Source organism: Deferribacter desulfuricans SSM1, assembly GCF_000010985.1.
Classification (GTDB): Bacteria; Chrysiogenota; Deferribacteres; order Deferribacterales; family Deferribacteraceae; genus Deferribacter; species Deferribacter desulfuricans.
In genome coordinates this window covers 173,015-403,700 of sequence record NC_013939.1, presented here as the reverse complement: position 1 = coordinate 403,700, position 230,686 = coordinate 173,015, and the positions used below count along the sequence as shown (strand labels likewise).

The following is a 230,686-nucleotide window of genomic DNA, read 5'->3' as shown; positions in this document are numbered from 1 at the left end:
AAATGTATCTATGGTAATCAAAGCAACCTTTTTTTGTAACTTTAAACTAAGAGTTGCAGCAATTTTAGCTATCGTTGTTGTTTTTCCAACACCTGTTGGGCCAATCATAGCCACCACTTTCTGCTTTAATGAAGAAAAATAATCTTTTTCAATAGGAATAAGCTCACTTAATAATTGAACTAACAACTTATTAAGCTGAGCTCTATTAAAATCAGTGGATACTCTCTTTTCTACCTTCTTTAAGAATTTATAAGCTATTAAATCGTCAACCCCATTTTTTACCAAAACATTAAAATAGGGAACCATATTTTCTGGCAAATCAGCTGTCTGGATATCATCCTTTGATTTGTTTTTTAACTCACTGAGCTGCTTTTTAATATCACTAATCTCTTTTAAAACTATTTCGAGTTTTTCAAGACCAAGTTTACTAGCAATCTCCTCCAAATTAAAATCATCCTTTTCAACTTTACTTATATTTTCTTCATATTCTTTCTTTTTTTTCTTTGGTGGCTCGTAATCTATTGCAGCAGTAACTTCTAATATGGGTCTTGAAAATAGTCCAAAGCTGTTATTTTTTACAATCTTTTTCGTAGATAAAATAACGGCATCAGGGCCAAGATCCTTTTTTATCAATTCGATAGCTTCTCTCATATCATAGACTTCATACTTTTTAATTTTCATCTGTTATCTCCACAGTTCCTAAAGATTCTATCTGAACATTTTCAGCAATTTCATTATGCGAAATCACATAAAGATTTGGAACAAATTTTTCTACAAATCGTCTAAATGGGTACCGAATAGGTGGTGAAATAACAAGAACTGAATTTAAACCATTTTCCGTAATCTCTTTAGTCTTATCTATTAGTTTTTGTAAAAGCTTTTGAGCTGTTGTTGGCTCCATCACCACTTCTCTACCATCATCCCCCTGCTGTATATTTTTAGCTATCATCTGCTCAATCTGGGGAGCTAACGTAAAAACATAAAGACGGTTGTCAGCAGCAAGCAAACTTTCTGTAATCTGCCTTTTTAAAGCTACTCTAACCTTTTCCGTAAGATATTCGATATCCTTACTTTGTGTACCATAGGCAGCCAATGTCTCTAAAATTGTTGGTAAGTTTCTAATAGAAACACGTTCTTTTAACAAATTTTGTAAAACTCTTTGAACAATCCCTATATCAAGTATGTTTGGAATTAAATCTTCTACAAGCTTTGGATATTTTTCTTTAAGTCTATCAATAAGTTCTTGGGTCTCCTGTCTACCAAGTAATTCATAAGCATATGTTTTAATAATCTCTGTTAAGTGTGTAGAAATAACAGTGGAAGGATCAACCACCGTCATCCCTTCGATTTCTGCTTTCTCTTTCTCTATTTCATCCACCCACTTTGCGTCTAAACCAAAAGCTGGCTCTTTAGTGGGGATCCCATCTATAGAGTCCAAATCTCCATCAGGATTCATTACCAAGTATTTATCTGGATAAACTGAACCAGTGGCAACCTTTACCCCTTTAATAAAAACCACATAGCTATTTGGATCTATCTGTAAATTATCCCTAATTCTAATAGGAGGAACTATAAACCCCATCTCTAAAGCTATCTGTCTTCTTAATGATTTTATTCTGTTTAATAATGTACCACCTCTGTTGGTATCCACTAATGGGATGAGATTAAACCCTATTTCTAACTCCATTAAATCAATATCCAAAAGGTCTTTAACCATCTCCTCTTCAGGAGTTTCCTCTTCAGATTCTTCTTCAGTTTCAATATCCTCTTTTTCTACCTTTTCTTTCGCATTTCTCATCAAATAGCCAACACCAATCATCAACAATGAAAGAAAGATAAAAGAAACCTTTGGCATACCAGGCACAAGTGCAAAAAAGAAAAGTATACCACCAGCTACAAACATTATTTTTGAGCTTTTGAACAGTTGATAAACAAGTTGACTTCCCAAATCCTCTTCATCACCAGTCCTTGTAACCACAATACCTGCAGCAGTTGAAACAATTAGAGCAGGAATTTGACTCACAAGGCCATCACCAACAGTTAAAATAGTAAAAATTTTAGCAGCTTCTGAAACCGATAATCCGTGTTGAGCAACACCTATAATCAAACCACCAATAATATTGATTGCTGTAATAATTAATCCTGCAACAGCATCACCTCTTACGAATTTACTGGCACCATCCATAGCACCATAAAAGTCAGCCTGTTTCTGAATCTCTTCCCTTCTTTTTCTTGCAGTTTGCTCATCAATCAAGCCTGCATTTAAATCAGCATCAATACTCATCTGCTTACCAGGCATCGCATCTAACGTAAATCTTGCTGCTACCTCTGCAACTCTTCCAGAACCTTTGGTAATAACAACGAAATTAATAATAACAAGAACGAGAAATATTATAATACCAACAACGTAATTACCACCAACCACAAATTGGCCAAATGCCTTAATTACAGCACCAGCAGCATCTTCACCTTCTGCGCCATGCAGTAAAATCCTTCTTGTAGTAGCCACATTTAAAGATAACCTGAAAAGTGTGGCAATTAGTAACACAGTTGGAAATGTAGAAAACTCCAAAGGGTCTTTTATATAAACTGATACAAGCAGTATAATCACAGCAAACGTAATACTCATAGTCAGCAAGATATCCAAAAGCAAGGATGGCATAGGCAAAATCATCACAATCAAAATACCAACAATTGCTATTGCAACTAAAATCTCTGTCTGTTTTAAATATTTCATCACATTACTTTGAGCCACAATTAACAAACCTCTTTATTTATAAACTTTAAACTCAACATCTCCCACTAAATGGCGGGGTCGCAATGACAACATTATTCCGTCATTGCGAGCGTTTGTGAAGCAATCTCAAAATATTATTTTTTTATTGTGCAACATCCTCAACTCTTTTATTCTTCATTTTATACACAATAGCCAATATTTCAGCAATAGCTTTATAAAGATTTTCAGGTATTTCATCCCCTATTTCCACTTGTGAATACAAGGTTCTAGCAAGTGGAGGGTCTTCATGGATAAATACACCATTTTCTTTTGCTATCTCTTTTATTTTCTGTGCCATCAATCTCTGCCCTTTAGCAACAACTACAGGTGCCCTATCTTTGTTTATGTCGTATTTTATGGCAACAGCATAATGAGTAGGGTTGGTAATAACCACATCTGCTTTGGGTACTTCTTCCATCATACGTTTTCGAGCCATCTCCCTTTGCATACTTCTAATTCGTTGCCTAATCAGGGGATCCCCCTCCATCTGCTTAAACTCCTCTTTTACCTCTTGCTTTGTCATCTTAAGATCTTGTTCATACTGCCATTTTTGATAGAAAAAGTCTAATATGGACATCAACAAAATCAAAAGCCCAATTTTAAAACAGAGCTCAAAAACAAGTTTACCAAAAAATACCATACTTGAAAAAGGGTCGGCATCAGCAAGATTTAAAATAACTCCTATTTTGCCTCTCACAATAATATAAGCCACAAATCCCACTACAAATATCTTAAAAATAGATTTTATAAGCTCCACAAGACTTCTTTTTGAAAATAAGTTTTGTAAGCCATTTATAGGGTTTAATCTATCCCATTTAGGCTCCAGTGCCTTTGGAGATATCAAAAACCCAAATTGGGCAACATTTACCAATAACCCAGCCACAACCAACAGAGCAAATAGTGGAAATAACACTTTTAAATAAAATTGAAAAACGAAATTAAATAGCTCAACTGTAGCGCTTTTACTTAGAGTATACCCTACCTTTGAAAGAGTATGACTAATTAATTTAGAAAAGTTATCTATCAATATTGGCGTGTAAAAATACAGAAAAATCACACTAATTAAAAAGATAATAGCAGTAGATAGCTCCCTACTTTTAGGGACGTTCCCTTCTTCCCTAGCTTTTTGCCTTCGTCTCGGCGTAGCCTCTTCCGTTCTTTCGGCATCATTTTTTTCTGGCATTATCCACCCAAGATTTTAAAAAGCTGATCTATATTAACTAAATATTGATAAAGTATTTTCTCAAATATCTTGTAAAAATAAGATAAACTCAACAACAAAACAAGAAGACCAAAAGCAATTTGAACAGGAAATCCCACAATCAATACATTCATCTGCGGCACAAGCCTAGCCATAATACCCATTACAACATGTAGTAATAGAAGTGTAACAAAAACCGGTGCTATGATTTTTATTGCCGTCAAAAAAATACTTCCAAATTTTTCAACTAAAAAAATATACCCTTCACTACTAAAAGTAAACTTTGCCAAAGGAACATTTGTAAAAGAATAGCTTATCGCTTTAATAACAAAAAGGTGACCACCAATTGCCAAAAAGATCAATATCATCAAAATATTTTGAAACTGTGCGATAATAGAAACTTGAGTATTTGTTTGTGGATCAAGGATATTTACAACACCAAACCCCATTTGAAAGCCAATCAATTGTCCTCCAAACTGGACACCGGCAAAAATAAATCTTGCAAGCACACCGGTTGCAATACCAATAAGCAACTCTTTAATCACTAGTAAAATTAAAAGTAAGGTAGAAACATTTTGAAACGATATTATAGAAACATTATTTATAATAAGTATTGAAACTATTATGGAAAAAAATAAACGTAGCCTAACATCAACAACACCACTTCCAAAAACTGGTGCAGTAAACAAAATACCACTTACTCTTATTACAATCAAAAAAAACGTCAATAAATAATCAGTATTTAATAAATCATAAAAAGAATTCATCTCACTCCTATACAGCTACCTCCAAGATAAAACTCTAAGAAAAACTTTACCCTTCTGATGCTTTATTTAAATATTCCATATACTGAACACGCTCTAAAGCTTTAATCTCTTCAAAACTGTCAACAGCTTTACCCTTAATATCCTTTATAGAGCTGCAGTTTTGTTTTTCTAAAATTTCATTAACCTCTTTCAAAAGCTCCTTTGCATAGACCAAACCTTTCTTATAAAAAATAGTAGCCAACTGCACAGACGATGCTCCCATATATAAAGCTTCTACTATCTGTTTAGCAGTATGAAAACCTGTTGTGGCAGCTATATCAATATCCAATTGACTGCTCACAATCCCTACCCACCTTAAAACATTATAGCACTCTTTATCCCCACTAAAATAATTTATTGGGACATATTTATCCTCGATAAAATCATAATTCATCTGATAATATCTATTTAATAAAACAACAGCATCTGCACCAACATCTTTCAACCTTTTTACCATATTCGGAATAGATGTAAAATATGGTCCTAATTTTACAGATATAGGTATATTCAATTTATTTTTAACCTTCTCTACAATTTCAACATATTTATCTTCAATATCTCTAGGATTATCATCTACTTGAAATGATATATAAGATATATTAAGCTCCAATCCATCAGCACCAGCATCTTCTATCGACCTGGCAAAATCTATCCATACTTCACTATCTATACAGTTAACACTAGCAAAAACTGGTATATTTAATCGTTTCTTTGCCTCTTTAACCAAATCTATATATTTTGTAGCTCCATAAGAAAGCATAGAAGAATCTACACCATATTCATACGCTTCAGGATGAAATGTGTCAGAAACCACCCCAAGCTCATTTTTTATCACTTCTTCAAACAAAGATGCTAATACTATTGCTGCAATCCCGCTATCCTCAGCCTGACATAAATTATCGATATTTTTTGAAAGTGAACAACTTGATAAAATAATTGGATTTTTTAGTTCATACCCCATATAAAATGTTTTTAAATCAGCCATTACCTTTACCTCTCTGATCTTTTATTAAAACCTCTCTTGGTTTTGATGTCCCATCACTTGGTGCTATAATACCTTGTTTTTCCATAATTTCAACAATCCTTGCAGCTCTATTGTACCCAATACGCAAATATCTCTGTATCATCGATATAGAAGCAAACCCTTTCTCTTTTACAAGTTCCAACGCTTCATAATATTTTTCATCTAAATCTTCTTCATCCACTGTTTCATCTCTATCATTTTCATCTTTTACAAGCTCCATATTGTAAACAGGCTCAGCCAACCCTTTTAAATAATCAACCACCCTATTTATCTCATTCTCACTTACAAAACATCCATGAATCCTTATTGGCTCGCTGCTACCTGGAGGGATAAAAAGAGAATCCCCTTTACCAAGTAAAACCTCAGCACCATTTTGATCTAAAATTGTTCTTGAATCTGTTTTTGAAGAAACCCTAAAAGAAAGTCTTGCTGGCATATTCGCCTTTATAATACCTGTAATCACATTCACAGAAGGTCTTTGAGTAGCTAACACAAGGTGTATCCCAACAGCTCTTGCCATCTGGGCAATTCTGATAATTGTCTCTTCAACATCTTTTCCTGCCACAATCATCAAATCTGCAAATTCATCAACCACAACTACTAAATATGGGAGCTTTTCCCCGCCCTCTTTCTCTATTATCTGATTATAAGAAATAATGTTTCTAACCTTTCTATCAGCTAAAAGGGCATATCTATGCTCCATCTCTTCCACCACATTTTTGAGCACATTAGCAGCTTTTCTTGGGTTAACAACAACTGGCGCTGCCAAATGCGGTATCCCCTCATAAACACTTAACTCTACCATTTTAGGGTCAATCATTACAAATTTCACATCTTCATAAGAAGATTTAAAAAGGATAGAAGTAATTATCCCATTTATCGCCACACTTTTACCGCTACCTGTTGTCCCGGCAATCAATAGATGAGGCATTTTAGTAAGATCTGTAATATAAGGTTTCCCAGCTATATCTTTACCCAAAACAACTGTTAATGGTGATTTGCTTTTTGCAAACTCTTCTGAAGACAATAGTTCTTTCAGATACACAGTTGCCCTTTTCGTATTTGGAAGCTCAATACCCACTACAGATTTGCCAGGTATTGGAGCAATAATTCTAACACTAATAGCACTCATAGCCAAAGCTAGGTCATTTTCAAGGTTAGCAATTTTACTAATCTTTATACCTGGAGCTGGCTCAAATTCATAAAGTGTCACAACAGGCCCAGGCTGAATCTCTTTTACTTTCCCCTCTACACCAAAATCCCTAAGCTTTTCTTCTAAAATTTGAGCATTTTTCTTTAACTCACTTTCAGAAACCATCATTACCTTTCCATTAAAATCATCAAGTAAATCGATTGGGATATAATATTTTGCTTTACTGGCCTTCTTAACACAATTTAGCTCAGAAATATTTAATTGCTTATCTTCTAAAGCTTCTTCAATATTATCATTTTCTATTTCCAAATCTTCCTCAATAACCTCATCTTTAACTTTACTTTTTCGAGTTTTAGAGCCCTTTTTCTCTTTATTTTTTCTGCTTTTATCCCTTTTCAAATTTGGCAAAAAGATTTTCACATTAAAATTCAAATTTTTGTCTATAATATCTCTAAAAATAAAAAATAAAGAGATCGCAATCCCAAACAGTGTAAAAATAACAGTTCCAACTTTACCTAAGAAATTTACCATCAAAAATCTACTAAAAATACCCATTATTCCGCCAGCAGGCTTAGAAACAAAGTATGGGTCATCAGTCAAAATAGCTCCAAACAAGAATGATAGAAATAACATTAATGATAAAAAAGAGAAAAACCTTATTAAAATAAAATTAATAGTTCTGTTTTTTAAAATATCTAAAAAAACAAATATGAGAGCAATAACAAAAATAATTATTGGAGCACCAAAAACAGTCCCCAACAGATCAGATACATAGGCTCCAATCTTTCCAAAGCCGTTGTTTACCTGAAGTTTTAAATCTGTAAAAACAATATTACTGTATGATGGATCATTGTGAGAATGGGTAAATATGGAAACAGAGAAAAATATTATTAAAAAGAGCAAAATTAAAGCTGTTAATACCTTTTTCTGCTTCTCTTCTAAAGCCATATTACAGTTATAAACCCCACTAACAAACAGTATATAGCAAAAATAGTTAGTCTCCCCTTTTTAACAAGCGGTATTAAAATAGCTAATGCTATTAATCCACTCACAAAAGCAGCAATCATACCAAAGAGATACGCGTTTAAATCAGAAATCATTGAAATATCAACATCTCTTAACTGCAAAACAGTTGCACCTAAAATAGCAGGGATCGATATTAAAAAAGAAAATTCTGCAGCCTCTTCCCTTTTTACCCCCATAAATAGTGCTGCAGCAATAGTTGATCCAGACCTTGAAATCCCAGGAATTACAGCTAGACCCTGAACTATCCCAAGGATAAATGATTTATTTCCATCAACAGGTTGACTCCCTTTAGCTTTATCAGATAAATATAAAATAATCGAAGTTAAAATAAGAGCATATCCAACATAAACAGTGGTGCTAAATAGCTTTTCTGCATATTTTTCAAGTGACAACCCTATAATACCTGTTGGGATTGTGGCAATTATTATCCCCCATAAAAATCTTTTATTTTCAAAATAATCCACCCTATACTTTCTCATAAACAAACCAAAAAAAGCTCTGATAATTTTTTTTATTCTCTTACGAAAATAGATAAAAACTGCAAGCAGTGTAGCAAAATGTAATAGGGTATCAAACAAAATACCTGGCTGATTAAAGTTTTTAATCATAGATTGAACAATCACTAGGTGCCCACTTGAACTAACAGGTAAAAACTCAGTCAACCCCTGAATCAAACCTAAAATTAAAGCATCGGTAGTCTGCACAAATCACCCCTTTCATTATATTAAATACTTAACAACTGGTCTTTTATCAAATCTTTTCTTAAAAAATCTTCTCACAATATTAACCAACAACTCATCTCTACTTAAATCTACCACACCCATATTTTCATCAATAAAATAACGCAATCTATTTTCATCCTCCTTATTCAACGTAAAACCCACCGTTTCTAAACTAAATTCTTTTCCAAAGTCCTGAATTATTACAATACCATCTCTTGCAAGATTTTTTTTAAGTTTCAAATCCTCTTCTGTTAAAACAAACTCACCTCTTGCATCTATATATTTCCTTTTACTTTCAAAATTGTCTTGTCCAACAAGTTTTTCACCTTCAAAAACCAATATTTCTCCATCTTCAGCAAAAATACCTTCCGTTTCAACATCATAATTTACTTCTTTTAAAAGCTCAATATGTGTTTTCAAATGTCGATACTCCCCATGAATAGGGATTAAATACTTAGGCCTGATAAAATTAAGCATCAATTTAGCTTCCTCTTTTGATGCATGACCTGACACATGAATCTTCTTTTCCTCTATATCAACAACTTTAGCCCCATAGTAATAAAGTTTATTTATAGTATTATTCAAATTGAGTTCATTCCCTGGGATTACTCTAGCAGAAATAATAAAGAGATCCCCTTCTTTTGCTTTCAACATCTTTCTTTCATTGGATGCTATCTTATAGAGTGTGGAATTTACTTCACCCTGACAACCTGATATAATAAAACAAACTTTATCATCATCAAGCTTTTTCGCCTCTTGTAAGCTGATTAAAGTATCCTGTTTAATATTCAATAAACCAAGTTCTCTACCAATTTTTACACTCTTTGTCACAGAAGAACCATCCACAACTATTTTTCTACCTATCTGCTCACATATCTCCACAACCTGTTTAATTCTGTCCAGATTTGAAGAAAATGTAGTAAAGAAAACCCTTCCATTAGCTTGCAAAAAAACATCTAAAAGATCATTATAAATGGATGATTCAGATGGAGTCAGACCATCATTAACTACATTTGTGGAATCGCTCAATAAAGCCGTAACCCCTTTTTTCCCTATCTCCATAAATCTGTGGACATCAAAAGGCTTTCCATTTACTGGAGCCTGATCCATCTTATAATCTGATATATGCAAAAGCTTTAAATCATTGTTTGTAATAAAAAGTCCAAAGGTATCTTGAATAGAATGAGTAACACTTACAAACTCTATTTGAAAATCACCTACATTTATAACATCTTTGTCTTTTACAACATTTGTCAAAACTTTTATCTTTCTTTCATAAAATTTATATTCTAACAGTTTGATAGTAAGATTTCCTCCATAAACCTCTAAATCAAAGTCTTCAAGTAGGTAAGGAACACCTCCAATGTGATCTTCATGACCATGAGTCAAGATAATAGCTCTCAATTTATCTTTTATACTTTTTAGGTAATCCCAATCAGGGATAATCATATCAATACCAGGGTAACTATTATCCGCAAATTTTACACCACAATCTACTAAAAAGGCCACAGATTCACTTTCATATAGATACATGTTCATTCCAATTTCGCCTGCTCCGCCAAAAATAGATATCTTTGTGCTCATTAAAACCTTCCTGACCTAAAATAACCAATGGCAAGCAAAATCCCCATAAAACCAGACACAAAAATACCTAAAATACCAAATAAAGAAACACCGTAAATTTTTGGGCCATAATCTTCAATCAAAAGCAAAGTACTCGCCAAAATAGTAAAAGATATCATAATACTAAAACCTAACCTATTGGTTGCTCTATCATGATGTTTTATATATTCATCCAAACTATCCATCATAACTTTGATCCCCAAATCAGAATTTTCTAACTTTTTAACTATTTTTCTATAATCATCAGGGAAGTTCTTAAAAAAATATATATATTCTTCTATAAATTTTAATCCTTCATCTTTGATGCGACCAAAAGAAAACTCCTCTTTTACAATTTTATAAGCATACTCTTTAGCATATTTAAGCATATTAAAATCTGGATAAAGCTTTTTACCTGTTGACTCCAAGAATGCAAATGTTTTCATTATCAAAAAATAATCCTTAGGGAAATAAAATCTGTACTTCCTTGCAACCTTGAAAATTCTTTCAAAACTCTTTTTAAAATTAATTTTATCAAGCTCTTTACCATACACAGGCAGCAAAACATCTAAAAGATCGTTTTTAATCCCTCTAATATCATTTTCTTCGTCAATCACACCAAATGAGACAAACTCATCAACGAGTGATTCTATATCAAACTCTATCAGATATTTAAAAACTCTACTCAAATGCAATAAAAGTGCCTTATCTATCTTGCCAATAATACCAAAATCAAGAATAACCAATTTTCCATCATTATCCACAAGAAAATTACCTGGATGAGGGTCACCATGAAACATTCTAAATGTAAAAACTTGTCTAAAATAAAAATCAACCCCAATTACTGCCAATTTTTTCGTATCAAAGCCATTCTCTTGTAATTTTTCAACCTCATCTATCGGTATGCCAGCGTGATAACTCATCACAATTATATCTTCTCTACACAAATCATCATAAATTTCAGGTATTATAACATCTTCAAAATCTGCGAAATAATCTTTAAATTTTTTCATATAAGCTGCTTCAATCTCAAAATCCAACTCTCTTTGAATTTGCGAATAAAACTCGGTTAAATATTCTGAAATTTTCAACTCTTTTGCTTCAGGAAGATATTGCTCTGCAAGGTTTGCCATCCAGAGAATTATTGCAAAGTCTGTATCGATTATCTCTTTGATATTACCTCTTTTAACCTTTAAAACAACCTCTTTACCATCTCTAGTTACAGTCTTATAAACTTGTGCAATAGAAGCTGCTGCAATAGGGGTTTCATCAATATGAGAAAAATAGTCTTCCAAATTTCCATATCGCTCGATTAATCTCTTTTTAATTTTCTCAAACGGCTCAGCCTTTACGGAATCCTGTAATTTAGACAACTCCTTTACAAACTTCTCAGGGAGCAAATCGTCTCTTGTGCTCAACATCTGCCCCAATTTTATAAAGGTGGGGCCTAGCTCCTCTAACATCAACCTAAACCTAACTTCAACAGGAAGTTTTGAGGTTTTTTTATATTTCCCAAACGTAAGTATTTTTTTACCAATACCAATCAACGAAGAAAGATAAATGTCATCTAGAAATTTGCCAAAACCGTTACTAGCAATTATAAAAACAATTTCTCTAAGACGATTAATATTTCTAAAAGGTTTAATAAAAAACAACCAACACCTCAAATAAAATATAAATTATATGGTTATTTTATCACATCAAAAGTATATTTCAATAACAAAGGGAGATCATTTCTTTTCTGACAAAATCACTTCAAAGCAGTTGCCACCGTATCTATTTTTATAAACATGGACAAACCCATTATAAAGAGCAGAAATATGTTTAACTATTGACAAACCAAGACCTGTTCCAGCTTTTTCTTTGTTTCTCGACTTTGATCTTGTATAAAATCTCTCAAAAATCCTACCCAATTCATCATCTGGTATAACAGGACCTTTATCATCAACTGAAATAATTATAAAATCCTTTATCTTATCCTTTTTTATGTTAACGAGCACATTTTTACCATTTGAATATTTTATTGCATTATCTATCAAATTTGATAATACACTGACAAAATGCGTCTTATTTATGAAAACTTCCACATCATCATACTCAAAAAGTACTGATTTATCTCCATTATCATAAGCTAATTTCAACTCACCAACAATATCCTGTATTTTAACAGGAACTTTAACAACAAAATTACCACTTTCGTTTTCTAACTTATGCAACAAAATAATATCACTCACCAAATCATTTAATCGTTTTGCAGACTCGAAAATATTTGATACAAACTGCTCTTTTTTCTCATCATTCAAATCTTTATTTAAGAGAAGGGTCTCTGCATAGTTCATAATCAACGCAATAGGGGTTTTTAACTCATGAGTTAAATTTCCCACAAGCTCCATTTTAAAAGTTTTATAATTTACACTTGCTGTGATATCAGAAATAATCAAAATCTTATAAATATCATTTAATAAATATTTTCTGATATTTAAGACTCTATCCTTAAATTTAATTTCAAAACTATCTTCTGCTTTTTCAAAAATTTTATTAAAAAGTGTAATAATCTCTAAATCTGACAAAATATTAAATATATTTTTCCCAAATTCAAAATTCTTTAATTTAATCAAATTTACAGCACTTTTATTGGCAAACAACAAATTACGGTCTTTATCCAAAACCAATACAGCATCATTAACTTTATCTAAAATTTCACTTAAAATATCAGCTTTAATCATTCAAACTTATAACCAATCTTTGGGATAGTTTTTATTTTATTTCCGCTCTTGCCCAGTTTCTTTCGCAAAGATGAAATATGCGCATCCACTGTTCTGGTCATCATCGCGGAATCATAACCCCATATATGGGACAAAAGTTCATCTCTTGTATATACCCTACCAGGATGCTGAATAAAAAGCTTTAAAAGCAAAAACTCCTTGTGAGTAAGATTTACTTCTTTATTATCTACCAAAACCTTTGCTCTTTTTTCATCAATTTCTATATTTTTAAATTTTAGATTATCTGTAGATTCTGTGTTACCTAAACTTAAAAATTTATTAACTTTGGCTATTAGCACTTTTATACTAAAAGGTTTTGTTAAATAATCGATTGCCCCCAATTCTAAATGGGCCACAATAGTTGTTTCTTCATCTTTTGCAGAGATTATGATGACAGGGATCTTACTGAACTTATCACTATCTTTTAGTATTTTTAAAAACTGTGTCCCTTTTAAACCAGGCAACATTAAATCAAGCAAAATCAAATCTGGTAACAACTGATCCAAGATAATCAAAGCATCATTTGCATCAGCTGCTTCTATACAATTAAAACCAGCCTTTTTTAAATTAAACGAGATAATTTCTCTTAAAGAATCCTCATCTTCAATAACAAGAACAGTCGCCATTATTACAAATCTTCGATATGAATGTGCCTAATTATTTTACCGGTTGCCATAAAATATACCAATTCAGCCAAATTCGTAGCGTGATCAGCAATCCTTTCAATACTCCTTGTGATAAACATCAAAGAGATAGCACCCTTTGTTTTCCTAATATCTTCTGCAATGTATGTAAGCAACTCTCTAATAATCTGTTGGTGTAAATCATCTATAAAATCATCCCTTTTTATTATCTCCAGCGATTTTTCCGTATCTTTTTCAAAATATGCATTTATTGCGTCTTTTACCATTTCTGCTGAAGCTTCAGCCATTTTAGGTAAATCAATATAAGGTTTTACAGGAGGGATCTGGTTAAGCTTAATAATCTCTTTTGCAATATCAACATTGTGATCCCCAATTCTCTCCAAATCAACAATCAACCTCAAAGCAGTCACAATACTTCTCAAATCTATCGCTTTTGGGTTATACAACGCCAATATTTCTAAACACTGTTCATCAATTTCTATATCAAGTTGATCCACATCTTCATCCAGATCAATTACCTTTTGAGCAAGATTAGAATCCCTCTCCACAAGTGCTTTTACATTATAATGCACCATATCCACAACAATCTGGGACATTTTTGCAATGCCTGTTTTAATATTTATTAGTCTTTCTTCTAAAGCTTTCATAAAACCCCTTATTTATTAAATTTCATCCTTATAGCACTCTTCCAATTTCATTTTTAAAACGACAAATTCAGATTGAGTGATTTTCCCATCACTTTCCAATTGCTTTCTTAAGTTTGTATAATCATCTAATATATCCATCTTAAAACTATTTTCACAAACCTCTTTATCCTTCTTTAAAGCCTCTTCTTCCGCTTTACCTATAGATAAATTTGCACAAAAAATTATATAAAGTGATAAAAGACCAAACCCAATAAGTGCTTTCATGATAAATTTACTTTTATTGCTTTTTTGCTCCATACTTACCTCCTTCATCCATAAAAACAGTTTCTAATAAGCATAATAATAGCACTTTCAAAATAATTCAACAAACAAAGCTATTTTTAACCAAATCTTCCTGTAATATAATCTTCTGTCATCTTTTTATTAGGCCTTGTAAATAGTGTGGTTGTTTCATCATACTCTATAAGCTCACCCAGATACATAAAAGCTGTGTAATCAGAAACTCTTGCTGCCTGCTGCATATTATGGGTAACTATAATAATAGTTACAATATCTCTTAAAGAATGGACAAGATCTTCTATCCTACCTGTAGCCACAGGATCGAGCGCGCTTGTAGGCTCATCAAACAATATAACTTCAGGCTCCACAGCCAACGCCCTTGCAATACACAATCTCTGCTGCTGTCCACCAGATAAACCACTTGCAGTATCATTTAATCTATCTTTTACCTCATCCCAAAGTGCAGCATCCTTAAGTGCCTTTTCCACTCTATCTTGCAACTCAGATTTATTTTTTATACCTTTTAGTCTCAGTCCATAAGCTACATTATCAAAAATACTCATTGGGAAAGGGGTTGGTTTTTGAAATACCATCCCAATTCTACTTCTTAACTCAATGATATCAATCTTATCTGTTAAAATATTTTCTCCATGAAAAAGGATTTCACCTTCATACTTGTTTAAATGATAGAGGTCATGCATCCTATTAAAGCATCTTAAAAAAGTGGTTTTCCCACATCCAGAAGGGCCAATCAGTGCCGTTACTTTTTTCTTATAGATATCAAGCGAAATATCTTTTAAAACCTTATTTTCACCATAATAAAAACTTAAATTTCTTACTTCAAATATCACTTCACTCATTTTTTGTATCTCCATTTAATTAGTAATCTTGCAATAATCGTCACTATTAAAATCGTAAAAGTTATTATAAATGACGCAGCCCATGCCTTTTGATGCCAATCTTCATAGGGTCCCATTGCATATTGGAAAATTGTTACAGTTAAAGATGGTGTAGGCTCATTCAAATTCATTGTAAAAAATGAATTATTAAACGATGTAAATAGCAAAGGTGCAGCTTCACCAGCTACTCTTGCAATTGCCAAAATCACACCAGTTAAAATACCCGTTGCAGCACCTTTATACACAACATTCATAATCACTTTATAATATGGTGCTCCAAGCGCAAATGCCGCCTCTCTAAGCTCATCAGGTATCAATCTCAACATATCTTCTGTAGTCCTAACAACAATGGGGAGCATAATAATCGCCAGCGAAACACCACCTGCCCAACCGCTAAAATGACCAAGAGGTCTTACCATCACAGCATAAACAAACGTACCCACAACAATAGCAGGCACACTGATCATAATATCAGCTAATGTACTGACAAATTTTGCAATTCTACTATTCTTACCGTATTCAGCAAGATAAGTCCCACCTAATATACCAAGAGGTACACCAATTATTGTAGCTACAATAATTATAAGAATTTGACCAATAAAAGCATTTCTAAGCCCACCCCCTTCTATACCAGGAGGAGCTGGATCTTCTAAAAATAAATCTGGCGTAATATAACTTATCCCTTCCTTTAAAATATCAAAAAGGATAAAAACCAACCAAAACAAACCAAGTAAAGCACAAAACATTGCGACAGAAAGTGCAAATGCATTTATAATTTTTCTTCTTCTAATATTATTTTTCACTTGCTCTCCTCAGCATATATTTTGCAAAGGCCAAAATAATAAAACTTGAAACAAACAAGATCAAAGCAAGATAAAACAGTGATGAAAGATAGATATCAGAATCCGCTTCAGTAAATTCATTTGCCAGAGTAACTGTTATTGTAGCAGCAGCATCAAACAGAGAAGAAGGTATTTTATGATTATTTCCTAAAACAAAAGCCACAGCCATTGTTTCACCAAGAGCTCTACCAAGTGCTATAACAATACTACCATAAATACCAAATTTTGAATGTGGGAGCATTACATCCCTTATAACTTCCCACTTAGTAGCACCCATACCGTATGCAGACTCCTTTAAAACTAAAGGGGTGAGGTTTAATGTGTCCCTTGTAATACTTGCTATAAAAGGTATCAGCATAATACTAAGAACCAAACTTGCTGATAAAATATCTATCCCAAGCGGAGTTCCAGAAAACAGCTTTCCAAGTAAAGGTATTGGTGATAAATACTTCTGCAAAAAGGGCTCAATATAATTACCCATGATAGGAGCAATTGTAAACAACCCCCACATCCCATAAATTATACTTGGTATTGAGGCAAGCATCTCAATTGTTGTGCCAAAACCCCCTTTTAAAAACTGAGGGCAAAGCTCCACAATAAAGATTGCTATCCCAATTGCAACAGGTATTGCAAAAATCAGCGCCAAAACAGTAACCACCACCGTACCCGTGAGCATTGTAGCTGAACCAAAAATCTCTGCCACCGGATCCCAGGTTTTTGTGGTCAAAAATTTTATGACACCAAATTTTGCGATAGCATCCTTTGACTCAAAAACTAACGAAATAAAAATACCTGAAACAATTAATAGAACACTAACTATCCCAGCAAAAGTTATCCATTTAAAAAAGTTATCAATAAACTTATCACGGTTTTTAGCCATACAACTCCTTTTTACATATTAAGTATCTTACACAGTAGTATTTACTTACGTTTCCAGATTTCTTCGTCGCTCTAGCTCCTCGCAATGACCACTTTTGTCATTGCGAACGAAGTGAAGCAATCTCCTGCTTCAACGCCCTACTTGAGATCGCTTCATCAGCTTACACATCCTCGCAATGACCATTCTCCGTCATTGCAAACGTTAGCGAAGCAATCTCCAGCTTTAACGTCTTATTTGAAATCGCCTCGTCAGCTTACACTACCTCGCTATGACTGCCAAACTGTCATTGCGAGCGTAAGCGAAGCAATCTAATACATCTCATACTATTAGGACTTTTAGAAGTTATTTATCAAAGAAGAATTAAATTTTTGTAAAATTTTTGTAAAATAATTTTGAAAATAAAAAAAGGTGTATGACAACTTGTCATACACCTTTTTGAAGTGTATCTTAACTTTTGATTTATTAACAACTTCTAACATTTTAATATTGCTACACAATGGTCTAACTTACTGAAATTTACATGAGATTGCTTCGGCAACTTACTTTGCCTCGCGATGCCTGAGAAACAGGTCATTGCGAGCGCCAGCGAAGCAATCTCAAATTATCAGCTTAATAGATTCCTAATTCCCTCCAGTAATTTCTTATATTGTCCTTTAAATTCTTAGGCAAAGGAACATATAAAAGTTTTTCTGCTATCTCATCACCATTTTTAAATGCCCAATCATAAAATTTGACAACTCTCTTATTTGATTCCACTTGTTCTTTAGCAAGCAAGATAAAAGAAGCACCTGCTATTGGCCAAGAATCCTTACCAGGAGCATTTACAAGCCAGAGATAATAGCCTTTCTTTTTGTCCCAGTTTGCAAATGCTGCTGCAGCTTTGAAAGCATCAAATGATGGTGCAACGAAATTACCTTCTTTATTTTCAAGCAACACATAGGTTAGCTTGTTATTTTTAGCATAAGCAAACTCAACATAACCTATAGAGTTTTTTACCCTTTTTACATAATTTGCTACACCTTCATTACCCTTACCGCCAATACCAACAGGCCAATTTACAGATTTACCAGTACCCACTTTGTTTTTCCATTCATCTGAAATTGCTGCTAAATATTTTGTAAAAATTGCAGTAGTCCCTGATCCATCAGATCTGTGAACAACGGTAATTTTAGCATCAGGTAATTTTACACCGGGGTTTACTTTTGAAATTTCTGGGTCATTCCATTTGGTTATTTTCCCAAGAAAAATATTTGCAAGAATCCCCTTTGTAAGCTTGAACTCACCAGCTTTTAACCCTTTAATATTTACAACAGGTACAACACCACCGATAATCGCAGGAAACTGATACAATTTATACTCGTTTAATTTTTCAGGTGTTAAAGGAGCATCACTTGCACCAAAATCCACAGTCCTGTTTTTGATCTGTCTAACACCACCACCAGATCCAATTGATTGATAATTAAGTCTTACACCTGTTTCTTTATAATACTTATACGCCCAAGCACTATAGACTGGATAAGGGAAAGTGGCCCCTGCACCATTAATTATCTTTTGTTTTGCAAATATTGAAAAAGAAACCAGAAACATAAATCCTAAAACCAAAATACTAATTTTTTTGTACATTAAGCACCTCCAAATATTCATGGTGCCTTTCTACTCTAGAGATGTTATAAACTTTCCACTTTTTTGTAAAACTTTTGTAAAATGTAGTGTATTTAAAATATTTAACAAATTATTGAAATTTATCAACTTATTTGCTATATAACAAAAAAACGAAAAATTAAGGGAAAACATGGAAGAAAAAAACAATCAGCAAATTATACCAATTCAATATGTACCCATTCAACCATATGAGGATGATGAAATTGACCTTAGAGATTTAATTAAAACTATATTAAGATATAAATATTTCATCTTAATATTTACAACACTAATTACACTACTTGCTTTTATATATGTTTCAATAAAAAAACCAATTTTTCAAATAGAAGCTAGCCTAGAAATGGGATATATAAAACCAGTAATAAATAATAATAATAATAAAATTTATTTATTAGAACCAAAAGCTACCGTAGAATTAATAAAAAATAAATTTGACAATTCGAAATCTGAAGACATAAAGTACCCTCAAGTTGATGTATCCATAATCAAAAAAGCTAACGATATTTTAAATGTCAAGATTATGGACTACTCTAATAAAAGTGCAAACACTTATTTAGAAAAAATTATAAAAACTTTGAATGATATTGAAGATACTAAAATAAATACTTATACAAAGAACATAAAAGAAAAAATTAGTTTGCTTAATAAAACACAAAGAGAACTTGAACAACAAATTGCAGAGTTAAATAAACAATTAAAGTCTGTAAAAGATGCTGCTATATATCAAGTATTATTAAATACCATTAATTCTTATCAAAACCAAATTAAAAACATAAAGTTAAATATCATTGACTTAGAATACAAATTATCTCCTGTAAACTTTACTAAAACTAATATACTAGGAAGAATCTATCAGAAAAACAACCCTTATAAGCCAAAGAAAAATTTAATTATTGCTGTTGCTTTTGTTACAGGCTTATTTTTATCAATATTTTTGATTTTCTTTATTGAATTTGTAAAGAGTTTTAAAGAGGAACCAAACAGTAATAATTTGACTACCTCTTGAATAATTTTAACTTTTTTTTAAAAACAACTTATTGCTTTATAATTTAGCTCTATTTAGTAGTATCTATTTTTTAACTTTAAACACCCTTGCAAAAGGGAAATTATTATAAACCTCATCATATAAATTTTTATCGTATTTACCAAGCAAATACATCTGATTGAAATTTGAATTGTAAAAATTATCATCACATAAAATAAGATAAAAAATTGTGTTCCCTTTTAATATTAGTTCAGCATTGTACCCTCTCTCATAAGGATAATTTTTAGATGAAACAAGCCCACCATCTTTTGAAATATCAAACCGTTTCATAGGTATCTTACCATTAATCACACCGCTGTTTGTATCAATTTTATTACCTTCACAATAGAAAACACCCTTTTCAACCTTTTGACATCTCAAAGGAGCAACTACCACTTTTTGCGATGTTTTAGTATTAAAATTATAAGATCCAATAAAATTGTATGCAGGAAATTTTGAAATCATATCCATAGTAAATAATACATAATTATTACCTTTTGGTAGCCCCTTATAGCTATCCACATACTTGACAATATCTAGAGCGGATTTATTGTCCTCAATCATCTCTTTAATCTCATTCATGCCGTTATTATCAAAATAGGAAATATATCTATAAAGCTTACTCTGCTTATCAGTAATCAAACTTTTTGCAATAAAATAAGTTTTTGGTGAGCCTTGTGAGCCACCATCATGATAAACAGGGAATCCTACAATATCCTCAATAGCATATCCATAATCCCACCATGACCAAATTGCACCTTTTTCAAGTTTCTTATTCATCTCAATAAAAGATTTTATTATCCCTGGATTTATTGAAGGCTTTGGCACATATTCCTTTGCTGTAAGCTTACCAAGTCCCACACATAGTAGTACAACAACTGCAATAGTAACCAAATATATATTTAATGGCTTCATCTTTTTAAAATTTTTCTCAACATACTCCACCACATAATCTATTATCATCCCAATGCCAGCACCAGCAAAAGGGGCTAAAAACATTACAAATCTATTTGAGCTCTTAAAAGCAAGTAAACCAAGTAAAAATAGTGGAGCTATAGCTAAAAATTTGCGCCACTTTAAAGCAGCAAAAATAATAAATATTATTAATCCCAATACAGATAAATATGGAGAATTTATGATGTACTCTAAAACCTCTTTTATCGGCTTATGCTGAGCTTCAGTTATCGTCTGTAAAATATTTGGGAAACCAATTAAATTCTCTTTAGATATGGTGAAATAATTTTTTATAAATCCAAATAAATTAAAAATCCCATAAAAAAAGTATAATGGATTACTAAAAAGGATAAACAAACCTGCACTTTTTAAAATTAATCCCTTTGGTTTCTTTTCCAAAAATAACACAACTAATAAAACACCAAAATATATTAAAGTAAAGCCAGGGTGAAAATACCACCAATAGAAAAATAGCATGGAAAGACCACTTAAAGCTGAATAAAAATAAACCTTTTTAATATTTTCATATTTTGCTGCAAAAAAGATAAATAAAGATGTTAAAGTAGGGAAAAATATATTTAACAAATCAGTATCAACTCTACCCATTGAACTTCTAACAAAATACATATAACTAAAAGTCCCAATAAAACTACCTACAATCCCACCAAAGGGGAAACCAGCATAATAAAAATAAAGTGAAAAAGGGATAATAAAAAGTGAGGCTAAAATAGGAATTAAGAAAAGACCTGCATAATAATAGTTGTTATTTGTGAAACTCGATAACTTAGCTATCAAAAAACTTAGAAATGGTACTGGTCTTTTTTTAGGTTGACTATCTGGATAATATCTCAATGTATCATTATCAGATTTATAATATAATCCATTATCATACTCTTTAGCATATCTAAGCCAATAATAAGCATCAAGAGTCGTCATAGCAGGATAGTTTTCTACAAAATAAATACTCCTTTGCTCTTTCCACTTGTTATACTGATCAATCCTTACATAAGCCGAATAAACAAAAACACCTATCATCAACAAAAAAACTATTATAAATTTACCTTTTTTATCCATAACAACCTCACAAATTTTATAGAATAAAATCTTCCACCGTTTCCCGATCCCCGAATCACGGTTTACTTTCTAACGTATTAACGTTTTAACTTTCACACGTTTTAACGTTTGCACGTTTCAACGTTCTAACGTTTACACTTTTTTAATTTATAAATTATTATTACAATTTTTCGCTAATATTTTATCAAATGTCAAAATAGCTCCATTTTTTTGTTTGGATTTCAAGCACAATACCCAATCAAGTAAACCTACTTTAGGGTTATTTAAAACATAATCAATTGCATTTAATAATATTTCCTTTTCTTTTCCAATAAACCCTTTATACAACAATAGTTTCTTTAAACTAATTAACGCTTCTTCTTTGGGAACATTGTAAAAGCTAACTAATACGTAATAGGTCTCCAGTAAAACTTCTGATAAAATGTAACCTTTAATTTTTCCTGTTTTTAACAATGAAAAAGTTTCTTTAATTTCATTAAATTGTTCAGGTTTATCTTTCAATAAATATCTTAAAATAACATTGGTATCAAGAAAAATAACTTTTTTCATCTATATTTTTCTCCTATCTTTTCCCATGCTGTTTGTCTTTCCTCCTCAAAAGATACCCCTTTTTTGGCATATTTAGAAAGTAAGCCAGCTACATCTTCAATAGGTTCAATTTTAATTATATCGTCTTCTACTTTGAACTTTATAATATCAGTGCCAAGTAAATCTCTAATTTTCTTTGGAATCGTAATTTGTCCTTTACTACTTATTTTTCCGATTACTTCTATACTCATAACAAGTCTCCTTCATATTTCTTTACTTAATAAAATAAGCTTTGTTTTATAGAGAGTCAATAGGCAACAAACTTACTATTACAACATGTAATAGCAAGATATTTTCAACCAAAAACTGTTGCAGCACTTAACACTTAAAACTTAGCACTTAGCACTTAAAACTTAGAATTTTGAACTATCCAACGGTTAACTTTTCCCGATTTACGTTTCACGTTTCCCGAATCACGATTTACGTTACAACGTTTCAACGTTTTAACGTTCTAACGTTATTCAATACAAAAAACCAAAAAGCCACAAAGGTATTTTTCGCTCAAAACCTATCTCAATATCATCAATTGCAAGGTAACTATTTTTATTATCCTTAACTTGCGAAAAATCTTTATTTTTCCCGCCCACTTCAAAGAGATATGTTTCATCTATCAAGAAATCCACTTTATTTGAATAGTATAGAGAATGCATATACCGTAGCATTGAAGCAAAAAACGTTTCTCTCACCGTCCCTTTTTTAGCATTTAAACATAAAGCATTTAACAAATTGGTATTTGCTAAATACAGTTTATCTGGTTTTCTTATAGACTTAAAACGTTTGGCTTCATTTTGTATGAACATTATAAGTTCAGCCATAGAAAGATAATCTATATATTTATATAGTGTAGCTTTTGTAATGCCTGTCAGACTCGCAATATTTTCAACAGATAATTCTAAAGGTTCTGAAACAGCAATAGTTGTTAACAATTTTTTTAATGTTACTATTTTTTCAGGATGAATATTATATATTTCTGCTAAATCTGTGTATAAAGTGGCATTTATAGAATCAGACAATCTATCTTTAAATTTCTTTTTATCTTCTAGATAAAAAGGATATACCCCATATTCCAGATAATCACCAAAAAGTTTTAAGATTTTTTCATTACCCAGCTCTTTTATAATCTTTAAAGCTATATCCTGGTGGTTTTTTATTATCTCTTCTAAATGATAACTTTCCAATGAAATATTTAGTTCTAACTCAATAAATTCCCTTAATGAAAGTGCAGGAAGTCTGTACATAGAAAACCTACGAGTAAAATCAGGATTTGTTATCTGCACAGCAGAAGAACCTGAAAAAATAACTTTTATATCTAAAAAATCATAAACAGATTTGAGATGGGCTTGAAATTCTGGTGCTTTGTGAATTTCATCAATAAATGCAATTTTCCCCCCTTTCTTACTAAACTCCTCAAGAAAATCAAACAAAGAAACATCTGAAAATACAGGATGATCACAGGAAATATAAACAGTCTCACGCAAAGGCAAATTCAAGTCTCTTAGAAGCTGTAACATAAGTGTCGTTTTACCTACCCCCCTTGCACCATAAATACCGATAATTTTAGAATCACTCTTTTTTATGTCATTAAATAAAAATCGCTTATAATTTGGAATCTGCTGTTTTAGCTTATTCACAGTAAGATTAATAGCTATTTCAAGCAAGCTGCTCATTAGTATACTCCACTAATCTAAACTTAGTAATATTAGTTTAATCTGTTATACTAAAATTACTCCTTCTGTCAAATAATAAACTATGTTCTATGTTCAAGGTTCAACGTTTAACGTTCTAACGTTTCAATATTCCAACTTTCTAACTTTTCAACTTTCTAACGTTTTATCGTTTTCACGTTTCAATTTCTTATACTCACTCTCACTCTAACCAAAACCTTTTAAACTGAGCCATCACATTTTACTCTCTTATTATTACCTTATATTGTTTAGCCAGTCTATTAAACTGTTTTTCATCAATAATTACACTATCATTCTCATATTCATCTTCTTTTATATTTAAATGTAGATTAACCAGAATATGCTGTCTATGTTCACTTTTGTGTTTAAAATCTACAAAATCATTAAATTTGTGATTAAACATCAATTCTTCAACAATAAAATATCCTGAATCGATATATAATTTATAATATTTAGCATTTTTATCAAAAATGGGATTATTTTTAATAAACTCACTATATAATTCAAAAGCTATTTTTACTTTTTCTTTAAAAAGCTCATCATATTTATCCTTAAGTATTTTTTTATCCTCTTCTAATTTTCTTTCTTTATCAAAAACTTCATATATTTTTTCAATCAAATCCATTATTTCACCTCAAACCCATAATTTACAATTATTAACATTAAACGTTTATACGTTCTAACGTTTTAACTTTTTAACGTTATAACACCCTCCCATCAAAACACCATCCCCAGCATCCAAAGAGGTATCCTATCCTTAACAGGGATATCCACTTCATCAGTAACGACAAAATCAGCACTCTTCCTTTTCTTATTTTTACCACCTACTTCAATCTTTATATCATCAACTACAAAATCACACTCTTTTTCATCTTTACATGCAAAAACTCCATATTTTTCTTTTAAACACATAACCACAAAAGCCTCTCTAACACTACCTATATTTCCTTTAAAACAATAATAAGTTGATGGGTCTGCAAGAAAAATTTTGGCACCTTTTGTATACCTACTTTTCCCAACCTTTCTAACTATATTAATTAATTCTGAATGTTCCATAACATAAAGCAACTGATACAATTTTTCTTTTCCTAATTCCCACTCACTACACATACCAGAAATATTAATGTTTGGAATAGGAGAATTTAGCAAATAACCTAAAATTGCATTCATAACTTTAAAGTGATTATCTTGAATAGATGGGACATAAAAAGGGATATCATAATAAATCGATTTTTCTATTAATCCTTGCAGTCTTTTGCAGTACTCTCCTTCAAAAAATATAGGTCTAATACCACCATTAATATATTCAGAAAACAGTTTAAGAATATTTATATCCTTTATTATTGAGTGAATATTATTTAGATTATCAAAAGGATTTATTTCATCTAATAAAATATCATGTTTAATATAAAGATATTCCCTAAAAGACATAAAAGGTATGCGAAATTGGACAAACCGTCTTGAAAGATCTGCAACACTTCTTTTTAAAATCAAGTTACTACTATCACTAATCCATATAAAACGACCAGGATAATCATCATAAAGTGCTTTTAGGTTTTCACTCCATCTGTTTGCGTGATGAATCTCATCAATAACGACCCCATCATAGCCTTTTTTAAATATTTCGCTCACAATATCATATAAAGGCAAAGATGAGATCAATGGATTGTCAGCACTTATATATAAAAAATCAATGTTAGAATTAGCTATTTTGTCTATCAAAAAAGTAGTTTTACCTACTCCTCTTGAACCATATACAAGAGCACCTCTTATCCCATCTATCTTTATAGTATTATAAATAGGACGCTTTCTCTCGGGGAGATAAAGTTTTAATCTTTCTAACGTTAGTTCAGCTCTATCTATTATATTATTGATCATAGTTTTATAATAAAACCTGTTCTAGAAAAAATCAATATTTTAGTTCTACAATAGAACTAATTGTAATACTATTAGTTCCATAAGAAGACTATATTTAGATAATTTAGAAGTTTTAGAGGTTGTAAAGGAGCTAACGGTTTTTAGAAGCTATAGATTTGATTAGTTGACCAAAACATTCTAACATTCACACGTTTCAATGTTTACACTTTTCCCGCCTCCTGATTTACGTTTTAACGTTCTAACATTTTGTTTTAGAAGTTTTAAAGTTGTAGATGTTAATGATTTGACAAACTGTCCGAAACGTTTTAACTTTTACACGTTCCACAGATCACAATCTACAGTTCACTTCATAATCATTTTAATAAACAACATCATGTTTACCTATATCGACAAGTATAATGATTTTATTTTGAATAACAAAATCCAAAACTATTCTATATTCTAAATTAATAGAAACCGAATATAAATTTTTAAGACTTCTTTTGAGTTTATGCAATCTCAAAGAAGGATGGTATGGGTTATTTTTCATAATGTACAAAATCTTCTTATATAGCTGAATCAAATCAGGATGTTTCTTAAAAAATTTAGATGCTCTTTTCTCATATGATTCTGTAAAGATTATTTCGTACGTTTATTATTTTGATATATTTTTTATATAACTCTCAATATCCGTATGGTATCTATTATTCTCAAGATCCTTCACCACATTAAGATAAGCTATCTCTATTTCACTATTTCTTAGTTTTTCATACCGGTCAATATCAAGTACTACATATTTTTGCTTACCTCTAACACTGATTATAACCTCATCAAATTTCTTTATCAAACTATCTATCAGGCTAACGCCTCTTCTTTTAAGTTCATTTGCTGTAATTATCATAATCACCCTCTAAAAAATACTCTTTATAGTACTATATATCCTTATAACTCTATAATCAACATTTTTTTATATATCTTTCAAAGTCAATATACATGCAAAAACGCCTCGGTTTTTCATAAGAATCACTCTAACATTCGAAAACCAAATTAAGAGAAACGATAACCAATTCCCGAATCACGATTTACTTCTCAACTTTCAAACGTTCACACGTTCCAACGTTCTTACTTTCCATCGTTCCAACGTTTCAACGTTTTAACACTATTCAATACAAAAACCCAAAAAGCCAAAGAGGAATAGAAATATTATCTCCAATTTCAATATCATCTTTTACAATAAAAGCATTTTGAATCTCTTTTATCTGTTTTTTTGTTTTATTTTTACCCCCTATTTCGAAAACAAAATCTTTTACTACAAAATCACCTTGTTTTGATAAAATTATATCTTCATCAAAAAAACTCTTTTTATTTAAAAAATAACTTTTTATCTGATTTACAAAAAATGTCTCCCTTTCATTTCCGATATTTGAATTTTCTGCAATTGCTTTAACTAAATTTGTATTGTTTATATAAATTTTATCCGGTTTTTGAAGTTTTGAAATACCTCTTGATTTGAAATGTAGATTAATCAATATCTCACTTTTTTCAAGCAAATAAAGATACTCCAATAAAGATGGTCTTGAAATTTCTGTTCTTTGAGATAACTCATTGATATTTGGAGTAAATGGAACAGAAATGGAGATCAGATAGAGTAGTCTTTTCAGCTTATCTATATTTGAGTACGAAATATTTGATGTATAAGGTAAATCTACTTCAAGAATGTAATTAACTATATTCAATAGTTTCTGTTTATAAGAGCTTATCCCTTCTAAAAAAAACGGATAGCAACCATATTCAAGATATTCTTGGAAATATTTTAGAGGTCTTATTTTAGAAGCTATTTCTTTTGCTATACTTATATGATTCTCAATTATTTCTTCAAAAGAGTAATTATTGAAAGTATAACCTTTTACTTCTAAAAATTCCCTAAAAGACATTACAGGAACTCTTATTTCGTACATTCTTCTACTTAAATCGGCTTCTTTGTAAATTTGTAAAAGTGAAGAACCAGACACTATAACTTTTAAATTTGTCATATCATAAATCGCTTTTAGATGTGAACCTATATCTTTGTATTTATGTATTTCATCTATAAATAAAAATTCTCCACCGTATTGTTCAAATTTTTTAGCAAATTCATATAAATTTACATTTGCAAAATATGGATTGTCCACTGAAATATATAACGCATTGTTATTATTTAGCTCTTTTAATTTCTGAAGCAACATTGTGCTTTTTCCAACACCTCTTTGCCCTAATAATGCAATTAGTTTATTATTCTTTATATCCAGTAATTCATAAACACTTCTTGTGAAATTCAAATCTAATTTTTTTATTAGTTCAAACTGTTCATCATAAAACCTTGTAAAATCCATTTTATTTCTCCTGTATATTTTGTTAATTGAATTTTACACTTTTTTATGCAAGTTGTCAAATATTAAATACAATACCAATCCTTATGTACACGTTTTCACGTTTTAAAAAGCTTTAGAGGTTGTAGAAGTGTTAAAGGTTGTAGAAAGACTAACGGTTTTTAAAAATTAAGGACTTGATAAGTTGACATAAAGTTCTAACTTTCTAACGTTTTAACATTTGCACGTTTAAACGTTTCAACGTTTCAACTATATAACTTTTTAACTTTTCAAAACTTATATCATTATTAAATAGTTTACTTATTCCTTTCTTTTTCTAATATTTCAATTATATTCTTTTTAAGAAAAACTAAATCCTTCTTAAGCGTTTCTTTTATAACCTCAACTTCTATTCCAAAATATTCATGAATTAATATATCTCTCATACCCGCAATCTCTCTCCAAGGGACATTAGTATATTTACATTTTATTTCTTCACCAACCTTCTTAGCAGCCTCTCCAATAATTTCAAAACATCTAATAACAGCAAACAAAGTTTTCTCATCTTTTTCCAAACAATCAATATTAGTATCTGAAACAAAAATTTCTATTTTTTCTATGGCATCTTTAATATCAATTAAATAATCTATATAAAGTCTTCCTTTTTTCATATTGATATAGCTTCTTTGAGTATTTTTTCACCAATAACTGGTTTTAAAGACTGCTTCATAACTAGATCTACTCTGACACCTAAATAATCTGACAAAAAATTTTTTAATCTCAAAAATTGTATCAAAGTAGGTGTTTTATAAAATTCTACTAGAATATCAAGGTCACTACTTTCATCTTGTTCACCTCTGACATAAGACCCAAACAATGCAATATTCTTTACGAAATATTCTTTTTCTAGAAAACTGCGTATTTTCTGCAATTTTTTTACAATTTCTTCCATAAATTTTTCTACCTTTTTTATAATTAAATATATATTTTAAAAATTAACTCAATTTACATAATAATCAAGACTGTTTTGCGATATATTTAACCACACTCGCAATACTAAAACGTTTTAACATTTCAGCGTTTCAAGCTTTCAACGGTTAACGATATTCGTTATCCGATTCACGTTTCCCGATTACCGGTATTCGATTCCCGAATCACGGTTTACGTTTCAACGTTCCAACATTCTAACGTTTTAACCTTCTAACGTTCTTACGTTCCAACTTTCCAATTGTTCCCTATACTATATTAAATAAAAGGCTATTATTCCCTGTTTTTCCAATAATTTTGGTTTTTTGTTTAACTGCATAACTGCCAATATTATAATTTGCTCATCTTTAACAGTATAGATAATGCCATACGGAAATCTATTTAATAGACACCTTCTTGTGTTATTTGAAAGTTTTGACCATGCACCAGGAAACAACTTTATTCTTTCTGTTGCTGAATAAAACTCTTTAACAAACTCCAATCCTAACTGGTCATTAAACTCGTTATAATAATTTATCGCTTCTAAAAGCTCTTTCTTAGCCTCAGGATGGAAAGATACTTTCATTTTATTTTTTATAAATCTCTTTAAAAATATCTTCTTCTGAAATGAGTTTTTCTTTCTTAGTTTCGATCTCTTTTAATCTTTTTTCAGCTTCTTCTGCCCACAATTTATCAATATCTTTTTCTATTGGATTTATACTTAATAATATCTTCTCTACCAATTTTACTTTTAAATCTAAGGGAAGAGATTCGATTTCTGAAAACAACTTTTCAGTTTTCATATTGCACCTCTAAACATTTAGCTTTTACAAATAGTAAAATTATATAATTTTAAATATCAGTTATAAGAACACAATAGTTATCTATAGTATATTTTCTTAAACAGCTAAATGCAAGTGTTTAAAATATTATTTTTAAGTTTCTGTTAAGTAATTCTTGGTGGATAGTATAAATTTTTTGTTATTGACCAACTTGATCTGACCTAAAGTGCCTTGTTTTCTGGTTCACACGATCTAACGTTTCAACGTTCTGATTTAGAAGTTTTAAAGGTTGTAGAAGGACTAACGGTTTTTAGAGGCTAAAGATTTTATAAGTTGAACTAAACATTCGCACATTCTAACGTTATTACGTTCCAACGTTCTAACGTTTAAACTTTTCAACGTTTCAACATTTTTATTATTTTCCCAAACCTAAACCTTACAATACTTCTATAAAGCCAGATATAAAAAATGCAAAAAAGAATGGTAAATATTATGAGAACAGGTGTATTTTGCCAGAAGAAAACAGCTGGAATAGCTCCAAGAGAGCAAATGAGCCAGAGGAAAGGGGATGTGGCAGAATTACGCATAAGTTTTTCACTGCGATGGATATCAAATACAAATGGTACAACTCTTTTATAAATTAACATATGAAAATGAAAACCATCAGGTTTAAATGGAGATTGATTTCTTAAAATTTTCTTCCTGTAAAAAGAGAAAATAGTTTCAAAGACTGGATAAATTACAACTAAAAGTGGAAACCATGGTGATACCTGAGGGTGATTTTTGACAAGCATTACAGATAAAACAGCAATAGTAAATCCTATAAAATATGCACCCCCATCCCCCAAAAATATCTTCCCAAAAGGATAATTCCAAAAGAAAAAACCAGCAATAGCACCTATCATCAAAAAACAAATAGTATATACAAACTTATCATGTACTTTATACCCAACATAAGCAAGTGCTAAAAAAATAATGACTGATACTACTGATACAAGGCCATTATAACCATCAATGATATTTATAGCATTTACCACACCAGCTATGCCAATAATAGTAAAAACAATAGCAATCAGCTTAATTTGAAAAATACTATCAATATAAGGTATCCCAATTCTTGGCAAATAAGCATCAATCAAAAAATAAGCCAATAATCCAGATAAAACCGCTGCAAAAAGCCTAACTTTTGGTGAGACTTTCCTCGTAATATCCTCTAACAAACCAAAAAAGAAAATAGGTAATGAAGAGATAAAAAACTTCAAATAAATATTTGAATTTTTTGAAATCAATAAATAGAAAATTACAATTGAAAAAGCCATATATATACCAGCTCCACCAATCCTTGGCGTCGGCCTATCATGAAACTTCTGCGGCCCCTCAAAGTAATCCTCACCAATATTAAAACTTTTTTGAAATAACAAAATTATTAAAACACTAACTATTAACGAAATAAAAAAAGCACCTAAAATAATTTTAACCATTTGTTAAATACCTTATTTCAAATAATTTAAATTATATAAATTATTTATACTTTTTAATACCATAATATACGTAGTTTATAAAGTAATACAAACTTTTAAATAAACTTAACTCTTCAACATCTCTATATATTTTCCATTGATATAGAGCAGCCTTTAATTTATTTGAAGAGACTGAATCCTTTCTGATTCTATAAATCGCTAAAGGTTCAATAATACCTTTTGTAGTTCTTATCTTTTTCAGTATTTTTAACCAAAGTCCGTAATCTTGTCGTTTCAATATATTTGGCATAAACATCTTGCCTAAAATTTTTGTATCATAAATTGCAGTTAGACATCCGACACTACAAGTTTTTAACATACTTTCATAACTTATTGTTTCTTTGGTTTTAAATGTACCTAAAAATCTGCCATCTTCATCTATTAAATCATAAGAACTATATGTAAAAGATAACTTATTTTCTGCCATAAAATTTAACTGCTTTTCTAACTTATCAGGTTTCCATAAATCATCTGCATCCAAAAATGCTATATATCTCCCCCTCGCTTCTTGTATCCCTCTATTTCTTGCTATAGCTGGCCCACTATTTCTTTCTAATTTTATTAACTTTATTCTATTATCTTTTCTGCAAAATTTTTCTATAATTTTATTCGAATTATCAGGAGAACAATCATCTACTATTATCATCTCCCAATATTGATAAGTTTGGGTTAATACTGATTTAATTGTTTCAGATATAAATTTTTCTGAATTATATGATGGAGTTATTATTGAAATTAAATTATTATATTTCATTATTATTCTTTAAATATTTATATTCTTTTATACCATTGAGCATTATTTTATAAAATTCAAATATACTTTTATCGGATAATTTATGTTTTTTTATTGCAAATAATAAAGAAATTAAATAAGACCAAAAACCAAATACTCTATAAAACATTGCTCCTTTTGCTTTAATAAGATTTTCATCATTAAAACGACCACCTGAACTCTCTTTTGGATGAATAACTATAGGAATAGGTAAATATAAGATTTTGAGGCCTTTTTTTAATGCATCCGTTAAAAAGATAAATTCTTCCCCTGTTTGAAAAATACTTCCCAGTCCAAAATTCTCATCGAATTTAATACCCAGATTTTTAATTTTTTTTGCTTTAAAAGCAATTTCTATTGAGGATACTTTCATTAATGTTCTAATGTTGTGCCAATATTTATGATGGGAGTAATTTTTAAATAACTTTCCATCAGGAGTCAGTACTTGAAATGTTATTATGTCAGCATCAGGGTTTTCCATAAAAGCTTTTGCTACAATTTCTTCTATATTTTCTATAAATTGAACATCATCATCACTTATTAAGACTATCTCACTATCACATAATTCAATAGCACTATTACGACTTCTAGATAAACCCTTTTCTTTAAAAATAAACATATTATCATAATTATACTGACTTTTATTTTTTTTTATTAACTGATTAATTATTAGATACTTGCTATCAGGAGTGTTTTTTCTTTCTAAAAATTTATCATCAGTAGTAGAAACTAAAATTTTAAATTTAGACTGTATATCACATTCTACTAAACTTTTTTTTATTTTATCTACTTTCATTTTCATTTTTTATTTTTGATAAATATTTATATTTTACACTTATATAAGCTATAAATAAGAACCATATTTCATTTATTAATGAAGATAAAAAAAACATCTGCAAAAATAATGAAAAATAACTTAACAATATAATAATATAATTTTTATTAATTTTATACATTTTTAATATATGAATTAATAAAAAAATATGAAATAAGATATATAATATAAATCCTACTATTCCAGTTTCAACTAATACTTCTAAATAAGTATTATGCATATAATGATAATTATTATAATAATGTATATTATAAGGTAAAAAATTATACAAACCTATCCCCAATAAAAAATTATTATAAAAAAAATTCAAACCATGCAACCATATTTCAAGTCTTCCACTTCCTTCTGATAATGAGTTTATTCTTTTAATAAACATTTCCTTGAAAAGAGTATCCTCATTTATTAAAAATACAATTATTCCAACTAAAAAAATAAAAAAAAACAAATGTTTTAAAAAAAATTTTTTAATTTTAAAATTTCTTATAATAACTATTATTAAGTTAACAACAAAATAAATAATTAAAACGATACTTAATGATATAATTCCTCCCCTAGAAAACGTCAATATTATATTTATAACTATAATTATAAAAGTTAATTTTTCAAATAAATTTTTTTTCATAAATAAAAGATAATAGAAAAAAAAAGTATTAGCTAATACAAAAAAATTTGGATCACTAAAGGTACCTATTAATCTTGGTATTGCTCTGTCTATTAATACTCCATATACTCTTTCTCTTTCATACAAAATAAAATTATTACCAATTTCATAAATTCCTATAATATAAAGAATTAATGCAACCAAATTAATAATCAAAGCTGTTATAATTATAACTTTCTTAAAAGAAATTCCTTTTTGCAAAAGAAAACACAATATGTTTTTGGAAAGAATATATATTACAGAAATTAATATAATACCCAAAATTAATCTTATACTATTTTCAATATAATAAGATGTAAATACAGTTATTGTAATAGAATAAATAAAAAATAAAAACAATATTTTTTCAAAAGTATTAAAGCTTATTTTAATATTTTTTAAAAATAATACGCTATACCAAATAGCTATAATCATAAAACATTTTAGAGAAAATCCTATTTTAAAAGCAAACCTTTGCAGAAAAAAAGAAATAAAAAAAATTATAGCTAGTATATAATATAAATGAACTTGTCTAATATTCATCATTATAATCCAAAAAAATTAATTTTTCTTTAAAATTACTTTGTTGTAAAAGCGAAAAAAAAATAAAATCTTGCAGTTCATGTCCTCTCCTAACATTATTCCTTTTATACTTATACCCTCCTTTTTTCCTAGAAAATCCTGCAACATATATAGGAAAATTAAAATTATTTATTGCATACATTATAGCAGAAAACCCACTCGATAGATGTTTTCTTCCTCGGAGATAATATTTTAAAGTTTCTATTTTTTCTTTAAAGCTATACTCTTTGTCAAATAGTTTTAATAAGAACATTTTCCAATATTGAATATCATTAAAAGGAGAAAAACATTTTTCAAAATCTTTTATACTATAAAATTCAAAATACTGATAAATATAATTTAAGTCATCTAACCTTTTTTTATATTGTTCAATAGGAAAATTATATATATCTAACATTATAATATAATCCACAGTCTTATTTTTTAATCTATTTCTAGCTAATACTGCCAACTCTGTATTTTCAAATAAAATCATACTGCTCAATATATGATAAATTTTAGATCCTTTAAGATTTAAATCATTCTCTATACTTCCATTAATATATATAATATTTTTATAATTTTTAACTGTTATCTGAGGATTTGGTTTAGATCCCAAAATTAAAGTAGACATTTAATCTCCTTTTTCCCAATTTCATCAAAATATTTGAAATACCAAATTCTTCCATATTTCCATAAAAATTTTCATCTACGCAATCTAATAAATAACAACATCCACGGCATTTTATAAACCTTAATAGAAATAATAAAAGTTAATATAAAAAATAAAAAAAGTACTAAACTATAAGACATGCCGGCTCCTATAATACCAAAATTTTTTGTAAGAGAAAAAGTTATAGGTATATTTATCAATCCACAAAAAAGTGTTATCCAAGTAAGAATATACGTCTTATATGAATAAAATATGTAATTCGTAACCATATAATACATTCCCTTAAACGCTCCTCCTAACGCTATCCATAAAACAACGGATGAAGACTCATAAAAAGACTTTCCAACTAAAATCTTAATCAAAAAAGGAGCCAGTAAGCCAACAACTAAAGCAAACAAAATAATAGCCACAAAATAAAAATAAGTAAATTTGACTATTTTAATTTTCGCTTTATAATCATTCTGATTTAATTTCTCAAAAAGCCATGGAACATAAGCTTTGTTAAAAGCATCTGTAAAAAGTTGTATAATCATACCTATTTGAAGCCCCACCGTATAGATACCAGCTTCTTTCAATCCTAACGTATTCATAATTACAAATCTATCTGTCGCTACTATTAACATTCCACCTATCGTGTGGGGAATTAAAGGTACCCCAAACTTTAAAGCATGTTTAATATAATATTTATTGATTTTCCACTCAGTCCAAGACTTATGTAGTATTATAAACGAAAAAATTCCAAAAATAAAAGTAGCTAATATTTGAGCTGATAATCTTCCTTCCCATTTTAGTCCAATTATTACAACCAGAAATATTGTAAGTATAACATTTAATAAACTTCGTCCTATTTGAATAAAACTATATTCTTTGGCTTTCATTCTTACTTGATAAATTACTAAATTGGATAAAATCAAAAATTGAAAAAAAGATACGTAAACTGCTATTAAAATCCAATTTTCAGGAACACCGGAAATATTTGATATAAAATCCCTTATAAAAAAAACAATTAAAAATGTTAAAACAGAACTACCAAAGAGTATAAATATACAATTTGCTACATACTCCTTGAAATTTATATCTTTCTCAAAATATACCCTGTTTATGGCTCCATGAACACTTAGTCCGGTAAAAACTCCAATGATAGAAACAATCAATGAAAACATAGCAACAATTCCATAGTCTTCCGGAGAAAGATATCTTGTCAAAACCGGTAAAAGGAAAAACGGAATAACGGCATTTATAATAGATACAATTGTATAAATACCGGAAGCCTTAAATAGAGAAGAGTTGAGAATTTTATAAGCTAAATTCATCAGATGAGCAACTTCTTTATCCTTCCATCAGGATTTCGGCCAATTTTAAATCAAACTCATCATCTATATCAATAGAACTCATTTTATCCATAATATAAGCATAAATATTATCTTTTATAAAGAATGTATCTTCTTCTAAAAATTTCTCTGTTTTACAAATATAAATAGCCCCATTTATTCTATAAAATTTAGGTAAGTCCTGACTTCTTTTACCTTTTATATCATCTGAAAGGAAATTGGACATATCAAGACCTTCAGGTAAAGTATTACACCATAACGGGGAATGGTCAACTTCACAAACACTTATAACTGCATCTGCATTTTTTTCAAATAAAAATTCTATAGCTTCATCTATATGTTTAGCAGTTCTTAGTGGAGAAGTTGGTTGCAGAAGAACTATAAAATCAAACTTTTTATCAATATTTGATAAAACATGTTCTACAACCTCTATAGTAGAAGCAGTATCTGTTGCTAATTCCGTTGGTCTTTTTATAGTCAAAACTTCATATTCTTTTGCTATATCCAAAATTTTATCACTATCGCTTGTTACTATGATTTTATCTAAAAATTTGCTACCTAAGCTAGCCTCTATAGTCCACGATATTAAAGGTTTACCTGCCAAAGGAAGAATATTTTTATTTGGTAACCTTTTACTTCCACCTCTTGCAGGAATTATAGCTAAAATTGTTTTATCTTTATACATTTCTAAATTCCTCAAATATTTTTAATGCTTTTTTGTACTCTTCCCATTGTCCTAAATCAATATAATCTTTTTCTTTTATTGGATACGCTAAAACTGTTTCTTTGTTTTCTATAAGTTTATCTATAAGCTGGGGCATATCAAAATATTTATTTTCAGGTATATATTTTAATGCTTTTTTATTTAGAATATAAACTCCTGTATTTATTTGAAATGTATATTCAGGCTTTTCAATTATTTTTTTTATCTTACCACCACTATTTATTTCAACAACTCCGTAAGGGACTTTGTAGTGTTGGATTGATGTAACTGATGTTAAAACTGCTTTATTTTTTTTATGAAAATCTAGTATTTCTTTAAAATTTGCCTTTATCAAAATATCACAATTAGATACAATGAAATCATCTTTTATATCTTTATTTTCTAAAAATTTTAAACTTCCTGCTGTTCCTAAAAAGTCTTTTTCCCAAATAAAATCAGTTTTATAGTCTTTCTCTATTGTATTAAAATATGCTTCAATAATTTCCCCTTTATAATTTAATGTAAAAATAAAATTATCTAATCCAAATTTTCTAAACTCATCAATTATTAACTCTACAGCTGTTTTATCCCCCACAGGTATTAACGGTTTTGGTAGGACTTCTGTAAATGGCTTCATTCTTGTCCCTTTACCACCTGCCATTATGACTACAGGAATTTTTTCATCTATCTGTTGAATATCTATGAAATCTTTCTCTTTAAGAAAATCAGACCATTCTATATAATCTATAACCTCGTTTTTTTCATTAACCACGGGAATAAGTTCTAATTTTTTATTTAAGATTAGATTTTTTATTATTTCTTTATCTAACTTATCCTTGATTATATAAATTGGATTTTTATTACATACATCATAAACATTTCCTTCTATAAAACCGGCTTTTAAAATATGCCTTCTTATATCCCCATCAGTAATTGTCCCCACTAACTTTTTACTTTTTAAATTCTCAATAACTATTAAAACTTTTGTTGAACTTTCATTCAATTGTTTTAAAGCTGATATTGCACTTGATTTTTTTTCTATCAATACTTTCTCTAAGTTTTTCAATCTAAAACCTCTTTTAAAAGCATAAAACTTTCAGCATATTGATAATTACATTGGCTTCCTCTGTAAAATGCAAGATTCAGTATATTGTCTATACTTCTTGGAAATGGATGTTCTCCCAGTTCACTTTGGTAAATGTTCATAATCTCAATTTTTTTATCTATAAAATCTGATATATCAACAAAAACATTTGGCTTAAATGTTTCTTTAAATTGGTTATCAGTTTCACTTATTATTTCCATCATTAATACTTTTTTTATAAAAGGATATCTAAAAGATTTAAAAAATGGTTGTAAAGCATTAAAAACTACCCTATGATCTGAATGTACATCATTCCAAAAAGGAATATATAGTATATTAGGTTTTATTTTATCCAAAATAGAAGATATCTTAGTTACAATAAATGGTATATCATTTTCTGTTAAAGAAGTTGGCTTTAATGATAAATCGAAAAAATCATTAAATTCATAAGATTCAATTACTTTTTTTATTTCTTCATTTCGCTTTTTTACTTTTTCTTTTGAATACCCATATTCTTCTTTTATATTTGTTATATTTATCCAGTATATAATATCTCCATTATCCTTATGCTTAAGCAAACTCCCTCCAGCACCTAAAGTTTCATCATCAGGGTGTGGGGAAATAATTAAAATATTATTCATAAAATGCGTTATCCTCCATAGGTATTTCCAAAGGATCCTCTTTTTTGTCAACTATAGTTTTAAAATCTATATTTTTAATTAAATTATATGCTTTAAATGCACTTTTACCGTCTCCATAAGGATTTGAAATTTTTCTTACAATCTTTAAAAAATTTTCAGAAGTGGCTTTCTCAATAGATTTTTTTATGCTATACAAATCACCTTTAGAAAATATAACATTCTCTTTACAGTATCTACCAATTTGCCTCATTCCTATATTTATTGCGGGAATCTTAAAACTTGCTGCTTCGTAAATTCCTGAAGATGAATTACCTATTATAAACTCTGCATTCTTATATATACTTAAGAATAAATCTCTTTCCAAATTATTATAAAATATAAAATTAGGATGTTGTTTATATTGATTAATAATATTTATCAATTTATGATTATTTGGATCTGTATTCGGATAACTAACAAAAGCACATATATTTTTTTCTTTCAATACTTTTAAAATATTTTCAAAATAAATATGGGATTTATCTTCTTCTTGGACAATAGGGTGAAAAATAACTAAAGCAAATTTATCAAATCCGAATTTTATATTAAATTTATCTTTTATTTGAGCTTTACTTAATTCCTTGAAAAAAAGGAATCTATCTAATGCTATATTTCCTACTACAAATATTCTTTTTGGATGTTCTCCCATTCTAATTAACCTTTTTTTATGTTCTTGAATAGCTACAAAATGAACTGTTGATAATTTAGAAACTGCATGTCTTACAGGATTATCTATGTATCCATCTTTCACATGATCTCCACCATAAAAATGAATAGTAGGAATTCTTAAATATCCTCCAATCATAGCATAAACTAATGTATCTTCCCTATCCCCAGCATATATAATTAAATCTGGATTAAATTTAGCAATAGTTTCTAAGCTATTTTGTAAAAGCAAACTAGCAGTTTTAACTCTTGATATTTTAGTATCATAGCTTAGTAATGTTTCTATTTCTAACAATATTTCAAACCCATCTTTTCTTATTTGTTCAATACTGTATCCATGTTGATGAGATAAATGTGCACCACTAACTAAAATTCTAAAGTCTATTTCATTATCTTCATGTAGTAATTTATATAAAGGACTTAATAAATCATAATCTGATCTTATAGATGTACAAGCTAAAACTTTTTTCTTTTTCATCAGAACACATCCGACATTAACAAATTAATACACATTTTATTTTTATTAAAGTCAATTTTATTATTTATCAAATAAATAGTTGCATTATAATAATTTATAAACTGGTTTAAGTTCTTATTAATAGTATGTTTCTCTAATACATGACAGCTTTTTAAGTTATTTATATTAATAAATTTATTACTTGGTATCACATCATTATTTATACTATCTATATAAAGTGAAGACAATATATCAAAGGAATCTTTATATTTTTTTACTACCAATATTTTTTCATCTATTTTTATAAAGTTATAATTTTTATGTTCAAATCTCCATCTTAAAAATTCTTTATCTTCTATAATATGGTTACAAAAGCTATTTAAATTTATATTATTAATATTTGTTTTTACTATCTTTTCTTGTGAAACATCTTTAAATCCACCGAGTATCTTAATAGCATTATATGCTATTTTATTAGGAAAGGCTAAAATAAAATCCTTTTTTGTGTCCTTTGCATATTTTTTTTGCATATTTAATAGTTCTAAATAAACTCCTTTATTTCTATAATTTGGATCTATTGCAGATGTTGTAAAAAGATAATAATTATATATTTTGTTATTCAATAGAATTTTATGTTTTATCATAAGAGCAGAGCCTACTATTTTTTTATCATCAAAAGCTAAAAATAAAGGCGAATCATCATATGGAGAGTGAATGAATTGATGTTCCCAAATGGAGTCATCTAAAATCTTTGAATAAACCTTATAAAAAAACTCTTGAAAAAATCCTTTTATTTTATATTTATCTTCTATTTTTGTTAATAACATATAAGTTATCAACTTTTTCTCCTAATTTTTTTAAATCTATCTCCAAAACTAATTTTTTCTACAAAATTAATCTTTGTAGGTACTTTATAATTGTCTAACTTACTTCGGCAATGTTTTCTTATCAATTTTTTGGCTTCTTTTTTATCTATTCCGTCTTTTAATACTATATCTGCTACTACTGTCTGCCCTGTAATTGGATTACTTTCTCCGTAAACCATTACATCTACAACTTCATCTAATTCTAAAATAACATTCTCTACTTCTTGTGGTAATACTTTCTCTCCACCTACATTGATAATTTCTTTACTTCTACCTATTATTTTTAAATATCCATCTTGCTTAACCTCAACTAAATCCCCTGTCCTAAACCACCCATCTTCTGTAAAACTATCCATTGGTGCATTTAGATACCCTAATATCTGAGTTTTGCTCCTTAGCCATAATTCATCATCAACTATTTTATACTCTATGTTTAGGTCATCTATTTTTATATATAACCCATTATTATTTTTATTAATCACTTTTACAGCATTTGTTTCACTTGTTCCATATTTTTGCTGAAAATTAACTTTTGGAAAAGTTTTCTTTAATTCCTTCAATAAATATTCTGGCATTGGTTCTGCACCAAAAGCAATTATGTTTAATGAACTTAAGTCGTACTCTTTATATATTCCACTTATCAAAAGTAAGTTTAAAAAAGTTGGAGATGCTGGCAATACATTTACTTGATGTTTCTCTATTACTTTGCAAATTGCATCTGGAGATCTACTATAGGGAATTGTAATGGTTCCACCTATAGAAAACTGTCTAAAGATGGTGTCTATTCCTCCAATATGATCAAAGGATAGGAAAATTAATGTATTTATGTTCTTTTCTTTCCTTCCTTCATAGCTATCTACTAAGTTATCAAAATCGTGGATCATTGCTTTTGGCTTCCCTGTGCTTCCACTACTAAACAAAATAAGTCCTGATTTTCCTTTTTCTTGTAGTTTTTTTATTAGTAGATGTTTTTCATTGCTATCTAATTCTTGAACTTTTATTAAACTATTTTCTATTTTTAATACTTTATCAACATTTCCTTCTTTAAGTCTTTCTTGAATTTCATGTTCTTTAGTTGAAGTTATAGGAACAATAATATTTTTGTTCTCTTTTAGAGCTAAAAGTAAAGCTAAATTTTCAAATGAATAATTTCCTAATAATGCTACTACTTCACCTTTTTTTATATTTTTTCCCTGAAAAAAACTTAGAAATTCCCTTATTTTTTCATAAAGTTCTCTATAAGTATATTTTTTATCATTGTATAAAATTGCAATTTTTGAATCAAAATCTTTGAACTTTTCTATTAGCCAACTACCCATTTACCCCACCTAAATATATAATCTGTCCTGTAATAAAATCACTCCTTTCATCAATAAAAAAATCTATAACATTTACTATATCTTTGAATTCACCAAATCTTTTTATAGCTTGTCTATTAAGTAAAGCATCCATCTTTTCTTTTGGAACATTTTTTATCAAATCTGTTGGAACTGGTGTTGGGCCTAACGCATTCACTGTTATACCAAAATCTGCTAATTCTCTGGCTGTTATTTGCGTTAAGTTTTCTATAGCAGCTTTACTTGCTGCATACATCGCTTCACCCTCTAATCTAAGTGGAGTTGCAACTGTTGTAAAATTTACTATTCTTCCCCACCTTTGTTTTACCATCACTTTTGCAACTTCTCTTAGAAAAAGAAATGTCCCAAAAAAGTTTGTTGAAAATATGTTCTGAGCTGTTTTATATGGTGTTGTTATTATATGATTCATTGATGCAATCCCTGCATTATTAAGCAAAATATCTATTTTCCCAAATTCTTTCTTCGTCATTATTATCATCTCAATAATTTTACTCTCATCTGAAACATCTAATGAATAATGCCTGTAGTTTTTATGTTCTATTGAACTCTCTCCTCTACTACATCCAACTACGACATATCCTTTATCCAGATAATAATTTGCTAACTCTCTTCCTATCCCTTTCCTTGTACCTGTAATTATAAAAACTTTACTCATCATTTTCCTCTTTCAAAAGAATTTCTATATACTCTACTAAACTCTTTACATCCCTAAATGGTGATCTTCTTTGGCTCATAGCTCTTTCATCAGCTAAAGTTATATTTTTCCCAAATTCCTCGGATATTTTTTCTTCTAAATCTGTTATCAATGTTACTAATGCCAAACTATCTAATACTCCATCTACCCCATACAATCTTGTCTCAATTGTTGGATTTTCTAATTCTACTTTTTCTAATTCCTCGTTTAATTCTTTCAATGAATGAATAATAATATCTTGTATCCTATCTTGCATTACTCTTTTCCTCCTTCCATAATAATTTCACCTTTTTTAAAATCTCTTGGTGCTTTTAAGCCAATTATTTCACCCCATCTCATAGGGGATATGCCTTTTTTTCCTGTTCTTTTAACTGTCAAGTTTTCTTCTGATAATATTTCTCCTTTTTTCATATCTCGCTTTGCAACTATATATTTCCTTGCTATATCTCTGTTTTTTAACTCACTTTTTGAAGGTTTTTTAATTCCATTTCCTAATGCTTTTTCTATATTTCTTATTGCTTTGACCATAGCTTTTAATTCATTTGGCTCTAAACTTGCTTTGTGGTCTGGTCCAGGTAAATTTTTATCAAGTGTAAAATGTTTTTCTATAACTGAAGCCCCAAGAGCTACAGCCGCAATTGGAACTTCTATTCCAAGTGTATGGTCTGAGTATCCAATATTTACTTTAAATGCTTCTTTTATAGTAAGCATAGCCTTCAAATTTACATCTTCCATAGGTGTAGGGTATTCGGTATTACAATGTAAAACAGTTATATCTTCTCTTTTTGTTCCATTCTCCATTAAAATATCTAAAGCATCTTCAATCTCTCCTAATTCTGCCATACCAGTAGAAAGTATAACTTTTTTTCTATAACTTCCTATTTCTCTTAATAAGAGATAATTTGTTATTTCTCCTGATGGTATTTTAAATATTTCTAGTCCTAAATCTTTTAAAAATCCTGCACTTTCTATATCAAAAGGAGTAGATAAAAACTTTATTCCTTTTCTATCACAATAAGTTTTAAGCTCTTCAAAATCATTGAATGAAAGCTCAAGTTCTTTTACCATTTCTATTTGGGGTTTTTCTTCACCTATATTTTTCTTTTGATATTCTGCCATAGGTGCAATTTCGCTAATAACTTCCTCAGTTTTAAATGTTTGAAACTTGACAGCATCAGCCCCTGCTTCAACAGCTACATCTATAAGTTTTTTAGCTAAATCTAGTTTTCCGTTATGATTGACACCTGCTTCTGCTATAATGAAGGTTTTCATTACATATTACCTCTTTGCTTTATTTTTATATTCAAAGATAAATCCATGATGTTCTATGTAAATAGATGGATAATCTTTATATGTAGTTGCTTTTAATCTTCTTATTATTTCCCCCTTATCCATTGAAATATCTATTTTTCTTAAAAATTCAAAATCTTTTCTTGTATAGGGTTTTCTTTTCCAATTTTCATCTGTAAAATTTAAAGAATAATCATCAAAATAATCATCAATTACCTCTTTTGCCAATTCTAGCATAAATATATATGTTCTATTTATTAAAGACTCGACATCATCTTCCTCAAAAATAGGAAATCTTTTAACTTTAATAATTCTTCCTGAATCAACTTTTTCTTCCATAATATGAGCTGTTACTCCATATAATTTTTCATTATTATATAAAGCAAAGTTATAACAACCTATACCTGGATACTCAGGTGGCCCAGGATGAAAGTTTATATTATAATCCCTCGTGTTAGTTAAAACCTTTTTTTGAATTATCCAAGGAGAAGAATATGAAATTACCAAATCATAAATTTTTCTTTTAGCTTCTTCAGGAAAAGGGTTATTAATATCACCTATAAATAAATCAATTTCTTTTGTATATAATTTAATATGGTTAATGATATCTATTAAACCTATTCTTTTTTTTGCAAAGATTGCTACTTTTTTCATACATTAACTCCACTTGGTATATTTACAACTCTTTCTTCTATATACTCAGCATTTGTAGTATCAATTTTAAAACAATTTTCATACATAGGAAGTTTATACATCAATGTCCATACAGGTCTTGTTTGAACTTTATTTTTATTTGTTATTTCTAAAAATTTATCTCTTTCGGTTTTACTTTTCAAAAATATTGCATTGAGCCAGTAGTTAGAGCGACTATATTCAGGTTCTGTAAAAGATTGTATCCCTAAATTTTCAAAAAAGTTTTTATATTCATGTGCTATTTTTCTTTTTATATTTATAAACATTTCAAGTTTTTCCATTTGAGCAAGCCCAAGAGCAGCATTTAAATTTGGCATTCTGTAATTGTATCCAACTTCATCGTGAAAATATTCATAAGGATGGGGGACTTTTGCTGTTGTTGTAAGATGTTTTGCACTTTTTGCTAAATCTTCATCATTAGTTAAAATCATTCCTCCGCCACCAGTTGTTATAATTTTGTTTCCGTTAAAACTTAAAATACCTAATTTACCAAACGTTCCTGTATGTTTACTTTTATAAAAACTTCCAAGACTTTCGGCTGCATCTTCAACTACCGGTATGTTATATTTTTTACATAGTTCAACTATTTGGTCGATTTTAACAGGATGTCCAAATGTATGCATAGGAACACAAGCTGTTATTTTTCTTTTTGTTTCTTTGTTTATTGGATTTCCATTTTTATCAAATTCAACAAATTTTTTCAGAAAATATTCTAAACTTTCAGAAGACATACCAAGAGTGTCTAAATCAACATCTACAAAGACAGGCTCAGCACCACAATATCTTATAGCATTACAGGTAGCCACAAATGTAATAGGTTGTGTTATTACCTCACTATTTTCTCCTACTCCAGATAAAAGTAAGGCTATGTGCAAGGCAGAAATTCCATTAACAGTTGCTATTGCATATTTTGCTCCTGTATATTCTGCAATTTTTCTTTCGAATTCGTTTACATATTCACCTACAGAAGAAACAAAAGTAGATTCAATTGTATCTAAAACATATTTTTTTTCATGACCTACAAAAACAGGCTCATGAAGACCTACAACATCTTTTTTATACAACTCTTTTATAAAAGTTATAATCTTTTTACATTTTATCATCTAAATACTTTCCTTTCTCAAGATGATAAAATTCTGGCAACATATATTCAAAAAGTTCTACAATCTCTCTTTTGCTCCATTCTAATTTTTTTTTCATTTCTTCAACTCTTTTTATAAAATAATTCAATTTTTCTTTCTCGTAAATCGGTTTGTTTTTTATAATACCAATTCCTTCAAATCTATCCCAATCAATGATATTATCATTTGTATAAAACTCTTCAAAATCTTTTTCTCCTGTTGTATCACTAATTGTAAATAGACAAGGCCATTTTCCTTTTTTTGGAAGAGTCTTTACAAGTTTTCTTGCTTCTTCTTCACTTTCACAAATATAAGGATCATATCCTTTCATTTTAAGATACTTTATTGCAATTTCAGCGAATGTTATTAAATGAAGTTTATCGCTTAATTTTGGAAAAAATATATCTCTATTTTCACCAAAAATAGTACTCATTAAACAAAGCTCACCACTTTCTTTTGGTGTTACAAAATATCTTTTTACATCTTTTGGAGCTACAATCGGTTGTTGTTTCTCAAGCCTTTTATTAAAAGAGTAAAGTAAACTTCCATCACTAAACGCTACATTTGCAAATCTTGCAGTAGAAACAGGTATTTCTAAACTTCTTCTCATTAAGAAAAGCTCCATAATTCTTTTACTAGCACCCATCATATTAACAGGATTTGTAGCTTTATCAGTTGATACACAAAAATATTTTTTTACACCATTTTCAATAGATTGAATTAAAGTCTTTTCCGTATTTAATATATTAACTTCAATCATTCTCATTAAAGTAAATGGGTCCTTTTCACTTCTTACATGCTTTAAAGCACTTAAGTTTAATACATAATCATATTTTCCATCTGCTTTTATAAGTGCATCATATTCAACACTTCCTACATCTATTGTATAAGTTTTAAACTCTCCATCTATATATCCTAATGAACTTCTTATATCTCTTACGAGTTCTGCTAAATTATTTTCACTTATATCAACAACATGAAGTTTTTTAGGATTTCTTTTAAAAATCTCTTTTACTACCGCACTACCAATACTTCCAGCTCCTCCTATTACTAAAAATGATGAAAATCCTATAATATTTGCTAGTTCCTTTTCATTTTTTTCTATATCTACTTTAAATAATTCAGAATCTCTTCCAATCAACTCTAAAATATTCATTTTTTCTCCTTACTTTTATATAAAATATTAATCACTAACTTTCAATAACATTTAATTTTTTCATTCTACCGTCACACTTTTAGCAAGATTTCTTGGCTGATCCACATCAAGCCCAAGCAGATTAGCCGCATGGTATGCAAAAAGCTGAATTACTATTGAGTTTAAAAATGGGGTAAGCTCTTCTAATGTGACTGGCAGTATAAAACTATAATCAGATTTGGATATGATATCTTTATCCCCTTTAGTAACAGTGGATATCACAATCCCATCCCTTGCCTTTACCTCTTCAACATTTGCAAGTATCTTGTCATATACCCTGGATTTTGTCCCCAACACAAATACTGGCATCTCTTTGTCTATCAGAGCTATTGGGCCATGTTTCATCTCTCCTGCAGGGTAACCCTCAGCATGAATATACGAAATCTCTTTTAATTTTAAAGCCCCTTCAAGGGCTATTGGATAATTGTAATGTCTTCCAAGATATAAAAAGTTTTTATATCTTACAAACTCTTTTGCTATATCCTCTATCTGTTTGTCATGTTTTAAAACTTCTTCAATCTTTTCTGGTAGTTGTATCAAATCGTTTAAAATAGATTTTATTTCACTTTTTTCTAATACCCCTTTCTTTTGACCAAGGAATAATGCAAAAAGAAATAATGAAGCAAGCTGGGTGGTAAAAGCTTTTGTTGATGCTACACCTATCTCTGGACCAGCATGGGTATAAATTACTCCATCTGATTCCCTTGCTATTGTGGAGCCCACCACATTGCAAATAGATACAACTTTCGCACCCATCTTTTTACTCATCCTGAGAGCTGCTATTGTATCTGCAGTCTCCCCTGATTGAGATATGGGGATCAAAAGGGTTTTATTTGTAGCGATAGGGTTTCTATATCTAAATTCTGATGCTATATCTACTTCTACTGGTATCTTTGCAAAATTTTCGATGTAAAATTTACCAACAAGACCTGCATGCCAGCTAGTACCACAGGCCACAATAGTTATCTTTTCTATATCTTTTATTGTTTCATAATCCACTTCACCGAAATAGATTTCACCTTCTTCTAATGAGTATTTCCCTCTTATTGTATCTATGATTGCTCTTGGCTGCTCATAAATCTCCTTTAGCATAAAGTGTTTGTATCCGGCCTTTTCTGCCATCACAGGATTCCAGTCTATAACCTTTATCTCCCTTTTTACCTCTTTGCCGTTATTTTCAATATAGACAGAGTTTTTTGTGAGTGTTGCCACATCCCCTTCTTCCAAAAAGATAAACTTTCTTGTATAACTCAACACAGCAGGGATATCGCTTGCTGCAAACATCTCATTTTCGCCAACCCCTATGACAAGTGGGCTATCATATCTTGCCACGACTATTTTATCTGGTTCATTTTCAGAAATTACGGCTATTGCATAGGAGCCTTTTAATTTTTTTATTGCGTTTTTGACAGCTTCAAAAAGGTTATCTTTATATAGGCTATCAATTAGATGAGCTATTACCTCAGTGTCAGTTTCAGAGGAAAATTCATAACCTTTGTCGATAAGCTCATTTTTTAACTGTAAGTAATTTTCTATTATACCATTATGGACAAGAGCAATTCGTTTGGATTTGTGTGGGTGAGCGTTTTCATCTGATGGCTTACCGTGTGTCGCCCATCTTGTATGCCCTATACCTAATGAGCAATTTACACCTATATTGCTTATTTTCTCACCCAAATTAACTAATTTTCCGACACTTTTAATACTTTACAAAGAATTATTATCAAAAAAAGCTAAACCTGCAGAATCATAACCCCTATATTCTAATCGTTTTAACCCTTCAAATAACACATCAATTGCATTTCTTACACCTTTATAAGCAACTATACCACACATTTGAAACTCCTCAGAAAAAGTTCAAGGTTCAAGGTTCAATGTTCAATGTTCTATATTAGTGTTAAGTGGAATTGCAACCTTTTTGTAGACATTAAGTTAAGCAATATTTTTATTTAACTCATAAAACCTTTCATATCTTTCATTTGGAGTATGATAACCTATTTTTGAATGCAGTCTCTTTCTATTATAAAAACACTCAATATACTCAAAAATACCATTTTTTATCTCATTCCACGACTCACATCTTGAAAACTGTATAAATTTATAAATTCTATTTTTATCGTCTTAAAAAACTTTCTGCACATGCTTGTTATAACAATGTCCATTTGAAGTGATATTCTGAGCAACATTTATAATCATTTTATTCTTTAAACTCTCATCAAAATAAAGTTATTACAAAAACCATCTTTTGTGCTTTTATCTTTTACTTTCATACTTTTGCTTTCAAGCAAATTTTTATCACTAAGAGCCTTTCATTTATAGAAATTCTTTCTTAATCTTTTCTTCAAAAAAATCCCTGATTTCTTTCAATGAAAGCTTTTTTACCGGTTTTAGATAGTCCAATTTTTCGTCTTCTATATCATCAATAAAAGTTAAAGCCGTTATAAAAAGCTTCAAGTTTATACCGTTTAAAATATCTTTTGATAGTTCAAAGATTTGCTTCAAACTAAAATGGTGTGCTAAGAAATACAAATCATAATAGTCTCTATATTTCGCCCTTTAAAAAAGTGTATTTATCTTCATTATTGCGATCTGCTCCAGTGTGGCTACATTGAAGTTCCTTATCTCTTTTGGTTTTAAAAAGTGCCACTTCGCATTAAAAAAAGTAACTTTTACACCATTAATCATTACATCAATCTGATCGTTGCTAATATTTACTATTTCTTTGTTGTTAAAATTATTGATAATCTTGAACACTTCTTCTATTTGGAAGTTGTTATCTTGATAAGTAAAAAAATCCAAATCCTCACTGAACCTGTGACAAAGATATAATGTTAACGCACTACCATCCACCAAAACAAAATTTCTCATATAATCGTTTTTTATGAGTTCTAACAAAATTTCCTTCGTACTATTTAACAGACACTCTAACTTTAAACCTTGCATTATCCAAGCCTTCAAAATAATCCTTTTCAACATCCATATCAAAAAAGATTCTTGCTACCATAAGGTTAAGTTTTAAAAACCTCTTGTCAGGAGCCATTGTTTTTAGCCAAATTCCCTTTATTTTGTTATTATTAATTCTTTTAAACAACTCTATTATATCATCAAGATCACCGTATTTCAGTGTGTGTTCTATCATGGTGGCCTCATCAATATCACTGTTTTTCTTGATATTCCAGTAAATACCCATTTATTTAACTCCTCCTCTACCAATAGACGCACTCTGTCTGTAAACTGGACTTGAAGTTTCTAATCCTATAAATATAAACAAGCTAAATGGATGGCCTTGCATTCTGAATTCCAATGCAATCACTTTTTAATATATCTATATATACTACTGTTGCAAGTCCGTAAAACAATGGAGAATGTCCTGGTTCATCATAAAAATGTGAAATTAGTCATGAGGTTAGTTCATCACTAGTTAATTGTTAGTTTGCAGCTCTGCGTATTCGGGAAACCTATCCATAAACTTCTTCTTTAGGAAGTTTTGATGTTAATTTATAAATATCTAAAATAAAATTATGGCTCTCTTGCCAAGCAACCAGCTCATTCCAATTTCTACTCATACATTCCCCAATCACCACCTAACAATCAACTAACCAAAACTAACTACAAACTAACCAATAATTAACTACTTTTTTAATTTTTTCTTATCCCATATTTGTTTATCCGTAATTATTGAAAGGGCTTTAAGATTTTTGGTTAAATTCCTTATTTTCGTAAAAGTTTCAATTATGGCAATTGTAGCTTCTGTCGCTCTTTTGCTTTTTAAAATAGTTGCAAGCATATAAAGCCCTTTTTCGGTAAAAGCTTTAGGGACATAAGGGGAAAACTTCAATTGAGAAAGATGGTCGAAATTTTCGACCACATACTTTTTTTCTTCTTCCGTAAGTTCTATAATATATCCTTTAGAAATTTTTCTGGATTATTTTTTACAGCCTCGTTAACTCTTTTAGTCTCTACTCCATAAATTTTAGCAACATCGCTATCTAATAATACTTTCTCACCTCTAATTTCAATGATTAAATCTTCAATTTTTTCCATTCTTATAATATTCATACTCTATCTCCCACCACCTATGTGGCGTAGTGGTTTACTAGTTTAGTGGTAGAGTAGGAGAGTTATGGAGTGAGTGGGCAAGTAGTTGAGTTTCACTACTATATCACTCCACTACTAAACTACTCACCGTTCACTATTCACTGTTCACCCATTCACGGCCTCTCAGGGCAGGCTACCGCCAATGCCACCTCTCAGAGTGGCTTAAAAAAGTATCTGATTAGAGTACAATAACACATTTCTAACATATAATTTTACTGTTTAGCTTACTTGTGTATATAATATAACAAATTCCTCCCCAATACAACCCAATCATGAAATAACAGTTTGAGTTTATAAAAACATTATTAAAAATGTCAAGCAGGAATTAACAAATAAAGGTTCTACGTTCTACGTTTCAATGTAAAAGTTTTAGAGGTTGTAGAAGGGCTAATGGTTTTTAGAAGATAAGGATTTGATAAGTTTATTGAGAAGGTAGCTTATCTCAGTCAACTTATCTTCAAAATATACATAATTTACATCAGTTATAAAACCTAAATCTCTTGAAAGTAAAAGGAAGTATCTTAGCTCTTCCAAAGAACCACGAGCTATATAAAGGTATCTTAAAAATTCTTTTTTTGTATTTTTTGAATGTCCTTTACCCTGTGGAATAAAAATACTAAAAAATATCAATTAAATAATTTTTTAATCTTTTCTTTATATATCTCTTACCATAAGTAGTTTTCAAATACTTTTCTCTTCTCAAAGCATCATCTATGTTTAAACATCCTTCAAAATAGATCAATTTTAATGGTCTTCTATTTTGCGTTGATTTCACACCACCAGCATTATATTTTTTAATTCTTTCTTTTAAGTTAGATGTATATCCAACATAAAACTTTTTATCTTTCTCACTTTGTAATACATATACATAATAAAACATCTTATTCCACAGGGCAAACAATATTAGTAGGTATTGAATAGGCTGCTCTTTTGATTTGATCCACTAAAGAATAAGTTTCAGTTTTTGGAAAACTTTTTATCAATTTGTAAATTTCCAAAACAATAGAATGGCTCTTCTGCCAAACTATTAAACCATTCCACCCTTTACTCATCCTTCACCCTATATAACCTCTTCAACCTCTACAACATCTTTAACCTCTTCAACCTCTACAACCTATACAACTATCAACATTGAACATTGTGAGGAGCGAATGCGACGAAGCAATCTCTTGATTGTGATAATTATCAACATGTTAATCTATTGTGCAACATCCTCAACTCATTTTTAATTAAATTTATCTTTTCTTCGATCATTTTTAATCCAAAGTTATAAAAAATGGGGGGCTCTTTTTATGAAATTAGCAATCAGAGCCTACGCAAATATTGTCTTTGTTCTTCTCCAAAAACCTCTTACCTATACCTTTTATCTCTAATAGTTCTTCAATACTATCAAAAGGTTTTTTCTCCCTCCTCTCTATGATAGCCTCAGCTTTTTTCTCCCCTAAACCTTTTAAACTCATCAACTCCTCTTTTGTTGCAGTATTTATGTTTATTTTTGCAAATAAAACAGATGTAATAAAGATGAAAATCATTAGAAATAATAGTTTCTTCATAGCATCCCCCTATTTTATTTAGCCCCCCAATAATATCGTTACTCGATAATCGTTTACCGAATAACTGTTGTCATGCTAATATTTTATCACTTTATCATTTTGCTCGCAATATTTCTTTATATTTACATAAGGATAAACTTTTTCAACAACATCCATCAAAAAAGGTGTTTGCTCAATTATCTCTTTAAATTTTTTAATTAAATTTTCTTGTATATATTCATGAGCAAATTCATTTTTCAAGTCTTTCAAAGCAATTAACAGCCTATAATCATCTACAAATCCTCTTTTTTCAGCTCTAATAACAATATCAAGTTTTCTACTAATATCTTCTAATTCTACTACATCAAGACTGCGCAACACTTTGTTTATTAAAATATCCACCGTCCTACCAAAGCGATTTGATAATGTCTCTAGAATTTCCAAATCTTCTTCTCCTAAATTTTCTTTATTGAGATTTAACTTCAAGGCTTTATTATAAGATTTTTGTAACCATTCTACGTTCTTTATCAAAAGATATATATTATCACATAAAATTTTTATAGCTCTTTCTGTATTCATATTTCCACACCAGTTTCATAAGCATATTTAATAAATTCTGTTTTTTCTACATCATCAGTAAATACGATATCTATTTTTCTTTCTCCCAATGCAAGAATTAACTCAACCCTGATATTTCTTTTTGTTTTATAATCAATCTTTTGTGATATAACTAAAATATCTATATCCCCACCTTTTTTTGATAAATCAGCTCTACTTCCAAAAATCAATATTTTGGCATCAGGATCATATTTTTTTATAATCTCTTTAATTATAGTAATCTCTTTTTCATCCAATCTCACTTTCAAATTTTACCCCAATTAATTTATAATCTGAAACCCGCTTTTCAAAAGTAGCCTTACAATTTTATTTCATATACTCATGTTATATCATTCAAACGTTGTAACGTTGAAACGTTCTATCGTTCTATCTTCTCCCATTCAAAATTAACAATATTTTTCTCTTCAGAGCTAAATTCTATACCTACAAGGTAAATTTCTTTTGATTTATCTAAATACTTTTCTGCATATTTTTTCTCTTTAATCTGTCTTAATGCTTCACCTTTTTTACCATCAACCTTAAATTCAACTATATAAATCTTATCATTGACAAATAATGTCAAATCGATCCTACCCTTATTCGTCACATCCTCGCCTATAATCTTTATACCAAGTGAAGAAAGATAAGCAAAAATTACACTGGCATAAAAACCTTCGTACAAATTTAATTCATTTTTCACATAATTGGTATATGGTATTGATGAAAATAGCCTCATTAAAGCATCTTTAAAATCATTTAGATTTCCAAAATAAAGTGATTTTATAAGTGGTTCTTTAATCTTTGTATCACCATGATAAAGATAACGAATAATATAATCATTTAAAGATATCTGAACTTCCAAGTTTGGTATTCTGAGACTGTATTCTATTGACTGCAAAAGTTCATTTTGTATCACTTTATCTATGGTTAAATAACCAGATTGAAAAAGTAATACTTCTAAATCCATTTGCTCTATATCAAAACTTGATAATATCTTATCATCAACTACTAAATTACTTAAATTTGGTAGAAAATAATTTCTCTCTTTTATCAATTTAATCAAAAAAGATGGCGTGCCTGTTTCAAACCAATAGTTTCTAAACAAATACCCGTTACTGATAAATTGTAAAATATCAAACGGGTTATATACATTATCTTTTAAGAAATTATAGCCATTGTACCACCTTTTTATTTTTTCCATATCCACGTTTTCTAAATATGGTTCAAAAGTTGTCTCAAGGTCATACTGAGTATAACCACAAATATTACCAAACCTTGGATTTAGCGAAATATCGGTAAGCATATTTAGTCCACTGAATATCGATGCTTTAGAAAATTTACTCACACCAGTTAAAAATGCAAATTTGACATAAGCATCATTATCTTTGATTATAGAGTATAAACCTCTTAAAAATTCTCTATGCAACTTTGCTTGCTCAATATCTTCTATCACATCAAGAATAGGCTTGTCATATTCATCTATCAAAATTACTACTTTCTGATTGTATCTCTCATATGCTCTTTGTATTAATTCATTAAAACAGGATGAAGGATTTTCTAGATTTTCACATTCAATACCAATTCTTTTTTGATTGCTTTTTAAAATATCTATTGCTCTCTCTTCAACTTTCTCAAGTGTTCTTAGATCACCTGCCCAGCTTATTTTAATTACCGGGTACTTTTCATCCCAGTCCCATTTATCATAAATGTATAAACCTTCAAAAAGCTTTTTATTCCCTTCAAAAAGCTCTTTTAGTGTATCTAGGAAAAGTGATTTACCAAATCTACGAGGGCGAGAAAGAAAAACATAAGTAAAATTATTGACTAATTCATATGCTTCTTTAGTTTTATCAACATAGATATAATTTTCTTCTCTGATTTTTCGAAACGACTGTATTCCTACTGGAAGCTTTTTCATGATATCACCCATTTAGTTTTTTATCATTATATAACATCAGAAGTTTTTGTAAAGGGGTTGAAAGATTGCTCTGTTTGAGACTGTTTGATAATAAAGTAAGTTTTGCTAACAAAGTAGTTTTGAGATTGTTTCCCCGCCATTTACGTTAGCATTTTAATAGTTTACTTTTATAAACATAGATGAAACAAAACTTTAAATTAAAAACCTACCGCTAAATGGCGGGGCGCAATGACCCAAAAATGCCGTCTTTGCGAGCGTTAGCGAAGCAATCTGAGGGTCTAAGCAATTGTTTTTGTGCAATACCCTCAATTAATAGATTGCTTCGTCGCTTTTGCTCCTCGCAATGACAGGGAAATTAGTTACTGCTAGTGTCAGCTATGCAACCTTAAAAAGTCGTCTTTTAACTGTGTGACTTCTCAAAAAAATTTTAAGTGTTTATTTTTAAAGATATAAACGTTTACTTTTTCAAAAAAGTAGTGGGGATAGAAAACCCACTACTTATTAGCGTTTTTCCAATCAGCTAAAAACTTTTCTAAACCTATATCAGTTAAAGGGTGTTTAAATAGCTGTTTTAGAACTTTAAATGGGATTGTTGCTATATCAACACCATTCAATGCAGCTATTTGCACATGAAGTGGATGCCTGATACTTGCGGCAATAACCTCTGTATCAAAATCATAATTCAACACAACTTCTTGACAATCCAAAACTATATCCATTCCATCATGCCCTACATCATCGAGTCTTCCTGCAAAAGGGCTGATATATCTTGCACCAGCTTTACAAGCAAGAAGTGCCTGATTTGCAGAAAAAATCAGAGTCATATTTACATCAATCCCCTCTTGATTAAGTGTGTAAGTAGCTTTTAACCCATTTTCTGTAAAAGGGATCTTTACTACTACATATTCACTAATTGAAGCTAATTCCTTTGCCTCTTTTACCATCCCTTCGTAATCTGTAGCTATCACCTCAGCACTAACAGGCCCTTTAACAATATCGCAAATCTCTTTTATTGTTTCTTTAAAATCTCTCTTTTCTTTGGCTATTAAACTTGGGTTTGTTGTAACTCCATCTACAATCCCATAAGAAACCGCTTCCTTAATTTCATCAATATTTGCTGTATCAAGAAATATTTTCATCTTACACCTCTTAATTATTTTTCTTGGATTCTATAAATTTGTCCATACATTCCTTTGAACAAAAATAATAAATTTTATCATAATATTTCACTTTATATGGAGAAGTTATTTCCACATAAGTTCCGCAAATCTCATCTTTTACCAAATCAACAGAATCTGAAATTTCCTTCTGCTCACTCTCAACTTTTTTCTTTCGAAACAATGTAAATGCTAAATATATCAAAAGTCCTGTTATTAAAAATTTTAGCATTATTTTAAGTCCTCTGGTATAATGTAAATAGTTTTTATATTACCATCACCATAACTTTCTGTCCTTACCCCTGGAATCTCTTTTAATGCATTATGAATCTCTTTACGAACCATCGGTATCATTGGAGGCAGCTTTTCCACCTTTTTTGTTTTTACAACCCTTTTAGCGAGCTCAATCGCTCTTTCTTTAAGATTTTCAATTACCCTTTTTCTATAATTTTCAATATCTACAATAACATTTATTTCTGATTTGTCATCAATTTTTAATAATTTATCAATTAAATATTGCAGTGCTTCAAGAGTTTGCCCCATTTTTCCTATCAGCAGGTTAGAATCTGGTGATTCTACATTTAAAATAATATTAGGATAATCCTCAACAACATTGATACGATATTCATTAAAACCTGCTTTATCAAGGAGTTCTGACAAAATAATTTTAGATTTCCTTTTTAAATATTCATTTTCATCAAATTTTATTTTTATTTTTGCATTCTTTTTTCCAAACCCTAAAATCCCTTTTGCACCTTTTTCTATAACTTCTACTTCTACAAACTCTCTTGGGATATCATGTTCTATTAAAAATGTATTTAAAGCTTCTTCTACACTACTTCCTTCCACTTCATAGTATTTCATAACACTCCTCACACTGTTTTCTTGTTAATAAAATACTGTTGAATAATAGTGAGTATGTTATTTGTTAGCCAATAAATTACAAGACCAGATGGGAAATTTAAAAACAGAAATGTGAATATAATAGGCATAAACATAAATAGTTTTTGCTGAGTTGGATCACCAGCCTGTGGAGTCATTTTCTGCTGAATAAACATAGTTATACCCATTAAAATAGGAGTAATATAATATGGATCTTTCATAGATAGATCTGTAATCCAACCAAAAAATGGTGAACCTTTTAACTCTATCGATACAAGAAGCGCCTTGTACAATGCAAAAAATATTGGTATCTGAATCAACATTGGAAGACACCCACCCATAGGGTTTACACCGTATTTTTTATAGAGCTCCATCATCGCAGCATTCATCTTCTGAGGGTCACCCTTAAACTTTTCTCTGATTTTTTGAATCTCAGGCTGAATCAGCTGCATTTTTTTCATGGAAGTCATACTTTTCAATGTAAGAGGATAAGTAACTATCTTAATAATTATTGTAAGTAATATAATCGCAACCCCATAGTTGTGAAGAAAACTATAAAACATATTGAGTAGTAAAAGCATTGGGATTGCTAGAAATGAAAAAATGCCAAAATTTATACTTTTTTCAAATTTATACCCTGAGCTTTTTAAAAGTTTGTACTCTTTTGGCCCAGTAAATAAAGCAAGTTTTAGTTGTTTTGTTTCTCTTGGATTGAGGATATAATTTATTTCACCACCAACAATGGCAGAATCTTTGTATTTCTTAATAAACCCTTTTTCAAAGTTTGTGGCCGTAGAAAAGAGAAAATACTTAGTGGTATATCCAATCCATAAAGGTTTGTTTACAACTACATCTTTCTTAACCTTATCAGGTCTTTCCTTATAAACTTTTTTCCCATCAAATATTATAGGCCCCTCAAATGCATACTTACTCTTTTCAAAACCTTCTCCAAAATCAGGGCCGATTGTAATTGTAAGAGGTAATTTTACCGTTTTATCGCCAGTATTGCTTATCTTTAAATAATAATCGATTAAGTACTTTTTGTTAGAAATTCTATAGCTTTTGGTAATTACAACATCGCCAACAAAACAATTAAAGTTTACTATTGTATTATCTTTACCTTTTTCAAGGTTATACTCTACTTTATCATAATTTAAATTATCTATTGAAAGATAATTTTTTTCTCCATCTTTGAAAACCACTTTGCCAATATCTTTATTTCTATATTTTAGAATAGCTGCAGAATAAACATCCCCACTATTTTTATCGAAACTTATACTAACATAATCAGTAGATACTTCAAACACATCCGGTTTAAATGATTTCTCATTACTTTTTTGAGCAATATTTAAATCAATCTTTTCAGGCTCTTTGTTTACATTGGGAGTGCTCTCAGCAGTTTTATTTTCGCTTACTACTGGAGCCTGACTTGGTGTATACATAAACTGAAAAATCATCAAAACCAAAATACTTAGTAAAACAGCAATTAGCGTCCTTTTGTCCATAATCTATATCCTCCTAAATTCACTTAACAGGGTCATATCCACCTTTACTAAATGGATTACATCGTAAAATTCGCCAAAGTGACAACAACAACCCACGCAAAATCCCTTTTTTAACAATAGCTTCTTTAGCATATTGAGAACAGGTTGGGTAATATCTACAATTCCTACCTAAGAAAGGTGACAACAAGATTTGATAAAAATCAATCAATTTTATCAGAAATGTAGTTAAAAAGTGTTTTAATTTCATTTTCTAAATCACTATACTTTAGTTTGTCTACCCCTTTTTTAGCCACTATAATTAACTGTAAATTATCAGGTAAACTATGTTTGTTGAGTCTATAAATTTCTCTTAATTTTCTCTTTACCTTATTTCTTATAACTGCTTTTTTGCTAATCTTTTTGCTAACTATAAAACCAGCTTTTCTACTCTGACCAAAGGCATAGCAAATATCAACATATTTGCTATTTAGCCATCGGCCACTAGAAAAAACATGCTCAAACTCTTTCTTTTTCCTAATTCGCTCATATTTTTTAAAAGTAAATTTCATTCATTATACAGTTAATCTTTTGCGCCCCTTAGCTCTTCTTCTCTTTAATACCAATCTACCGCCCCTAGTTTTCATCCTTGCACGGAAACCGTGTTTACGCTTTCTTTTAATGTTACTTGGTTTTTTCATAGTCAACATTTGAGCCATCTACACACACCTCCATTTTTTAGAGCGCACGATTATATATATCAAATATTCTTTTGTCAACTACCTTGAAACTAATACCCTCAAATTTTAAAATAAATAACCTAATCAAAGAAATTTTTTATCTTTTAGGTAAAAATCAGGAACTTTTCTTTAAAATTTTTCACTTCACCTATAATCTTTACATCAGAATAACCACTATCTTTTAAGTCGTTTAAAAGATTTTCAGCATCATCTTCAGATACAAATATGGCAAGCCCCCCAGAAGTCTGTGGATCAAACAAGAGCATCCTATATTTTTCGTCAACTTTTGAGTAATCCACAAAATATTCAATAAACTGCTTATTGAAATATGCACCAGCAGGGATAATACCCATCTCTGCATACTTTACAGCAGGACTTAAAAAATTTATATCTTCATAATTTATCACTAAAGTCTTATTTGATCCTTTTGCAACCTCATATAAATGCCCTGCTAATCCATAGCCTGTGATATCTGTGCAAGCAGAAACATCATACTTTTTCATAATCTTACTAGCATCATAATTTGATAACAGCATTACATCTTCTAAAATCTTATTTTCATCATCTGTTGTCATCTCACCTTTTAAAGCAGTTGATAAAACACCAATCCCCAAAGGCTTGGTATAAATAATTTTATCGTTTTCTCTTGCTGTACAATTTTTATAAATCTTATCACCTGTTATCATACCTGTTACAGAAAAACCCAATTTTACTTCATTATCATCTACCGTATGACCACCAACAAGATTGCACTTTACTTTTGCAAGCTCATCACATGCACCCTGCATCATAGCTTTTATTATTTCACTATCTATTTCACAGGAATACATCAAAATAGAAAGAGCAGTTATTGGATCTCCTCCCATCGCATAAATATCACTGAGAGAATTTATCGCAGCAATTCTTCCAAAAGTGTATGGATCATCAACTACTGGAGTAATGAAATCAACAGATTGCACTAAATATTTATCATCATTGATTTTATAAACACCACTATCATCATTCGTCTCAAAAGACACAATTACATTGCCATCTCTATATATTTTTAATCCATTAAGCGCTTCGTTTAGGTCCTCCGGACCTATTTTAGCTGCTCACCCTGCAGCTTTTGCTAAATGAGTTAATTTAATCACTTTTTCCTCAAAATATTAAAGTCTGATAACTTTGTCAGCATCAAACAGCCTTTGCATTACCTTAAAAGCATCAGTTACTTCACCAACTTTTAGATCATTCATAAGATCAAAATGGGTTAAGCATGTTCCACAACTTAAAATTTCTACCCCTTTTTCTTCAAGCTCTTTTAAAGCTTTTACCGTATCATCATTTTTAGTAGTAAGAAATACACCACTATTTACAAAAATGATTGTAGATGGCATTAGTTCTAGATTTATAATATTTTCAATAAACCCTTTCATTAATATCTTACCAAGCTCGTCACTTCCACTACCTATTGCATCACTACCGACATACAGCACTATTTTACTCTTTGATTTACTATCATCTTTTTCTTCATTTTTAACAATATCGCAAGTATAGCCTTTTGCTATAACAAGTTCAAAATAACCATCTTTTTCACTAATCTCACAAGTCAACCCCTGACTTGCAGCAAACTTTGATACATTTTCTTTTGAAGCAAAATTATCAACTAAAACTGTAATAACCCCTTCTTTAATGCTCTCAAGAGCTTTTTTAGTCATAATAACAGGAGTTGGACAAGCTTTTCCTCTTGCATCTACTACCATACAACCTCCATATTTAAAGGAGGGGAAAACCCCTCCATTTAATGCAAATCCTTACAACCTTTATATATCAACTCAAACAACTCTTCTACATCATTGACATCAATACAGCTAAAAGCAATTCTTAAATCGGTTTTGTTTACTGAAATTGTTCCTACTCCATATTTATCAAGCAAATGCACTCTTAATGCTTCAGCTTCAACATTTTTTAATTTCAAACACATAAAATAACCAGAGTTAAATGGATAATAATCAAACTCATCACTATATTTACCACTACTTAAAACTTCTTTCACTTTTAAAGCTCTTGCTTTCATAATTTCATACTTTTCAGCTTTCTGTTTAGCAAAATCTGGGTGATTTAACGCTCTTAATACAAATGTTTGAGATGGGTGTGGACAATTAGAAATAGTACCTCTAATTAAACCCGCCACTTTCTTTTCTAAAGCAGTTAATAAGTTATTTTGCTCCTTTGGCTCTGTAGCAGCAAAAGTGATAAAACCAACACGAAATCCCCACACATACTCTTCTTTTGTGGCACCGTCCAATTTTATAGCCAAAAGATTGTTTGATCTATTAGCCAAAAGACCAAAAAGTGATTCCTTTATCGAATCTTCGTAAAATAGCCCAAAATAAGCATCATCTGTAACAGCAACAATTTTTACCCCTTCTTCCGCTATTTCTACCAAACCATCAGCGATTCTTTTAGCTTCATCAACTGTAGGCATATAACCGGATGGGTTATTTGGGAAGTTAAGTAAAACAACTACTTTACCTTTGGCAGCCCCACAATCTCTTACTTTTTCTAATAAACCATCCACATTAAATCCACCATCAGCAGTAAAAGTATCAAAAGTCGCTACTTCTCCCCCCCTTCTCACACAAAATGTCAATCTGTAATTACCCCAGAATTTATCAGGTGTCACAATATAGTCACCTTCATCAATAAACATATCTGCTACTATACTCAAACCATGAGTTAAAGCGTTTGTTACAATAGGAGTCCCTATGAGTTTACCTGCTAAAGAAGGGTTTTCCTTAATCATTTTCTCTTTCCATACTTTTCTAAGCTCTGGTTTACCTGTAGCAGGAGCATAAGGGAATAAATCTTTTGGTTTAAACTCATCAAGAGCTTCATAAATACAATCAAGGTACATTGGCTTGTCACCTTCTGTGGCAATACCGATTGTCGCATTAAATTTATGTGCTTTTTCTTTTGCCTCTGCAGACTGAGTTAAAATCCCTTTTGGCATAAATAAATTTTTACCTAAAGTTGATAACATATCAATGACAGCTGGGTTATCCTGCTTGATCAATTCGTTTAATTCTTGAGCTAATGGGTTCATTTAAGACCTCCGTAATTTTAGTAAAATGCAATTATACATACTTCAATAATCAGTAAAACTCAATATTTATATTGAAATGAAATTTGTAAAGTTTATAATAAAACTATGTTAAATATTAGGAGGTGGCTATGTCAAACGAATTACTAAAAGCACTTAAAACAGCCTATGAAGCAGAAAAAGAGGGGTTGAGGACTTATTTAAAGTTTGCAAAACAAACAAAGGTTTTATCAGGGAAAAATATGTTTATCCAGCTTGCTCTGGATGAAGTAGATCATATGGAACTGATTGAAAAATTTACAAATCAAATAATGGAAGGGAAACCATTGGAAGTTATAGATGTTCCATCTGGACGTTTGTCAAAGTTTATGCCAGATGCCAGTGATGCAAGCTTACAAAAGGTTGATAAAGCAGAATTGGGGGATGAAGAAGCTTTAAAGATTGCATTGGAACATGAGAAAAAAGCTCATGAATTTTATAAAGAAGAAGCTTCAAAAGCAACCAGTCCTGAAGTAAAAGAGTTTTTTGAAAAATTAGCCGAAGTTGAAGAGAAACATTACAACATTATTCAGGCTGAGCTTGATACTATCAGAAACGATGGATTCTGGTTTGATACCATGGAGTTTTCCGTAGAAATGTAACTTAATCAAGAGGGTTTTTACCCTCTTATTCTACTATCTGTATTAACCTATTTTCATCATTAATTTCCATGCCAATTTTTAAATAAGCAACTAAATTTTTTAAATTTTCATCCATTTTGACAAAATCTTTTTCTGTAGTAATCAATAAATCTGCTTGGTATCTATCTTTTATTTTAAGCAAAAAATTTATTTCCTTCTCTCTATAGTGGTGATGATCCATAAAACCTTTCGTATAAACCAAATTAGCACCAAGAGATTCTAACAACTTGAAAAAATTTCTATTTTTAGCAATACCTGCAAAGGCAACTACATTTTTATCCTTTAAAAATTCTAAATCATATAAATTATCTTGATAAAAAACACCAACAGGCTTGGTTTTAGAAAAAAATGTTGACTTATCTTTTATATATTTTTCAACCTTTGCAGGGATTGTAAAACTATCAGCTCTTGTAAAAACAACAATATCTGCTCTTTTGATAGCAGAGGGGAATTCTCTCAAATATCCAAAAGGGAATGGTAACCCAGTGGAGATAGAATTTTTATGGTCTAAAAGTAAAATATCCAGATCCCTTTTCATCTTTCGATGCTGAAAAGCATCATCCAGTAAAACAAAATCTACATTTTTAAAGTTTTCTATAAGATATTGATAACTTTTATTTCTATCTTTGCCAGTGATTACTATAGCTCCTTGACAGTTAACAGCAATCATATAAGGCTCATCTGCAGCCAAAGGTGGCTTTAATAATATATTTTTACCATCTGATATCAGATTTGTATTATACCCTATTTTCCCTTTGTAACCTCTTGACAGTATGGCTACATTGTACCCTTTTGAAATAAGTTTATTGGCTAAAAAAATTGTAAACGGGGTCTTCCCAGTCCCACCTAAAGAAATATTCCCAATCGAAACTATCTTTGGCAAAGTCATTTACTTTTTGTTTTTCTTATACAATACAGGATTTAGATTTGGGTCATTATACATCTTCATCTGTCGATAAACTTTCATAAATTTTCGACCATTTAATAAATCATCTATTAATTCATTTAAACACTGTTGTAAATCTTTAGCCTGCTCTTTAAGTATTGACAATCGATATTTGCACTTTTCGATATGCTCCCTTGAAGCATCTTCCCTTTTTGTTTGCTCATCCATGTGATATATCTTTAAGGCATTTATTGTAATTCTATCAATAATACTTCCGGGTGTCTCACTATTCATTTTCGCATTTTCAAGTGGTTTCACATCTTTTAAATTGCTTAAAATCTCTTCATCCAATTTTTCAATGGTGTCATTTCTACTTTGATTTAGCTTATCAATTTTTCTTTTCACATTGGCTATAATGGAATCTGTAGCATCTGGATCTCTTGCTTTATCCTCTTCATGCCAAAGGTCATAATTGTACCTTGTAAGTTGTAAAACCAATAAATTAAGTTTATCATTATTTAAATCAGGCATATAATCATTATCCTCATGCCATTTACATATCAAATTATAAGCAAACTCTCCTACCTTTTTTAAGCTCTCCATAATTAATCACCTCTTATAATCTCCAATAAGTAAATCTTGCGTCGTTCAATTTATCTTTCATAACACCTTTTACATCTACAAAAACACCATTTTCTGTCAGTAAATTTTCAATAACCTTTTTCTTCAACTCTTTTAAAAATATATCATGTTTAACTGCCATAATTATTGCATCAAACTCTTTATTAATATTATTTATACTATCTAACATTTTTATTTCATATTCACTTTCAATATCCTCTTTCGAAGCCACCGGTTCATAAACAATAGGATTTGTGCCATATTCGATTAATTCATTGTAAATATCAATTACTCTTGTATTTCTAATATCAGGAATATTTTCTTTGAAAGTAAAACCTAAAATAAGGATTTTAGCGTTTTTAACAAGCTTATCATTTTTAATCAAAAGCTTAACAGTTTTTTCAGCAATAAATTTTCCCATATAATCATTAATCTTTCTCCCAGCTAAAATTACCTGAGGATGATAACCAATTTCTTGTGCTTTAAAGGTTAAATAGTATGGGTCAACACCTATACAATGACCACCCACAAGACCGGGCTCAAACTTTAAAAAATTCCATTTTGTTCCAGCCGCCTCAAGAACATTTTTAGTATCTATATTCATTTTATCAAAGATGAGCGCTAACTCGTTCATCAGTGCGATGTTTAAATCCCTTTGGGTATTTTCTATCACTTTTGCAGCTTCAGCTACTTTTATACTTTCAGCTTTGTAAATACCTGCTTTAACAACCTTGCCATAGACCTCCGCTATTCTTTCAAGACTCTCTTTATCGCAACCTGAAACAACTTTAATTATATTTTCAAAAGTATGAATTTTATCACCAGGATTTATACGCTCAGGGGAATAACCTACTTTAAAATCATTTATAAATTTAAGTCCTGATTCTTGCTCCAAAATTGGTACACATATTTCTTCAGTAACTCCAGGATAAACTGTAGATTCATAAACAACATAATCACCTTTTTTCAAATACTTACCAACAACTTCACTCGCTTTAATCAGTGGTTTTAAATCAGGATTTTTATGATTATCAATAGGGGTTGGAACAGTAACAATATAAAAATAAGCTTCTTTTAAGTCTTCTGGGTTATTTGTGAATTTTATTGATACACTTTTCAATTTTTCACTACTAACTTCTCCTGTAGAGTCTATACCGTTTTTAAGCTCATCTACCCTTTCTCTTTTTATATCAAAACCTATCACATCAAACTCTTTTGCAAAAGCTACTGCCAAAGGTAGCCCCACATACCCTAAACCAATCACCGCTATTTTCATTATTTACCTCTCAATTAAGTTTGTTAATATATTTTCTAAAGTTTTAGCGTTTTTTGTGAGATTAAACTTTTCCTCTATCATTTTTAAACTATTTTCAGCCATTTTCATATAAATATCTTCACTCATATTAATACATTCATACATCAATTTATATAAAGTCTCAACATCCCCAGCGTTGTATATAAAACCATTAGAACCATCTTCTATCATTTCTTTCGTACAACCAACATCTGTAGCAATAACTGGCAAACCACACGCCATATATTCCAACACTACATTTGGTAATCCTTCTGAATAAGAAGTTAATAAACCAAAATGATAATCATTTAAAATATCTTCTAAATTATAACAAAACCCTTTTATTTTTATCCAATTTTCAAGCCCATTTTTGACTATGTCTTCATTAATATATGAAGACAAATTACCTTCACCATATATCTCACAAGTAAAATCAGTAATACCATTTTTTATTAACTTTTTGAAAACGATTAATAAATCTAGATGCCCTTTGGTTTTTTGTACTTTAGAACTTATAACAAACTTAACCGGTTTACTAATATTCTTAACTTCTCCAATAACTTTTCTACCATTATAAACGAATTCCACATCGTTATCTTCTATAAATTCAAAATTATTGATCAAATCGTTTTTCATCCCTTCACAAGGAACAATAATTTTATCCACAATAAATCTATGAGCCAATCTTACGTCAAATTTATCTTTAAAATCACCTGATAATCCCACCCTGTGTACAACTGGAAGAGATAATAATTTTGCAGCAACCCCAGCGGTTCTTATTTCTTTATAAACATTGCAAATAATAATATCAATTTTTAGACTTTTAAACATCTTATAAAAATAACTAATCACGTATGGGTTGTAATCAAACCCAAATTTTACATAAAAACCTTTTAACGAAAAATTAGACCCTTTCTTTAAAAAACTTTTATCAGAGCTGAATAAAAAACATCTATGCCCTAAAGATTCTAACTCTTTGGCAAAATTTAACATCCAACTTTTAACACCACCCCACCTATGAGTAGAAGTTATAAATGCAATATTCAAGTATCCAACCTCTCAAAAAAATTTTTTATTCTAAATCAAAAATCATCACAATTATTCTCTAAAATTACATCAAAGTTATCAAGATAATGATCTCCAGAATACACTTTGAGTAGTTTTAACGCTTTATTTTTACAATTCAACTTTTCTACAATAAGCCTGTTCTTATGCCCCATTTTTTTTATCAAATTCCTGTTGTTATATAAATAAATTAATTTATCCACAAACTCACTCACAGCTAATCTATTTATTTTAAACCCGTTCACCCCATCCTTTATTAAATCGTTTACAGCCCCAACATTGTGTGCCACAACTCCCAACCCAAAAGCCATAGCTTCTAATAAAGAGTTAGGAAAACTTTCTGATCTAGATGTCAGTAAAAAAAGATGTGCTTTTTCTAAATAGTCAGAAACATTTTTTACAGTACCTGGCAGATTAATTCTTTCATCAACATTAATACTCAGCTTATCTTTTTCTACTCCAAGAGCTATAAATTCCATATCAAGATTAGTAGGAACTCTCTTTACAATTTCATTAAAAATATCAAACCCCTTAATTTTACTCGAATTTCCTATATATAAAACTGTAAATCTATTATCATCTTTATTAAAATTTTTATCAGAAGCAACTGATTTGATACAATTAAAAATAATATTTATTTTTTTATCACTAACAAAAATCCTTTTTAGACTATTTTTACAAGCATAAGAGTTACAAATGAAACCATCTATCATAAAGCTTTTATAGATAAAAATATTGGTTGGAACTTTTAAAACACCTCTATTTATAAAAAGCTTAAACTTACCACCAAAAAGTTTTGCTAAAAATGCAATTTTGTGCCCACCATTATGAAAAGTATGTACAATATCAATATCTTTCTCACTTATAAATTTTTTTAAAGATAACCCAGATTTTAATTTACTTTTTGAATCTATAAAATGAACTTCTTCAAAAATATCTTTTTTATTAGCAACAAATGATTCTTTATTTGCAGATAGATATATTTTATGTCCTAACTCTTTTAGTGCTTCGGCATTATACAGTAATTGTTTAACACCACCACTAGATTTCTTTTTAGAATCAGTAATAAATAATATTCTAAACTTATGATTCATAATAATACCTTAGTTGATTGATATGGTTTTCCATTGAAAAAACTTCTTTATATTTATTAAAAGTCATATTCTGATATAAATAACCGTATTTTTCATAAATTTGGAGTATTTTCTCAACAAAAACTTCACATGAATTTTGTAAAACCCATCCCCCCTTGTCGATATTGAGAATTTCTCTATTAATTTCATTATCTACTGCAATTACAGGGATATTAGCCAGTAAAGGTTCTATGATAGAAGCAGGTAACCCCTCATTATAAGAAGGCATTAAAACTAAATCCAAGTCTTTAATTTTATCATAAACATTTTCTACCATACCATGAAAAATAAAATAATCATTTAAGTTTCTTTTAGCTATTTCATTTACTAAATATTTTTTATAACTACCATCTCCTATAAAATGAAATTTTATATTCTGAACATGTTTAATAAGTTTTTCAATCACTTCTACAATAAACAATAAGTTTTTATCTTTACTTAATCTACAAGCTATACCAATATTAAATACCCCATCTATCATGTTATTCTTTTTAATTTTTATCTTTTCCAGGTTAAAACCATTATAAAGCACAACGGACTTTTCACTAAGATTTTTGAAATTCAATCCTTGCAAATATTCCTTTTTAATTGCATCTGAAACAAAAAATATTTTATCTACATATTTTTTATGAATTAATTTTTCAATAAATTCTTTCTTTTTTTTATTAATCCTCCATTTACCATACCAATGGTTTTCCATGTTTACATGAATATGAGAAAATATCTTCCTCACCCCTGCTAACTTTGCAGCTAACACCCCTCTAATTGTTCCCCCATAAGAATGTGTATGAACGATATCAGCTTTATAATTCTTAAAAAGATTTGAAAGTGTTTTAATACCAGAAAGATCAAATGATCCCATAGGTACATAATGAACATGTATACCTTCTTTTATAAATTTATCAGCAAGTACCCCTTTTTCTTTATAAACAACAACATGACATTCATAATCATTTTTAAGCTCTTTCAATACATCAAATATCCGTCTTTGCACACCACCAATATTTAAGTTATTTGTAATTCTAAACAATACTTTTTTCATTTTTTATAGCCAAATAATATCCTTCGATAAAACCTATGGAGGTAAAAAACAAAAAAGATACTTCTCTAATATAAAGATTCATATTCATCATAAAACCACAAATAGATATCAATAATGCAATGCTTAGAAAATGCAAATTAACTTTCATCCCATGATAAATTGCAATAAATATTATCATAGAAATAAGTATTGTCCCAATAATTCCAGTTTCAGCCAAAAAATGCAAAAAGAAATTATGGGCATTATTAGTGGTATTTATATGAGAAGCTTTGTGATTCTTTTGCAAATATTGTGGCAACTTATTTTCATAGCATTTTCTAAAATTATTAAAACCATATCCTATTAAAGGCTTATCCTTGAAACATTCAATAGCACTATTCCAGATAGGAAATCTTGTAACAAATGAACTATCAGTCTTAAAATTTAGAACAGTGACTACAAATCTATTTTTAAATGACTGGTTATGAACAATAAAATATCCAGAAATTAACAAAATTAGTAAAAATAGTATTGAATACATATAATTATATTTAATAGCTTTAATTATAAAATAAAAAGAGTATACTAATACAGCACTTAAAAAAGTGGTTCTAGCACCAGTTTTTAAAAAAATATAAAATAGAAATATAGATAAAACAATATTTGCTAAAAGTTCTAATAAATCTCGTTTATAAAACATTTTCTCAAGCAAATAAGTTAAAGGGAATACAATTAAAATAGCATATTGATTGGGTGAATTTAAAAAACCAGAATATCTACTTTGAGCAAAACCATTTCTCATTAAAAAATCTGAAACAACTGAAATGGATAATATAAAAAAATAATAATTTATTAATTCTTTTTTATTCTTATTAATAATAATAAAAATAATTGAATTAAAAAACATAATTATCCAATTTATAATTCTATTTGCTCCTTTAATATGCTCAAAAAATAATAAGTCTGATACTAAGACATATATCAGAAATAATATTAAATTTATAAGAACTTTACTCTTAAAAATATTTTTTTTATCTGGCACATATTTAATAAATATGTATATTGACAAAGCAAATAATATTATTCTTATATTACCTAACCACTTGTGAGAAAAAACAATTAAAAGTGAAGTTGATATAAATAATATGTTATAAAGTTTTATTAAATAATTATCATTAATCATACAGGACCTCTTTATTTTTTGAATTTCTTAAAAAAAATAGTCGCTGTTATTCTATTAGAATACATTTTTAACCTATTTTCTAACCATTTTATATCTTTTTTATCACCAACAGCAATTCGGTTTATATAAAAAGGATTAGTTCCGTATGAGTTTGGAAAACGTTCAAGAGTAAAACTCCCTTTATACCCAGCTTCTTGTAAAGCCTTCATAGACAGTTTATCGTAATGTCCCCATGGCCAGCAAAAAAAGTCTAAAGGCTTGTCCAATAAGTTTTCAAGGTATTTTTTACTTCTGGTAAAATCTTCTAAGCAAAATCTGTACCTTTCTTCAGTTTCTCTTTTCTTATATATTAATTCTCCATTTTGAATGACCGGCCAATAACCGTCATAAGCATACGCAGAACCTCTATCATAATATTTAGAACCCTCTTTAACTTCATCGTATATACCAAACATACCCCAATGCCACTTTTCAGGGTATACACCTTTTAATCTTAATGACTTAAAACACATCTGATGTCTTGCAGAATGACTATAAACCTCGTGTTCATAATCATACACTGCAGAATAAAGCTCTTCCTCATTCATAAATTGTGAAGTATCCGAATCTCTAAGAGCTTTAACAAAAGATGTTGTAGCATCTTCAATATTTGGTAAATCGTTATCAGGATATTGAGAACGCTTCGAACCTTTACCTATAAAATCTGTTATTGCAAAAAATATTGCTTTAAAACCATATTTATTTAATAGAGGGATCGCATAAACCCAGTTATCAAGACTACAATCATCAAAAGTAATTACAACAGATTTCTTTGGAATTTTTTTATTATAAACCATAAAATCATAAAGCTCGTTTGCAGTTATAGAGGTATAGTTGTTATAAGCTAAAAACTCTAAATGTTCTCTAAACTGTTCGGGTGTAATCCCACCGACATACGATACTTTGTGATAACATAATACTGGTACACTTTTAAACACCAACTACCTCACTTAAAAATTTATCAAATTCATCTTTTATATCTTCAAAACTTAATTCTTTTAAACATGGTATTTTATCTCCATATTTACACTTATTACTTTTACATGGTTGACAGTCTAACCCTTTTCTTACCCACCTGTATTCATTTGAAGGGAAAATCCAACCTTCACTCGAAGCACCTAGCACTACAAATGAAGGTTTCTTTAAAGCAACAGCCATATGATTTGGAGAAGAATCATTTCCCACATGGAACTTAGAACAACTTAATAATGCAATTAATTCTGGTAGTTTAAACAGTGGTGTAAAAAATGCTTTATTATGATAAATATGCTCTCTAATTTTTTCAATATAATCAGTTTCATTAGGTGCATAATTAAAAACTATTTTAAGCTCTGTTTTTTCATAAATATATTCAGCAAGTTCTATAAAATATTGTAAAGGCCATCTTCTAGTATCACCCTTGTGCGTTGGAGATATTACAACAAAGTCTTTAATATTATTTTCATCCAAATAGTTTTTCACTTTAGCGATTTCTTGTTCACCTGGATATAAAACAGGTCTGATATCATAATCAGAAATATTTAATGCCTTCAATAAAGAACATTTTATCTCGGTAGCTGTCCCTTTAACCGGTTCTATAAGTTTATTATATGCAAATTTCCTTTTTGAGTAAGCATAAGTTACTTTATACTTAGCTTTTGAAAAAAGTGATAACCACATTGTACGAGGATTATTTTGAAAATCCAGGATATAATCATATTTTTCTTTTCTTATTTTATTTATTAGTCTTAATGTATTTAATAAGTTTTTATCTCTATTAATAGTAATTATTTTATCTATATTCTTATCGTATTTTAAAACTGATGAACACAATGGAGTTGTTAGAAAATGAATTTCAGTATCTGGATACTTTTTTTTAATTTCTCTTGGTATAGGAGTAGTCAATACCACATCTCCAATTTGATACAATTGAACTATCAATACCTTCATATTATCCCTTTTATCCCCTCTAAGTACTGGTTAAAAATTTCTCCATCTGTGTATAATCTAGAATATCTTATTACATCATATTTATTAATTTTTATTGCTTTAACAATTAAATCCGCCAATTTAGCCCCACTTAACTCATCAACAGATAACAAAAATCCGTTTTTCCCATCTAAAACAAAGTCCTGTGCTCCATTATTTGTTGTGGTAATAACGGGGGTGCCAGCAGCTAGAGATTCTAATACAACATTTGCACATGTATCATAAAACGTAGGCAAACAAAACACATTTAAAACATTATAAAAATCATTCATATTTTCCACTTTACCTAAAAAATGGACTCTATCTTCTATTTTAAGTTTTTTAGCTTTTTCTATGTATTTTTTAGGATTTCTATTTCCAGCTATTAATAATTCTACATTATCAGGCAAGTATTTAATAGCATCTATTAAATAAATCAAACCCTTTAACTCAAAATTTGAAGCAGCAAAACCAACATAAATTTTATCTTTTGATAGACTATATTTTTCATAAAAAGAGTTATAGTCATCATACATTAACTTAAAAATATTTTTATTTACGCTATTTGGTATGATTTTATAATTCAAATTTGTTAAATTATACCTATTTAAAAACTCTTTTTTTGCCATATTTGATTGAAAAACTACTAACTTCAAATTAGGATTATCTCTGTACATCTTTTTCTCAATAAATACAGTAAGGTAATTTACAGGTGAAAAAAGTCTTTTTATTATCTTCTTAAGTTTACTATAACCTCTATAACCTCTTAAAGAGTTTATTAAAAAATCCAAATGAGATCCACTCCCAGATCTAATTACATGACAGAAGTTAACTTTCGTAAGAGCTATATTCAGAGAATTATCATTATTTTTTGCAATCTTTGAAGCTTTTAAATAATAACTAAAAGTTTTCAAAAACCTTCCTGGTCTCCATAAACCAAATTCAATCACACTATCATTTTTGATATCAGTTTTATTTTCACCACATACCACTTTGACTTCATACCCTTTTTCTACTAAAAAATGATAAAATCTATAACAAAAGTTCTCAACTCCACCATATTTTGAAAAAGTTCTTATAAATAGAACAATTTTTCTACCCATTTAATATCCTTTAAAATCTTTGTTATAAATTTTTCTTTCTAATAACTTTGCATACTTCAAAAATTCGTAAAAGCTACCTATAATTGCAATGATAAAACCTCTATTACCTTCTAAAAAGCCATATTTTAATAAATACATCTTAAAAAATTTTAGCAAAGGCTTCGTAAAGAGTTTAAAACATATAGATATAAAACCCATATCTTTATTTCCACTAACAAATAGAGAAGTATATTTATTAACCTTATTTATATGATCTGAAATATCTCTATATGAATAATGATATAAATCCATCCCTTTAGGCACATAAAAAACTTTACCTTCACAATTCAAAGATTCATGCACCTTTTTATTATCCCAGTAACATTTATTTTTATTATAAATTCTAACTTTATAATCTGGATACCACCCACTATTTTTAATAAATTTACCTAGATAATATGTTCGTCTTGGAATAGCTATTGCTGAAAAACCTTTTGAAAAAACTGTATCCAACTGTTCTAACAAATATCTTTTTAAATCATCAGAAACTTCTTCATCTGCATCTATTGAAAATATTAAATCATTTCTTGCCAAGCTTGCAGCATAATTTTTCTGCTCACCATAGCCATTAAAATCTTTAAAATAAATCTTATCGGTGTATTTTTTTGCTATCTCAATTGTTTTATCTTTACTACCCGAATCCACTACTATTATTTCATCGGCAAAATCAAGAGATTTTAAACATCTCTCAATGTTGTCTTCCTCATTAATAGTTATAATAGTAACAGAAATCTTTTTCATGAATTTAAACCTAAAAATTCTATATATTGTCTGCAAACATTTAATTGCTCAAATTTTTTAATGTATTCATCCTTGATTTTAGGATAACTTCTTAATGCTTGCTGCATTTTCTCAGTAAATGCATCTACATCTCCTGTAGGAACTAAAAAATCAGCAAGTTCCCCAGTCAAAATTTCACTTGGTCCACTCTCACAATTTGTGCTAACTACAGGTGTCTTTAATATCAAAGCTTCAATCAAAGCTCTTGGCAATCCTTCGTAATCTGAACTTAAAACCAAAAGTTTTGCATTTTTAATCAAAGGATAAGGATTAGTGACCATAGGATGCAAAATTACTTTACCATTTAATTGTAATTCATCAATCAACTTTTCCAAATATTGCTGGCCACTACCTTCACCTAAAAGTATTAATTTCTCTTTTAAATTTGCTTTTTTATATGCTTTTAATAAAATATCTTGTCTTTTATGTCTGATATCAAACCTACCAACATGTATAATGTAGTCATCAACAGGAAGATTAAAATGTTCTTTAGACTTATTTAAAATATAATTAGTATCAAAAGGATTATAAATTGTTATGATACTATCTGATTTTATACCAATATTTTTTACCAAATCATTATAAACACCCTTTGATACACATATTATATTTTTATTTCTATACATATTAGCTAAATACTTTCTCTTAAAACTTTTCAATAATAAGTTATCGTTTTTATCTATTCTTTTTTTTGTAAATGAATTTCTAATTATATAGGAAATATTGTGTTTCTTATCTAATTGATTAAGAATTTTTTCCCAACTTTTTGATGTTTGCGCTGTTAATATTGCATCATATTTGCTTTTTTCAGAAAATTTATCCAACTTATTCTTTAAAATAATATGTCTTAAAGGATGTTTTTTGTATTTATCAAGTTGCAATTTAATAATATTAAAATCACACTGTTTATCCCATTCAACTTTACTGCCATAAGCAAGGACTAAGTCAACCAAATAACCTAATTTAACGAATCCATTTAAAAGAGTTAGCGTTGAAACCTCTGCTCCACCAATTCCAAAATTTCCCATTAAATATGCAATCTTTTTCATTTTATGCCGTAAACCTTTTATACATTTTTTTATAATTAATAACCATTTGTTCGAAACTAAACTCTTTAATTGAATTAATTAAATTCTCTTGATTAAATTTACTATCTAAAGAATACAAAAAATGTTCCGCTATTTTTAAACTATTTTTAACCCCAGCAAGATATCCATTTACACCATCTTTAACAACTTCAGGTATTCCACCGGCTTTTGTAGCAACTACGGGTAGTCCAAAACTTAAAGCATCTATAATAGAAGTGCAAAGCCCTTCCTCTTTTGAAGTCATAGTAAAAATATCCATACATTTCAAACAAGAATACACATCTTCCCTAAAACCAGTAAAAACAATATTGTTAAAACATGTTAGTTTCTTAGCAAATTCTACAGTTTCATTGAAAAGAGGGCCATCCCCAACAAGCAGTAATTTTACATCCTTTCTAATTTCATAGACTTTATTAAAGGCTTTTATCAATGTTTTATGATCCTTATGATCTGCAAAATTTGCTACACATCCAATTACCTTATATCCATCTAAAAGTGGTTTCAAATCAGGTGGACACTCATAATCTTCTGGATTTTTAAACTCTACACCACTATAAATAACTTCTATTTTACTCTCGTCTATCCCATCACTCACTAAAACCTTTTTTACAGCTTCTGATATTGCTACAATTTTATCAATATATCTATTGTCATACTTAAATTTACTCAATCTGTTTTTTCTGATAGAAAAATCAACTCTCCTTGTATGCACCAACTTAAATTTAAACCCAACCATTTTTGCTAATACTAAAGGTGTAAGAGAATGTGCATCATGGGAATGAACTATATCTGGTTTAATTTTTTTTATAATCCCAATAATATTCCATAAACTTACTGGACTTACCTCACCTTTAAAATCATAACTAACAATGTTTCTTTCAGATTTTTTTATTAAAACACCTTTGCTGTTTGCTGCAAGAAAACTTTCTACACCTTGTTCTAGTAATCCTGTATGCAATAACAGAGCCTGTCTTTGTCCACCTCTCCACTCTTTACCCGTGTCAACATGGAGAACCCTCATAAACTATTCACCATTTTGAAACTGCATATGATAAAGCTTTTTATAAACTTTAGACTTAACTAAAAGCTCCTTATGTGTTCCAATTGATTCAATTTCCCCTTTATCTAAAACCACAATTACATCCGAATTTATTACTGTAGAGAGTCTATGAGCAATTACAAAACTTGTCCTATGTTTCATCAAATTTTCAAGAGCTTTCTGAACAATTTTTTCTGATTCGGTATCTAAGGCACTTGTAGCTTCATCTAAAATCAGTATTGGTGGATTTTTTAAAAGTGCCCTTGCAATTGTTATCCTTTGCCTTTGACCGCCTGATAGTCTAACCCCTCTTTCCCCAATAACAGTATTATAACCTTCTGGAAGCTCCAAAATAAATTCATGAGCATAAGCTGCCTTTGCTGCATTTATTACATCCTCTTCTGTCACATTATTCATACTGTATGCTATATTGTTAAAGACCGTATCATTAAAAAGAAAAGGTTCTTGAGAAACAATCCCAATATTTTTTCTCAAAGAATGAACTTTAAAATCTCTAATATCAGTTTCACCAATCTTTATGGCTCCAGAGGTAACATCATAAAATCTAGGAATTAAACTCACCAGAGTACTTTTACCTGCTCCACTTGAGCCTACAATTGCAACTGTTGTACCTGGTTTTACGGATAAATTTATATTTTTTAAAACATAATCTTCATTATCTTTATATCGAAAATAAACATGATCAAAAATCACATCTTTCCCTTTTGCATCACATTCTAATTCCCCATCATTTTCCAAAATTTCATTTTCTGTATCCATAATCTCAAAAATTCTCTCCGCAGCAGCAATAGCACTTTGAATATTGTTATTAGCAGAATTTATTCTTTTAAATGGATCGTACATCATAGCAATTGCAGCAATAAATGAAAAGAAGGTTCCAGGTGTTGAAACCCCTTCTATAACTTTAAGTCCCCCATAATAAATTACTAAAGCCAAACCTATAGCACCAATTAACTCCATCATAGGGGAACTTATCTCGTTATAAACAATCTTTTTTATTTCATTTCTAACCAATTTTTCATTATGTACTTTAAATTTTTCCTTTTCTTTATCCTCATTTGCAAAAGCTTTAACGACTCTGATTCCACTAAAAGATTCCTGCAAAACTGATGAAATATCCCCCATTTTTTCTTGCCCACGTCTGCTATATTTTTTTATTTTTTTCCCTATTTTTATTAAAGGTAAAACTACTAGAGGCAAAACAAAAAGAGCAAAGCTTCCAAGATATGGGTCCTGATATAGCACAACAGCAGCTAAACCCAATATGGAAAAAGTCTCTCTAATTGCAGTCACAAACGATGGTATAGAACTTTGAACCATATTCACATCATTTGTGATCCTTGACATTAAAACCCCAGTTGAACTTTCACTAAAAAATCTGATTGGTAACATTATTATTTTATCAAACAAATCATTTCTGATAGCCTGTACAACCTTTTGACCTGTCCTTCTCATCAGAAAATTTTGTAAAAACCTAAAAATACCTTTTATAAGATAGATCCCTACGATCACAAATGGCATCAAAAGTAGTTTTTCTTTCTCTTTATTTATAAATATCCCATCCAAAGCTGGTTTTATTATATAAGCACTAGCCCCATTACTTGCAGCTACAAATAAAGAGAATACAAAAGAAAAGAATATATGCCATTTATAAGGCCTAAAATAAAGCCATACCCTCTTTAAAAGTTTCACAGACATTCCCACTTTTTCTTATTTTGGAGTGAACTTATATACACACTCATTTTTCCAAAAGCAAGACAAAAAACTCACCTATACCACATTATTGACCATCTAATATTTAGACTAACTTACTTTTTTCCATCACTCAATATCTAAATAACAAAACCTGACATTACCTTTGCGTAAAAGGAAATATTATATTGACTTTTTACTCTACTTATAATAAAACATGGTTATCAATAAAATTAGCCATAATTCAATAAGTGAGGGAGAAGATGAATTTTGCATTTTTCAAAACAGAAAAACAGGATGATATTTTGATAGTGACTTTTAATAACACTCAAAAAATGAATGCAATGAATTTAGCTTTTTTTGAAGAATTACCATTATTGGTAGAAGAAATTGAAAAAGATGACTCTGTAAAAGTTGTGATTTTTAGAAGTGATGCAAAGCACTTCTCTGTTGGACTTGACGTGTTTGATCTTGGTCAGAAAATGCCAGATCTTTTAAAAACAGAAACTAAAGCAAAAAGAGTTAAACTCTACAATTTAATCAAAAAAATGCAGCTTGGAATGAACATGATTGAAGAAGGTAAAAAAATCTACATTGCAGCAGTAAACGGTTACTGTATAGGTGGTGCATTAGACTTAATTGCTGCTTGTGATTTAAGAACAGCATCAATGGATGCTAAGTTTTCACTTAGAGAAACAAAATTAGCTATTATTGCTGATCTTGGTAGCCTTCAGCGTTTGCCTTTTATAATAGGCTCTGCAAACACAAAATACCTAGCATTTACCGGGAAAGATATTACAGCAAAAGAAGCTAAAGAGATGCATTTGATAAACGAACTTTATGAAAACAAAGAGGAGCTTGATAAAAAAACCTTAGAGCTTGCAAAAGAAATAGCAGAAAATCCATTTGATGCTGTAAGTGGTGCTAAAAAATTCATAAACAACCTTTCTGAAAAAATCAAAAAAGAAGAATTAGAAAAAATTGCAACACACAACTCTGCATTTTTAGATTTTGAGGAAGTAGCTTATTATTTTCAAAAGTCACTACAAAAAAAGGGGGTAATCAATGAATAGAGTAAAAATAGAAAAAAATGGAACAGTTGCGTATTTAATTATGTGCAACAAAGAAAATAAGCAAGATTTAGATTTTGCAAACCAATTTATAAAAGCCCTTGACAATATTGAAGCAGATAAAGAGATAAAAACTCTCATTATCACCTCTGATGATGAAAAAAATTGGTCTCAAGGGATAAACCTGGAGTGGCTACAAAAAGCTTATGTATCAAAAGATTTTGATACAATCAAAAAATTCTTATACAGAATGAATGACCTTTTCAAAAAATTGATTTTCTATCCTATACCAACAATAGCAGAAATTACAGGGCATGCCTTTGGAAATGGAGCATTACTTTCTTGCTGCTGTGATTTTAGGTTTATGAGAAATGATAGAGGATTTTTCTGCTTCCCAGAGGTAGATGTAAGAATCCCTTTTTTACCATCAATGATAGCATATGCAAAAAAAGCTATCCCATATCAAAATTTTCAAAAGATGGTTTTTACAGGCAAAAGATTTACCGCAAAAGAGATGGAGCAGTTAAACGGAATACACAAAGCTTGTGAAAATTTAGAAGAGTTAAAAGCCACAACATTAGAATTTGCAAAATCATTTGATAAAGCAAGAAGTATTTATGCTGAACTAAAAAGAAGGATGTATGTTGATATTTCAGAAGCTTTTGAAAAAGATAAAGAAATTATAGAATCATTACAAATTATGGCATAATCAAAATTGGGGCATTCAAAAAGCCCCTTTTTATTTTACTAAAAGCTCTAAATACCCTTTTTTTTCATAACTTTTAATATCTTGACCGGTATTTGTTGGATTTAAGAAAGTATCATCTGCAACAATTTCATATTCATACTTTATTTTTACATAATCAACTTTCGAAGGTACTACAATCTCGTATTTTTTTATATTGGAAGCTTTTAATCTGCTTACATAAAAATAACGATCAAATTTACGAGAATCAGTAATCCTTATCTTAAGATTTGACATAACATAATTTTTCCTATTTTTGAAAACCAAATAGAGTTTTTTCTTATCCCCAATTCTCAAAATATTATAGTAAATTATAAAATCATCATTCTTCTGCGAATATTTATAATCTTTCAGCAATGTTTTATTTGATTTAAAATTGAAATTTAAAGAACAACCAAACAATAATAAAAATGTCACTAAAAAAAGATACATCAAACCAATTTTTTTTGTCATAATTTAAAAAGCTCCTTTTCATATTGATAAACTTCATTAAACATTTCATCAATCTCATCACTAGTTTCAACATCTATTCCAAACTCATTTCTTAGTTGCTCAATTCTATTTTCATCGGTAAAACTTACAATATTCATATTGTTTTTACTTAGGACTAAGTCTGAATATTCCACTATTTTTGTATATTCCTTATATTTTGAATCTTCTGATGAATGATGATATTTAATAGCATCAGAATAAATACCTGGTAAATTCCATAGTTCAACAAGTTTTGCTCCAACCTCAGCATGAGTAATATCAAATAGCTCCTTTTCTTTTTCATATAAAGATTCTTCTGTCCCATAAATCTCACTAATCATCTCTTCATAATTTTTTATGTATTGATTCATTATTATTATACCAAGGTCATGTAACATCCCTATCAAAAAAACTTCTTCACTTATCTTGTTACTTATTTTAAGTGCTACAATTCTAGAATATATTGCTACAGCGACAGAATGCTCCCATACTTTTTGTATAAGCAAACTCGCCTTAAAGTTTTCAAATAATGTTTTTGTAGAAAGGGCAATCACCAAATTTTTTATATTAGTAGCTCCAAGGAATGTGATAGCTTGAGTTAAGTTTCTAATTTCACTCTTTGGTGAATAAAGTGCAGAATTTGCAAGTTTTAAAATAGATGCCGTTATATTCATATCTTTGGAAATAACTGAAACTAATTCTGCAAAAGAAAAATCGGGCTTGTTTAATATATCAATAACCTTTTTAGCAGTCTGAGGCAATGCAGGCAAATCATCTAATTCTTTTAATTTGGATATAATATCGCTACTCATAAAACTACTTTTCCTCCATTTCTTTTTTAGTCTTATCCTCTTCACTTTTTTCAGCTTCTACATTCTCTTCCTCAGGATTGTTATCATTATCAAAGGATTTTTCCTCTTTATCTACTTCATCTTGTTTTATTTCCTCATTATCTGATTCAAGATTTTCTTCTTTATCTTCTTCGTATTCGTATACTTCATAATCTGCATCATACACATCTTTTTCTTGAGGTTCATATTTTAAATTTTTAATCTCTTCAATTTTATGATTTAATTCTTCTATTTGCTCTTCTATCTCTTTGATTGCATCATATTCTGCCCTGATTTCTTCCTCTACCAGCTCACCTTCATCTAACAATGCAACAACCTTTTTCCCTAAAAGTTTCAAACGCTCATCCTTCTTCTTGGTAAAAGAAGCTATTTCAATTTTTAACTTACTGATTTTTGCAAGTTTTGTAGCCTCAAGTTTCCCTTTCTCAAAGGTATTCTTAAGCCAGTCAAGGTTTTTATCTTTACTCATAATTACCCCCTTTTATCCTACAATCTTTAATTTAAAATAATATAATACAGCAAGCATCCCAATATTCAAAAGCAAAGAGATGAAAAACATTACTTTCCAAAATCCAGAAGAGGATTCAGATTTTACCTCAATATTACCACCTTTTAAAAATTTGGAAAAAATAGAATCTTTGATTTTTATCCAAGGAGTATTTTCATAAGAAACAAAATCAACAGAGAGAAATTTTGCATTTAATATACCATCTTTCACATCATTATATGACAATTTATCCAAAAAGGTACCATTCAATAATTTTATCTCAAAAGACTTGGGTTCTTTTGTGTTTTTATATAATGCACCACACGAAGGACATTTTGTTTCCCCTTTTGTTTTGAAATCAAAGGTAGCATTGCAGGATTTACATATAGCTTTCATTTTGGCCCCCTATCTTTTTAGGTGCTTTTCCATCTTTTAAAAAGATTATGCTCTACATTCATTATATCAAACATTTTCCCAATAATAAAGTAAATTAAATCTTTTATATCTTCTGGTTTATGATAAAAAGCTGGAGCTGCTGGGATAATATTTGCTCCTAAATTGGACAACTTCAACATATTCTCAAGATGAATAGAGTTAAGTGGTGCTTCTCTAAAAAGTATTGTTAACCTTCTCTTCTCTTTCAGTGCCACATCCGCAGCCCTTTCTATAAGATTTGAGCTGATACCATTTGCAATTCTACCAATACACCCCATTGATGCTGGGATAATGACATAATCATCCACTTTAAACGAACCGCTTGAAACTGGAGCAGCAAAATCTCTATAATCGTAAACTGTCAACTTTGACCTATCAATCTTGTAAAATGAAAAAAAATCATCAATATTATATAAATTATTATGTTCGTAATAAATATTTTTTACAGAATCATCTGTACAGGTAAAAAATAATTTAACATCATCTAACTTACAAAGCTCATGCAAAAAATACCCAGCATAGAGGCTACCACTTGCACCTGTCATCCCAATAAATATTTTTCTCATAAAACCACCACATCAAAAAATGTAAAAACAAATATCGTAAGACTAATGTATGCATTGAGATTAAAAAATGCCATATCTAACTTTGATAAATCGTTTGGCTTTATAATGGAGTGTTCATAAATCATAAACAAACCACATAAAATAACACCAATTAAATATAAAATACCAAGATTAAATATAAATTTTGCATATAAAAACAAAACAAAAGCAATTAAATGAAAAGCTCTCGCAAGATAAATACTATTTTTTATCCCTATAAATCTTGGAATAGAAAAAAGGTTATGCTCTCTATCAAAATCTATATCCTGAATAGCATAAATCAGATCAAACCCAGCAACCCAAAACATAACACCTACACCAAGCAAAACTATCCTAAAATCAATACTTCCTGTAATAGCTACCCATGCGCCCATTGGAGCAAGTCCCAAAGCAATACCTAAAATCAGATGACATAAAAAAGTAAATCTTTTTGTATATGAATATAAAATAAAAATTATAACAGGAATTGGGGATAGTTTAAAACATAAAGGGTTTAATTTGTAAGCCGCTAAAAAATACAGTAAAAAGGATATTATTATATAAATAATTGCTTCTTTTTTACTTATTTTCCCTGCAGGTATTTCACGATTTGCTGTCCTTGGATTTTTTGCATCTATTTCGGCATCGGCTACACGGTTAAAACCCATTGCGCCAGATCTCGCACCAAGCATTGCAACAGCTATCCAAAAGATTTTATCAATAGAAGGGATACCCTTTGCAGCTATTATGGCTCCTGTAAATGCAAAAGGGAGAGCAAACAGTGTGTGCTCAACCTTTATCATTCTAAAAAAGGAAATAACTTTTTCCAAAACTACCCCCTTAAAATATTCACTACAGCTTTTGCAAAGTCATCAGAATCGTTTAAACTTTCTATTCTTTCTATATTTAAGCCGTTTTCTTTGGCAAATTTAATATATTGTTCATCAAGCTCAATCAATGTCTCTATATGATCAGAAACAAAGGATATAGGAACAACTATTATATTATCAACCCTCTTTTCAACATAGGACTCTATAACCGTTTTCGTTTCAGGCCCCAACCATTTTATCGGACCAGTTCTACTTTGAAACGCAAGCTCATAGTTTTTTACACTGCCAAGCATACTGCATATTAGGTCAATCTGTGCTTTTAATTGTTCCACATAAACATCCCCTTTAGATAATGTATACTCTGGCAAAGAATGAGCAGAGTAAAGCAGATGACAATTTTCTAACTCAACACCTAACCTTTCAGATGCCGATTTTATTCTTTTAACTATACACTTATTATATTCTTCACTCAAATGCCAAAAAGGGATTACCTTATAACTCTTGTTAATCGGTTTTATATTTGTAGCATTAAACAACCTTTTAAAACAAACTCCACTTGTAGTATAAGAATATTGAGGATACATAGTCATAATATAAATATTTTCATAATCCCCATTTTGAAGTTTGCTGGCAGTTTCCTCAATATAAGGTTTATAATAACACATCCCGATTTCAGTTTCTAATTCTCTTTTAGTTATCTCTTTATAATAAACTTTCACCTTTTCTAATAATTTTATCAAATACTTAGTCTGTGGAGAACCACATCCCATTTTAATATATTCTGGAGCAACCTTTTTGCTCCTACTTTTTGCAATTATTTTAGCTAAATACTTTTGCAACCCCCCAATTTTAAAATCGATAATATCCCTATCAGAAAATAGATTAAATAAAAATTCTTCTATACCATCAATATTATCAGGGCCTCCCATATACATTACATAGAGCAAATCCATTATTCTACTTCACCCTTTACAAATTTCACTAAAAATTCCACATTTTCTACAGGCGTTTGTGGTAAAATACCATGCCCGAGATTAAAAATGTGTCCTTTTATATTTTTCCCTTCATTTATTATAGTCTTAGTCATTTCCCTTATTTTATCTTGTGATGCAAATAGTAAAGTTGGATCCATATTCCCTTGCAAAACAAACTCATCATCTGTTAGTTTTGCATAATCTTCTAAATTAACGCTCCAATCGACCCCAAGAGCATCACATTTTAATTTTTTCAATGAATTAAAAAATGTGGCCCCATTTTTTGCAAAGTATATTACTTTTGCATTTTTCAAGTTATTTATTATGTAATCCACATAAGGGAAGACATATTTTTCATAATCATAAGGGGATAACACACCTGCCCATGTATCAAAAATCTGTACAACAGGACAACCATTATCAATTTGAGCTTGCAAATATTTGATAGTACTATCTGATAATTTTTCCATCAAAATTCTATAACCGTCTTCATCATTTCTCATGAATGTTTTTATTACATCAAAGTTTTTAGAACCTTTCCCTTCTACCATATAACAAGCTAGTGTAAATGGAGCACCAGAAAAACCGATTAACGGAACATCCAGCTTACTTACTAACAACTTAACAGTTTCAATAACAAAATTTAAATCTTTATATGGATCTACAAGAGTTAACTTTTCAGCATCAGTTTTGCTTCTTATTGGATTAGCTATTACAGGTGCAGGATTAAAATCCAGCTCAACACCCATAGGCTCAATTGGTATTAAAATATCTGAAAACACTATAGCGGCATCAAGTCCAAATGCCCTAATAGGCTGTAGGGTTACTTCACAAGCAAGCTCTGGTGTTTTACAAAGCTCCAAAAATGTAACTTTACTTCTAACATCTCTATATTCCTTCATATACCTGCCTGCTTGCCTCATCAACCATATTGGCGGTCTTTCGACTTTTTCACCATCTAAAACTTTAAGTAATAAATCGTTTTTCATACAAAATCCCCTTTACTATTTTACCATTCATAAATATTGCACGATAATATTTTTAATACCTATTGTGCAACAACCTTTACTTAATAATCACAAAATTATATGCACTAAAATATTAAAATAGACAATAGTAATTATTAAATTCCTTTAGAAATGGATTGGTTTAGAGGGATAAATTATAAGGAATTATTTTGGAGATAAAAAAAAAGCGGGTGACGGGACTCGAACCCGCGACCTCAACCTTGGCAAGGTCACGCTCTACCAGCTGAGCTACACCCGCTTAACTCAGGCGTTATTTAATATATTTAACTTTCATTTTTGTCAAGAACTTTTGTTATTAAAAAAGTCAAAATGTTTTGATTTATTCTAAATTTAATGATAAAATTAATTATGAGTGTAGAACGTCAAGAGTTTTTTTACATATTCACAGATTTAGCAAATAAAACAACTGTAGCCATACTAATTTACCAAGACAACAAGATTATTTTTGCTAATCCAGCTACAAGCCAAATTACTGGTTACAAAAATGACGAATTAATCGGAATGAATTTTTGGGAGCTTGTAGATGATAATTTTAAAGAAGTAGTCAAAAAAAGAGGTTTAGAAAGACAACGTGGTTTAGATAGCCACCATAAATACAATGTACTTGTCAAAAGGAAGGACGGAAAAAAGCGATGGGTACTGCTAGAGGGAAGAACTACTATTTACAGAGGTCGACCAGCTGGACTTGTAACTGCTATTGATATCCACGAAGAAAAAGTTAGTAAACAACACCTTGAACAACAAGCGATACTACTTTCCATTTTAAACAAGCTTGATAATAAGTTGAAAAATGTACTTACTGAAGAGCAGTTACTAAATATAGTAAAAAAATCTATTGCAAAACATCCTGATATTACATGTTTTACCTTTTTCTTATTTGATGACAACAAGAATATAACAAATTTTACTTCTTACAATTTGAAAAAGTCATTATTTAATAAGTATATTAATAAATCTTACGAAGAGCTCCCTGGATGTTTCCAACAACTAAAAGCTAAAAAAACCCTTGTTGTAAGTAAAGGTAAGTTATATTCATTTTGTAAAGGGTGTATTTTATCAAAAAGAAATAGAGGAGACTTTGTAGTATTAAAGAGATTAGAATATAAGGAGAATTTATTAGGTTTTATATCAATAACATTTCAAAGAGAGCATAAAACATTAGAAAAATTCGAACACATTTTACTCAATGAGATTCTTAATACAATTGCAAAAACAATATTTGAACTAAATCAAAATTTAGCTTTAAATAAATTGGAAGAAAACTTTAAAACATTTCTAGAAAACAATATAGCTGCTATAGCAATAACAACCCCACAAGGTTCATTTATAGATTGCAATCAGGCTTTTTTAAACCTTTTTAACTACTCATCGAAAGAAGAAGTTTTAAAAACACCAGCATCATCCTTTTATAAAGACAACAAACAAAGAAAATACTTTATAAAATTATTAAAAAACAAAAAGGTTGTTAAAAATATTGAAATGACATATCTGGATAAAAATGGGAATGAAGTCTTTGTTTTAGAAAACGCCGTTGGAAAATTTGAGGGTGACGAGCTAAAATATATCTATAGTTTTTTATACGATATAACTTTTCATCGTAAAATAGCTAATCATTTGATAAATACTGAAAAATTAGCAAGTATAAATGCACTTACTGGTAATATTGCACATGAAATAAATAATTTATTAACTCCAATTGCCACATTATCTTCACACTTACTTAGTGATAAAGATGTTAACCCTAAGGTAAAAAATATATTAAAACTAATCAGCGACTCTGCATTTAAAGCTTCAAACATAATTAACAGAGTACTTGAATTCAGTATGGTAGAAAAATCTGCTAAGAAACTAGTATCTCCAGAAAAATTATTAAACGACTTTATTGAAATTTACAAAGATAATATTCCCAAAAATATCTCACTTCAAATTCACTGCGATAGTGATATCCCAGCTATAGAAGCCGATTATAATCAGATATTTCAAGTATTTAGGAATATTTTTACAAATTCCATTGAGGCTTTGCCAAACGGTGGTAATATCAAAATTACTTTAAAAAAGGTTTCTCCAGAAACGTTGCCAACAGAAATACAAGACTTTGAGAGAAACTATATAGAATTTACTTTTAAAGACAATGGACTTGGAATAAAAAAAGAGCATTTAAGTAAAGTATTTGAACCCTTTTATACAACTAAACAAGATAAGGAATCACTTGGACTTGGACTTTATTCTGCATATAGCATTATAAAACAGCATAATGGGCATATAATTATCGACTCAGAAGAAAATAAAGGTACAGAAGTGAAAATCTATTTACCGACCATCTTAGATGCTTTTAATACTACAAACGAAGAACATTTAAAGAAACAATAACCTATGAATTTTTATAATATCCTAAGAATAACCAAGACTTTAAAAAATCCATTGCCAAAAGGTTTCAAAAATAGTACTAATTTTCTTATAAAGTCGTTGCAAATTTTCAAATTTTAATATATATGAGTTGTTCGCTATTTTTATGGAGGTAGAATAATGGCAAGAAGATGTGATATATGTGGCAAAGGACCAATGTTTGGACACACTATTAGTCACGCTCATAATGTTTCAAGAAGAGTTTTTTATCCTAATGTTCACAAAGTTAGAGTTATTGAAAATGGCAAGGTTGTTAGGAAAAAAGTCTGCACTAAATGTTTAAAAGCTGGAAAAGTTCAAAAAGCATAAAGATGGGTATTGGCTTCAATACCCTTTTTTCTCTACCTAAACGTAACCCTTCTCTTCTTTAATTGTTTTTTAGCGTATTGGTATATCTTTAAAACTTCATAAACCCTTTTTACTTCATTTTTTAGGTGACTTAAATCTTTGCTATTATCAATAATAAAATTTGCATATTTTAATTTTTCTTCATAAGGCATTTGAGCTGAAATAATTTTTTGAGCAAGATTTAAATCGATATTATCTCTTTGTAGCAATCTTTTAAGCTGACTATCATAATCTACATATACAACGATAATACCATCAAACCTATCAAACGTCTTTTTTTCCACAATCAAAGCAGCTTGAGTAATTATTATCGCTTTATCATCTTTTGATTTTATTTCAGAGACCAATCTTTTTTCATATTCATGAATTGCAGGATGAACAATATCCTCTAAAATCACCCTTTTTCTATCGTCGTCAAAAACTATTTGCTTTAGTTTCCCTCTATTTATCTCACCATCTTCAAGCAAAATATTATCACCAAAGGCTTCAACAATTTTAAAATAAGCATCTTTACCTTTTTTCATAACTTTCCTGCTAATTTCATCGGCATCAATTGTGTAGCAACCATACTCTTCAAAAAATTTGGCTGCAGTACTTTTTCCCGAGGCAATATTACCTGTTAATCCTAAGTACAAGCTCATTTTACACCATAAATCTTTTTCAAAACTTTTATTTTATCTTCAAAACTAAGTGTAGAAATCAAAACACAAATTTCATCCGGCTGAAAATCTCTACATACTTTCGGCCTATTTTCATAATTAGCGCATTTCCCATCATCTCTTAGATGCTTACATCTTTCAAACTGTGGTTTATTCAAAGTGGATATATCAAAGAAATAACAACACACACCACATTGTAAGCACTCAATCTTAATTTTCTTTTGTGACATAATTTCTAAGTCTTCCTACCCCTTCTACTTCCACTTCCACCACATCACCAGGCTTCAATTCCCCTACACCTTCAGGTGTTCCTGTAGCAATAACATCTCCAGGATAAAGGGTCATAACTTTTGAAATAAATGATATCAATTGGGGTACTTTAAAAATCATATCTTTAGTATTTCCATCCTGTCTAATTTCACCATTAACAAAGCTTTTTACGCTTAAATTGTCAAAACTCTCAAACTCAGTTTCAATAAATGGGCCAAATGGTGCAAATGTGTCAAAAGACTTTGCCCTTGTAAATTTCCCCTCTTTTTTCTGAATATCCCTCGCAGTAATATCATTAAAACAGGTATAACCTAAAACATAATCAAGAGCATCTTCTTCACTTACACTTTTACACCTTTTCTTAATAACAATTGCAAGTTCAGCTTCATAATCTACCCTATTTGATTGCTCTGGATAAATAATTAAACCTTCGTGATTATTAATTGCAGAATTTGGCTTGAGAAAAATTAATGGCTCTGTTGGCACTTCATTACCAAGCTCTTTTGCGTGGTCAGCGTAATTACGACCAATACAAACAATTTTTGAAGGGATTACAGGTGGTAAAAAATGTACCTCATCAATTTCATAAATTTCGTCTGTAACAGTAAAATTATCAAAAAAAGTACCCAAAACTCTTCTTATCTTCCCATCAACTAAAACTCCCTTTTTTTCTACCTCACCAGTTTTAAATCTTAAAAGTTTCATCTTTGCCTCCTGCTCAATTAAAGAACATATACTTTTTTAATAGTTATTATAAAATCCTGCAACTACAAAATTTAAATTAAAAAAATAGAAAATATTACCCGACAATTTTAATTGTTTAAAAGCTAAGAATAACTTTAAAAAACTTTTAGCTTTTGAAATTATGAAAAGCTAAAAAAATTCATTAATTCGAAAGTAAATTTTAAAACAGATTATTTCGCTGTGAAGAAAATTAATTTAGAAGCTTGAGGCATGCCGGAGGGGGGACTCGAATAGCAATAGTTATCCCATTGATAAACCTGACAATAATACCCTGTCCAAAATAACCATTACCCAAAATGTTACCCAATTTTATTTTACCCACTCCTTTCATCTAATTATTTGTTACTATAGTATTATCTAATATAATTTCAACATTAAGTTTAAAAAGACTTTTTTAACCATTAAATAAAACTTTTACGAAAAATAAAAGCTGGTGTATTTTTGCCATCATGAATAAAAAACAAATTCCCTTTAATTAATACAAACAAGTATACAAGATCTTAAAACGCCTTAATATTTATATCCATACAGGTCATTAATTGACAATTATACATAACAAATCAAAACAAGGAACTTTCTTAAGCCTTTTAAAAGTTTTTGAAAGGATTTTTACATCTTTGTATCCTTTTGGGCTATTGGCTTTAATATGCATTTGTAAGAGCCTTTTATTTGAAATTAACCAACCGAATTACAGAATTATATAAAAAAATATTTTATATTTTTCCATGGAAATATGAATATGCAAGGTCTATTCACCAAAAAGAAAACACAAATAAGATTAATTATAACGGATGGCAAACAGAAAAACATAATCAGAATTGTCCGCCTCCCTTACTTACCAAAGAATAATAAGACGAGAAGTTAAAAGATATTAGAATATGTAATGGACTTTATTTTGATTGGTTTGATTGTTGCTTTGGTAATTTACCTGATGACAAGAAAAAAAGTGGGGGTTGCCAATAGATGATTACAATAATCAAAATAGTATAAATGAAACAAACAAACCGAATAATGATTATGTAGATCTTACTATGGAAGATCTGTAATGATTTTAATATTGTGCTAATATAATCAAAAATTAACTATAATTTACTTCATAAGGGGATAATAAGCGAGACTATTCAAAATTCCACGTTAAGGTTCCTTCTTATTTACTCTTTTTTTTTATAACACGTTGACACGGAATTTTGAACACTACCTATTTTAATTTTCCAGATCATTTTTCATTGAAAGATACTCTTCTTTTGTTATTTCACCTCTGGCATACCTTTCTTTTAAAATATTAAGAGCATGATTCTTCCCTGTTTTTGTAATACTATTTTTTGAACCAAAATCCCTTATAAACATAAAAAGAAAATAGATTATCACTATCAAAATAACTAACCAAATAACCATACTAAATATCCCCATAAAACCAAAGCCTCCAAAACCACCATATCCATGCATCATAATCTTCCCCTTTTTAAAAAAAGAGGGGGTATTAACCCCTCTTACTAATCATTGTCCTTATCATAATTATCTGGGAAAGGTCCCATTACATTGCCCCATGGATTTACATGAAATTCAAATTTGTTACCTGCTGCATCAACCACATCCACTTCATACATTGTTCCCATTGGCATTCTAAACTTTTCTACCTCTTTAATCTTATAACCTTTAAAATTTTCTTTTAATACTTTTTCCACTGCTTTTTTAGCATCTTCTTTAGTTATCTGCTTCACTTCACCCTGATAATTTGGGCCATATCCTCTCATCATACCTGAGCCATAACCATTACCCTGATAACTGTATCCAGGCCCCATCATACCATATCCTCTACCAAATCCTGGACCATAACCATTACCCTGATAACCGTATCCAGGCCCCATCATTCCAGAACCCATCATTCCAGGCCCCATCATACCATATCCTCTACCAAATCCTGGACCATGGGCAAATGCCAAAGTTGCTCCAAAGACTACAATTGCTCCTAATATTAAAAGTTTTTTCATCGCTCTACCTCCTATATTTTTCTCTTATAAGCGAAATCACTTATTGTATATGCATATAGTGTGCCATTGTGCCAAATGTTCTTAACTTATTGATAAATAAAGGACTTGACAATGTAATATCAATTTAAGCTGTGTAATAAGGTTACAGTTATGTGTAAAATTTACACAATACAATAATTTTATCATTTACAACCTTGAAATAACATTGGAAAGTCTGGAAAAAATCTCATTTGCAATTTCTTCTAAGTCTGTATTCTCTACTATGCTCATCTGTTTTACTGGATTTATAGTTGAAACCTCTGTTTCATTATCTGAAATCTTTCTGATTACCACATTACAGGGGATAACTGTACCGATATTTGGCTCCGTCTGTAATGCTTTGTATCCAAAATGAGGATTGCATGCTCCCAATATAAAATATTTTTCAATGTCAACATCAATCTTTTCTTTCAGCAAACTTTTCATATCAAGTTCATAAAGCACTCCAAAACCTACAACCTTTAACAGTTCTTTTGTCTTTAGTACAGTTTCATCAAAACTATAACTAACTTTTTTACTTAAATAATAATTCATGTTCATTACCTCCTGTTAGATAATTTTATTAATCTTATAATTAACTTCTTTGTTGCGGATATAATATCTCAAACCAACAAAATAGATAGCTAAAAAAAGTAACGATAATAAAGGAGCAATATATCCATTTCCAAAATTTTTATCAATATATGACCCTATAATTGCACCAAACATGAGTGCAACAACAGGTAAAATATATGCTAAAAACCCGTTTTTATATATTTCTCTTTTCATCATATAAAGCTCAACAACATCGCCAACTTTAACAGCTTTATCAGTAACAAGTTCCACTTGAAAACTTTTACCAGAAGCTACAGCACATGTGTCCCTTGATTCACAATGACTACATCCCGCAAATTGAACAACACTAACAACAACTTTATTTCCATTAACTTCAATCACTTTTCCACAAACTTTCTTTATTTTACTCATAATAATCCCTTTTTTTCATATTCCTAACTTACTAAAAATTGACCCATCATACCGTTATCCTCATGTTCAAGTATATGGCAATGATACATAAAAACACCCTTTTTCCTGAAGTTCATTATCAAATCCACAGTATCACCATTTCTTAAAGCGATTGTATCTTTCCAACCCTGTTCATGCCCTGTAGGCTTCCTTCCATTTCTTTTTAAAACTTGAAAAAGTACACCATGAGCATGAAAGTTGTGAATTATTGAATTTCTACCTCCACCCATCATCCCATGCATTCCCATTCTAACAGAAACTCTCCAAATCTCAGTTGTACCAATCTTAGTGTTTTCATCAATTCTATTCATTTGAAATTGTTTACCATTAATAGTCACCATATGTCCCAGACCGCTTAATACAAACTCTCTTACTCTTACAACATCCTTCTCAGATATCTTATCTATATCAATCAACCTGGTAGGAATTTCATACCTTTTCCCTTTTTTCCCCACCTTTAAAGTTAGAAAGTTGTATCCTCTATCACCAAATAAGATTTCACTACCTTCATCAAATTCAGAAAAATCAGCTACTATTTCCACTCTTTCCCCTGGTGATAGTAAAACATCATTCACTTTTATAGGTTTTTCTAATAAACCGCCATCTGAAGCAATTATTACAAATGGTAACTTGTTATTGAACTTTAAGTTATAGCTTCTTGCATTAGAAGCATTTAAAATTCTAAATCTAACTTTACCTCTTGGAATTGTCTTTTTAGGTTCAATCACACCATTTACCAAAACTTTATTACCCAACATTCCATACATAATATCATTCATGTTGGTCAAATAAAGAAGATCACCTTTTTGTGAAAATCTTTTATCTTGAATCACCAAAGGAATATCATCTACACCATATTCATTTGGTAAATTCAACCTATTTTCATCCTCTACTATAAACAATCCACCAAGGCCACCATAAACCTGAGAAGCAGTAGTCCCAATTCCATGGGGATGATACCACAGTGTTGCTGCTTGTTGCTCTACTTTGAATCTTGCAGTCCATTCACTACCATTTGGAGAAACAACTTGATGTGGTCCCCCATCCATTTCGCCAGGAACTACCATACCATGCCAATGAACTGTAGTTTCTTCCTTAAGAAAATTTTTTACTTTTATTTCCACAATGTCACCTTTTTTAGCTTTTAGAGTTGGGCCCAGTATATTTCCATTGTAGCCTAAAGATGGTACTTTTACTCCTGTAAAATATTCATACATACCTTGTTGAACATTTAAGGTATATTTCACATAACCTTTTTCATTCGATTCATTTTCTAATAAAGGTGGAGTTGGTAAAGTATCCCATTCAGATTTTTCATTTGCGAACCCTTTTGGTATACCTAATCCACCTACTAGTAAAGCTCCTGCCAATCCCATATTAAATCTTCTTCTTGTAATCATTCCTTTTCCTCCTTTCAACTTTCTAAATCTTTTTTCATTTTTAAATATACATCTCTATCAATTTCCCCTTTAGCATATCTTTCTTTTAGAATTTCTAATAATCTTTTAGATTCAACAGCTTTATCATGCTGTTTAATCCCACCAAAACTTCTAACTATAATTATTAGAAATAAAACAAACCCAACAATTATCAAAATCCAAACCAATATCTTAAACATCCACATAAAACCGAACCATCTATATCCATACATCTTAACAACCTCCTACACTCATTTATTACTTTATAAACAAAAACAATGCCAATTATTAAAGTGTTATAATATACTGTTAATATTAAATTAACTAAACCTTACAATCCAAAAGTGTGTAAAAAAGTTACACAAACTATGTAAACATTTCACACTAAACGTATAGGAATTTATGTTAAAGAAATCACTTTTATAATCTATTGAAAACTAAAGTACTTTATTTAAGTATTCTATAATCTCAGCTAATTCTTTAAGTTTTCTTTCAATATCTTCACCATCTCGTGAAGATATTGCCTTTTTAACACAGCTTTGTAAATGAGAGTTCAATATATTTACATTTGCCTTTTTCAAAAGGGCAATACAAGCAAGTATCTGTTTTGAAATATCTATACAATATTTCCCGCCCTCAACCATTTTAATAACAGCATCTGTCTGCCCTCTTGCAGTTTTCAAATATTGTAAAGCTTCTTTTCTGTCCATAACACACACCTGTAATTAAACCGAAGGGCAAGACCCTTCAGTTTAATTACAACAACCTTTCTCGTCATTTTCTGCTATTATTTCTTTAACAGTATAACCAGCTTCTTCCACTGCCTCAATCAATGCATTATCATCAATATCGCTACATTCAACCACAGCCTTTCCTATTTCCACTTCAACATTATCTGTGCAACTTAATGATTCAAGCTCTTTTTTAACACTCATAACACAATGATCACAGCTCATACCTTCGATAATTATTGTTTTTTTCATAACAACTTACCTCCTTTTTTAGTGTTCTATTTTAAACTTTTTCAATCTTAACGCATTTGTAACTACAGAAACTGAGCTAAAAGCCATTGCTGCTGCAGCAATCATAGGACTAAGAAGTGGACCACCAAATATATGTAACACTCCTGCAGCAATTGGAATCCCCAAAGTATTATACGCAAACGCCCAAAATAGATTCTGCTTTATATTTCTAATTGTTGCTTTACTCAACTGAATTGCAGTAACAACATCCAACAAGTCACTTTTCATCAATACAATATCTGCAGATTCCATAGCCACATCAGTTCCTGATCCAATGGCTATACCAATATCAGCCTGTGCAAGTGCCGGAGCATCATTTATACCATCACCTACCATTGCAACAACATGTCCTCTTTCTTGAAGTTTTTTAACTTCGTTTGCCTTATCCTGTGGTAAAACCTCTGCTAGTACTATATCTATTCCTACCTCTTTAGCTATTGCTTCAGCTGTTCTTTTATTATCACCTGTAATCATTGCAACCTTTATCCCCATCTCGTGAAGTTTTTCAACAGCCTTAACACTTGATGGCTTCACAGTATCTGCCACCGCAATAATACCTTTTAATTTACCATCAACAGCAACAAACATAGGAGTTTTTCCTTCTTTTGCGAGTTTTTCAAACAGGTTCATCTGAGATGTAATATCAACACCTTTCTCTCTCATAAGCTCTATGTTACCAAGATAAATCTGCTTATTATCTATATGCACCTCAATACCAAAACCAGGAATAGCTAAGAACTTATCAACCTTTTTAAATTCCAAACCTCTTTCCTCAGCTGCTCTAACTATAGCATCACCAAGCGGATGTTCAGAACCCTTTTCAGCCGAAGCAGCTAAACTAAGAAGATCGTTCTTTGTAAAATTGTCAAAAACCACCACATCAGTCACTTTTGGTTTACCTTCTGTTATTGTTCCAGTTTTATCAAAAACAACTGTATCAATTTTATGAGCTGTCTCCAATGCTTCTCCACTCTTTATCAGAATACCATTTTCTGCTCCTTTTCCTGTACCCACCATTATCGCTGTAGGTGTAGCAAGCCCAAGAGCACAAGGACATGCAATCACTAAAACGGATATAAAAATTGTCAATGCAAAAATACCGCCCGCACCTGCGAAATACCAAGCTACCGCTGATAAAATTGCTATCGCAATCACAACAGGAACAAAGTATCCTGAAATTATATCAGCCAATTTTGCAATAGGTGCTTTTGAACCTTGCGCTTCTTCCACTAATTTAATAATCTGAGCTAGAGCAGTATCTTTTCCAACTTTTGTAGCTTTAAACTTAATGTTGCCATTTTTATTAATCGACCCACCGATTACCTTGTCTCCAACCCTTTTTTCTACAGGAATACTTTCACCTGTTAACATCGATTCATCAACAGATGTATATCCATCTATGATAACTCCATCTACAGGTATTTTCTCACCAGGTTTAACAATGACGATATCTCCAACTTCTACTTCATCTACAGGAATTTCCATCTCTTTTCCATCTTTTAAAATTAAAGCCGTTTTAGGTTGTAGCCCCATAAGTTTTTTTATAGCTTCTGATGTTTTACCTTTACTTACACTTTCAAGATATTTTCCAAGTAATATTAAAGTGATTATTACACCAGCAGTTTCAAAATAAAGATCATTTACATATTTTGTATTACCAAAAAAAATTGCAATGACACCATATAAACCATAAACGATAGCTGAAGATGTACCAATCGCAATCAACGAATCCATATTTGGGCTAAGTTTAAAAAGATTTTTGAAACCAATCGTATAGAATTTATACCCTGCTATAATAATAGGAATTACAAGTAAAGCCTGAGCTAAAGCAAAATTAAATGGATGTTTTTGAGGATTTATGAAATCAGGGAGATTCAATCCGATTAAATGACCCATTGAAATATAAAGTAGCGGGATAGAAAAAATTGCTGAAATAATAACTTTTAACTTTAAAGTCTTTATTTCTTTATCTCTTCTTTTTTTCTCATAATCAACACTATCACCTTTTTCTATATCAAGAGGTTTATACCCTGCATCTGTAATTGCTTTTTTAATTTCAGATAATCTTACTTTGGAAGGATCATATGTAACAACAGCTTTTTCTGAAGCAAAATTTACATTTGCAGATTTTATACCATCAAGTTTCCCTATATTCTTAGAAATAGCGTTTGCACAAGAAGAACATGTCATCCCTTTAATGGGAATAGAAACAGTTTTCAAATCACTCCCTTCTTCAATATCATAGCCAGCATCTTTTACTGCATTTTTAATTTTTTCATCATCCACTTTTTCTGGATTAAAGGACACAAGCATCTTTTCTGTGGCAAGATTTACACTGACTTTTTCTATCCCATCAATTTTAGACACTTTCTTTTCTATCCGATTAACACATGATGCACATGTCATCCCTTTTACTGTAAATATTTTCTCTCTCATCACAACCTTCCTTTCTTACTTTTAATCCAGCCACCCATATAGGGGGGGATTTATATATAATATGCTTTTCAAAAATTATGTCAATTGAAAATATCAGATTTTATTTACTAAAAACATTTTAATTTGAATTTATTAATTTAATTAGATGATCCCTTAAATTTTAGTGTTCTCGTAGCATTAAGAACAGCCAATAACGCAACACCAACATCTGCAAATACAGCTTCCCACATTGTAGCCATACCAAATGAACCAAGAAAGACAAATATGAATTTAACACCTAGAGCAAACATAATATTTTGAACAACAATTTTTTTCGTAAATCTTGAGATTTCTATTGCAGTGACAATTTTAGATGGTTTATCATCCATAATTACCACATCTGCAGCTTCAATTGCAGCATCAGAACCTAAGCCACCCATAGCAATTCCCACATCAGCCCGAGTAATCACAGGGGCATCATTTATACCATCACCTACAAAAGCAAGTTTTTCTTTTTCATTTAAACCTTTCAACAATTCTTCCACTTTATAAACTTTATCTTCGGGTAATAAATTAGCATAAACATCATCTATCCCTAATTTTGCTGCAACATTCTCAGCTACACTTTTATCATCACCAGTTAGCATTACAGTGCGTTTAACCCCAATTTTTTTAAGTTTAGTTATTGTATCTTTAGCATCATCTTTTATTTCATCAGAAATAATAAGATAACCAACAAATATACCATCTACAGCAACATACACAACAGTTCCTTCCAGATTACAATAATCCTGATGTTCTATATTCTCTTTATGAAAGAATCTATCATTACCCACAATTATTTCCTTACCTTTATATATTACCTTAATACCGTGTCCTGCAATCTCTTCATACTTTTCAATATCATCTAAATTTAAATCACCTTTGTAAGCTTCTAATATCGAAACAGCTATTGGATGATTTGAGTTTGCTTCTGCTATTGCAGCATATTTCAACACATCTTCTTCAGAAAATCCATTTATACTTTTTATTTCTGCAACTTTAAATACACCCTTTGTTAAAGTGCCAGTCTTGTCGAAAACAACAGTATGTAATTTTGCTAAAACTTCCAGAAAATTTGCCCCTTTTACCAATATACCCTTCTTTGAAGATCCTCCTATACCACCAAAGTACCCTAAAGGGATAGAAACTACTAGAGCACATGGGCATGAAATTACTAACAAAATTAATGCTCTATAAATCCAATCATTAAAAGCCGCTCCTGGGATAATTAAAGGTGGCACAATAGCTAGCAAGGCTGCACCAATAACCACCACAGGTGTATAATATCTTGAAAATTTTGTAATAAACTTTTCAGTCGGCGCTTTTCTACTACCTGCATTTTCAACCAAATCCAATATTTTTGCCAGAGATGAATCTTCAAATTTTTTAGTAACTTTTACAGTTAATAATCCATTTGTATTTACCATTCCTGCTAATACATCATCCCCTTTTTTAACTTTCTTAGGTACTGACTCACCAGTAAGCGCTGATGTGTCCACAAAAGATACTCCATCTATTACAACACCATCAAGCGGAACCCTCTCTCCAGGTTTTATAACTATAATATCACCAACATTCACCATCTCTGGAGATACTTTTTTAGTAGTTCCATTTAGCCTTAAATTAGCGTATTCCGCTTTAATATCTAAAAGTGCTTTGATCGATTTTCTGGAATTATTTACAGCAAGTTCTTGGAAATATTCACCTACATAATAAAAAAGCATTACTCCTACAGCTTCAGGAAGTTGATGAATTATAATAGCCCCTGTAGTTGCAATAGTCATTAAAAAGTTTTCATCAAAAAAATTACCTCTTAAGATATTCCTAATAGCTGTAGTTAAAACCTTCCAGCCAACCAATAAATAAATACTCAGAAAAAGTATATATTCGGCTACAGAATATGGTGTATTATGTAGTTTCTGTTTAAATATTATCCCAATAATCAGTAAAAAAAAGCTTACAACCATAACCAGTGTTGCTAACTTATTATTTTCTTCTATCGGTTCGTCATCAACATCACTATCTATTTTTTGCAATGTAACACCTGGTTCAACTTCTTTAATAATTTCTTCCACCTTATCTAAAAATCTTGGATCGAAAGCTATTGTACCAGCAGCAAAATTCAGTGTTACATTTTCTAAACCCTTTATTTTTCTTATACGCTCTTCAATTCTTTTTGCACAATCAGCACAACTTAAACCAACAAGATAATACTTCTGGATTTTTTTATTGGGTATTAGATGAATATTTGGCTCTACCTTTTTCAATATTTCTTTTGCTTTTTCAATATCCGAATTTTTAAGCTTAACACTCTTCGATGTAAAGTTTATCATTGCATAATCAAGTCCATTTTTGTGAAAAGCCTGCTCAATTTTAGCAGCACAACTAGGACAATCAAGACCATCCAAAGTACATAACATTTCATCTTTTTTATTATTTTTTACCATATAAATCCTTCCTTAATTTTAATAATTATTTTTTAACTTCAAAAGGCCCCATAACATAACCCCAAGGATTTATCCTAAAAATATACTTATTACCAGAATTATCCATAGTATATATAACATACATTATTCCCATTGGAACTTTTGTAGATTCTATACTAATAATTTCCCAATTTGGATAATTACTTTTTATATATTTTTTAATAATATTTAACATTTTTTTTTTTGATTTATTTGGCATGTAATAATTCATACAATCATTATTCCAAAAACCTATTTTAATAATGGAGTGTGCATTGGATTTGTCATCAAAATTAGAATATTGTGTGTTACCGAAAGCATAACCTAAAATAGAAAACACATATAAATTTATGATTACAAAAAAACCTAATAATGGTATTTTCACAAAATCCTCCACATAAAATAATGAGCTGGGGAGAGAGGAGGTCGAAACTCCCCAGCATAAACTAACTAATTAATTAGCTGAAAAGGGCCCATTACATAGCCCCAAGGATTAACCCTAAACATGAATTTGTTACCAGATTTATCAGATGCTACAACATTATACATTGTCCCCATAGGCATTCTAAAGGATTCAACATTTTCAACCTTCCACCCAGGATAGTTACTCGCAAGAAGATCCTTTACATTTTTTACTGCAACTTCTTTACTTATCTGTACACCTGCCCCTGCTTGCCCATAATGCATATCCATGCAATAATCCATCCATGGGCCCTGCATCATTGAACTATATCCTTGTGCATAGCCGTTATAACCGTATCCACCCCAAGGGCCCATCCACGCATAACCATAGCTTAAAATAAATATCAAACCTACAACCCCTAATAAAGTTAAAAATACCTTTTTCATACCTAACCTCCTACTGTGTTTTTCAGCTTCTGCTGTTGCATGTAAATTAATTCCTTTTTTTGAAAAAAATATGAAATAAATGTGAAAAATTATGAATTTTAAACTTTTATCTAGCTTAACTAATCTTCATAATTTTTCATAATATTTTCACATTTTAATTATATTTATTTGTATATTCTAATACTATGATACAACATAACAAAAAATTACTATGGAGGGAATCATGAAAAAAACTTTAGTTGTATTTTTAGTTATTTTAGCTTTACCAATAATGAGTTTTGCGGGCAAACTAACAAATGAAGAGGTTCTAAAAGGGGTTAAAAAAGCTAATGTGATTTTTGATGTAAATGTAAACAAACCCGAACTATTATTATTTAGGCTTAAATTAATAGAACAAACGGTGAAAGATTTGGAAAAGTATAACAAACGAGGAGATATAGTGGTCGCTATTAGAGGAAAAGGATCATTATATGTAACTAAAGGGAATAAATATGTAGATGAAATAGAATTACCAGTAAAAAAATTAATTCAGAAACAAATTAAAATACTGGCTGCAAAAAATATTAAATTAGTTCAATGTGGAATTGCCACTAAGGTGTTAGGAATAAAAAACGACGATATATTATCTGAAATAGATGTAGTAGATAACAGTTTTATAACTTTGATAGGTTATCAAATGAAAGGTTATGCATTTGTGGATACAATGTTTGGAAGGTAGAGGTATAAGATGAAGAAATTTATTTTAATTACATTATTTTTTATATTTAGTTTAATCTTTAGTAACTTTGGGTATACTGCTGATTATTATATAGAACCGACTACAGGTATAAAATTTGTAAGAATACCTGGTGGCTGTTTTTGGATGGGAGATAATAATGGTAATATTGATGAAAAACCTCTTCATAAAGTCTGTGTAGATGAATTTTATATGAGTATCTATGAGATAACTAATGAGCAGTATAGAAAGTTTGAACCCAAACATAATAGTGGAAAATATAAAGGTTACTCCTTGAATGGCGATAAACAACCTGTTGTCAATATAAGCTGGGAAGATGCCAAGAATTTCACAAAGTGGCTTTCCAAAAGAAATGACATTATTTTTAGATTGCCCACTGAAGCTGAATGGGAATATACAGCAAGAGCTGGTTCTAGAAAAGATTTTTACTGGGGTGATAATGTATCTGTAATTTGTGAATATGCTAATGTTCATGATACAACATCTAAAAAAACTTTTAAAAACTTTACATGGGATAACTTTCAATGTAATGACGGTTTTGCTGTAACAGCACCTGTTGGTAGTTTCAAACCAAACAAATTTGGTTTATATGATATGTTAGGTAACGTCTGGGAATGGACAGAAGATGTTTACGCTCACGATTATTATTTAAAATCTCCTTTAAGAAATCCAAAAGGTCCAAAACCAGAATTGAATAAAGAGAATAAAAGGGTTATTAGAGGCGGTGGATGGCCATGTAAACCATCACTGGTTAGATTGGCTTCTAGAAATTGGGACTATCAAGATAGTATTTCGGTCAGAATTGGTTTTCGAATAGTAATGATCAAAAATTAAATTATACTAAGTGCTGTGTGAATAATCCACACAGCACTCTATTCTTTTGGTAAATATAATATAAAGCTAGTACCGATTCCTGATTTACTAATCACCTCTATCTTGCCACCATGGGCATCAATAATTTCTTTCACTATTGCAAGTCCAACCCCAAGACTGCCTCGTTTCGAGAAAAATCTTTCAAAAATATAAGGTAAATCTTCATCACTGATTCCACAACCATTATCTTTTATAATAATTTTGCTCATGTTATTCTCATCATATGCAAATATTTCAATTTTGCCGTTTTCTTTATCTACTGCTTTTAAAGCATTTTCTATCAAGTTTATTAGAACCTGCCTTATCTTATTTCTATCTGCATAAATCTTATAGTTCTTATCAATATTTATATTTAGCATTATGCCATCAAATTGAGATTGATACATAGTATATATTGTTTTCACCTCATCATATAAAACAAAATATTCCTTTTCCAAAGTTACAGATGAAGATTCAGCTCTTGCAAGATTTTCCACACCTTCGACAATATGTTGTAACCTTATAATCTCTTCTAATATTGAATTAATCTTTTTCTCATCAGGGATAAAAATCCCATCAATGATCCCTTCGAGTTCTCCTCTAATAATCGTTAAAGGTGTCCGTAATTCGTGAATAGTATTAGTAAAAACTTTTTTCCTCAAATGTTCATAATTTTTAATAGCCTCAACCATTTCTTTGAATTTCTTACTCAGCAATTCGATTTCATCTTTACTTTCATAAACTTTAAACTCAGGATAAATCCCCCTTTTTAACTTTTCTGCATGCTTTGCAAGTGTCACTATAGGTTTTGTTATTTTTCTTGAAAAGATCAAACTTAAACTAAAAATTAACAAACCAAGAACAACAATAACTATAATAAAAAATCTCAAAACTCTTCTTTTAAATATCTCAGAATTTATATTATTTAATACCTTTAAATAAACATATCCTATATTTTCATTATTAACAATTAAAGGGTATTTATTAAAATGCTTTATATAAAAAGAAAAATCTTTTTCCCCTTCCAATGTAGTAATTACAGTTTTTCCATTTTTATCAATTATAATAATTTCAAAACCCAGCAATGATATCCAAGTTATATCCTCTTTTAAAACATCTAAATTCCAACCTTTATATTTACGATAACCATTTTGTATATCCGATATAATCCAATTTATCCTATTTAATTGTTCATTTTTTTTGTATTTATCGAAATCTTTTTGGACAAAATAGACAATTAGAAAACTTGAAGACATAGAAATGACAGCAACAACTACAAGTAATATAAAGATCTTTGTAGATAAATTTAATCTCATTTATCTCTAACACCAACGAATTTATAACCGACACCATAAACAGTTACAATATATTTCGCATCTTCAGAAAGTTTAGACATTTTAGCTCTAATATTTTTTATATGTGCATCTACATTTCTATCATAACCATCAAATTGATAACCAAGTGCCTGTTCTATAATATCATATCTACTAAAAACTTTTTCAGGCTTTTCTGCAAGAACTAATAATATTTTGAACTCTGTAGGTGTAAGGTTTAAATTCTTTCCATTTAACAATGCTTCATATTTTGAACTATCCAATATTAGTTCGCCATTATTAAAAGATAGTTTTTCACTACTACTCTTTCTTACCCTTTTTAAAATAGCTTTAACTCGGTAAATCAATTCTCTAGGGCTAAACGGCTTAGTAACATAATCATCCGCACCAAGTGCAAAACCAGCCAATTTTTCTTCTTCAGAACTTTTAGCAGTTAACATTATAATTGGTATATCAACCATCTCTTTTATATCCTGACAAAGCTCCTCTCCACTTATATCAGGTAACATTAAATCTAAAATTATAAGATCAGGATTTAATTCTATTACAGCATCAAGTGCTTCCTTTCCATTTATGAAATGAAATACTTCAACCCCCTCATGTTTTAAGTACGAAGATACAATATTGGCTATCTTTTTGTCATCTTCAATGATAAATATTTTTTGCTTTAACATGTTTAAACTCCTCTTAATGTAATATTAATAAGTTATTAGTTTTTTGTCTACTTTATTGTAGCATGTTTACACAACGTTTCTTAATTATAATCAATAAGTTAAGCTACTAATTCATCCGCTATTAATTCTGCTTGTTTTAATACTGTTTCAGTAGCTAAAGCCTGCATATCTGGCGGATAGCCATATTGTCTCAAAGTTCTTTTTACTATCACACGCAATTTTGCCCTTGCACTCTCTCTTATTGTCCAATCTATCGATGTATTCTTCTTAACCCTATCATACAAAACAGCTGCCAGTTCTTTAAGCTTTTCTTTGCCCATAAGCTCCCGTGCACTTTCATTATCAGCAACTGCACAATAAAAAGCGTATTCATAATCTGTCAGCCCCATCTCTTTTGGCTCTTTATCGCTTTCTTTTATCTCTTTTGCAAGCTCTATAAGCTCATTTATAACTTCAGCGGCTGTCAAAAGTTTGTTGTTGTACTTTTTGATCAAATCTCCCAATGTTTTCATCAAAGATTTGCTTTTCACCAGATTAATTTTCATTCGCCCTTTAATTTCATCATTAATAAGCTTTTTCAATGTTTCAATTGCCAGGTTTTTGTGTTTTAACTTTCTTACTTCTTCTAAAAATTCATCAGATAATATTGAAATATCAGGCTTTTTCAACCCTGCTGCGTCAAATATGTAATAACACCATTGGTAGATATTGCCTTATCTACAATTTGCTTTATCGCCGTCTCAAAGTTATCACCCTTACTTTCTTTGTCCGTATCAAACTTTATAAGCCTTGATTTAACAGCCTGGAAAAATGCCACTTCCTCTTTTACATTCATTGCTTCAGGATGGGGCACCGCTATTGCAAATGCTTTTGACAGTGCAGTAACAGCATCAATAAATCTATTTCTGCCATTTTCAAGCCCAAGTATAAAATCTTCTGCTTCAAGGATAATATTTAGCTTTTGTGAAGTATCAGCATTAAAATATCTTTGATATTCAAAACCGTAAAACATATCTCTGACAACTTCCAACTTCTCGAGCATTACTTTTACGGCATCTTCCTGCAGTTTAGCCGGTTCACCTTTTCCACCACTTTCAGCATAAAAAGATAGCGCTGCTTTTAAATCATAAGCGATACCTATGTAGTCAACTATAAGCCCACCTGTTTTATCTTTGTAAACCCTGTTTACCCTTACAATTGCCTGCATTAATGTATGACCTTTCATCGGCTTATCAATATACATAGTATGAAGACAAGGCACATCAAAACCTGTTAGCCACATATCAACAACAATTACAAGCTTAAGTTCATCTTCCGGGTCTTTAAATCTATCTGCAAGAATCCTTCTTTCTTCTTTTGTCAGGTAAAATCTTGATATTTCCGGTTCATCTGATGAAGATGTTGTCATTACAACTTTTATTTGTCCTTTTTTTAGTTCTGGACTATGCCATTCCGGACGAAGTTTTATAATTTCATCATAAAGTTCGGAAGCAATCTTTCTTGTCATTGTAACAATCATCCCTTTACCGTCCATTACTTCAAGACGGCTTTCAAAATGATTGACTATATCTTTTGCCACCTCTTTTAATCTTGACCTGGCGCCTACCAATGCTTCAAGTTTTGCCCATTTTGCCCTTTCTTTTTCTACTTCTGATAAGCCTGCTTCATCTAATTCTTTTTCATACTCCTCAATCAGCTTTTTCCCTTCTTCAGTTAAGTTGATTCTTACAAGCCTGCTTTCATAATAAATCGGAACAGTAGCCCCATCTTCCACAGCATTTGCAATATCGTAGATATCAATATAATTTCCGAAAACGGCAGGGGTATTTCTGTCAGTTTTTTCAATCGGTGTTCCTGTAAAGGCTATATAGGTTGCATTTGGCAGAGCATCTCTTAAATATTTTGCAAAACCGTATTTAATCTCTCCTGTTTCTTTATCAACTTTTGCCTTAAATCCATACTGAGTTCTGTGAGCTTCATCAACAATGACAATAATATTGTCCCTATCCGAAAGGGTTTCATAAATATTGCCCTCATCTGGCCAGAATTTATGAATAGTTGTAAAAACCACACCCCCAGCATCTACCTTTAAAAGCTCCTTAAGATGCTGTCTGCTTGTGGCTTGAACAGGCTCCTGCCTTAAAATTTGTGTAGCTGATGCAAATGTTTCAAAAAGCTGGTCGTCAAGGTCGTTTCTGTCAGTAATTACAACAATTGTTGGGTTATTGATTGTTTGTATGATTTTCCCAGCATAAAAAAGCATTGACAGTGATTTACCAGAGCCCTGGGTATGCCAGACCACACCGGCTTTTTTATCCCCTTCAGGTTGACTCTTTACATCAGGCAACCCATAGGTAAGAGGGTCTTCTTTTACGACATTATTTATTTTGCCTATCGCTCTGATTGTTGATTCTATAGCTTTATTTACTGCATAGTATTGATGATAGCCTGCTATTTTCTTTGTGGTTTGAACAATTGTTTGTCCATTCTCATCTTCTTTCTTTGCCTTTTCAAACAGAATGAAATATCTGATATAATCAACAAGTGTTTCCTTGTTTAAAAGCCCCTTTATCAAAGTTTCAAGCTGGCTTACAAGGTGTGAAGCTTCCTTTTTCCCCTCTGCAGTTTTCCAGTACATAAACCGGTCGTATCCGGCTGACAGGCTGCCCATTTTTGCTTCAAGCCCATCGGATATGACTAAAATCTCATTAAAGGTAAAAAGAGATGGTATTGTTTGTTTATAGGTTTGAATCTGGTTGAAGGCAGATTTTATAGTGGCCTCTTCAATGGCAGGATTTTTTAGCTCCATTACCACAACGGGAAGCCCGTTGATAAAAATAACAATATCCGGCCTTTTATTTTTATGATTTTCTATAACGGTAAACTGGTTAACTACTAAAAAATCGTTATTTTCAGGAATTTTAAAATCAACAAGCCATACAATATCGCCTCGCTCAATTCCGTCCTTCCGGTAAGTTACCTTTATCCCTTCTGTTAGCATTCTGTGGAATATTTCGTTATTGGCTATCAAATCCGGTGTGTGGATTTGGGTTAGCTGTTTTATTGCATCATCTATTGCATTTTCAGGTAAATCAGGATTTATTCTTTTTAATGCAGTTTTTAATCTATCAAATAAAATCACATCTTCAAATGATTTTCTTAAAGGATTTTTTCCATCCGGAGCAATGTCTCCACCAAACAAATAATCGTATCCTTGATTTTTTAAAAGCTCTATAGCAAAGTTTTCAACGGAAGATTCGGTTAGATTAGGCATTGCTAACTCTCTTTTTTGTTATACTCAAAATAAATATCACGTAAAAAATCAAAACCTCTGGCTCCATATAAGTTACATATTCTATCTGCTAAATATTTTTCTCCTCTTTTATATAGTATTTTTATTGTTTTCTGAATATCCTCAACTTTATAATCTAAATATATATTATTATTTAGCATTTCAATATAAAGTTCCCCTACTTTCTTAGGAGTTTTTGATACATGTTTCATTAAATATTCTGATAGAAATGTAGTATTATGATATTTAGAAGAATACCTTACTGCAGGTTTTAACCATTCAAAAACTTCATCATCTATTTCACCAATTAATATTAACCATGTAATAAGTTTTGAAATCACTTCTTGATTTTCAGAAGATTCCTTGTTTTCTATTGTTTTTTCAAAAATTGCTTTCCATAAAGGTTTTATTTTTGTTTTTATTTTATCGTTAATACCTTCTCTCATCATCCAAAAGAAAGTTATTATTGCTAAAAGTTGTTTTTTGTTTCCATTTTCAATTAACTGTGAAATTAAGCTTTTTTCATCATCTAAATTTTCCCAATCTTCTATATATCCTATAGCTATATGTTGAGCAAGTCTTTCAGTAATATGTTCATCTTTAAAACTTGTCTTTATTGCTTTTAAATAGTGATTGTTTTCTCTAAGTAAAAAATAAATATCTTTATAAATCCTTGAAGAATAAAATAGATAACCTGTAAAAGCAGCTTGCCAATGAGTTTCGTTTTCTTTAGGGAAAATTTGATTAATATGATTAATTACCCATTTTTTATCAAGCCAGTAAAGATTGGCTAAATATTGTCCTAAAATTACTGAAAACTCAATAGAAGGATCAATATTGCGGTTAAGCCTTTTGGTAAATTCTTCTTTTATACTTTTAATCCATCTCTCTTCACTTTCTGTTTTATACAAGCGAGCATATCTCAAAGAATAATTTATCATAGCTGAAAATATTTTACCTTTAGTTGAATTTAAGACCGATGTAACTATATCAAGCATATCAGGAAGTTCAGATTCGGTTTTTTCTGCAAGAATTAATGATATTTTTTCTGCTTTTTGTAAAAGTTTGGGTTCAAAAGCATGTTTATCATCTTTAGTTCCTTCTTCAATCAGTTCTGCTATTTGTGATATTATCCAATTCCTATAATTGTAAATTTTATATTCTTCATTCCAAAAATCATCTGATGAAATTAAATCACTAATAAAATCAAATACTATATCCCAATTAATTGGCTTTTTTAAATTCCAAGCCTCTTTTAATCCCCATAATAGTGAGTATTGATAAATTCTTTGAATTTTAAGAAATGGTTTCATATTTGCAGTAAACTTTTCTGGATTTTCTTTTACAGCATTTCTAAAAGAGTCAGCAATTCCTTCCATATCTATATTTTCCTTATCTTTAAAACTATCTAAATATTTTGCTATTTCTTCATTAGATTTATTAAGAAATTCTTCTATATCTACTAAACTTTCATAACCCCATTTGGTTTCCATCCAAAAATCAAAGCCAGGATGTTTAAGTTCTGTAGGATCTAAATAGTTGTATTTATTATAAAGCTCAACAATCTTAGGATTTCCTGAGTTTAAAAGCGAATAAAGCCATTCTTTTTTTTGATACGCAAGAAATTTTTCTTTTTTCTGTTCATCAGTTTTTATCTCTTCAGGTATATAATAATTTTTAGACTCAATCCATTCTATAATCTTTTCAATCTGTTCATCTGAAAAATCTTTTGCATGACTTTTGAATAGTTCAAATAGTTCATGTTTTACAGAAATTTCATCTAATGGATTTCTTCCCCAAGTCCATAATAATTGGTTTAATTCTTTATAGTGTTGATTAATTATATAAATAGCAATTCTTTTAAATATAGAATGTTCTTCATTCAATAAATTTTTTATAACTTCTTTTATTTCTTGAGGTTTTGAAAATTCAAACATATTTCTTACAAAATAAACTAACAGATTTTGATATTTATCAGGAAAACTTGTTTGTGGATTGTCTTCTATTGTTGGTATCCAAATAGGATAAAATTGTGTTTTATCTTTAGTTACTATTTCTTTAATTTTTTGGATAGCAATTTTAGCAGCCTCAAGTCCGCAGATTTTGGATATTTGTGGCTTATAGACTTTTAAAGATTCATAAAGCCAATATTCACCCATTATTGGTACGTAATCAAAAGAATCTTCTTCTCCCAAAATAGAGTCTTTTTTAATCTTCTTATAATCCAAAATAACCTTTAATAATTCTAAAATTAAATTTTTTGCTTTTTCTCCTTCATTTAGCAATTTAGGAAGTACAGTTTCTTTTATCTCAGATGAAACTAATAAACTATCCCATTTTGAATTTAAGGCTATTTTTACAAACTCTATATGTTTATTGCTTATCTTTTCAATTGGCAATGAAAAAATAACTTTTACCATTACCCAATCAGTTCTATAATTTTCAATCCTTTCTCCATTTTCATCTTTATAATCTATAATTTCCTGAATTATTTCTAATAATAAATTCGTTATTTCGTCTGAAGGGGCTTCTTTGTTCTTTTTAGCTACATTTTCTAAATATCCAAGAATATTCCAGTGAGGTATAAAAAAATATCCTTTTTTATCAGGAACTTCTTGAGGTTTAGGGTTATCTGCTGGATTAAAATATACTTTTTCTTTTAACGGTTTTAACCATGGAAATGGATTACTCGTAGAAGCAAGACATTTAAAAAAATAATGCCTTTGAGGCTCATCATTTTTTATAAGTTGAAAAACTTTATCTTCCTCAGATTTTTCATAGTTATTTGCGAATTTTTCTAAATACTCATAAGTATCATATAAGTATCCAGAAACCTGATTAATTTCTTCATTCCAATTTTTTAAAACTTCATAAAGTTGTTCATATCCCTTTTCATCTTTTTCATAAGGGATAACCTCAATACCCATAGAATTATAATAATAACGTTCAAATGAAAGTATGTTCTCCTCGCCACGATAAAATGGAATAAGTATAAAATGTTTTAATTCCTTATATTTCGACCGTTTTTCAGATTTTGTTATCAAAAAATCAAGTAATTCAAATTCCGCTAATCCATATCCTAAAAACAATACTATATATTCTTCAAAAATTTTTTTCAGAAAATTATTAAATTTTTCCTGGTTGTATCTCTTAATATAATCAGGAACTGTAAAAATAATGGAATTTCTATCTTTTTCTAAGCAGCCATGTATATGATAAAGTTTATTTCTATCAATATTTGAGGGTATAAATTCATTTTCTTTAAATACAATGTTAGCTGGTTCAAAGTATTTATGAAAATGACTATCAATATTTGTTGTAATAAATAAAGCTCTTAGTCTATATATTTCATCATAAATATTTTGTGAATTTAGACGGTCTGTATTAGCTTTAATAGCATTTTCAAGTGTTTTATAATAAATTTCTTTATTATTACTTTTTTTTAAAAGATGATAGCAAATAGTAATTATTTTTTTAGGGTCTTTAAGTTGTTTTAAAGAGTCAGACTCTCTATAATTAATAAGTTTTTTTTCAAAACAAGTCTTGATAAGATTATATGCCAGTTCATCCCAACCTGCACTCCCTAAAAGCCTTGATACTCCAGCCCCAATAAAAACAGCTAACTTTTTATAATTAACTGCATCAATTATTTCTTGAGGAACGTTTGGGATAGGTAAAATTTTGTTGTAATTCATAATTTCACCCTCACTTCTCCACTCATTAGCTTTGGCAAAAGTGTATCTCTTAATTTTGCAAGGGTGCGAATTTGATTATTTATAGCAATAATTTTTTCAATAAATGGAGATATTTCTTTGTCCATCTTTAAAAGCTCTTCATCTGGAGGCACTAATACTAATGCCTTTGATAAATCGTCTCTTTTTATGTGCCCCATTGTTGTAGCTTTACTTTCAGCAATTGTAATGAATTGTTGCAAATAATATTTAATCCAAAAATAATAAAACCACTTTGGATATTTTTCAGATGTAACTTTAAAAAGATGTTGATTTAAAACGCATTTTTCACCATCCCATATTTTTACAATTAAGCTACCAGACCAAGAAAAAATGACATCACCATTAACAACAATATATTCAGAAGGAACATCAGAAGTAGCCCAATCTGAATTTTCACTAAAGCCGTTTTTTAATTCTTTAATTTTTAAAACAGGTAGTTTATCAAAATTATTCTTTGGAGGATATTTTTGACAAGCGAGACCATTTAAAAAGTTTGCTATTGTATCTAAAGGTTTTTCTTCCCAATCCTCTTTTGCGTCTTCTATAAACCACTTTCTAAAAAGAGTCTCAGCCATTTGTTCAAGTGTTTGATTTTGGCGCTGCAGCAGGTCTATTTTATCATCAAGAGATGAAAGCACAGAGGCTATGGCTTTTTGTTCGGAAAGGGGAGGAAATAGAAACTTGTAATTAAAAACAACATCTGTTTGTACTCTCTGTCTTCCTGTGCTCCCTGTCATTGATTTTATAGCAACATCCCTAAACTCAGGTGAAATAGCAAAATAGTATAAAAAATGACTATCAGATAGACCCTTTTTTTCTCTTAAGACAATAAATTCTGTAGATCCAAAACCTATCTCATTCTCTTCTAAGATATCAACATAAGCTGTCTTCCCATTCTCTAAACTCGGTGTAATTCTTGCAACCAAAGTATCACCATTCCTAAATTTTACCCCGCCATTAAATGGTTTTATTTCATAAATGGAAATTTTCTTAGTGAAAGGATGTAAAGCTTCCATTGGAACTTTTTTGGCAAGCGTACCTTTCTTTAATATCTCAGAAGGATTAATAACAGCCACATCTCCCAGCTTAACTCTTTTCCACCCTTTGGGTACTTTTTCAGTCATTTTTCACCCTCTCCAAAATTTTCAATCCTTCCTTATTCATTTTTGAAAAGGCAAATACTTTTTTGCCTAAGTCTTTTAGTGACGCCCCAATGTGATAAACATCTTTATTATCTATTATCAAAAATCTATCGTGTATATTTTTGAGTTCCTTTACTTCAACAGGTTGGTACTGAGCATTGTGTTTTTTTAGATCCAGTTTAATCTGTTTTGTTATTTTTCCAACGAATATAATAGCTTTTACATCTGGTTTTCTTTTAGTTAATAAAGTAAACACGCTTTCATCTATGTAATTATCTATTAAAATAATAGATTTGTTTGCTGAACGGATTAAATCACTAACAAATTTGTAAGCATCAAAAATTTGTCCATCAAAGAATATGCCTTGTGTGGGGCTTTCTTCTTTGCTCTCAAGAGCCTTGAATAATACCTCAAATTTTTTATCATGGTCTGTTAGTTTATATTCAATCTTTTCCAAACGGGAAAAGATTTCAGCGTTTTTAATGATAAATTTTCTCATAGCAACAAATGCCTTCATTATTTTTATGCTTACATCTATTGCGGTCTTACTTCTCAATACTGCTGAAAGCATTGCTACGCCTTGCTCAGTAAAGGCATAGGGAAGATATCGTCTCCCACCCCAACTTGAGATCACAATTTGTGATCTTAAAGATTCATATTCTTCTTTTGTAAGTTGAAACATGAAATCTTCGGGGAATCTTTCTTTATTCCTTTTTACCGCCTGATTCAAAACTCTAACTTCTACACCATAAAGTTTTGCAAGGTCACTATCAAGCATTACCTGAACACCTCTTATGGTATGAATTTTGGTTTTAATGTCTTCAATTCGTATTATTTCTTCGTCCATTTCTAACAGGTCCCCTTATTATTTAAAAATTCTTTTTTTTATCCTCCTTAATTCTTAATTCTTCAAAACATAATATGTGCTTCTACCTTTTCCTTGTCTTTGAATAAGATTTTTTTCAACTAATGAGCTTAAAATTTTGTGTGCTTTGGTTTTTTGAATATTAAGGATTTCAGTTGCTTTCTTCCTTGTGATTTTTCCGTTATCTAAAATATAAAGTAATATCTCCTTCTCTTCCAACGTTAATCGTTCGTAATCATTCGCAATCGTTCGTAATCGTTCGTAATCGTCCGCAACCGTCCGTAATCGGCCGTAATCGTCCGCAGATTCTGTTAAAGCAGTTTTTTTGGTTTCTGGACTGTAGTTTATTTTTCTAAATGTTACCCTAAAGGAAATTCCAGGCTCACTCCATTCAAATTTTATTTCCGGATATTTTCTTAAATCATCAGCAATTAATCTTAATCCGTTTCCCCATTGTTCGATAATACCAAGTTTTTTAAACACTGATGCCAGAACTTTGTTTCTTATGTCTGACTGGCCAGATTCCATATCGTCAAAGTCAATAGTAGGCATTAATTTACCGGGGCTTGTAATCTCAATTTTATCGTCAAAAATGGCAATTTTTATGTCTTTGCCCTTTAAAGAATAGTCTCTGTGAATTACCGCATTTCTTATAACTTCACGAATGGCAATAACTGGATACTCCCACCTGTCTTTCCTATAAACTCCTTCATATGTCGAGCCTTGAGAAATATGCCTTAAAACAAATTTATAGGCTTCTTCTGCCTGAAAACTCAAAGGCTCATCAATAGTCTTTTGGTCAATAAAATCTCCGGGTATAGTTCCTTTAAACCTTGCACACTCTATTTTTGCAAAGGGGAAAAGTTTATTTCTAATTTCATCGTTTGATAACAATATTAAAGCGTTTGTGGGAAACTGTCTATTCTGGTCTTTAACTACCAGATTTAGTTTATTTAAAATGGTTTTAGTTAATTTCTCCCCTACAGTTTCTTCGAACTGATGGGCAAAAAGTGAAATATCCAACTCATCTACACTTTTTGAATATACAGGCAACGAGTCAAATGATATGCCTTGCTTTTGTCTTTCTAATTCTTCAATAATCTCTTTATTGGCAAGACGATTTGTTAAACCAACTCTAATAAAGGTTCCATTTTCTTTTCCTTTGCTTTTCAGATAATATGGTGGAGTATTGCCTTTGAATATTTTAACTATTACAACATATTTCCCATTGTAATTCGCAAATAAAATTTCTGGCAAAATAAGAGGATAGCAATTATCATGAATAGTACTACTAATTATTTCTTCTATCTGTAATAAATCTTCTTCCGGCACTCCAATTACTTCTCTCGGATTGTCTTTGATGCCAATATAAAGTTCACCGCCGGCATCATTGGCAAATGATATAACGGTTTTACATAAATCAGATTTATTTGGCAATGTTTCTTTAAATTCAAGCTTTCTGTTTTCTGGTTGATGTAAAACCTTCTCTAACTTCATAATCTCCTTTATTAACTTATTTTATTTCATATAAAGATAAAGCAACCTGTTCCAAAATTGCACAGGTTGAATTTTTATAAAATTTCAACTTCTTCCAAAATGGAAACAGTATCCCTAAAATTAATAACTGATTTTCATACTTCATACTTCACACTTCATCCTTCACATTTCACCCTTCAAACGCTATGAAATTCATTATAAGTTTTATTAATTGCTCTTTTTGCTCTGGGGGGCTTGCAGCTACAAGATAGCACAAAGCAGTTAAAGTATTACTGTTGAATCTATGAAATAGCTCCTCTTTTGATAAGTTTTCGTATAAAAACTTCAAAAATAGCAAAGCCCCAATCCTTTTGTTACCATCAACAAATGGATGATTTTTTATAATCAAATATAACAGATTTGCCGCTTTTTCTTCAAAGGATGGATAAAGCTCTTTGCCTGAAAAACTTTGATAAATGTTATTTAATGCACTTTCAAAAAGCCCTCTATCCCGTTCAATTCCAAAAATTTCTGACGCTTCATTTCTTTCTATTAAATAATTTTTAAGTTCTTCTATTGCCTCTTTTGCATCTTCATAACTTATCTTTTTTTTAACCTCTCTCGTAATTTTTGCTTCAATCTTTCCTGTGTCGTACTCTTCTATCCATCTCCACACCAAAGCATACTTTTCTATAATCTCAAGCATCCCTTTTGCTTCAGATGCTGTAAGTGAAGGTGTATTAATGTTTTCTTTTATAAATTTAATTGTATTTTCTAGTTCTTTAAGTTTTTCTTGTGTGAGTTTTTTTTCATTTATTGCATACCCTTTTATAAGATAGTTCTTCAAAACATTTGTAGCCCAGATTCTAAATTGAGTAGCTTTTCTTGAGTTTACACGATAGCCAACAGATATTATGACATCAAGATTAAAATATTCAATTGTCCTTTTTACTTTTCTTTTTCCCTCTATTTGAACTGTTGCAAATTTTGCAACAGTTGACCCCCTATTTAATTCTCCGGATTCAAAAATATTTTTAATGTGTCTTGAAATAACAGATTTATCTTTGTCGAAAAGTGTTGAAATTTGACTAAGGTTTAACCATATTGTTTCCTTCTCTAATCTGACTTCAACTTTTTTATCTTTGTCTTCAAAAATGACAAGTTGATTTTCACTGTTCATCCTTTATCCTTCATATTTATTTATTTCTATTTTTTCCAGATTTTCCAGTATTAGCTTATTGAGCCTTTCTTCCTCTTTTAACTGCTCTAAAAACTCGGCTTTTAGCTTTTTAAACCTTTCTTCAAAATCAAAATCATCTTCTTCATCAGCAAGCCCCACATAGCGACCGGGTGTTAAAACATAATCAAGCTCTCTGACTTCCTCCATGGTAGCAGATTTACAAAACCCCTTTATATCTTCATAACTTTCATCTTCCTTTTGCCATTTGTGATAGGTGTCCGCAATTTTTCTTATCTCTTCCGGGGTTAATACACGATTTCTTCTGTTTATTAGCTGCCCCATATCCCTTGCATCAATAAACAGGATTTGCCCCTTTCTAGTTGTTTTGTTTTTCCTGATAAACCACAAAGAAGCTGGTATCTGGGTATTTAAAAATAGTTTAGGAGGAAGGTTTACAATACAGTCTATAATATCATCTTCAATCATATTTTTCCTTATTTCATACTCATCTTTTTGTTTCGTTGTTAATGCCCCTTTTGCCAAAACAAATCCGGCTTTTCCATGTGGTGCCAGGTGAAAAATAAAGTGCTGAATCCATGCATAATTTGCATTTGAGACAGGAGGGACGCCGTATTTCCACCTTACATCACTTCTCAGTAGTTCTCCGCTCCAGTCGCTGTCATTAAAAGGTGGATTTGCTATCACAAAATCAGCTTTTAAGTCTTTGTGGACATCGTTTAAAAATGAACCTTCCGGATTCCATTTCACCTGCGAACTATCAATCCCTCTTATGGCAAGATTCATTTTACAAAGTCGCCATGTTGTTTGATTGCTTTCCTGACCGTATATGGAAATATCATCTATCCTTCCCTGATGCTCCTGCACAAATTTTTCTGATTGTACAAACATACCACCGGAACCACAGCAAGGGTCAAACACTCTCCCTTTGTATGGCTCAAGCATTTCTACCAAAAGCTCAACAACACTTCTTGGGGTATAGAATTGTCCACCTTTTTTACCTTCTGCAAGTGCAAATTGCCCTAAAAAATACTCGAATACATGCCCTAAGATATCTGCGCTTCTTTCTTTTGCTTCGTCAAATGCAATGTTGCTAAATAGATCTATAAGCCCACCAAGACTTATGGGGTCAAGATTCCCTTTGGCATATACTTTTGGTAATACCCCTTTTAACGATGGATTTTTCTTTTCTATAATATCCATCGCATTATCTATTAATTTACCAATTTCCGGATTCTTGGCGTTAGCTTTTAAATACTCCCCACCTTGCTTCTTTTGGTACAAAAAACACATTTTCAGCTCTGTATTCATCTATATCTTCCGGATCAGCTCCAGCATAATCCCCTTCACCCTCGCTTAGCTTTTCATACAAGTTTTCAAAAGCATCTGATATATACCTTAAAAATATTAAACCTAATACTACATGCTTATATTCTGCAGCATCAATATTCTTCCTTAATTTATCAGCGGCTTTCCAAAGCCCTTGTTCAAAAGATTCACCGTTATTATTGCTATTTTTCTTAGCCATTACAAACCTCCATTAATAAATATTTTAACATAACATTAACTGATTGCAAATTTAATTTTAAATGCTTACGTTGTTATTATATCATTGTAATTTTTTTCATTTCAATCGTTCTTATTGGTAGTGTATAAGAATTTTGTGTAAGAATTGAAAAAGAGGTATACCTCCTGTAATCTACTAATACCCATAAAAACAGAAGAAGGAGGTATACCCCAATGAATAATTATAATTTAGCTGAATTGTTTGAAAAAAGAAAGGATATTCGAGAAGTTTTTATGGAATTTATGTCACAACAATTTGTTAATTTTTTAGAAAAGCTTGGAGAAATAGAAAGAGAGATCCATTGTACGGTTAATGAAGACAGTAAAAATGGTCATTATACAAGAAATTTTGATACGTTTTTTGGTAAGATAGAAGGAGTAAAAATACCAAGGACAAGAAGAACCAAGTTTCATCCATCATTTTTAGAGCCATACAAACGCACAACATTTGAATTGGATGAAATAGTATTATCTATGTATCAAGGTGGTTGTTCAACAAAAGATATAGTCCGCACATTGGAAAATTTGCTTGGTCAAAAGTATTCTCCCAGGTGGGTAAGCAAAATAACAGATGATATATTGGAAGAAATAGAAAAGTATCATAATAGAAGATTTGACCGTTGGTATCCAGTTTTGTTTATAGATGGGACATACTTAAAATTGAGAAGAGATACAGTATCAAGTGAAGTTGTTTATACAGTTATGGGTATAGATGAGGAAGGGCATAAAGAGATACTTTCCTTTTATTTATTTGGTGGCAGTGGAGAGAGTGCATTAAACTGGAAAGAACTGTTATATGAGCTAAGGGAAAGGGGATTACAAGAACCAGTATTAGTAATTGCAGATGGATTAAAAGGTATAAAAGAAGCGGTATTAGAAGTTTATCCTAAGGTAGATTTTCAGAGTTGTGTAGTTCATAAGGTAAGAAGCTCATTATCCAAGATACGCAAATATGATGAGAGTGCAGTAACAGAAGATATGAAAAATATTTATATGCAAGAAACTGAAGAAGGATTTTTGAATAAATATAAAGAATTTTGCAAGAAATGGTCAGTAAAATATCCAGAAATGATTGCTTTATGGGAAAAGGATTTACCAGAATTAATGACATATTTAAAATATCCAGCTTTAATGAGGCCTTATATTTATACTACCAATCCATTAGAAAGGTTTCATAAAGAAGTTAAAAGGAGGACGAAAGTTATAGAGGTATTTAATGATAAGAAAGCGTTAGAGAAGGTATTATTTTTAGTAATATTAGAGATGAATGGCAGTTACAAATCCCGAAAGATGAAACATTGGGATTATTTTCTAGCAGTATTGAGAAATAAAAGGGCTGAAAAATATGGTAGATTACAGGAGGATAAAAATCTTACACAAAATTAGTTGCACTATGTTCTTATTATAACAATAAATGTTTTACATTAAAAATCTTATCAATAGCATATCGTAGCTTTTTCATTTGTTACTAAATTAGATAGGCATATGAATAACAAAAATGCTTCGAGGATGTTGCACAATAGACTAACTTGTTTATAATTATCATCATCATGAGATTGCTTCGTCGCATTTGCTCCTCGCAATGACTGGGAGAATGGTCATTGCGAGCGTTAGCGAAGCAATTTAGTATATTTAGCGTCTATTTCTGTGCAATACCCTCGCTTCTTTTTCAGGGTATAGTTTAGGTTTACATTTAATAGTTCTAATATCAGCACCTACAAGTTATTCAATTTCGTTAATTTGTTTATTTATTTCGTGGTTAATTTTAGTAGAATCGTCTTCATTTTTGGTGGTTTCATACGTGCCAAGCCCCAAGTTGGGGTTTTTGTTTTCTCTAACTAATTTTTCTAATATTGACAACAATTTTAGTGGTGTTAAGACCGTGCCAAGTTTTTCTAAAAAATAACCCTCTAAAATGGTAAAATAGATACAACTGTCAACTATCATTTAAGGTTATATATATCAATTTACCTAGTGAATTCACCTGTTATTACGCTCGTAGATGGTTTCAAATTATCTACTATTGCAAATAAAATTTTGGCATCAACACTATCAATAGAACTGACTATATAACACAGATAAAGCCTCTGTTACCGTTCATTATTAAATCAATTTAAATCGTTTATACGCTAACATTAAGATATAATGTCAAATACATAATCAACCCTTTGAAATAACCATTTGTCAATTATCATGAAAATTGACCCGTTTTTTTCACGAATTTTGACCCACCCTATTTTATTAAAAGAGTTAACATTTATTTTAATTATCATTTTTAAAAAGTTCTTTCATTCTATAACTTTTACCATTTATCAAGAACGGATAGCTGTGATGCAATAACCTATCCAATATAGCTGCCGCAACTATTTCATCCCCAAATATATCATTCCATTCTTCAAAAGGTTTATTTGTAGTTATTATTGTAGATTTCTTTTCATATCTTCTTGATATCAATTTGAAAAATAACGATGAAGCTGATTTCTCTATTTCTAAATAACCCAATTCATCTATTATTAACAAATCTATCCTTGATAATGATTCTATATATTCTGCTGTTTTATTACCTATTTTAGCAGCTATTAATTCTGTCATTAACTCTTCTGTATTATAAAATAAGACCCTCTTTCGCATCATCGCTGCTTTTATTCCAATCCCTACTGCCAAATGCGTTTTACCTACTCCAGGAGGGCCTACAAACAAAATATTTTTTGCTTCTTCCATAAAATGTAATTCACTTAATTCTCGAATCAATTTCTCATCAATCTCCGGCTGAAAACTAAAATCATACTCCTCTATCGTCTTGAAAAATGGAAATTTGGCCTTCTTAATTCTTCTCTTAATAGAATTATCCAATCTCATTTCTGCCTGTTGCTTTAATACGTTATACAAAAATTGTTGATAACATATTTTGCCCTTTGCCGCTTCTTCTGCCTCTTTCATATAAATCTCTTTTATCAAGGGCAAAGACAGTAATTTACAATAATATTCTATCGCTACCTTCAAATTTTCATTTCTGCCCATAACTATACTCCAATAAATCTCTCTTTACATTCTTCGAGGGTAATTCTTGTTTTGTAAAATTTAATACATCCTGTTTTAAAGGATATTTTTGAATTAATGCTTTTACTAAGTTATAGCTAAAAACATTATATTTTATACAGTTCCTCATAACTTCCATACAATTTACATCCGAATAGTATTCAAAAATTGAAAGAATTTGTCTTAGATGATAGGATGGATTAAATCTTTTTTGACCTCTTAAACGTTCTATAAAACGATCCTTTTCATCAAAATGTGAAAATCTATCTAAAAACTTCTTCTTTAAACTTTCGAATGATTTTTGTTCATCTGTGTTGAAATTCTTATAATGAGTTAAGGGTGTTGCACAGTAAAATTTAGATAACATATTGATATTTAATCTATTTTCTGTTAAAATATGCTTAATTTTAAATAAAGAGGGAGGTAATTATGCCTTCAAAAGAGATAAAAGGGATGACAGTATCTGACATAGCAGCTCAAGATAAATTATCAAAACAAAAGCGTAATAGATTAAGACTGTTAAATGAGTTAATAAACTTTTCAAAGATCGAGAAAAAGCTAAAAAAGAAGTACAAATACACAGAGAATGCGAGTGGTCAACCAGCCTATCCACCGTTATTACTGTTCAAGATAGTATTTTTGCAGAATTTGTACAATTTAAGTGATTATGAGATAGAGGGAGCCTTACATGACAGATTAAGTTTTACGGATTTTGTGGGATTATCGATGGAAGATGCTGTACCAGATCATTCTACAATAAGCAGATTCAGGAAGAGATTATGTGAGTTAAATTTGGACAAGGTATTATTTGAAGAAATAAACAGACAGCTCAAGCAATCTGGATTTATTTTAGAAAAAGGAGTGATAGTTGATGCTACAGTAATAGAAGCTAAAAGTCGTCCAGATAAGTGTATAGAGCCCAAAAATGAAGAAGAATCTTCATCAAAAGAAGAAACAGCAAAGAAAGGGGGCGTGGATATCAACTATTCCAGAGAAGAGGAAGCTAGTTGGTTAAAGAAGGGAAATGAAGTTTATTATGGTTACAAGGCGCATGTAGTGAGTGATGCAATAGATGGTTTTATTTTAGCAGTAAATATGACAGGAGCAAATGTACATGAATCAGGCTGTTTAGAGTCATTGATATCAGAGTTAAGGGATAAGGGTTACAATGTTCCAATGGTATTTGCAGATAAGGGATATAGTAGCAAGAAGAATCGAGATATATTGAAGTCAAAGGATATAGAAGATTTTATTATGCATAAAAAGGCAAAGGGCGGGAAATTAAGTGAGTTACAGAAAGAGCTAAATAATTTGTGTAAACAGGTGAGATATAGGATTGAGCGTAGCTTTGGTACATTGAAGAGTCAATATGGTCTAAATAGATCGAGATATATGGGTTTGCGTAAGGTGTTGTATGAATTTCTGATGAAATCGATATGTTTTAACGTAACAAAAGCAATCAGATTATGTTTTTAAAGGTGTATTGCGCCCAAAATTAGGGATTTTAGATGATTTGGAGTTATTTGAGGAGGTGAACAAGGAATAAAAAGCCAAAAAGCAATAAAAATTGAGTAGAAAATTGAGCAAAATTTAAGAAAATGATGAAAATTGGAAAATACAGAAATTATGCAATAACCTTACTTTATTTAAGCTCTGCTTACCGGGGCTGCTCAAGATATAGGTATTTGTCGCTACAGTACAAAGAAAGGGAAAATGATAAAGAGGGGAAAAAGATTTATATAGAAGAAATGAATAGTTATATGGGTATTAACAAATTAAATGAAGAAATAGCAAAATCTCATCTTCATAATAGGTTATTTTTATCCGGAGATGGTAAATTTGGATATATTGTGGGTGTTTTTTTAACAAAATTACCAAGATACGATAACGAGTTATTTTATAAGGTATCTCTTTTAAGCTGCCCTTTCAATGATAACTTGTCTGAAGCAGAAATTAAAATGAATTTACCTATGCTGTATAAAAACAGATATACTAAGGATATAAAAGTTTATGATTATCTTATTTTGGGATTGTTTACGGATTTTCAAGTTGCTCGTAATTTTGATAACAAAATAAAAAATGTATTTTTAAAAACGAAGAATGGAGAAAGTGTAGTAAATGCCTTTGCTAGGAATACAGGGCTTAATATCACAGAAAATTTTAGTGATCATGGGGGCAGTGAAATATTTCTTCCATCACATTTAGGATATTCAGATCCCTACATAATTGAAGAGTTTATTAAACGTATAGGAAAATATAAGCCAGTGTTCATAATTAAAAAATAAAAAATAAAATTTTTTACTAAACGTAGCTAAAAATCATATTGACCACCCCTGTTTTTATTATTGCCCTCGAATGGGGGGGGGGTAATAAATTTGAAGGAGGGGAACCATGGTACAAGAAAAGCTTTTAAGATTGAAGGATGTTTTGGAAATCATTCCTGTTGGCAGGTCTACTTGGTATGAAGGAATTAAGAAAGGAATATTTCCAAAACCAATTAAACTGGGAAGATCAAGTTTCTGGAAACTGAGTGATATTCAAAAGCTTATTGAAGATACCGCCTATGTAGCAATTTAACATTTAATTCAATTATTATGTACGTATCCGCATCAAGTGGATACGTATTCTGTTTTAAAGTTTTCGATGAAACTATCCGAGTTTATTATTCTTTTTAAAAAAGGTTTTTCAGCATTTTTTAATTCATCCAAATAATTTGCCCAAAACTGCATCATTTCTTTCCTTATTTCTAAATACTCGGCTTTGTTATATGCTCTGCGAACTTTATTTTTATCCTCATGTGCCAATTGTTTTTCAATTACATAAGGAGGCCAACCCATTTCATTCAACAGTGTAGATGCTGTCTGCCTAAACGAATGGCTTACATGTTCTTTTTTCGTATATCCAATTCTTCTCAAAGCTTGATTTAACGTATTATTACTTAACATTTTGTCAAAATCTATTGGAGAAGAAAACACATAATTACTATCACCAGTTATCTTTTGAGCTTTTTTTAATATTGATACTGCTTGATCTGATAATGGTACAATATGATCTCTTTTTATTTTCATTTTATCAGCTGGCACAAACCAAAGTTTGTTTTCAAAATCAATATCACACCATTCTAATGAACGAACCATTCCAGGACGCACGAAAGTAATCATTAGAAACTTTAAAGCAAGTTTTGTTATGTAATGTCCACGATAATTATCAATATCAACTATAAGTTTTTTCAATTTTGCAGGTTCTGTTATAGCAGGATAGTTTTTTTCTTTATATTTTGGTAATGAAGAGTTAATTGTAGTTGTAAGATCAGAAGTTACAATATCTTCAGAAATTGCTAGTTCATATACATAATGAATAATTGTTTTTGCTTTTTTCATTGTTACTAAAGTATCTCTATCTGCAATTTTTTTAAGACAATCAATTATTCTTTTTGATGTTATATCTTTAATGTCCATATTGCCTAAATATGGTTTAATATCCCTGTTGTAAATAGATAATTTCGTTTCCAAAGTTGATGGATCATAACTGTCTCTATTCAATTCCACCCATTCATTAAATAAATCATCAAAAGTGCGTTTTTCTTCTTCAAGAGGTAGTCCTCTTTTTAATCTTTCATTCAATTTTTCTGCTTCTTGCCTTGCCTTAGATAAACTAACATAAGGATATTCTCCCAGCGACTTATAAGTATCTTTACCATTTTGATCCCTATAACGAAATCTCCAGAACTTATTACCTGTAGGTCGAACTTCCAAGAATAATTTTTCACCTACATTAATACGATGAATTTTCTTTTTTGGTTTTGCTGCTCTCAATGTTGCATCGGTAATTCTTTTCATAATGTCCTCCTTTCATCTTTTTTTGTCGCAATTAGATGAAAGGAGTTGGTCAATATGATTTTTAGCTTTGTTTGGTATATGGTATTAAATAGTTCTGTAATTTTTTGGGTAGCGTTTGGGTAATTTAGAAACGTTACCCAATTTATTACCCATTTTTTTCCAGATTTTAGCTGGATTTCACTAGACAAACCTGGACAATCAACTGTCTGAAAACCGCTTGTTTTTAGGATTTTTCGTATTATATGAAATTTTGACAGACTTAATATAAATGCCGGAGGGGGGACTCGAACCCCCACGGGATTAGCTCCCACTGGATTTTGAGTCCAGCGCGTCTACCAGTTCCACCACTCCGGCTTAGTTCAGCGTTATATAGTGAACTTTTCAAACTTTGTCAAGTTATTAAACTTGAATATGATATTTTATTATGTTATTATTAATAATAATTATAGTGAGGTGTAATTTGGCTTTGGATCATGATATTTTACTCGAAGTTGGTACAAATGAGTTTGAAGTAGTTGAGTTTATAATTGATGCTGATAAAAAATATCACTTCGGTATAAATATTGCCAAAGTTAGAGAAATCATAAGATATCCAGAAGTGGTTCGTATACCAAATGCTCATCCAGCTGTTGTTGGCTCTGCAAATATAAGAAATAAAGTTATACCCATAATAAATCTGGCTCACTGCTTAAATCTAAAAACAGATTTTGACCCTAAGAAAGCTAAAGTTATAATTACTTACTTTAATCATCAATTTAATGGTTTTGTCGTAGATGATATAAACAGAATACATAGAGTAAAATGGGCTGATATAAAAGATTATTCCACGATAGCAGATTTCAGATTAGCAGATTCTGTGCTTGGTGTGATAAAAGTTGAGGATAGATTAATTCAATTACTCGATTTTGAAAAGATTGCTTCAGAAATCAATCCAACAACTCAATTTAATGATGTTTCAATAGATTATTCTAAAACTGAAAAAAGAAAAAACAAAAAGATATTTTTAGCGGAAGATTCATTAGTAATAAGGAAACTTTTAAAAAACACTTTAAGCCAAGCAGGTTACAACGTCCAAGATTTTGAAAACGGAAAGAAACTTTTAGAAGCAGTTACACAATCTTTGCCAGATATTATTGTTACAGACTTAGAAATGCCAGAAGCAGACGGCAGCTTTATTATTCGCACTATTAGAGAAAAATTAAAGATTGAAGATTTGCCTATTATAGTATTTTCATCCCTTGCCAGTGAAGAAAATGAAAGAAAGGTTTTAAGCATTGGTGCAAACTGTTTCATTGGAAAACCTGATCTAAACATTTTAATAGATACCATAGATAAATTTTTAATAGAGGGGGCAAAATGAATATAAAAAAGACTTTTATACCAGTTTTATTACTAACCTTTACAATATCCTGTGCACAAAACAATGAGGTAATAAAACAATCAATTTCAAATTTAAACTCTGATATAATCGACTTGCAAAAATCTATTGCAGAACTTCAGCTAAATGTCCAAGAACTTGATAGAAAAATTAATGTTAATAGTGAAAATATTAAAGTAAATTCGGAAGCTATCGCCAAATTAAAAACCGAATTAAACGATGTAAAATATAAAATCGACTCTTTCAAGCAAAAAACAATTACACCAAATGCACCAACAAACACTACTCCAAACAACAATATTAGTACAGGACAAACAGTTAAACCCAATAACAACAGTGAAATAATAATTATTGAAGATGACTCAGCAGATAAAACCACAATTTATTCATATGCTTATGAACTTTATATGAAAGGTAAGTATTTTGAGAGCTTAAATAAATTCAACGAGTTTCTTAAAAAATATCCAAATGATGATTTATCTGATAACGCAATGTATTGGATCGGCGAAATATACTACAGCCAAAAAGATTATATAAAATGTATTGATACAATGAAAGATTTAATAAAAAAATATCCACAAGGGAATAAAGTCCCAGATGCTTATTTGAAAATGGCTTATGCTTACATAGAAATCGGCGATCAAGATAATGCAGTTAAATACTTAAAATATTTATTAGACAATTACCCAGCAACAAGAGCAGCTTCATTAGCAAAACAAAAATTAGACGAGCTTGGAGTAAGCTATGAATAAGATAATTATCGTAATAATAATCTTAGTTTTATCCTTTACTTTTTCTTTTGCAGAAACGTACACAGTCAAAAAAGGTGATACTCTTTGGGATATCTCAGGAAAATACTACAACGACTACTTTTTATGGCCTCTACTATGGAAATATAATACTGATATAAATAATCCTGATTTAATTTATCCTAAACAAAAACTTATTTTGCCTATTTTAAACAAAAATCTCGACAAAATAACTAAAGATAGTCAGTTTGTGATAAAGAAACCTAAGGTAAAAGAAAACTTAAGAAACCAGTCAGAATCATTTACAAAAATTAACTATGCAATAAAAAGTCTCAAGTTAAACAGTTTTGAATTTATAAAAACCTATCTGCCAAAATGTAAAATCCTTGCTGTAGAAGAAGGGAAATTTTATGCATCCAATGGTAATCTAATAAGGATATTAAATAATGGGTATAGCATCAATGATCATATAGCAATTTACCAACAAGTAGATAGAATAGATAAAAATGCACATATTATGAAAGTAACTGGTTACGCAACAATTAAATCTATAGACTCTGATAATACAGCTTTGGCAATAATAAATAAATCGTTTGAACCTATAAGTAGAGGATTTTACTGCGAAAAAAGTAATGAATACATAATTGACCTTTCTAAAACATTCAAAGATATTGACAATAATAAAGAAGGCAAAATTATATATTTTACAGATGGCGTAAGGTATGCTTCAGAAGGATTAAATGCAATTGTTTATGATAAGTCTAATGATGCAAAAGTGGGTGATATTTATACAATTTATAGGACAATAGATGAAAATGGTTATAAAAGAAAGCTTCTTGCCGGTGAAGCACAAGTTATTTATAAAAGTGGTGACTACCTAACTGTAAAACTAATAAAAACAGATTTAGAAGTAGGTTTAGGTGATACCGCAGTTTTAACAAAAATTATTGTTATGAATTAAATTAGTTTTCATATGAATCTTTACAGAAAAATACCTAAAAAAGATAAACTATTATCTTTTTTTGATGAATCTTACAATAAAAGAATATTAAACTATCTAATTGATAATGAATTAGAATTTATAAGAACAAATATCAAAAATGGAAAATTACAAGATATATCTGAAAGTGCAATTATCGAAAATGTTAAAAACAGATATTCAGAATTGATAAATGGCACATTGAAATATGTTATAAATGCCACGGGTATTGTATTACACACCAATCTTGGGCGAGCTCCAATTTCTGAAAAATTAATAGAAAATATTATTCATATATTATCTGGCTATTCCAATTTAGAATACAATTTAGAAAAAGGTGAGCGAGGAGAACGTTATCATCATGTTGTTGAATATTTAAGAATATTGACTGGATGTGAAGACGCACTGATTGTAAACAACAACGCTGCAGCAGTCTTTTTGATAAACAACACATTTAATAGAGGTAAAGAAGTCTTAATCTCTAGAAGTGAACTGGTAGAAATTGGAGGAAGTTTTAGAATCCCTGAGGTTATCAAAAATAGTGGTGCAATACTAAAAGAAGTTGGCACTACTAATAAAACAAAAGTTTCTGATTATGAATCAAATATATCAGAAAATACGTCCATGATCATGAAGGTGCATAAAAGTAATTATTCAATTGTTGGTTTCTTCGAAGAAGTAGATTACAAAGTTATTCCAGAAGTAGCTAAAAAGTATAATCTTTTATCATATTGTGATTTAGGTAGCGGAAGTCTTTTACCTATAGAAAATTGTAATGAGCCTTTATTACAAGATTTAGCAAAATACGACTATGATCTGATAAGTGCCAGCGGTGACAAACTGTTAGGCGCAGTTCAGGCAGGAATAATCATAGGGAAAAAACATCTAATAAATGAACTGAAAAAAAATCATCTTTTAAGAATGCTCAGAGTTGATAAGCTGACATTATCAATCCTCCAAGAAACTCTCAAGTGTTATATTTTAGGTAATACCAATGAAATCAAATCCCTTTCTCTATTTGCCCAAGATAAAACCTCTTTATTAAAAAAAGCAAAAAAATTAGAAAAACTACTAAAAAAACAAAATATAAGTAACCTAATTTTAAAAATAGAAGAGGTTGAAACATATACCGGTGGTGGTAGTTGCCCAATGTCAACACAACATTCCATAGGTCTTATCCTTAATCACAATAAAATAAAACCAAATACAATAGAAAAAAAATTGAGAGACTTTGATCCTCCAATTATTTGTAGGATACAAAATGATAGTATAATTTTGGATCTAAGAACAATTTTTGATAGTGACCTTAAAATTGTGGCTAACGGTATAAAATGGGCATTAAGTCAGTAATAGTTGGAACTGCAGGACATATAGATCACGGTAAATCTTCAATTGTAAAAGCTTTAACAGGGACAGATCCTGATAGATTAAAAGAAGAAAAATCTAAAGGGATAACCATAGATTTAGGATTTGCTTCTTTTAAGAAAGATGACTTGATTATTTCATTTATCGATGTCCCAGGCCATGAAGCTTTAGTAAAAAATATGATTGCTGGTGCAACAAATTTTAATATTTGTGTCCTTGTAATAGATGCAAAAGAAGGTATAAAAGCTCAGACTATAGAACATTGCAATATTATTGATTACCTCCAAATAGAAAACCTAATAGTAGCTTTAAATAAAGTTGACCTAATAGATGAAAATATTTTAGAAAAAAGACTAAATGAAATAAAAATATTTATTGAGCAATATAACTTTAAAAATATTGAGATTATTAAAACTTCTGTTAAAGACGAAGATTCAATTACAAAATTAAAAGAAACTATCATAAAATATGCCAGAAATTACACTGATAATAAGATCGATTTCCCTTTTTTGATGCATATTGATAGAGTGTTTAGTTTAAAAGGTTTTGGAACGATAGTTACAGGGACAACAAATTTTGGTATAATAAAACAGGGTGATCAAGTATTTACATTCCCAAAAAATTTAAAAATAAAAGTTAAATCTATCCAAAATCACAATGAAAAAGCTACAGAAGCAATGCCAAATATGCGCACCGCAATTAATTTAAGCGATATCAAAAAAAATGAATTAAACAGAGGTTTTATATTACATAAAGGGGACTATTACTCTACAAACAAGTTTTATGCTCAAATAACCGTTTTTAAAAATATAGATTCAAATTTTAAAATTAAATCAAATAAGAAATATTTAATATTTTACGGCACAGATTATTTTTACGCAAAAATTATCCTTTTGGATAAAAAAGAATTAACTCCTGGTAATACCTCATATGCTGTAATAATGGCAGATAAAAATATTATGACATACCCAACAGAAAGAATGCTAATTAGAAGTGGTTCTCCTCAGCTTACTATTGCAGGATTAACCTCCATATTTTGTGATGATATCTCATTAAAAAAACAAAACTTATTATCTCTCCTTCAATATATAGTTAAAAATGAAATAAAAGAAGCTCTAGCGATTTTAACTCAGGAACAAGGTTATTACATCTTCAAAAATTTACATCAACTTTTTCATATCCCTGAAAAAGAAATAAGAGATTTAATCAAAAAGTATGATTATATACTATTTTCCAATATAATTTGTTCTAAACCTAAAATAGATGAATTAATAAAAAATATAATCAATATTATTCAAAATAATGATAGTATAAACCTAAATGATCTTGACGATTTTAAAAATCTTCCGGATAGTTTAAAGGAATTTTTATTTAATAGGATAAAAAATAAACTTTCAGAAAATGAGTTCACATTTACAGTTTATACAATTTCAAAAAATAAAATAACCCCTTTTGAAAAAAAAGCTTTAGTAGCATTGTCACTTATGGAAAAAGATCTTTCTGTAACAAACCCAGCAAATCTAGTAGAGAAACTTAATATTTCTAAAAATGAAGCTGAAAAAATAATCTTTTATCTTCAAAACAGAGAAAAAATTAAAAAGATTTCAGATAATATTTTTATTCCATCTTCAGTTTTAAATACAATAGTTGACAAAAGTATTACTCTAGCAAAAGAGAAAGGTTATGTAGATATAAAAAATATAAAATCGATTATTCAAGCCCCCAGAAAAACAATCATTGCCATATTAGAATATTTAGACAAAACAAATCTTTTCGAAAAAAGAGATAACAAAAGATTTTTAAAAAATAATTAAATTGAGGATGTTACACAACAAACCAATATCTGGACAATTATCATAATCTTTAGATTACCTTGTCAACTTACGTTGCCACACAATGCCCCAAAATTGTTGTCATTGCAGCATTAGATAAACAATATGAAAACTAGAACAAGTTTTACAGTGAACATTCTCGAATTATTTTGTATAGTCAAAAACCTCAGTATCAAGTGGAACTACTATCTCAAATACTGACTCATCAATATTTTTATTTATCAAAACATCCTTAAACACTATTTCAGTGAAATTTCCCGCGTCATCTTCACTCTTCATTGTTTTTACAAAAGTATTATCAAAATCTAACAAAATATATTTAATACCTATTTCATTTTTAGGAATTAGTTTTAATCTATCTTCATTTAACAAACTAACATTGAAATTCTTTTTTAACGATCCCAAATCCATAATTAATTGTAAAATAACATTATTTTCAAAATTAATTTTTTGGCGCATTAACTGTTTTAAACTACTATCATAATATTCCATTACTCCATTTTGAAAAAGATAATATTGCCAATATGGTGAGGTATAATTCCAAAGGAGTCTTTCCCCTTTTATCAAATACACTTTTCCAGAGTAATATTCCTCACCAAACCCTTTAATTAAAGTCTTTTGTAAAAAATTTGCTTGAATGGTCTTTATTTTAGAATATTTGTTTATCAAATTATCTACATCATTTGCAAACAAAACACATGGAATTAGTAAAAAAATTAAAATTATAAAAATTTTTATTTTTCTCATTTACAACCCTTTAATATTTAATTATAAAGATTATATTATATACACAATAAATTGCAAGAGGCTTATTGATGAATATTCTCCTGATTGATGATGAGAAATCATTTCATGATATTTTGAATATTTTATCAAAAAAATTTAAATTTAATTTTTACTCTTTATATTCAAGCAATAATTTAGAAGATACTTTAAAAAACCAAAAAATTGATTATGCATTTGTTGATTTAAACCTTAAAAACGAACAAGGGTATGTATTACTAAAAAAAATAAAAGATTTATCACCTGATACCAAATGTTTTATATTCTCATCTAGCAATGTTGAGTCTTTAAAGACAGATAATAACCAATACAAAATAATTGATAAACACAAACTAGTAGAAACAATAACAGAATTAATAAACAAAACACCTGATAATTAATTTAAATATCCGTTTAAAAGCTGTTTATTGCTTACCATCCTAAATCATTGATAATTAGATAATAGGATAATGTATAATAAGATAATTTTTTGAAACCAATGTAATTTTGAGATTGCTTCGGCAACTTACGTTGCCTCACAATGACCCCAAAATCTGCCATTGAAAGCGTCAGCGAAGCAATCTGAGTAACTTATGCTACAATTACTTTGCAACATTTATATTACTGGTTGAATCAACCTTATTACTAATCAATCTAAGACATAATCCCCAGCTGCAATCCTTTTTTTGATATGCTTTTGAATTGTTTCCCTTTTAGTTGGAGATAATCTATCTATAAATAAAACACCATTGAGATGGTCTATTTCATGCTGAAAAGCCCTTGCCAACAAATCTTCTGCTTCAATTTCAACCTCTTTCCCATCAACATCTAACCCTTTTACCAAAACCTTAGCAGCTCTTCTCACATTGGCATACTCACCAGGAATGCTCAAGCACCCTTCTTCCTCAATAACCTCACCATCAGCTTCAACAATGACAGGATTTATTATTTTTATCAATTTAGACTTATCCTCACCTGCAGAAGGATCAATAACCAATATTCTCTCATTTACACCAACCTGTGGTGCAGCTAAACCAAGGCCAGGAGCAGCATACATCGTTTCAACCATATCATCTATTAGTTTTATAACACGACCATCAATTTCTTTAACTTCTTTTGACTTTCTTCTTAAAATTGGGTTTGGATATTTTACAATCTTTAAAACCATTATATGCCTCCGCTCAATATATAATAATTATAATTATAATTTATTCAACATCTAAATTCCCATTTATAAAATCTTTTAAAGAATACCTTTTGAAATAGGCCAGCATTGCTCCTTTAAACTTCTCTCTTAAATTTTCATCCTGAATTCTATTAGCGTATCTCTCAACTATCATTTTTTCTTTATCAGTTATCTCTCTAAATTTCACACTTTCAGTATCTTTTTTTTCTACAAATTGCAGTATAATTCTAATATCCTTAATACCTAAACCAAAACTGTTTAATCTTTCAATAATTTCATCTTTTACAAATGAAAATTCATTTTTTAAAATATGCTCTGATGTTGCAACGTATAAAATGCCATCTTTAATTATAAGAGGAATAGTTAATTTTGATATGAAATCTCCACAAACTTCTCTCCACAACTTAACTATTGATAATGTTTTAGATATGCTTTTTGGGAGAGTTTCGTTTAAAACCTCATTTATCTTTTTCATTTAATGATATAATCTCTTTTTCTACCCTTTTTAACAACTCTTTAACACCATTTTTTGTTAAAGCAGATACTTCGTAATAATCATTTTTTTTACCTATTTGTTCAATATATTTTCTAAAATTATCTAAAAACTCCTCATTAGCAGCATCAACTTTTGTCGCAACAATAATCTCTTTTTTCTTTGACAATTCATCAGAATACTTTTCTAATTCCTCTCTTATTTTTTCATACCTAATATCCATAGGAGTTTCAAAATCAGATGAATCAACGAAATGTAATAGCAATCTGGTTCGCTCAATATGCCTTAAAAACTGTGTACCAAGCCCAACACCTTTGTGAGCGCCTTCAATTAATCCTGGCATATCTGCTATAACAAAACTTTCACCATATTCACCTTTTACCACACCCAAGTTTGGTGTTATAGTTGTAAATGGGTAATCAGCTATTTTTGGTCTGGCAGCTGAAACAACAGAAATAAAAGTGGATTTGCCTGCATTTGGATAGCCAACAATCCCCACATCAGCTATCAATTTTAGCTCAAGTAACAGTATTTTTTCCTCACCAGGTTCTCCATCTTCTGCATATCTTGGTGCCCTTTGCGTTGGAGAAACAAACATCATATTTCCTCGTCCACCTTTTCCACCTTTGGCAACCAATACCTTCTGACCATGCTCAGTAATATCAGCTATTATCTCACCATTTTCATAATCTTTTACAACTGTACCCACAGGCACTTTTATAAAAACATCATCACCTTTTTTACCGTGCTGATCTTTACCTCTACCGTGTTCCCCTCGTTTTGCTTTATAAATAGCTTTAAAAGTTACATCTAATAATGTAGATTTCCCTTCATCACCAACTAAATATACATCACCACCATCACCACCGTTGCCACCATCTGGGCCACCACGTGGAACAAACTTCTCTCGTCTAAAGCTAACACAACCTCTTCCACCATCACCAGCTTTTACATGGATTTTTGCTACATCAATAAATTTCATAATCTAACTCTATTTTTTTATTTTATAATATAGATTTTACCAAGAACTACAACAGGAAAAAATGCAAGAAAAAAGCCCCTTTTTAAGGGGCTTGATTAGACTCTTTCAGGATATACTGAGATAAACTTACCCATTCTACCTTTATCTTCAAACTTTACATAACCTTCAATAAGTGAAAATATTGTATAATCTTTACCTAACCCAACATTTTTCCCAGGTTTAAACTTAGTACCTCTTTGTCTAACAATTATATTTCCAGCTTTTACGTATTCGCCGCCAAACTTTTTAACACCCAATCTTTTACTCTGGCTATCTCGACCGTTTTTAGTACTACCACCAGCTTTCTTATGAGCCATTTCAGCCTCCCTAACCTACTTTGATATCTTTTACTTTAATTTTAGTGAAATACTGTCTGTGGCCATATCTCTTTTTATAATCTTTTCTTCTTTTCTTTTTAAACACTAAAATCTTTTTGTCCCTACCATGCTCTAAAACTTCAACTTCTACCTTTGCATTTTCAACCACTGGGTTTCCAAGAACCAAATCCTGCTCTGTAGCCACAGCCAAAACATCTTTTATTTCAACAGTAGATCCAGCATCAACATCCAATTTTTCAACCTTGAGAACATCACCAATCTTAACTGTATACTGTTTTCCACCTGTTTTTACGATAGCAAACATCTATTATCACCTCCATTTTTACACATAAACATCGGGAATCGGTTTATATATCATTTTATCATATTTAGTCAACAAAAAATATATATTTTACTTAAAAATTTTATTTAACAACCTTAAGCTCATAATCTAAACAACCTAATCCAAGCTTCTCTGCATGTTTAAGTTGTATTAAAGGGTCGATATAGTCATAAATTTTATTAAATGGGTCATATCCCAATCTTTTTATCACCATATCATAACAAGCTTTATCAATGGCAACAGGATCAGTTGATGCAAAAAATCCTATATCCTCACATACTGGGCGATCATTTCCAGGATAACAATCGCAAGCAGGAGATATTTCCTTTGCAATATTTATATAAAGAATTTTTCCTTTAAGTGCATTTGAAACCCCATATGCATACTCAGCCATTTTTAATGATGTATTTTCAGCAGTTTCATCCCAGTTTATACCGATAGCACCTTGTGGGCAAACAGCAATACATCTTGCACAACCTGTACACTTTTCAGTAATTTCAGCATATTTACTAATAGTTATAGCATCTGAAGCACAGGCATCCTTACATAAACCACAGGCTGTACATTTTTCTGTATGAACACTTGGCCTTGTGACAGAATGCATAGCTAATTTACCTTCTCTTGAAGCACAACCCATTGATAAATTTTTTATTGCACCTCCAAAGCCAGATACCTCGTGCCCTTTAAAGTGGCTTACACAAACCATCCCATCTGAATGTACAATATCAGAAGCAAGTTTAACTTCATTTAATAACTCACCATCTATATTAATACTAATACTATTTTCCCCTCTTAAACCATCTGCAATAATTACTGGCACCTGTAATGTAGAATAATTAAATCCATTTAAAAAAGCATTATGAAGATGATCCACACTGTTTGTCCTCATACCCACATAAAGAGTATTAGTATCTGTTAAAAACGGTTTTACTTTAATATTTTTTAGTATCTCGATAACCGGTCTTAAAAATATAGGTCTGATAAATGCTGTATTACCAAGCTCTCCAAAATGGGTCTTTACAGCAATCAAACTCCCCTTTTCAAAAATATTTTCTGGTTGCAGCCTTTTAAATAACTTTTTTAATTTATTCAGCGGTGAGTTTAACTTTTTGTTATCAAGTGATGCATAATATACAACAGCCATTATCTCCTCCAATTTATAGACTTTACATAGCTTATTAATGAATATATAATCTCATTAGAGTTAATTTAAAGGAACATAATATGAGGTGATATTATGGATTTTTATAAACTTGTCAACAAAAGATACTCGGTTAGAGGGTATTTATCAAAACATGTTGAAGACGAAAAAATAGATTACATACTGAAAGTCGCAAGACTTGCTCCAAGTGCAGCCAATAGACAACCTTGGAAAATTTACATTATTAAAGATAAAACTGTTAAAACCGCACTTTGCGAAGCTTATCCAAGAAGCTGGCTCGAAGAAGCACCAATAATTGTGGTTTTTGTAGGACTAACCGACAATAACTGGATAAGAAATGATGGTAAAGATTACCTTTTATGTGATGTCACAATCATTGCTGATTATTTCATTCTTGCTGCTACAGAGCAAGGATTGGGTACCTGTTATATAGCAGCTTTCGATGAAGCCAAAGTAAAAGAAGCTCTAAATTTACCAGAAAATGAGATACCTCTACTAATGACACCTTTAGGATATCCAAAAGATGGCGCTATTAGAGAAAGGAAAAGAAAAGAGTTAGGTGAAATAGTTGTCACTATTTAACTCAAACATTATAAAAGAACACTTTTATGAATTAATTATTATTGCAGCTTTAATCGTTTTATTTTTCTTTACCAAGCTAATTATTGGTAGATTAACGAAAAAACTAAGTATAAATAAGTCATTAAGTAAAACACTAAATTTTCTATTTATAGTTTTAGTAATAGAATTAGCAAAAAATAAAATGGTCTTTTCACCATTTCTAACAAAACTTCTATCTTTTACTGAAGTTTCTTTAATATTTTTGATATTTTATAATTTGATAGTCAAAATCTACATAGAGGACTTTCTAATCAAGCATAAAAAGAAATATATTAAACACATTTTAATAGATATAGTAAAACTTATTATTCTTATCATTTTTGTATTATCGATTTTGAGAATAGTTTTTAATATAGATATTATTACTATCCTGACACCTTCTGCTATTTTAACTGCAATTATAGGTTTATCCATGAAAGATACAATCGGCAATCTGATTTCGGGGCTCATAATTCAGATTGAAAAACCTTTTGATGTTGGTGATTGGATAAAAGTTGATGATCAAACAGGGGAAGTAGTAGAAATTAACTGGCGCTATACCAAACTAAAAACATTAGACAACGTCTATCTCATAATACCAAACAATACTATCTCTTCTGGTAATCTGTTAAATTTCAACAAACCAGAAAAATCTCTAAGAATTCTTCTTGGTATTGGCGTTAGTTACGACACTCCACCAGCAAAGCTCAAGCAGGTAGTTTCAAAAGTTTTAGAAAACTGCATATATGTTGATAAAAGTAAAGGGATAAATATTTATTTAAAAAATTATAATGATTTTAGTATAGATTATGATATTGCATTCTGGATTAAAGAGTACAAATTTTTACGTGATGCAAAAGATGAAATTTATTCATCACTTTGGTATGAATTTAAAATGGCAAATATAGAAATACCTTTCCCAATAAGAACAATAATCAACAAAGACACATCTGAAGAAAAACCTGAAGAAGTTGATAAAGATACTATAAATATACTCTCTCAAATCCCTATTTTTGAAAGTATTTCTACAACTATCTTAGCAAATATCGTTCGTTTTTCATTTATTAATCAATATGCAGAAGGTTCTGTAATAGTTAAAGAAGGGGATTCTGGTGATACAATGTATATAGTTTTAGAGGGGACATTAGAGGTAAGTAAATCAGGCAAAAAGATTTCTGAATTATCAAAAGGTGCAATGTTTGGTGAGATGAGTCTTTTAACAGGGGAAAAAAGATCTGCAACAGTAACTGCTATAACAGACTGCAGACTACTTGAAATAACAAAACCTGTATTCAAGGTCTTCTTGCACAATACAAGTTTATACAGAAATATAGAAAAATTAATTGAAGAGCGCTCAAAAAAGTTGAAAGAATTTGACAATAACGATAAAAAACTTGATACACAAAGTACACAAAGTTTATTAGATAAATTTAAAAATATTTTTAACATTTGAGGTTATCATGGAAAAACTTATTGAGAAAGCAAATATTCTTATTGAAGCCCTCCCTTATATCAGAAAATTTGCAGGCAAAACTATAGTGATAAAATATGGCGGGCACGCAATGGTTGATGAAAAACTGAAAAGTTGTTTCGCGCAAGATATAACACTTTTAAAGTTTGTAGGGATAAATGTAGTAATAGTCCATGGAGGCGGGCCACAAATAGGTGAAATGTTAAAAAAACTACATATAGATTCAAAATTTGTTTCCGGTATGCGTGTTACAGATAAAGAAACTATGAATATAGTTGAAATGGTTTTGGCTGGTAGCGTTAATAAAGAGATTGTAAAATTAATCAACAAGCATGGTGGAAAAGCCATTGGGCTGTCTGGTAAGGATGGTAACTTAATTAAAGCCAAAAAACTTCTCATCAAGAAAAATGATAAATTTATAAAAACACCAGAAATTATAGATATTGGACATGTGGGATTAGTAGAAGAAGTTAACACAAGCGTTTTAGAAAATATAACCAAAAATTTTATCCCCGTGATAGCACCTGTTGGTGTTGATGAAAATTTTGAGACCTATAATATCAATGCTGATCTTGTTGCTTCTAGTGTAGCAAAATTTTTAAAAGCAGAAAAACTCATACTTTTGACTGACGTCCAAGGAGTTCTTGATAAAAACAAAAAACTTATAAGCACTATCAAAATATCTGAAATAGAAGAGTTAAAAAATAACGGAACACTTACAGGTGGTATGATTCCAAAAATTGATGCATGTAAGGATGCTGTGGAAAATGGGGTATCAAAAGCACATATTATTGATGGTAGAATAACTCACTCAGTTCTTTTAGAGCTATTTACAGATTCTGGAATTGGAACTCAGGTGATAAAATGAGAATCCCAGAATATTTTCTAAAAGAAATAATTGCTCCTGCCTGTAATAACGAGCGAATTGTAGAAGCCTTTAAAAAAGTCCCAAGACATCTTTTCATAGATGATGCTTTAATAAAACTAGCTTATAAAGATGATGCTCTCCCAATAGGTTATGGTCAGACAATTTCAAAGCCATCAACTGTAGCTAAAATGACAGCTATTTTAGATCCACAACCTAATGACAAAGTTTTGGAAATAGGCACAGGTTCTGGATTTCAAGCAGCTATCCTTTCTAAACTCGTTTCAGAAGTTTATACTGTAGAAAGGATCCCAGCATTATACAGAAGGGCAACAACAATCATTAGAAAGCTTTATATACATAATGTAAAGTTTAAAATAGATAACGGTAAAGTTGGCTGGGAAGAATACGCCCCTTATGATAAAATCATTGTCACCGCTGGAGCTGAATTATTACCTGAAGAGTTGCTAAATCAATTAAAAGATGGTGGTAGATTAGTTATCCCAATAAATAATACTTTAAAATTATATATAAAAGAGAGTAACAAACTTATTAAAAAAAATATTTCTGAATGTAAGTTCGTCAAATTTGTTTTTTAAGATACTTTAATTATTGACGAAATAACAAAAAAATATTAACTCTATTATGTGAAAACTGTATCAATAATCGGACAATCAATCTATAACGAAGAAATCTGTCAGATTGCAGAAACAACTGGTGAAATAATGGCTCAAAAAGGTTATGCCGTAACCACTGGTGGTTTAAGTGGGGTAATGGAATATGCTTTAAAAGGGGCTAAAAATTACAACGGTATCACAATAGGGATCATACCATCTTACAATAAAAATGACGCTAATAAATATTGTGATATAATTATCCCTACAGGACTAAATCACGCTAGAAATATTTTAGTTGTGTCATCAGGTGATATTGTTATCTCAATTGGGGGAGAATTTGGAACAGTTTCTGAAATTGCTATTGCACTAAAAATGAATAAACCTTTATACAGCTATAAATCACCTTTTGACCACAAAAATAATTTTTTAGATAAATACCAATTTTTACAGACTATAAGAGCGTTATAATGGACTTTGAATTAGATAAAGAACTTGAAAACATAGAGGAAATTACAAATGACGTACCTACAGATGATTTAGAATCCATAACAATCTATTTAAACGAAATAATAAAATATCCAACCCTTTCAAAAGAGGAAGAGATAGAGCTTTCTAAAAGGATTGAACAAGGGGATGAGGAAGCAAAAAACTTAATGATTAATTGTAACCTTAAACTTGTCGTTTCAATAGCCAAAAAATACAACAATAGAGGTTTACAATTAATAGATTTAATTAATGAAGGGAATATAGGTTTGATAAAAGCTGTAGAAAAATTTGATTATAGAAAAGGGTTTAAATTTAGCACATATGCTACCTGGTGGATAAGACAAGCAATAGAACGTGCTCTTGTTAATCAAACGAAAATGGTCAGAATACCTGTTCATATGAACGAAAATATTAACAAAGTAAAAAAAGCTACAGAAAAATTGAGGAGAAAGTTAAAAAGAGAGCCCACCCTGTTTGAACTTTCAACAGAGTGTAATATGTCTCTTTTAACAATACAAAAAACTATAGACGCAATGCAGCAAAATATTTCAATAGATGGCACAATAAATGAAGATGACAATAGCACATTACACGACATACTCCCTGACCCTGAAAGTAAAGCCGACCCATTTAAAAAGATTGTTCAAGAAAAAAACAGAGAATTAATAATGAACTGGATCGAATGCTTAAATGAAAACGAAAAAGAACTTATCATAAAAAGATTTGGGCTTGATGGTAAAGAACCTGAAACATTGGATAAGATTGGGAAAAGATTAGGTGTTACAAGAGAAAGGGTGAGACAGATTGAAAAACGGATATTAACAAAACTTAGAAATCATTTAAAAACTAAAAACATAAAGCTGGAGGAACTCTTATGATTAAAACGCCTAAAAATGAATTGATTAGAAGACTAGATTTTTTTAAAAATGCTATGAACAGATTTGAGCCAGAATGGGAGATTGCTGTTTTATTTGATAAAATAAATATTTTCTATTTTACAGGGACTATGCAAAATGGTACCCTTTTTATACAACGAGATGGAGATTCGTATTTTTTTATTAGAAGAAACTTTGATAGAGCTGTTGCAGAATCAGAGTTTGAAAATTTAATACCCATAAAAAGTTTTAGAGACATACATCAATATATTAAAAAGATACCCGAAACAGTTTATATTAGCAAAGATTCCACACCTATTTCCGTTTTTGAAAGATTTAATAAGTATTTCAATTTTAAAACAGTTAAATCATCTGACTTAGCAATAAACTATACAAGATCTATCAAAAGCGATTATGAAATGCAATTTATCTTGGAAGCGGGAAAAATACATCAGATTACAAAAGAAGAAATAGTTCCCAAGCTTTTAGTAGAAGGTATGACCGAATTTGATTTTGCTAGGCTCCTTTTAAACGAAATGTTAAAGCTTGGGCACCAAGGTATAACCAGAATAAAATCATTTAACGGTGAACTTTATCTTGGAAATATATGTTTTGGTGAAAATTCAAACTATTTCAACTCATTTGATGGCCCTGGCGGTTTAAAAGGGGTATGTCCAGCTGTGCCTCTGTTTGGAAACAGAGAAACTATATTAACAAAGGACATGCTTGTTCATGTAGATACTGCCTGTGGTTATATGGGATATTATACAGATAAAACATCTATATATTTCACAGGCAAAACACCTAGTCATGTATTGGATCAACACAAAAAATGCGTTGAAATTCAAAATATGGTTGCTGAAATGTTAAAACCTGGAAATACCCCCGCAGAAATTTATGAAAAAGTGATGTCTAAATTAGATGACGACTTTTTATATGGATTTATGGGTTATAAATCTAATCAGGTCAAATTTTTAGGACACGGTATAGGTCTTCATGTTGATGAATTTCCAGCAATAGCAAAAGGTTTTGAACTACCTTTGGAAGAAAATATGGTTTTAGCTGTAGAACCAAAGAAAAGTATAGATGGAGTTGGAATGGTGGGTCCAGAAAATACATACATAGTTACAAAAAACGGTGGGAAATGTATTACAGGAACAATTCATAATATAATAGAAGTTTTTATTTAGTGTAAATCTCGTGAAATTAGCTCTAAATACAGAATTTAAAAAAGCTATAGACCTTGCTACAAACTCATCAAAGAACCTTTTTATAACAGGAAAAGCTGGCACTGGGAAATCAACCTTTTTAAAATATCTTATAAATGAACTACTCTTCGATGCCGTAGTTCTTGCACCCACTGGAGTTGCAGCAATAAATATAGGTGGAGAAACTATACACTCTTTTTTCAATTTTCCTATAAATATTACTCCTGATAAAATCCCCGATTTATTTATATATGATTATGAGATATATAAATATGTGAATACAATCATTATTGACGAAATCTCTATGGTAAGAGCTGACTTATTAGATTGCATAGACCTGTTTTTAAAAAGGGTCAAAAATCCTAAGCTCCCATTTGGTGGCACAAAGATGATATTTATTGGGGACTTATATCAACTCCCTCCAGTTTTAACTAACCATCAAAAAAAAGCTTTTAATATGGAATATGAGTCACCTTATTTCTTCAGTGCAAAAGTTTTTAAAGAAATGGATATGGAGTTTATTGAATTTGAAACGATTTACAGACAATCTGATAAACTTTTCATCGATATATTAAATAGAATCCGCAATAATACAGTCACCGACGAAGATATCAAAATTATAAATTCAAGAGTACAGGATAAAATAGATAATGACGATGGATATATTTACATAACTACGGTCAACAAAAAAGCTGAAGAAATAAATAATCAAAAGCTTGATAAACTCAAAGGGAAATTATACAAACTAAATGGAACACTAAAAGGTAATTTTGATGAAAATAGCCTCCCTACCCCAAAAAATCTACACTTAAAAATAGGAGCTCAGGTTATGCTTTTAAATAATGCTCCTGATAGGATGTGGGTAAATGGAACAATTGGCACAATAACTAATATCTTCCCTGATGAGATGATAATAGAACTTGCACTTGAAAATGGTAATATTGTTGAAATAACACCTTTTAAATGGGATATGATAAAATTTACATACGACAAAAAAGAAAAAAAGATGTTAAGTGAAACTATAGGCTCTTACACACAATTTCCTCTAAAACTTGCTTATGCAATAACGGTACATAAAAGCCAAGGGAAAACTTTTCACAAAGTTATCATTGACACCAGCAGACATTTTTTTGCACCAGGCCAGTTTTATGTTGCATTGAGCAGGTGTACCTCACTAGATGGTATCATCCTTACAAAAAAAATAACTAAAAATAGTATCATATTAGATAAAAAAGTTGTTAACTTTCTAACAAATTTTCAATATCAACTTTCTGAAAAGAAGACCCCTTTAGAAGAAAAAATAAGTATCTTAAAAAGAGCTATAGAAAGAAATTCCCCTTTAGAAATTGTTTATCTAAAAACAAAAGATGAAAAATCAAAAAGGGTAATAATACCAAAAGAGGTGGGGGAAATGGTATATTCAGGTAAATCTTTTATGGGACTTAAAGGGTTTTGTACAATGAGAAATGATGAGCGAGTTTTTCGAATAGATAGAATTTTAGAAATAAAAGAAATAAATGATTGACAATTTTTTTTTAGTAGGTTAATTAGTTTTTTCTGCAAAATTAAATAAGTGGCAGGTGATAGGAGTTTTATGTTTGCTACACTGCATGATAAGTTGAATGCCGTCTTTAAAAAGATAAAAGGACAGGCAAAAATAACTGAAGATAATATAAAAGATGCTGTAAAACAAGTAAGGTTAGCCCTTCTTGAAGCCGATGTTAACTATAAAGTAGTCAAAAAATTTATATCCGCTGTCCAAGAAAAAGCCCTTGGCGAAGAAGTACTTAAAAGTTTAACCCCTGACCAAGTTTTCATAAAAATAGTTCACGACGAATTAGTAAATGTTTTAGGTGGTGACGACCAATCCACCAAAATAAAGCTCAACCCTATCCCTCCCACAAAAATCATGCTTGTTGGTCTTCAAGGTTCTGGTAAAACCACCACTGCAGGTAAATTGGCTAAATATTTCCAAAAAAATGGCAAAGATGTCTTATTGGTTGCTGATGATATTTATAGACCTGCAGCAATTGACCAGTTAGAGATTTTAGGTAAACAACTAAAAGTTGATGTTTTTTCTAAAAGGGATGAGCAAGACGCTGTAAAGATAGCAAAAGAAGCAGTACAACATGCTAAGTCTGCTGCCAAAGATGTAGTGATTATAGACACCGCTGGCCGCCTTCACATAGATGAAACATTGATGGAAGAACTCAAAAATATCAAAGAAGCTATAAATCCTGATGAAATTCTGTTTGTAGCTGATGCCATGACTGGCCAGGACGCTGTTAATGTAGCAAAAACATTTAATGAAATGTTAGATATAACTGGTGTCATTCTCACAAAGTTAGATGGTGATGCAAGGGGTGGTGCTGCATTATCTATCAGAGAAGTTACTGGTAAACCATTAAAATTTGTTGGTACTGGTGAAAAATTAGATGCTTTTGAGCCTTTTTATCCTGACAGGATGGCATCCAGAATTTTGGGGATGGGTGATATCGTAACACTTGTGGAAATGGCTCAGGACGCAATAGAAGAGGATGAAGCAGAAAAATTAGCCACAAAAATACAGAAAAAAGGACTTGACTTTAACGATATGCTTCAACAAATGAAAATGATAAAAAAAATGGGTTCATTTGAAAGTATCTTAAAACTACTACCAGGATTTTCTGGCCTTGGAAATATTGATGTGGATGAAAGTAATTTTAAAAGAATTGAAGCTATTATAAACTCAATGACACCACTAGAACGAACTAATTATAAAATTTTAAATGCAAGTAGAAAAAGACGTATAGCAAAAGGTAGTGGCACATCAGTTTCTGAAGTAAACAAATTAATACAACAACTTCAACAAATGAATAAAATGATGAAAAAATTCAAAAAACAGTTTTCAGGCAAAGATAAAATAGACAAAAATATGTTAAAAAATCTTTTTAGATAAAAGGAGGTGCTTTAGTGGCAACAAAAATAAGATTAATGAGAATGGGAAGAAAAAAGAGACCTTTTTACAGGGTAGTTGTAGCTGACAGCAGAGCAAAAAGGGATGGTAAATATGTTGAATCTTTAGGATATTACAATCCATTGACAGATCCAGCAGAAATAAAAATTGATGCCGAAAAAGCTTTAGAATGGCTCAAAAAAGGTGCTATCCCAACAGATACTGCAAGAAGCTTACTTTCAAAAGTGGGCGTTATGGCAAAGTTCCATGAATACAAATTCCCAAAGAAAAGCTAATAGCGGAGGTGTAATGTGAAAGAATTAGTAGAATTCATCGTTAAGTCATTTGTGGATCATCCTGACAAGGTAGTTGTGGAAGAAGTTGAAGGGGAAAAAACAACTGTAATCGAATTGAAAGTAGACCCTGCTGATCTTGGTAAAGTAATCGGTAGACAGGGGAGAACAGCAAGAGCAATCAGAACAATCTTAGGCGCTGCTGGTATCAAAAGAGGCAAAAGAGTAGTTTTAGAAATACTTGAATAATAAAAAGCCCTCAATTGAGGGCTTTATTTTTCTATAAAATGGATTACATAAAAATCGGTATAATAAAGAATTCTCACGGTTTAGATGGTGAAGTAAAAGTTTTGCCAGTGACGGAGTATCCAGAGTTATTTGAGACATTAGAAGTTTTGATGCTGGCAAAAGAGACAGAAATTGTTAAAGCTTTAAGAGTTAGCTCTGTGAGACAACACAATGAGTTTTATCTCATCAAATTTGAAAATATTGACGATATAGAAACAGCTAAAAAGTTATCCGGATATAATATAATGTATCCAGCAAATCTTTTGCCTGAGCTTGATGAAAATGAATACTATTGGTTTGAGATAAAAGGGTTTAAGGTTTTTGATATGGAAAACAACTTTGTTGGAGAGCTGGAAGATTATGAAGAGACTGGTAGCGTGGAAGCTTTTAGAATAAAAAGTGAAAACGAATATTTTTTAATCTCCAACAACCCATATCACGTTTTAAAAATAGACAAAATAAACAAAAGAATTGTAATTAATAGGGACGGTTTAATTAGTGAAGACATTTAATGTTTTAACAATTTTCCCAGATATGTTTAAATCTCCTTTTGAATTAGGCGTTCTTTCAAAGGGGATTGAAAAGGGGCTGTTTAAAATAAACCCAATAAATTTGCGCGATTTTGCAGAAGATAAACACAAAATGACCGACGACTATCAATATGGTGGCGGTGCTGGCCTTGTAATGAAACCAGAACCTATTGTTAGAGCTGCAAGAAAATTAAAATCAACAGAAAACTCGCATATTATTTTGCTGGATCCAAGGGGTAAAACATTTAATCAACAAAAAGCAGAAGAACTTTTACAATATGAAAGTTTAACATTCATCTGTGGGAGATATGAAGGGGTTGACGAAAGAGTCCGAAACCTTGTTGTAGATGAAGAGATTTCGTTAGGTGATTTTATTATAACTGGTGGCGAGCTTGCTGCAATGGTTATAATAGATGCAGTTGCAAGATTGATTTCAGGTGTATTGGGAGATGAAACATCAACTCAAGAAGAATCTTTTTTAAAAGGTTTATTAGAATACCCTCACTATACGAGACCTCATGAGTTTGAAGGTTTAAAGGTACCAAAAATTTTAATTTCTGGACATCATCAAAAAATAAATGAGTGGAGATTGGAAAAATCTATAAAAACTACTTTACAAAACAGAGTTGATTTGATAAAAAAGTCTGCTCTGGATAGTGATGTTTTGTCCAGAATAAAAAAAAGGCGTAGGTTATACGTGGGTTTGATGCATTACCCAATGTATGACAAAGAAAAAAATATCGTTGCAACAGCAATAACTAATATGGATTTACATGATATTTCCAGAAGTTGCAAAACTTTTGGAGTGAGAAATTATTATGTGATAAATCCCTTGCCTGCTCAAAGGGAGATTGCTAATAGGGTATTGAAGCACTGGAGAGAAGGTTACGGTGCTACTTACAATGAAAATAGAAAAGAGGCTTTCGGAGTTACAAAAGTAAAGGAAAGCCTGATTGAAGTTATAGATGAAATAGAAAAAGCAGAAGGGGAAAAACCCTTGTTGGTTGGTACCACTGCAAGAAAAAGAGATGATGCAGTAAGCTTTGATGAGCTGAAAAAATTGACTTTTGAAAAGCCAGTTTTACTGCTATTTGGTACCGGTTGGGGTTTTTCAGACGATATGCTTGAGGTTTGCGATTATATATTGGAAAGAATCAAAGGGTATGATGAATTTAATCACCTTTCAGTAAGAAGTGCGGTTGCTATAATATTAGATAGGTTAAATATAAATTAGGAGGATATATCATGAAAAACAAATTCATAGAAGCTGTAGAGCAGGAATTTATGACAAGACAGCTTCCAGAATTTAGACCTGGAGATACTGTGAGAGTACATTTTAGAATTGTAGAGGGTAACAGAGAAAGAGTTCAGCCTTTTGAAGGTGTTGTTATTAGAATGCACAGAAATGGTGCATCTTCAACTTTCACAGTAAGAAAAGTTACAAATAATGTTGGTGTAGAAAGAACATTCCCTTACTATTCACCAAGAATTGAAAAATTAGAAGTTGTGAGAAAAGGTAGAGTAAGAAGAGCTAAGCTTTACTACTTAAGAGCACTTAGAGGAAAAGCTGCAAGAATTAAAGAAAGAAGATAAAGAGGTGGTTAGATGAAAACAACATGGGCAAAACCAGATATTGAAAAGAAATGGTATTTAGTAGATGCTGAAGGGAAAACGCTTGGTAGATTAGCATCTAAGATAGCAAAAATCTTAATGGGGAAAAATAAACCTATCTATACACCTTTTATTGATACTGGTGATTTTGTAGTTGTAATTAATGCTGATAAAATTCATGTAACTGGAGATAAGCTTAAATCAAAAATCTATTACAGGCATTCTGGTTATTTAGGTGGATTAAAACAACGTACATTAGAAGAGATGCTTGATAAAAAACCGGAAGAAGTTTTAAGGTTAGCTGTAAAAAGGATGTTGCCTAAAAACAGATTAGGTAGAAAAATGCTCAAAAAATTAAAAATTTATGCTTCAAATGAGCACCCTCATGCAGCTCAACAACCAGAAAAGATAGAGCTTTAGGAGGAAAATAAATGGCTGAGTATTTTTACGGAACAGGAAGAAGAAAAACATCGGTAGCAAGAGTATTTTTAAAACCAGGTAACGGCAATATCACAGTAAATGGTAAACCATTGGATGAATATTTTGAGCGTCCAACATTAAAAATGATTCTGATGCAACCATTAGAAACCGTAAATGCAACTAATAAATTTGACCTTTACATTACTGTAAAAGGTGGTGGTAAATCAGGGCAAGCTGGTGCAATCAGACATGGTATAGCTAGAGCGCTTGTTGCATACAATGAAGATTTTAGATCTCCATTGAAGAAAAAAGGTTTTCTTACAAGAGATCCACGTATGGTGGAAAGAAAGAAATACGGAAAACCAAAAGCAAGAAAAAGCCCTCAATTCTCAAAACGTTAATATTAATAATAAATCAAGGGTGTTGTATTACAACACCCTTTTATTTAATAGATTTTTTATATACTTTTATCGTATCGTTGAAACCAGGAAAAGAGTATTTAAGTTTTTCCTCATAAAGTTTTTGATTTTTATAGTTTTCAAAAAATAACTTGTTACTCGTAACTTTGTAATCAACATCGCTGATTACGATAAGATAACTATTTTTTCTCATTGCCTCAAAACAACTAACTAAAAATTCATCTTCTGGTGGTGGCCAATTGATCAAAACAGTTGATGGTTTTTCATTTCTAATAACTTCAACTGCGTCCTCTCTTTCCACTTTTATCGGCAATTCTTTTTCAAAAAGCTTATCCCAAGAATAGTTATCAATAGCTTTTGATATCCCAACCCCATATCTACTCAAATAAAATGAAAGCCAACCACTTCCAGCTGCAACTTCATAAATAGATTCATTTGAATATTTTTTTAAAATGTGAGCCAATTGTAAAATATTTTCTACACATAAGGGGAAATAAGAATATCTCACATATTCTTGCCTAAACAATGTTGCAACCTGAGGTGGACAATTTTTAATCTCATTAAACAGTTTTTTAAATATATCGCAACTTACAAGTTCTTTTCTTACAAACAAAGTCACAAAAACATTTTTAATTAACTCGATTAAATCTAATTTATTGTTATTTATAAAATAATATAAAGGATTAACTATTTCTTTTTGAATATTTTCTAATTTTTTTTGAAAATCTTCCATAACTATGTTATAATTTACGTTGAGGTAATTTTCAATAAACAAAAGGGAGGTCCCCTATGCAAAAACTAATCAGAGTAGAACCAGAAAAGTGTATCGGCTGTAAGTCATGCGAGCTTGCATGCTCCTTCAAACACACAGGTGAATTTGCTCCATCAAAATCAAGAATTGTAAATGAGGTATTTTTGGAAGAAGCTGTCTTTATAACTGCAACATGTATGCAATGCGATGAACCATGGTGTCTAAAAGCATGTCCAAAAGGAGCTATTGAGAAAAATCCAGATACAGGTGTTGTATATGTTTTGGATGAAAAATGTGTTGGATGTAGAACATGTGTCAGTGCATGCCCATTTGGTATGATTAAATATGCTCCATGGAAGATGAAAGCCGATAAATGTAATTTATGTGGTGAAGATTATCCAGAGTGTGTAGCCTTCTGTCCAACTGGATGTCTTACTTATAGTGAAGAGGATACTGCAACACGTAATAAAATCAAAAAATTTATCAATGTGTTAAAAGAAGGGACCATGGAGGTGTAATATGTACGGTTGGATTGGAAAAATATTAAGAGTTAATTTGACTGATAGAACCTACAAAATAGAAGATTTAAACTTTGACTGGGCAAAAAAATTTATAGGCGGTAGAGGTCTTGCTGGTAGTGTATAAGAATTTTGTGTAAGGATTGCAAAAGAGGTATACCTCCTGTAATCTACTTAACCCCATAAAAAAGAAAAAGGAGGAGGTATACCCCATGAATAATTATAATTTAGCTGAATTATTTGAAAAAAGAAAGGATATTAGAGAAATTTTTATGGAATTTATGTCAAAACAGTTTGTTAATTTTTTAGAAAAGCTTGGAGAAATAGAAAGAGAGGTCCACTGTTCATTAAATGCTGATAGTAAGAATGGATATTATACACGCAATTTTAATACAATTTTTGGTAAAGTAGAAGGGGTAAAAATACCAAGGACACGAAAGATAAAATTTCAGCCATCATTTTTAGAGCCATATAAACGTACAACGTTTGAATTAGATGATATAGTGATATCAATGTATCAGGGAGGTTGTTCAACCAGGGATATAGTGCGAACATTAGAGAATTTACTTGGTCAGAAGTATTCTCCAAAGTGGGTGAGCAAGATAACTGATGATATTTTGGAAGAGTTGGAAAAATATCACAACAGAAGATTTGAACAATGGTATCCGATTTTGTTTATAGATGGCACATATTTAAAATTGAAAAGGGGTACGGTATCAAGTGAGGTTATATACACAGTTATGGGAATTGATGAGGATGGTCATAAAGAGATTCTTGCATTTTACACATTTGGTGGTAGTGGAGAAAGTGCATTAAACTGGAAGGAATTGCTATATGAGCTTAGGGAGAGAGGGTTACAGGAGCCAATATTAGTTGTAGCAGATGGTTTAAAAGGTATCAAAGAAGCAGTACTTGAGGTTTATCCTAAAGCAGATTTTCAGACTTGCGTAGTTCACAAAGTGCGGAGCTCATTATCCAAGGTACGCAAGCGGGATGAGAGTGCTGTAACTGAAGATATGAAAAACATATACATGCAAGAGAATGAAGAGGAATTTTTAAGGAATTTTGAGATATTTCGCAGGAACTGGTCATATAAATATCCAGAGATGGTTGCATCATGGGAAAGGGATTTGCCAGAGTTGATGACTTATTTGAAATATCCAGCTCTAATGAGACCATATATTTACACTACAAATCCTTTGGAGAGGTTTCATAAGGAGGTTAAAAGACGATCTAAGGTAATTGAAGTATTTAATGATAAGAAAGCGTTAGAAAAGGTAGTATTTTTAGTGATATTGGAGATGAATGGTAGTTATAGAACCCGTAAGATGAAACATTGGAACTATTTTTTAATAGTATTGAAGAATAAGAGAGTTGAGAAATATGGTAGATTACAGGAGGATAAAAATCTTACACAAAATTAGTTGCACTATGGTCTTGCTTCTAAATATTTATCAGAAGAAATTGATCCAAAAGTTGATCCATTGTCACCAGAGAATAAACTTATTATGGCAACAGGCCCCCTAACAGGGACACTTGGTGCTGCAAACGGAAGATACATGGTGGTAACAAAGGCACCTCTAACAGGGACAATCGCTTCTTCAAATTCTGGTGGCTATTTCCCTTCTGAAATGAAATATGCTGGATATGATATGATTATTTTCGAAGGTAAAGCTGATAAACCTGTTTACGTAGCAATCTATAATGATAAAGTAGAAATAAGAGATGCTTCTCATATTTGGGGTAAAACTACCGATCAAACAGAAGATATAATCAGAAATGAATTCCATCAAGATGCTAAAATCGCATCAATTGGACCTGCTGGAGAAAAACTTGTAAAATTCGCGTGTGTCATCAATGATAAACACAGAGCTGCAGGAAGAACCGGTGTTGGTGCTGTAATGGGTAGCAAAAACTTAAAAGCTGTTGCTATTAGAGGAACCGGTGGTGTAAAGATAGCTAAAAAAGCTGAATATAGAACCGCTGCTTTCAACGCATATAGATTATTAAAAGAATCTCCTGTAACCTCTAAAGGTTTGCCAAAATATGGTACAGCTGTTTTAGTAAATGTAATCAACGAAAATGGGCTTTTACCTACCAAAAATTTCCAGTTTGATACTTTTGAAGGAGCACCAGAAATTTCAGGGGAAAAACTTGCTCAAACATATTTGAAAAGAAATAAGGCATGTATGGGATGTATTATAGCATGCGGTAGAGTAACCCAGCTTGCTGGAGATGTTGTAAAAGAAGGGCCAGAATATGAAACTATTTGGGCTTTAGGTGCAGATTGCGGTGTAAGCGATTTGGAAGCAGTCACTAAAGCTAATTACATATGTAATGAATATGGAATGGACCCAATAAGTGCCGGAGCTACTCTTGCATGTGCAATGGAAATGTATGAAAAAGGGTTAATACCAGATTCTGATACCGATATGCCTCTAAGATTTGGTGATCCAAACGTTTTGGTCACAATGATGGAAAAGATGGCTAAAAGAGAAGGTTTTGGTGATAAATTGGCAGAAGGTTCTTATAGACTTGCCGAAATGTATGGTAATGCAAATTACTCCATGAGTGTTAAAAAATTGGAGTTCCCAGCTTATGATGGTAGAGTTGCCCAAGGGATGGCTATAAATTATGCCACAAGCAACAGAGGTGCATGCCATGTTAGAGGTTATCTGATATCACCTGAGATCATGGGTATTCCAGAAAAACTTGACCCTACTTCTACTGAAGGTAAAGCAGAATGGTGTAAAGCATTCCAAGATGTTACAGCTTTGGTTGACTCCAGCGGTATTTGTTTATTTACTACATTTGCAATTACATCTGCCCAAATAACAGATTTCTTAAACGCTGCGTGTGGATTCGACTTTAGTGAAGAATATTATGTCCAGTGCGGAGAAAGAGTTTATAATCTTGAAAGACTGTTTAACCTAAATGCTGGAATAGATCCATCTAAGGATACTCTTCCAAAGAGAATTTTAGAAGAACCTGTACCAGATGGACCGCATAAAGGTAGCGTTGCAAGATTATCAGAAATTTTACCAGAATATTATGCCGTAAGGGGCTGGACAAAAGATGGTATCCCATCTGAAGATAAACTAAAAGAATTGCAGCTTGCATAGGGGGGATTACCTCCTATGCCCTTCATTAAATTTTTAGGAGAACTACAAGAAAAATATGGATTAAAAAAATACAACCAAAACACAAACCTAGAAGCATTATTGAATGATATTTTAGATCCAGATGAAGTTAACAATAAATATTTAAATGTCCTTGTAAATGGTAAAAATATTGGCAAAGAAAAAAATCTCACATTAAAAGAGGATGATATTGTAACTATTTATATCATTGGTGGGACAGGATACCCCGGAGGCTAATATGAAACATTATGATATTGTTGCTTTAGGAAACAGTGCAGCATCACTTAGTTTTGTAACTACTTTGAGAAAATTTAATAATGATAAATCCATTTTAATGGTGGATAGAGAAAATTTGCCTGCTTATTCGAGAGTTTTAACCCCTTATTATGTTGCTAATAAAACAGATAGGGATGGAATATTTATAGTTAACAGTGAATTTTATAAATCGAAAGGGATTGATACTATATTTGGTAAAACTGTAGTTTCGGTTGATTTTGATAAAAGATATGTGCATTTGGATGATGGTGAAATCATCAACTATAAATATCTTTTCATAGGGCTTGGTGCTGAAGCAACCAAAATTGGTTTAGAATCTGACCGAGTTCTAAATTTAAGACACTTAAATGATGCAGATAAATTACATGAACTTTATAAAACTGCAAAAAGCGTTGTCGGATTTGGAGCTGGACTTGTTACCATACCTTTACTTTCCCATTTAAAAGATGATGTAGAAAAATACCTTGTTATTTCCTCTGATAGAGTTTTTTCAAGAGTGGTAGATAAGGATGCAGCATCTATAATTGAAGACACCATGAAAAATAAAGGTGTAAAAATATACAAAAAAGATAATATAAAATCTATTAAGACAAACAAAGAAAATATATCTGTAGAATTAGAAAGCGGAAACTCATTAGTCGCTGATTTTGCAATAATTGGTAAAGGTGTCACACAAAATACCCACATCTTTAAAGATTCTTCATTAAATATTAACTGGGGTATATTGGTTAATGAATATTGTCAAACAAATATCGAAAACGTATATGCTGGAGGAGATATTGCTGAAGATTTAGATTTTATCACAAAGGAATACACAACTCAAGGAAACTGGATAACAGCTGTTGAACACGGTGAAATTGCTGCAAAACACATACTTGGTATTAAAGAAAAATATGATGGAAGTATAAAAAATAACACAACTGAAGTTTTCGGTGTCGAAGTAGCAGTTGTCGGATATTTCAAAGATGATGTAAAAACAGTTACTTTTTATGATCAATCAAGAAGGTATTTCAGAAAACTCTTTTTGGATGAAAATGGGGTTATCATCGGCTGTACTATGGTTGGAGAATCAAATGATGCTGGCATTTACTATGGTTTAATAAAGAGAAGAGTTAAGTTTGATTCATTTTACAAACCTAATAAATTTTATACATTTCCAAAAATACTTTATGCCACTAATTTCATTTCTTAATAAAAAAAAGCGGGCATGAAGCCCGCTTTTTTACATCATATCCATTCCGCCGCCCATTCCTCCAGGCATTGGATTATCTTTCTTTTCTTCTGGGATTTCTGTAATTAATGCTTCAGTTGTTAACATTAAGCTTGCAACAGAAGCAGCATTCTGAAGTGCACTTCTTGTAACTTTAGTTGGATCAATTACACCAGCTTTGATCATATCTGTGTATTCTTCTTTAGCAGCGTTAAATCCGTAGGTAATTTCTTTGTTCTCTTTAACAGCATTTACTACAACACTACCTTCATAACCAGCGTTTTCAGCAATCTGTCTCAATGGATACTCAAGAGCTTTTCTTATTATTTCAACACCGATTTGTTGATCACCTTCTAATTTAAGGTCATCTAAAGCAGCAAGAGCTCTAATAAGTGCTACACCACCACCAGGAACAATTCCTTCTTCTACAGCAGCTTTTGTAGCATTAAGAGCGTCCTCTACCCTTGCTTTTTTCTCTTTCATTTCTGTTTCAGTTGCAGCACCTACTTTAATTACTGCAACACCACCAACAAGTTTTGCAAGTCTTTCTTGAAGTTTTTCTCTATCATAATCGCTTGTAGTTTCTTCGATCTGCTTTTTGATTTGATTTACTCTTGCTTGAATATCTTCAGTTTTACCAGCACCTTCTACGATTGTTGTATTCTCTTTATCTATAACTACTTTCTTAGCTCTACCAAGGTCAGAAAGTTTTACATTCTCCAATTTCAAACCAAGATCTTCACTGATTACTTGGCCACCTGTAAGGATAGCGATATCTTTAAGCATTTCTTTTCTTCTATCACCAAAACCAGGTGCTTTAACAGCACAGCAGTTTAATGTACCCCTTAATTTGTTAACTACTAATGTAGCAAGAGCTTCCCCTTCTACATCTTCAGCAATTATTAAGAATGGAGCATTCTGTTTTGCAAGTTGCTCTAAAATTGGAAGCAATTCTTTCATATTAGAGATTTTCTTTTCATGAATCAAGATGTATGCATTTTCAAGTACAGCTTCCATATTATCTGGATCAGTTACGAAATATGGAGATAAATATCCTCTATCAAACTGCATACCTTCAACAACTTCTAAAACAGTTTCGGTAGATTTGTTTTCTTCGATAGTAATTACACCATCTTTACCAACTTTTTCCATTGCATCAGCAATAATGTTACCGATTTCTGGATCATTGTTAGCAGAAATTGTACCTACTTGTGCAATCTCTTTTTTATCCTGAATTGGTTTTGAGATTTCTTGTAATTTATTTACAACAGCTTCTACAGCCTTATCAATACCTCTTTTAATTTCCATTGGGTTAGCACCAGCAACGACATTCTTCATCCCTTCTCTGTAAATTGCTTGAGCTAAAACTGTTGCAGTAGTTGTACCATCACCAGCTACATCACTTGTTTTACTTGCTACCTCTTTTACCATTTGAGCGCCAAGATTTTCCAATGGATCTTTTAGTTCAATCTCTTTTGCAACAGTAACACCATCTTTAGTTACTAATGGTGAACCAAATTTCTTTTCTATAACAACATTTCTACCTTTTGGTCCCAATGTTACTTTTACTGCGTTTGCTAATTTATCAACACCTCTTAAAATTGCCTGTCTTGCTTCTTCGCTAAATGTAATAGCCTTTGCCATATTGACACCTCCTTTATCTTTCTTTTAATTATTTCTGAATAATACCAAGAATATCGTCTTCTCTCATAATCAGATATTCTTCACCATCGATTTTAACTTCAGTACCAGCATATTTGCTAAACAATATTCTGTCACCAGGTTTTACTGTTAATTCAATTTTAGTACCATTTTCTAATACTTTACCTGGACCAACAGCAATTACTTCACCTTCTTGAGATTTTTCTCTTGCAGTGTCAGGTATAATAATTCCAGACTCTGTTTTCTCCTCAACTTCAATCCTTTTTACAAGAACTCTGTCCTGAAGAGGTTTAATGTTAGCCATGTTACCCTCCTTATATATTTTATTATTAGCAACCATCGTTGTCGAGTGCTAACAGCGATATTATATATATATTCTCTTTTCAAAAAATCAAGAGTTTTTTTAATATTAAATATTTTACAAATTCACTAAACTTTTTATAGTTTGATTAAACTTTTTCTTGCTTTTTTCATCTTTTTTAGTAATGTATGTTTTATAAATTAATAAAAAGAGGTAAAGATATGGGCAAAACATTATTAGAAAAAGTATGGGAAATTCATAAAGTTGGCTCAATTTCTGGAGGAAGAGATCAAATTTTCATAGGACTTCATCTAATACATGAAGTAACTAGCCCTCAGGCATTTGCAATGCTTAGAGAAATGGGGCTCAAAGTACTTTTCCCAGAAAGAACTTTTGCTACATGCGACCATATTATTCCAACAGATGATATATCGAGACCATTTGCTGATCCTTTAGCAGAAGAGATGATGCAAGCTATAGAAAAAAATATAAAAGAATTTGGTATCACCTTTTTCTCACCTGAATCAGGGAAACAGGGGATTGTGCATATTGTGGGGCCAGAGTTAGGTCTCACACAACCAGGGATGACAATTGCATGTGGTGATTCACACACAGCCACTCATGGTGCCTTTGGCTCAATAGCTTTTGGTATTGGGACATCACAGGTAAGAGATGTCCTTGCAACTCAAACACTTGCTTTAACACCACTGAAAGTCAGAAAAATAGATATAAAAAACAAATTAAAACCTGGTGTCTATGCAAAAGATATTATCCTTTATCTTATAAATAGACTTGGTGTCAAAGGTGGTATCGGTTATGCTTATGAATTCGCTGGAGAAGCCATTGAATCACTGTCACTGGAAGGAAGAATGACAGTCTGTAACATGGCAATTGAAGGAGGGGCAAGAGTTGGATATATAAATCCTGACCAAACAACCTATGATTATATAAAAGGGCGAGAATACGCTCCAAAAGGAAAGGAGTGGGATAAACGTTTGCAATACTGGGAAAGTATAAAATCTGATCCTGATGCAAACTATGATGATGTTGCAAACTTTGATGCACATGATATAGAACCGATGGTAACTTGGGGGATCACTCCTGAGCAATGTATCCCTGTAACAGAGAAAATACCTGAACCTAAAAATGATATAGATAAAGAAGCATTAGAATATATGAAATTTAAACCGGGTCAAAAAATAGAAGGGACAAAAATAGATGTTGCTTTCATAGGTAGTTGCACAAATGGAAGAATAGAAGATTTAAGAGAAGTTGCAAAATACATAAAAGGGAACAAAGTCGCAAAAGGGGTAAAAGCTTTTATTGCTCCAGGATCTATGGGAGTCAAAAAACAGGCGGAAGCTGAAGGCCTACATGAAATTTTCATGGAAGCAGGTTTTGAATGGAGAAATCCTGGTTGTTCCATGTGTCTTGCAATGAATCCTGATAAACTTGTGGGAGATCAGATTTCAGCCTCCAGTTCAAACAGAAATTTTAAAGGGAGACAAGGCTCTCCAAACGGTAGAACTCTATTAATGAGTCCTGTTATGGTAGCAGCAGCTGCAATAGCTGGTGAAGTAATTGACGCAAGAAAGCTTCTTAACATAAAATAATTAGGAGGGCATAATGCAATCTGGGCATATAAAAAAGGTTGAAGGCAGAATAGTACCAATTTTAGGTGATGATATAGATACAGACAGAATAATTCCTGCAAGATATTTAAAATGTGTTACATTTGACGGTTTAGGGGAATTTGCTTTTTATGATGAAAGATTTGATAAAGAAGGGAACTCTCTTGGGCATCCTTTAGATGATGAAAAGTTCAAAGGTTCAAATATTATTTTAACAGGGAAAAATTTTGGTTGCGGTTCTTCAAGAGAACACGCTCCTCAGGCTCTAAAACGAGCAGGGATAGATGCTATAATTGCTGAAAGTTTTGCTGAGATTTTCTTAGGAAATTCAACCACATTAGGTATAGTGTGCATAACATTACCTAAAGAAAAAATCGAAAAAATATACAAAACCGTTAATAACACACCAGATATAAAAGTTGTTATAGATCTAGAAAATAATACCTTAACAGTTGGAAACAAAACATATAATTTTGATATGAAAGAAACAAACAGGCAGGCTTTTTTAACTGGTACATACGATAGCTTATTAGAACTGTTAAAAAACAAACCTAAAATAATAGAATTAGAAAAGAATCTACCTTATAGATTTGTATAAGTGCAAATTTTCCTTGAAAATTTGCACTTTTCTAATATATAACTCCTCAAACGTTTTTTTAAAGGGGGTATTATGTCTTTTTATATATTAGAAATAGGAACTGAGGAGATACCTGCGTCATTTATTAATCCTGCAGCAAATTTCTTAAAAGAACATTTTAAAAATGAGTTAGAAAAAAACAGAATAAACTATTCATCCATTGAATCTGGTGGAACTCCAAGAAGGTTGTTCCTTTATATAGAAAATATTTCAGATAGACAAGCTGATCTAGAAGAAGAGATAAAAGGCCCCCCTGCAAATATAGCTTTTGATGAAAATGGAAATTTGACAAAAACAGCATTGGGTTTTGCTAAATCAAAAGGGCTTGATGTCAATACATTAAGAAGTGTTAAAACTGATAAAGGTGAATATTTAGTTGGTACAAAAAAGGTAAAAGGTGAAGATACTGTAAATATTCTAAAAAACTTGGTTGTTCAAACAATAAAAAATTTCCCTTTTCCAAAAAGTATGAAATGGGGGGATAAAAACCTTAGATTCGCAAGACCAATCCACTGGTTTCTTTCTATATATAATGGTAAGGTTTTAGAATTTGAAATTGAGGGGATTAAAGCCGGTAATTATACATTTGGTCACAGATTTATGGCTAATAAGCAAATTAAAATCAGCTCTTTTGATGAATACAAAGCAAAACTTAAAGAAAACTTTGTGATAGTAGATTTTAATGAAAGAAAAGAGATTATAAGGTCTTTTCTAAACAATATTGGTAACGTTTTTATAGATGAAGACCTACTTGATACTGTTGCAAATTTAGTTGAATACCCTCACCCAATATTAGGTGAATTCCCTGAACACTTTTTACAACTGCCAAAAGAAGTACTTATAACATCGATGAAAAACCATCAAAAATATTTTTATAGAGAAAAAGATGGCAAAATTTTAAACAGCTTCGTTGGAATCTCTAACACTAAACCTAAAGATGATTCATTAATTAAATCTGGTTATGAGCGTGTTTTAAAAGCAAGATTAAATGATGCTATGTTCTTTTTCGAAAATGATAAAAAAGTTCCACTTGAAGAAAGGATGGAGCAACTGAAAAAGGTTGTCTATCAGGAACAACTTGGCACATCTTATGAAAAGATGGAGAGATTTCGTGAAATAGCTCTCTTCCTTGCAAAAAAGTTAGCTCCAAACAAAGCAACTACTACTGATAGGGCAGCCTTTTTATGTAAAGCTGACCTTATGACAGAAATGGTATATGAATTCCCTGAGCTTCAGGGTGTGATGGGTAGAGAATACGCACTTATCCAAGGTGAAGAACAACTTGTCGCTGATGCTATATTTGAGCATTATCTTCCAAGATTTTCTGGTGATGAGCTACCAAAAACTGATGAAGGAGCATTTATATCTATCGCTGATAAAATTGACACTATAACTGGTTGTTTTATTATCGGTTTAATCCCTACAGGGAACAATGACCCTTATGCTCTAAGGAGAAACGCAATAGGTATAATAAATATCATATTAAATAAAAACTATCGCTTATCATTAACTGAACTGCTAGAAAAAGCTATAGATAACTACAAAGATAAACTCTCATACCAAAAAGAAGAAATACTTGAAAAAACAAAAGAGTTTATTTTAACCAGGGCAAAGCAAATTGCCACATCCCAGTACAACATCAGAGCAGATGTATTTGAAGCTGTAGTGGCAGTATTTGATGATATCGTTCAAATATTTAATGCTGCAAAAGCGTTAAATGAAGTTTATGAAAAACCTGAGTTTGTAACACTTTCAACAAGCTACAAAAGAATATCAAACATATTAAATAAAAATAATTGGAACAACACAGAATATAAAGAGGATTTACTGGTTGAATCAGAAGAAAAAGAGCTAAACAAACTCATCAAAGAAAATGAAGAAAAACTAAATCAGCTTTTATCTGAAGAAAAATATAATGACGCTATAAATGTTTTACTAAGCTTTAGCAAACCTGTAGATAACTTCTTTGATAATGTACTTGTTATGGATAAAAATGAAGAAATTAGAAATAACAGACTTAGCCTATTAGCTAAACTAAAAACGCTTTTTGAAAAAATAGGTGAATTGAGCTTAATAAATTAGGAGGCGTTAGACATAAATTTTGTATAATCTACAGATTGCTTCACTAACGCTCGCAATGACAGATAGGCAGTCATCGCGAGAAAACAAAGCGATCTAATTGAGGTTATTAACCACTGTTGAGAGTGGGTATTATTTAATAAACTTAATGAGAGAAGGGGGTAGCATAAATGAAAAAGTATGTTTACTTTTTTGGAAATGGTAAAGCCGAAGGCTCTGGCTCCATGAAAGAGCTTTTAGGGGGGAAAGGAGCAGGGCTAGCAGAAATGACAAATCTTGGTATTCCAGTCCCTCCTGGTTTCACAATTACAACAGAAGCATGTATTGAATATTACAACAACAATAAGCAATACCCAGAAGGGATGTGGGAGCAGGCTTTAGAAGCTCTCAAAAAACTTGAAGAAACTGTAGGTAAAAAATTTGGCGATCCAAAAAATCCTCTTTTGGTTTCTGTAAGATCAGGGGCAAGAGTTTCAATGCCAGGGATGATGGACACCGTATTAAACCTTGGCTTAAATGATGAAACAGTTAAAGGTCTTGCTGAAGTATCAAACAATGAAAGATTCGCTTATGACTCATACAGAAGATTCATCCAGATGTTCTCAGATGTTGTTTTAGGTATTGAGCACGGTAAATTTGAGAGGATACTTGATAAAGTTAAAGAAGAAAAAGGTGTAAAATTCGATACTGATTTGGATGCAGAAGATTTCAAAAAAGTTGTAGAGCTTTATAAAAAATTAGTTGAGCAAGAGTTAGGTAAGCCATTCCCTCAAGATACAATGGAGCAGTTAAAACTTGCAATTAATGCAGTATTTGACTCATGGAATAATCAAAGAGCAATCACTTACAGAAAAATCAATAAAATTCCTGATGATTGGGGAACAGCAGTAAATATAGTAGCGATGGTATTTGGTAATATGGGCAATGACTCTGGTACTGGTGTTGCTTTTACAAGAAACCCCTCTACAGGTGAAAAAGAATTCTTTGGTGAATTTTTAATAAATGCACAAGGTGAAGATGTTGTTGCAGGTATCAGAACACCAGAACCAATTGCGAAATTAAAAGAAGAAATGCCAGAAGTATTTAAGCAGTTAGAAGAAGTTTATAAAAAGCTTGAAACACATTACAAAGATATGCAGGATATAGAATTTACAGTTGAAAAAGGTAAACTGTATCTACTTCAAACAAGAAGTGGTAAAAGAACTGCAAGAGCAGCTGTAAAAATAGCTTACGATATGTATAAAGAAGGTTTAATTGATAAGAAAACTGCTGTTTTAAGGGTTCAACCAGAGCAAGTTGATCAACTTCTGCACCCAATGATTGACCCAAAAGAAAAATATGAAGTTTTGGCAAAAGGTTTGCCAGCATCCCCAGGAGCTGCAGTAGGTAAAGTAGTCTTTACTGCAGAAGATGCAGAAAGTTGGGCTGAAAGAGGTGAAGATGTTATTTTGGTAAGAACTGAAACATCTCCTGAAGATATTGGTGGTATGAACGCAGCAAAAGGTATATTAACAGCTACAGGTGGTATGACAAGCCACGCAGCAGTTGTAGCAAGAGGTATGGGTAAAACATGTGTCGCTGGTTGTGGTGCAATTAAGATAGATGAAGAGAAAAAACAGTTTGAGGTTGATGGAAAAGTAATAAAAGAAGGTGATTATATCACTATCAATGGTTCTACTGGTGAAGTAATTCTTGGTAAAGTAAAACTTATTATGCCTGAGCTTTCTGGTGAATTTGCTGAAATCCTCAAATGGGCTGATGAATTTAGAAAACTAGGAGTAAGGACAAACGCTGACACACCAAAAGATTCTCAGGTAGCAAGAGACTTTGGTGCAGAAGGGATAGGACTTTGTAGGACAGAACATATGTTCTTTGAAGGCGATAGAATTGATGCAGTAAGAGAAATGATTTTAAGCGATACTGAGGAAGGTAGAAGAAAAGCTTTAGAAAAAATTAAACCTTACCAAAAAGAAGATTTTATTGGTATCTTTAAAGTAATGGATGGACTTCCAGTAACTATACGTTTACTTGATCCACCTTTACATGAATTTTTACCACATACTGATGAAGACATAGAAAAAGTTTCAAAAGCATCAGGTATACCTGCTGATAAATTGAAAGCAAAAGTTGAAGAATTAAAAGAGTTCAACCCAATGCTAGGTCATAGAGGTTGTCGTCTTGGTATCACATATCCAGAAGTTTATGAAATGCAAGTTTATGCAATTATGGAAGCTGCCTGTGAATGTAAAAAAGAAGGGGTTGATGTAAAACCAGAGATAATGATCCCACTTGTTGGGCATTACAAAGAATTAGCTATTTTGAGAGAAATGGTTGATAGAGTTGCAAAAGAAGTTATGGAAAGTTATGGTGTAAATATCGATTATCTTGTAGGAACAATGATCGAATTACCAAGAGCTGCTTTAACTGCTGACGAAGTGGCACAGTATGCAGAATTTTTCTCATTTGGAACAAATGACCTTACTCAAACAACTCTTGGATTATCAAGAGATGACTCTGGTAAGTTCCTACCACTTTATGTGGAAAAAGGTATCTACAAAGAGGACCCATTTGTTTCTCTCGATCAGACAGGTGTTGGCCAGCTTGTAGAAATGGGTGTTAAAAAAGGTAGAAGTACAAGACCTGAACTAAAAACAGGTATTTGTGGCGAGCATGGTGGAGACCCTGACTCAATATTCTTCTGCCACAAGGTTGGGTTAAACTATGTAAGTTGTTCTCCATATAGAGTTCCTGTTGCAAGACTTGCAGCAGCACACGCGGCATTATTGGAAGAAAATTAAAAGAGGGGGCTACCCCCTCTTTTTTATACCATTTTTCTTGGGTCAAAAATCTCTTTTATCTCTTCATCACTTAAAATCTTCTTCTCTTTTACTACATCTTTAACTTTCATTTTTCTATTAAAAGCCTCATAAGCTATCTTTGCAGCTTCATCATAACCAATTTTAAGTGCTAAAGGTGTTACAAGTGCCATCGACCATTCCACAAGCTCATCACACCTATCAACATTTGCTACAATTCCATCAACACACTTTTCTGCCAATGAAATTGAAGCATTGGTAAGCAACTTAATCGACTCTATCAAGGTATCTGCAATCAACGGCATCATCACATTTAAATCCAAAAGACCGCTACTACCTGCAATTGTAATAGTTTGCATATTCCCCATTACCCTTGCAGCCACTTGTATTACTGCTTCAGGGATTACAGGATTTACTTTTCCAGGCATAATGGAGCTTCCTGGCTGAAGCGATGGTAAAGTAATTTCTGCGATACCGCATCTTGGCCCAGAATTGAGTAGCCTCAAATCGTTTGCAATTTTCATTAAAGAGACAGCTAATGTATTTAATGCACCACAAAAATTTACTACTCCATCCTTAGCTGCAATCCCCTCAAACAGATTATCAGCTTGCCTAAAACTTAATTTTGTATTTTTACTTATCTCTTCTATTGCAATTTTTCCAAAATCTTTATGCGTATTGAGACCTGTTCCCAGTGCAGTTCCTCCTAAAGGTAGCTCTAAAAGCTCCATTAACCCTATTTCAACTCTTTTAATCCCCTTTTCTATCTGAGTTCTATAACCGGAAAACTCCTGTCCCAATGTAACAGGGACTGCATCCATCAAATGAGTCCTACCTATCTTTATAATATCTTTAAATTCTATCTCTTTCATTAATAAGCTATCTTTTAGCTTTGTTAATGCAGGCAATAAATTATTTTTTGTTAGAATCGCAGCAGAGATATGAATGGCAGATGGAATTACATCATTACTTGATTGCCCTTTATTAATATGATCATTTGGATGGCACAAATGTTTGTCCCCCTTTTTACCATCTAATATTTCGCATGCTCTATTAGCAATTACTTCATTTACATTCATATTTGTTGAAGTCCCTGAACCTGTCTGATATACATCAACAGGAAATTGATCATCAAGTTTTCCTGCAATAACCTCTTCTGCTGCAAGAACTATAGCATCTGCAATTTTCTCATCTAATAATCCTAACTTCCTGTTTGCTATTGCTGCACCTCTTTTTATTTCACAAACAGCATAAATAAACTCTTTAGGAAGCCCTTTTCCACTGATTTTAAAATTTTCAACTGCTCTTGCAGTCTGAGCCCCATAATAAGCATTTTCAGGAACTTTCATAATCCCCATACTATCTTTTTCTTCTCTGTACTTCATAACTACCCCTTTTCAAAATATATTTTTTATAATATACTTTGAAATATAAGGAGGGTTTAGATGGATGCAAGCAATTATTTAGCCAAAATCAAATTAAATCCCAAATTTATAGACTTTACAAAGGAAGAATTAGAAGAGTTTGTATCATATTGTAAAGTGGAAACATTTGAAAAGGGAGAAATGATTATTAAAGAAGGTTCAAAAGGGGACAAATTTTATATAATCGTGGAAGGTCAGGCTGGTGTCAGTAAATCTATTACTGAAGAAGTTGTTTTTTTCATCACAACTCTCAATGAAGGAGAGTTTTTTGGTGAAATGGCAATACTTACAAACCACCCAAGATCCGCAAATGTTTTTGCAAAAACAGATATCACTCTCCTCAGCTTTGATTCAATAGCATATGACACCTTGAAAAGAGAAAATAAATTGTTATTTTCTAAACTAAATTCTATATTTGCAGTAACATTAGCTGAAAGGTTATACAAAGTAGAAGAAAGAATAAAGTTGATTTTAAAAGCTTCTTTAATAAAAGATATAATCTAAAAGTTGGGAGTGGTTGGGAAGCTGGTGCTCCCCGCGGCCTTCAAAGCCGATTGGCCCGTTATCTTAGCGGGCGGAAGGTTCGATCCCTTCCCACTCCCGCCAACAGTTGTTAAAATATTTAAATGAAATCGTCTGTATGCTTTGGCTCATAGCTTAAAACTTCGATATATTTATCGACATCTTTTTTAGGAATACCCCCCTTTGTCTCAGGTAAAGCTTTTACAAATACTTCTTTTTTATAATTCCACATATCAAGCAATATTTTATCACCCACTTTAATTTTAGTTGAGGCCTTAGCTTTTCTGCCATTTACATAAATAAACCCTTCATCTGCAGCCTCATTGGCAACCGACCTTCTTTTAATCAGCATTGTTACTTTTAAAAACTTATCCAGTCTCATATTACATATACTTTATAAAAATTGTTGCCTTATGCTTTTCAAGCCAGTTTTTAACAACATCAGGATACATCTTTTCTTTTATTTTTTTAACTATTTCATCTTTCATCTTATCATCAATATCATATTTACTCTTAAAATTTTCTATAAACAACAAAGTAATTTCACCATTATCTTCTATTTTTACAATATCACCTTCTTTATACCCCTTAACTTTTTCTCTAATTTTTTCTGGTAAATGATTCAGCTTAATCCAACCAATATAACCTCCAGATTTTGCTGTTTTATCAACAGAATACTTTATAGCAGCATCAGCAAAAGAACCACCTTTCTTTAAAAATTTTTCTATTTCATCTAACCTGTTTTTATCTTTAATCTTTATTATCCTCAGCTCAAACTGGTCATCAAGTTTCAATTCCTTGTTATGCTCATCAATATAATGCTTAATATCCTCTTCTGTAACAACAAGTTTTGGTAAAATCAATGCATTACGGATTCTTGCATTTAAAATCTCATTTTTGAGCTGATACTTATATTTAGCAAGTGTCAAATTGTTTTCTTCCAATACCTTTTCCAGTTGCTCAATAGTAATATTATTTTTAGTTAAAACTTCATTTAAAGCGTTCTCAACTTCTGACTCACTCACTTTAATACCTTCTCTTTCCGCAGCAATTTCCAGCACATATTGATTTACCAAAAAGTCCAAAACCTCTTTATAATATTTTTTAAGTAACTTTTCTCTAGTTGCTTCATCTTTTATTGAATAAATCTTTTTTACCTGTTTTGGATTAAAACTTTCCACATCATACTGGGTGATTATTTTATCACCAACAATAGCAACAACTTTATCAATTATTTTTGACTGAGCTATTGTCACTAACAATATTAAGATTATCAATATTAATGGTAATTTTCGCATTTTTCTTAAGTACCTCCACATAGTCATTTATAAATTTTTCTACTTTTTCTGCAAATATTTCTTGATATAATCTAGGTTTTAAAACCTCATATCCTACTTCTACTTCCTTTTTTTTATCCAATACTTGGAATATATGATAACCATAGTCAGATTTATAAACAGGACTTATCCTTTTTATCCTTAGCCTTTTAATCTTCTGGAAAATAACTGGCATATCGTCCAATACAATATATCCTAAATCTCCTCCTTGGTCTTTCTCTGGCCCCACAGAATATTTCAAAGCAACCTCTTTAAAACTTTTTCCTCGAAGTAAAGCTCTTCTAGCATTTAAAGCATCTTTATAGTTTGCTGTTACAATATGTAAAACATGATACTTTACTATGGATTTTTTAGTTTTATCAATTTTATTATATTTATTTTTTACCTCATCCTCACTAACTGTAATATTTTTTTCTATCAATCTGTTTAGCCATTCTTTTACAATCAAGCTTTCTTTTAAAAGCTTCTTATATTCTTCTAAAGAAATTGGAAAATCAATAACAAAAGAATCTTCCCCAATTTTCTCTATTTTATTCATAATACTATTAAGTTTCTCACTACTAACCTTAACATTATTTTTTTTAACATCACTCAATAATAATTGAAATTTAATAAACTCGTTTATAAATAACTGGGTTAGATTATCCTTATTAAAATCATCTTCTGTAACGCCTGGAAAATTGAAGTATATAAAATTCATCACATCATTACGATAATAAGCGTTATTATTAATTACAACAACTGCTTCATCTAAATTCACTACTTTTTTTACAAGTTGTGCACTATTATTGTCTAAACTTTTTTTTTCTACCTTTTCACTGTTACAGCTAAAAATAACAAAAATAAAAAAAATGGCAAAAACACTTAAATATTTTTTCATACCTTTTCAGCAACTCTCATATAATCTTCAAAAAAGCTAAACAGCGCTACCAAAAAACTTTCCTCCCCTTTATAAACAATACTCATTATATTACCGTTCTTAAAGTTTGCCACTAACTTATCATTATTTTTTAATTTTGATAAGAAAATATTTACGTCAAAATCATTTTTATCAAGAAAAACCATATTAACGCTATTTTTAAAAAATGTTGCCGTTTTAACACCTAAAACCGAAAATATATTTTTCAAACACATTAAATAAATTAAGTTCATTGTCTCTTCTGGTATGTCTCCATAAAAAACAGATAAATCCTCTTTTATGTTATCGATGTCTTCCTTAGTTATTAGTTTAGAAATCTTTCTATAGTATTCTATTCTCTCTCTGTGTGAAGGGATATAAGATGCGGGGATATAATGAGGGAAATTAGAATTTATCTCAGTTTTATTTAAATCAGTTTTATGCCCTTTTAACTCATTTATCGCTTCATTTATCATCTGCACATAAAGCTCATAACCAACATTTACCACAAAACCTGATTGCTCTGCACCTAACAGATCTCCAGCACCTCTAATCTGTAAATCATAAGTTGAAATCTTAAAACCACTACCTAAATCAGACAGTTGGCTTATGATTTTTAACCTTTTCCTTGCCACTTCATTGATTTTTGCATTTTGAGGAATTCGTAAATAACAATACCCTCTCTTATTACCCCTACCAACTCTCCCTTTCAATTGATAAAGCTGAGCAAGCCCAAAGGTGTGAGCATTATTTATAACAATTGTATTTGCATTTGCTATATCAAGACCATTTTCGATAATTGTTGTACATACCAAAATATCCACATCACCTTGATAAAACTTTTCAAAGACCTCATCTAACACTTTTGCATCCATCTGCCCATGTGCAATAGAAGTATTTGATAGTGGGAATTTTTCTTTGAGCATATAGGCTATTTTTTCTATATCTTCAACTTTATTATGTAAAAAATAGACCTGCCCACCCCTTTTTAATTCTTTTAAAATTGCATTATTTAACTCTTCATCGTTTTTAATAATCTTTATCGAAACAGGTTCTCTATCTTGCGGAGGAGTGTTAATTATGCTCATATCCCTTAAACCGCTTAGAGAAAGCTGTAATGTTCTTGGAATTGGTGTGGCTGTCAATGTCAAAACATCTATATTACTTTTTAATGCCTTTATTTTCTCTTTATGATTTACACCAAAACGCTGCTCCTCATCCACAATTAGTAAACCTAAATCATAAAATTCTACATCTTTAGAAAGCAATCTATGTGTCCCTATAATTATATCTATCTCCCCTTTTTTTAACCTTTCCAGAGCCCTTTTTATCTCTCTTGATGTTTTAAATCTCGAAATATAATCTATTTCAACAGGCATATCTTTAAATCTTTCTATGAAATTTTGATAGTGCTGTCTTACTAAAACAGTCGTTGGAGCCAAAATCGCTACCTGCTTATAATTTTCCACAGCTTTTGCAGCTGCCCTTATTGCCACCTCTGTCTTTCCAAAGCCCACATCTCCACAAACGAGTCTTTCCATAGGGGTTTCACTTTCCATATCATTAAATACTTCATTGATAACAACTATTTGATCCTCTGTTTCTTCATAAGGAAATCTAAGTTCAACCGTTTTTAAAATCTCCCCACTCTTTGTAAAAGCAAAACCTCTCCTACTCTTTCTCTCCGCATAAATTTTTAAAATATCAACAGCGAGTTTTTTAGCACTTTTATATGCCTGCTCTTTTAATTTTTTCCATCTATTTGACTGAAGGTTGCTCAGCTTTGGAGTACCACCTTTTGTACCGATATATTTTTGCAAAAGTCCAATATTTGAAATAGGTATATAAAGGTTTTCCCCATTTTCAAATTCTACTTTTATATAATCTCCCTTTATCCCACCTATCTCTTTATTTTCAATACCTCGATATATTCCAATACCATAATCAACATGAACTACATAATCCCCTTCTTCTAAATCAGAGATATTGGTCTTAAATACCTCTTTTTTCTTAGTTTTTTTTGCTTTCTTTTGAAAACCGAATATCTCATAATCCGTAAAAACAGCCAACTTATAGTTTTCGCTGATAAAACCACCTGAAAAGTTTGCATCAATTATCAAAACACCACATTTATCTAAATCGTAAAATTTACTCCCCTCAACAAATGCTATTTCATGCTCTTTCAAAAATTGTGTAAAAATTTCTTTAAACCGCTTATTATTAAAAGAAATAACAGCAGAATATCCATCTTTTATTAAGCTTTTTAGCCTATCGATAAACCTTTCAGCATTGTTATAAACATTTGTCCCTTCAGGTGTAAAAAAATTAATAGAGGAAGATACTCTAAAGGGGAGTTTTTCTGAGCTCTCATCAACTTCACTTAATATAACAAACTCATGTTTATCCAAAAATGCTTCTAATTCATTTTTAGAAGCAAAAATTTCTTTATAATTATAAAAATGATGAGATTCCTCAAATTTATCTAAAAGGTAATCAAAATAATTTTCTATTTTATTTTGAAAACCATCCCCTAAAAAATAAACTGATTCAACTTCCCCCAAGTATTCCCAAAAAGGGGTAAGCTTTTGTACATAAGGGGCATACCAATGAACACCGGCAAATTTACCAAATTCTTTAATTCTTTCTCTTACTGTTTCATCTTTAATATTTTTTATTAAATCCTCTTCATCACATAAAATCTCATTTGCAGGTAAAATATCAATAGCATCAACATCTTTTACCTTTTTTATTGTCACAGGATCAAAATAATAAATAGCTTCTAATTCATCATCAAAAAACTCACATCTTACAGGATATTCCTTGTCTATAAGGAAAATCTCAAAAAAATCGCCTCTTTGTATAAATTCCCCTTTATCCCCTACATATTCAACTTCAACATATCCTAAATATCCTAAAATATATCTTAGCTCATCAAAACTGATACTATCTCCAACTTTCAATGAATAAATGGAATTTTTAAAATCACTTTTAGAAAAAATTTTTTTTAAAATTGAATAGAATGTTCCAACAACAACCTTTTGATCATTATCAGTTATCAACTTTTTTAGAGATGTTACCCTTTCTGATAAAATATTTGATTCAATCTTTACTTCATCAAAAGGCTCATGTGTGTATTCTGGAAAACTCAATATTTCCGTATCTGGCAAAAAAAAGTTTAACTCCTGAACAACTTTTTCCATTTCATTTCTGTTTTCACAGATAATAAGACTGCTATTTTGACTTTCTTTAAGTAACATCCTTAATAAAAATGATTTTGATGATCCCCAAAGTGACGAAAAAACAGATCTATCCATTATTTACAATATAAATCAATAATCTTTTCTATAATATTTGTTGTTGCAAACCCTTCCACAAAATTTAAAGAATAAACCTCTCCACCATAGCTTTTTACAATATCAGAGCCAACAATTTCATCCTCTTTCCAATCACCACCCTTTACAAGCACATCAGGTTTTATCTTTTTAATAATGTTATAAGGTGTATCCTCTTCAAACATAGTCACATAGTCCACAGGTTTTAAAGAAGCAATTAAAGCTGCTCGTTCTTTTAAACTATTTATAGGTCTTTTCTCCCCTTTTAACCTCTTTACAGATTCATCGCTATTTAATGCCACAACTAAAATATCTCCAAGTTCTTTTGCTTTATAAAGATAAGATATATGTCCATAATGCACTATATCAAAACATCCATTCGTAAAAACAACTTTTTTACCTTTTCTATCAATAATATTAACTAATTTATCCACATCAAAAATGATATTTTCCATCATTCATCCTCTAACATATCTGAAAATCTACCAAACATAATCTCATCAACGAGCTCACAAATTATATGTGCTGCAGCAATATGCATCTCTTGTATCCTTGCAGTATTATCTGAATCCACCACTAAAAGTAAATCGCAAAGCCCATTCATTTTACCACCATCTTTACCAGTAAAGCCGATTGTTTTGATATCATTTGTTGCAGCAAACCTAAGGGCATTTATTACATTCTCTGAGTTACCACTGGTAGAAATACCCCAAACGATATCCCTTTCATCAGCCAATGCCATTACTTGTTTTAAAAATACCTGATTAAAATCGTAATCGTTACTGATAGATGTTAGCACAGAAGTATCAGTAGTCAAAGCTATTGCAGGAAGCGATGGTCTTTCAATCTTGAATCTATTTATAAACTCTGCAGCAATATGCTGGGCATCAGCAGCACTTCCACCATTACCAAAAATAAGCAATTTACCCTCTTCCATAAAGCAATCCGCAATCTCTTGAGCTATTGCAATAAGTAGATTCTTATTTTTTGCAGTAAATTTGTTTAATGTTTCTTTCATCTCTTCAAATATATTTTCTACAAAAGATTCCATCTTTTACCTCTACAACTTTTTAGCTGCCTTTGTGGCAAGCTCAGATCTTTCCCCTTTTATCAAAGTTACCACAGCAGCGATTTCGTCATCTTTAAATTTATCCACAACATAAGTCAATCCATTTGAATGATAATCTATATACGGATTGTCTATCTGATAAGGATCACCTGTCAAAATAACCTTTGTATTCTCACCTGCCCTTGTAAGTATTGTTTTTATCTCATGAGGGGTTAAATTTTGGGCTTCATCCACTATAAAATATTGGTTTGGCATACTCCTTCCTCTGATATAAGTAAGAGCTTCAATTTCCACAATATTTTGCTCAAGAAGTGCCTTGTAAGAATAACCACCATCTTCACTGGATAAAATTAGCTGTAAATTATCATAGACAGGTTGCATCCAAGGGTTTAATTTCTCTTTCAATTCTCCTGGCAAATAACCCAAATCTTTTCCCATAGGGAAAATAGGCCTTGCCACAAGGAGTTTTTTATAAACCCTATCATCTGCAACCTTTTTAAGTCCTGCTGCTATTGCCAGTAGTGTTTTCCCTGTGCCCGCAATCCCCATCAAACAGACAAGCTTGATAGAATCATCCATCAATGCATCAAAAGCAAACTTTTGCTCGGCATTTCTAGCAAATATCCCCCAAACCCCTTCTTTGAACTCTTTAATTTTAACAACTTTCCCATTTTTCTTAGAATACCTTCCAAGAGCAGTATGTTTCTCATTTATTTCTGAAACCAAAAACAGATACTCGTTTTCAGCTGCATCAATTTCTATTTCAAGCTCCCCATCTTGATAAAATCTATTTATTATGTCATCACTAACCACAACCTTTTTAGCACCCTCAAAAAAACTTTCTATTTCTACCTTATCTTTTTCATAATCTATTGATTTTATTCCCAATACATCAGCCTTAATCCTTAAATTAGCATCCTTGGTAACAAAAATAACCTCTTTATCCTCTTTTTCCTGCAAGTACTTAGCCACAGAAAGTATAAGGTTATCAGCTTTATCACTAATCAGCTCATCTGGTATCAAATCTTTTAAATGATGATTACAGACATTAACCCTTATTATAGAGCCATTTTCTATCTTAACCCCTTTATTTAGTTCTCCCAAACTTCTTAGCTCATCAAGCTTTCTTGCTACAAACCTTGCATTATAACCTGTTTGATCCATGTGCTTTTTAAAAATATCTATCTCTTCAATAACTGTAATCGGTATATTAATAACACTGTTTTCAAAAGTAAAAATTGACATCGGATCATAAAGTAGCACATTTGTATCAAAAACATAATTTATCATTGCTCACCCCAATTGTTATATTAACTTACTTATAACAAAAAATATGAATATTGGGAATTATAATCTAGACTTAAAAGATAAAAATCTTTATTCTTCGCAAATAACAGTATTTTTCCCAGCAGATTTAGCCTTATACAAATTAATATCCACTCTTTTAATTACATCTTCAAAAGATTCCCCTTTTTTCCTAAGTACTACACCAAAACTCGCAGTAATTCTTTCCTTATCTAACGGTGCATCCCATTTGTATTCTTCAAGTTTTGTTCTAATCCTCTCTGCAACCATATAAACACTTTTGATATCATTTACCACCGCAACAATCATAAACTCTTCACCACCATATCTAACAGGGATGTCACCCACTCTAACCTCATTTTTAATAATATCTGCAATAACTTTTAACACTTCATCCCCAACATCGTGCCCATAAGTGTCATTTATATTTTTAAAGTCATCTATATCAAGCATTACAATACCAACATTTCTTATTTCCCCTCTATCATGTATCGCTAAAACTCTCTTTATTGTTTCTTTCAAATAATATCTAGAATAACACCCTGTTAAAGTATCATGTATAGAGATCTCATAAAATTTTTCTCGCTCTTCAATCAATTTTCTTCTGATAAACTCTCTTTCAAAAGCTATACTTAAGAAATTTATAACCTCTTTCAGAATTTCTAAAATATCATTATCAATCACAATAGACTCTTTTAAATATAACTTCATAACAGCAATAATTTTATCACTTTCAATTTCAGGGATAGGAATATATAGAACATTTCTTACATATAAGTAGTTAGGGTACTTTTCATAGTACTCACTCATTTTTATTTGTAAAATATCTTTAACATATTCTTGCTGTTTGATTTTTTCCCATATTGATGGAGTCTCAGCTAAAAAATATAAAAGTGTCCCTTTATAATCTGTATAAAATTCAATACTATCAAAATCAAAAGCACTCCTTAATTCTATAACAAACTCTCTAATAAGCTCGGTAAAATCTTTATAAGTTGCCATTGTTTCCAAAAAAGCGTTTAAGAATTTATTCAGCTTTCTAAGCTTTTCCAACTCAGTACTTGATTGCGTAAGCAAAAAAAGCCCACAATCAAGATTTTTCATTTTATTTATTATAGGTTTTATCAAATCTCTCCTAATAATTGATCCATGTTGAGGAGCGATTAAATCAATATCATACTGTTCAATTTTTTTTAAACTATGTACTAAAATCTCTTTTGATGGCATATAGGGTTCATGAAAGGCAGCTATTGAATCAAAATAATTAATATCTTCTGCAAAAAGTTTGAACCTATCTGTAAATCCACCAAACAAATCACTTGAAAATAGGACTTTGCTTTTTTTATCATAAGTACAAAAAGCACCAGGAAAATGACAATATGGTGTAAAGATAAACTCTAATTCTCTCCCACCTGCGTTTAACTTCCAATTTTCCTTTTCCACACATATCATAGGGATGTTTAGGTTGTAATGTTTTAAGAGAGCAATAGCTCTCCAATGGCTAACAATAACTGCATCATCTCTAATCAAAAGATCTCTTATGATTTCCAAGGATGCTGTAATGTCAGGATCTTGATGCTGACATATAAAATACTTTATATACGAAAAGGGTATTATCTGCTCAATCTTCTCTAATGCATATTTAAAAGTTATCTTAGAACCAGGATCGATTAAAATAGAACCTTTCCCATTTAATATTAAATATACATGGCATTGAAAAGGGTCATCTGGCAATTCATGTCCAACCCAAAAAATATCCTCAGCAATCTCAACTGGATCAATCAACTTATCATTCATACTTAAATTATAATAAATACTATTACCGATTGCAATGAATTTATAAAATAAAAAAGGGACCTTTCGGTCCCTTTTTGTGGGGGAGTTATCTATTACTATGGGAGGATGTCCATAATTGATGGGTGTACAATAATAATTAATTTACATTTGTCAATAAAAATATTAACTATAACTAATAAATAAAAGCATTTAGTTTAGTAGTAAATCTAACTTCTTGGTATTAAAAGTTTTATATATTCATTACATTTAAAAAAATAATTTTTACCCTAATTTTATAACTTTTTTATAATATCTTTAAATTTTAGCTTCACTAAACCAACAAATAAAAAGAGAGGAAAAAGTTTGGCACAATCTTTTGCAGCTTACTTTTACAGCATCTTTTATTATAAAATTTCCAAGCATAATCTAAAAGGTCAAAAAAACTGTTCTGCGCTAAAATCTCTTTATAAATTTTTATCGCTTTCCCCCTCTCCCCAATTACATCATAAATCATACCTAATAAAAGTTTCACATTTCCATTTCTATAAGTATCGAGTTTATTTGATTCTATAATTCTTTTTAAAATTTTCTTCGCTCCAATATAATCTTCAACTTTTATCAGCAAAACTGATTTTAACAATTGTAAAAAGTAACTATTTTCAATTTCTAAATCAGATTTATTGATAAGTTCCAAGCTGGAATAATACCCTTTCCCTGAATATAAATTATCCATAACCTTTACAACCAATTCATAAATTCTATAAGTTTCTTCATCATGATTTGTTTTATTCCTACCTACCTCTTCTAATTTACCTTTAAACAAATCGGTTAAATTATATTTTTTAAATACACCAATTGAAGCTGGAGGTGGATTATCACCAACCAAAATACAATCTTTATTAAAATCGATTACTGTAGAGGAAACTGTAAAACTGTTTGCCACAGTATGTCCAAAAATATCATTATCTTTCAAAAAATAGTCATTATTATCAGAAATCAATTTTACCGCATCATTTTCATTAAAAATATCTTTATTCTTTGTTAATTCATAAAGTCTTTTATTCCTGTAATGGTTGTTCTGAATCCAAATGTAAGACGGATAAAATTCTGATTTCTTCAATTTTTCAGAAATGTAAAAATTATTATAATGGAAAACAGGCTTATCTATTTCAATAAAATCAATATCTTTTGCACTAATCTCAGAAATAACCCCTTTATTTTCTCTATGACTGTAGTTAATTATTGTCCAACCAGAGACAGTCCTTCTTTTTTTTAAAATCTTTTTCACATCCTCAATACATTCTGCCTTAGTTATTACCTGATATGCGAGATCCATAATAAAACTACCCTTCAGACTTACATCCTGAGTAAAAAGCATATGAACAGATTGAGAAATACCTGCTTCATTCACTGCAGTAATACCTATTACAGGCAACCCCCATGTCGTAATATTCACACTTGGAACAACATTTGCTAATCTATAAGTCATAATAGTATGTTGTGCTGTCCAAAAAGAACCACCAAAATAATCCAAATTCCTGCAGTGCATTGTTGAATTTTCATCACTTTTCAATAAAGAGGTAGTACACCCTAAAAATATATCAGGAATATTCCTAAAGTTCATCTTCCCAGCTTTAACCATAAAATATGACAAAATATCTGGAAACATGATGGCATATAACAATTCAGTCCTTGATATACCATTTATAACTGCATATTTTTCCAAAAAATATTTATAATCATCACTCAACTTTTTCCAAAAAAGCTTTGTTGAAATCTTCAAGCTTTTTGCTATCGATTTTGCCATCGCTGGATTCATCTGAAGCTTAAACAAAGATTCAATTAGATTTTTAAAATAGTTAAAATTGCTTTCAAATCCATCCGCTTTTAAATCTTGATAATCAGAAATATCCCATAATCTCATAAACTTCTCTCCCAATTAAGAAGTTTTTGTTTGTTATCTAAACCATAATAAAAACCACCTAAGCCATTTTTAGCCACCACTCTGTGACAAGGGATAATCAAAGGGTAATTATTTTTTGCCATCGCATTACCCACAACTCTTGCCCCATTTTTTATTCCAGATTTTTCAGCAAGTTCTCCATAAGTGATCGTCTTACCATAACTCACATCTAAAAGATTTTTATAAATCTTTAAAAAAGTTGAATTAATTTTTTCCGTTTCAACCAAACTAAAAACATCAATATTTTCAAAAGGATACTTTTTAAAATATCTCACAATATCAGCAGGCAGCTTTTCCGTTTCATAATTATCATAATCTCCAAATAATATTTTAACCTTTATTATTTTCTCTACCGTTTTATCAAAACTAACTTCTGCACTAAAAAAATCTGTAATTCTTATAACACTCACTTATCCCTCTTTTCTTTCTAATAAAGCTATACTTTCAATATGATAAGTATTTGGAAACATATCTATAAACAGATATTTTTTCAGATCGTAATTATTAGAAAGCCTTAAAATGTCTCTAGCCATTGTGGAAGGGTTGCAGGATACATAAACTATTTTTTCAAATCTGTTTGAAATAGCATCAATTACAGGTTTTGAAAGCCCAGTTCTTGGTGGATCAACCAATAGTGTATTATAAGGGTTAATATCTATCCTTTTTATATTTTCTGCTTTACTGTAAATTATATCAACATTTTCAACATTCAACTTTTTCAACAAACTAATAGCTTCTCTATTTTCTTCAATGGCCAATACAGCTTTTGCTTTTTTAGCAACTTTATGAGTAAAAAAGCCACTTCCAGCATATAACTCTAAGACAGAATCATTTTCATCTACAAAACTAACAACTACCTCAGCAAACTCTCTCAACAAAAATCTATTTGACTGACTAAAAGAATCAAATCCTACATAATAATAAAAATCACCCACATCTATTTTTAGTAAACTATCCCCTAAAATCTTATTTTTAGTTTTTAATCCTATAATATCTTTAAAATCCTCCAAATTTCCCAATTTAATATCAGTATTTAACAAAGCTTCACCTTTTTCATTTTCAATAATATAACACTTATTAATCTCACTACCTTTATATTCATTTGCGATTTTTGATATCTTCTCTACAACTGTTTCTTTGCAAATAAGACAGTCGGTAATAGGGATAAATTTATTACTTTTAAAACCTAAAAAACCAAATTTACCATTTTTTAGCCTAAAAGTAGCTCTAAACCTGTATCTAAACTCTGGCGAAGTAATTACACTATCAATCTTAAACCCTTCTACCTTTCTAAAAAAGTTGTTAATTAATCTCTTTTTTATTTCGATTTGGTAATCATAATCGATATGGCCAAATTGACATCCGCCACATTCATTAAAAAATTTACAAGGGAACTCTCTTCTTAATTTTGAAGGCTTATGAATTTTGATCAGTTTAGCGAAAGAATGGGTTTTCTTTTTTTCAAATATTTCAAAATCTACTACATCCCCTTCAACTGTTTGAGGAATAAAAACTGTAAAACCGCCATCAACCTTTGCTACGCCATAGCCACCATAAGCGGTATCTATAATCTCAACATTTTTATAAATCATAAAATATCATGCAATCACAAAAGCTCTATCCCAATCCTTCAAGACTGGGTCATACCCTTTTGATCTAATGACATTTATAATCTCATCTACAGATCTATTATCCTCAATGTGAAACTGTTCAGCGTTTTCATCTTCTTTGAGCGAATATCCACCAGGCTCTGTTTTAGAACCTGCACTCATTTGGGTAACACCAAGAGGTATTAAGTTATCTCTCAAATTTGCAGGTTCCCTTGTTGAAATTACTATCCCCACATCGTGTAAGAATATCCTCATCGCAAGCATAGACTGCACAAGATTTTTATCGCTAACCTCTACAAAGGGTGTATCTACACCTGGAGCCTTCCTCATTCTTGGAAAAGAAACTGTAATATGCGTTTTCCAATACTTTTTCATCAAGTACTTAGCATGAAGACCAACAAAAAATTCATCCACTCTAAAATCCTCTAACCCCATCAAAGCTCCAATCCCAACTGTCCTCATCCCAGCTATGGCACCTCTTTCAGGCGTTTCAAGTCTCCATAATAAATCTTTCTTTTTCCCTTTTGGATGTATTTTATCATAAGTTTCTCTGTTATATGTTTCTTGATAAATTGTAAGATAATCCACCCCTACATCTATCAGCTCTTTATAACCATTTATATCCAATGGATAAATCTCTATCCCTATTGATGAAAAATATTTATTACATATTGAAACAGCTTCTTTAAGATACTCAAGGGTTGCTACATTCGGAGCTTCACCAGTCAACAATAAAATGTGTTTTATCCCAGTATCAGCCACTGCTTTTGCTTCCCTTTCTATCTCATCTTTCTTTAAGGTGATTCTTGGTATTTTGTGAAAGACATTAAAACCACAGTAAGTACAAGCATTTTGGCACACATTTGAAAGATAAAGAGGAGCATAGAGTTTAATCGTTTTTCCAAATCGCATCACAGTAATTTTATGAGCTTTTTGAGCCATATCTTCTAAAAACTTTTCTGCAGCTGGTGATAAAAGCGTAGCAAAATCCTCTACTGATAGATTTTCCTTAAACAATATATCTATTACATCATTTTCCCTTCGGCTATAAATAAAATCCTTTATTTCTTCCCAGTTGTATTCTTTGTATATATCATAAAAACTCATTTATTTAACCTCTTAAAAAACCTGTCAAAGGGCTGGAAGCTTCAGCTTTTTCTCTAACAGGCGGCATACCAGCATCTCTAGCCATACATGCAGCTTCAACTGCCAATTTAAAAGAAATAGCCATCTTCACCGGATCCTTTGCTGTAGCAATGGCTGTATTTACCAAAACTGCATCAGCTCCAAGCTCAATAGCCAAAGCAGCATGACTTGGTGCTCCAAGCCCAGCATCCACAACCACAGGAACAGAACTCTGCTCTATAATTATCTTTAAATTCTCTTCAGTCTTAATCCCTTTATTTGTTCCAATAGGCGCACCAAGAGGCATAACTGTTACACAACCTATCTCCTCCAATCTTTTTGCAAGAACTGGGTCCGCATTAATATAAGGCATTACATAAAAACCTTCTTTTACAAGAATCTCAGCAGCTTTAAATGTTTCTATAGGATCAGGTAAAAGATAATAAGGATCAGGAGTTACCTCTAGTTTTACCCATGGCTCACAACCTGCTGCTCTTGCTATTTTAGCAAGCCTAACAGCTTCTAAAGCATCCCTCGCTCCAGATGTATTAGGAAGTAATAAATACTTTTCTCTATCAATATGTGAAAGGATATCATCTGAAGGGTTCTCTATATCCACCCTTCTTAAAGCAACAGTCACAATCTCTGCACCAGAAGCCTCTAAAGCTTCTTTCATCACCTGACTATTTGGAAATTTACCAGTACCTACAAATAATCTACTTCTAAATTTTCTATTTGCTATTACGATCTCATTTTTAAACATCTCTTCTCCTATAAGATATTACCATTCCAAATCACAGTTTATTTCTCTTAACATCCTTTTTACAACTGCCCATGCATCAAGCAAACCAACAAGTTTTTTATTTCTATCGATCACTACAATAGTTCTCACGCACTTTTTATCGTTAATAAGCTTCAAAGCCACAGAAAGAGTACTTTCATCATCATAAGCCCAATTAAAATCTTTCTTCATCACATCTTCAACTTTCAACTCCAATAATTCACAAAGTTTTTCTGAAAAATTGGGCAAATCAGAAAAACCAATTACATTATCCAACATACCATTTACTAAATATTGAGGTAACACTTTTCTTATTAACTGCTTTGCAGTAATCAAGCCAACAGCATGCCCTTCATCATCAATAACAGGTATATCACAAGGTTCATCTTTCCATTTTTCTACTACCGTTTCAAACTTATCATTAGGTTTTACAACAAATTTTGGAGAAAACATAATCTGTTTTGCATACATAACATCATCTCCCAATCTTTTTTATGATATTATACCCCTTTTACTCCTAATTTCAATCAATATGATTAGAAAAATAGATATAGCATAGACCGTTTCATTTTGTAATTACATAAATCAGCGGAGCAATCTGAGCATATTAAACCTTACTATAAAATGATTTAAATCAATAAATTATTAGCTAAACAGTTTTTGTAATTTAACGTTATCGCTTTTTAACTCTTATGTTTTGGGACAGGGAGATACTCAACGCTTGGCATTTTTTTAACAGGCTGAGGATACAAACTCATCAACTGCATTACTTCCTCAGGGATATCAGAGGAAACATTTAATCCAAGTTTTTTAGCCTCTTCAAAGGTAATTGGATAATCGTGTGTCCAGGTACCGGTTGAAAGTAAATGAGCAAGTTCTTTAGCTTTCTCCTCTTCATATTTATCTACTAAAAGTTCATATACTGCACTTTCAAGTTGAGAAACAGCCTTCTTTGCTACATCAGCCATAATAAGAGTCTTGTCATCAATTTTATTTACATCTTTTTGCTCTAAAAGTTTTAAAATAGATGCAGCAGGATATTCCCCTAATTGTGGATCAACTGGACCGAGCACTGCATTTTCACTCATCACAATCTCATCAGCAGCCAAAGAGATTAATGTCCCACCACTCATTGCACAATGGGGAACAAAAACTGTTACTTTCCCTTTATGTTTTTTGAGAGCTCTTGCAATCTGCAAAGATGCCAAAACCAATCCACCAGGTGTATGTAAAATTAAATCAATAGGCACATCTTTATCTGTCATCTGAATTGCCCTTAAAACCTCTTCAGAGTCATCCACATTTATAAATTTATAAACAGGAAAACCCAAAAAACTCATAGTTTCCTGCCTATGAACAAGCAAAATTACTCTTGAGCCTCTTTTTTTCTCTATTTTCGCAATCAATTTTTGCCTAGCAGCTTCTATCATTCTCTGTTTCAAGACTGGCTGCATTGCTGCAAGCATAAAGAAGAGCCAGAAAAGCTCATTAAATGTCATAATTCACCCCTACCTAAAGTATCTCATCAAAACTTCATCTGGATAAAAATCTCTATAATCATCTTTCTTTTTAAAAATTCGATGGAAAATCATACCAAAAACAAAACCACCAATATGCGCCCACCAAGCAATACCTGTGGCATTTTGATTTGCCACTAAAGTAAATGTACCTGAAACAACTTGAGAGAAAAACCAGAAACCTAAAAACACCACTGCAGGAATTTCAAAAAATAGAGGAATAAAGAAAATTGGTATAAGCGTTATAATTTTTGAAAATGGGAACATCACGAAATATGCACCCATCACTCCAGCAATAGCTCCAGATGCACCCACTGCAGGAACAACAGAATCTGCATTAAACACAAAATGCGTAATACTTGCAGCAATACCTGACAATAAATAAAAAATTAGATATCTGAAATGACCTAATCTATCCTCAACATTATCACCAAAAATATAAAGCGTCCACATATTGCTAATTAAGTGAAACCAGCTGCCATGAAGAAACATATTGGTGAAAAATGGCCAATAGTTATCCACATGTAATCCAGCAAAATAAGCCCACTCAGGATGAGTATATCTTGCAGGCACTAAACCAAATAAGTAAAAAAACCGATTTAATAAATCTGGTGGCAAAGAAACCTCATACAGAAACACAATAACATTTATAAAAATCAAAGCATAATTAACAAAAGGGGTTTCTCTACGCGGTATAATATCTTTTATCGGCAACATAAATTATATTATAAATTAAGAAAAATAATTTTCAATAAAAATAAGATATGGCACCGCAAATATGCAGTGCCATAAAAAAACTTTATAAGTTCAACACATCGAACATTGAATAGAAACCAGCTGGCTTATCCTTTATCCATTTAGCAGCAGAAAGTGCACCTTTTGCAAAGGTATCTCTCGTATGAGCTTTATGAGTAATTTCAATCCTTTCTCCATTACCACAAAACATTACAGTGTGCTCACCAACAATATCACCTGCTCTAATAGTCTGAATCCCTATCTCTTTATCTGTTCTTTCACCAATCAAGCCTCTTCTGCAATAAACTGCATCGCTATCAAGATTCCTTCCAGTTGCTTTTGCCACAACTTCTGCCATCTTCATGGCAGTACCACTTGGAGCATCTTTCTTCATTCTGTGATGAGCCTCAATAATCTCTATATCATAAATATTCCCAATAGCCTTAGCTACCATCTCAAGCACTTTGAAAGTCAGATTAACCCCAAGGCTCATATTAGGAGCCAACAAAACGGGTATTTTTTCTGACAATTTTTTGATCTCTTCAACTTCGCTATCTTCAAAACCTGTTGTGCCAATTACTATAGGTTTACCTGCTTCTAAATAAGCATCAAGGTTTGATAATGTAGCTGTTTTAAATGTAAAATCTATCAAAACATCAGAATCTTTTGCAGTTTCAACAATATTATCAGAGATCTTCACTCCAAGATTACCTACACCAATAACCTCTCCAATATCTTTACCTAAAAAAGATGATTCTTTTGATTCAACTGCACCGCCAATTTCTATATCATTATCATCTAAACCAAGCGCTATAATCCTTCTACCCATTTTACCTGCAGCACCAACCATACAAATAGCTGTTTTACTCATAAATTACCTCATCAATTTTTTAAACTAAGTCCTAAATCAAGTAATACTTTTCTTAGTCTTTCAGTATTTGCCTCAGTCATTGGAACAAGTGGTAATCTTATTTCATCCTCTATTAACCCCATAAGATACAATGCCTTTTTCACAGGTATTGGATTAGTTTCAAAGAATATAGCTTTAAAAAGTGGGAAAAGTTTATAATGCAGTTCTTTAGCTTTATTTATATCACCAGCAAAGAAGCTATCTACAAGTTCAGCCATAAGTTCAGGAACGATATTAGTGGCAACAGATATTACCCCTTTAGCACCAAGGCATAAAAGAGGGTAAGTCAATGAATCCTCGCCACTTAATAATGCGAAACTGTCATCTGTCCCTGCAATTATCTCAGCAGCCTGATCAAGAGAACCACTCGCCTCTTTTACACCAACAATGTTTTTAATTTTTGAAAGCTCAATTACAGTCTCAGGCAACATATTTACAGCAGTTCTACCTGGAACATTATATAAAATTATTGGTATATCAACAGCTTCAGCAACAGCTTTAAAATGCTCATAAAGCCCTTTTTGAGTAGGTTTGTTATAATAAGGTGTAATAACTAAAGCAGCGTCCGCACCAGCCTCTTTTGCATGTTTTGTCAAAAATATTGTTTCATGGGTGCTGTTTGAACCAGTACCAGCAATAACAGGCACCCTACCTTTAACCTGGTCAATTACTAAATCAATAACCTGACAATGTTCTTCATAAGTCAGCGTTGCAGATTCACCAGTCGTTCCACAAGGAACTATTCCATCAGTCCCTTTTTCAATTTGAAACTCTACCAACTCTCTAAGTTTAGCTTCATCAACCTTACCATCTTTCATAGGTGTAACTATAGCTACAATACTCCCTTTAAACATGACATCCTCCTCTTTAATACTCTAAAGCTTCTTTATTTAAATTGCCTGTATAAACAACCCTTGCCTCCCCTTCTAAAAATACTTTTTTATCTTCTAAATAGACTTTTAAAATTAAACCACTACTTGTTTCAATTTCAACAGGGGAGTTAACAATCCCTTTCTTTACTGCAATTATAGAAGTTGCCACTGAACCTGTTCCACAGGCCATTGTTTCATTCTCTACACCGCGCTCATAGGTTCGAACTTTTAGCTTATTCTCACCTATCTTTTTGAAAAAGTTTACATTTGTACCAGCTGGTTTATATACATCATGGAATCTAATTTCTCTACCGTATTTTACTACATCAAAACTGTAAATATCATCTTTAACCTCAACAACAACATGAGGTACACCCGTATTTATACTGGAAACTGTTAATTTTTCTCCTAAAACTTCAATTTCGTAATCTATCTTCTCATCAAATGGCTCAGTCAACTGAACTTTAACATTAAAACCATCCATTATTTCAGCTTCTATAATCCCAGCTATTGTCTCAAATTTCATTTTTTTTCCAGCAATACCATTTAAATAGGCAAATCTTGCTGCACATCTTGAACCGTTTCCACACATTTCAGCAGAAGAACCATCAGCATTAAAAAATTGCCATTTAAAATCAACTTTATCAGAATTTTCTATCAAAATAAGCCCATCTGCACCAACTGATACACATCTTGCACAAACTTTTGGAATAAAGTCTTTCAAATTGAAATCATTCATTTTACCATCACGGTTATCTATAATTATAAAATCGTTACCGCTACCGGTCATTTTATAAAATGGTATATTCATAAACAACCCCTTATAAATCCTCTGGTATAGATTCTGGACCTATCAAATCATCATAGGTTTCTCTTCTTCTAACAATATAATATTTATCTTTATTTACCAATATTTCAGGCACTCTTGGTCTAGAGTTATAGTTAGAACTCATAGTAAAACCATATGCACCTGCACTCATAACTGCTATCAAGTCCCCTTGCTGAAAATCAGGAAGGTTTCTATCCTTTGCAAGGAAATCACCAGTCTCACAAATTGGTCCCACAATATCACCATAAACAGTTTTATAATGCCCTTCTTTAACTGGCTTTATATCATGGAAAGAACCATACAAAATAGGTCTCATAAGATCGTTCATTGCTGCATCAACAATTTTGAAATGTTTTAACTCAGTTTCTTTAGTGTAAAGAACTCTTGTAACAAGAACACCTGCATTGCCAGCTATAACTCTTCCAGGTTCAAACACTAAAGTAACATCTAACCCTCTAATAACATCAATTATTTTATCAGCATATTCTTTCGGTGAAGGTGGCATTTCTTCGTTGTACTTAATACCGAGCCCACCACCTAAATCCAAGTATTTAATATTAATCCCTTTACTTTTGAGAGTTTTAATCATATCAACCATAATTTTAGTTGCATCCACAAAAGGTGAAATCTCAGTAAGTTGAGAACCTATGTGACAGTGAGCACCCACCACTTCAATATTATCAAGAGAAGCTGCGTACTCATACTCCTGATAAGCATTTTCTATTGGGATACCAAACTTATTCTTTTTCAAACCAGTTGATATATATGGATGTGTTTTAGGGTCAACATTTGGATTAACCCTTAAAGCTATTCTAGCTTTTTTCTTTAATCTACCTGCTACCTCATTTATCTTTTCAAGCTCTTGGAAAGACTCAATATTAAACATTAAAATATCGGATTTTAATGCAAACTCTATTTCTTCTTCAGTTTTTCCAACCCCAGCATAAACAATCTTTTTAGGATCAATACCTGCTTTAAGTGCTCGATATAACTCTCCACCAGAAACAATATCAGCACCACAACTAAGTTTTCCCAATAAATTTAAAACAGCAAGATTAGAATTTGCCTTTACAGCAAAACAGATAATATGCGGTACCTCTTCAAAACTTGCGTCAAAAACCTCAAAATGTCTTTTCAGTGTAGCAGCACTATAAACATAAAAAGGTGTCCCAACCTCTGCTGCAATCTTTTTTAGAGGAACTTCCTCACAAAACATCTCCCCATCTTTGTAGTGAAAGTGATGCATACAATACCCCTTTATTTTTTTTCATATCATTTAACATTAATAATTATGTTTGTCAAAGCTAAAGCCTAACAAAATTCACTCATTTTTACAAAATTAATTTTTTTATAAAATTGAGGACGTTGCATAATAATAATTGCTTTGGCGACAAAAGTTGCCGAAGTAATCTCATGATTATGATAATTGTCCACACGATGGTATGTTGTACAATATTCCCAAATTATAATTTAGACAAATCAATGTCTTCTAAAAATTCAACCGTTTTAATCCTACTTTTCTCACCACTAACGATTTTAACTGATGATTTTGAAACACCTAATTTCTTTGCCAAAAATTTTATAAGCTCCTTATTTGCTGCTCCATCAACTGGTGGTGAAGCCACCTTTATTTTTGTCATATTATTAAATTCCCCGGCTACTTCAGTCTTTTTCGCACCAGGCTGAATATAAAATGTAATTCTAACCCCCATCTTTCTGCCCAGAATCGTTGTAATAAGCTGCATTCAATAATAGCACATCTGTTTTTTCACTAATAGTCCTATCCACATCACCCATAAATTCACTCATATAAAATTCACCACTTTTCAGCAAAGAAAGCTCATAAAACGCATCTATACCTATTTTTTCGTTGCATGTAGCATGTATCACTTCACCATTTTTAATGTAAATTTTCCCTTCAACATCATCTGAATAAACTTCAATCACATAGTCTTTAGCAGAAGAAGAAGTTAACTGTATTAAATCAAAGAAAGAAAAATCCTTCAAATCTCCACTAATTTTATCTCTACCATCTTCTAAGTACTGATTAGAAAATAGTTTTCTATACGATTCAATAAACTGCTCCAATCTCTTCTTATTAATACCAACTATCTCATCAAAGGATACACCATAGCGATTCTTCTCTCTTATATTTCTAATTATCGCTTTTACATTTTTGATCTCTTTACCATTTGGTAATACAAAATTTAGCTCTAAAATATCACCAATATCACATGGGTAATTTGTGCTAATCAATGCACCATTTAAACTTAAATCATGAATCATACCATTAAGTGGCTTAATCTTTTTGTATATTATTTTACAAGGTATTTGAACGCTGATGCGTTTTGAGTCTCTAAGTTTAGTTATTAAATAATCTTTTGGATACGTTATCAATATCAAATTTACAGACTCTAACTCACCATAAATTTTAGCTTTAAACTCTATAATATAATCTTCATAGCTATATCTTGCCGTCACATAATCATAAATTTCAAAAAGCTTATCAATATCCTTATTGGTCGTACAAATCAGATACTTTCCAAACTCATAACCTACAATTTTTGAAGTGTAATGTTTGATATTATTCTCAACAAAAATAAGTTCTTTACCAATATAAAAATTTTCAAAATAACTATCAGTTACCGCTTCTGACTTAACCTTCCTTTTAAGTATTTTCACTATCTTATTTAATTCATTTAACTGATATAATATATCACCAATCTTCTTTTCACTCTCAGCCACATAAAAATCTAAAAAATTGGACTCTACAGCTTCCCCGACCTCTTTCTTATCTTCATTTTTACTTGAAACAAACTCCTTATCAGCACTTTCCTTTATCAAATCATCAAATAAAGCATCTATTTCAACACCTTTTAGATTTGAATTGTTAACAAAATATTCTGCATAATGTTTAAAAAGTTTTGACGTAGGGGAGTTTGGATATAAAGTGATAATAGGTATTTGCCTGTTGACAGATTCTGCAAAATTCTCATCTTCTGGCAAAAAACCAAGCAAATTTATATCTAAATGTAAAAACTTTTTTACTGTATCCCTGAATTTTTCAAAAACACTATGTACCTGAGCCTTTGATTTTGCTCTGTTTATAAGGATCTTAAATTCTCTAACAATATTCTTCTCTTTTAAAATCTTCAACGTAGAATAACTATCCTTAATAGATGTTACTTCAGGCAAGATAACAACAACAACTTCATCTGCAAGTTTCACAAAGGATAATATCTCATTTGATATACCAGCTCCAGTATCAATAATTAAGTATTCAAAACGGTCTCTTAATCTTTTTATTTCACCTAATAAATGATTTCGTTTTTTCCCAGATAATTTTGTCAACTCAAATATTCCACTACCTGCAGGTATTAAAGCAAAATTTGGATAATGCTTATCTTCGATCAAAACATCTTCTATTTTAAAATCATTAAGAACAATATCAGCAATAGTCTTTTCAGGCTTTTTACCAATCAAAAGGTCTGCATTCCCCAACGCTAAGTCCGCATCAAGAAGTGCAACCTTTTTCCCAAGTTTAGAAATTGATAATGCTAAATTTAAAGAAAAATTACTCTTCCCAACCCCACCTTTTCCACTTGTAACAGTAATAACTTTAGTTTTTTCCATACTTATACATTAACATACAATTTATAACTTTTCAAATTAAGTTTTAAAATAAAATTAGCGCTTATAAATTTATAAAAAATTGCTATAATAAATAAAAATAAAGAGGATTGTTGCATACTCTATAATATAAAATACAAGTGGAGGAATAGATGAAAGTTTCTATAATAGGTTCTACAGGATATACTGGTTTTGAGCTAGTTAAGATTCTCATAAAACACCCACACATAGAAATATCAGCAGTGACAAGTGATAGCTATGCTGGCAAAAATTTTTCTGAAATATATCCTCAGCTTACCAACATATTTGACAAAACAATCGAACCTAACAATTTCGAACAAATCGCCTCAAAAAGTGACATTATTTTCCTATGCCTTCCGCACGCAGCATCAATGGATGCAGTAAAATATTTTTTTGTTAAAGGTAAAATTTGTATAGACCTAAGCGCCGATTTTAGATATCAAGATATTTCACTTTATGAAAAAACTTATAAAATAAATCATAAATATCCAGAACTATTAGATTTTACTGCGTACGGAATACCTGAATTATTTGAAAAAAATATCAAAAGTGCAAAAATTATAGGAAATCCCGGATGTTATCCTACAAGCATAATCATCCCCACTTATCCATTATTAAAAGAAGGTCTAATATCACCAGAAATAATTGCTGATTCTAAATCTGGTGTTAGTGGCGCGGGGAAAAAACCTACAGAAAAAACACATTTTTGTGAGGTTAATGAAGATTTTAAGCCTTATTCCATACTATCCCACAGACACGAGTCTGAGATATCATCGATATTAAAATTAGCTGATAAAAATAGTAAAGTAATATTTACCCCTCATCTTTTACCTATCAATAGAGGAATTGAATCTACAATCTATACAAAGTCTGATAAAAGCTTAGAACAACTATATGACTGTTTAAAAGAATATTATAAAAATAAAAAATTTGTCAGAATCTATGAAAACAGCATCCCTTCAATAAAAAATGTTCAATACACAAACTTCATCGATATAGCACTGTTTAAAAGAAGAGAAACTCTAATAATTGTATCATGTATTGATAATCTCATAAAGGGAGCAAGCGGACAGGCAGTTCAAAATATGAATTTATTACTAAACTTAAAAGAAAGTACCGCATTAATTTAACAAACTGTTTAGTGCTTATGTTTAAAAAATTCAATAAATTTGAGATTGCTTACCTCGCCATTAACGTTTACATCTTGATAATTATCTATTTAACAATAATATACTAAAAAATTTTTAAACTTAGTAAATCTCACTAAATGGCGGGGTCATAATAACCACAAAATTTGCCATTGCGAGCGTCAGCGAAGCAATCTGGATGATTTTGTCAACAATTATAGTATAGCTTGAGTATTTATTTATCACTAATATCATGATTTTTATTGACATTCTTTAATATCTCTGTTACAACTTCACTTAAGAGGTGAACAATGAATGTAACATCTAAATCCATATATGCAATTATAGCAGTTTATGAATTGGCTTTAAACAAAGATAAATTTATTAAAAGTGATGTCATTGCAAAAAAATACAATATTCCAAAAAGATTCCTTGAAATAACCCTTTCTGAACTAAAAACAAACGGAATAGTCATATCTAAAAAAGGTGGCGGAGGTGGATTTGCCCTTAAAAAGCTTCCTGAAGAAATATCTATTTTTGATATAATCACTATCACAGAAAACGATTTAAAAGTATTTAATTGTTCAAAATTTTTAGAAAAATCCACATGCAACACTTTTACTGTTTTTGAAAATCTAAACACGGAAATAATTAGCTTGTTAAAAAACAAAACAATTCAAGACATTATCAACGAAAACACGATTAACTTTACCACAACATTTATAATTTAGAAGCTAAGTAAAAAAATTATAGGAGGATGATAAAATGAAAAATATTGAAAGTTTACTTTTGCATCACGGTTACAGACCTGATAGCACCGGAGCAAGAGCAGTACCCATATACCAAACTTCATCATATGTATTTAGAGACACTGAACACGCTGCAAACCTTTTTGAATTAAAAGAACCTGGCTATATTTACACTAGATTAATGAACCCCACACAAGAAGTTTTAGAGCATAGGCTAGCTGCCCTCCATGGAGGAACTTCTGCTTTAGCAGTATCATCAGGCCAGGCAGCTATTAGTTATGCAATTTTAAATATTACTAATTTAGGTGACAATATCGTATCGGGCTCTTATCTCTATGGGGGAACTTTTAACTTGTTTAACTACACATTGAAAAAACTTGGAAGAGAAGTAAAGTTTGTAGATTCATCAAATCCCGAAAACTTTAAAAAAGCTGCAGATAAAAAAACAAAAGCCTTTTACTTAGAATCAATCGGTAATCCAAAAAATAATGTGAACGATTTTGAGGAAATAGCTAAAATTGCTCACGAACTAGGTGTACCTCTAATAATTGACAATACAGTAGCACCATACATCTTTAACCCTTTTGATCACGGTGCTGATATAGTTGTTTATTCGCTCACCAAATTTATTACTGGAAATGGTACAAGTATTGGTGGAGCTATAGTGGAAAAGGGCGATTTTAACTGGGCAAACGGAAATTTCCCAGAATTTACTAATCCAGATGAGTCTTACCACGGACTTGTTTACTGGGATGCATTTGGCAATCATAATGATGCTATAGCTAAAGGTGCTGCTTTTACCTCAAAAATAAGACTTCAGCTTTTGAGAGATATGGGTGCCTGCATTAGCCCTTTTAATGCCTTTATGATAATCGAAGGGCTTGAAACTCTACCTTTAAGGATGAAAAAACATTGTGAAAATGCTTTAGAAGTAGCAAAATTTCTTGAAAAACACCCAAAAATCAGCTGGGTTAATTATCCAGGATTAGAAAGTCACCCTGATCATAAAAATGCCAAAAAATATTTAAAAAATGGTTTTGGCGCTATAATAGGTTTTGGTGTTAAAGGTGGATATGAAGCAGGGAAAATATTTATAAATTCTATCAAAATGATTTCTCATTTAGCCAATATAGGTGATGCTAGATCTCTTGTAATTCATCCTGCAAGCACAACCCACCAACAGCTTACACCTGAGCAAAGATTAGCAACAGGTGTAACAGATGATTTTATACGTCTATCCGTTGGGATTGAAAATGTTGAAGATATAATTGAGGATATTGGCCAAGCATTAAACCAAATTTAAGGGGGAAATAATGAAATTTTTTGAATCAAACTTCCAATCTATTGGCAATACACCTACTGTCGAGCTAAAAAATATAAATAAAAATCTAAACGGTAAATTATACGCAAAATTAGAAAATAGAAACCCATCCTTTTCTGTAAAAGATAGAATAGGTTATTCCATGATTATGGACGCTTTATTCAACAAAAAACTTAAAGAGGAGATGACAATAATTGAACCAACAAGCGGCAACACAGGTATAGCCCTTGCAATGATGGGCGCATCTCTTGGTTTCAAGGTTATGCTTGCAATGCCAGAATCAATGAGTATCGAAAGACGTGCAATTATGCAAATGTATGGCGCTGAACTTTTACTGACACCAGCAGAAAAAGGGATGAAAGGGGCAATTGATGCAGCAAATGAATTACTGAAAAATGAACCAGATAAATTTTTTATGCCATCACAATTTGACAACCCTGCAAACCCAAAGATTCATGAAGCAACTACGGGACCTGAAATATACTATGCTTTAAACGGCAAAATCGATTATTTTGTTGCAGGTGTTGGAACTGGCGGGACTCTTAGTGGAACAAGTAGATTTTTAAAGCGGGTAACCTTTAACAAAATTAAATCTATTGCTGTTGAGCCAGCAAATAACCCTGCAATCTCATACTTTTTAAATAAAAAAGATTTCACACCTGCACCCCATAAAATACAGGGAATAGGAGCAGGTTTTATCCCTAAAAATTTGGATTTAAGCATCGTTGACGACGTAATTACCATTGAAGATGAAGAAGCTATAGACTTTGCAAGAAGGTTATTTAAAGAAGAAGGTATTATGGCTGGCATTTCATCGGGAGCAAATTTTGCTGCTGCTTATAAAATAGCACAAAAAAAAGAGAACAAAGATCTAAGCATAGTTTTCATTGTTTGTGATACTGGTGAAAGATATCTCAGTACAGACCTATTTCAAAAAATTTAACAGCAAGTTAGGGGGTTATCCTCTAACTTGTTATTCTTTTTATTTAATTTTTTATGTATTACAACTTTTTTGCGATTATCTTTTATGACATCAATAAAATCCACTAATTTTGATACGAGATAAAGTCCTCTACCGTAATCTAAAAAAAGATCAGGTTTTTCTGGAATTTTTAAATTAAATAAATCCCCTTCATCAGAAACTTCTACAATTAAATTTTCATTTTCAACTTTGCAACTTATAGAGACGTTCTTCTTTGGGTCATTTTGATTTCCATGAATTACTGCATTATTCAATAACTCAGCGATAATCAACCTTATAAAATATAATTCCTTATCACCTAAACCATAACTTTTTAAATTTTCACAAATTTTCTCAGCTACCTTATTTACTTTTCTAAGATCTGATTCAATTTCAAAAGTTAGATTTATTTTAACTCCCCTCCAAAATTTCTTTTACTGCTTCATCATAATCTTTTACAATTTCTAATGCTCTAATAAGCCCTGTGGTTATAAATATTGACAGTACCTTATCATTATTAGTAACTATTTTAAAAATAGCACCTTTCTGCTTGGCCTCTTTATAGAAAAATACAAGGACGCTCAATGATGTACTATCCATATATTCAACATTATTTAAGTCCAAAATAATCTTTGCACCTTCAACAATATCTTTAACAACAACATCTTTCAATTCTCCCACAACCGAAGCATCTATACGCAGAGAATTTACTTTAAATGTTATAATACCGTTTTCTTCTTTTCTTAATATATCCATATCTTAGCCCCCTTAGTATATTTTAATTATATCACTATATAGCTATTAATCAAGCCAATTATAATGCTGGTATCCCCCAATTTTTTCATAAAATGAATTAATTTTATTGTTAAATTTATTTATCATTATATAATACAAATAAAAAATGAGGATTAAAAATGGAAACTGTATATGTTATAGGGCATAAAAATCCAGACACTGATTCAATTTGTTCTGCTTACTGCTATGCAAAATTAAAAAATCAAATTGATAAATCTCGCAGCTATATACCGGCAAGATGTGGGAATTTAAACGATCAAACTAAATATATTTTTAATCGACTCAATTTAACCCCTCCAGTGTTAATAAAAGATGTTTATCCAAAAGTAAGCGATTGTATGACCAAAAAAGTTATTTATTCAAATATAAACGATCCTATCTTTGATGTTATGAACAATATAAATAAATTAAAAATTCGACTTACACCAATATTAAATGACGAAAACGATTTAAAAGGTATTGTAAGTATCCTAGAAATTACAGATTTTTATATAGGTAAACAAGAAATAAACATAAGACCAAGTTATCTTTTTAGAATAGAAAATTTCCAAAAAGTACTAAATTGTGAGCTTATAAAAGAAGGTCGTAATAAAGAATTTAATGCACATATTTTAGTAGGTGCGATGCCTTTTAATAGATTTAAAGAGCAATTTGATGCACTCAATCCTGAAAATATTGTATTAATAGTAGGTAGAAGAGTTGATATTATAGAATATGCTGCAAGCAAACAGATCCCTGCAATTATAATAACCGGCTTAAAAGACAGATCTGAACTTGAAGGGATAAATATAGACAACTATCAAGGGTCAATAATCATATCATATCATGACACTGCTGAAACTGTTAGAAAAACCATTTTTAGTGTCCCAGCAAAATATGTGATGAGTAGCAATTTCCCCGTATTAAAAAAAGAGATGTATTTAGATGAAGCAAAGGATATTTTAATCAATGAAAATCGTAGGGGTTTGCCTGTCGTTGATGATAACGGAAAATTAGTTGGGATTCTAACTAGATCTGATCTTATTAAGAGATTTAAACAAAAATTGATTCTGATGGATCATAATGAGCTTAGCCAAGCAGTAGATGGTGCAGAAACCGCAGAAATAATTGAAATAATTGACCACCACAGACTCGGTACAATCAAAACTAACACTCCGATTTTCTTTTATGCAAAACCTCTTGGGAGTACGTGCTCCTTAGTTTATGAACTTTTCGAACATCACAAACAACATGTAGATGAAATTACAGCAACTCTACTTTTGAGTGGAATCCTTTCAGATACTGTGGTATTAAAATCACCCACAACGACAAAAAGAGATATAGAAATTGCTAAACAGTTAGCAAAAATAGCTCACTTAGATATAAACGATTATGGAAAAGAAATATTTAGTGTTACAGCAAATTTTGATAATTTAGATGTGGAAAAAGCTATATTAACTGATTTTAAAACATATAATGAATATAATGTAAATTTTGGAATTGGGCAAATAGAGGTTGTAACCTTGGATGGATTTGAAAATATAAAGGATAAAATAAAGGAAAATCTGCAAAATGTTAAGTCTGAAAAAGCTTTAGACTGGACGATGTTGCTTATCACTGATATTATAAGTGGTAACAGTATCTTAGTAACATCAAATTTCAAACCTGCAGAAAATTTGTTTATTTATCAAAAGATTGATGACTCAGTATTTTATCTAAAAAATGTGCTTTCAAGAAAAAAACAATTATTACCTGAAGTTTTAAGAGTTTTAGAAGAGTTGAGTTTAAATAAAAAATAAAATAGAATATAATCATGGAGGTGATTTATGAACGAATGTATCTATAAACATATTTTAGTAATGACAGATTTTAGTGATGATTCATTAAACGCTATTAGAGTGGCAGCAAATTTAGCTAAATCATGTAAAAGTAAACTGACAATACTTCATGTTGCACACGACGAAAGCCAGTTAAAGTTATATGTTAACGAAAAAGAATTTGAAAATATACGTAAACGTCTCGATGAAGAAATTAATAATCAACTTAAAGAACTAAATAAATCAGTCCCTTTATTAAATGAATTAGACGTTTCGTATATAATAAGAAGAGGGATACCATACGTGGAAGGGCTTTTAGAAATAGAAAAAGGTGACTACGACCTCGTAGTAATCGGTTCTCATGGTAAAACTAGCATAAAGAAATTTTTCTATGGAAGTACTGCTGAAAAAATAGTTAGAAGGGCCCCAATAAGCGTATTAGTCACAAGAAAAAATTGATAACGAATAATTTTTAGATTGTATTAAATTTCATCTTCGATGCTTATTGAGTAAATTACTCTATAATAGATTGCTTCGTTGCTTCTGTTCATTGCAATAACCCCTAAATGCAGTCATTGCAAGTGCAGCGAAGCAATCTTATTAACTTAAACAAATATATTCAAAGCTTTCTATTGATATTAAAATTATAATTATTGATCGTTTGCAGCTTCGTTAATAAATTCCAATGGATTTACCGGCACGCCGTTTACAAGAACTTCATAATGTACATGGGGGCCTGTGCTATGCCCAGAGCTACCAACTTTTGCTATAATATCACCCTTTTCAACGCGTTGTCCTACCTTGACAAGAACTTTACTATTGTGAGCATATCTTGTCACATACCCAAAACCATGATCTATAGTAACCAGCTTACCATACCCAGGTTTATAACCTGCATATATTACGATACCTTTTGCTGTAGCTCTAACAGGAGCACCATATCTTGCAGCTATATCAATCCCTTCATGGAAGACTCTTCTACCTGTAAATGGTGATATACGATAACCAAACTTACTTGATATCCAGCCTCTAACTGGCCAAATAGATGGAGTAGAAAGCGTCATAAGCCTTTGTTCTTCTAAAAAGTTTATAAGCTCAGAAAGACTATTCTGTTTCTTTTCAATCTCTGTTGATAATGATAGCAACGTATTATTCAAATCGTTAAAAAATTCGCTCTCTTTTCTTTCTGCAGTTGCTGAGTAATCCCTCAAAATATCTATCTCTTTACCACCTACAGCAAGCTTTTTGGTTTTTTCATCGGCATATTTTGCTAATTCTCTAACCTGTTTTTCAAGATCCTCAAGATAAACAAGTTTTGATTCAATCTCATTCACTTTTTTTGCATATTCAGTTAATCTAATTTTGAGAAGTTCATTCTCACTCTTATAAGAAAGCATCTGCTTTCTTTCAGAGTACAGTTTAGATAAGAGTCCTAACGATATAATAGTAATAGTAAAAACAATAACTAATGAAATTATAGCAGTACTTAAAGTCTTTTTCTTAAAGGAAAAAGACCTTACCTCTTTTTGCCCTGCTTCATCAAATACTAATAAAGTTAATTTTTTATTCTTTTTGGACATAACCAAGAACTATACCATTTATATTAAGTTGTCAATAACTTATTAAAAAGCTTGCATAAACAAAAACAAAAAAATAGGGGGAATACCCCCCATTGTCTATAAGTTATAAAAAGCTTTTAAACCTGGATAAATGGCTTGATCTAATAATTCATCCTCAATTCTGAGTAACCTATTGTATTTACAAACTCTATCAGTCCTACATGCTGATCCTGTTTTTATTTGACCTGCATTTACTGCAACTGCTAAGTCAGCAATTGTTGTATCCTCTGTTTCTCCAGATCTATGAGAAATAACACATGTATAACCAGCTCTTTTAGCAGTTTCTATTGCAGCTAAAGTTTCAGTTAAAGTTCCAATCTGATTGAGTTTAATTAAAATCGAATTGGCTACCTTGTTTTCAATACCTCTTATCAACCTTTCAGTATTAGTCACAAATAAATCATCGCCTACAAGCTGAATTTTACCACCAAGTGCTTCAGTCAACTTTTTCCATCCATCCCAATCTTCTTCTGCTAATCCGTCCTCAATACTGATTATTGGATATTTAGCAATTAAATACTGATAAAACTCAATTAACTCCTCAGCACTTTTTTCGGGCTCTTTCTCAGCTGCAAGAATGTATTTTCCATTTTTATAAAGCTCACTTGAAGCGACATCTAGTGCAAGATATATATCTTCTCCAGGTTTATATCCAGCTTTCTCAATAGCCATAAGAATCACTTCTAAAGCTTCTTCGTTTGATTTAAGATTTGGAGCAAAACCACCTTCATCACCAACAGCAGTATTATATCCTTTTTCACTTAAAACCTTTTTTAGTGCATGAAATGTCTCAACACCCATTCTTAAAGCTTCTCTAAAACTGTTTGCTCCAACAGGCATAATCATAAACTCTTGAATATCCACGTTATTATCCGCATGCTTACCACCGTTTAAAATATTCATCATAGGTACTGGCAACTGATGAGCAAAAACACCACCTATATATCTGTACAAGGGAAGTTCTAAAGCGTTTGCTGCTGCCTTAGCACACGCAAGTGAAACCCCAAGAATAGCATTTGCACCAATCTTGGATTTATTTTCAGTTCCATCCAAGTCACACAAAATATCATCAATTAATTTTTGCTCTAATACATCAATCCCTTCAAGCTCCTCAGCAATAATTTCATTAACATTCTGGACAGCTTTTAAAACACCCTTGCCATTGTAACGAGAGGGATCACCATCTCTTAACTCAACAGCTTCAAACTCGCCAGTTGATGCCCCCGATGGAACTGCAGCAACTCCTACAAAGCCACCACTTGTTACAACTTCTACTTCTACAGTCGGATTACCACGAGAATCCAATATCTCTCTAGCATAGATATCAATTATATCTGTCATGAAAAACCCCCTAATTAATTTTGATTACATTTTATTTATATTGAAAATTTAACAAAAACACAATATTATTTACCCACTTAAAATCAAATTTTTTAAAAGGAGTTATAATTGTACGAAATCCCTAATTTAGTATATGCCGATAAAAACGGAAATATTTATGACCACCCTGAACTTAAAATGGTGGTTAGAAGTGAAAATTATAATTTTGTTCCATATGAGTTAGAGTTAATAGAGATCCCAGATTGTACGACCTTTTATTACTTACCTGGGACTCATCCAATAGCTTACAACCAAGAAAAAGCTTCTTTAGAAGAATTTACTAGAGGGTATGCATTATCAGTTTTTTTACCCCCTGGGTATTTAAGATTATTTTTGCCAGCTTATAAAAAATATACCGATCAGATATTTCCTTTATACGCATACACAGCAGTAGGCTGGCTAAACGGAAAATTTGTAGTCCCTGCAATTAAAGTGGACAAAGATAACAAATGGAATCCAAAACTTTTTGACTTTACAAATAGATTAAAATCTAAAGTAGACGCAGTAATACAAAAGTATCCCGACAATAGACTTTATAAACAGTTATCAAAATGTGCGTTAGAATATCATTGCACAGCTGCAAAAAATGTATTTTACGGGAGATGGGAATGCCCAATGCCTACTTCCCCTACCTGTAACAGTCGATGTGTAGGATGTATTTCACTTCAACCAGCCGAATGTTGCCCTTCACCTCAACAAAGGATTGATTTTATCCCTACAGTTGATGAAATTGTAGAAGTAGCTTTAAATCATTATGAAGTAGCTGAAGATCCAATCATCAGTTTTGGCCAGGGGTGTGAAGGAGATCCAATAATGGTTGCTGATATAATAGCTAAGGCAATATCTATTATCAAGAAAAAAGCACCCGATCTCACAATAAACTTTAACTCCAACTGCAGTAACCCTGAAAAAATGAAAATGATTTACGATGCTGGTGTTGATAGTATTAGAGTAAGTATAAACAGCTTTGTAGAAACCACCTATAATTCTTATTACAATCCTGTTGGTTATAAATTAGATGACGTTTTAAAAAGTATCGAACTTGCAAATAAATACAATGTCTATGTATCGCTAAATTACCTAATGATGCCTGGGATAAATGATAGAGAAAGTGAAATAAACGCATTGATAGACTTTTTATCAGCATACAAAGTAGAATTAATTCAGTTAAGAAATCTAAATATCGATCCGGATTATTTATTTTCCAAACTAAAATTTAAAACCGAAGAGATAATTGGGCTAAAAAATATGCTAAAATTAATTAAGAAGAAGTTTAAACATATAAAGTTTGGCTATTTTAATAGACCAAAAAAAGATTTTTATAAAGATTTTGGTCTGCCAAACTTAAAAACGAGGAGGAAAAAATGAAAAAGTTTTTTGTTTTTATGTTCTTAGCACTTTTTGTTATAAGCTCTTATGCTAAAGACCTCGAATTTACAATCCCAATCGACCAAGATGATTTTAAGGATCTCTCTAAAGAACTTGGTGTTGCTTTGCAATTTAACCCAATGTCACCTGCCGAACCATTAGGAATAACTGGGTTTGATGTGGCTGCAGAATTGGTATTAACTGATATTGATGATGGGAAAAAATATTGGAAAGCTATATTTTCTGATAAAGACCCTTACTCATACATCCCTGTACCTAGAATTCATGTCCAAAAAGGGTTACCATTCGGTATTGATGTTGGAGGTATGTACACTTACGTGCCAAATACAAATATAAGACTTTGGGGACTCGAACTTAAATATGCAATTTTAAAAGGTAATATGGCAATGCCTGCTATCGCAATAAGAGGCGCTTTTTCAAAGCTCGAAGGTGTTGACGAACTTGATGTAAATACACAATCTTTAGACCTGATGATTAGTAAAGGTTTTTTGATGCTTACACCGTATGCGGGGATAACTGCTTTAAGGGTAAATACAAAAGAGCATTCAGACCTCGTTGATCTTGATGATGAACACAACACAATATACAGAGGTTTTGTTGGTTTACAATTTTCACCATTTCCACTATTCGTTATAAATGCAGAAGCTAGTATGGGTACTGTTAATCAATACGGAATAAAAATAGGGTTGAGGTTTTAAATGATACAATACGATTTTTTAGTTATCGGTAGTGGAGCTGCAGGATTAAGAGCCGCTGTTGGTCTTGCCCAACACGGCTCAGTAGCTTTAATAACAAAATCAAGCGTAGGTGAAGGCAGTTCTGAACATGCGCAGGGCGGTGTAGCAGTAGTTTTATCAGATGAAGACGATATAGTATTACATTACGAAGATACTATAGTAGCAGGAGATGGACTCTGTGATAAAAATGCCGTAATGACTTTAGTGGATGAAGGACCTCACTATATCAAAGAGCTAATTGGCTGGGGAGCAAAATTTGATATGGTTGGCGATCATTTAGACTTTACAAGAGAAGCTGCTCACTCAGTAAACAGGATAATTCATGCTCATGGTGATGCAACAGGATTTGAAATAGTTAGAGCATTAAAAGAATATTCTACAAAGATAAAAAATATAACATTTATACCAGATACCTTTGTAATAGATTTAATTGTCAATAATAACGAGGTTTTTGGTGTAACTGTTATTGACGAAAACTCAAAAGAGATATACCCCATTTTCTCTAAAGGAGTTATTTTAGCAACCGGTGGTGCTGGTAGAATATTTAAAAGGACTACAAACCCAGAAGTTGCAACTGGTGATGGAATAGCCATAGCATTTAGAGCAAAGGCAACTGTTAAGGATTTAGAGTTTTATCAGTTTCATCCAACAGCTTTGCATCTAAAAGGTGCACCTGCTTTCTTATTAAGTGAATCAATGCGAGGCGAAGGTGGCATTTTAAGAAATATAAACAAAGAGAGATTTTGTTTTAACTACCACGAAAAAGGGGAATTAGCTCCTCGAGATGTAGTCAGTAGAGCAATATTTTTTGAAATGCAAAAAACGGATGCTGAGCATGTTTATCTTGATATGACTCATCTTGATTGCAATTTTGTGAAAAATCGTTTCCCAAAAATTTACAACACTTTGAAAAATTATGGAATTGATATAACTAAAGATTTAATCCCGGTTAGCCCAGCTGCCCACTATTATATGGGTGGAATTGAAACCGATATATGGGGTAGAACTAATATCACAGGATTATATGCATGTGGAGAATGTGCTTGTACAGGTGTTCATGGAGCAAATAGGCTTGCAAGCAATTCTCTATTAGAAAGCGTTGTCTTCGGTGCAAGGTCTGCAAAGGCTGCAGCCATTGATTTAAAAAACAAAAAGGTAACAAGCTTTGATATACCTATCAACAAGTATAGTGATTGTAATATAGATAAAGATAAATCAGAATTACAAGAAGTAATGTGGAAAAATGCAAGTATTGTAAGAGATGAAAACTCACTAAATGAAGCACTAAACTTTATTGATTTAAAATTAAAAAATACCGGCAAAAATGCTGTGTGTAGAAACTGTCTCGAATATTTTAATATGCTACAGGTAGCAAAGTTAATGGTAATTGCAGCAAAAAATAGAAAAGGTAGTAGAGGTGCACATTTTAGAAAAGACTACCCAGAAAAAATCAAAGAAAACTGGCATATAGTTTTTGAAAATGGCGAATTTAATCCCATTATCAGATAATAAAAAACCTTTTGCAACAGCTGATGGTTCAATAAGTTTTTACAATATCGATTACAAAGAAGGCTACCATGCAAAGTCTATCGGTGCATACACGGAAAGTTTGCATAAATTTGTAATTCCTTCTGAAATCGGGAAAAAATGCAATGAAAAACATTCAATATGGTTGTTAGATATTTTTTTTGGATTAGGTTACAATATTGCTACTACCATAGAATTCCTTGAGAGAAAAAATATAGAATCTAAAATAAATATTGTATCCATTGAAAAGGATGAATCTTTAATAAAATTAGTAAAAACCTACAATATCCTATGGCCTAAGAAAGGGTACTCAATACTAAAAAAACTCATCGATAATAAATCTTACAAAAACTACAATCTATTTTTAATTATTGACGATTTTTATAGAACCACAAAATACATAAACTGTAAGTTTGATATAATATATTTTGACCCATTTAGTATTTCTAAAAATCCAGAGATGTGGCAAATCCCTGTATATAAAAAACTATACGAAATATTGGATGAAGATGGTTGTATCGTAACATATTCTTGCAGAGATAAAATAAGAAAAGATTTTTATAAAGTTGGATTAATCCCATACGAAACAAAAAAGTTACCAGACGCTTTTCAACCTGGGACCGTATTTTACAAAAGGTTGAGGCTCTAAAATGACTCAAGAAGAAAAAGCAAAAATTTTAGCCAAAAAATATAAATACAAAGAGCTAATATTAAAGAAAAAGATTAAGATAAAATCGCTGGATACTGCTAAAAAAATAGTAGGAGTCGATACAGCTTATCACTTATACCAACAAATTGAATCTGATAAAAATAGCAAATCATAAAAAAAGCCCCATAAAAGGGGCTTTTTTTAATAATACTTATATTTTTCTTTTAGCTTTCTAACAAGCTTCTGCTGCTTCCTTCTTGCTTTTAGAAGCTTCTTTCTTCTAACCTCTGTAGGCTTTTCGTAATAAGTGTGCCTTTTAATTTCACGAATAAGCCCTTCTCTTTCCACCTTCTTCTTAAGAAGCTTCAAAGCATAGTCGATGTTATCACCATCGACCTTTACAATAGCGTTAACTGCCAAAGGAATCACCCCTTTTCTAATTTTTTTTAAATACTATTTCAAAAACTTCATCAATCGCTTTCACCAAGTGAAAACGGATGTCTCTTTTAACATCAGCTGGGATTTCTGTCAAGTCCTTATTATTCTCAGCTGGCAAAATAACATCTTTTAATTTTGCTCTATGAGCTGCCAACACTTTTTCCTTGATACCTCCAACAGGAAATACCTTACCACGCAAGGTAATCTCACCTGTCATCGCAACCCTACAATTTACAGGATTATCAGTAAGAGCAGACATAATAGCAGTCGCAATAGTAATACCTGCTGATGGTCCATCTTTTGGAACTGCACCTTCAGGGACATGAATATGCATATCAAACTCTTTAAACCTATAGTCAGGTATTTGATACTTACCGGCACGGCTTTTAACAACAGTCAATGCTGCTTGAGCTGATTCCTGCATCACCTCACCTATTTGCCCTGTAATTGCCATTTTTCCATTACCTTCGAAAATCGCTACTTCTGTTTGTAAAATTTCACCACCATAAGGGGTCCATGCAAGCCCAGTTGCTACTCCAACCTCATAATCTTCTTCAACCTCTTCAATCCTGTATTTCCTAATACCTAAATATTTCTCTATATTTTTACTACTTATTACAACTCTTTTAATATTTTCTTCACTAACTAACCTTTTCACCCCTTTTCTTACCAGAGCTGCAATTTCTCTTTCTAAATTCCTTACACCTGCTTCACGGGTATAATACCAAATCAATTCATTAATCGCCGAATCAGTAATCTTTACTTTTTCCGCATCAATTTTATGTTCATTTAACTGTTTTGGAATTAAAAATTTCTTAGCTATATTAAACTTCTCTTTTTCAGTATATCCAGATATATAAATCACTTCCATTCTATCAAGCAAAGCCGAGGGAATCGTTTCTGTTGTATTTGCCGTTGTTATAAAAAATACCTTTGACAGATCAAACTCAACTTCTAAATAGTGATCCATGAAAGAGCTATTTTGCTCTGGATCTAACGCCTCTAATAATGCAGAAGATGGATCACCTCTAAAATCAGAACCCAATTTATCAATCTCATCTAGCAAAAATACAGGATTCATACTTTTTGCTTTTCTCATCGACTGAATTAATTTGCCAGGTAGCGCACCTATATATGTTCTTCTATGCCCTCTGATTTCCGCTTCGTCTCTAACACCCCCGAGACTAATCCTTACAAAATTTCGACCAAGGGCCTCAGCAATAGATTTTGCTAAAGATGTTTTACCAACTCCTGGCGGACCTACAAAACATATAATTGGGCCTTTTATATCAGGAGAAACTTTTCTAACAGCCAAAAACTCCAATATTCTCTCTTTAACCTTTTCCAACCCATAATGATCTCTATCAAGAATCTCCTCAGCCTTTTTTATATCTATCTTGTCCTCCGTATAAACACCCCAAGGAAGATTAACAAGCCAATCAAGATAATTTCTAACTACAGTAGTTTCAGCACTCATTGGAGGCATAATTTTCAATTTTCTCAACTCTCTTGCGGCTTTCTCTTTTACCTCTTCAGGCATCTCAAGCTCGTTAATTTTCGCTTCGATCTCTTCAATATCCGCTTTTAAATCATCCTCTCTACCAAGTTCTTTCTGAATTGCTTTAATTTGCTCATTTAGGTAGTATTCTCTTTGAGCTTTAGACATTTGAGCTTTGACTCTATGCTTTATTCTCTCATCGATTTTGGCAATTTCAATCTCTGTTTGCAAAAGTTCAATAAGTTTTTCAGCTCTTTCCACAACAGAATCAATCTCTAAAACAGTTTGGAGATCATTTAATCTTATTTGCAAATTAGATGCTATTAGATATGTTATTTTATTAAGGCTTGAAATATCTTTTAGCGTTTCATAAACTTCTGCAGGAACTTTTTTAGAAACCTTAATATACTCTTCAAAAGTTTTTAACAACGTTTCTTTTAATGGGTTATGTAAATGCTCATCAGTAGTAATAATATCTTCTAACTCTTCAATCTCAACAAAAACCGTTTCCTCATCATCGATAAAATTTATTACTTTCCCTCTTTTAACACCTTCAACAAGTATTTTAATTGTATTATCAGGAAGTTTTAAAACTTGAAGAATCTCAGCTACAACACCTACTTGATTGATATCTTCAAATTTAGGCTTATCAATTTTTGAATCTTTTTGTAAAGATAAAAATATTTTTCTATCTGTATCTTCTGCTACTTTAACAGCAGATATCGATTTTGGCCTTCCCACAAAAACAGGAACAATCATGTATGGAAAAACCACCAAATCTCTAAGTGGAATCATTGGATACTGTTCTATATTTACCATTTAAAACCCCAATCTTTTTATTTTAATGATTTTTTTAATTATAAGATTATTTAAACCTTGTATCTCAAACAACTAAATTTATTCACAAAATCCTTTTTGTATTATGAACATCAAAATGTTAAATATATGGAAAAGGGGTCAGCATAAATTATGCTGACTCCTTTTTATTTTCAAAAATTAATATCGGTTCAGCCTTCTTATTTATTACATCTTCATTTACAATACACTCTTTTAAACCATCCATTGATGGTATTTGATACATTAGATCAAGCATAGCTTCTTCTACAATTGATCTCAAACCTCTTGCACCAGTTTTCCTCGCAATAGCCTTTTTAGCAATAGCTCTTAAAGCACCTTGTGTAAACGTCAACTTCACATTATCAAGCTTAAATATTTCCTGAAATTGCTTAACAAGTGAGTTTTTAGGCTCTGTCAATATCTTTATAAGTGCCTCTTCATCTAAATCATGAAGCGTAGCAATAACAGGTAATCTTCCAACGAATTCAGGGATTAATCCATATTTTATCAAATCTTCAGGTTGAACTTGTCTTAAAATCTCATCTCTTGATAATTTATTTTGATTTTCTATTTCAGAGTTAAAACCTAACGATTTTTTACCAATCCTTCTTTTTATTACCTCTTCAAGGCCTGCAAAGGCTCCTCCACAAATAAACAAAATGTTTGTAGTATCAATCTGTAAGTACTCTTGATGAGGATGCTTTCTGCCACCTTGAGGAGGGATATTTGCTACAGTCCCTTCAATAATTTTCAAAAGTGCTTGCTGTACACCTTCTCCACTAACATCACGAGTAATAGAAGGGCTATCTGTTTTTCTAGAAATTTTATCGATTTCATCAATGAAAATTATACCTTTAGACGCTCTTTCTATATCATAATCTGCTGCCTGAATCAGTTTTAATACTACATTTTCAACATCCTCACCCACATAACCAGCTTCAGTCAAAGTGGTAGCATCAGCAATAGCAAACGGTACATTTAATATTTTAGCTAGAGTTCTCGCGAGCAAGGTTTTACCCGTCCCAGTTGGGCCTATCATTAAAATATTTGATTTCTCTATCTCAACATCAGTTTTCTTACCAAAAAGTATCCTTTTATAATGATTATAAACCGCAACACTCAAAACACGCTTTGCATCATCCTGCCCTATTACATATTCATCAAGCTTTGCCTTAATCTCTGCAGGCTTTATTAATTTAATCTCGGTATCTTCAGCATTTTCCTTCATATCTTCTTGTATGATTTCAGAGCATAGCTCTACGCACTCATCACAAATATAGACACTTGGTCCTGCTATCAACTTCTTAACTTCGTCCTGACTCTTTCCACAGAAAGAACAGAACAACGAATTCTTTTTACTCATAATATTAACACCTCTATAATTTTACTCCTACACCTAAACAAAAATAAACTCATCAACTATATTATCAACCTCTTTTTTCAATACAATCGTCAATCAAGCCATACTCTTTAGCTTCCATTGCACTCATAAAGAAATCTCTATCAGAATCCATTTCAATCTTTTCGATAGGTTGACCTGTATTTTTTGAAAGTATCTCATTCAACATCTTTTTCATTCTTAATATCTCATTTGCATGGATTTCAATATCTTTTGCCTGCCCTTGAAAGCCACCAAGAGGTTGATGAATCATAATCCTAGCATTTGGTAAAGCAAAACGTTTCCCTTTTGCCCCACTTGACAAAAGCACAGCCGCCATACTTGCAGCCTGACCTATACATATTGTAGATACATCTGGTTTAATATAGTTCATAGTATCATAAATTGCCAAACCACTTGTTATTACACCACCTGGACTGTTAATATAAAGATAAATATCTTTATCAGGGTCCTCAGCTTCTAAAAATAACATTTGAGCAATCACAACATTTGCAACATTATCATCTATAGCTGTACCTAAGAATATAATTCTATCTTTTAAAAGTCTTGAATAAATATCATAAACTCTTTCACCTCTACCAGTTTGCTCTACCACATAAGGCACATAAAAACTCATAATACTACTCTCCATCTTTCTCTTCTTTATCTTTCTCTTTATTTTCACTCTTCTTCATAGCTTCTTCCGCAGCTTTTTTAGCTTTTTCCTCTTCTTCTTTTTTCCTTCTAGCTCTCTCCTCTTTTGTAACAACTTTCTCTTCAACTTTATTCTTACTGATTATAAAATTGAATATTTTATCTGTTAGCAAATTATTTTTAATATTATTGATGCCGCCATAAGATTCTAATTCCTTTTTGTAATCATCAACATTCCTTTTCAACTTATTTGCAAGCTCTTCTATTTTCTTATCAATCTCTTCTTGAGTCACATCAATATTCTCTTTTTCAGCGATTTTATTTAAAATCAATCCACTTTTAACCTGTTTTTCGGCTAAATTCCAATAATGCTCAACAAGTTTCTCTTTATCAAATCCAAGTTGCTCTGCACTTACTCCATACATATACTGGTATTGCTGCATGGTTTGTGTAGCAAGTCTTTCCGCCTGCTCTCTTATTAAAGTATCTGGGATATCAAAAGAGTTAGCCTCTATAAGTTTTTCAATTATTTGCTCATACAGATTTTCTTTTGCAATCTGCTGAACCTCTTCTTCTAACTCTTTTCTGATTTTATTTTTGAGATCTTCTAATGTTTCACATTCTTCATCAACATCTTTGGCAAACTCATCATCTAATTTTGGCTCAACCCTTTTCTTAACCTCTTTTAAATTAATTTTAAAAGTAGCAGTTTTTCCAGCGAGATTTTTTTCATAATAGTCTTCTGGAAATTTAACCTCTATCTCAAACTCTTCACCACTTTTGTGTCCAATTAAACCATTCTCAAAATCTTTTAAAAGAGTATTTGAGCCCACAACAAAGGAATAATCCTTAGCACTGCCACCTTCAAAAGGTTCGCCATCAACATAACCTTCAAAATCAATCACAACCATGTCCCCATTTTCTACAGTTGCGTCCTCTTTAGGCTCATAAGAAATATTTTGAGTTTTTAATTTTTCCAAAACCTCGTTTACATCATCTTCAGTAACTTCATCTATCTCTTTTACAAACTCAAACCCATCAATCTTTTCAACATCATATTCAGGAAAAACATCCACATAAACTTTAAAAGTGATAGGCTCCCCCTCTTCAAAATTCACATCTTTAACATTAGGGGAACTCAGTGGATTTATCTTATGCTCTGTCAAAGCTTGAATTATTGAATCATTTATAACTTTTTCAAGTGCATTCACACTGATTCTATGCTTAAACTGCTTTAAAACTATACTCTTTGGAGCTTTCCCTTTTCTAAACCCTGGGATGTTTACTGTTGGAGCAATCTTTTTATATTCTGCCTCAAAAGCCTCGTTATACTTCTCCACAGGTATTTCAATAGATAACTCTTTTTGTGATTTCTCTGCATTTTTTACTTCTACTTTCATACTCTCCCCTTTTCTTTATAGGATTTTTTGGTACAGAAATTGTACCATTTTTTTACAGTAAACTGTATCTATAGTTTTAAAAAAAGTTAAAATCAAGTATTTTTTCAAGCCATGATCTCAACTATACAAAAAACAACTTCTATCTCTCTCGTTAAAACTTACAATATGATTAATTAAAGTAAATAGCCTGGATAGCACCACATTTTGGACAAATATCATAATACTCTAAATAAGTCTCTTCACATTTTTTACATATATACTTTCTGTCACTAACCACACTTTTTAAAACAGGTTCATTTATAAGCTCTAAATATTTTTCTAAAACAATATTGTACCTCTTACCATCTGAAATATAATCTGCAAGCAAACTTTTGGCCTTATCTAATTCACCTTTTTTACTAAAATAATTTGCTAAGAATAAATAATACAACGGATTTTCATTTTTTTGAGAAACTTTTTTAATACACTCTTTCACAAAAACATCTAGTTTTTCATCATCAAAATATATATTAGAAACTTTATTAAGGTCTTCCATAGAGTAAAATATGTCATAATTTATAATATTTTTTATTTGCTCATAAATTAGCTTTTTGTTTTTCAAAGTTGTATATTCTTCAAGTAATTTATAATTTGCCAATCTGAAAGCCGCAAAATAACCTAAACTCTTTTTTAATAATTTTATCCTTTTCTTAATGTCGCTCTGATTTTCTGATAGTTTATAATAACAGTTAGCAACCTCTTTTGACACATCTTTTTTAGATATTTTTGAATATTTTAAATAACTCTTTATAGCAGACTCATAATCACCTTTATCAAAATATAATGAAGCAAGAAGTTTGAACAATACAGGTGATTTATCCATTTTAAGGAGATTGTTTAGATTGAAAAGTGCCTTATCATACTGTCCAGAAAGTTTGTAATCTAGAACCAGCTCATGTAAAATTTGTTTTTTCAAATCATCTTTAATATTTTTTTCACCTACAGCACTTTCATGAATATGAATTGCTTTTAAATATTCCCCTTTATTTCTGTACAAAGTTCCCAAAGCTACATACATTTCTACCATGTGGGTATTTTGCATCACTACTTCTTTGAGATCTTCAAGAGCTTTGTCATAATCTTGATTAATTAAGTGGCCAAATCCTTTTAAAAAATATTTTTTACTTTTATCATCCACATTTGTCCTCAACTTTGAAAATATCTTACTTAGTATCTTCATTATTCTTTTTATCTAACTCCTTAGTTAAAGGTAAGTTTTTCAACCTCGCAATCTCGTTTTCTAACTCTTTTTTCTCTTTTTTTAGTCTATTAATTTCCCTGCCAGTTTTCATCTTTTCAACAAAAGCGATAAAAGCTGTAATCAAAATCCCTAAAATAAAAGATGCTAAGATAACAACGAAGAGGGGAACCTGTATAGGCGGCTGATTAAAGAAATATTTTATGTCCACAAGCTGCATATTAAAAGCTGCAAACAAAGCAATTACTGCTATAATTAATGTTTTAATGATTGTCCCAACAATTTTCATAAATCCTCCAAATGTAATTCTTTATATATTTTATCATAAGTTTTTAAAATATGCTCTGAAATAACCTTTGTGCCAGCCAATGTGGGCATAAAATTTGTATCCCCGACCCATCTTGGAACAACGTGAAAATGAACATGATCAGCAATACCAGCACCTGCAGCTCTACCAATATTAAATCCAGTGTTAAAACCATCTGGCCTCATACACCTTTTCATAGCCTTTATACTTTTTTGCACCAATTTCATCATTTCCAACAACTCATTATCATTTAAATCCTCTAAATTCCCTGTATGCTTGTATGGAGCAACCATAAGATGACCATTATTATAAGGGAACAGGTTCATCATTATAAAAGAGTATTCGCCTCTAAACAAAATAAGGTTCTCTTTATCTTTTGTTTCTTTTGGTTTGTTGCAAAAGATACACCCCTCATCAATATGATCACCTGAAATATAAGTCATCCTCCAAGGAGCCCATAATCTATCCATCTACCACCTCATTATGAATATTGTCAGCAAGCTTATTCTATTATTTGACACTTTAAACTTTAGCGAAACAATCTGAGCAAATCGCTCTTTCTTAATTGAGTTACAGCTGCTCATCTCTTATTTCATCCACTATCTTACTCAATTTATCATAAATAACTATATCTGCTAAAGAATCATATGGGGTTGGAGTTTTGTTCAATATTACAACTTTTGCTCCAGCCCCTTTAGCATACCCAGGGAGTAACGCTGCAGGCATTACTACAAGGGAAGAACCCATAACGATAAATAAATCACAATTTTTTGAATATTCTACAGATTTTTCCAAAGTATCTGCGGGTAAAGATTCCCCAAAAAATACAACATCCGGCTTAATTATTCCACCACATTGAGGACAACTTGGCGCTTTACCTGTATCCTTTGCAATTTTAAACATTCTTCTTGTCGAAAACTTTTCATTGCATTTTAAACATATAGAATGTGTCAAATCACCATGCAATTGTAACACATTCTGAGAGCCTGCTTTCTGATGTAAACCGTCAATATTTTGAGTAATAACTGCTGACACTTTCCCTTTTTTTTCAAGTTCTGCAATATAATAGTGAGCGATATTAGGCTCAGCCTTAAATATAATATCAAAGGTATTTATAGCAAAATTATAAAATTTATCAGGATTTCTCTTGAAACCATCAATCGAAATAAAATCCAAATCTGAATATTTATTCCATAACCCAGATTCTGGAGACCTAAAATCAGGGATACCGCTCTCAGTACTAATCCCAGCTCCAGTAAAAAACACTATTTTGTTAGATAAATTTATCAAATTTTTTAGTTCATTAATTTTATCAGTATTCATAACAGTTGTATAACAATAAATGATTTTTAAATCAACTTAAAGAATAAAATTTAATAATGAACTAATAACATCACAAAAATAACCCTTGCAAGACATGCAATCGATGAAATAATCTAATATAAAGCTAGGGTGTTGCACTGCAATAAATGCTCAAGTTCACTGAGATTGAGTCGCTGACGCTCGCAATGAAAGCATTTTGGGGTCAAGTCGCCAAAGTAATCTAATGATTTGATTTTTATCAACATATTAGTTTCCTATGCAACAGCTTTTATTTTATTTATTGCAAATTTTGTAGTGTTAATATAAAAAACATTATGCAATTTATAAAAATGATAATTATTCTTTTTATAGTATGCTCATCAACATTAGCCAAAGAAAACAATACCCGTATAGGTGTCATACTTTTTTCAAAACAGTTTGAAACTGCTTATTTAGGATTAAAAGATGGATTGACTGAATTGGGTTACAATCCAAAATTTTTCATCGAAAATATAAACGGTAACTTGTCATTAATAAAAGGTATATTAGAATCATTCAAAAAAAATAATGTTGATATTGTTTTTACAACAACTACACCTGTTCTTAAAGAAGTAAAAAAATATAATAACAATTACAATTTCAAAATAGTTTTCAATGAAGTAGCAGACCCTAAAGAATTAGGTGTTTTAGGAAGAAACATCACAGGTGTTTCCCACGAAGCGTTCGAGTTGACTCCAAAAAGGGTTGAAATGGCTTTATACTGCTTTCCAAAAATCAAACATACCTATTACATAACTTACGATAACCCCATTTTTAAATCACATATTAAATATTTCAATAAAGTGAATTACTTAGATATAAAAACTCCCTCAACTATTCTAGGTTATAATGAGTTATTGGAAAAAAATGATTTTAGAAATAACTCATTGATAATTTTAGCACCTATACCTGAATTAGCTAAGAATTTTAAAAATATCTTGGCCGTTGCAGATAAGCATAACATACCTGTTATCCCAATGGACAATTCTTTTGTATACAAAGGTGCCACACTTAGCTATTCACCTGATTTTTACAACATAGGTGAACAAACTGCATTAATTGTATGTGCAATATTAAATGGTGTAGATATAAATCTTATCCCCTATCAACAACCCCAAAAAATATCACTTTACATAAACAACTACAGAATAAAAAAATATAACTTAACGATAAATCCACTTTGTAATTTACTATCGGAAAAGGTTGTAAATGAAAAAAAGTGAGCACTTTTCAACATTTCTTTTTAAAAGATTTTCACTAATTGCTTTAATCTTTATAATATTTTTTATAGCTTATATACTTTTTATCCTAAAAAGTGACTACAATAAGTTCATCAAAGATTATTTCGCAGACAGTATTAGTAAAATAGAAACAATAACAAAAACAAAATTTGTAAGTGAGCATAAAAATTTAGAAAATATCGCAGAAATTTACCTAAAAGAACCAAACAGTTTAGATATAAATCTTTTTAAATATCAACTTTATAAACTAAAGAAACTCAGACATTTCTTTATAATAAAAAAAGACGAGGTAATTTTTAATTTTAGCAAAGTAAGGATACTAAGCCCAGAAGAAATTTTAAAATTTAACAAAAATGAAATCTCATTGGAGAAAGGTATTCTTTCCTATATTCTTGTGACAAAATTGGATGATTCAAAGATCATTTCAATATTCAACATCAATCAACTATTATTTGATTTGGAAAAGGAGATAGAGTCAGATATTTATCTGTATTCCAAAAACAATATACTTTTAACATTTTATACTCCAGAAATTATCCCATTTAATAAATCTAATGTTGATAAAATAGTTTCACATAAAAATTTCTATTTTTATACACAATACTTACCTGATTTTAACGTATTCATAGTTTTAAAGAAAAATAAATCTTATTTTACACCCTATATTTACAACAACTTAAAATTTGCTATTGCTATAATCTTAGCCTTGATTGTTATAATTATTCTTATCTCTAACACACTAAAAAAATATTTATTAGCTCCGCTAAATAAGTTTTCAAACTCAATAAAAGATATTGAAGAAGGTAAAAGTATAAAAGAGATAACATATACAAAAATTATAGAATTTAATGATTTTTTGAAAAAATATTACGCGAAATTAGCATCTTTAAAGGAATCAGAACAAAACCTACTAAAGATTTTAAACACACTGGAGATGGGTATTTATATTGTTGATAAAGATTATAACTTAAAATTTATAAACGAAGCTGAAAAACATTTTATCAATGCCGATAATGAAGTAATTGATAAAAAATGTTATCAAATCTTTGCAAACAGAAATACCCCGTGTGAAGGGTGTAACTATATTAGCAAAATAGAAGCTACTTCAAATGATTTTATCAATATAGCAAAACTAAGAAACAATAATGACCTAAGAAAATATGCAGTCATAAAAAGTTATAAAATTTCCGATAATTTCTTAATAGCAATACACGACTATACAGTAACTATGCAATTAAATAAAAAAATTCAATATGAAAAAGAAAAATTGGAAACTGTCATCAACAATGTAAAAGAAGGGATTGCATTAATAAACTTTGATGGTTCAATAGATTTAGCTAATCAAGCATTTTATAATATCACATGCTTTGACAACAATACAAACGTAATCAATGAATTAATTCTGGAATCAAACGGTGAAAAATATAATCTATTAAATTTGCAAGATTTATCAAATAGGTACTATTTTACCAACAATAAAAATCAAACTTATATTTTAAATATTTTCAAAGCTCCCCTCTTTTTTAATACTAAAGGGGAAGGTTTTTTAATTGTTCTTTACAACATAACTGATGAAGTTCATCGAGAAATGGAAGAATTAAGAAAAAACAAATTAGAATCAATTGGCTTGTTAGCTGGAGGGATTGCCCACGACTTTAACAATATACTAGCATCAATAAAAAATTATATATCTTTGGTAAAACTATCTGGTGCTGATAGTATCGATGTAATATATAAAATTGACGAAATTGTAGATCAGGGGAAAAATATTTCAAACAAACTTTTTACTTTATCATCTGGCGACATAATCAAAAATGATATAATAAATTTAAAAGACGTAATTAATACTGCAAAAGAACTTTCACTTGCAGGAAGCAATATCACTTTAGATATAAACTCTAAGATAAATGATGTTTATATCAAGGGGGATGAAACACAAATTTTTCAGGTATTTCAAAACCTTTTCATAAATGCTAAAGAAGCGATGAAAAATAAAGGTAAAATCACATTATCTATTGAAACTAAATACATAAGTAAAAACTTAATGGGATTAACAAAAGGGGACTATGCACTTATAAGAGTAAAAGATAACGGCCCAGGAATTGAAGAAGGTATTATAGATAAAATCTTCGACCCATATTTTTCAACAAAAGAAAGAGGAAGTGGTTTAGGACTTTTTATAACATACAACATCATTAAAAACCATAATGGCCATATAAGTATTAAATCAATAAAAGGTGAAGGAACAGAATTTATTATTTATCTCCCATTGGCAAGAAAGCAAGATGAAAAAGCGCAAAATGAAAATATAATGCATTTAGGACGGATAAGAAAGCGTATTTTAGTAGTTGATGACGATTTTTATATAAGAGATTCTATGAACCTTCTAATGAAATCAATAGGGTGTAGTGTAAAATCGGTTGCAACAGGTGAAGAAGCAATCGAAATGTTAAAAACAGAAAAATTTGATATAATATTTGCTGACGTTACAATTAAAGGTGGTATGGGTGCAAGAGATTTAATAAAATATCTCATCAAAAATAAGATAGATGTCAAAACTGTTGTTATGAGTGGTTATTCTGAGGATGATTTACTCTCAAATTATCAAATTTACGGTTTTGCAGCAGCTCTCAAAAAACCTATAAATATAGATGATATTTATGCAATTTTAGAAAAATTATCTGATGAGGAAAAAAATGAGTTATAAACATTTCAGTAATAAATCTTGTGAATTTTATCCCTGTCATAAATTGGAAAATCAAAATTGTTTATTTTGTTTTTGTCCATTATATTTTATCTCTGACTGTGGCGGAAACTATAAATTTACAAACGGTTATAAGGACTGCTCAGATTGTACAAAAAATCACGACGAAAATAGCTATGAATTTATCATGAATAAACTAAAAGAAATTTTTGGTAACCCTGATAAGATAAAATTTATAACCATAAGTAAAAAATAACAGTGTTTGTTTTCTCTTTTAGTTAACTTTTTTATAAATAACATATGCTCTCAAACAAACTTAAGCCTTTATTAATAAAAATATTTAAAGAATTCTTATTTAAGAACAGATATTTATTAATTCCTACTAATTTAATAGTTCTTGCTTTTATTTAAAAAAAAATTAATATGTATCATGGATGTATCATACATCCACACTTTGATTGGAGGTGACCTATGAAACAGAAACTTGAGGGGATTATATCAAAAGCCGCTGGTATGATCTTTCTTTTATTGTTAGTAGCAATTGGTTTAAAACTTATTATTTTCTGATTTACATTTCGATTGGGCTCATAATGAGCCCCCTTTTCATTAACTAATCAAAAGTTTAATTGCAAAAATTATAATACAAACAATTACAACTTTTTGTATAAAATTATGCCCTTTTTCCACAGTAACTTTTGTCCCAAGAAGAGCACCAATAATATTGCCTACACCAAGAATAAACCCCAATATAAAATCCACTTTCCCGTTTGCAATAAAAATAACAAGTGCAAATATTGTAAAAACCATAATTACAAAAGTTTTTATGGCATTCCCTTCAACAAGATTAAAGCCAGTCAAAGTTATACCTGCAAGTATTAAAAATCCAACTCCAGCCTGAACAAAACCTCCATAAATACCTATAAAAAAGAATACAATAAATAAAGCCACTTTTCTTTTAAATGAATAAGTAATCTCTTTAGATTGCACATTTTTTACTGGGTTTAATATCGATATAAAAGTTATTACTATCATAATAATTGCCAGATACTTTTTAAAAGCAGCATCACTTATAATTGTCGCTAGATATGCCCCAAAAATTGCCCCAATTGTAGCTGGTATGGACACAAAAATAGCAAATTTTGGATTAAACACTTTGTATTGATTAAACTTTCTAACAGCAAAAAGTGACTGCAAAAAAACACCTAATCTGTTAGTCCCATTTGCAACTGTTGGAGGTAAACCCATAAAAATCAAAAGAGGGATCGTCAAAAAAGAGCCTCCACCAGCCATTACATTTATAAAACCTGATACTACCCCAACTATAAAAAGAAGTATTTCTAACATCTACTCCCCCAAAAAAGTTTAAAAAACTATAAACATTTACTTCTAAATTAAATTGCTTTATTGCTATTACTTATTTAAAGCAGCCACTTAATACAGTTATAACAAGCAATAGTAAAGCAATCTGGAATACTTAAAACTGTTATTTTCAATAACATTTAGCTGCATAAAGCAAACTCGTCAAAATAAATTATCAAAATTTTATTCATATTGCAAATAATAAGACATTGTGCTATCAAAATAGCATGCATGAAGCAAGTATTGCACAAAATATTTTAGATATAGCAATAGATACCGCAACACAAAACAATGCCCGAGTAATCAAAAAGATTTTCGTAAAAATTGGCAAATTAGCAGCTGTTGATATAGAATCTTTATTATTTGCCTATGATGCATTAAAAGAAGGGACTATTGCAGAAAACAGTACCCTTGTTGTTGATGAAGTGAGCATACAGGGAGAATGTCTAGATTGTGGGCATATCAGTACTTACGATGATTACTTTTTTAGTTGCAAAAACTGCAACTCTTTAAACGTAAAAATTATTAGCGGTGAAGAGCTCAATATTACGGAAATAGAGGTGGAATAGTGAAAAACATAAAAGTTGAAACTAAGATTTTAACAAAAAACGAGCAAAAAGCAAAATATCTACGTATGCTGTTTAGAGAAAATAATGTATTAGTGTTAAACTTTCTATCTTCACCTGGTAGCGGAAAAACTTCACTACTAGAAAATATACTCCCCATTTTAAAAGAAAAATACAATGTTGGGGTAATAGAAGGGGATCTTGCTACAGAACACGACGCTGAAAGAATAAGACAAGTCGGAGTAACATGTTATCAGATAAACACCCATGGCGCATGTCATCTAGAATCAAACGGTATCGAAAAAGCTTTATCCGCCTTTTCATTGGATGAGCTTGATATATTGATAATTGAAAATGTGGGGAATTTAGTTTGTCCAGCTTCCTTTGATTTGGGAGAAGATTATAAAATAGTACTCATTAGCACCACAGAAGGGGAAGACAAGCCGATAAAATATCCAACTGTAATCAGAGCAAGTAGTGCAATGATTATAAATAAAACCGATCTTTTACAAGTGTTAGATTTTGATGTTGAAAAATGCAAAGACTATGCTAAAGGGATAAACCCAGATATAGAAATCTTTGAAACCTCATGCAAAACTAAAGCAGGTATAAATGATGTAGTTAACTGGATAGAAGAAAAGTATCATGCAAAAACAGGTCTATGTAGGTCTTGATGAAGTAGGTAGGGGGTGTTTCGCTGGCCCCCTTGTTGTTTCAGCTGTCATTTTACCACCTGATTTTAAAGATGAAAGAATAATAGATTCTAAAAAAATATCAGAGAAACAAAGGGAAAAACTTGCACAATATATAAAAGATATTGCTTTAGATTATAGTGTAGCAGTTGTTTGCAATAAAGTAATTGATAAAATAAATATTTTGCAAGCTACAAAACAGGCAATGCACATAGCCATCAGTAGATTAAATAATCAATACAGTTTTATAGCAATTGATGCAGTAAAGTTAAAAAACTTTTACGGATGCAAAATAAACCCTGTTAATAAAGGGGAATCAAAATTTCAAAATATTGCAGCCGCATCAATAATTGCAAAAGTCTATAGAGATAATCTTATGAAAAAACTTCATCTAAAATACCCTGAATATAATTGGTATAAAAACAAAGGTTACGGTACAAAGGAACATATAGAAGCAATCAAAAAATATGGTATTTGTGAACTACATCGAAAAACTTTTTTAAAAAACTATGTTTAATCTAGGTAAAATTGGAGAAAACAAAGCGTCAAAGTTTCTGCAACAAAAAGGTTATCAAATTATAGAAAAAAATTTCAAATCCAAGTTTGGAGAAATTGATATAATTGCCAAAAAAGATAATTTGATAGTCTTTGTTGAAGTAAAAACAAGGAGCAGTAAAAACTTTGGAAGCGGTTTTGAATCTGTAGACAGCAGAAAAATAGAAAAAATCATAAAAACCGCCAATTATTTTATTTCAGTAAAAAACCTACATGACAATTTATTACGCTTTGACGTAATCTCAATCGATCAAGGTAAAATCACTCACATAGAAAACGCCTTCACTTTATAATTAAAAAAAGAGTACTTAGTCTCTATCACTTTCCGTAATAACAATCTTAGTCATTGCTAACGAAGTGAAGCAATCTCAGATTTTTGTCACTGCGAGGAACGTTAGTGACGAAGCAGTCTATATGTCGTGAGTTGAAAATAGTGAAATATGATAGAGAATAAGAAAAGAGATTGCTTCGTCGTTTCACTCCTCGCAATGACCACTTTTTGTCATTACACACTAATTAAGGTAAACACTCAAACAATCTCAGTGAAAATAGATCAATTTTTAAAAAAGCTATCAATTTTTATTGCATATTCAAATAAATATTCATATACTTGAATATACATATTTTATTATAGGGGGAATTTATGGACAAGCAATGGTTAGAAACTTATGCAGATAAATTTAAAGCACTTGGACATCCAATAAGATTGCAGATTGTGATAGGGCTTTTAAACAATGAATGTAACGTAACAAAAATCTGCGATGGATTAAAAATACCTCAAGCAACAACAAGTCAACATTTAATTGCTTTAAAAAATAAAGGGATTTTAGAATCCAAAAGAGAAGGCAACTCCGTCTGTTATTATGTGGTTGATGATACAATAAAAGAAATTATTAATAAATTGATTGAAATAACTGGTGTAGATCCAACTTGCGAATAAGTATAAAATTTTATTGACAACCTTTTTCTGTTTTGCTATTGATACATTTCCGTAGTGGTTGCGCCCATAGCTCAACAGGATAGAGCAACGGACTTCTAATCCGTAGGTTGGAGGTTCGAGTCCTCCTGGGCGCGTTTTTTCAATTTATAGTGGTGGGCGTAGCTCAGTTGGTAGAGCCCTGGGTTGTGGCCCCAGTGGTCGCGGGTTCAAGTCCCGTCGCTCACCCTTATAAATTTTTTGCGAGTGTGGCGGAACTGGTAGACGCGCTAGACTTAGGATCTAGTGCCCTAAGGCGTGGGGGTTCGAGTCCCTCCACTCGCATAAATGCGGGTGTAGCTCAGCTGGTAGAGCGTGACCTTGCCAAGGTTGAGGTCGCGGGTTCGAGTCCCGTCACCCGCTTTAATTGATTAATCTTTTTTGCTATTTCACGCATTACACAACTACATATGTCGTTAGATAAATTTTCTCATAAAAATTTTTAGATTTATTTGAGGTCTTTTCGGCAGCTTTTGTTGCCTCACAATGACCACTTTTAGTCTTTGCGAGCGCCAACGAAGCAATCTGAGATGTTTAAGTAATTATTATTGTTCAACACGCTCTATCAAATTCTTAGTAAAGTAATCTGGACAACTAAATAATTGTTTCGTCAATTGCCTTTATTACTTTATTTCATTTTCTAAAGAATCTATTTTAAGTGTTAATTCTTTTATTTTCGAGCTCAACTTAAACAAATACCCAGTAATCAATATCCATATAACCATATAAGCTGAAAAAAGATACCATAAATTTTTCATCGCTCCTCCTTTTATTACTCAAAAATCTTACTTATTTAATTTTAGATTGTAAATATAACACTCTATCTGCTAAGAGCCCTAACTTTACCCTCTTTATCATCAGTGCTAAATATAAAAATGTAAAAGCAATAACAGACACAATAAGAGCTATCAGCATATCAGGATGTAATCCACCACCACCTTTTTGTAATACATTGGGATGTATAGTCCTCCACCATCTAATTGACATAAATACTATAGGAACATCGATAAAACCTACAACACCAACTACAGCAGAAAACTTAGCTTTTTTATCATCCTCGTCAACAAACTTCCTCAACATTAAATATCCAACATAAATAAACCATAATACAAGCGTAGTTGTTAACCTTGGATCCCAAGTCCACCATACCCCCCAAACTGGTCTCGCCCAAATAGGACCTGTTATTAACACAATTGTGCAAAAAACAATGCCAATTTCAGCTGAAGATGCAGCTATTTCGTCAAAAATCTTTTTTTCATTTATCAGGACTAAAATTGAAAAAAGAAACGTAATAAAAAAAGCAAAAAAAGCTATCCAAGCACTAGCAACATGGAAATAAAATATTTTCTGAATGATCCCCATAACCTTTTCTACTGGTGCATAAATAAAAGCAAAATAAAGAGCCACTGAAATAAGGATAAAAGTCAATATAGATATTAACTTATCAAACTTATCTAAAACATTCATTTACTCCTCCACAACGTAGTCAAATATCACATAAATTACACATGTAAAAATAATATCAAAAGCAAAAATAAGCTTTAGCCATTTGGAAGCATCAGCATATCCACCATCAAAATAAAAAATATTTAAAGACTGTATTGAAGCTAAAATAACGGGTACTAAAAGAGGTAATAAAAGTAAAGGAAGCATCAGTTCTCTTGTTTTTGATTTGACTGAAATTAAAGAAAACAATGTCCCTAACACAGAAAAACCATAACTACCAGAAAGAAAAACTAAGAGCGTACCAACTACATTTTTCTCAAACAAATTAATATTGTAAAATATCATAAAAATAGGTATGGTCATTAACTCCATTAACAACAAAAACAGATAATTTGACAAAACCTTACCAAAAAATACAGCACTTCTATCTACAGGAGCAAGTAATAGAGCATTTAAATTACCGCCATTAATTTCATTTATTATAGATTTGTTTAATCCTAAAATACCAGAAAATGTTATAGCCATCCATAAAATACCAGCAGCTATTTCATTTTTATATTCTGCTCCAGGTTCAAAGATAAAACTAAAAATAACAACTACCAATAAAGAAAAAACCAGCATAGAGTTTATTACTTCCTTCGATTTTAACTCCAAAATTAAATCTTTTTCCACAATTTTGGAAATAACTTGAAAATACCTTTTCATCTTACCCCTGCTGATACACTGGATAAATATATATCTTCAAACTCCGAAGGTGGTAAAAGTTCTTTTTCTTCAAGCAAAACAATATCCCCTTTATTCAAAACCATAATCTTTGTTGCAAGCTCATACCCTTTTTGAAGGTTGTGTGTTATCATTAATATAGTTTTATTGTTGTCAAATTGATTTTTTAAAATATTTGTTAAAATATTTGAGGCATGTTGATCAAGCCCTGTGTATGGTTCATCAAGAAAAATAATTTCTGGGTCATGAATCAAGGCTCTTGCAATAGATAGCCTTTGCAACATCCCTCTTGAATAATTTCTAACGAGATCATGTTTTCTGCCAGTAAGCTCTACATTTTTCAAAAGAGTATTTATACGGTCTTCTAAATTTTCAACTCCATATAAGCTACCATAAAACTTTAAATTTTCATAAGCACTCAAATTCTCATACAAAAATGGCTGATGCGAAATTACGCCAAAATACCTCCTAAAATCACTGGATAAATCACTCAGTTTAATACCATTAAAAAAAATATCCCCATTTGTAGGCCTAATCTGTGTAGATAAAAGCTTCAGTAATGTACTTTTACCAGCTCCATTTGGACCAAAAATAGAAATGAAATCACCTTGATTAACAGTAAAGTTTACACTGTTTAAAGCAACATTTTTCCCAAACTTTTTAGTTAAATTTTTTACTTTAATAATCTCACTCATATTTATACATTAAGCCTCTACACCTCTTCTATTACTCAAAGAATAAATTCCACCTATAACCATAACAAAACACCCTATCCAAATCCAAACAACTAAAGGATGATAAAGAGCCTGTATCCCCACGATACCCTGATTTTTATCATAACTTGCAAGTATTAAATATAAATCACCTAAAAAAGTAGTATAAATAGCAACTTCAGCATTAGCATGCTCTTCGTTTTTATAAAATCTTCTTTCAGGCTTCATAGTTATTATGTACCTACCATTTTTATAAACACTAACAGGAACAAATGCAGAAACATAGTTAACCTTTTGCTCAAACCTTAAATCTTTTACCATTAGTTTATACTCATCAAAAATTATACTAGAATTCTCTTTAACCACTTCATCTGTAGAACTTTTATAAAAAGCAGATCCAATAACACCAAAAGCTATCATACATAAACCCAGGTGAATAATCATTGCACCATAAAATCTTCTGTTTTTAAATAAAGCACTAACACCTGCATTTTTCAAATTATTAACTATTTGAATAATTATAGCGAAAAACGCAAAAAAAGTAACCATAAATAGAACTAGAGGGATTATTTTGGTGTAACCATTAAAATAAATAATCACTCCAGCTACTAAAGTTAGCACTATGGAAAGCCACAATTTTTTAAATATTTCACTTAAACTAGCTTTTTTATAAGGTAATAATGGGCAAACACCAGCAAGAAACAACAAAGCTATAAAAAACGGTATTGAAACTTTATTATAGTAAGAAATACTTACACTACTTTTATTATTAGAAAATATTTCAGAAAAAATGGGTAAAGTTGTACCAAATAAAACCACTAACATCAAACCAACAAACACCCAGTTTGTTATAAAAAACATCCCTTCTTTCGATAGTAGATAAAAATCCCCTTTCTCTTTTAATTCGTTTATCCCCTTTAACAACAAAATTACAAACCCCACAGCAACCAAAATCATAAACCAAAGGAAAAATCCACCAAGTGCTGATTTTCCAAAGCTATGAACTGAATCAATCACTCCACTTCTGGTTAAAAACGTGCTAAAAATACAAAGTTCAAATGTAATAAAGGCAAGTGAATAAGTCCAAATCTTTAGTCTTCTAATTCTCTCATACATTATTGCACTATGCAACATCGCTGTTCCAGTAAGCCATGGTAATAAAGATGCATTTTCCACTGGATCCCAAGCCCAGTATCCACCCCAACCAAGCTCTACATACGCCCATTGGGCTCCCAACACAATACCAATTGTTAAAAATATCCATGCTAATAAATTCCAGCTTCTTGACAATTTTAACCATTTCGCACTGTAATCTTTAGTAATCAAAGATGCAATAGCATAAGCAAAAGGTAAAGTGTATAATACATAACCTATATATAATGTGGGTGGGTGATAAAGCATCCCTGGATTTTGTAATAATGGGTTCATCCCCAGACCATCAGCTGGGAAGAAGTCAAGTTCTTTAAAAGGGTTGGATACTGTCGAAGTGATTAAAAGGAAAAAAGTTGAAGTAATTGCAACTATAAGCATTATTGAACTTCTATATTTATTATCCAATTTCCGATGTCTCATTATTTCTATTATTCCTGCTAATGTGATTAGCCAGCCCCAAAAAAGGAGTGAACCTGCTTGACCCGCCCAAAAGGCACTAATCTTATAAATAAATGGCAAAGCTCTATCCGTGTATTGAGCAACATACTCCATCTTAAAATAGCTTGTAGCTAGTGCATAAACCAAAACAAAGGATGCAACTGTAGCTAAAACTGTTTGAATAATAAAAAGAATATTCCCTATTTTATTATTTTGTTCATCATCCTTATATATTGCTAAAAAATAAAATAAAATTGCTATAAATCCTGCAAATAAACCTGCTATTTGAAAAAAATACCCAATATTTCCCATAATTCCTCCTCAACAAGTCAACTTTATAAAAGGATAGTATAATTTAAAATTAGTTCAATAAAATTTTAGCTATTCTCTTTTACTTCTGCTTCATATTTAGAAGGGCATTTTGCCAACAATGTAGTTGCTCTAAAAATATTGTTATTATCCACTTTCCCTTCTACAATTACCCCTACATCTTCTTTAAATGCATCAGGAATAATCCCTTTATAAACAACTTTTATTTTTGCACCAGTAGAATCAACAAGATTAAACTCCAAATATTTTTCAATAGGTTTCTTAATTACAGAGCCTGTTTCAACCAAACCACTAACCCTCAAAGATTTCCCGTAATATTTAGGAAGGTCATTCATCAATTCACTTACCTCTAGATAATATACACCTGTACTTTTAAAACTTGTCATAATCAAATAAACAATAACCCCAGCAACAATAATACTTGGAATTATTATTTTTAACGCTTTCTTCATATAAAACCTCTCTTGACTTTTATTGTTAACATATATATTAGATTTCTAAAAATTAAAAAGGTTTTTTTAAAAATGGAAAAAATTAATTTTCTAACAGCTTTCATAGCAGGTATTTTATCCTTTTTATCACCATGTGTTTTACCACTAATACCGGGTTATATTTCATTTATTTCAGGAGAAAGTGTTGAATCTTTAACTGAAAATAGTTCATTATCACCAAAGGTAAAAGCTATAATAGGGGCTATTTTCTTTGGTATAGGTTTCACATTAATATTTATGTTACTTGGAGCAAGTGCTACATCAATCGGAAAATTAATAAATCAATACAGACCAATCCTTGAAAAAATCGCAGGTATCATTGTTATAATATTAGGTCTTCATATGGTTGGAATTTTTAAAATAAAAAAACTACTTGTTCAAAAAAAATGGAATTATCAAAAAAGAAACTCCCCTTTCTTTATAGAAGCTTTTTTATTAGGTGTAGCTTTTGTTTTTGGATGGACACCATGTATTGGACCAATTTTGGCTGGAATATTAGCTCTGGCTGCTAAAGAAAATACTGTTATGCAAGGAGTTTCTCTTCTATTTGTTTATTCCTTAGGTCTATGGATCCCTTTTTTAATTGCTGCAATTATGTTGGGTTTTGTTCTTTCAGCTTTGAAAAAAGCAGGAAAACTGCTAATTATTATTGAGAAAATATCTGGAGCATTACTGATTTTTATTGGGGTGTTAATTTTATCAGGTTCGATGACAGCAGTAATAAGTTATCTAATGAGATTATTCCCTTTTTTATGCAACATTAACTTTTAAGCTTTATTATCTTCTTCAACAGCTTTCACCAACTCCTCTGCAAAGTCAGGTAATGCAGAATCCACCCTTACCCAAGGGGATATCAACCTAATACCAATAGGATTTTCTAAAAACTCATTTTTCGCATTTACTATTGCTTGAGTAAAAGCTTCAACCGCAGCAATTTCACTGTGCCTATCAAATGGAACACCATTAAGCATAGCAAGTGCATTGTATGATTCTATAGCATAGCGAGCCTGTTGAAAATAAGTACTTATTAAGGACTTAAATAATGCTTCTGACAGCACAATCCCTTCTTGACTTAAAACTCTAAATAAGGTTTTAGCAATATCTGTTGCCATTCTTAATAAACCTTTATTCGGCTCATTTTTATTTAAAGTATTATGTTTATGCTCATAGACATCAAGAACTTCAACCTGACAAATCCTATTTATAGAAGTATTTTGATAAATTTCGCTAAGTAATGAAACTTCCAACCCCCAATCAGGAGAAAATCTAATCCCTTTTGCCAACTCCCTTATAATTGCAAACTCTCCAGACAAAGCGTATCTAAAACTATCAAGATAGTCTAAAAATTTATTATCAAAACCTATTAATCTTTTCAAAGCTCTAACTAGCGGTGTAAAAAACAATCTATTTACCCTTCCATATATTTTACCAGAAACTCTAGCATAATACCCTTTACTAAATTCATAGTTTAATCCTCTATGAATTATTGGAAAAACAAGTTTCGCCACAATATCTCTTTTGTAATTAACAATATCACAATCATGTAATGCAATAGCATAAAAATTATTGTCAGCTAAAATATAACCTAAAGCCATCCATACCACTCTACCTTTTCCAGGGATATTCAATGGGAAGCCTTCTTTTAAAAGTTTCTTATACAAATCCTGAACCCTTTTTCCATGATTCCATACTATTTTGACATTTTGTGGCAAAACACTCATAATCTCTTTAACCTGCAAAAATTGCTCTTCATTTGCCTGATCAAGTGATAAAACCACTGTGTCAATAATTTTTGATTTTTTCAGTTCTTCAATAATTGTATACATTGCAGGTCTTTCAAATTCAGAATAAAGAGCTGGCAACAAGAGAGCTATTTTCCTTCTGTCTATAAAATTAATTATCTCCTCTTCAATATCGTCAACAGACCTATTTGTTACATTTTGTAATGTGGTAATCAAACCGTTTTGAAAAAAATCAGCCATAACACCCTCAACCTAATTATTTAATATTTTATCAATTAAATAAACTACTGCTTCGTTAAATCCCTTAGGCCCCTTATCTTTAGTATAAAAGGTATTCTCTTTATTTAAGTTAATATAAGTATTATCAAATCGTTTTACAACAACAGGGTAATCTACTTGCATCAGCATATCAATATCGTTGTTGCTATCTCCTAATCCAATTGTAACACAATTTTTATGCATTTTCTCATAAATCTGTTTGAGTTTATTTACAGCCACCCCTTTATCCTGATTTTTACCAACCAGATGGTAAAATCTTCCACCTTTTAAAATTTTAACATCAAACCTTTCACAATCTTTTTGCATATCCTTTATTAAAACATCTTCTAATAAAATAAACGGCTCACTAAATTCCCTTAATTTACTTAAATCTAACCTATCATCCGGCAAGCCCATTATTCTTTTAAGCTCATAATCACTTAATTCTGAAAAAAGTTTAATCTTGTATCTATCTTTTAAAAATTTCCCGACACTTATTAGATCTTCTCTTTTTTTACCAATAATATACGCATAATAATTGTTATCAATCTTTATAACATTATCTGGTATGTAAGGAAATTTAGGGTCAAATATTATTGCACCACCATTTTCCACAATAAATGGGTCATCTATACCAATATCTCTTTGCAAAAGTGTTACTTCAGCTCTTGTTTTACTTGTTGTAAAAATTAAAGGGATTTTCAACTCTTTTATCAGATTAATCGCATCAAGAGCTTCTGCAAATGAATATGTATCATGATCAAGCAGTGTACCATCTAAGTCGCTAAAAACAATGACTTTCTTCATAACGTCTATTATATGACAAATCAATTAATTATCAAGAAAAGAGAATCTAATTTGTAGGCTTTAGTATAAATAATGTATATTTATCATTTATATATTTTTTAGCTACTATGATAATATCCTCTAAAGTTATATTTTCTAGATTATCTATATAACTGTCAAAAAAATCATATCCTAATCCTAACAATTCAAAAAAAGCTGCATACCAAGCTCTTTTATAATTTGTTTGTGCCTCCATCAAGATTCTACCCATTAGATAATTTTTCGCCTTAGAAACATCTTCTTTGCTAATGTATTTCTCAGGATTTTTCCCTACACTTAAGAATGTTGCCACAGCATCATCAACATTTTCATAATTCATCCCGATATAATTAACAAATCTTGAATTACATAATTTTGATGGATAAAATGAACCAACAGAATATGCATACCCTTTCTCTTTTCTTAATATATTAAAAAATACTGAGCTCATACCGCCACCTAACACATCAGCCAACAATTTTACTTTTATATAATCATTTGAATTGGCAGGTGGAGCATCAAAACCCAAGAAAAGTTTAGCCTGTTTTATATTTTTATGAGGTAACTCAACCTTTTTTGTATCAACAATTTCACTGCCATTACAATCTATTTTTATTTCATGACCCTCATTTAACTTTTCAAAAAAGGTTTTCAACTTCTCACTTTGTTCTTTTTCAAAAGAACCAGCAATAGAGACGATCATATTTTTACCGCTAATTAATTTATTTAGATAACTTTTTATATCATCAATAGTCAATTTATCTACTGTATCATAATCCCCACTAACATCTCTAGAATATGGAAAACCATTGTAAGTAGTTTTCATAAAATTTTTTATTGCATATTCATCTGGCCTATCCAAAATAGTTTTAATCCTCATCAATGTTATTCTTTTCTCATTATCAAAAATTTTATCGTCGATTTTTCTTTCAAAAAATAATTTTTCTAAAAGAGGTAAAACACTATCAATATATTTTGAGGGGATAGAAAGTGATATTTCAGCAAAATCTGATCCATTACTAGCGTGCAATGATCCACCCTTCTCTTCCACATATTTCAATAGCTCACTACTTTTTACCCATGTCGATAAAGCAA

240 protein-coding genes, 7 tRNA genes and 4 pseudogenes (2 of these 251 cut by a window edge) are annotated in these 230,686 nt (G+C 30.9%); 70 read left to right on the top strand and 181 right to left on the bottom strand.

Going from position 1 to position 230,686, the window contains the following annotated elements; translation table 11 throughout:
- The 17 genes from flhF to pstS all read right to left on the bottom strand — a co-directional run.
- Positions 1–681 carry the 5' portion of a flagellar biosynthesis protein FlhF gene (gene flhF / locus DEFDS_RS02075; protein WP_013007157.1) on the bottom strand. 480 nt of this gene lie to the left of the window's left edge, so the window shows 681 of its 1,161 coding nt (coding positions 1–681); it begins with the start codon at positions 679–681; its stop codon lies beyond the left edge, outside the window.
- On the bottom strand, positions 671–2,755 hold the full coding sequence (flhA, locus tag DEFDS_RS02070; protein WP_013007156.1) for a flagellar biosynthesis protein FlhA: 2,085 nt from the start codon (positions 2,753–2,755) through the stop codon (positions 671–673). The genes flhF and flhA overlap by 11 nt, the downstream gene beginning before the upstream one ends.
- A gap of 124 nt (positions 2,756–2,879) precedes the next feature.
- Entirely contained in the window at positions 2,880–3,959 is a 1,080-nt protein-coding gene (gene flhB, locus DEFDS_RS02065; protein WP_013007155.1) for a flagellar biosynthesis protein FlhB, read from the bottom strand.
- A complete protein-coding gene (gene fliR / locus DEFDS_RS02060) occupies positions 3,959–4,744 on the bottom strand; it encodes a flagellar biosynthetic protein FliR (RefSeq protein WP_013007154.1) in 786 nt (261 codons plus the stop codon). The genes flhB and fliR overlap by 1 nt, the downstream gene beginning before the upstream one ends.
- Before the next feature lie 46 nt (positions 4,745–4,790).
- The gene (locus DEFDS_RS02055; protein ID WP_013007153.1) at positions 4,791–5,768 is read right to left on the bottom strand and encodes a dihydroorotate dehydrogenase-like protein; all 978 of its coding nucleotides are present in this window, start codon (positions 5,766–5,768) and stop codon (positions 4,791–4,793) included.
- Complete coding sequence (locus tag DEFDS_RS02050; RefSeq protein ID WP_013007152.1) at positions 5,761–7,908, bottom strand: FtsK/SpoIIIE family DNA translocase; 2,148 nt, start codon at positions 7,906–7,908, stop codon at positions 5,761–5,763. Before DEFDS_RS02050 ends, DEFDS_RS02055 begins: the two co-directional genes overlap by 8 nt.
- Entirely contained in the window at positions 7,899–8,690 is a 792-nt protein-coding gene (gene uppP, locus DEFDS_RS02045) for an undecaprenyl-diphosphatase UppP (RefSeq protein ID WP_013007151.1), read from the bottom strand. Before uppP ends, DEFDS_RS02050 begins: the two co-directional genes overlap by 10 nt.
- Positions 8,691–8,705: 15 nt before the next feature.
- The gene (locus DEFDS_RS02040) at positions 8,706–10,292 is read right to left on the bottom strand and encodes a ribonuclease J (RefSeq protein WP_013007150.1); all 1,587 of its coding nucleotides are present in this window, start codon (positions 10,290–10,292) and stop codon (positions 8,706–8,708) included.
- Positions 10,292–11,965, bottom strand: coding sequence for an ABC1 kinase family protein (locus DEFDS_RS02035; protein WP_013007149.1), 1,674 nt, complete (start codon positions 11,963–11,965; stop codon positions 10,292–10,294). Before DEFDS_RS02035 ends, DEFDS_RS02040 begins: the two co-directional genes overlap by 1 nt.
- A gap of 75 nt (positions 11,966–12,040) precedes the next feature.
- Positions 12,041–13,036 (bottom strand): sensor histidine kinase, encoded by a 996-nt coding sequence (locus tag DEFDS_RS02030; protein WP_013007148.1) that lies wholly within the window; start codon positions 13,034–13,036, stop codon positions 12,041–12,043.
- Complete coding sequence (locus tag DEFDS_RS02025; protein WP_013007147.1) at positions 13,033–13,701, bottom strand: response regulator transcription factor; 669 nt, start codon at positions 13,699–13,701, stop codon at positions 13,033–13,035. The genes DEFDS_RS02030 and DEFDS_RS02025 overlap by 4 nt, the downstream gene beginning before the upstream one ends.
- A gap of 2 nt (positions 13,702–13,703) precedes the next feature.
- The gene (phoU, locus tag DEFDS_RS02020) at positions 13,704–14,366 is read right to left on the bottom strand and encodes a phosphate signaling complex protein PhoU (RefSeq protein WP_013007146.1); all 663 of its coding nucleotides are present in this window, start codon (positions 14,364–14,366) and stop codon (positions 13,704–13,706) included.
- A 15-nt stretch (positions 14,367–14,381) separates the two neighbouring features.
- A complete protein-coding gene (locus DEFDS_RS02015; RefSeq protein ID WP_013007145.1) occupies positions 14,382–14,663 on the bottom strand; it encodes a hypothetical protein in 282 nt (93 codons plus the stop codon).
- 83 nt (positions 14,664–14,746) lie between these two features.
- A complete protein-coding gene (pstB, locus tag DEFDS_RS02010) occupies positions 14,747–15,505 on the bottom strand; it encodes a phosphate ABC transporter ATP-binding protein PstB (RefSeq protein WP_013007144.1) in 759 nt (252 codons plus the stop codon).
- Positions 15,502–16,347, bottom strand: coding sequence for a phosphate ABC transporter permease PstA (gene pstA, locus DEFDS_RS02005; RefSeq protein ID WP_013007143.1), 846 nt, complete (start codon positions 16,345–16,347; stop codon positions 15,502–15,504). Before pstA ends, pstB begins: the two co-directional genes overlap by 4 nt.
- Positions 16,337–17,266, bottom strand: a complete 930-nt coding sequence (pstC, locus tag DEFDS_RS02000) for a phosphate ABC transporter permease subunit PstC (protein WP_013007142.1) — start codon at positions 17,264–17,266, stop codon at positions 16,337–16,339. The genes pstA and pstC overlap by 11 nt, the downstream gene beginning before the upstream one ends.
- 609 nt (positions 17,267–17,875) lie before the next feature.
- The gene (gene pstS / locus DEFDS_RS01995) at positions 17,876–18,889 is read right to left on the bottom strand and encodes a phosphate ABC transporter substrate-binding protein PstS (protein WP_050742500.1); all 1,014 of its coding nucleotides are present in this window, start codon (positions 18,887–18,889) and stop codon (positions 17,876–17,878) included.
- A gap of 169 nt (positions 18,890–19,058) precedes the next feature.
- Here pstS and DEFDS_RS01990 point away from each other — a divergent pair, with 169 nt between their 5' ends.
- A complete protein-coding gene (locus DEFDS_RS01990) occupies positions 19,059–19,934 on the top strand; it encodes a Wzz/FepE/Etk N-terminal domain-containing protein (RefSeq protein WP_013007140.1) in 876 nt (291 codons plus the stop codon).
- 63 nt (positions 19,935–19,997) lie between these two features.
- Here DEFDS_RS01990 and DEFDS_RS01985 read toward each other — a convergent pair whose 3' ends face one another.
- The 55 genes and pseudogenes from DEFDS_RS01985 to DEFDS_RS01730 all read right to left on the bottom strand — a co-directional run bounded on the left by DEFDS_RS01985 (position 19,998) and on the right by DEFDS_RS01730 (position 62,835).
- Positions 19,998–21,980, bottom strand: coding sequence for an STT3 domain-containing protein (locus tag DEFDS_RS01985; protein ID WP_013007139.1), 1,983 nt, complete (start codon positions 21,978–21,980; stop codon positions 19,998–20,000).
- Positions 21,981–22,127: 147 nt separating this feature from the next.
- Positions 22,128–22,529: a PIN domain-containing protein gene (locus DEFDS_RS01980; RefSeq protein WP_013007138.1), complete on the bottom strand. Its 402-nt coding sequence runs from the start codon at positions 22,527–22,529 to the stop codon at positions 22,128–22,130.
- A complete protein-coding gene (locus DEFDS_RS01975; RefSeq protein WP_013007137.1) occupies positions 22,526–22,759 on the bottom strand; it encodes an AbrB/MazE/SpoVT family DNA-binding domain-containing protein in 234 nt (77 codons plus the stop codon). The genes DEFDS_RS01980 and DEFDS_RS01975 overlap by 4 nt, the downstream gene beginning before the upstream one ends.
- A gap of 270 nt (positions 22,760–23,029) precedes the next feature.
- Positions 23,030–24,235, bottom strand: coding sequence for an ATP-binding protein (locus DEFDS_RS01970; RefSeq protein WP_013007136.1), 1,206 nt, complete (start codon positions 24,233–24,235; stop codon positions 23,030–23,032).
- Positions 24,236–24,473: 238 nt separating this feature from the next.
- On the bottom strand, positions 24,474–24,878 hold the full coding sequence (locus DEFDS_RS01965; protein WP_013007135.1) for a hypothetical protein: 405 nt from the start codon (positions 24,876–24,878) through the stop codon (positions 24,474–24,476).
- Positions 24,879–24,970: 92 nt separating this feature from the next.
- On the bottom strand, positions 24,971–26,131 hold the full coding sequence (locus tag DEFDS_RS01960; protein ID WP_013007134.1) for an ATP-binding protein: 1,161 nt from the start codon (positions 26,129–26,131) through the stop codon (positions 24,971–24,973).
- A 358-nt stretch (positions 26,132–26,489) separates the two neighbouring features.
- On the bottom strand, positions 26,490–26,660 hold the full coding sequence (locus DEFDS_RS13200; RefSeq protein ID WP_231841026.1) for a type II toxin-antitoxin system RelE/ParE family toxin: 171 nt from the start codon (positions 26,658–26,660) through the stop codon (positions 26,490–26,492).
- Between the two features lie 105 nt (positions 26,661–26,765).
- On the bottom strand, positions 26,766–27,011 hold the full coding sequence (locus DEFDS_RS01955; RefSeq protein ID WP_013007132.1) for a type II toxin-antitoxin system prevent-host-death family antitoxin: 246 nt from the start codon (positions 27,009–27,011) through the stop codon (positions 26,766–26,768).
- A 262-nt stretch (positions 27,012–27,273) separates the two neighbouring features.
- Entirely contained in the window at positions 27,274–28,482 is a 1,209-nt protein-coding gene (locus tag DEFDS_RS01950) for an ATP-binding protein (RefSeq protein ID WP_013007131.1), read from the bottom strand.
- A gap of 293 nt (positions 28,483–28,775) precedes the next feature.
- Complete coding sequence (locus DEFDS_RS01945) at positions 28,776–29,129, bottom strand: HepT-like ribonuclease domain-containing protein (RefSeq protein ID WP_013007130.1); 354 nt, start codon at positions 29,127–29,129, stop codon at positions 28,776–28,778.
- The gene (locus DEFDS_RS01940) at positions 29,126–29,410 is read right to left on the bottom strand and encodes a nucleotidyltransferase family protein (RefSeq protein WP_013007129.1); all 285 of its coding nucleotides are present in this window, start codon (positions 29,408–29,410) and stop codon (positions 29,126–29,128) included. The genes DEFDS_RS01945 and DEFDS_RS01940 overlap by 4 nt, the downstream gene beginning before the upstream one ends.
- 288 nt (positions 29,411–29,698) lie before the next feature.
- On the bottom strand, positions 29,699–30,010 hold the full coding sequence (locus DEFDS_RS01935) for a type II toxin-antitoxin system RelE/ParE family toxin (protein ID WP_013007128.1): 312 nt from the start codon (positions 30,008–30,010) through the stop codon (positions 29,699–29,701).
- Position 30,011: 1 nt separating this feature from the next.
- Positions 30,012–30,227 (bottom strand): addiction module protein, encoded by a 216-nt coding sequence (locus tag DEFDS_RS01930; RefSeq protein ID WP_013007127.1) that lies wholly within the window; start codon positions 30,225–30,227, stop codon positions 30,012–30,014.
- Between the two features lie 374 nt (positions 30,228–30,601).
- On the bottom strand, positions 30,602–31,687 hold the full coding sequence (locus tag DEFDS_RS01925; protein ID WP_013007126.1) for a glycosyltransferase family 4 protein: 1,086 nt from the start codon (positions 31,685–31,687) through the stop codon (positions 30,602–30,604).
- 40 nt (positions 31,688–31,727) lie between these two features.
- Positions 31,728–32,480 (bottom strand): glycosyltransferase family 2 protein, encoded by a 753-nt coding sequence (locus DEFDS_RS01920; RefSeq protein WP_013007125.1) that lies wholly within the window; start codon positions 32,478–32,480, stop codon positions 31,728–31,730.
- Positions 32,470–33,300 carry a glycosyltransferase gene (locus DEFDS_RS01915; RefSeq protein WP_013007124.1) on the bottom strand — a complete coding sequence of 277 codons (831 nt, stop codon included), beginning with the start codon at positions 33,298–33,300 and terminating at the stop codon, positions 32,470–32,472. Before DEFDS_RS01915 ends, DEFDS_RS01920 begins: the two co-directional genes overlap by 11 nt.
- Positions 33,281–34,408 carry an O-antigen ligase family protein gene (locus DEFDS_RS01910; RefSeq protein WP_161595850.1) on the bottom strand — a complete coding sequence of 376 codons (1,128 nt, stop codon included), beginning with the start codon at positions 34,406–34,408 and terminating at the stop codon, positions 33,281–33,283. The genes DEFDS_RS01915 and DEFDS_RS01910 overlap by 20 nt, the downstream gene beginning before the upstream one ends.
- Positions 34,409–34,505: 97 nt before the next feature.
- Entirely contained in the window at positions 34,506–35,168 is a 663-nt protein-coding gene (locus tag DEFDS_RS01905) for a hypothetical protein (protein ID WP_013007122.1), read from the bottom strand.
- Positions 35,169–35,239: 71 nt separating this feature from the next.
- Positions 35,240–36,520 (bottom strand): lipopolysaccharide biosynthesis protein, encoded by a 1,281-nt coding sequence (locus DEFDS_RS01900; RefSeq protein ID WP_013007121.1) that lies wholly within the window; start codon positions 36,518–36,520, stop codon positions 35,240–35,242.
- Positions 36,521–36,536: 16 nt separating this feature from the next.
- Positions 36,537–37,223: a cytidylyltransferase domain-containing protein gene (locus tag DEFDS_RS01895; protein WP_013007120.1), complete on the bottom strand. Its 687-nt coding sequence runs from the start codon at positions 37,221–37,223 to the stop codon at positions 36,537–36,539.
- A complete protein-coding gene (locus DEFDS_RS01890; protein ID WP_013007119.1) occupies positions 37,216–38,307 on the bottom strand; it encodes a nucleotidyltransferase family protein in 1,092 nt (363 codons plus the stop codon). The genes DEFDS_RS01895 and DEFDS_RS01890 overlap by 8 nt, the downstream gene beginning before the upstream one ends.
- On the bottom strand, positions 38,304–38,966 hold the full coding sequence (locus tag DEFDS_RS01885; RefSeq protein ID WP_013007118.1) for a PIG-L deacetylase family protein: 663 nt from the start codon (positions 38,964–38,966) through the stop codon (positions 38,304–38,306). The genes DEFDS_RS01890 and DEFDS_RS01885 overlap by 4 nt, the downstream gene beginning before the upstream one ends.
- Positions 38,959–40,149: a UDP-N-acetylglucosamine 2-epimerase gene (gene neuC / locus DEFDS_RS01880; RefSeq protein WP_013007117.1), complete on the bottom strand. Its 1,191-nt coding sequence runs from the start codon at positions 40,147–40,149 to the stop codon at positions 38,959–38,961. The genes DEFDS_RS01885 and neuC overlap by 8 nt, the downstream gene beginning before the upstream one ends.
- On the bottom strand, positions 40,149–40,955 hold the full coding sequence (locus tag DEFDS_RS01875) for a GNAT family N-acetyltransferase (protein ID WP_153801456.1): 807 nt from the start codon (positions 40,953–40,955) through the stop codon (positions 40,149–40,151). Before DEFDS_RS01875 ends, neuC begins: the two co-directional genes overlap by 1 nt.
- Before the next feature lie 8 nt (positions 40,956–40,963).
- Positions 40,964–42,313 carry an ANL family adenylate-forming protein gene (locus DEFDS_RS01870; RefSeq protein WP_013007115.1) on the bottom strand — a complete coding sequence of 450 codons (1,350 nt, stop codon included), beginning with the start codon at positions 42,311–42,313 and terminating at the stop codon, positions 40,964–40,966.
- Positions 42,306–43,007 carry an SDR family NAD(P)-dependent oxidoreductase gene (locus DEFDS_RS01865; protein WP_041223557.1) on the bottom strand — a complete coding sequence of 234 codons (702 nt, stop codon included), beginning with the start codon at positions 43,005–43,007 and terminating at the stop codon, positions 42,306–42,308. The genes DEFDS_RS01870 and DEFDS_RS01865 overlap by 8 nt, the downstream gene beginning before the upstream one ends.
- Positions 43,000–43,302 carry a hypothetical protein gene (locus tag DEFDS_RS01860; protein WP_013007113.1) on the bottom strand — a complete coding sequence of 101 codons (303 nt, stop codon included), beginning with the start codon at positions 43,300–43,302 and terminating at the stop codon, positions 43,000–43,002. Before DEFDS_RS01860 ends, DEFDS_RS01865 begins: the two co-directional genes overlap by 8 nt.
- Entirely contained in the window at positions 43,302–44,318 is a 1,017-nt protein-coding gene (gene neuB, locus DEFDS_RS01855; RefSeq protein ID WP_013007112.1) for an N-acetylneuraminate synthase, read from the bottom strand. Before neuB ends, DEFDS_RS01860 begins: the two co-directional genes overlap by 1 nt.
- Positions 44,319–44,324: 6 nt before the next feature.
- On the bottom strand, positions 44,325–44,990 hold the full coding sequence (locus DEFDS_RS01850; protein ID WP_013007111.1) for a formyltransferase family protein: 666 nt from the start codon (positions 44,988–44,990) through the stop codon (positions 44,325–44,327).
- Positions 44,987–46,132: a LegC family aminotransferase gene (locus DEFDS_RS01845; protein ID WP_013007110.1), complete on the bottom strand. Its 1,146-nt coding sequence runs from the start codon at positions 46,130–46,132 to the stop codon at positions 44,987–44,989. Before DEFDS_RS01845 ends, DEFDS_RS01850 begins: the two co-directional genes overlap by 4 nt.
- On the bottom strand, positions 46,119–47,306 hold the full coding sequence (locus DEFDS_RS01840; RefSeq protein ID WP_013007109.1) for a UDP-N-acetylglucosamine 4,6-dehydratase: 1,188 nt from the start codon (positions 47,304–47,306) through the stop codon (positions 46,119–46,121). Before DEFDS_RS01840 ends, DEFDS_RS01845 begins: the two co-directional genes overlap by 14 nt.
- A 60-nt stretch (positions 47,307–47,366) precedes the next feature.
- Positions 47,367–49,181 (bottom strand): annotated as a pseudogene (gene glmS / locus DEFDS_RS01835) (glutamine--fructose-6-phosphate transaminase (isomerizing)).
- A gap of 96 nt (positions 49,182–49,277) precedes the next feature.
- Positions 49,278–49,439 carry an IS3 family transposase gene (locus DEFDS_RS13125; RefSeq protein WP_407919196.1) on the bottom strand — a complete coding sequence of 54 codons (162 nt, stop codon included), beginning with the start codon at positions 49,437–49,439 and terminating at the stop codon, positions 49,278–49,280.
- A gap of 219 nt (positions 49,440–49,658) precedes the next feature.
- Positions 49,659–49,874, bottom strand: coding sequence for a hypothetical protein (locus DEFDS_RS01830; RefSeq protein ID WP_041223554.1), 216 nt, complete (start codon positions 49,872–49,874; stop codon positions 49,659–49,661).
- Positions 49,875–49,901: 27 nt separating this feature from the next.
- Positions 49,902–50,240, bottom strand: coding sequence for a nucleotidyl transferase AbiEii/AbiGii toxin family protein (locus DEFDS_RS01825; protein ID WP_153801454.1), 339 nt, complete (start codon positions 50,238–50,240; stop codon positions 49,902–49,904).
- 13 nt (positions 50,241–50,253) lie between these two features.
- Positions 50,254–50,535 (bottom strand): hypothetical protein, encoded by a 282-nt coding sequence (locus DEFDS_RS01820; RefSeq protein WP_013007107.1) that lies wholly within the window; start codon positions 50,533–50,535, stop codon positions 50,254–50,256.
- A gap of 268 nt (positions 50,536–50,803) precedes the next feature.
- Positions 50,804–50,911, bottom strand: coding sequence for a four helix bundle protein (locus DEFDS_RS12885; protein ID WP_041223814.1), 108 nt, complete (start codon positions 50,909–50,911; stop codon positions 50,804–50,806).
- 65 nt (positions 50,912–50,976) lie between these two features.
- Positions 50,977–51,389: pseudogene (locus DEFDS_RS13360) on the bottom strand (ORF6N domain-containing protein).
- A gap of 441 nt (positions 51,390–51,830) precedes the next feature.
- Positions 51,831–52,073 (bottom strand): four helix bundle protein, encoded by a 243-nt coding sequence (locus DEFDS_RS01805; protein WP_050742499.1) that lies wholly within the window; start codon positions 52,071–52,073, stop codon positions 51,831–51,833.
- A complete protein-coding gene (locus tag DEFDS_RS01800) occupies positions 52,060–52,323 on the bottom strand; it encodes a GIY-YIG nuclease family protein (RefSeq protein WP_013007106.1) in 264 nt (87 codons plus the stop codon). The genes DEFDS_RS01805 and DEFDS_RS01800 overlap by 14 nt, the downstream gene beginning before the upstream one ends.
- Before the next feature lies 1 nt (position 52,324).
- Positions 52,325–52,495 (bottom strand): four helix bundle protein, encoded by a 171-nt coding sequence (locus DEFDS_RS12875; RefSeq protein WP_084742497.1) that lies wholly within the window; start codon positions 52,493–52,495, stop codon positions 52,325–52,327.
- A 246-nt stretch (positions 52,496–52,741) separates the two neighbouring features.
- Positions 52,742–52,996 (bottom strand): ComEA family DNA-binding protein, encoded by a 255-nt coding sequence (locus DEFDS_RS01795; RefSeq protein WP_013007105.1) that lies wholly within the window; start codon positions 52,994–52,996, stop codon positions 52,742–52,744.
- Positions 52,997–53,071: 75 nt separating this feature from the next.
- Entirely contained in the window at positions 53,072–53,554 is a 483-nt protein-coding gene (locus tag DEFDS_RS13120) for a hypothetical protein (RefSeq protein WP_013007104.1), read from the bottom strand.
- Complete coding sequence (locus DEFDS_RS01785; protein ID WP_013007103.1) at positions 53,551–53,841, bottom strand: nucleotidyltransferase domain-containing protein; 291 nt, start codon at positions 53,839–53,841, stop codon at positions 53,551–53,553. The genes DEFDS_RS13120 and DEFDS_RS01785 overlap by 4 nt, the downstream gene beginning before the upstream one ends.
- 110 nt (positions 53,842–53,951) lie before the next feature.
- Positions 53,952–55,490 carry an ATP-binding protein gene (locus DEFDS_RS01780; protein ID WP_013007102.1) on the bottom strand — a complete coding sequence of 513 codons (1,539 nt, stop codon included), beginning with the start codon at positions 55,488–55,490 and terminating at the stop codon, positions 53,952–53,954.
- A gap of 494 nt (positions 55,491–55,984) precedes the next feature.
- Positions 55,985–56,629: a fructose-6-phosphate aldolase gene (gene fsa / locus DEFDS_RS01775; protein WP_013007101.1), complete on the bottom strand. Its 645-nt coding sequence runs from the start codon at positions 56,627–56,629 to the stop codon at positions 55,985–55,987.
- Between the two features lie 10 nt (positions 56,630–56,639).
- Positions 56,640–56,879 (bottom strand): YHS domain-containing protein, encoded by a 240-nt coding sequence (locus tag DEFDS_RS01770; protein ID WP_013007100.1) that lies wholly within the window; start codon positions 56,877–56,879, stop codon positions 56,640–56,642.
- Positions 56,879–57,511 carry an RNA-binding cell elongation regulator Jag/EloR gene (gene jag, locus DEFDS_RS01765; RefSeq protein WP_013007099.1) on the bottom strand — a complete coding sequence of 211 codons (633 nt, stop codon included), beginning with the start codon at positions 57,509–57,511 and terminating at the stop codon, positions 56,879–56,881. The genes DEFDS_RS01770 and jag overlap by 1 nt, the downstream gene beginning before the upstream one ends.
- A gap of 8 nt (positions 57,512–57,519) precedes the next feature.
- Positions 57,520–59,034 (bottom strand): membrane protein insertase YidC, encoded by a 1,515-nt coding sequence (gene yidC, locus DEFDS_RS01760; protein WP_013007098.1) that lies wholly within the window; start codon positions 59,032–59,034, stop codon positions 57,520–57,522.
- A gap of 19 nt (positions 59,035–59,053) precedes the next feature.
- Positions 59,054–59,281 carry a membrane protein insertion efficiency factor YidD gene (gene yidD / locus DEFDS_RS01755; RefSeq protein ID WP_013007097.1) on the bottom strand — a complete coding sequence of 76 codons (228 nt, stop codon included), beginning with the start codon at positions 59,279–59,281 and terminating at the stop codon, positions 59,054–59,056.
- On the bottom strand, positions 59,235–59,582 hold the full coding sequence (gene rnpA / locus DEFDS_RS01750; protein ID WP_013007096.1) for a ribonuclease P protein component: 348 nt from the start codon (positions 59,580–59,582) through the stop codon (positions 59,235–59,237). The genes yidD and rnpA overlap by 47 nt, the downstream gene beginning before the upstream one ends.
- Before the next feature lie 3 nt (positions 59,583–59,585).
- On the bottom strand, positions 59,586–59,720 hold the full coding sequence (gene rpmH / locus DEFDS_RS01745) for a 50S ribosomal protein L34 (protein ID WP_013007095.1): 135 nt from the start codon (positions 59,718–59,720) through the stop codon (positions 59,586–59,588).
- Positions 59,721–59,854: 134 nt separating this feature from the next.
- The gene (gene selD, locus DEFDS_RS01740; RefSeq protein WP_084742493.1) at positions 59,855–60,883 is read right to left on the bottom strand and encodes a selenide, water dikinase SelD; all 1,029 of its coding nucleotides are present in this window, start codon (positions 60,881–60,883) and stop codon (positions 59,855–59,857) included.
- A 15-nt stretch (positions 60,884–60,898) separates the two neighbouring features.
- The gene (gene yedF, locus DEFDS_RS01735) at positions 60,899–61,492 is read right to left on the bottom strand and encodes a sulfurtransferase-like selenium metabolism protein YedF (RefSeq protein WP_013007093.1); all 594 of its coding nucleotides are present in this window, start codon (positions 61,490–61,492) and stop codon (positions 60,899–60,901) included.
- Between the two features lie 38 nt (positions 61,493–61,530).
- Positions 61,531–62,835 (bottom strand): aminotransferase class I/II-fold pyridoxal phosphate-dependent enzyme, encoded by a 1,305-nt coding sequence (locus DEFDS_RS01730; RefSeq protein WP_013007092.1) that lies wholly within the window; start codon positions 62,833–62,835, stop codon positions 61,531–61,533.
- 128 nt (positions 62,836–62,963) lie between these two features.
- Between DEFDS_RS01730 and DEFDS_RS01725 the strand changes: the two genes are divergently transcribed.
- Entirely contained in the window at positions 62,964–63,473 is a 510-nt protein-coding gene (locus tag DEFDS_RS01725; RefSeq protein ID WP_013007091.1) for a ferritin family protein, read from the top strand.
- Positions 63,474–63,498: 25 nt separating this feature from the next.
- Here DEFDS_RS01725 and lpxK read toward each other — a convergent pair whose 3' ends face one another.
- Genes lpxK through DEFDS_RS01655 form a run of 14 tightly spaced genes read right to left on the bottom strand, consistent with a single transcriptional unit; the run spans position 63,499 to position 78,469 of the window.
- Positions 63,499–64,401 carry a tetraacyldisaccharide 4'-kinase gene (lpxK, locus tag DEFDS_RS01720; RefSeq protein WP_013007090.1) on the bottom strand — a complete coding sequence of 301 codons (903 nt, stop codon included), beginning with the start codon at positions 64,399–64,401 and terminating at the stop codon, positions 63,499–63,501.
- On the bottom strand, positions 64,402–65,001 hold the full coding sequence (locus DEFDS_RS01715; protein WP_013007089.1) for a DUF4254 domain-containing protein: 600 nt from the start codon (positions 64,999–65,001) through the stop codon (positions 64,402–64,404).
- 13 nt (positions 65,002–65,014) lie between these two features.
- Complete coding sequence (locus tag DEFDS_RS01710; RefSeq protein WP_013007088.1) at positions 65,015–66,295, bottom strand: nucleotide sugar dehydrogenase; 1,281 nt, start codon at positions 66,293–66,295, stop codon at positions 65,015–65,017.
- Positions 66,296–66,298: 3 nt separating this feature from the next.
- Positions 66,299–67,360: a glycosyltransferase gene (locus tag DEFDS_RS01705; RefSeq protein ID WP_013007087.1), complete on the bottom strand. Its 1,062-nt coding sequence runs from the start codon at positions 67,358–67,360 to the stop codon at positions 66,299–66,301.
- 35 nt (positions 67,361–67,395) lie between these two features.
- Positions 67,396–68,472 (bottom strand): glycosyltransferase family 4 protein, encoded by a 1,077-nt coding sequence (locus DEFDS_RS01700; protein ID WP_013007086.1) that lies wholly within the window; start codon positions 68,470–68,472, stop codon positions 67,396–67,398.
- Positions 68,462–69,553, bottom strand: coding sequence for a glycosyltransferase (locus tag DEFDS_RS01695; protein WP_013007085.1), 1,092 nt, complete (start codon positions 69,551–69,553; stop codon positions 68,462–68,464). Before DEFDS_RS01695 ends, DEFDS_RS01700 begins: the two co-directional genes overlap by 11 nt.
- A complete protein-coding gene (locus DEFDS_RS01690) occupies positions 69,534–70,715 on the bottom strand; it encodes an O-antigen ligase family protein (RefSeq protein ID WP_013007084.1) in 1,182 nt (393 codons plus the stop codon). Before DEFDS_RS01690 ends, DEFDS_RS01695 begins: the two co-directional genes overlap by 20 nt.
- An 11-nt stretch (positions 70,716–70,726) precedes the next feature.
- A complete protein-coding gene (locus tag DEFDS_RS01685; RefSeq protein ID WP_013007083.1) occupies positions 70,727–71,692 on the bottom strand; it encodes a polysaccharide deacetylase family protein in 966 nt (321 codons plus the stop codon).
- Entirely contained in the window at positions 71,685–72,683 is a 999-nt protein-coding gene (locus DEFDS_RS01680; RefSeq protein ID WP_013007082.1) for a glycosyltransferase family 9 protein, read from the bottom strand. The genes DEFDS_RS01685 and DEFDS_RS01680 overlap by 8 nt, the downstream gene beginning before the upstream one ends.
- On the bottom strand, positions 72,680–73,804 hold the full coding sequence (locus tag DEFDS_RS01675) for a glycosyltransferase family 4 protein (RefSeq protein WP_013007081.1): 1,125 nt from the start codon (positions 73,802–73,804) through the stop codon (positions 72,680–72,682). Before DEFDS_RS01675 ends, DEFDS_RS01680 begins: the two co-directional genes overlap by 4 nt.
- Positions 73,805–74,584, bottom strand: a complete 780-nt coding sequence (locus DEFDS_RS01670) for a glycosyltransferase family 2 protein (protein WP_041223551.1) — start codon at positions 74,582–74,584, stop codon at positions 73,805–73,807. It lies immediately after the preceding gene.
- Entirely contained in the window at positions 74,581–75,672 is a 1,092-nt protein-coding gene (locus DEFDS_RS01665) for a glycosyltransferase (RefSeq protein ID WP_013007079.1), read from the bottom strand. The genes DEFDS_RS01670 and DEFDS_RS01665 overlap by 4 nt, the downstream gene beginning before the upstream one ends.
- A gap of 1 nt (position 75,673) precedes the next feature.
- Positions 75,674–76,732 carry a glycosyltransferase gene (locus DEFDS_RS01660; RefSeq protein ID WP_013007078.1) on the bottom strand — a complete coding sequence of 353 codons (1,059 nt, stop codon included), beginning with the start codon at positions 76,730–76,732 and terminating at the stop codon, positions 75,674–75,676.
- Positions 76,733–76,735: 3 nt separating this feature from the next.
- Positions 76,736–78,469 carry an ABC transporter ATP-binding protein gene (locus DEFDS_RS01655; protein WP_041223550.1) on the bottom strand — a complete coding sequence of 578 codons (1,734 nt, stop codon included), beginning with the start codon at positions 78,467–78,469 and terminating at the stop codon, positions 76,736–76,738.
- Positions 78,470–78,726: 257 nt separating this feature from the next.
- Between DEFDS_RS01655 and DEFDS_RS01650 the strand changes: the two genes are divergently transcribed.
- Positions 78,727–79,536, top strand: a complete 810-nt coding sequence (locus DEFDS_RS01650) for an enoyl-CoA hydratase-related protein (protein ID WP_041223548.1) — start codon at positions 78,727–78,729, stop codon at positions 79,534–79,536.
- Complete coding sequence (locus tag DEFDS_RS01645; RefSeq protein WP_013007075.1) at positions 79,529–80,242, top strand: enoyl-CoA hydratase/isomerase family protein; 714 nt, start codon at positions 79,529–79,531, stop codon at positions 80,240–80,242. The genes DEFDS_RS01650 and DEFDS_RS01645 overlap by 8 nt, the downstream gene beginning before the upstream one ends.
- Before the next feature lie 30 nt (positions 80,243–80,272).
- Here the strand turns inward: DEFDS_RS01645 and DEFDS_RS01640 are convergent, their stop codons facing one another.
- The 9 genes from DEFDS_RS01640 to DEFDS_RS01600 form a co-directional block, all read right to left on the bottom strand.
- Positions 80,273–80,731: a hypothetical protein gene (locus DEFDS_RS01640; RefSeq protein WP_013007074.1), complete on the bottom strand. Its 459-nt coding sequence runs from the start codon at positions 80,729–80,731 to the stop codon at positions 80,273–80,275.
- The gene (locus tag DEFDS_RS01635) at positions 80,728–81,561 is read right to left on the bottom strand and encodes an HDOD domain-containing protein (protein WP_013007073.1); all 834 of its coding nucleotides are present in this window, start codon (positions 81,559–81,561) and stop codon (positions 80,728–80,730) included. The genes DEFDS_RS01640 and DEFDS_RS01635 overlap by 4 nt, the downstream gene beginning before the upstream one ends.
- 4 nt (positions 81,562–81,565) lie before the next feature.
- Positions 81,566–82,069, bottom strand: coding sequence for a hypothetical protein (locus DEFDS_RS01630; RefSeq protein WP_013007072.1), 504 nt, complete (start codon positions 82,067–82,069; stop codon positions 81,566–81,568).
- A 12-nt stretch (positions 82,070–82,081) separates the two neighbouring features.
- A complete protein-coding gene (locus DEFDS_RS01625; protein ID WP_013007071.1) occupies positions 82,082–82,483 on the bottom strand; it encodes a hypothetical protein in 402 nt (133 codons plus the stop codon).
- Between the two features lie 17 nt (positions 82,484–82,500).
- Positions 82,501–83,088 (bottom strand): UbiX family flavin prenyltransferase, encoded by a 588-nt coding sequence (locus DEFDS_RS01620; protein WP_013007070.1) that lies wholly within the window; start codon positions 83,086–83,088, stop codon positions 82,501–82,503.
- Positions 83,085–83,936: a UbiA-like polyprenyltransferase gene (locus tag DEFDS_RS01615; protein WP_013007069.1), complete on the bottom strand. Its 852-nt coding sequence runs from the start codon at positions 83,934–83,936 to the stop codon at positions 83,085–83,087. The genes DEFDS_RS01620 and DEFDS_RS01615 overlap by 4 nt, the downstream gene beginning before the upstream one ends.
- Positions 83,937–83,938: 2 nt before the next feature.
- The gene (gene hemH, locus DEFDS_RS01610; RefSeq protein WP_013007068.1) at positions 83,939–84,889 is read right to left on the bottom strand and encodes a ferrochelatase; all 951 of its coding nucleotides are present in this window, start codon (positions 84,887–84,889) and stop codon (positions 83,939–83,941) included.
- Entirely contained in the window at positions 84,889–85,899 is a 1,011-nt protein-coding gene (hemE, locus tag DEFDS_RS01605) for a uroporphyrinogen decarboxylase (protein ID WP_013007067.1), read from the bottom strand. The genes hemH and hemE overlap by 1 nt, the downstream gene beginning before the upstream one ends.
- Before the next feature lie 204 nt (positions 85,900–86,103).
- Positions 86,104–86,176 (bottom strand) — tRNA-Gly (locus DEFDS_RS01600).
- A 110-nt stretch (positions 86,177–86,286) separates the two neighbouring features.
- Here DEFDS_RS01600 and DEFDS_RS01595 point away from each other — a divergent pair.
- Both DEFDS_RS01595 and rpmB read left to right on the top strand, forming a co-directional pair.
- Positions 86,287–88,308 carry a PAS domain S-box protein gene (locus DEFDS_RS01595; RefSeq protein ID WP_041223547.1) on the top strand — a complete coding sequence of 674 codons (2,022 nt, stop codon included), beginning with the start codon at positions 86,287–86,289 and terminating at the stop codon, positions 88,306–88,308.
- Positions 88,309–88,464: 156 nt separating this feature from the next.
- On the top strand, positions 88,465–88,653 hold the full coding sequence (gene rpmB / locus DEFDS_RS01590) for a 50S ribosomal protein L28 (protein WP_013007065.1): 189 nt from the start codon (positions 88,465–88,467) through the stop codon (positions 88,651–88,653).
- Positions 88,654–88,685: 32 nt separating this feature from the next.
- On the opposite strand, the gene coaE is transcribed toward rpmB, so the two are convergent.
- The 15 genes from coaE to DEFDS_RS01515 form a co-directional block, all read right to left on the bottom strand.
- Positions 88,686–89,333, bottom strand: coding sequence for a dephospho-CoA kinase (gene coaE / locus DEFDS_RS01585; RefSeq protein WP_013007064.1), 648 nt, complete (start codon positions 89,331–89,333; stop codon positions 88,686–88,688).
- On the bottom strand, positions 89,330–89,581 hold the full coding sequence (locus tag DEFDS_RS01580; RefSeq protein WP_013007063.1) for a YkgJ family cysteine cluster protein: 252 nt from the start codon (positions 89,579–89,581) through the stop codon (positions 89,330–89,332). Before DEFDS_RS01580 ends, coaE begins: the two co-directional genes overlap by 4 nt.
- Positions 89,562–90,326: a fumarylacetoacetate hydrolase family protein gene (locus DEFDS_RS01575; protein WP_013007062.1), complete on the bottom strand. Its 765-nt coding sequence runs from the start codon at positions 90,324–90,326 to the stop codon at positions 89,562–89,564. Before DEFDS_RS01575 ends, DEFDS_RS01580 begins: the two co-directional genes overlap by 20 nt.
- A gap of 1,242 nt (positions 90,327–91,568) precedes the next feature.
- Complete coding sequence (locus DEFDS_RS01570) at positions 91,569–91,814, bottom strand: SHOCT domain-containing protein (RefSeq protein ID WP_013007061.1); 246 nt, start codon at positions 91,812–91,814, stop codon at positions 91,569–91,571.
- Between the two features lie 44 nt (positions 91,815–91,858).
- Complete coding sequence (locus tag DEFDS_RS01565) at positions 91,859–92,356, bottom strand: PepSY domain-containing protein (RefSeq protein ID WP_013007060.1); 498 nt, start codon at positions 92,354–92,356, stop codon at positions 91,859–91,861.
- 186 nt (positions 92,357–92,542) lie between these two features.
- Entirely contained in the window at positions 92,543–92,929 is a 387-nt protein-coding gene (locus DEFDS_RS01560; RefSeq protein ID WP_013007059.1) for a DUF302 domain-containing protein, read from the bottom strand.
- Positions 92,930–92,944: 15 nt separating this feature from the next.
- Complete coding sequence (locus DEFDS_RS01555) at positions 92,945–93,361, bottom strand: SoxR reducing system RseC family protein (protein ID WP_013007058.1); 417 nt, start codon at positions 93,359–93,361, stop codon at positions 92,945–92,947.
- A 23-nt stretch (positions 93,362–93,384) separates the two neighbouring features.
- On the bottom strand, positions 93,385–94,800 hold the full coding sequence (locus DEFDS_RS01550; RefSeq protein ID WP_197530226.1) for a multicopper oxidase family protein: 1,416 nt from the start codon (positions 94,798–94,800) through the stop codon (positions 93,385–93,387).
- 14 nt (positions 94,801–94,814) lie between these two features.
- Entirely contained in the window at positions 94,815–95,051 is a 237-nt protein-coding gene (locus DEFDS_RS01545; protein WP_013007056.1) for an SHOCT domain-containing protein, read from the bottom strand.
- 204 nt (positions 95,052–95,255) lie between these two features.
- The gene (locus tag DEFDS_RS01540) at positions 95,256–95,528 is read right to left on the bottom strand and encodes a metal-sensing transcriptional repressor (RefSeq protein ID WP_013007055.1); all 273 of its coding nucleotides are present in this window, start codon (positions 95,526–95,528) and stop codon (positions 95,256–95,258) included.
- A gap of 42 nt (positions 95,529–95,570) precedes the next feature.
- Positions 95,571–95,801 carry a heavy-metal-associated domain-containing protein gene (locus tag DEFDS_RS01535; RefSeq protein ID WP_013007054.1) on the bottom strand — a complete coding sequence of 77 codons (231 nt, stop codon included), beginning with the start codon at positions 95,799–95,801 and terminating at the stop codon, positions 95,571–95,573.
- Positions 95,802–95,819: 18 nt separating this feature from the next.
- Positions 95,820–98,276 carry a heavy metal translocating P-type ATPase gene (locus DEFDS_RS01530; RefSeq protein ID WP_041223545.1) on the bottom strand — a complete coding sequence of 819 codons (2,457 nt, stop codon included), beginning with the start codon at positions 98,274–98,276 and terminating at the stop codon, positions 95,820–95,822.
- 137 nt (positions 98,277–98,413) lie between these two features.
- Entirely contained in the window at positions 98,414–100,744 is a 2,331-nt protein-coding gene (locus tag DEFDS_RS01525) for a heavy metal translocating P-type ATPase (RefSeq protein WP_013007052.1), read from the bottom strand.
- A 25-nt stretch (positions 100,745–100,769) separates the two neighbouring features.
- Positions 100,770–101,147: a hypothetical protein gene (locus DEFDS_RS01520; RefSeq protein ID WP_013007051.1), complete on the bottom strand. Its 378-nt coding sequence runs from the start codon at positions 101,145–101,147 to the stop codon at positions 100,770–100,772.
- 65 nt (positions 101,148–101,212) lie between these two features.
- Entirely contained in the window at positions 101,213–101,611 is a 399-nt protein-coding gene (locus DEFDS_RS01515) for a hypothetical protein (RefSeq protein WP_013007050.1), read from the bottom strand.
- 223 nt (positions 101,612–101,834) lie between these two features.
- Here DEFDS_RS01515 and DEFDS_RS01510 point away from each other — a divergent pair, with 223 nt between their 5' ends.
- Both DEFDS_RS01510 and DEFDS_RS01505 read left to right on the top strand, forming a co-directional pair.
- Entirely contained in the window at positions 101,835–102,329 is a 495-nt protein-coding gene (locus tag DEFDS_RS01510) for a DsrE family protein (RefSeq protein WP_013007049.1), read from the top strand.
- Between the two features lie 9 nt (positions 102,330–102,338).
- Positions 102,339–103,181 (top strand): formylglycine-generating enzyme family protein, encoded by an 843-nt coding sequence (locus DEFDS_RS01505; protein WP_013007048.1) that lies wholly within the window; start codon positions 102,339–102,341, stop codon positions 103,179–103,181.
- Positions 103,182–103,219: 38 nt separating this feature from the next.
- Here DEFDS_RS01505 and DEFDS_RS01500 read toward each other — a convergent pair whose 3' ends face one another.
- The 10 genes and pseudogenes from DEFDS_RS01500 to DEFDS_RS01460 form a co-directional block, all read right to left on the bottom strand.
- The gene (locus DEFDS_RS01500) at positions 103,220–104,515 is read right to left on the bottom strand and encodes a sensor histidine kinase (protein WP_013007047.1); all 1,296 of its coding nucleotides are present in this window, start codon (positions 104,513–104,515) and stop codon (positions 103,220–103,222) included.
- A complete protein-coding gene (locus DEFDS_RS01495; RefSeq protein WP_013007046.1) occupies positions 104,512–105,207 on the bottom strand; it encodes a response regulator transcription factor in 696 nt (231 codons plus the stop codon). Before DEFDS_RS01495 ends, DEFDS_RS01500 begins: the two co-directional genes overlap by 4 nt.
- A gap of 98 nt (positions 105,208–105,305) precedes the next feature.
- A pseudogene (locus DEFDS_RS01490) lies at positions 105,306–108,481 on the bottom strand (type I restriction endonuclease subunit R).
- A 2-nt stretch (positions 108,482–108,483) separates the two neighbouring features.
- Complete coding sequence (locus tag DEFDS_RS01485; RefSeq protein ID WP_013007045.1) at positions 108,484–112,194, bottom strand: SIR2 family protein; 3,711 nt, start codon at positions 112,192–112,194, stop codon at positions 108,484–108,486.
- Complete coding sequence (locus tag DEFDS_RS01480) at positions 112,191–113,357, bottom strand: restriction endonuclease subunit S (RefSeq protein ID WP_013007044.1); 1,167 nt, start codon at positions 113,355–113,357, stop codon at positions 112,191–112,193. Before DEFDS_RS01480 ends, DEFDS_RS01485 begins: the two co-directional genes overlap by 4 nt.
- The gene (locus DEFDS_RS01475; protein ID WP_013007043.1) at positions 113,350–114,222 is read right to left on the bottom strand and encodes an ORF6N domain-containing protein; all 873 of its coding nucleotides are present in this window, start codon (positions 114,220–114,222) and stop codon (positions 113,350–113,352) included. Before DEFDS_RS01475 ends, DEFDS_RS01480 begins: the two co-directional genes overlap by 8 nt.
- A 54-nt stretch (positions 114,223–114,276) precedes the next feature.
- Positions 114,277–115,737 (bottom strand): ATP-binding protein, encoded by a 1,461-nt coding sequence (locus tag DEFDS_RS01470; RefSeq protein WP_013007042.1) that lies wholly within the window; start codon positions 115,735–115,737, stop codon positions 114,277–114,279.
- Between the two features lie 16 nt (positions 115,738–115,753).
- The gene (locus DEFDS_RS13295) at positions 115,754–115,882 is read right to left on the bottom strand and encodes a hypothetical protein (RefSeq protein WP_269446353.1); all 129 of its coding nucleotides are present in this window, start codon (positions 115,880–115,882) and stop codon (positions 115,754–115,756) included.
- Positions 115,883–115,906: 24 nt separating this feature from the next.
- Complete coding sequence (gene rhuM, locus DEFDS_RS01465; protein WP_013007041.1) at positions 115,907–116,896, bottom strand: RhuM family protein; 990 nt, start codon at positions 116,894–116,896, stop codon at positions 115,907–115,909.
- 3 nt (positions 116,897–116,899) lie between these two features.
- Positions 116,900–118,442, bottom strand: a pseudogene (locus DEFDS_RS01460) (type I restriction-modification system subunit M).
- Between the two features lie 212 nt (positions 118,443–118,654).
- On the opposite strand from DEFDS_RS01460, the gene DEFDS_RS01455 reads away from it, so the two are divergent.
- A complete protein-coding gene (locus DEFDS_RS01455) occupies positions 118,655–119,866 on the top strand; it encodes an IS256 family transposase (RefSeq protein ID WP_013007040.1) in 1,212 nt (403 codons plus the stop codon).
- A gap of 336 nt (positions 119,867–120,202) precedes the next feature.
- On the opposite strand, the gene DEFDS_RS01450 is transcribed toward DEFDS_RS01455, so the two are convergent.
- The 3 genes from DEFDS_RS01450 to DEFDS_RS01440 all read right to left on the bottom strand — a co-directional run bounded on the left by DEFDS_RS01450 (position 120,203) and on the right by DEFDS_RS01440 (position 121,886).
- The gene (locus DEFDS_RS01450) at positions 120,203–120,427 is read right to left on the bottom strand and encodes a hypothetical protein (protein ID WP_013007039.1); all 225 of its coding nucleotides are present in this window, start codon (positions 120,425–120,427) and stop codon (positions 120,203–120,205) included.
- 315 nt (positions 120,428–120,742) lie between these two features.
- Positions 120,743–121,501, bottom strand: a complete 759-nt coding sequence (istB, locus tag DEFDS_RS01445) for an IS21-like element helper ATPase IstB (protein ID WP_013007038.1) — start codon at positions 121,499–121,501, stop codon at positions 120,743–120,745.
- Complete coding sequence (locus tag DEFDS_RS01440) at positions 121,488–121,886, bottom strand: hypothetical protein (RefSeq protein ID WP_013007037.1); 399 nt, start codon at positions 121,884–121,886, stop codon at positions 121,488–121,490. The genes istB and DEFDS_RS01440 overlap by 14 nt, the downstream gene beginning before the upstream one ends.
- Before the next feature lie 62 nt (positions 121,887–121,948).
- Between DEFDS_RS01440 and DEFDS_RS01435 the strand changes: the two genes are divergently transcribed.
- The 3 genes from DEFDS_RS01435 to DEFDS_RS01425 all read left to right on the top strand — a co-directional run bounded on the left by DEFDS_RS01435 (position 121,949) and on the right by DEFDS_RS01425 (position 124,096).
- Positions 121,949–122,995, top strand: a complete 1,047-nt coding sequence (locus DEFDS_RS01435; RefSeq protein WP_013007036.1) for an IS5 family transposase — start codon at positions 121,949–121,951, stop codon at positions 122,993–122,995.
- A gap of 125 nt (positions 122,996–123,120) precedes the next feature.
- Positions 123,121–123,804, top strand: coding sequence for a hypothetical protein (locus DEFDS_RS01430; protein ID WP_041223543.1), 684 nt, complete (start codon positions 123,121–123,123; stop codon positions 123,802–123,804).
- Positions 123,805–123,910: 106 nt separating this feature from the next.
- Positions 123,911–124,096, top strand: a complete 186-nt coding sequence (locus DEFDS_RS01425; RefSeq protein ID WP_013007034.1) for a helix-turn-helix transcriptional regulator — start codon at positions 123,911–123,913, stop codon at positions 124,094–124,096.
- Between the two features lie 32 nt (positions 124,097–124,128).
- Here the strand turns inward: DEFDS_RS01425 and DEFDS_RS01420 are convergent, their stop codons facing one another.
- Both DEFDS_RS01420 and DEFDS_RS01410 read right to left on the bottom strand, forming a co-directional pair.
- Positions 124,129–125,358: a tyrosine-type recombinase/integrase gene (locus DEFDS_RS01420; protein WP_013007033.1), complete on the bottom strand. Its 1,230-nt coding sequence runs from the start codon at positions 125,356–125,358 to the stop codon at positions 124,129–124,131.
- 269 nt (positions 125,359–125,627) lie between these two features.
- Positions 125,628–125,712, bottom strand: a tRNA-Leu gene (locus tag DEFDS_RS01410).
- 106 nt (positions 125,713–125,818) lie between these two features.
- Here DEFDS_RS01410 and DEFDS_RS01405 point away from each other — a divergent pair.
- The 5 genes from DEFDS_RS01405 to selB are packed head-to-tail and all read left to right on the top strand — an operon-like array spanning position 125,819 to position 131,643.
- On the top strand, positions 125,819–126,718 hold the full coding sequence (locus DEFDS_RS01405; RefSeq protein WP_013007032.1) for a chemotaxis protein CheV: 900 nt from the start codon (positions 125,819–125,821) through the stop codon (positions 126,716–126,718).
- Positions 126,715–127,488: a tol-pal system protein YbgF gene (gene ybgF / locus DEFDS_RS12510; protein WP_013007031.1), complete on the top strand. Its 774-nt coding sequence runs from the start codon at positions 126,715–126,717 to the stop codon at positions 127,486–127,488. The genes DEFDS_RS01405 and ybgF overlap by 4 nt, the downstream gene beginning before the upstream one ends.
- Positions 127,481–128,446, top strand: a complete 966-nt coding sequence (locus DEFDS_RS01395; protein ID WP_013007030.1) for a LysM peptidoglycan-binding domain-containing protein — start codon at positions 127,481–127,483, stop codon at positions 128,444–128,446. Before ybgF ends, DEFDS_RS01395 begins: the two co-directional genes overlap by 8 nt.
- Positions 128,447–128,458: 12 nt before the next feature.
- The gene (gene selA, locus DEFDS_RS01390; protein WP_013007029.1) at positions 128,459–129,814 is read left to right on the top strand and encodes an L-seryl-tRNA(Sec) selenium transferase; all 1,356 of its coding nucleotides are present in this window, start codon (positions 128,459–128,461) and stop codon (positions 129,812–129,814) included.
- Positions 129,796–131,643, top strand: coding sequence for a selenocysteine-specific translation elongation factor (gene selB, locus DEFDS_RS01385; RefSeq protein WP_013007028.1), 1,848 nt, complete (start codon positions 129,796–129,798; stop codon positions 131,641–131,643). Before selA ends, selB begins: the two co-directional genes overlap by 19 nt.
- Before the next feature lie 162 nt (positions 131,644–131,805).
- On the opposite strand, the gene DEFDS_RS01380 is transcribed toward selB, so the two are convergent.
- On the bottom strand, positions 131,806–132,408 hold the full coding sequence (locus DEFDS_RS01380) for a LolA family protein (protein ID WP_013007027.1): 603 nt from the start codon (positions 132,406–132,408) through the stop codon (positions 131,806–131,808).
- A gap of 68 nt (positions 132,409–132,476) precedes the next feature.
- Here DEFDS_RS01380 and DEFDS_RS01375 point away from each other — a divergent pair, with 68 nt between their 5' ends.
- Positions 132,477–132,824: a response regulator gene (locus DEFDS_RS01375; protein ID WP_013007026.1), complete on the top strand. Its 348-nt coding sequence runs from the start codon at positions 132,477–132,479 to the stop codon at positions 132,822–132,824.
- Positions 132,825–133,072: 248 nt separating this feature from the next.
- On the opposite strand, the gene def is transcribed toward DEFDS_RS01375, so the two are convergent.
- From def to DEFDS_RS01345, 6 genes are all read right to left on the bottom strand, one after another.
- Positions 133,073–133,591, bottom strand: coding sequence for a peptide deformylase (gene def, locus DEFDS_RS01370; protein WP_013007025.1), 519 nt, complete (start codon positions 133,589–133,591; stop codon positions 133,073–133,075).
- A gap of 40 nt (positions 133,592–133,631) precedes the next feature.
- A complete protein-coding gene (locus DEFDS_RS01365; RefSeq protein ID WP_013007024.1) occupies positions 133,632–134,084 on the bottom strand; it encodes a DUF721 domain-containing protein in 453 nt (150 codons plus the stop codon).
- Complete coding sequence (gene obgE / locus DEFDS_RS01360; RefSeq protein WP_013007023.1) at positions 134,068–135,084, bottom strand: GTPase ObgE; 1,017 nt, start codon at positions 135,082–135,084, stop codon at positions 134,068–134,070. Before obgE ends, DEFDS_RS01365 begins: the two co-directional genes overlap by 17 nt.
- 95 nt (positions 135,085–135,179) lie before the next feature.
- On the bottom strand, positions 135,180–135,440 hold the full coding sequence (gene rpmA / locus DEFDS_RS01355) for a 50S ribosomal protein L27 (protein WP_013007022.1): 261 nt from the start codon (positions 135,438–135,440) through the stop codon (positions 135,180–135,182).
- Positions 135,441–135,450: 10 nt separating this feature from the next.
- The gene (gene rplU, locus DEFDS_RS01350; RefSeq protein WP_013007021.1) at positions 135,451–135,765 is read right to left on the bottom strand and encodes a 50S ribosomal protein L21; all 315 of its coding nucleotides are present in this window, start codon (positions 135,763–135,765) and stop codon (positions 135,451–135,453) included.
- A gap of 100 nt (positions 135,766–135,865) precedes the next feature.
- Complete coding sequence (locus tag DEFDS_RS01345; RefSeq protein ID WP_013007020.1) at positions 135,866–136,927, bottom strand: DUF362 domain-containing protein; 1,062 nt, start codon at positions 136,925–136,927, stop codon at positions 135,866–135,868.
- Between the two features lie 93 nt (positions 136,928–137,020).
- Between DEFDS_RS01345 and DEFDS_RS01340 the strand changes: the two genes are divergently transcribed.
- The 16 genes from DEFDS_RS01340 (at position 137,021) to rpsI (ending at position 149,545) form a co-directional block, all read left to right on the top strand.
- Positions 137,021–137,527: a nitroreductase family protein gene (locus DEFDS_RS01340; RefSeq protein WP_013007019.1), complete on the top strand. Its 507-nt coding sequence runs from the start codon at positions 137,021–137,023 to the stop codon at positions 137,525–137,527.
- Positions 137,514–138,998, top strand: coding sequence for a mechanosensitive ion channel family protein (locus DEFDS_RS01335; RefSeq protein ID WP_013007018.1), 1,485 nt, complete (start codon positions 137,514–137,516; stop codon positions 138,996–138,998). The genes DEFDS_RS01340 and DEFDS_RS01335 overlap by 14 nt, the downstream gene beginning before the upstream one ends.
- A 7-nt stretch (positions 138,999–139,005) precedes the next feature.
- Positions 139,006–139,884 (top strand): acetylglutamate kinase, encoded by an 879-nt coding sequence (argB, locus tag DEFDS_RS01330; RefSeq protein ID WP_013007017.1) that lies wholly within the window; start codon positions 139,006–139,008, stop codon positions 139,882–139,884.
- Positions 139,881–140,480, top strand: a complete 600-nt coding sequence (locus DEFDS_RS01325; RefSeq protein WP_013007016.1) for a protein-L-isoaspartate(D-aspartate) O-methyltransferase — start codon at positions 139,881–139,883, stop codon at positions 140,478–140,480. Before argB ends, DEFDS_RS01325 begins: the two co-directional genes overlap by 4 nt.
- Before the next feature lie 48 nt (positions 140,481–140,528).
- Positions 140,529–140,966, top strand: coding sequence for a TIGR00725 family protein (locus DEFDS_RS01320; RefSeq protein WP_013007015.1), 438 nt, complete (start codon positions 140,529–140,531; stop codon positions 140,964–140,966).
- Positions 140,966–141,862 carry a sigma-70 family RNA polymerase sigma factor gene (locus tag DEFDS_RS01315; RefSeq protein WP_013007014.1) on the top strand — a complete coding sequence of 299 codons (897 nt, stop codon included), beginning with the start codon at positions 140,966–140,968 and terminating at the stop codon, positions 141,860–141,862. Before DEFDS_RS01320 ends, DEFDS_RS01315 begins: the two co-directional genes overlap by 1 nt.
- Complete coding sequence (locus tag DEFDS_RS01310) at positions 141,859–143,049, top strand: M24 family metallopeptidase (protein WP_013007013.1); 1,191 nt, start codon at positions 141,859–141,861, stop codon at positions 143,047–143,049. The genes DEFDS_RS01315 and DEFDS_RS01310 overlap by 4 nt, the downstream gene beginning before the upstream one ends.
- Before the next feature lie 10 nt (positions 143,050–143,059).
- Positions 143,060–144,592, top strand: coding sequence for an AAA family ATPase (locus DEFDS_RS01305; RefSeq protein WP_013007012.1), 1,533 nt, complete (start codon positions 143,060–143,062; stop codon positions 144,590–144,592).
- A 69-nt stretch (positions 144,593–144,661) separates the two neighbouring features.
- Positions 144,662–146,005: a signal recognition particle protein gene (gene ffh, locus DEFDS_RS01300; protein ID WP_013007011.1), complete on the top strand. Its 1,344-nt coding sequence runs from the start codon at positions 144,662–144,664 to the stop codon at positions 146,003–146,005.
- A gap of 14 nt (positions 146,006–146,019) precedes the next feature.
- Complete coding sequence (rpsP, locus tag DEFDS_RS01295; RefSeq protein WP_013007010.1) at positions 146,020–146,298, top strand: 30S ribosomal protein S16; 279 nt, start codon at positions 146,020–146,022, stop codon at positions 146,296–146,298.
- A 15-nt stretch (positions 146,299–146,313) separates the two neighbouring features.
- Complete coding sequence (locus DEFDS_RS01290) at positions 146,314–146,544, top strand: KH domain-containing protein (protein ID WP_013007009.1); 231 nt, start codon at positions 146,314–146,316, stop codon at positions 146,542–146,544.
- A 38-nt stretch (positions 146,545–146,582) separates the two neighbouring features.
- Complete coding sequence (rimM, locus tag DEFDS_RS01285) at positions 146,583–147,095, top strand: ribosome maturation factor RimM (protein WP_041223539.1); 513 nt, start codon at positions 146,583–146,585, stop codon at positions 147,093–147,095.
- On the top strand, positions 147,082–148,347 hold the full coding sequence (gene trmD / locus DEFDS_RS01280) for a tRNA (guanosine(37)-N1)-methyltransferase TrmD (RefSeq protein ID WP_013007007.1): 1,266 nt from the start codon (positions 147,082–147,084) through the stop codon (positions 148,345–148,347). The genes rimM and trmD overlap by 14 nt, the downstream gene beginning before the upstream one ends.
- An 11-nt stretch (positions 148,348–148,358) precedes the next feature.
- Complete coding sequence (gene rplS, locus DEFDS_RS01275) at positions 148,359–148,706, top strand: 50S ribosomal protein L19 (RefSeq protein ID WP_013007006.1); 348 nt, start codon at positions 148,359–148,361, stop codon at positions 148,704–148,706.
- A 12-nt stretch (positions 148,707–148,718) separates the two neighbouring features.
- A complete protein-coding gene (rplM, locus tag DEFDS_RS01270; protein WP_013007005.1) occupies positions 148,719–149,144 on the top strand; it encodes a 50S ribosomal protein L13 in 426 nt (141 codons plus the stop codon).
- Between the two features lie 11 nt (positions 149,145–149,155).
- The gene (gene rpsI, locus DEFDS_RS01265; protein WP_013007004.1) at positions 149,156–149,545 is read left to right on the top strand and encodes a 30S ribosomal protein S9; all 390 of its coding nucleotides are present in this window, start codon (positions 149,156–149,158) and stop codon (positions 149,543–149,545) included.
- 40 nt (positions 149,546–149,585) lie between these two features.
- Here rpsI and DEFDS_RS01260 read toward each other — a convergent pair whose 3' ends face one another.
- Positions 149,586–150,296, bottom strand: a complete 711-nt coding sequence (locus DEFDS_RS01260; RefSeq protein WP_153801452.1) for a hypothetical protein — start codon at positions 150,294–150,296, stop codon at positions 149,586–149,588.
- Between the two features lie 56 nt (positions 150,297–150,352).
- On the opposite strand from DEFDS_RS01260, the gene DEFDS_RS01255 reads away from it, so the two are divergent.
- From DEFDS_RS01255 to DEFDS_RS01235, 6 genes are all read left to right on the top strand, one after another.
- Positions 150,353–150,832, top strand: a complete 480-nt coding sequence (locus tag DEFDS_RS01255) for a 4Fe-4S dicluster domain-containing protein (protein ID WP_013007002.1) — start codon at positions 150,353–150,355, stop codon at positions 150,830–150,832.
- Between the two features lies 1 nt (position 150,833).
- On the top strand, positions 150,834–150,959 hold the full coding sequence (locus DEFDS_RS13290) for an aldehyde ferredoxin oxidoreductase N-terminal domain-containing protein (protein WP_153801451.1): 126 nt from the start codon (positions 150,834–150,836) through the stop codon (positions 150,957–150,959).
- 85 nt (positions 150,960–151,044) lie between these two features.
- The gene (locus tag DEFDS_RS12825) at positions 151,045–152,256 is read left to right on the top strand and encodes an IS256 family transposase (protein WP_013007001.1); all 1,212 of its coding nucleotides are present in this window, start codon (positions 151,045–151,047) and stop codon (positions 152,254–152,256) included.
- On the top strand, positions 152,257–153,954 hold the full coding sequence (locus DEFDS_RS01245) for an aldehyde ferredoxin oxidoreductase family protein (RefSeq protein ID WP_231841022.1): 1,698 nt from the start codon (positions 152,257–152,259) through the stop codon (positions 153,952–153,954).
- Between the two features lie 15 nt (positions 153,955–153,969).
- Entirely contained in the window at positions 153,970–154,209 is a 240-nt protein-coding gene (locus DEFDS_RS01240; protein WP_041223537.1) for a MoaD/ThiS family protein, read from the top strand.
- Position 154,210: 1 nt separating this feature from the next.
- Positions 154,211–155,440: an NAD(P)/FAD-dependent oxidoreductase gene (locus tag DEFDS_RS01235; protein WP_013007000.1), complete on the top strand. Its 1,230-nt coding sequence runs from the start codon at positions 154,211–154,213 to the stop codon at positions 155,438–155,440.
- 30 nt (positions 155,441–155,470) lie between these two features.
- Here DEFDS_RS01235 and groL read toward each other — a convergent pair whose 3' ends face one another.
- Both groL and groES read right to left on the bottom strand, forming a co-directional pair.
- A complete protein-coding gene (gene groL / locus DEFDS_RS01230) occupies positions 155,471–157,102 on the bottom strand; it encodes a chaperonin GroEL (protein WP_013006999.1) in 1,632 nt (543 codons plus the stop codon).
- Positions 157,103–157,130: 28 nt separating this feature from the next.
- Complete coding sequence (gene groES, locus DEFDS_RS01225; protein WP_013006998.1) at positions 157,131–157,424, bottom strand: co-chaperone GroES; 294 nt, start codon at positions 157,422–157,424, stop codon at positions 157,131–157,133.
- Positions 157,425–157,642: 218 nt separating this feature from the next.
- Between groES and leuC the strand changes: the two genes are divergently transcribed.
- From leuC to ppdK, 4 genes are all read left to right on the top strand, one after another.
- Positions 157,643–159,034 carry a 3-isopropylmalate dehydratase large subunit gene (gene leuC / locus DEFDS_RS01220; RefSeq protein ID WP_013006997.1) on the top strand — a complete coding sequence of 464 codons (1,392 nt, stop codon included), beginning with the start codon at positions 157,643–157,645 and terminating at the stop codon, positions 159,032–159,034.
- Positions 159,035–159,047: 13 nt separating this feature from the next.
- The gene (gene leuD, locus DEFDS_RS01215) at positions 159,048–159,650 is read left to right on the top strand and encodes a 3-isopropylmalate dehydratase small subunit (RefSeq protein ID WP_013006996.1); all 603 of its coding nucleotides are present in this window, start codon (positions 159,048–159,050) and stop codon (positions 159,648–159,650) included.
- A gap of 72 nt (positions 159,651–159,722) precedes the next feature.
- The gene (gene glyS / locus DEFDS_RS01210) at positions 159,723–161,771 is read left to right on the top strand and encodes a glycine--tRNA ligase subunit beta (protein WP_013006995.1); all 2,049 of its coding nucleotides are present in this window, start codon (positions 159,723–159,725) and stop codon (positions 161,769–161,771) included.
- A 167-nt stretch (positions 161,772–161,938) separates the two neighbouring features.
- Positions 161,939–164,566: a pyruvate, phosphate dikinase gene (ppdK, locus tag DEFDS_RS01205; protein ID WP_013006994.1), complete on the top strand. Its 2,628-nt coding sequence runs from the start codon at positions 161,939–161,941 to the stop codon at positions 164,564–164,566.
- Between the two features lie 23 nt (positions 164,567–164,589).
- On the opposite strand, the gene DEFDS_RS01200 is transcribed toward ppdK, so the two are convergent.
- Positions 164,590–165,969, bottom strand: coding sequence for a class II fumarate hydratase (locus DEFDS_RS01200; protein WP_013006993.1), 1,380 nt, complete (start codon positions 165,967–165,969; stop codon positions 164,590–164,592).
- A gap of 60 nt (positions 165,970–166,029) precedes the next feature.
- Here DEFDS_RS01200 and DEFDS_RS01195 point away from each other — a divergent pair, with 60 nt between their 5' ends.
- Together DEFDS_RS01195 and DEFDS_RS01190 are read left to right on the top strand one after the other, a co-directional pair.
- On the top strand, positions 166,030–166,512 hold the full coding sequence (locus DEFDS_RS01195) for a cyclic nucleotide-binding domain-containing protein (RefSeq protein WP_013006992.1): 483 nt from the start codon (positions 166,030–166,032) through the stop codon (positions 166,510–166,512).
- Between the two features lie 5 nt (positions 166,513–166,517).
- Positions 166,518–166,614: transfer RNA gene (locus DEFDS_RS01190), tRNA-Sec, on the top strand.
- Positions 166,615–166,630: 16 nt separating this feature from the next.
- On the opposite strand, the gene DEFDS_RS01185 is transcribed toward DEFDS_RS01190, so the two are convergent.
- The 22 genes from DEFDS_RS01185 to DEFDS_RS12505 form a co-directional block, all read right to left on the bottom strand.
- Complete coding sequence (locus DEFDS_RS01185; RefSeq protein WP_013006991.1) at positions 166,631–166,912, bottom strand: RNA-binding S4 domain-containing protein; 282 nt, start codon at positions 166,910–166,912, stop codon at positions 166,631–166,633.
- A gap of 1 nt (position 166,913) precedes the next feature.
- On the bottom strand, positions 166,914–167,828 hold the full coding sequence (locus tag DEFDS_RS01180; RefSeq protein WP_013006990.1) for a SurA N-terminal domain-containing protein: 915 nt from the start codon (positions 167,826–167,828) through the stop codon (positions 166,914–166,916).
- Positions 167,758–168,747, bottom strand: coding sequence for a peptidylprolyl isomerase (locus DEFDS_RS01175; RefSeq protein WP_013006989.1), 990 nt, complete (start codon positions 168,745–168,747; stop codon positions 167,758–167,760). Before DEFDS_RS01175 ends, DEFDS_RS01180 begins: the two co-directional genes overlap by 71 nt.
- A complete protein-coding gene (mfd, locus tag DEFDS_RS01170; protein WP_013006988.1) occupies positions 168,744–172,079 on the bottom strand; it encodes a transcription-repair coupling factor in 3,336 nt (1,111 codons plus the stop codon). The genes DEFDS_RS01175 and mfd overlap by 4 nt, the downstream gene beginning before the upstream one ends.
- Complete coding sequence (rfaE2, locus tag DEFDS_RS01165; RefSeq protein ID WP_013006987.1) at positions 172,079–172,552, bottom strand: D-glycero-beta-D-manno-heptose 1-phosphate adenylyltransferase; 474 nt, start codon at positions 172,550–172,552, stop codon at positions 172,079–172,081. Before rfaE2 ends, mfd begins: the two co-directional genes overlap by 1 nt.
- Positions 172,552–173,148: a D-sedoheptulose-7-phosphate isomerase gene (locus tag DEFDS_RS01160; RefSeq protein ID WP_013006986.1), complete on the bottom strand. Its 597-nt coding sequence runs from the start codon at positions 173,146–173,148 to the stop codon at positions 172,552–172,554. Before DEFDS_RS01160 ends, rfaE2 begins: the two co-directional genes overlap by 1 nt.
- Before the next feature lie 9 nt (positions 173,149–173,157).
- A complete protein-coding gene (locus tag DEFDS_RS01155; protein WP_013006985.1) occupies positions 173,158–174,456 on the bottom strand; it encodes a PhoH family protein in 1,299 nt (432 codons plus the stop codon).
- An 87-nt stretch (positions 174,457–174,543) separates the two neighbouring features.
- Entirely contained in the window at positions 174,544–176,268 is a 1,725-nt protein-coding gene (locus DEFDS_RS01150) for a diguanylate cyclase (protein WP_013006984.1), read from the bottom strand.
- A gap of 310 nt (positions 176,269–176,578) precedes the next feature.
- Complete coding sequence (locus DEFDS_RS01145; protein WP_013006983.1) at positions 176,579–178,171, bottom strand: carcinine hydrolase/isopenicillin-N N-acyltransferase family protein; 1,593 nt, start codon at positions 178,169–178,171, stop codon at positions 176,579–176,581.
- A complete protein-coding gene (locus DEFDS_RS13150; RefSeq protein WP_013006982.1) occupies positions 178,168–178,620 on the bottom strand; it encodes a methylated-DNA--[protein]-cysteine S-methyltransferase in 453 nt (150 codons plus the stop codon). The genes DEFDS_RS01145 and DEFDS_RS13150 overlap by 4 nt, the downstream gene beginning before the upstream one ends.
- Positions 178,621–179,802: a class I SAM-dependent RNA methyltransferase gene (locus DEFDS_RS01135; protein WP_013006981.1), complete on the bottom strand. Its 1,182-nt coding sequence runs from the start codon at positions 179,800–179,802 to the stop codon at positions 178,621–178,623.
- Between the two features lie 6 nt (positions 179,803–179,808).
- Positions 179,809–180,927, bottom strand: a complete 1,119-nt coding sequence (gene thiH / locus DEFDS_RS01130; protein WP_013006980.1) for a 2-iminoacetate synthase ThiH — start codon at positions 180,925–180,927, stop codon at positions 179,809–179,811.
- A 4-nt stretch (positions 180,928–180,931) separates the two neighbouring features.
- Complete coding sequence (locus DEFDS_RS01125) at positions 180,932–181,708, bottom strand: thiazole synthase (protein ID WP_013006979.1); 777 nt, start codon at positions 181,706–181,708, stop codon at positions 180,932–180,934.
- An 18-nt stretch (positions 181,709–181,726) separates the two neighbouring features.
- Positions 181,727–182,197, bottom strand: coding sequence for a CBS domain-containing protein (locus tag DEFDS_RS01120; protein ID WP_013006978.1), 471 nt, complete (start codon positions 182,195–182,197; stop codon positions 181,727–181,729).
- 212 nt (positions 182,198–182,409) lie between these two features.
- Positions 182,410–183,225 (bottom strand): SDH family Clp fold serine proteinase, encoded by an 816-nt coding sequence (locus tag DEFDS_RS01115; RefSeq protein WP_013006977.1) that lies wholly within the window; start codon positions 183,223–183,225, stop codon positions 182,410–182,412.
- A 9-nt stretch (positions 183,226–183,234) separates the two neighbouring features.
- Positions 183,235–183,960 carry a rhomboid family intramembrane serine protease gene (locus DEFDS_RS01110; RefSeq protein ID WP_013006976.1) on the bottom strand — a complete coding sequence of 242 codons (726 nt, stop codon included), beginning with the start codon at positions 183,958–183,960 and terminating at the stop codon, positions 183,235–183,237.
- Positions 183,961–184,042: 82 nt separating this feature from the next.
- On the bottom strand, positions 184,043–184,849 hold the full coding sequence (gene dapB, locus DEFDS_RS01105; RefSeq protein WP_013006975.1) for a 4-hydroxy-tetrahydrodipicolinate reductase: 807 nt from the start codon (positions 184,847–184,849) through the stop codon (positions 184,043–184,045).
- Between the two features lie 11 nt (positions 184,850–184,860).
- Positions 184,861–185,742: a 4-hydroxy-tetrahydrodipicolinate synthase gene (gene dapA / locus DEFDS_RS01100; protein ID WP_013006974.1), complete on the bottom strand. Its 882-nt coding sequence runs from the start codon at positions 185,740–185,742 to the stop codon at positions 184,861–184,863.
- 13 nt (positions 185,743–185,755) lie between these two features.
- The gene (dapF, locus tag DEFDS_RS01095) at positions 185,756–186,571 is read right to left on the bottom strand and encodes a diaminopimelate epimerase (RefSeq protein WP_013006973.1); all 816 of its coding nucleotides are present in this window, start codon (positions 186,569–186,571) and stop codon (positions 185,756–185,758) included.
- A 10-nt stretch (positions 186,572–186,581) separates the two neighbouring features.
- Positions 186,582–187,835: a diaminopimelate decarboxylase gene (gene lysA / locus DEFDS_RS01090; protein ID WP_013006972.1), complete on the bottom strand. Its 1,254-nt coding sequence runs from the start codon at positions 187,833–187,835 to the stop codon at positions 186,582–186,584.
- A 217-nt stretch (positions 187,836–188,052) separates the two neighbouring features.
- Entirely contained in the window at positions 188,053–188,301 is a 249-nt protein-coding gene (locus DEFDS_RS01085; RefSeq protein ID WP_013006971.1) for a DUF167 domain-containing protein, read from the bottom strand.
- Positions 188,291–190,222 (bottom strand): P-loop NTPase, encoded by a 1,932-nt coding sequence (locus DEFDS_RS12505; protein ID WP_013006970.1) that lies wholly within the window; start codon positions 190,220–190,222, stop codon positions 188,291–188,293. The genes DEFDS_RS01085 and DEFDS_RS12505 overlap by 11 nt, the downstream gene beginning before the upstream one ends.
- A 149-nt stretch (positions 190,223–190,371) precedes the next feature.
- Between DEFDS_RS12505 and argC the strand changes: the two genes are divergently transcribed.
- The 4 genes from argC to cysK all read left to right on the top strand — a co-directional run bounded on the left by argC (position 190,372) and on the right by cysK (position 194,380).
- A complete protein-coding gene (argC, locus tag DEFDS_RS01075) occupies positions 190,372–191,370 on the top strand; it encodes an N-acetyl-gamma-glutamyl-phosphate reductase (RefSeq protein ID WP_013006969.1) in 999 nt (332 codons plus the stop codon).
- A gap of 308 nt (positions 191,371–191,678) precedes the next feature.
- The gene (locus tag DEFDS_RS01070) at positions 191,679–192,098 is read left to right on the top strand and encodes an RrF2 family transcriptional regulator (protein ID WP_013006968.1); all 420 of its coding nucleotides are present in this window, start codon (positions 191,679–191,681) and stop codon (positions 192,096–192,098) included.
- Between the two features lie 34 nt (positions 192,099–192,132).
- Positions 192,133–193,419, top strand: coding sequence for an O-acetylhomoserine aminocarboxypropyltransferase/cysteine synthase family protein (locus tag DEFDS_RS01065; protein ID WP_013006967.1), 1,287 nt, complete (start codon positions 192,133–192,135; stop codon positions 193,417–193,419).
- A gap of 7 nt (positions 193,420–193,426) precedes the next feature.
- On the top strand, positions 193,427–194,380 hold the full coding sequence (cysK, locus tag DEFDS_RS01060; protein ID WP_041223535.1) for a cysteine synthase A: 954 nt from the start codon (positions 193,427–193,429) through the stop codon (positions 194,378–194,380).
- Here the strand turns inward: cysK and DEFDS_RS01055 are convergent.
- Both DEFDS_RS01055 and DEFDS_RS12500 read right to left on the bottom strand, forming a co-directional pair.
- A complete protein-coding gene (locus tag DEFDS_RS01055; protein WP_269446363.1) occupies positions 194,377–194,790 on the bottom strand; it encodes an ATP-binding protein in 414 nt (137 codons plus the stop codon). The genes cysK and DEFDS_RS01055 overlap by 4 nt on opposite strands.
- A 19-nt stretch (positions 194,791–194,809) precedes the next feature.
- The gene (locus DEFDS_RS12500; RefSeq protein ID WP_013006964.1) at positions 194,810–195,154 is read right to left on the bottom strand and encodes an STAS domain-containing protein; all 345 of its coding nucleotides are present in this window, start codon (positions 195,152–195,154) and stop codon (positions 194,810–194,812) included.
- Positions 195,155–195,312: 158 nt separating this feature from the next.
- On the opposite strand from DEFDS_RS12500, the gene DEFDS_RS01045 reads away from it, so the two are divergent.
- Positions 195,313–196,971: a putative manganese-dependent inorganic diphosphatase gene (locus DEFDS_RS01045; protein WP_013006963.1), complete on the top strand. Its 1,659-nt coding sequence runs from the start codon at positions 195,313–195,315 to the stop codon at positions 196,969–196,971.
- Between the two features lie 27 nt (positions 196,972–196,998).
- On the top strand, positions 196,999–197,448 hold the full coding sequence (locus tag DEFDS_RS01040) for a universal stress protein (RefSeq protein ID WP_013006962.1): 450 nt from the start codon (positions 196,999–197,001) through the stop codon (positions 197,446–197,448).
- 191 nt (positions 197,449–197,639) lie between these two features.
- Here DEFDS_RS01040 and DEFDS_RS01035 read toward each other — a convergent pair whose 3' ends face one another.
- Both DEFDS_RS01035 and eno read right to left on the bottom strand, forming a co-directional pair.
- On the bottom strand, positions 197,640–198,569 hold the full coding sequence (locus DEFDS_RS01035; RefSeq protein ID WP_050742496.1) for a M23 family metallopeptidase: 930 nt from the start codon (positions 198,567–198,569) through the stop codon (positions 197,640–197,642).
- 96 nt (positions 198,570–198,665) lie between these two features.
- Entirely contained in the window at positions 198,666–199,949 is a 1,284-nt protein-coding gene (gene eno, locus DEFDS_RS01030) for a phosphopyruvate hydratase (RefSeq protein WP_013006960.1), read from the bottom strand.
- Between the two features lie 108 nt (positions 199,950–200,057).
- On the opposite strand from eno, the gene DEFDS_RS01025 reads away from it, so the two are divergent.
- The 5 genes from DEFDS_RS01025 to DEFDS_RS12935 are packed head-to-tail and all read left to right on the top strand — an operon-like array spanning position 200,058 to position 204,465.
- Positions 200,058–201,356, top strand: coding sequence for a radical SAM protein (locus DEFDS_RS01025; protein ID WP_013006959.1), 1,299 nt, complete (start codon positions 200,058–200,060; stop codon positions 201,354–201,356).
- Positions 201,353–202,075, top strand: coding sequence for a DUF6588 family protein (locus DEFDS_RS01020; protein WP_013006958.1), 723 nt, complete (start codon positions 201,353–201,355; stop codon positions 202,073–202,075). The genes DEFDS_RS01025 and DEFDS_RS01020 overlap by 4 nt, the downstream gene beginning before the upstream one ends.
- On the top strand, positions 202,076–203,623 hold the full coding sequence (nadB, locus tag DEFDS_RS01015) for an L-aspartate oxidase (RefSeq protein ID WP_013006957.1): 1,548 nt from the start codon (positions 202,076–202,078) through the stop codon (positions 203,621–203,623).
- Complete coding sequence (locus DEFDS_RS01010; protein WP_041223532.1) at positions 203,595–204,290, top strand: tRNA (5-methylaminomethyl-2-thiouridine)(34)-methyltransferase MnmD; 696 nt, start codon at positions 203,595–203,597, stop codon at positions 204,288–204,290. Before nadB ends, DEFDS_RS01010 begins: the two co-directional genes overlap by 29 nt.
- A 1-nt stretch (position 204,291) precedes the next feature.
- Positions 204,292–204,465 carry a hypothetical protein gene (locus DEFDS_RS12935; protein WP_153801449.1) on the top strand — a complete coding sequence of 58 codons (174 nt, stop codon included), beginning with the start codon at positions 204,292–204,294 and terminating at the stop codon, positions 204,463–204,465.
- 26 nt (positions 204,466–204,491) lie between these two features.
- Here DEFDS_RS12935 and rpsU read toward each other — a convergent pair whose 3' ends face one another.
- The 9 genes from rpsU to DEFDS_RS00965 form a co-directional block, all read right to left on the bottom strand.
- Positions 204,492–204,719 (bottom strand): 30S ribosomal protein S21, encoded by a 228-nt coding sequence (rpsU, locus tag DEFDS_RS01005; protein ID WP_013006955.1) that lies wholly within the window; start codon positions 204,717–204,719, stop codon positions 204,492–204,494.
- A 7-nt stretch (positions 204,720–204,726) separates the two neighbouring features.
- Entirely contained in the window at positions 204,727–207,045 is a 2,319-nt protein-coding gene (lon, locus tag DEFDS_RS01000; protein ID WP_013006954.1) for an endopeptidase La, read from the bottom strand.
- A 148-nt stretch (positions 207,046–207,193) separates the two neighbouring features.
- Positions 207,194–208,426, bottom strand: a complete 1,233-nt coding sequence (gene clpX / locus DEFDS_RS00995) for an ATP-dependent Clp protease ATP-binding subunit ClpX (protein ID WP_013006953.1) — start codon at positions 208,424–208,426, stop codon at positions 207,194–207,196.
- 64 nt (positions 208,427–208,490) lie between these two features.
- Positions 208,491–209,078, bottom strand: a complete 588-nt coding sequence (gene clpP / locus DEFDS_RS00990) for an ATP-dependent Clp endopeptidase proteolytic subunit ClpP (protein ID WP_013006952.1) — start codon at positions 209,076–209,078, stop codon at positions 208,491–208,493.
- A 4-nt stretch (positions 209,079–209,082) separates the two neighbouring features.
- Entirely contained in the window at positions 209,083–210,495 is a 1,413-nt protein-coding gene (gene tig, locus DEFDS_RS00985) for a trigger factor (protein WP_013006951.1), read from the bottom strand.
- Positions 210,496–210,664: 169 nt separating this feature from the next.
- Positions 210,665–211,714 carry a tetratricopeptide repeat protein gene (locus tag DEFDS_RS00980; RefSeq protein ID WP_013006950.1) on the bottom strand — a complete coding sequence of 350 codons (1,050 nt, stop codon included), beginning with the start codon at positions 211,712–211,714 and terminating at the stop codon, positions 210,665–210,667.
- Positions 211,698–212,021 carry a LapA family protein gene (locus DEFDS_RS00975; RefSeq protein ID WP_013006949.1) on the bottom strand — a complete coding sequence of 108 codons (324 nt, stop codon included), beginning with the start codon at positions 212,019–212,021 and terminating at the stop codon, positions 211,698–211,700. Before DEFDS_RS00975 ends, DEFDS_RS00980 begins: the two co-directional genes overlap by 17 nt.
- A complete protein-coding gene (locus tag DEFDS_RS00970; protein WP_013006948.1) occupies positions 212,018–212,509 on the bottom strand; it encodes an HIT family protein in 492 nt (163 codons plus the stop codon). Before DEFDS_RS00970 ends, DEFDS_RS00975 begins: the two co-directional genes overlap by 4 nt.
- Positions 212,510–212,609: 100 nt before the next feature.
- Entirely contained in the window at positions 212,610–213,362 is a 753-nt protein-coding gene (locus DEFDS_RS00965) for an NAD-dependent protein deacylase (protein WP_013006947.1), read from the bottom strand.
- 314 nt (positions 213,363–213,676) lie between these two features.
- On the opposite strand from DEFDS_RS00965, the gene DEFDS_RS00960 reads away from it, so the two are divergent.
- From DEFDS_RS00960 to DEFDS_RS00950, 3 genes are read left to right on the top strand one after another with little or no spacing between them, the layout of a single operon-like run.
- Positions 213,677–214,603 (top strand): ABC transporter substrate binding protein, encoded by a 927-nt coding sequence (locus DEFDS_RS00960; protein WP_013006946.1) that lies wholly within the window; start codon positions 213,677–213,679, stop codon positions 214,601–214,603.
- A complete protein-coding gene (locus DEFDS_RS00955; RefSeq protein ID WP_013006945.1) occupies positions 214,590–217,328 on the top strand; it encodes a hybrid sensor histidine kinase/response regulator in 2,739 nt (912 codons plus the stop codon). The genes DEFDS_RS00960 and DEFDS_RS00955 overlap by 14 nt, the downstream gene beginning before the upstream one ends.
- Positions 217,318–217,581, top strand: a complete 264-nt coding sequence (locus tag DEFDS_RS00950) for a cysteine-rich small domain-containing protein (protein ID WP_013006944.1) — start codon at positions 217,318–217,320, stop codon at positions 217,579–217,581. The genes DEFDS_RS00955 and DEFDS_RS00950 overlap by 11 nt, the downstream gene beginning before the upstream one ends.
- A 350-nt stretch (positions 217,582–217,931) precedes the next feature.
- On the opposite strand, the gene DEFDS_RS00945 is transcribed toward DEFDS_RS00950, so the two are convergent.
- Complete coding sequence (locus DEFDS_RS00945) at positions 217,932–218,669, bottom strand: sulfite exporter TauE/SafE family protein (protein WP_013006943.1); 738 nt, start codon at positions 218,667–218,669, stop codon at positions 217,932–217,934.
- Between the two features lie 242 nt (positions 218,670–218,911).
- On the opposite strand from DEFDS_RS00945, the gene hypA reads away from it, so the two are divergent.
- The 9 genes from hypA (at position 218,912) to DEFDS_RS00900 (ending at position 221,836) form a co-directional block, all read left to right on the top strand.
- Positions 218,912–219,253 carry a hydrogenase maturation nickel metallochaperone HypA gene (gene hypA / locus DEFDS_RS00940; RefSeq protein WP_013006942.1) on the top strand — a complete coding sequence of 114 codons (342 nt, stop codon included), beginning with the start codon at positions 218,912–218,914 and terminating at the stop codon, positions 219,251–219,253.
- Positions 219,253–219,924: a hydrogenase nickel incorporation protein HypB gene (gene hypB / locus DEFDS_RS00935; protein WP_013006941.1), complete on the top strand. Its 672-nt coding sequence runs from the start codon at positions 219,253–219,255 to the stop codon at positions 219,922–219,924. The genes hypA and hypB overlap by 1 nt, the downstream gene beginning before the upstream one ends.
- A complete protein-coding gene (locus DEFDS_RS00930; protein WP_013006940.1) occupies positions 219,896–220,459 on the top strand; it encodes a ribonuclease HII in 564 nt (187 codons plus the stop codon). Before hypB ends, DEFDS_RS00930 begins: the two co-directional genes overlap by 29 nt.
- Positions 220,452–220,790, top strand: a complete 339-nt coding sequence (locus DEFDS_RS00925; RefSeq protein WP_013006939.1) for a YraN family protein — start codon at positions 220,452–220,454, stop codon at positions 220,788–220,790. The genes DEFDS_RS00930 and DEFDS_RS00925 overlap by 8 nt, the downstream gene beginning before the upstream one ends.
- 350 nt (positions 220,791–221,140) lie before the next feature.
- A complete protein-coding gene (locus DEFDS_RS00920; RefSeq protein ID WP_013006938.1) occupies positions 221,141–221,437 on the top strand; it encodes an ArsR/SmtB family transcription factor in 297 nt (98 codons plus the stop codon).
- A gap of 60 nt (positions 221,438–221,497) precedes the next feature.
- Positions 221,498–221,571, top strand: a tRNA-Arg gene (locus DEFDS_RS00915).
- Positions 221,572–221,589: 18 nt separating this feature from the next.
- Positions 221,590–221,662, top strand: a tRNA-His gene (locus DEFDS_RS00910).
- A 14-nt stretch (positions 221,663–221,676) separates the two neighbouring features.
- Positions 221,677–221,758: transfer RNA gene (locus DEFDS_RS00905), tRNA-Leu, on the top strand.
- 5 nt (positions 221,759–221,763) lie between these two features.
- Positions 221,764–221,836, top strand: a tRNA-Gly gene (locus tag DEFDS_RS00900).
- A gap of 260 nt (positions 221,837–222,096) precedes the next feature.
- On the opposite strand, the gene DEFDS_RS12865 is transcribed toward DEFDS_RS00900, so the two are convergent.
- From DEFDS_RS12865 to DEFDS_RS00875, 6 genes are all read right to left on the bottom strand, one after another.
- Positions 222,097–222,231 (bottom strand): CcmD family protein, encoded by a 135-nt coding sequence (locus tag DEFDS_RS12865; RefSeq protein ID WP_084742486.1) that lies wholly within the window; start codon positions 222,229–222,231, stop codon positions 222,097–222,099.
- A gap of 31 nt (positions 222,232–222,262) precedes the next feature.
- A complete protein-coding gene (gene ccsA / locus DEFDS_RS00895) occupies positions 222,263–222,940 on the bottom strand; it encodes a cytochrome c biogenesis protein CcsA (protein WP_013006937.1) in 678 nt (225 codons plus the stop codon).
- A complete protein-coding gene (locus DEFDS_RS00890; protein ID WP_013006936.1) occupies positions 222,941–223,624 on the bottom strand; it encodes a heme exporter protein CcmB in 684 nt (227 codons plus the stop codon). It abuts the gene before it with no gap.
- Positions 223,621–224,337 (bottom strand): ABC transporter ATP-binding protein, encoded by a 717-nt coding sequence (locus DEFDS_RS00885; RefSeq protein WP_013006935.1) that lies wholly within the window; start codon positions 224,335–224,337, stop codon positions 223,621–223,623. The genes DEFDS_RS00890 and DEFDS_RS00885 overlap by 4 nt, the downstream gene beginning before the upstream one ends.
- A 9-nt stretch (positions 224,338–224,346) precedes the next feature.
- Positions 224,347–226,257 carry a heme lyase CcmF/NrfE family subunit gene (locus DEFDS_RS00880; protein WP_013006934.1) on the bottom strand — a complete coding sequence of 637 codons (1,911 nt, stop codon included), beginning with the start codon at positions 226,255–226,257 and terminating at the stop codon, positions 224,347–224,349.
- Positions 226,258–226,322: 65 nt separating this feature from the next.
- Positions 226,323–226,727 carry a cytochrome c maturation protein CcmE gene (locus DEFDS_RS00875; protein WP_013006933.1) on the bottom strand — a complete coding sequence of 135 codons (405 nt, stop codon included), beginning with the start codon at positions 226,725–226,727 and terminating at the stop codon, positions 226,323–226,325.
- A 72-nt stretch (positions 226,728–226,799) separates the two neighbouring features.
- Here DEFDS_RS00875 and DEFDS_RS00870 point away from each other — a divergent pair, with 72 nt between their 5' ends.
- A complete protein-coding gene (locus DEFDS_RS00870) occupies positions 226,800–227,537 on the top strand; it encodes a cytochrome c biogenesis CcdA family protein (RefSeq protein WP_041223528.1) in 738 nt (245 codons plus the stop codon).
- Here the strand turns inward: DEFDS_RS00870 and DEFDS_RS00865 are convergent.
- The 3 genes in view from DEFDS_RS00865 to DEFDS_RS00855 are tightly spaced (at most 46 nt apart) and all read right to left on the bottom strand, a layout consistent with a single transcriptional unit that may run on beyond the window.
- Entirely contained in the window at positions 227,534–228,748 is a 1,215-nt protein-coding gene (locus DEFDS_RS00865) for a glycosyl transferase (protein WP_013006931.1), read from the bottom strand. The genes DEFDS_RS00870 and DEFDS_RS00865 overlap by 4 nt on opposite strands.
- A gap of 12 nt (positions 228,749–228,760) precedes the next feature.
- Positions 228,761–229,573 (bottom strand): HAD-IIB family hydrolase, encoded by an 813-nt coding sequence (locus DEFDS_RS00860; protein ID WP_041223527.1) that lies wholly within the window; start codon positions 229,571–229,573, stop codon positions 228,761–228,763.
- Between the two features lie 46 nt (positions 229,574–229,619).
- Positions 229,620–230,686: the 3' portion of a M16 family metallopeptidase gene (locus DEFDS_RS00855; protein ID WP_013006929.1), read on the bottom strand. Its footprint extends 199 nt past the window's final position; only the last 1,067 of its 1,266 coding nucleotides appear in the window; its start codon lies beyond the right edge, outside the window — the gene reads right to left on this strand; it ends in the stop codon at positions 229,620–229,622.

Excerpts from the sequence above, each read along its gene's own strand:
- flhB (WP_013007155.1), bottom strand. The coding sequence starts at position 3,959 with ATGCCAGAAAAAAATGATGCCGAAAGAACGGAAGAGGCTACGCCGAGA.
- fliR (WP_013007154.1), bottom strand. The coding sequence starts at position 4,744 with ATGAATTCTTTTTATGATTTATTAAATACTGATTATTTATTGACGTTT.
- DEFDS_RS02055 (WP_013007153.1), bottom strand. The coding sequence starts at position 5,768 with ATGGCTGATTTAAAAACATTTTATATGGGGTATGAACTAAAAAATCCA.
- DEFDS_RS02050 (WP_013007152.1), bottom strand. The coding sequence starts at position 7,908 with ATGGCTTTAGAAGAGAAGCAGAAAAAGGTATTAACAGCTTTAATTTTG.
- DEFDS_RS02040 (WP_013007150.1), bottom strand. The coding sequence starts at position 10,292 with ATGAGCACAAAGATATCTATTTTTGGCGGAGCAGGCGAAATTGGAATG.
- DEFDS_RS02030 (WP_013007148.1), bottom strand. The coding sequence starts at position 13,036 with ATGATTAAAGCTGATATTTTAAGTGAAATTTTAGATAAAGTTAATGAT.
- DEFDS_RS02025 (WP_013007147.1), bottom strand. The coding sequence starts at position 13,701 with ATGGCGACTGTTCTTGTTATTGAAGATGAGGATTCTTTAAGAGAAATT.
- phoU (WP_013007146.1), bottom strand. The coding sequence starts at position 14,366 with ATGAAAGCTTTAGAAGAAAGACTAATAAATATTAAAACAGGCATTGCA.
- DEFDS_RS02015 (WP_013007145.1), bottom strand. The coding sequence starts at position 14,663 with ATGGAGCAAAAAAGCAATAAAAGTAAATTTATCATGAAAGCACTTATT.
- pstB (WP_013007144.1), bottom strand. The coding sequence starts at position 15,505 with ATGAGTGAAGTGATATTTGAAGTAAGAAATTTAAGTTTTTATTATGGT.
- pstC (WP_013007142.1), bottom strand. The coding sequence starts at position 17,266 with ATGGCTAAAAACCGTGATAAGTTTATTGATAACTTTTTTAAATGGATA.
- pstS (WP_050742500.1), bottom strand. The coding sequence starts at position 18,889 with ATGTACAAAAAAATTAGTATTTTGGTTTTAGGATTTATGTTTCTGGTT.
- DEFDS_RS01990 (WP_013007140.1), top strand. The coding sequence starts at position 19,059 with ATGGAAGAAAAAAACAATCAGCAAATTATACCAATTCAATATGTACCC.
- DEFDS_RS01985 (WP_013007139.1), bottom strand. The coding sequence starts at position 21,980 with ATGGATAAAAAAGGTAAATTTATAATAGTTTTTTTGTTGATGATAGGT.
- DEFDS_RS01980 (WP_013007138.1), bottom strand. The coding sequence starts at position 22,529 with ATGAAAAAAGTTATTTTTCTTGATACCAATGTTATTTTAAGATATTTA.
- DEFDS_RS01975 (WP_013007137.1), bottom strand. The coding sequence starts at position 22,759 with ATGAGTATAGAAGTAATCGGAAAAATAAGTAGTAAAGGACAAATTACG.
- DEFDS_RS01970 (WP_013007136.1), bottom strand. The coding sequence starts at position 24,235 with ATGAGCAGCTTGCTTGAAATAGCTATTAATCTTACTGTGAATAAGCTA.
- DEFDS_RS01965 (WP_013007135.1), bottom strand. The coding sequence starts at position 24,878 with ATGGATTTGATTGAAAAAATATATGAAGTTTTTGATAAAGAAAGAAAA.
- DEFDS_RS01960 (WP_013007134.1), bottom strand. The coding sequence starts at position 26,131 with ATGATCAATAATATAATAGATAGAGCTGAACTAACGTTAGAAAGATTA.
- DEFDS_RS13200 (WP_231841026.1), bottom strand. The coding sequence starts at position 26,660 with ATGAAAAATAACCCATACCATCCTTCTTTGAGATTGCATAAACTCAAA.
- DEFDS_RS01955 (WP_013007132.1), bottom strand. The coding sequence starts at position 27,011 with ATGATAATTACAGCAAATGAACTTAAAAGAAGAGGCGTTAGCCTGATA.
- DEFDS_RS01950 (WP_013007131.1), bottom strand. The coding sequence starts at position 28,482 with ATGGATTTTACAAGGTTTTATGATGAACAGTTTGAACTAATAAAAAAA.
- DEFDS_RS01945 (WP_013007130.1), bottom strand. The coding sequence starts at position 29,129 with ATGAAAAAAGGAAGACTTTATATAGATTATTTAATTGATATTAAAGAT.
- DEFDS_RS01940 (WP_013007129.1), bottom strand. The coding sequence starts at position 29,410 with ATGGAAGAAATTGTAAAAAAATTGCAGAAAATACGCAGTTTTCTAGAA.
- DEFDS_RS01935 (WP_013007128.1), bottom strand. The coding sequence starts at position 30,010 with ATGAAAGTATCTTTCCATCCTGAGGCTAAGAAAGAGCTTTTAGAAGCG.
- DEFDS_RS01930 (WP_013007127.1), bottom strand. The coding sequence starts at position 30,227 with ATGAAAACTGAAAAGTTGTTTTCAGAAATCGAATCTCTTCCCTTAGAT.
- DEFDS_RS01925 (WP_013007126.1), bottom strand. The coding sequence starts at position 31,687 with ATGGTTAAAATTATTTTAGGTGCTTTTTTTATTTCGTTAATAGTTAGT.
- DEFDS_RS01920 (WP_013007125.1), bottom strand. The coding sequence starts at position 32,480 with ATGAAATATAATAATTTAATTTCAATAATAACTCCATCATATAATTCA.
- DEFDS_RS01915 (WP_013007124.1), bottom strand. The coding sequence starts at position 33,300 with ATGAAAATGAAAGTAGATAAAATAAAAAAAAGTTTAGTAGAATGTGAT.
- DEFDS_RS01910 (WP_161595850.1), bottom strand. The coding sequence starts at position 34,408 with ATGATTATAGCTATTTGGTATAGCGTATTATTTTTAAAAAATATTAAA.
- DEFDS_RS01905 (WP_013007122.1), bottom strand. The coding sequence starts at position 35,168 with ATGTCTACTTTAATTTTGGGATCTAAACCAAATCCTCAGATAACAGTT.
- DEFDS_RS01900 (WP_013007121.1), bottom strand. The coding sequence starts at position 36,520 with ATGAATTTAGCTTATAAAATTCTCAACTCTTCTCTATTTAAGGCTTCC.
- DEFDS_RS01895 (WP_013007120.1), bottom strand. The coding sequence starts at position 37,223 with ATGTATAAAGATAAAACAATTTTAGCTATAATTCCTGCAAGAGGTGGA.
- DEFDS_RS01885 (WP_013007118.1), bottom strand. The coding sequence starts at position 38,966 with ATGAATAATATTTTAATTATTTCCCCACACCCTGATGATGAAACTTTA.
- neuC (WP_013007117.1), bottom strand. The coding sequence starts at position 40,149 with ATGAAAAAGAAAAAAGTTTTAGCTTGTACATCTATAAGATCAGATTAT.
- DEFDS_RS01875 (WP_153801456.1), bottom strand. The coding sequence starts at position 40,955 with ATGTTATTAACAAAAATAGAAGATAAATATAAAATAAAAGGATTTTTT.
- DEFDS_RS01870 (WP_013007115.1), bottom strand. The coding sequence starts at position 42,313 with ATGGGTAGTTGGCTAATAGAAAAGTTCAAAGATTTTGATTCAAAAATT.
- DEFDS_RS01865 (WP_041223557.1), bottom strand. The coding sequence starts at position 43,007 with ATGAGTAAAGTTTTTATAATTACAGGTACAAGGAAAGGGATAGGAAGA.
- DEFDS_RS01860 (WP_013007113.1), bottom strand. The coding sequence starts at position 43,302 with ATGCAAGATAGGATACAAGATATTATTATTCATTCATTGAAAGAATTA.
- neuB (WP_013007112.1), bottom strand. The coding sequence starts at position 44,318 with ATGAAAACCTTCATTATAGCAGAAGCAGGTGTCAATCATAACGGAAAA.
- DEFDS_RS01850 (WP_013007111.1), bottom strand. The coding sequence starts at position 44,990 with ATGAAAAAAGTAGCAATCTTTGCAAAAAAAAGAATAGGTTTAATAGAT.
- DEFDS_RS01845 (WP_013007110.1), bottom strand. The coding sequence starts at position 46,132 with ATGATAAAATGTAAAAAGATTATAACTTTTATAAAAGAGTTGTATAAA.
- DEFDS_RS01840 (WP_013007109.1), bottom strand. The coding sequence starts at position 47,306 with ATGAATATTTTAGAGTTGATTGGAAGAGATTCTGAATTATTTAAAGTA.
- DEFDS_RS01820 (WP_013007107.1), bottom strand. The coding sequence starts at position 50,535 with ATGGGTATTTACTGGAATATCAAGAAAAACAGTGATATTGATGAGGCC.
- DEFDS_RS12885 (WP_041223814.1), bottom strand. The coding sequence starts at position 50,911 with ATGAGTAGAAATTGGAATGAGCTGGTTGCTTGGCAAGAGAGCCATAAT.
- DEFDS_RS01800 (WP_013007106.1), bottom strand. The coding sequence starts at position 52,323 with ATGTTTTATTATGTATATGTATTACAAAGTGAGAAAGATAAAAAGTTT.
- DEFDS_RS12875 (WP_084742497.1), bottom strand. The coding sequence starts at position 52,495 with ATGAGTAAAGGGTGGAATGGTTTAATAGTTTGGCAGAAGAGCCATTCT.
- DEFDS_RS01795 (WP_013007105.1), bottom strand. The coding sequence starts at position 52,996 with ATGAAGAAACTATTATTTCTAATGATTTTCATCTTTATTACATCTGTT.
- DEFDS_RS13120 (WP_013007104.1), bottom strand. The coding sequence starts at position 53,554 with ATGAATACAGAAAGAGCTATAAAAATTTTATGTGATAATATATATCTT.
- DEFDS_RS01780 (WP_013007102.1), bottom strand. The coding sequence starts at position 55,490 with ATGAAAAAGCTTCCAGTAGGAATACAGTCGTTTCGAAAAATCAGAGAA.
- fsa (WP_013007101.1), bottom strand. The coding sequence starts at position 56,629 with ATGAAAATATTTCTTGATACAGCAAATATTGATGAAATTAAGGAAGCG.
- DEFDS_RS01770 (WP_013007100.1), bottom strand. The coding sequence starts at position 56,879 with ATGCTAAAATTTTTAATAACAGGACTTTTGATATATTTAGCATTTACA.
- jag (WP_013007099.1), bottom strand. The coding sequence starts at position 57,511 with ATGAAATACTATGAAGTGGAAGGAAGTAGTGTAGAAGAAGCTTTAAAT.
- yidC (WP_013007098.1), bottom strand. The coding sequence starts at position 59,034 with ATGGACAAAAGGACGCTAATTGCTGTTTTACTAAGTATTTTGGTTTTG.
- yidD (WP_013007097.1), bottom strand. The coding sequence starts at position 59,281 with ATGAAATTAAAACACTTTTTAACTACATTTCTGATAAAATTGATTGAT.
- rnpA (WP_013007096.1), bottom strand. The coding sequence starts at position 59,582 with ATGAAATTTACTTTTAAAAAATATGAGCGAATTAGGAAAAAGAAAGAG.
- rpmH (WP_013007095.1), bottom strand. The coding sequence starts at position 59,720 with ATGTTGACTATGAAAAAACCAAGTAACATTAAAAGAAAGCGTAAACAC.
- yedF (WP_013007093.1), bottom strand. The coding sequence starts at position 61,492 with ATGGTAGTAGATGCAAGAGGAAAAGCTTGTCCAACTCCTGTTATTATG.
- DEFDS_RS01730 (WP_013007092.1), bottom strand. The coding sequence starts at position 62,835 with ATGAACCCATTAGCTCAAGAATTAAACGAATTGATCAAGCAGGATAAC.
- DEFDS_RS01725 (WP_013007091.1), top strand. The coding sequence starts at position 62,964 with ATGTCAAACGAATTACTAAAAGCACTTAAAACAGCCTATGAAGCAGAA.
- lpxK (WP_013007090.1), bottom strand. The coding sequence starts at position 64,401 with ATGACTTTGCCAAAGATAGTTTCGATTGGGAATATTTCTTTAGGTGGG.
- DEFDS_RS01715 (WP_013007089.1), bottom strand. The coding sequence starts at position 65,001 with ATGGAGAGCTTAAAAAAGGTAGGAGAGTTTGCTTATAATTTGATATGT.
- DEFDS_RS01710 (WP_013007088.1), bottom strand. The coding sequence starts at position 66,295 with ATGAAAATAGCGGTGATTGGTTTAGGGTATGTGGGGCTACCTTTGGCA.
- DEFDS_RS01700 (WP_013007086.1), bottom strand. The coding sequence starts at position 68,472 with ATGAATCATAAGTTTAGAATATTATTTATTACTGATTCTAAAAAGAAA.
- DEFDS_RS01695 (WP_013007085.1), bottom strand. The coding sequence starts at position 69,553 with ATGAAAAAAGTATTGTTTAGAATTACAAATAACTTAAATATTGGTGGT.
- DEFDS_RS01690 (WP_013007084.1), bottom strand. The coding sequence starts at position 70,715 with ATGATTAATGATAATTATTTAATAAAACTTTATAACATATTATTTATA.
- DEFDS_RS01680 (WP_013007082.1), bottom strand. The coding sequence starts at position 72,683 with ATGAAGGTATTGATAGTTCAATTGTATCAAATTGGAGATGTGGTATTG.
- DEFDS_RS01675 (WP_013007081.1), bottom strand. The coding sequence starts at position 73,804 with ATGGGTAGAAAAATTGTTCTATTTATAAGAACTTTTTCAAAATATGGT.
- DEFDS_RS01670 (WP_041223551.1), bottom strand. The coding sequence starts at position 74,584 with ATGAAAAAGATTTCTGTTACTATTATAACTATTAATGAGGAAGACAAC.
- DEFDS_RS01665 (WP_013007079.1), bottom strand. The coding sequence starts at position 75,672 with ATGAAAAAGATTGCATATTTAATGGGAAATTTTGGAATTGGTGGAGCA.
- DEFDS_RS01660 (WP_013007078.1), bottom strand. The coding sequence starts at position 76,732 with ATGAGGGTTCTCCATGTTGACACGGGTAAAGAGTGGAGAGGTGGACAA.
- DEFDS_RS01655 (WP_041223550.1), bottom strand. The coding sequence starts at position 78,469 with ATGTCTGTGAAACTTTTAAAGAGGGTATGGCTTTATTTTAGGCCTTAT.
- DEFDS_RS01650 (WP_041223548.1), top strand. The coding sequence starts at position 78,727 with ATGAATTTTGCATTTTTCAAAACAGAAAAACAGGATGATATTTTGATA.
- DEFDS_RS01645 (WP_013007075.1), top strand. The coding sequence starts at position 79,529 with ATGAATAGAGTAAAAATAGAAAAAAATGGAACAGTTGCGTATTTAATT.
- DEFDS_RS01640 (WP_013007074.1), bottom strand. The coding sequence starts at position 80,731 with ATGACAAAAAAAATTGGTTTGATGTATCTTTTTTTAGTGACATTTTTA.
- DEFDS_RS01635 (WP_013007073.1), bottom strand. The coding sequence starts at position 81,561 with ATGAGTAGCGATATTATATCCAAATTAAAAGAATTAGATGATTTGCCT.
- DEFDS_RS01630 (WP_013007072.1), bottom strand. The coding sequence starts at position 82,069 with ATGAGTAAAGATAAAAACCTTGACTGGCTTAAGAATACCTTTGAGAAA.
- DEFDS_RS01625 (WP_013007071.1), bottom strand. The coding sequence starts at position 82,483 with ATGAAAGCTATATGTAAATCCTGCAATGCTACCTTTGATTTCAAAACA.
- DEFDS_RS01620 (WP_013007070.1), bottom strand. The coding sequence starts at position 83,088 with ATGAGAAAAATATTTATTGGGATGACAGGTGCAAGTGGTAGCCTCTAT.
- hemH (WP_013007068.1), bottom strand. The coding sequence starts at position 84,889 with ATGGATTTGCTCTATGTAATGTATATGGGAGGCCCTGATAATATTGAT.
- hemE (WP_013007067.1), bottom strand. The coding sequence starts at position 85,899 with ATGAAAAACGATTTATTACTTAAAGTTTTAGATGGTGAAAAAGTCGAA.
- DEFDS_RS01595 (WP_041223547.1), top strand. The coding sequence starts at position 86,287 with ATGAGTGTAGAACGTCAAGAGTTTTTTTACATATTCACAGATTTAGCA.
- rpmB (WP_013007065.1), top strand. The coding sequence starts at position 88,465 with ATGGCAAGAAGATGTGATATATGTGGCAAAGGACCAATGTTTGGACAC.
- coaE (WP_013007064.1), bottom strand. The coding sequence starts at position 89,333 with ATGAGCTTGTACTTAGGATTAACAGGTAATATTGCCTCGGGAAAAAGT.
- DEFDS_RS01580 (WP_013007063.1), bottom strand. The coding sequence starts at position 89,581 with ATGTCACAAAAGAAAATTAAGATTGAGTGCTTACAATGTGGTGTGTGT.
- DEFDS_RS01575 (WP_013007062.1), bottom strand. The coding sequence starts at position 90,326 with ATGAAACTTTTAAGATTTAAAACTGGTGAGGTAGAAAAAAAGGGAGTT.
- DEFDS_RS01570 (WP_013007061.1), bottom strand. The coding sequence starts at position 91,814 with ATGATGCATGGATATGGTGGTTTTGGAGGCTTTGGTTTTATGGGGATA.
- DEFDS_RS01565 (WP_013007060.1), bottom strand. The coding sequence starts at position 92,356 with ATGAAAAAACTTTTAATATTAGGAGCAATTGTAGTCTTTGGAGCAACT.
- DEFDS_RS01560 (WP_013007059.1), bottom strand. The coding sequence starts at position 92,929 with ATGAATTATTATTTAAGTAAAAAAGTTAGTTATAGTTTTGATGAAACT.
- DEFDS_RS01555 (WP_013007058.1), bottom strand. The coding sequence starts at position 93,361 with ATGAGTAAAATAAAGAAAGTTTGTGGAAAAGTGATTGAAGTTAATGGA.
- DEFDS_RS01550 (WP_197530226.1), bottom strand. The coding sequence starts at position 94,800 with ATGATTACAAGAAGAAGATTTAATATGGGATTGGCAGGAGCTTTACTA.
- DEFDS_RS01545 (WP_013007056.1), bottom strand. The coding sequence starts at position 95,051 with ATGTATGGATATAGATGGTTCGGTTTTATGTGGATGTTTAAGATATTG.
- DEFDS_RS01540 (WP_013007055.1), bottom strand. The coding sequence starts at position 95,528 with ATGGACAGAAAAGAAGCTTTACAATATTTGAAAACTGCAAGAGGGCAG.
- DEFDS_RS01535 (WP_013007054.1), bottom strand. The coding sequence starts at position 95,801 with ATGAAAAAAACAATAATTATCGAAGGTATGAGCTGTGATCATTGTGTT.
- DEFDS_RS01530 (WP_041223545.1), bottom strand. The coding sequence starts at position 98,276 with ATGAGAGAGAAAATATTTACAGTAAAAGGGATGACATGTGCATCATGT.
- DEFDS_RS01525 (WP_013007052.1), bottom strand. The coding sequence starts at position 100,744 with ATGGTAAAAAATAATAAAAAAGATGAAATGTTATGTACTTTGGATGGT.
- DEFDS_RS01515 (WP_013007050.1), bottom strand. The coding sequence starts at position 101,611 with ATGAAAAAGGTATTTTTAACTTTATTAGGGGTTGTAGGTTTGATATTT.
- DEFDS_RS01510 (WP_013007049.1), top strand. The coding sequence starts at position 101,835 with ATGAAAAAAACTTTAGTTGTATTTTTAGTTATTTTAGCTTTACCAATA.
- DEFDS_RS01505 (WP_013007048.1), top strand. The coding sequence starts at position 102,339 with ATGAAGAAATTTATTTTAATTACATTATTTTTTATATTTAGTTTAATC.
- DEFDS_RS01500 (WP_013007047.1), bottom strand. The coding sequence starts at position 104,515 with ATGAGATTAAATTTATCTACAAAGATCTTTATATTACTTGTAGTTGTT.
- DEFDS_RS01495 (WP_013007046.1), bottom strand. The coding sequence starts at position 105,207 with ATGTTAAAGCAAAAAATATTTATCATTGAAGATGACAAAAAGATAGCC.
- DEFDS_RS01485 (WP_013007045.1), bottom strand. The coding sequence starts at position 112,194 with ATGAATTACAACAAAATTTTACCTATCCCAAACGTTCCTCAAGAAATA.
- DEFDS_RS01480 (WP_013007044.1), bottom strand. The coding sequence starts at position 113,357 with ATGACTGAAAAAGTACCCAAAGGGTGGAAAAGAGTTAAGCTGGGAGAT.
- DEFDS_RS01475 (WP_013007043.1), bottom strand. The coding sequence starts at position 114,222 with ATGGACGAAGAAATAATACGAATTGAAGACATTAAAACCAAAATTCAT.
- DEFDS_RS01470 (WP_013007042.1), bottom strand. The coding sequence starts at position 115,737 with ATGAAGTTAGAGAAGGTTTTACATCAACCAGAAAACAGAAAGCTTGAA.
- DEFDS_RS13295 (WP_269446353.1), bottom strand. The coding sequence starts at position 115,882 with ATGAAGTATGAAAATCAGTTATTAATTTTAGGGATACTGTTTCCATTT.
- rhuM (WP_013007041.1), bottom strand. The coding sequence starts at position 116,896 with ATGAACAGTGAAAATCAACTTGTCATTTTTGAAGACAAAGATAAAAAA.
- DEFDS_RS01455 (WP_013007040.1), top strand. The coding sequence starts at position 118,655 with ATGAATAATTATAATTTAGCTGAATTGTTTGAAAAAAGAAAGGATATT.
- DEFDS_RS01450 (WP_013007039.1), bottom strand. The coding sequence starts at position 120,427 with ATGATAGTTGACAGTTGTATCTATTTTACCATTTTAGAGGGTTATTTT.
- istB (WP_013007038.1), bottom strand. The coding sequence starts at position 121,501 with ATGGGCAGAAATGAAAATTTGAAGGTAGCGATAGAATATTATTGTAAA.
- DEFDS_RS01440 (WP_013007037.1), bottom strand. The coding sequence starts at position 121,886 with ATGTTATCTAAATTTTACTGTGCAACACCCTTAACTCATTATAAGAAT.
- DEFDS_RS01435 (WP_013007036.1), top strand. The coding sequence starts at position 121,949 with ATGCCTTCAAAAGAGATAAAAGGGATGACAGTATCTGACATAGCAGCT.
- DEFDS_RS01430 (WP_041223543.1), top strand. The coding sequence starts at position 123,121 with ATGAAAATTGGAAAATACAGAAATTATGCAATAACCTTACTTTATTTA.
- DEFDS_RS01425 (WP_013007034.1), top strand. The coding sequence starts at position 123,911 with ATGGTACAAGAAAAGCTTTTAAGATTGAAGGATGTTTTGGAAATCATT.
- DEFDS_RS01420 (WP_013007033.1), bottom strand. The coding sequence starts at position 125,358 with ATGAAAAGAATTACCGATGCAACATTGAGAGCAGCAAAACCAAAAAAG.
- ybgF (WP_013007031.1), top strand. The coding sequence starts at position 126,715 with ATGAATATAAAAAAGACTTTTATACCAGTTTTATTACTAACCTTTACA.
- DEFDS_RS01395 (WP_013007030.1), top strand. The coding sequence starts at position 127,481 with ATGAATAAGATAATTATCGTAATAATAATCTTAGTTTTATCCTTTACT.
- selA (WP_013007029.1), top strand. The coding sequence starts at position 128,459 with ATGAATCTTTACAGAAAAATACCTAAAAAAGATAAACTATTATCTTTT.
- selB (WP_013007028.1), top strand. The coding sequence starts at position 129,796 with ATGGGCATTAAGTCAGTAATAGTTGGAACTGCAGGACATATAGATCAC.
- DEFDS_RS01380 (WP_013007027.1), bottom strand. The coding sequence starts at position 132,408 with ATGAGAAAAATAAAAATTTTTATAATTTTAATTTTTTTACTAATTCCA.
- DEFDS_RS01375 (WP_013007026.1), top strand. The coding sequence starts at position 132,477 with ATGAATATTCTCCTGATTGATGATGAGAAATCATTTCATGATATTTTG.
- def (WP_013007025.1), bottom strand. The coding sequence starts at position 133,591 with ATGGTTTTAAAGATTGTAAAATATCCAAACCCAATTTTAAGAAGAAAG.
- DEFDS_RS01365 (WP_013007024.1), bottom strand. The coding sequence starts at position 134,084 with ATGAAAAAGATAAATGAGGTTTTAAACGAAACTCTCCCAAAAAGCATA.
- obgE (WP_013007023.1), bottom strand. The coding sequence starts at position 135,084 with ATGAAATTTATTGATGTAGCAAAAATCCATGTAAAAGCTGGTGATGGT.
- rpmA (WP_013007022.1), bottom strand. The coding sequence starts at position 135,440 with ATGGCTCATAAGAAAGCTGGTGGTAGTACTAAAAACGGTCGAGATAGC.
- rplU (WP_013007021.1), bottom strand. The coding sequence starts at position 135,765 with ATGTTTGCTATCGTAAAAACAGGTGGAAAACAGTATACAGTTAAGATT.
- DEFDS_RS01345 (WP_013007020.1), bottom strand. The coding sequence starts at position 136,927 with ATGGCTGTTGTATATTATGCATCACTTGATAACAAAAAGTTAAACTCA.
- DEFDS_RS01340 (WP_013007019.1), top strand. The coding sequence starts at position 137,021 with ATGGATTTTTATAAACTTGTCAACAAAAGATACTCGGTTAGAGGGTAT.
- argB (WP_013007017.1), top strand. The coding sequence starts at position 139,006 with ATGGAAAAACTTATTGAGAAAGCAAATATTCTTATTGAAGCCCTCCCT.
- DEFDS_RS01325 (WP_013007016.1), top strand. The coding sequence starts at position 139,881 with ATGAGAATCCCAGAATATTTTCTAAAAGAAATAATTGCTCCTGCCTGT.
- DEFDS_RS01315 (WP_013007014.1), top strand. The coding sequence starts at position 140,966 with ATGGACTTTGAATTAGATAAAGAACTTGAAAACATAGAGGAAATTACA.
- DEFDS_RS01310 (WP_013007013.1), top strand. The coding sequence starts at position 141,859 with ATGATTAAAACGCCTAAAAATGAATTGATTAGAAGACTAGATTTTTTT.
- ffh (WP_013007011.1), top strand. The coding sequence starts at position 144,662 with ATGTTTGCTACACTGCATGATAAGTTGAATGCCGTCTTTAAAAAGATA.
- rimM (WP_041223539.1), top strand. The coding sequence starts at position 146,583 with ATGGATTACATAAAAATCGGTATAATAAAGAATTCTCACGGTTTAGAT.
- rplS (WP_013007006.1), top strand. The coding sequence starts at position 148,359 with ATGAAAAACAAATTCATAGAAGCTGTAGAGCAGGAATTTATGACAAGA.
- rplM (WP_013007005.1), top strand. The coding sequence starts at position 148,719 with ATGAAAACAACATGGGCAAAACCAGATATTGAAAAGAAATGGTATTTA.
- rpsI (WP_013007004.1), top strand. The coding sequence starts at position 149,156 with ATGGCTGAGTATTTTTACGGAACAGGAAGAAGAAAAACATCGGTAGCA.
- DEFDS_RS01260 (WP_153801452.1), bottom strand. The coding sequence starts at position 150,296 with ATGGAAGATTTTCAAAAAAAATTAGAAAATATTCAAAAAGAAATAGTT.
- DEFDS_RS01255 (WP_013007002.1), top strand. The coding sequence starts at position 150,353 with ATGCAAAAACTAATCAGAGTAGAACCAGAAAAGTGTATCGGCTGTAAG.
- DEFDS_RS13290 (WP_153801451.1), top strand. The coding sequence starts at position 150,834 with ATGTACGGTTGGATTGGAAAAATATTAAGAGTTAATTTGACTGATAGA.
- DEFDS_RS12825 (WP_013007001.1), top strand. The coding sequence starts at position 151,045 with ATGAATAATTATAATTTAGCTGAATTATTTGAAAAAAGAAAGGATATT.
- DEFDS_RS01240 (WP_041223537.1), top strand. The coding sequence starts at position 153,970 with ATGCCCTTCATTAAATTTTTAGGAGAACTACAAGAAAAATATGGATTA.
- DEFDS_RS01235 (WP_013007000.1), top strand. The coding sequence starts at position 154,211 with ATGAAACATTATGATATTGTTGCTTTAGGAAACAGTGCAGCATCACTT.
- groL (WP_013006999.1), bottom strand. The coding sequence starts at position 157,102 with ATGGCAAAGGCTATTACATTTAGCGAAGAAGCAAGACAGGCAATTTTA.
- groES (WP_013006998.1), bottom strand. The coding sequence starts at position 157,424 with ATGGCTAACATTAAACCTCTTCAGGACAGAGTTCTTGTAAAAAGGATT.
- leuC (WP_013006997.1), top strand. The coding sequence starts at position 157,643 with ATGGGCAAAACATTATTAGAAAAAGTATGGGAAATTCATAAAGTTGGC.
- leuD (WP_013006996.1), top strand. The coding sequence starts at position 159,048 with ATGCAATCTGGGCATATAAAAAAGGTTGAAGGCAGAATAGTACCAATT.
- glyS (WP_013006995.1), top strand. The coding sequence starts at position 159,723 with ATGTCTTTTTATATATTAGAAATAGGAACTGAGGAGATACCTGCGTCA.
- ppdK (WP_013006994.1), top strand. The coding sequence starts at position 161,939 with ATGAAAAAGTATGTTTACTTTTTTGGAAATGGTAAAGCCGAAGGCTCT.
- DEFDS_RS01200 (WP_013006993.1), bottom strand. The coding sequence starts at position 165,969 with ATGAAGTACAGAGAAGAAAAAGATAGTATGGGGATTATGAAAGTTCCT.
- DEFDS_RS01195 (WP_013006992.1), top strand. The coding sequence starts at position 166,030 with ATGGATGCAAGCAATTATTTAGCCAAAATCAAATTAAATCCCAAATTT.
- DEFDS_RS01185 (WP_013006991.1), bottom strand. The coding sequence starts at position 166,912 with ATGAGACTGGATAAGTTTTTAAAAGTAACAATGCTGATTAAAAGAAGG.
- DEFDS_RS01180 (WP_013006990.1), bottom strand. The coding sequence starts at position 167,828 with ATGCGAAAATTACCATTAATATTGATAATCTTAATATTGTTAGTGACA.
- DEFDS_RS01175 (WP_013006989.1), bottom strand. The coding sequence starts at position 168,747 with ATGAAAAAATATTTAAGTGTTTTTGCCATTTTTTTTATTTTTGTTATT.
- mfd (WP_013006988.1), bottom strand. The coding sequence starts at position 172,079 with ATGGATAGATCTGTTTTTTCGTCACTTTGGGGATCATCAAAATCATTT.
- rfaE2 (WP_013006987.1), bottom strand. The coding sequence starts at position 172,552 with ATGGAAAATATCATTTTTGATGTGGATAAATTAGTTAATATTATTGAT.
- DEFDS_RS01160 (WP_013006986.1), bottom strand. The coding sequence starts at position 173,148 with ATGGAATCTTTTGTAGAAAATATATTTGAAGAGATGAAAGAAACATTA.
- DEFDS_RS01155 (WP_013006985.1), bottom strand. The coding sequence starts at position 174,456 with ATGATAAATTATGTTTTTGATACAAATGTGCTACTTTATGATCCGATG.
- DEFDS_RS01150 (WP_013006984.1), bottom strand. The coding sequence starts at position 176,268 with ATGAATGATAAGTTGATTGATCCAGTTGAGATTGCTGAGGATATTTTT.
- DEFDS_RS01145 (WP_013006983.1), bottom strand. The coding sequence starts at position 178,171 with ATGAGATTATGGGATATTTCTGATTATCAAGATTTAAAAGCGGATGGA.
- DEFDS_RS01135 (WP_013006981.1), bottom strand. The coding sequence starts at position 179,802 with ATGATTTATAAAAATGTTGAGATTATAGATACCGCTTATGGTGGCTAT.
- thiH (WP_013006980.1), bottom strand. The coding sequence starts at position 180,927 with ATGAGTTTTTATGATATATACAAAGAATACAACTGGGAAGAAATAAAG.
- DEFDS_RS01125 (WP_013006979.1), bottom strand. The coding sequence starts at position 181,708 with ATGTTTAAAAATGAGATCGTAATAGCAAATAGAAAATTTAGAAGTAGA.
- DEFDS_RS01120 (WP_013006978.1), bottom strand. The coding sequence starts at position 182,197 with ATGTATGCAAAACAGATTATGTTTTCTCCAAAATTTGTTGTAAAACCT.
- DEFDS_RS01115 (WP_013006977.1), bottom strand. The coding sequence starts at position 183,225 with ATGACATTTAATGAGCTTTTCTGGCTCTTCTTTATGCTTGCAGCAATG.
- DEFDS_RS01110 (WP_013006976.1), bottom strand. The coding sequence starts at position 183,960 with ATGTTGCCGATAAAAGATATTATACCGCGTAGAGAAACCCCTTTTGTT.
- dapB (WP_013006975.1), bottom strand. The coding sequence starts at position 184,849 with ATGAGTAAAACAGCTATTTGTATGGTTGGTGCTGCAGGTAAAATGGGT.
- dapA (WP_013006974.1), bottom strand. The coding sequence starts at position 185,742 with ATGTTTAAAGGGAGTATTGTAGCTATAGTTACACCTATGAAAGATGGT.
- dapF (WP_013006973.1), bottom strand. The coding sequence starts at position 186,571 with ATGAATATACCATTTTATAAAATGACCGGTAGCGGTAACGATTTTATA.
- lysA (WP_013006972.1), bottom strand. The coding sequence starts at position 187,835 with ATGCATCACTTTCACTACAAAGATGGGGAGATGTTTTGTGAGGAAGTT.
- DEFDS_RS01085 (WP_013006971.1), bottom strand. The coding sequence starts at position 188,301 with ATGGGGGTTAGAATTACATTTTATATTCAGCCTGGTGCGAAAAAGACT.
- DEFDS_RS12505 (WP_013006970.1), bottom strand. The coding sequence starts at position 190,222 with ATGGAAAAAACTAAAGTTATTACTGTTACAAGTGGAAAAGGTGGGGTT.
- argC (WP_013006969.1), top strand. The coding sequence starts at position 190,372 with ATGAAAGTTTCTATAATAGGTTCTACAGGATATACTGGTTTTGAGCTA.
- DEFDS_RS01070 (WP_013006968.1), top strand. The coding sequence starts at position 191,679 with ATGAATGTAACATCTAAATCCATATATGCAATTATAGCAGTTTATGAA.
- DEFDS_RS01065 (WP_013006967.1), top strand. The coding sequence starts at position 192,133 with ATGAAAAATATTGAAAGTTTACTTTTGCATCACGGTTACAGACCTGAT.
- DEFDS_RS12500 (WP_013006964.1), bottom strand. The coding sequence starts at position 195,154 with ATGGATATATTAAGAAAAGAAGAAAACGGTATTATAACATTTAAAGTA.
- DEFDS_RS01045 (WP_013006963.1), top strand. The coding sequence starts at position 195,313 with ATGGAAACTGTATATGTTATAGGGCATAAAAATCCAGACACTGATTCA.
- DEFDS_RS01040 (WP_013006962.1), top strand. The coding sequence starts at position 196,999 with ATGAACGAATGTATCTATAAACATATTTTAGTAATGACAGATTTTAGT.
- DEFDS_RS01035 (WP_050742496.1), bottom strand. The coding sequence starts at position 198,569 with ATGTCCAAAAAGAATAAAAAATTAACTTTATTAGTATTTGATGAAGCA.
- eno (WP_013006960.1), bottom strand. The coding sequence starts at position 199,949 with ATGACAGATATAATTGATATCTATGCTAGAGAGATATTGGATTCTCGT.
- DEFDS_RS01020 (WP_013006958.1), top strand. The coding sequence starts at position 201,353 with ATGAAAAAGTTTTTTGTTTTTATGTTCTTAGCACTTTTTGTTATAAGC.
- nadB (WP_013006957.1), top strand. The coding sequence starts at position 202,076 with ATGATACAATACGATTTTTTAGTTATCGGTAGTGGAGCTGCAGGATTA.
- DEFDS_RS01010 (WP_041223532.1), top strand. The coding sequence starts at position 203,595 with ATGGCGAATTTAATCCCATTATCAGATAATAAAAAACCTTTTGCAACA.
- DEFDS_RS12935 (WP_153801449.1), top strand. The coding sequence starts at position 204,292 with ATGACTCAAGAAGAAAAAGCAAAAATTTTAGCCAAAAAATATAAATAC.
- lon (WP_013006954.1), bottom strand. The coding sequence starts at position 207,045 with ATGGTAAATATAGAACAGTATCCAATGATTCCACTTAGAGATTTGGTG.
- clpX (WP_013006953.1), bottom strand. The coding sequence starts at position 208,426 with ATGAGTAAAAAGAATTCGTTGTTCTGTTCTTTCTGTGGAAAGAGTCAG.
- clpP (WP_013006952.1), bottom strand. The coding sequence starts at position 209,078 with ATGAGTTTTTATGTGCCTTATGTGGTAGAGCAAACTGGTAGAGGTGAA.
- tig (WP_013006951.1), bottom strand. The coding sequence starts at position 210,495 with ATGAAAGTAGAAGTAAAAAATGCAGAGAAATCACAAAAAGAGTTATCT.
- DEFDS_RS00980 (WP_013006950.1), bottom strand. The coding sequence starts at position 211,714 with ATGAAGATACTAAGTAAGATATTTTCAAAGTTGAGGACAAATGTGGAT.
- DEFDS_RS00975 (WP_013006949.1), bottom strand. The coding sequence starts at position 212,021 with ATGAAAATTGTTGGGACAATCATTAAAACATTAATTATAGCAGTAATT.
- DEFDS_RS00970 (WP_013006948.1), bottom strand. The coding sequence starts at position 212,509 with ATGGATAGATTATGGGCTCCTTGGAGGATGACTTATATTTCAGGTGAT.
- DEFDS_RS00965 (WP_013006947.1), bottom strand. The coding sequence starts at position 213,362 with ATGAATACTGATAAAATTAATGAACTAAAAAATTTGATAAATTTATCT.
- DEFDS_RS00960 (WP_013006946.1), top strand. The coding sequence starts at position 213,677 with ATGCAATTTATAAAAATGATAATTATTCTTTTTATAGTATGCTCATCA.
- DEFDS_RS00955 (WP_013006945.1), top strand. The coding sequence starts at position 214,590 with ATGAAAAAAAGTGAGCACTTTTCAACATTTCTTTTTAAAAGATTTTCA.
- DEFDS_RS00950 (WP_013006944.1), top strand. The coding sequence starts at position 217,318 with ATGAGTTATAAACATTTCAGTAATAAATCTTGTGAATTTTATCCCTGT.
- DEFDS_RS00945 (WP_013006943.1), bottom strand. The coding sequence starts at position 218,669 with ATGTTAGAAATACTTCTTTTTATAGTTGGGGTAGTATCAGGTTTTATA.
- hypA (WP_013006942.1), top strand. The coding sequence starts at position 218,912 with ATGCATGAAGCAAGTATTGCACAAAATATTTTAGATATAGCAATAGAT.
- DEFDS_RS00930 (WP_013006940.1), top strand. The coding sequence starts at position 219,896 with ATGCAAAAACAGGTCTATGTAGGTCTTGATGAAGTAGGTAGGGGGTGT.
- DEFDS_RS00925 (WP_013006939.1), top strand. The coding sequence starts at position 220,452 with ATGTTTAATCTAGGTAAAATTGGAGAAAACAAAGCGTCAAAGTTTCTG.
- DEFDS_RS00920 (WP_013006938.1), top strand. The coding sequence starts at position 221,141 with ATGGACAAGCAATGGTTAGAAACTTATGCAGATAAATTTAAAGCACTT.
- DEFDS_RS12865 (WP_084742486.1), bottom strand. The coding sequence starts at position 222,231 with ATGAAAAATTTATGGTATCTTTTTTCAGCTTATATGGTTATATGGATA.
- ccsA (WP_013006937.1), bottom strand. The coding sequence starts at position 222,940 with ATGAATGTTTTAGATAAGTTTGATAAGTTAATATCTATATTGACTTTT.
- DEFDS_RS00890 (WP_013006936.1), bottom strand. The coding sequence starts at position 223,624 with ATGAAAAGGTATTTTCAAGTTATTTCCAAAATTGTGGAAAAAGATTTA.
- DEFDS_RS00885 (WP_013006935.1), bottom strand. The coding sequence starts at position 224,337 with ATGAGTGAGATTATTAAAGTAAAAAATTTAACTAAAAAGTTTGGGAAA.
- DEFDS_RS00880 (WP_013006934.1), bottom strand. The coding sequence starts at position 226,257 with ATGGGAAATATTGGGTATTTTTTTCAAATAGCAGGTTTATTTGCAGGA.
- DEFDS_RS00875 (WP_013006933.1), bottom strand. The coding sequence starts at position 226,727 with ATGAAGAAAGCGTTAAAAATAATAATTCCAAGTATTATTGTTGCTGGG.
- DEFDS_RS00870 (WP_041223528.1), top strand. The coding sequence starts at position 226,800 with ATGGAAAAAATTAATTTTCTAACAGCTTTCATAGCAGGTATTTTATCC.
- DEFDS_RS00865 (WP_013006931.1), bottom strand. The coding sequence starts at position 228,748 with ATGGCTGATTTTTTTCAAAACGGTTTGATTACCACATTACAAAATGTA.
- DEFDS_RS00860 (WP_041223527.1), bottom strand. The coding sequence starts at position 229,573 with ATGAAGAAAGTCATTGTTTTTAGCGACTTAGATGGTACACTGCTTGAT.